General features: G+C 51.2%; 200 protein-coding genes, 2 tRNA genes, 1 rRNA gene, 6 pseudogenes and 1 CRISPR repeat array (2 of these 210 only partly in view). Of the genes and pseudogenes, 113 read left to right on the forward strand and 96 right to left on the reverse strand.

What is annotated here, in order from left to right; genetic code table 11:
• Positions 1–645: the 3' portion of a biotin transporter gene (bioP, locus tag ESM_RS0108120; protein WP_001196250.1), read on the forward strand. Its footprint begins 255 nt before the window's first position; 645 of the gene's 900 nt are visible here — the last part of the coding sequence; its start codon lies beyond the left edge, outside the window; it ends in the stop codon at positions 643–645.
• Here the strand turns inward: bioP and metR are convergent.
• Positions 533–1486 (reverse strand): HTH-type transcriptional regulator MetR, encoded by a 954-nt coding sequence (gene metR / locus ESM_RS0108125; RefSeq protein ID WP_000573631.1) that lies wholly within the window; start codon positions 1484–1486, stop codon positions 533–535. The two genes, bioP and metR, sit on opposite strands and share 113 nt — an antisense overlap.
• Before the next feature lie 117 nt (positions 1487–1603).
• On the opposite strand from metR, the gene metE reads away from it, so the two are divergent.
• Entirely contained in the window at positions 1604–3865 is a 2262-nt protein-coding gene (gene metE / locus ESM_RS0108130) for a 5-methyltetrahydropteroyltriglutamate--homocysteine S-methyltransferase (RefSeq protein ID WP_000153915.1), read from the forward strand.
• Between the two features lie 93 nt (positions 3866–3958).
• On the opposite strand, the gene ESM_RS0108135 is transcribed toward metE, so the two are convergent.
• The 9 genes from ESM_RS0108135 to ESM_RS0108175 form a co-directional block, all read right to left on the reverse strand.
• Entirely contained in the window at positions 3959–4855 is an 897-nt protein-coding gene (locus ESM_RS0108135; RefSeq protein WP_000470721.1) for a LysR substrate-binding domain-containing protein, read from the reverse strand.
• 77 nt (positions 4856–4932) lie between these two features.
• Positions 4933–6156, reverse strand: coding sequence for a cytosine permease (locus ESM_RS0108140; RefSeq protein WP_001227359.1), 1224 nt, complete (start codon positions 6154–6156; stop codon positions 4933–4935).
• Positions 6157–6181: 25 nt separating this feature from the next.
• On the reverse strand, positions 6182–6571 hold the full coding sequence (locus tag ESM_RS0108145; RefSeq protein ID WP_000214035.1) for an allophanate hydrolase-related protein: 390 nt from the start codon (positions 6569–6571) through the stop codon (positions 6182–6184).
• 16 nt (positions 6572–6587) lie between these two features.
• The gene (gene arcC / locus ESM_RS0108150) at positions 6588–7544 is read right to left on the reverse strand and encodes a carbamate kinase (RefSeq protein WP_000240541.1); all 957 of its coding nucleotides are present in this window, start codon (positions 7542–7544) and stop codon (positions 6588–6590) included.
• Positions 7537–8961: a DUF1116 domain-containing protein gene (locus ESM_RS0108155; protein ID WP_001093948.1), complete on the reverse strand. Its 1425-nt coding sequence runs from the start codon at positions 8959–8961 to the stop codon at positions 7537–7539. Before ESM_RS0108155 ends, arcC begins: the two co-directional genes overlap by 8 nt.
• Complete coding sequence (gene fdrA, locus ESM_RS0108160) at positions 8958–10517, reverse strand: acyl-CoA synthetase FdrA (RefSeq protein WP_000865649.1); 1560 nt, start codon at positions 10515–10517, stop codon at positions 8958–8960. Before fdrA ends, ESM_RS0108155 begins: the two co-directional genes overlap by 4 nt.
• A gap of 94 nt (positions 10518–10611) precedes the next feature.
• Positions 10612–11472 carry a DUF2877 domain-containing protein gene (locus ESM_RS0108165; RefSeq protein ID WP_000250977.1) on the reverse strand — a complete coding sequence of 287 codons (861 nt, stop codon included), beginning with the start codon at positions 11470–11472 and terminating at the stop codon, positions 10612–10614.
• Between the two features lie 5 nt (positions 11473–11477).
• A complete protein-coding gene (locus ESM_RS0108170) occupies positions 11478–12146 on the reverse strand; it encodes a cysteine hydrolase family protein (RefSeq protein ID WP_000983733.1) in 669 nt (222 codons plus the stop codon).
• Positions 12147–12402: 256 nt separating this feature from the next.
• Complete coding sequence (locus ESM_RS0108175; RefSeq protein WP_010377425.1) at positions 12403–13212, reverse strand: dienelactone hydrolase family protein; 810 nt, start codon at positions 13210–13212, stop codon at positions 12403–12405.
• A gap of 261 nt (positions 13213–13473) precedes the next feature.
• Here ESM_RS0108175 and udp point away from each other — a divergent pair, with 261 nt between their 5' ends.
• From udp to tatD, 9 genes are all read left to right on the forward strand, one after another.
• On the forward strand, positions 13474–14235 hold the full coding sequence (udp, locus tag ESM_RS0108180) for a uridine phosphorylase (RefSeq protein ID WP_000045177.1): 762 nt from the start codon (positions 13474–13476) through the stop codon (positions 14233–14235).
• Between the two features lie 140 nt (positions 14236–14375).
• Positions 14376–15803, forward strand: a complete 1428-nt coding sequence (rmuC, locus tag ESM_RS0108185; protein WP_000347690.1) for a DNA recombination protein RmuC — start codon at positions 14376–14378, stop codon at positions 15801–15803.
• A 94-nt stretch (positions 15804–15897) separates the two neighbouring features.
• Entirely contained in the window at positions 15898–16653 is a 756-nt protein-coding gene (gene ubiE / locus ESM_RS0108190) for a bifunctional demethylmenaquinone methyltransferase/2-methoxy-6-polyprenyl-1,4-benzoquinol methylase UbiE (protein ID WP_000227958.1), read from the forward strand.
• Positions 16654–16666: 13 nt separating this feature from the next.
• Positions 16667–17272, forward strand: coding sequence for a ubiquinone biosynthesis protein UbiJ (gene ubiJ, locus ESM_RS0108195; protein WP_001116105.1), 606 nt, complete (start codon positions 16667–16669; stop codon positions 17270–17272).
• Positions 17272–18912, forward strand: a complete 1641-nt coding sequence (gene ubiB / locus ESM_RS0108200) for a ubiquinone biosynthesis regulatory protein kinase UbiB (protein WP_000187550.1) — start codon at positions 17272–17274, stop codon at positions 18910–18912. Before ubiJ ends, ubiB begins: the two co-directional genes overlap by 1 nt.
• Positions 18913–18990: 78 nt before the next feature.
• Complete coding sequence (tatA, locus tag ESM_RS0108205; RefSeq protein WP_001517367.1) at positions 18991–19260, forward strand: Sec-independent protein translocase subunit TatA; 270 nt, start codon at positions 18991–18993, stop codon at positions 19258–19260.
• A gap of 3 nt (positions 19261–19263) precedes the next feature.
• On the forward strand, positions 19264–19779 hold the full coding sequence (gene tatB / locus ESM_RS0108210; protein ID WP_000459603.1) for a Sec-independent protein translocase protein TatB: 516 nt from the start codon (positions 19264–19266) through the stop codon (positions 19777–19779).
• Between the two features lie 2 nt (positions 19780–19781).
• Entirely contained in the window at positions 19782–20558 is a 777-nt protein-coding gene (tatC, locus tag ESM_RS0108215) for a Sec-independent protein translocase subunit TatC (protein WP_000109943.1), read from the forward strand.
• Positions 20559–20599: 41 nt separating this feature from the next.
• Positions 20600–21382 (forward strand): 3'-5' ssDNA/RNA exonuclease TatD, encoded by a 783-nt coding sequence (gene tatD, locus ESM_RS0108220; protein ID WP_010377432.1) that lies wholly within the window; start codon positions 20600–20602, stop codon positions 21380–21382.
• Here the strand turns inward: tatD and rfaH are convergent.
• Complete coding sequence (gene rfaH, locus ESM_RS0108225) at positions 21379–21867, reverse strand: transcription/translation regulatory transformer protein RfaH (protein ID WP_001192396.1); 489 nt, start codon at positions 21865–21867, stop codon at positions 21379–21381. The two genes, tatD and rfaH, sit on opposite strands and share 4 nt — an antisense overlap.
• A gap of 166 nt (positions 21868–22033) precedes the next feature.
• On the opposite strand from rfaH, the gene ubiD reads away from it, so the two are divergent.
• Together ubiD and fre are read left to right on the forward strand one after the other, a co-directional pair.
• A complete protein-coding gene (gene ubiD / locus ESM_RS0108230; RefSeq protein WP_000339824.1) occupies positions 22034–23527 on the forward strand; it encodes a 4-hydroxy-3-polyprenylbenzoate decarboxylase in 1494 nt (497 codons plus the stop codon).
• 45 nt (positions 23528–23572) lie between these two features.
• Positions 23573–24274 (forward strand): NAD(P)H-flavin reductase, encoded by a 702-nt coding sequence (gene fre, locus ESM_RS0108235; protein WP_001517365.1) that lies wholly within the window; start codon positions 23573–23575, stop codon positions 24272–24274.
• Between the two features lie 147 nt (positions 24275–24421).
• Here the strand turns inward: fre and fadA are convergent, their stop codons facing one another.
• Positions 24422–25585 carry an acetyl-CoA C-acyltransferase FadA gene (gene fadA / locus ESM_RS0108240; RefSeq protein WP_000438693.1) on the reverse strand — a complete coding sequence of 388 codons (1164 nt, stop codon included), beginning with the start codon at positions 25583–25585 and terminating at the stop codon, positions 24422–24424.
• 9 nt (positions 25586–25594) lie between these two features.
• The gene (fadB, locus tag ESM_RS0108245; RefSeq protein WP_000965974.1) at positions 25595–27784 is read right to left on the reverse strand and encodes a fatty acid oxidation complex subunit alpha FadB; all 2190 of its coding nucleotides are present in this window, start codon (positions 27782–27784) and stop codon (positions 25595–25597) included.
• Between the two features lie 188 nt (positions 27785–27972).
• Between fadB and pepQ the strand changes: the two genes are divergently transcribed.
• Genes pepQ through hemG form a run of 4 tightly spaced genes read left to right on the forward strand, consistent with a single transcriptional unit; the run spans position 27973 to position 31965 of the window.
• Complete coding sequence (pepQ, locus tag ESM_RS0108250; protein ID WP_000444576.1) at positions 27973–29304, forward strand: Xaa-Pro dipeptidase; 1332 nt, start codon at positions 27973–27975, stop codon at positions 29302–29304.
• Positions 29304–29918 (forward strand): IMPACT family protein, encoded by a 615-nt coding sequence (locus ESM_RS0108255; protein WP_001517360.1) that lies wholly within the window; start codon positions 29304–29306, stop codon positions 29916–29918. Before pepQ ends, ESM_RS0108255 begins: the two co-directional genes overlap by 1 nt.
• A 38-nt stretch (positions 29919–29956) precedes the next feature.
• Positions 29957–31408, forward strand: coding sequence for a Trk system potassium transporter TrkH (trkH, locus tag ESM_RS0108260; RefSeq protein ID WP_000545680.1), 1452 nt, complete (start codon positions 29957–29959; stop codon positions 31406–31408).
• Positions 31409–31419: 11 nt separating this feature from the next.
• Entirely contained in the window at positions 31420–31965 is a 546-nt protein-coding gene (gene hemG / locus ESM_RS0108265; RefSeq protein WP_000853977.1) for a menaquinone-dependent protoporphyrinogen IX dehydrogenase, read from the forward strand.
• A 41-nt stretch (positions 31966–32006) separates the two neighbouring features.
• Here the strand turns inward: hemG and mdh are convergent, their stop codons facing one another.
• Complete coding sequence (gene mdh, locus ESM_RS0108270; RefSeq protein ID WP_010377442.1) at positions 32007–32945, reverse strand: malate dehydrogenase; 939 nt, start codon at positions 32943–32945, stop codon at positions 32007–32009.
• 434 nt (positions 32946–33379) lie between these two features.
• Between mdh and argR the strand changes: the two genes are divergently transcribed.
• Both argR and yhcN read left to right on the forward strand, forming a co-directional pair.
• Entirely contained in the window at positions 33380–33850 is a 471-nt protein-coding gene (gene argR, locus ESM_RS0108275) for a transcriptional regulator ArgR (RefSeq protein ID WP_001257843.1), read from the forward strand.
• Positions 33851–34212: 362 nt separating this feature from the next.
• Entirely contained in the window at positions 34213–34476 is a 264-nt protein-coding gene (gene yhcN / locus ESM_RS0108280) for a peroxide/acid stress response protein YhcN (RefSeq protein ID WP_000695690.1), read from the forward strand.
• A gap of 55 nt (positions 34477–34531) precedes the next feature.
• Here the strand turns inward: yhcN and ESM_RS0108285 are convergent, their stop codons facing one another.
• The 4 genes from ESM_RS0108285 to aaeX form a co-directional block, all read right to left on the reverse strand.
• On the reverse strand, positions 34532–34804 hold the full coding sequence (locus ESM_RS0108285) for a barstar family protein (protein ID WP_001028998.1): 273 nt from the start codon (positions 34802–34804) through the stop codon (positions 34532–34534).
• A 264-nt stretch (positions 34805–35068) separates the two neighbouring features.
• Entirely contained in the window at positions 35069–37036 is a 1968-nt protein-coding gene (aaeB, locus tag ESM_RS0108290) for a p-hydroxybenzoic acid efflux pump subunit AaeB (protein WP_000510989.1), read from the reverse strand.
• A 5-nt stretch (positions 37037–37041) separates the two neighbouring features.
• Positions 37042–37974 carry a p-hydroxybenzoic acid efflux pump subunit AaeA gene (aaeA, locus tag ESM_RS0108295; RefSeq protein WP_000854025.1) on the reverse strand — a complete coding sequence of 311 codons (933 nt, stop codon included), beginning with the start codon at positions 37972–37974 and terminating at the stop codon, positions 37042–37044.
• Between the two features lie 7 nt (positions 37975–37981).
• Positions 37982–38185 carry a p-hydroxybenzoic acid efflux pump operon protein AaeX gene (gene aaeX / locus ESM_RS0108300; RefSeq protein WP_000051841.1) on the reverse strand — a complete coding sequence of 68 codons (204 nt, stop codon included), beginning with the start codon at positions 38183–38185 and terminating at the stop codon, positions 37982–37984.
• Positions 38186–38367: 182 nt separating this feature from the next.
• Between aaeX and aaeR the strand changes: the two genes are divergently transcribed.
• Complete coding sequence (gene aaeR, locus ESM_RS0108305; RefSeq protein ID WP_000440306.1) at positions 38368–39297, forward strand: HTH-type transcriptional activator AaeR; 930 nt, start codon at positions 38368–38370, stop codon at positions 39295–39297.
• 81 nt (positions 39298–39378) lie between these two features.
• Here aaeR and tldD read toward each other — a convergent pair whose 3' ends face one another.
• The 8 genes from tldD to csrD all read right to left on the reverse strand — a co-directional run bounded on the left by tldD (position 39379) and on the right by csrD (position 51821).
• A complete protein-coding gene (tldD, locus tag ESM_RS0108310; protein WP_000055921.1) occupies positions 39379–40824 on the reverse strand; it encodes a metalloprotease TldD in 1446 nt (481 codons plus the stop codon).
• Positions 40825–40979: 155 nt separating this feature from the next.
• Positions 40980–44780: an AsmA2 domain-containing protein YhdP gene (gene yhdP, locus ESM_RS0108315; protein WP_001253641.1), complete on the reverse strand. Its 3801-nt coding sequence runs from the start codon at positions 44778–44780 to the stop codon at positions 40980–40982.
• A gap of 67 nt (positions 44781–44847) precedes the next feature.
• The gene (gene rng, locus ESM_RS0108320) at positions 44848–46317 is read right to left on the reverse strand and encodes a ribonuclease G (RefSeq protein WP_000123205.1); all 1470 of its coding nucleotides are present in this window, start codon (positions 46315–46317) and stop codon (positions 44848–44850) included.
• Positions 46307–46900 (reverse strand): nucleoside triphosphate pyrophosphatase YhdE, encoded by a 594-nt coding sequence (gene yhdE / locus ESM_RS0108325; protein WP_000203080.1) that lies wholly within the window; start codon positions 46898–46900, stop codon positions 46307–46309. Before yhdE ends, rng begins: the two co-directional genes overlap by 11 nt.
• An 8-nt stretch (positions 46901–46908) precedes the next feature.
• Positions 46909–47397: a rod shape-determining protein MreD gene (gene mreD / locus ESM_RS0108330; RefSeq protein ID WP_000135266.1), complete on the reverse strand. Its 489-nt coding sequence runs from the start codon at positions 47395–47397 to the stop codon at positions 46909–46911.
• The gene (gene mreC, locus ESM_RS0108335; protein WP_000802529.1) at positions 47397–48467 is read right to left on the reverse strand and encodes a rod shape-determining protein MreC; all 1071 of its coding nucleotides are present in this window, start codon (positions 48465–48467) and stop codon (positions 47397–47399) included. The genes mreD and mreC overlap by 1 nt, the downstream gene beginning before the upstream one ends.
• 65 nt (positions 48468–48532) lie before the next feature.
• Positions 48533–49576, reverse strand: a complete 1044-nt coding sequence (gene mreB, locus ESM_RS0108340) for a rod shape-determining protein MreB (RefSeq protein ID WP_000913396.1) — start codon at positions 49574–49576, stop codon at positions 48533–48535.
• A gap of 304 nt (positions 49577–49880) precedes the next feature.
• Entirely contained in the window at positions 49881–51821 is a 1941-nt protein-coding gene (csrD, locus tag ESM_RS0108345; protein WP_001241424.1) for an RNase E specificity factor CsrD, read from the reverse strand.
• A gap of 151 nt (positions 51822–51972) precedes the next feature.
• Here csrD and acuI point away from each other — a divergent pair, with 151 nt between their 5' ends.
• From acuI to ESM_RS0108405, 12 genes are all read left to right on the forward strand, one after another.
• Entirely contained in the window at positions 51973–52947 is a 975-nt protein-coding gene (gene acuI, locus ESM_RS0108350; protein WP_001148445.1) for an acrylyl-CoA reductase (NADPH), read from the forward strand.
• 97 nt (positions 52948–53044) lie between these two features.
• The gene (msrP, locus tag ESM_RS0108355) at positions 53045–54049 is read left to right on the forward strand and encodes a protein-methionine-sulfoxide reductase catalytic subunit MsrP (RefSeq protein ID WP_000723884.1); all 1005 of its coding nucleotides are present in this window, start codon (positions 53045–53047) and stop codon (positions 54047–54049) included.
• Positions 54050–54649 (forward strand): protein-methionine-sulfoxide reductase heme-binding subunit MsrQ, encoded by a 600-nt coding sequence (gene msrQ, locus ESM_RS0108360; RefSeq protein WP_001240070.1) that lies wholly within the window; start codon positions 54050–54052, stop codon positions 54647–54649.
• Positions 54650–55047: 398 nt separating this feature from the next.
• A complete protein-coding gene (accB, locus tag ESM_RS0108365; protein ID WP_000354618.1) occupies positions 55048–55518 on the forward strand; it encodes an acetyl-CoA carboxylase biotin carboxyl carrier protein in 471 nt (156 codons plus the stop codon).
• A gap of 10 nt (positions 55519–55528) precedes the next feature.
• Positions 55529–56878, forward strand: coding sequence for an acetyl-CoA carboxylase biotin carboxylase subunit (gene accC / locus ESM_RS0108370; protein WP_000884623.1), 1350 nt, complete (start codon positions 55529–55531; stop codon positions 56876–56878).
• A gap of 108 nt (positions 56879–56986) precedes the next feature.
• Complete coding sequence (locus ESM_RS0108375; RefSeq protein WP_000381177.1) at positions 56987–57229, forward strand: YhdT family protein; 243 nt, start codon at positions 56987–56989, stop codon at positions 57227–57229.
• Positions 57219–58670: a sodium/pantothenate symporter gene (panF, locus tag ESM_RS0108380; protein ID WP_001175693.1), complete on the forward strand. Its 1452-nt coding sequence runs from the start codon at positions 57219–57221 to the stop codon at positions 58668–58670. Before ESM_RS0108375 ends, panF begins: the two co-directional genes overlap by 11 nt.
• 11 nt (positions 58671–58681) lie before the next feature.
• Positions 58682–59563, forward strand: a complete 882-nt coding sequence (gene prmA / locus ESM_RS0108385; protein WP_001145839.1) for a 50S ribosomal protein L11 methyltransferase — start codon at positions 58682–58684, stop codon at positions 59561–59563.
• A 328-nt stretch (positions 59564–59891) separates the two neighbouring features.
• Positions 59892–60857, forward strand: coding sequence for a tRNA dihydrouridine synthase DusB (dusB, locus tag ESM_RS0108390; protein WP_001219652.1), 966 nt, complete (start codon positions 59892–59894; stop codon positions 60855–60857).
• Between the two features lie 25 nt (positions 60858–60882).
• Entirely contained in the window at positions 60883–61179 is a 297-nt protein-coding gene (fis, locus tag ESM_RS0108395; protein WP_000462905.1) for a DNA-binding transcriptional regulator Fis, read from the forward strand.
• Positions 61180–61263: 84 nt separating this feature from the next.
• Positions 61264–62148, forward strand: a complete 885-nt coding sequence (gene yhdJ, locus ESM_RS0108400) for an adenine-specific DNA-methyltransferase (protein ID WP_001258882.1) — start codon at positions 61264–61266, stop codon at positions 62146–62148.
• Between the two features lie 83 nt (positions 62149–62231).
• Complete coding sequence (locus ESM_RS0108405; RefSeq protein ID WP_001517193.1) at positions 62232–62411, forward strand: DUF2556 family protein; 180 nt, start codon at positions 62232–62234, stop codon at positions 62409–62411.
• A 2-nt stretch (positions 62412–62413) separates the two neighbouring features.
• Here ESM_RS0108405 and envR read toward each other — a convergent pair whose 3' ends face one another.
• Positions 62414–63076 (reverse strand): acrEF/envCD operon transcriptional regulator, encoded by a 663-nt coding sequence (envR, locus tag ESM_RS0108410; protein ID WP_001129527.1) that lies wholly within the window; start codon positions 63074–63076, stop codon positions 62414–62416.
• Positions 63077–63471: 395 nt separating this feature from the next.
• Between envR and acrE the strand changes: the two genes are divergently transcribed.
• The 7 genes from acrE (at position 63472) to ESM_RS0108445 (ending at position 72801) form a co-directional block, all read left to right on the forward strand.
• Positions 63472–64629 carry a multidrug efflux RND transporter periplasmic adaptor subunit AcrE gene (acrE, locus tag ESM_RS0108415; protein WP_000170386.1) on the forward strand — a complete coding sequence of 386 codons (1158 nt, stop codon included), beginning with the start codon at positions 63472–63474 and terminating at the stop codon, positions 64627–64629.
• A gap of 11 nt (positions 64630–64640) precedes the next feature.
• Positions 64641–67745: a multidrug efflux RND transporter permease subunit AcrF gene (gene acrF, locus ESM_RS0108420; RefSeq protein WP_001273298.1), complete on the forward strand. Its 3105-nt coding sequence runs from the start codon at positions 64641–64643 to the stop codon at positions 67743–67745.
• A 251-nt stretch (positions 67746–67996) separates the two neighbouring features.
• A complete protein-coding gene (locus ESM_RS0108425; RefSeq protein ID WP_000825670.1) occupies positions 67997–68218 on the forward strand; it encodes a lipoprotein in 222 nt (73 codons plus the stop codon).
• A gap of 429 nt (positions 68219–68647) precedes the next feature.
• Positions 68648–69673 carry an amino acid ABC transporter substrate-binding protein gene (locus ESM_RS0108430; protein ID WP_000738562.1) on the forward strand — a complete coding sequence of 342 codons (1026 nt, stop codon included), beginning with the start codon at positions 68648–68650 and terminating at the stop codon, positions 69671–69673.
• Between the two features lie 67 nt (positions 69674–69740).
• The gene (locus ESM_RS0108435) at positions 69741–70922 is read left to right on the forward strand and encodes an amino acid ABC transporter permease (RefSeq protein WP_000019641.1); all 1182 of its coding nucleotides are present in this window, start codon (positions 69741–69743) and stop codon (positions 70920–70922) included.
• A gap of 9 nt (positions 70923–70931) precedes the next feature.
• Complete coding sequence (locus ESM_RS0108440; protein WP_010377484.1) at positions 70932–72035, forward strand: amino acid ABC transporter permease; 1104 nt, start codon at positions 70932–70934, stop codon at positions 72033–72035.
• A 7-nt stretch (positions 72036–72042) separates the two neighbouring features.
• Entirely contained in the window at positions 72043–72801 is a 759-nt protein-coding gene (locus ESM_RS0108445; RefSeq protein ID WP_000078317.1) for an amino acid ABC transporter ATP-binding protein, read from the forward strand.
• Positions 72802–72864: 63 nt separating this feature from the next.
• Here ESM_RS0108445 and rrf read toward each other — a convergent pair.
• Both rrf and ESM_RS0108455 read right to left on the reverse strand, forming a co-directional pair.
• Positions 72865–72980, reverse strand: a 5S ribosomal RNA gene (gene rrf / locus ESM_RS0108450).
• A 39-nt stretch (positions 72981–73019) separates the two neighbouring features.
• Positions 73020–73095: transfer RNA gene (locus tag ESM_RS0108455), tRNA-Thr, on the reverse strand.
• Between the two features lie 97 nt (positions 73096–73192).
• Between ESM_RS0108455 and ESM_RS0108460 the strand changes: the two genes are divergently transcribed.
• Both ESM_RS0108460 and actP read left to right on the forward strand, forming a co-directional pair.
• Positions 73193–73507, forward strand: coding sequence for a DUF485 domain-containing protein (locus ESM_RS0108460; protein ID WP_001517575.1), 315 nt, complete (start codon positions 73193–73195; stop codon positions 73505–73507).
• On the forward strand, positions 73504–75153 hold the full coding sequence (actP, locus tag ESM_RS0108465; RefSeq protein ID WP_000832601.1) for a cation/acetate symporter ActP: 1650 nt from the start codon (positions 73504–73506) through the stop codon (positions 75151–75153). Before ESM_RS0108460 ends, actP begins: the two co-directional genes overlap by 4 nt.
• Before the next feature lie 97 nt (positions 75154–75250).
• On the opposite strand, the gene ESM_RS0108470 is transcribed toward actP, so the two are convergent.
• From ESM_RS0108470 to soxR, 3 genes are all read right to left on the reverse strand, one after another.
• Positions 75251–76900: a Na+/H+ antiporter gene (locus ESM_RS0108470; RefSeq protein ID WP_000402197.1), complete on the reverse strand. Its 1650-nt coding sequence runs from the start codon at positions 76898–76900 to the stop codon at positions 75251–75253.
• Positions 76901–77050: 150 nt separating this feature from the next.
• Entirely contained in the window at positions 77051–78400 is a 1350-nt protein-coding gene (gene ghxP / locus ESM_RS0108475) for a guanine/hypoxanthine transporter GhxP (protein ID WP_000106896.1), read from the reverse strand.
• 544 nt (positions 78401–78944) lie between these two features.
• Entirely contained in the window at positions 78945–79409 is a 465-nt protein-coding gene (gene soxR / locus ESM_RS0108480) for a redox-sensitive transcriptional activator SoxR (protein WP_000412428.1), read from the reverse strand.
• A gap of 85 nt (positions 79410–79494) precedes the next feature.
• Here soxR and soxS point away from each other — a divergent pair, with 85 nt between their 5' ends.
• Positions 79495–79818, forward strand: a complete 324-nt coding sequence (gene soxS / locus ESM_RS0108485) for a superoxide response transcriptional regulator SoxS (RefSeq protein ID WP_000019357.1) — start codon at positions 79495–79497, stop codon at positions 79816–79818.
• Positions 79819–79821: 3 nt separating this feature from the next.
• On the opposite strand, the gene ESM_RS0108490 is transcribed toward soxS, so the two are convergent.
• Positions 79822–81408 (reverse strand): EAL domain-containing protein, encoded by a 1587-nt coding sequence (locus ESM_RS0108490; RefSeq protein ID WP_000083168.1) that lies wholly within the window; start codon positions 81406–81408, stop codon positions 79822–79824.
• A 447-nt stretch (positions 81409–81855) separates the two neighbouring features.
• On the opposite strand from ESM_RS0108490, the gene ESM_RS0108495 reads away from it, so the two are divergent.
• Positions 81856–82137, forward strand: a complete 282-nt coding sequence (locus ESM_RS0108495) for a YjcB family protein (RefSeq protein ID WP_000224316.1) — start codon at positions 81856–81858, stop codon at positions 82135–82137.
• Positions 82138–82234: 97 nt separating this feature from the next.
• Here the strand turns inward: ESM_RS0108495 and ssb1 are convergent, their stop codons facing one another.
• Positions 82235–82771 (reverse strand): single-stranded DNA-binding protein SSB1, encoded by a 537-nt coding sequence (gene ssb1, locus ESM_RS0108500; protein ID WP_000168305.1) that lies wholly within the window; start codon positions 82769–82771, stop codon positions 82235–82237.
• Between the two features lie 250 nt (positions 82772–83021).
• Between ssb1 and uvrA the strand changes: the two genes are divergently transcribed.
• Positions 83022–85844, forward strand: a complete 2823-nt coding sequence (uvrA, locus tag ESM_RS0108505; protein WP_000357769.1) for an excinuclease ABC subunit UvrA — start codon at positions 83022–83024, stop codon at positions 85842–85844.
• Between the two features lie 207 nt (positions 85845–86051).
• Here the strand turns inward: uvrA and ESM_RS0108510 are convergent, their stop codons facing one another.
• The 7 genes from ESM_RS0108510 to ESM_RS0108540 all read right to left on the reverse strand — a co-directional run bounded on the left by ESM_RS0108510 (position 86052) and on the right by ESM_RS0108540 (position 92971).
• Entirely contained in the window at positions 86052–86408 is a 357-nt protein-coding gene (locus ESM_RS0108510) for an MmcQ/YjbR family DNA-binding protein (protein ID WP_000155671.1), read from the reverse strand.
• A 3-nt stretch (positions 86409–86411) separates the two neighbouring features.
• Positions 86412–86828, reverse strand: coding sequence for a secondary thiamine-phosphate synthase enzyme YjbQ (locus ESM_RS0108515; RefSeq protein WP_000270380.1), 417 nt, complete (start codon positions 86826–86828; stop codon positions 86412–86414).
• 110 nt (positions 86829–86938) lie between these two features.
• Positions 86939–87652, reverse strand: coding sequence for an acid phosphatase AphA (gene aphA / locus ESM_RS0108520; protein WP_010377498.1), 714 nt, complete (start codon positions 87650–87652; stop codon positions 86939–86941).
• A gap of 229 nt (positions 87653–87881) precedes the next feature.
• Positions 87882–89075 carry an aromatic amino acid transaminase gene (tyrB, locus tag ESM_RS0108525; protein ID WP_000486925.1) on the reverse strand — a complete coding sequence of 398 codons (1194 nt, stop codon included), beginning with the start codon at positions 89073–89075 and terminating at the stop codon, positions 87882–87884.
• A 241-nt stretch (positions 89076–89316) separates the two neighbouring features.
• Positions 89317–90396, reverse strand: coding sequence for an alanine racemase (alr, locus tag ESM_RS0108530; protein WP_001147291.1), 1080 nt, complete (start codon positions 90394–90396; stop codon positions 89317–89319).
• A gap of 52 nt (positions 90397–90448) precedes the next feature.
• Positions 90449–91864 carry a replicative DNA helicase gene (dnaB, locus tag ESM_RS0108535; RefSeq protein WP_001517572.1) on the reverse strand — a complete coding sequence of 472 codons (1416 nt, stop codon included), beginning with the start codon at positions 91862–91864 and terminating at the stop codon, positions 90449–90451.
• A 72-nt stretch (positions 91865–91936) separates the two neighbouring features.
• A complete protein-coding gene (locus tag ESM_RS0108540; protein WP_001129779.1) occupies positions 91937–92971 on the reverse strand; it encodes a LacI family DNA-binding transcriptional regulator in 1035 nt (344 codons plus the stop codon).
• 254 nt (positions 92972–93225) lie between these two features.
• Between ESM_RS0108540 and ESM_RS0108545 the strand changes: the two genes are divergently transcribed.
• From ESM_RS0108545 to ESM_RS0108565, 5 genes are all read left to right on the forward strand, one after another.
• Positions 93226–94797: an acyl CoA:acetate/3-ketoacid CoA transferase gene (locus ESM_RS0108545; protein ID WP_000337274.1), complete on the forward strand. Its 1572-nt coding sequence runs from the start codon at positions 93226–93228 to the stop codon at positions 94795–94797.
• The gene (locus ESM_RS0108550) at positions 94790–95569 is read left to right on the forward strand and encodes an enoyl-CoA hydratase/isomerase family protein (RefSeq protein ID WP_000064839.1); all 780 of its coding nucleotides are present in this window, start codon (positions 94790–94792) and stop codon (positions 95567–95569) included. Before ESM_RS0108545 ends, ESM_RS0108550 begins: the two co-directional genes overlap by 8 nt.
• Before the next feature lie 89 nt (positions 95570–95658).
• Positions 95659–97059 (forward strand): MFS transporter, encoded by a 1401-nt coding sequence (locus tag ESM_RS0108555; protein WP_001183245.1) that lies wholly within the window; start codon positions 95659–95661, stop codon positions 97057–97059.
• Entirely contained in the window at positions 97049–99118 is a 2070-nt protein-coding gene (locus ESM_RS0108560) for an FAD-dependent oxidoreductase (protein WP_000149523.1), read from the forward strand. Before ESM_RS0108555 ends, ESM_RS0108560 begins: the two co-directional genes overlap by 11 nt.
• A gap of 83 nt (positions 99119–99201) precedes the next feature.
• A complete protein-coding gene (locus tag ESM_RS0108565) occupies positions 99202–100185 on the forward strand; it encodes a quinone oxidoreductase (RefSeq protein ID WP_000235536.1) in 984 nt (327 codons plus the stop codon).
• A gap of 163 nt (positions 100186–100348) precedes the next feature.
• Here the strand turns inward: ESM_RS0108565 and pspG are convergent, their stop codons facing one another.
• A complete protein-coding gene (gene pspG / locus ESM_RS0108570; RefSeq protein WP_000891405.1) occupies positions 100349–100591 on the reverse strand; it encodes an envelope stress response protein PspG in 243 nt (80 codons plus the stop codon).
• A 135-nt stretch (positions 100592–100726) separates the two neighbouring features.
• The gene (dusA, locus tag ESM_RS0108575) at positions 100727–101722 is read right to left on the reverse strand and encodes a tRNA dihydrouridine(20/20a) synthase DusA (protein WP_001272039.1); all 996 of its coding nucleotides are present in this window, start codon (positions 101720–101722) and stop codon (positions 100727–100729) included.
• A gap of 153 nt (positions 101723–101875) precedes the next feature.
• On the opposite strand from dusA, the gene zur reads away from it, so the two are divergent.
• Positions 101876–102391 (forward strand): zinc uptake transcriptional repressor Zur, encoded by a 516-nt coding sequence (zur, locus tag ESM_RS0108580; RefSeq protein ID WP_000416265.1) that lies wholly within the window; start codon positions 101876–101878, stop codon positions 102389–102391.
• Positions 102392–102432: 41 nt separating this feature from the next.
• Here the strand turns inward: zur and ESM_RS0108585 are convergent, their stop codons facing one another.
• From ESM_RS0108585 to dgkA, 4 genes are all read right to left on the reverse strand, one after another.
• Entirely contained in the window at positions 102433–102642 is a 210-nt protein-coding gene (locus tag ESM_RS0108585; RefSeq protein WP_001030602.1) for a CsbD family protein, read from the reverse strand.
• Positions 102643–102757: 115 nt separating this feature from the next.
• Positions 102758–104083 carry an MATE family efflux transporter DinF gene (gene dinF, locus ESM_RS0108590; RefSeq protein WP_001517569.1) on the reverse strand — a complete coding sequence of 442 codons (1326 nt, stop codon included), beginning with the start codon at positions 104081–104083 and terminating at the stop codon, positions 102758–102760.
• A 72-nt stretch (positions 104084–104155) separates the two neighbouring features.
• A complete protein-coding gene (gene lexA / locus ESM_RS0108595; RefSeq protein WP_000646076.1) occupies positions 104156–104764 on the reverse strand; it encodes a transcriptional repressor LexA in 609 nt (202 codons plus the stop codon).
• A gap of 109 nt (positions 104765–104873) precedes the next feature.
• Positions 104874–105242 carry a diacylglycerol kinase gene (gene dgkA, locus ESM_RS0108600; protein WP_000002905.1) on the reverse strand — a complete coding sequence of 123 codons (369 nt, stop codon included), beginning with the start codon at positions 105240–105242 and terminating at the stop codon, positions 104874–104876.
• A gap of 170 nt (positions 105243–105412) precedes the next feature.
• Here dgkA and plsB point away from each other — a divergent pair, with 170 nt between their 5' ends.
• Positions 105413–107836, forward strand: coding sequence for a glycerol-3-phosphate 1-O-acyltransferase PlsB (gene plsB / locus ESM_RS0108605; protein ID WP_001517568.1), 2424 nt, complete (start codon positions 105413–105415; stop codon positions 107834–107836).
• Between the two features lie 212 nt (positions 107837–108048).
• Here plsB and ubiA read toward each other — a convergent pair whose 3' ends face one another.
• From ubiA to acs, 4 genes are all read right to left on the reverse strand, one after another.
• Entirely contained in the window at positions 108049–108921 is an 873-nt protein-coding gene (ubiA, locus tag ESM_RS0108610; RefSeq protein ID WP_000455236.1) for a 4-hydroxybenzoate octaprenyltransferase, read from the reverse strand.
• A 12-nt stretch (positions 108922–108933) separates the two neighbouring features.
• The gene (ubiC, locus tag ESM_RS0108615) at positions 108934–109431 is read right to left on the reverse strand and encodes a chorismate lyase (protein ID WP_000019214.1); all 498 of its coding nucleotides are present in this window, start codon (positions 109429–109431) and stop codon (positions 108934–108936) included.
• A 179-nt stretch (positions 109432–109610) separates the two neighbouring features.
• Positions 109611–110531: a maltose operon protein MalM gene (gene malM, locus ESM_RS0108620; protein WP_001517567.1), complete on the reverse strand. Its 921-nt coding sequence runs from the start codon at positions 110529–110531 to the stop codon at positions 109611–109613.
• Positions 110532–110657: 126 nt separating this feature from the next.
• Positions 110658–112616 (reverse strand): acetate--CoA ligase, encoded by a 1959-nt coding sequence (acs, locus tag ESM_RS0108625; protein WP_000078190.1) that lies wholly within the window; start codon positions 112614–112616, stop codon positions 110658–110660.
• A gap of 392 nt (positions 112617–113008) precedes the next feature.
• Here acs and nrfA point away from each other — a divergent pair, with 392 nt between their 5' ends.
• The 8 genes from nrfA (at position 113009) to gltP (ending at position 121040) form a co-directional block, all read left to right on the forward strand.
• Positions 113009–114445, forward strand: a complete 1437-nt coding sequence (gene nrfA / locus ESM_RS0108630; protein WP_000196871.1) for an ammonia-forming nitrite reductase cytochrome c552 subunit — start codon at positions 113009–113011, stop codon at positions 114443–114445.
• Positions 114446–114489: 44 nt separating this feature from the next.
• Entirely contained in the window at positions 114490–115056 is a 567-nt protein-coding gene (nrfB, locus tag ESM_RS0108635; protein WP_010377524.1) for a cytochrome c nitrite reductase pentaheme subunit, read from the forward strand.
• Entirely contained in the window at positions 115053–115724 is a 672-nt protein-coding gene (gene nrfC / locus ESM_RS0108640) for a cytochrome c nitrite reductase Fe-S protein (RefSeq protein ID WP_000220276.1), read from the forward strand. Before nrfB ends, nrfC begins: the two co-directional genes overlap by 4 nt.
• On the forward strand, positions 115721–116677 hold the full coding sequence (gene nrfD, locus ESM_RS0108645) for a cytochrome c nitrite reductase subunit NrfD (protein ID WP_000189603.1): 957 nt from the start codon (positions 115721–115723) through the stop codon (positions 116675–116677). The genes nrfC and nrfD overlap by 4 nt, the downstream gene beginning before the upstream one ends.
• A gap of 19 nt (positions 116678–116696) precedes the next feature.
• Positions 116697–118415: a heme lyase CcmF/NrfE family subunit gene (locus tag ESM_RS0108650; RefSeq protein WP_071985555.1), complete on the forward strand. Its 1719-nt coding sequence runs from the start codon at positions 116697–116699 to the stop codon at positions 118413–118415.
• A complete protein-coding gene (gene nrfF, locus ESM_RS0108655; protein WP_001037812.1) occupies positions 118408–118791 on the forward strand; it encodes a heme lyase NrfEFG subunit NrfF in 384 nt (127 codons plus the stop codon). The genes ESM_RS0108650 and nrfF overlap by 8 nt, the downstream gene beginning before the upstream one ends.
• Positions 118788–119384 (forward strand): heme lyase NrfEFG subunit NrfG, encoded by a 597-nt coding sequence (gene nrfG / locus ESM_RS0108660; protein WP_000812997.1) that lies wholly within the window; start codon positions 118788–118790, stop codon positions 119382–119384. Before nrfF ends, nrfG begins: the two co-directional genes overlap by 4 nt.
• 342 nt (positions 119385–119726) lie before the next feature.
• Entirely contained in the window at positions 119727–121040 is a 1314-nt protein-coding gene (gltP, locus tag ESM_RS0108665; protein ID WP_000789606.1) for a glutamate/aspartate:proton symporter GltP, read from the forward strand.
• Positions 121041–121198: 158 nt separating this feature from the next.
• On the opposite strand, the gene yjcO is transcribed toward gltP, so the two are convergent.
• From yjcO to yjcS, 12 genes are all read right to left on the reverse strand, one after another.
• Positions 121199–121888: a Sel1 family TPR-like repeat protein YjcO gene (yjcO, locus tag ESM_RS0108670; protein ID WP_000720930.1), complete on the reverse strand. Its 690-nt coding sequence runs from the start codon at positions 121886–121888 to the stop codon at positions 121199–121201.
• A 110-nt stretch (positions 121889–121998) separates the two neighbouring features.
• Complete coding sequence (locus ESM_RS0108675; RefSeq protein WP_000156932.1) at positions 121999–122703, reverse strand: ABC transporter ATP-binding protein; 705 nt, start codon at positions 122701–122703, stop codon at positions 121999–122001.
• On the reverse strand, positions 122690–123526 hold the full coding sequence (locus ESM_RS0108680; RefSeq protein WP_000131887.1) for an ABC transporter ATP-binding protein: 837 nt from the start codon (positions 123524–123526) through the stop codon (positions 122690–122692). The genes ESM_RS0108675 and ESM_RS0108680 overlap by 14 nt, the downstream gene beginning before the upstream one ends.
• Complete coding sequence (locus tag ESM_RS0108685; protein ID WP_001131973.1) at positions 123519–124352, reverse strand: ABC transporter permease; 834 nt, start codon at positions 124350–124352, stop codon at positions 123519–123521. Before ESM_RS0108685 ends, ESM_RS0108680 begins: the two co-directional genes overlap by 8 nt.
• The gene (locus ESM_RS0108690) at positions 124352–125401 is read right to left on the reverse strand and encodes an ABC transporter permease (protein ID WP_001271210.1); all 1050 of its coding nucleotides are present in this window, start codon (positions 125399–125401) and stop codon (positions 124352–124354) included. The genes ESM_RS0108685 and ESM_RS0108690 overlap by 1 nt, the downstream gene beginning before the upstream one ends.
• A gap of 100 nt (positions 125402–125501) precedes the next feature.
• Positions 125502–127070 (reverse strand): ABC transporter substrate-binding protein, encoded by a 1569-nt coding sequence (locus tag ESM_RS0108695; protein WP_000592332.1) that lies wholly within the window; start codon positions 127068–127070, stop codon positions 125502–125504.
• Between the two features lie 373 nt (positions 127071–127443).
• Positions 127444–129591 (reverse strand): formate dehydrogenase subunit alpha, encoded by a 2148-nt coding sequence (gene fdhF, locus ESM_RS0108700; protein WP_077627668.1) that lies wholly within the window; start codon positions 129589–129591, stop codon positions 127444–127446.
• A 197-nt stretch (positions 129592–129788) separates the two neighbouring features.
• Positions 129789–131255, reverse strand: coding sequence for a multidrug efflux transporter outer membrane subunit MdtP (gene mdtP, locus ESM_RS0108710; RefSeq protein WP_000610541.1), 1467 nt, complete (start codon positions 131253–131255; stop codon positions 129789–129791).
• Positions 131252–133303, reverse strand: a complete 2052-nt coding sequence (gene mdtO, locus ESM_RS0108715) for a multidrug efflux transporter permease subunit MdtO (protein WP_001275127.1) — start codon at positions 133301–133303, stop codon at positions 131252–131254. The genes mdtP and mdtO overlap by 4 nt, the downstream gene beginning before the upstream one ends.
• A complete protein-coding gene (gene mdtN, locus ESM_RS0108720; protein WP_000446339.1) occupies positions 133303–134334 on the reverse strand; it encodes a multidrug efflux transporter periplasmic adaptor subunit MdtN in 1032 nt (343 codons plus the stop codon). Before mdtN ends, mdtO begins: the two co-directional genes overlap by 1 nt.
• A gap of 19 nt (positions 134335–134353) precedes the next feature.
• Positions 134354–134629: a YtcA family lipoprotein gene (locus ESM_RS0108725; protein ID WP_001517588.1), complete on the reverse strand. Its 276-nt coding sequence runs from the start codon at positions 134627–134629 to the stop codon at positions 134354–134356.
• A 208-nt stretch (positions 134630–134837) separates the two neighbouring features.
• The gene (gene yjcS / locus ESM_RS0108730; protein WP_010377545.1) at positions 134838–136823 is read right to left on the reverse strand and encodes an alkyl sulfatase YjcS; all 1986 of its coding nucleotides are present in this window, start codon (positions 136821–136823) and stop codon (positions 134838–134840) included.
• A 244-nt stretch (positions 136824–137067) separates the two neighbouring features.
• On the opposite strand from yjcS, the pseudogene rpiB reads away from it, so the two are divergent.
• Both rpiB and yjdP read left to right on the forward strand, forming a co-directional pair.
• A pseudogene (rpiB, locus tag ESM_RS01000000124385) lies at positions 137068–137334 on the forward strand (bifunctional allose-6-phosphate isomerase/ribose-5-phosphate isomerase RpiB); the annotation flags it as partial.
• A gap of 68 nt (positions 137335–137402) precedes the next feature.
• Complete coding sequence (yjdP, locus tag ESM_RS0108740) at positions 137403–137690, forward strand: DDRRRQL repeat protein YjdP (protein WP_000833325.1); 288 nt, start codon at positions 137403–137405, stop codon at positions 137688–137690.
• A gap of 160 nt (positions 137691–137850) precedes the next feature.
• Here yjdP and yjdN read toward each other — a convergent pair whose 3' ends face one another.
• Positions 137851–138294, reverse strand: a complete 444-nt coding sequence (yjdN, locus tag ESM_RS0108745) for a VOC family metalloprotein YjdN (protein WP_001131293.1) — start codon at positions 138292–138294, stop codon at positions 137851–137853.
• Positions 138295–138374: 80 nt separating this feature from the next.
• Here yjdN and ESM_RS01000000124390 point away from each other — a divergent pair.
• Positions 138375–140277: pseudogene (locus ESM_RS01000000124390) on the forward strand (host specificity protein J); the annotation flags it as partial.
• A gap of 142 nt (positions 140278–140419) precedes the next feature.
• On the opposite strand, the gene pflA reads toward ESM_RS01000000124390, so the two are convergent.
• The 4 genes from pflA to ycaO form a co-directional block, all read right to left on the reverse strand.
• Entirely contained in the window at positions 140420–141160 is a 741-nt protein-coding gene (gene pflA, locus ESM_RS0108765) for a pyruvate formate lyase 1-activating protein (RefSeq protein WP_000111043.1), read from the reverse strand.
• A 191-nt stretch (positions 141161–141351) separates the two neighbouring features.
• Entirely contained in the window at positions 141352–143634 is a 2283-nt protein-coding gene (gene pflB, locus ESM_RS0108770) for a formate C-acetyltransferase (RefSeq protein WP_001292821.1), read from the reverse strand.
• A gap of 54 nt (positions 143635–143688) precedes the next feature.
• The gene (focA, locus tag ESM_RS0108775; protein WP_000642551.1) at positions 143689–144546 is read right to left on the reverse strand and encodes a formate transporter FocA; all 858 of its coding nucleotides are present in this window, start codon (positions 144544–144546) and stop codon (positions 143689–143691) included.
• Between the two features lie 406 nt (positions 144547–144952).
• Positions 144953–146713: a 30S ribosomal protein S12 methylthiotransferase accessory factor YcaO gene (ycaO, locus tag ESM_RS0108780; protein WP_001516111.1), complete on the reverse strand. Its 1761-nt coding sequence runs from the start codon at positions 146711–146713 to the stop codon at positions 144953–144955.
• A 129-nt stretch (positions 146714–146842) separates the two neighbouring features.
• Here ycaO and ESM_RS0108785 point away from each other — a divergent pair, with 129 nt between their 5' ends.
• The 9 genes and pseudogenes from ESM_RS0108785 to ESM_RS01000000124395 form a co-directional block, all read left to right on the forward strand.
• Positions 146843–147535: a DUF421 domain-containing protein gene (locus tag ESM_RS0108785; RefSeq protein WP_000642842.1), complete on the forward strand. Its 693-nt coding sequence runs from the start codon at positions 146843–146845 to the stop codon at positions 147533–147535.
• 197 nt (positions 147536–147732) lie between these two features.
• A complete protein-coding gene (gene serC, locus ESM_RS0108790; protein WP_000057146.1) occupies positions 147733–148821 on the forward strand; it encodes a 3-phosphoserine/phosphohydroxythreonine transaminase in 1089 nt (362 codons plus the stop codon).
• 71 nt (positions 148822–148892) lie between these two features.
• Positions 148893–150176, forward strand: a complete 1284-nt coding sequence (gene aroA / locus ESM_RS0108795) for a 3-phosphoshikimate 1-carboxyvinyltransferase (protein WP_000445220.1) — start codon at positions 148893–148895, stop codon at positions 150174–150176.
• Between the two features lie 168 nt (positions 150177–150344).
• A complete protein-coding gene (gene ycaL, locus ESM_RS0108800) occupies positions 150345–151109 on the forward strand; it encodes a metallopeptidase YcaL (RefSeq protein WP_001516112.1) in 765 nt (254 codons plus the stop codon).
• 172 nt (positions 151110–151281) lie between these two features.
• Positions 151282–151965, forward strand: coding sequence for a (d)CMP kinase (cmk, locus tag ESM_RS0108805; protein WP_000125014.1), 684 nt, complete (start codon positions 151282–151284; stop codon positions 151963–151965).
• Positions 151966–152075: 110 nt separating this feature from the next.
• A complete protein-coding gene (gene rpsA, locus ESM_RS0108810) occupies positions 152076–153749 on the forward strand; it encodes a 30S ribosomal protein S1 (protein ID WP_000140327.1) in 1674 nt (557 codons plus the stop codon).
• A 159-nt stretch (positions 153750–153908) separates the two neighbouring features.
• On the forward strand, positions 153909–154193 hold the full coding sequence (gene ihfB / locus ESM_RS0108815) for an integration host factor subunit beta (RefSeq protein WP_000167336.1): 285 nt from the start codon (positions 153909–153911) through the stop codon (positions 154191–154193).
• A gap of 205 nt (positions 154194–154398) precedes the next feature.
• Positions 154399–156663, forward strand: a complete 2265-nt coding sequence (locus ESM_RS0108820; protein ID WP_000869356.1) for a ComEC family protein — start codon at positions 154399–154401, stop codon at positions 156661–156663.
• Between the two features lie 36 nt (positions 156664–156699).
• A pseudogene (locus ESM_RS01000000124395) lies at positions 156700–157422 on the forward strand (ABC transporter transmembrane domain-containing protein); the annotation flags it as partial.
• Between the two features lie 13 nt (positions 157423–157435).
• Here the strand turns inward: ESM_RS01000000124395 and ESM_RS1000000126490 are convergent.
• From ESM_RS1000000126490 to bcsR, 6 genes and pseudogenes are all read right to left on the reverse strand, one after another.
• Positions 157436–158365, reverse strand: a pseudogene (locus ESM_RS1000000126490) (cellulose synthase operon protein C); the annotation flags it as partial.
• The gene (bcsZ, locus tag ESM_RS0108830) at positions 158347–159453 is read right to left on the reverse strand and encodes a cellulose synthase complex periplasmic endoglucanase BcsZ (protein ID WP_001517308.1); all 1107 of its coding nucleotides are present in this window, start codon (positions 159451–159453) and stop codon (positions 158347–158349) included. The gene bcsZ and the pseudogene ESM_RS1000000126490, both read right to left, overlap by 19 nt.
• A gap of 6 nt (positions 159454–159459) precedes the next feature.
• Complete coding sequence (gene bcsB, locus ESM_RS0108835; protein ID WP_010377576.1) at positions 159460–161799, reverse strand: cellulose biosynthesis cyclic di-GMP-binding regulatory protein BcsB; 2340 nt, start codon at positions 161797–161799, stop codon at positions 159460–159462.
• Positions 161800–161809: 10 nt separating this feature from the next.
• Positions 161810–164428, reverse strand: a complete 2619-nt coding sequence (gene bcsA, locus ESM_RS0108840) for a UDP-forming cellulose synthase catalytic subunit (protein WP_000025929.1) — start codon at positions 164426–164428, stop codon at positions 161810–161812.
• Positions 164425–165177 carry a cellulose biosynthesis protein BcsQ gene (bcsQ, locus tag ESM_RS0108845; RefSeq protein ID WP_000279553.1) on the reverse strand — a complete coding sequence of 251 codons (753 nt, stop codon included), beginning with the start codon at positions 165175–165177 and terminating at the stop codon, positions 164425–164427. The genes bcsA and bcsQ overlap by 4 nt, the downstream gene beginning before the upstream one ends.
• Before the next feature lie 11 nt (positions 165178–165188).
• Positions 165189–165377 (reverse strand): cellulose biosynthesis protein BcsR, encoded by a 189-nt coding sequence (gene bcsR / locus ESM_RS0108850; RefSeq protein ID WP_001063312.1) that lies wholly within the window; start codon positions 165375–165377, stop codon positions 165189–165191.
• A 258-nt stretch (positions 165378–165635) separates the two neighbouring features.
• Here bcsR and bcsE point away from each other — a divergent pair, with 258 nt between their 5' ends.
• Genes bcsE through bcsG form a run of 3 tightly spaced genes read left to right on the forward strand, consistent with a single transcriptional unit; the run spans position 165636 to position 169071 of the window.
• A complete protein-coding gene (gene bcsE, locus ESM_RS0108855) occupies positions 165636–167207 on the forward strand; it encodes a cellulose biosynthesis c-di-GMP-binding protein BcsE (protein WP_001205751.1) in 1572 nt (523 codons plus the stop codon).
• Positions 167204–167395 (forward strand): cellulose biosynthesis protein BcsF, encoded by a 192-nt coding sequence (gene bcsF, locus ESM_RS0108860; protein WP_000988302.1) that lies wholly within the window; start codon positions 167204–167206, stop codon positions 167393–167395. Before bcsE ends, bcsF begins: the two co-directional genes overlap by 4 nt.
• Positions 167392–169071 (forward strand): cellulose biosynthesis protein BcsG, encoded by a 1680-nt coding sequence (bcsG, locus tag ESM_RS0108865; RefSeq protein ID WP_000191615.1) that lies wholly within the window; start codon positions 167392–167394, stop codon positions 169069–169071. Before bcsF ends, bcsG begins: the two co-directional genes overlap by 4 nt.
• 85 nt (positions 169072–169156) lie before the next feature.
• On the opposite strand, the gene ESM_RS01000000124405 is transcribed toward bcsG, so the two are convergent.
• Positions 169157–169264 (reverse strand): type I toxin-antitoxin system toxin Ldr family protein, encoded by a 108-nt coding sequence (locus tag ESM_RS01000000124405; RefSeq protein ID WP_000170974.1) that lies wholly within the window; start codon positions 169262–169264, stop codon positions 169157–169159.
• 372 nt (positions 169265–169636) lie between these two features.
• Here ESM_RS01000000124405 and ESM_RS01000000124410 point away from each other — a divergent pair, with 372 nt between their 5' ends.
• Positions 169637–169834: a hypothetical protein gene (locus tag ESM_RS01000000124410; protein WP_001440573.1), complete on the forward strand. Its 198-nt coding sequence runs from the start codon at positions 169637–169639 to the stop codon at positions 169832–169834.
• On the opposite strand, the gene ESM_RS0108880 is transcribed toward ESM_RS01000000124410, so the two are convergent.
• Together ESM_RS0108880 and ESM_RS0108885 are read right to left on the reverse strand one after the other, a co-directional pair.
• On the reverse strand, positions 169803–170408 hold the full coding sequence (locus ESM_RS0108880) for a tail fiber assembly protein (protein ID WP_000282064.1): 606 nt from the start codon (positions 170406–170408) through the stop codon (positions 169803–169805). The genes ESM_RS01000000124410 and ESM_RS0108880 overlap by 32 nt on opposite strands.
• Positions 170408–170983, reverse strand: coding sequence for a phage tail protein (locus tag ESM_RS0108885; RefSeq protein WP_010377586.1), 576 nt, complete (start codon positions 170981–170983; stop codon positions 170408–170410). Before ESM_RS0108885 ends, ESM_RS0108880 begins: the two co-directional genes overlap by 1 nt.
• A 30-nt stretch (positions 170984–171013) precedes the next feature.
• Between ESM_RS0108885 and ESM_RS0108890 the strand changes: the two genes are divergently transcribed.
• The 9 genes and pseudogenes from ESM_RS0108890 (at position 171014) to ESM_RS0108930 (ending at position 178870) form a co-directional block, all read left to right on the forward strand.
• Positions 171014–171580, forward strand: coding sequence for a recombinase family protein (locus tag ESM_RS0108890; protein WP_000905024.1), 567 nt, complete (start codon positions 171014–171016; stop codon positions 171578–171580).
• Between the two features lie 142 nt (positions 171581–171722).
• Positions 171723–172896: pseudogene (locus ESM_RS01000000124415) on the forward strand (phage tail sheath protein).
• Between the two features lie 9 nt (positions 172897–172905).
• Positions 172906–173421: a phage major tail tube protein gene (locus ESM_RS0108900; RefSeq protein WP_001207660.1), complete on the forward strand. Its 516-nt coding sequence runs from the start codon at positions 172906–172908 to the stop codon at positions 173419–173421.
• 54 nt (positions 173422–173475) lie between these two features.
• Positions 173476–173778, forward strand: coding sequence for a phage tail assembly protein (locus ESM_RS0108905; RefSeq protein WP_001281011.1), 303 nt, complete (start codon positions 173476–173478; stop codon positions 173776–173778).
• Positions 173779–173792: 14 nt separating this feature from the next.
• Positions 173793–173912, forward strand: coding sequence for a GpE family phage tail protein (locus ESM_RS0108910; RefSeq protein ID WP_000763311.1), 120 nt, complete (start codon positions 173793–173795; stop codon positions 173910–173912).
• On the forward strand, positions 173905–176982 hold the full coding sequence (locus tag ESM_RS0108915) for a phage tail tape measure protein (RefSeq protein ID WP_001282738.1): 3078 nt from the start codon (positions 173905–173907) through the stop codon (positions 176980–176982). The genes ESM_RS0108910 and ESM_RS0108915 overlap by 8 nt, the downstream gene beginning before the upstream one ends.
• On the forward strand, positions 176979–177464 hold the full coding sequence (locus ESM_RS0108920) for a phage tail protein (protein WP_000980391.1): 486 nt from the start codon (positions 176979–176981) through the stop codon (positions 177462–177464). Before ESM_RS0108915 ends, ESM_RS0108920 begins: the two co-directional genes overlap by 4 nt.
• Positions 177461–178561, forward strand: a complete 1101-nt coding sequence (locus ESM_RS0108925; protein WP_001011788.1) for a phage late control D family protein — start codon at positions 177461–177463, stop codon at positions 178559–178561. Before ESM_RS0108920 ends, ESM_RS0108925 begins: the two co-directional genes overlap by 4 nt.
• A gap of 90 nt (positions 178562–178651) precedes the next feature.
• Positions 178652–178870 carry an ogr/Delta-like zinc finger family protein gene (locus ESM_RS0108930; RefSeq protein WP_000972391.1) on the forward strand — a complete coding sequence of 73 codons (219 nt, stop codon included), beginning with the start codon at positions 178652–178654 and terminating at the stop codon, positions 178868–178870.
• 235 nt (positions 178871–179105) lie between these two features.
• On the opposite strand, the gene ESM_RS0108935 is transcribed toward ESM_RS0108930, so the two are convergent.
• On the reverse strand, positions 179106–180791 hold the full coding sequence (locus tag ESM_RS0108935) for an aspartate:alanine antiporter (RefSeq protein ID WP_001024862.1): 1686 nt from the start codon (positions 180789–180791) through the stop codon (positions 179106–179108).
• A 268-nt stretch (positions 180792–181059) separates the two neighbouring features.
• Here ESM_RS0108935 and ESM_RS0108940 point away from each other — a divergent pair, with 268 nt between their 5' ends.
• Positions 181060–181437, forward strand: a complete 378-nt coding sequence (locus ESM_RS0108940) for an inner membrane protein YbjM (protein WP_000681115.1) — start codon at positions 181060–181062, stop codon at positions 181435–181437.
• A gap of 31 nt (positions 181438–181468) precedes the next feature.
• Here the strand turns inward: ESM_RS0108940 and grxA are convergent, their stop codons facing one another.
• Positions 181469–181726 carry a glutaredoxin 1 gene (grxA, locus tag ESM_RS0108945; RefSeq protein ID WP_001195226.1) on the reverse strand — a complete coding sequence of 86 codons (258 nt, stop codon included), beginning with the start codon at positions 181724–181726 and terminating at the stop codon, positions 181469–181471.
• Between the two features lie 159 nt (positions 181727–181885).
• On the opposite strand from grxA, the gene ESM_RS0108950 reads away from it, so the two are divergent.
• The 10 genes from ESM_RS0108950 (at position 181886) to rlmC (ending at position 190610) form a co-directional block, all read left to right on the forward strand.
• Complete coding sequence (locus tag ESM_RS0108950; protein WP_001259126.1) at positions 181886–182173, forward strand: YbjC family protein; 288 nt, start codon at positions 181886–181888, stop codon at positions 182171–182173.
• Positions 182157–182879: a nitroreductase NfsA gene (nfsA, locus tag ESM_RS0108955; protein WP_000189116.1), complete on the forward strand. Its 723-nt coding sequence runs from the start codon at positions 182157–182159 to the stop codon at positions 182877–182879. The genes ESM_RS0108950 and nfsA overlap by 17 nt, the downstream gene beginning before the upstream one ends.
• 60 nt (positions 182880–182939) lie before the next feature.
• The gene (gene rimK / locus ESM_RS0108960; protein WP_000684354.1) at positions 182940–183842 is read left to right on the forward strand and encodes a 30S ribosomal protein S6--L-glutamate ligase; all 903 of its coding nucleotides are present in this window, start codon (positions 182940–182942) and stop codon (positions 183840–183842) included.
• Positions 183843–183929: 87 nt separating this feature from the next.
• Positions 183930–184406 carry a YbjN domain-containing protein gene (locus ESM_RS0108965; protein WP_001516074.1) on the forward strand — a complete coding sequence of 159 codons (477 nt, stop codon included), beginning with the start codon at positions 183930–183932 and terminating at the stop codon, positions 184404–184406.
• Positions 184407–184757: 351 nt separating this feature from the next.
• Positions 184758–185870 carry a spermidine/putrescine ABC transporter substrate-binding protein PotF gene (gene potF / locus ESM_RS0108970; RefSeq protein WP_000147250.1) on the forward strand — a complete coding sequence of 371 codons (1113 nt, stop codon included), beginning with the start codon at positions 184758–184760 and terminating at the stop codon, positions 185868–185870.
• A gap of 94 nt (positions 185871–185964) precedes the next feature.
• Positions 185965–187098, forward strand: a complete 1134-nt coding sequence (potG, locus tag ESM_RS0108975) for a putrescine ABC transporter ATP-binding subunit PotG (protein ID WP_000995979.1) — start codon at positions 185965–185967, stop codon at positions 187096–187098.
• A 9-nt stretch (positions 187099–187107) separates the two neighbouring features.
• Positions 187108–188052, forward strand: coding sequence for a putrescine ABC transporter permease PotH (gene potH, locus ESM_RS0108980; RefSeq protein WP_000105459.1), 945 nt, complete (start codon positions 187108–187110; stop codon positions 188050–188052).
• Entirely contained in the window at positions 188049–188894 is an 846-nt protein-coding gene (gene potI, locus ESM_RS0108985) for a putrescine ABC transporter permease PotI (protein ID WP_001061641.1), read from the forward strand. The genes potH and potI overlap by 4 nt, the downstream gene beginning before the upstream one ends.
• Positions 188895–188953: 59 nt before the next feature.
• Positions 188954–189442 (forward strand): YbjO family protein, encoded by a 489-nt coding sequence (locus ESM_RS0108990; RefSeq protein ID WP_000389253.1) that lies wholly within the window; start codon positions 188954–188956, stop codon positions 189440–189442.
• 40 nt (positions 189443–189482) lie between these two features.
• Entirely contained in the window at positions 189483–190610 is a 1128-nt protein-coding gene (rlmC, locus tag ESM_RS0108995; protein ID WP_001149757.1) for a 23S rRNA (uracil(747)-C(5))-methyltransferase RlmC, read from the forward strand.
• A gap of 174 nt (positions 190611–190784) precedes the next feature.
• On the opposite strand, the gene artJ is transcribed toward rlmC, so the two are convergent.
• The 6 genes from artJ to ESM_RS0109025 all read right to left on the reverse strand — a co-directional run bounded on the left by artJ (position 190785) and on the right by ESM_RS0109025 (position 195420).
• Positions 190785–191516, reverse strand: coding sequence for an arginine ABC transporter substrate-binding protein ArtJ (artJ, locus tag ESM_RS0109000; protein ID WP_001516078.1), 732 nt, complete (start codon positions 191514–191516; stop codon positions 190785–190787).
• 302 nt (positions 191517–191818) lie between these two features.
• Positions 191819–192487: an arginine ABC transporter permease ArtM gene (gene artM / locus ESM_RS0109005; protein WP_000895404.1), complete on the reverse strand. Its 669-nt coding sequence runs from the start codon at positions 192485–192487 to the stop codon at positions 191819–191821.
• Entirely contained in the window at positions 192487–193203 is a 717-nt protein-coding gene (gene artQ, locus ESM_RS0109010; protein ID WP_001001704.1) for an arginine ABC transporter permease ArtQ, read from the reverse strand. Before artQ ends, artM begins: the two co-directional genes overlap by 1 nt.
• A 6-nt stretch (positions 193204–193209) precedes the next feature.
• Positions 193210–193941: an arginine ABC transporter substrate-binding protein ArtI gene (artI, locus tag ESM_RS0109015; RefSeq protein WP_000756581.1), complete on the reverse strand. Its 732-nt coding sequence runs from the start codon at positions 193939–193941 to the stop codon at positions 193210–193212.
• 17 nt (positions 193942–193958) lie between these two features.
• A complete protein-coding gene (gene artP, locus ESM_RS0109020; RefSeq protein ID WP_000027205.1) occupies positions 193959–194687 on the reverse strand; it encodes an arginine ABC transporter ATP-binding protein ArtP in 729 nt (242 codons plus the stop codon).
• A 217-nt stretch (positions 194688–194904) separates the two neighbouring features.
• On the reverse strand, positions 194905–195420 hold the full coding sequence (locus ESM_RS0109025; protein ID WP_001516079.1) for a lipoprotein: 516 nt from the start codon (positions 195418–195420) through the stop codon (positions 194905–194907).
• Between the two features lie 125 nt (positions 195421–195545).
• On the opposite strand from ESM_RS0109025, the gene ESM_RS0109030 reads away from it, so the two are divergent.
• Complete coding sequence (locus tag ESM_RS0109030; RefSeq protein WP_001160731.1) at positions 195546–195869, forward strand: heavy metal-binding domain-containing protein; 324 nt, start codon at positions 195546–195548, stop codon at positions 195867–195869.
• A pseudogene (gene amiD, locus ESM_RS01000000124425) lies at positions 195866–196695 on the forward strand (N-acetylmuramoyl-L-alanine amidase AmiD). The gene ESM_RS0109030 and the pseudogene amiD overlap by 4 nt, the downstream one beginning before the upstream one ends.
• Here the strand turns inward: amiD and ESM_RS0109040 are convergent.
• The 8 genes from ESM_RS0109040 to aqpZ all read right to left on the reverse strand — a co-directional run bounded on the left by ESM_RS0109040 (position 196692) and on the right by aqpZ (position 206646).
• Positions 196692–197705 carry an NAD-dependent epimerase/dehydratase family protein gene (locus ESM_RS0109040; RefSeq protein ID WP_000866894.1) on the reverse strand — a complete coding sequence of 338 codons (1014 nt, stop codon included), beginning with the start codon at positions 197703–197705 and terminating at the stop codon, positions 196692–196694. The pseudogene amiD and the gene ESM_RS0109040 overlap by 4 nt on opposite strands.
• Before the next feature lie 100 nt (positions 197706–197805).
• Positions 197806–199236, reverse strand: a complete 1431-nt coding sequence (locus tag ESM_RS0109045; protein WP_001136516.1) for an SDR family oxidoreductase — start codon at positions 199234–199236, stop codon at positions 197806–197808.
• Between the two features lie 10 nt (positions 199237–199246).
• Positions 199247–200248 (reverse strand): low-specificity L-threonine aldolase, encoded by a 1002-nt coding sequence (ltaE, locus tag ESM_RS0109050; RefSeq protein ID WP_000566404.1) that lies wholly within the window; start codon positions 200246–200248, stop codon positions 199247–199249.
• A 36-nt stretch (positions 200249–200284) separates the two neighbouring features.
• A complete protein-coding gene (poxB, locus tag ESM_RS0109055; protein WP_000815343.1) occupies positions 200285–202003 on the reverse strand; it encodes a ubiquinone-dependent pyruvate dehydrogenase in 1719 nt (572 codons plus the stop codon).
• 132 nt (positions 202004–202135) lie between these two features.
• Entirely contained in the window at positions 202136–203104 is a 969-nt protein-coding gene (gene hcr / locus ESM_RS0109060) for an NADH oxidoreductase (RefSeq protein ID WP_000178654.1), read from the reverse strand.
• An 11-nt stretch (positions 203105–203115) separates the two neighbouring features.
• Positions 203116–204768, reverse strand: a complete 1653-nt coding sequence (hcp, locus tag ESM_RS0109065) for a hydroxylamine reductase (protein WP_000458827.1) — start codon at positions 204766–204768, stop codon at positions 203116–203118.
• 142 nt (positions 204769–204910) lie between these two features.
• A complete protein-coding gene (lysO, locus tag ESM_RS0109070; RefSeq protein ID WP_000491126.1) occupies positions 204911–205810 on the reverse strand; it encodes an L-lysine exporter LysO in 900 nt (299 codons plus the stop codon).
• A 140-nt stretch (positions 205811–205950) separates the two neighbouring features.
• Complete coding sequence (aqpZ, locus tag ESM_RS0109075; protein ID WP_001516085.1) at positions 205951–206646, reverse strand: aquaporin Z; 696 nt, start codon at positions 206644–206646, stop codon at positions 205951–205953.
• Between the two features lie 424 nt (positions 206647–207070).
• Between aqpZ and ESM_RS0109080 the strand changes: the two genes are divergently transcribed.
• Positions 207071–208729: an ATP-dependent endonuclease gene (locus ESM_RS0109080; protein ID WP_000599821.1), complete on the forward strand. Its 1659-nt coding sequence runs from the start codon at positions 207071–207073 to the stop codon at positions 208727–208729.
• On the opposite strand, the gene ESM_RS0109085 is transcribed toward ESM_RS0109080, so the two are convergent.
• On the reverse strand, positions 208726–209676 hold the full coding sequence (locus ESM_RS0109085; protein WP_133053296.1) for a VirK/YbjX family protein: 951 nt from the start codon (positions 209674–209676) through the stop codon (positions 208726–208728). The genes ESM_RS0109080 and ESM_RS0109085 overlap by 4 nt on opposite strands.
• 158 nt (positions 209677–209834) lie before the next feature.
• Between ESM_RS0109085 and macA the strand changes: the two genes are divergently transcribed.
• Positions 209835–210950, forward strand: a complete 1116-nt coding sequence (gene macA, locus ESM_RS0109090) for a macrolide transporter subunit MacA (protein ID WP_000747340.1) — start codon at positions 209835–209837, stop codon at positions 210948–210950.
• Entirely contained in the window at positions 210947–212893 is a 1947-nt protein-coding gene (macB, locus tag ESM_RS0109095; RefSeq protein ID WP_000188199.1) for a macrolide ABC transporter ATP-binding protein/permease MacB, read from the forward strand. Before macA ends, macB begins: the two co-directional genes overlap by 4 nt.
• Before the next feature lie 72 nt (positions 212894–212965).
• Here the strand turns inward: macB and cspD are convergent, their stop codons facing one another.
• A complete protein-coding gene (gene cspD, locus ESM_RS0109100; RefSeq protein WP_000410785.1) occupies positions 212966–213190 on the reverse strand; it encodes a cold shock-like protein CspD in 225 nt (74 codons plus the stop codon).
• Between the two features lie 149 nt (positions 213191–213339).
• Between cspD and ESM_RS1000000129060 the strand changes: the two genes are divergently transcribed.
• The 13 genes from ESM_RS1000000129060 to ESM_RS0109160 all read left to right on the forward strand — a co-directional run bounded on the left by ESM_RS1000000129060 (position 213340) and on the right by ESM_RS0109160 (position 230495).
• Complete coding sequence (locus tag ESM_RS1000000129060; protein ID WP_212741843.1) at positions 213340–213414, forward strand: hypothetical protein; 75 nt, start codon at positions 213340–213342, stop codon at positions 213412–213414.
• A gap of 98 nt (positions 213415–213512) precedes the next feature.
• Complete coding sequence (clpS, locus tag ESM_RS0109105; RefSeq protein WP_000520777.1) at positions 213513–213833, forward strand: ATP-dependent Clp protease adapter ClpS; 321 nt, start codon at positions 213513–213515, stop codon at positions 213831–213833.
• 30 nt (positions 213834–213863) lie between these two features.
• Complete coding sequence (gene clpA, locus ESM_RS0109110) at positions 213864–216140, forward strand: ATP-dependent Clp protease ATP-binding subunit ClpA (protein ID WP_000934071.1); 2277 nt, start codon at positions 213864–213866, stop codon at positions 216138–216140.
• Positions 216141–216353: 213 nt separating this feature from the next.
• Positions 216354–216741: direct repeats of the CRISPR family, unit length 28 nt; unit sequence GTTCACTGCCGTACAGGCAGCTTAGAAA.
• A gap of 171 nt (positions 216742–216912) precedes the next feature.
• Complete coding sequence (cas1f, locus tag ESM_RS0109115) at positions 216913–217896, forward strand: type I-F CRISPR-associated endonuclease Cas1f (protein ID WP_000097889.1); 984 nt, start codon at positions 216913–216915, stop codon at positions 217894–217896.
• A complete protein-coding gene (cas3f, locus tag ESM_RS0109120) occupies positions 217893–221126 on the forward strand; it encodes a type I-F CRISPR-associated helicase Cas3f (RefSeq protein ID WP_001101558.1) in 3234 nt (1077 codons plus the stop codon). The genes cas1f and cas3f overlap by 4 nt, the downstream gene beginning before the upstream one ends.
• Before the next feature lie 325 nt (positions 221127–221451).
• Positions 221452–222759, forward strand: a complete 1308-nt coding sequence (csy1, locus tag ESM_RS0109125; RefSeq protein WP_000415805.1) for a type I-F CRISPR-associated protein Csy1 — start codon at positions 221452–221454, stop codon at positions 222757–222759.
• Positions 222756–223679: a type I-F CRISPR-associated protein Csy2 gene (gene csy2 / locus ESM_RS0109130; protein WP_000120903.1), complete on the forward strand. Its 924-nt coding sequence runs from the start codon at positions 222756–222758 to the stop codon at positions 223677–223679. Before csy1 ends, csy2 begins: the two co-directional genes overlap by 4 nt.
• Positions 223680–223689: 10 nt before the next feature.
• Positions 223690–224691 (forward strand): type I-F CRISPR-associated protein Csy3, encoded by a 1002-nt coding sequence (gene csy3, locus ESM_RS0109135; protein WP_001029755.1) that lies wholly within the window; start codon positions 223690–223692, stop codon positions 224689–224691.
• Between the two features lie 10 nt (positions 224692–224701).
• Positions 224702–225256, forward strand: coding sequence for a type I-F CRISPR-associated endoribonuclease Cas6/Csy4 (gene cas6f / locus ESM_RS0109140; protein ID WP_000350178.1), 555 nt, complete (start codon positions 224702–224704; stop codon positions 225254–225256).
• Between the two features lie 416 nt (positions 225257–225672).
• Positions 225673–226227 carry a fimbrial protein YehD gene (yehD, locus tag ESM_RS0109145; RefSeq protein WP_000682828.1) on the forward strand — a complete coding sequence of 185 codons (555 nt, stop codon included), beginning with the start codon at positions 225673–225675 and terminating at the stop codon, positions 226225–226227.
• Between the two features lie 55 nt (positions 226228–226282).
• Positions 226283–226963, forward strand: coding sequence for a fimbrial assembly chaperone (locus ESM_RS0109150; RefSeq protein WP_000733133.1), 681 nt, complete (start codon positions 226283–226285; stop codon positions 226961–226963).
• A gap of 14 nt (positions 226964–226977) precedes the next feature.
• Positions 226978–229464: a fimbrial biogenesis outer membrane usher protein gene (locus tag ESM_RS0109155; protein ID WP_000040817.1), complete on the forward strand. Its 2487-nt coding sequence runs from the start codon at positions 226978–226980 to the stop codon at positions 229462–229464.
• An 11-nt stretch (positions 229465–229475) separates the two neighbouring features.
• Positions 229476–230495: a fimbrial protein gene (locus ESM_RS0109160; protein ID WP_000761065.1), complete on the forward strand. Its 1020-nt coding sequence runs from the start codon at positions 229476–229478 to the stop codon at positions 230493–230495.
• Positions 230496–230604: 109 nt separating this feature from the next.
• On the opposite strand, the gene ESM_RS0109165 is transcribed toward ESM_RS0109160, so the two are convergent.
• Positions 230605–230686 (reverse strand) — tRNA-Ser (locus tag ESM_RS0109165); it runs 6 nt beyond the window's last position.

Below are 230686 nucleotides of genomic sequence, written 5' to 3' on the forward strand. Positions count from 1 at the left end.
GAACTGCTGTTATTTACCGTCCTGACGCCGCTCTACATCACGCTGATTTATGACATCATGAGTAAGCGCCGTCTGCGCTGGGGCTACGCTTTTAGCGCCTTGCTGGCAGTTATTGGTGCCGGTATTATTCGTTACGATCAGGTCACTGACCATTTCTGGACTGGCCTGCTGCTGGTGCAACTCTCCAATATCACTTTCGCGATTGGTATGGTGGGCTATAAACGCCTGATGGAAACCCGCCCGATGCCGCAGCATAACGCCTTTGCGTGGTTCTATCTCGGCGCGTTCCTGGTGGCGGTGATTGCATGGTTCTTGCTGGGCAATACGCAGAAAATGCCGGAAACTACGCTGCAATGGAGCATTCTGGTGTTTCTTGGCGTGGTGGCCTCCGGGATTGGTTACTTTATGTGGAACTACGGCGCGACTCAGGTGGACGCCGGAACGCTGGGTATTATGAATAATATGCATGTTCCGGCAGGGCTGCTGGTTAACCTGGCAATCTGGCACCAACAGCCGCACTGGCCAACGTTTATTACAGGCGCGCTGGTGATCCTGGCCTCACTGTGGGTGCATCGTAAGTGGGTCGCTCCGCGCTCTTCACAAACGGCAGATGATCGCAGGCGTGATTGCGCGTTGAGCGAATAAACGCTTCCGTAACCGGCTGACGCTGCTCGCCATCGCGAACGGCGGCGTACAGTCGGCTCCACAATCCTTCGCCAAGGGTTTTAGTCACTACCAAACCCTGGCGTTCAAAGCTCTCCACCACCCAATGCGGCAGGGCGGCAATACCCATCCGCGCGGCAACCATCTGAATCAACAATAAGGTGTTATCGACGCTTTTCAGTGACGGACTGACGCCTGCGGGCTGAAGAAAATGCCGCCAGACATCCAGTCGGCTACGCTGCACCGGATAAATTAACAGCGTCTCGCTGGCGAGATCTTCCGGCGTGATCCGCGTTTTCGCAGCCAGTGGATGGTCAGGTGCTAACACCAGACGCACTTCATAATCGAACATTGGCGAGTAATGCAGGCCACTGCGCGGCAGAATATCGGATGTCATCACCAGATCCAGCTCGCCCTGTTGCAACGCGGGCTGCGGGTCAAAGGTTACGCCCGATTTAAAATCCGTCTCGACCTGCGGCCAGTTCTTATGAAAGTTTTCTAACGCGGGCGTCAGCCACTGAATACAGCTATGACATTCGATGGCGATACGCAGGCGAGTCTGCTGCGGTTCATTGCAGGCTTGCAGTGCCTGACTGATTTGCGGCAGTACCTGGTTTGCCAGTTGTAACAGGATTTCTCCCTGCGGCGTAAAGCGTAGCGGCTGGCTTTTACGCACAAATAGCCGGAAGCCAAGACGTTGTTCCAGATCGCTAAACTGGTGAGACAGGGCGGATTGCGTCTGATGCAACGTCGCCGCAGCGGCTGCGAGCGAGCCGCAGTTCCGCAACGCTTGTAGCGTTTTCAGGTGTTTTACTTCGATCATGAAAGTCCTTCACTTCGGCATGAATAATTTGCGCTTGAGGAATATACAGTAACCGCCAATTATGGATGTGTAAACATCTGGACGTCTAAATACTAAAAATTCCATAAGGGGCATATAATGACAATTCTTAATCACACCCTCGGTTTTCCTCGCGTTGGCCTGCGTCGCGAGCTGAAAAAAGCACAAGAAAGTTATTGGGCGGGGAACTCCACGCGTGAAGAATTACTGGCGGTGGGGCGTGAATTGCGTGCCCGTCACTGGGATCAACAAAAGCAGGCCGGTATCGACTTGCTGCCGGTGGGCGACTTTGCCTGGTACGATCATGTTCTGACCACCAGCCTGTTGCTGGGTAACGTTCCGGCGCGTCATCAGAACAAAGATGGTTCTGTAGATATCGACACCCTTTTCCGTATTGGTCGTGGACGTGCGCCAACTGGCGAACCTGCGGCGGCGGCGGAAATGACCAAATGGTTTAACACCAACTATCACTACATGGTGCCGGAGTTCGTTAAAGGGCAGCAATTCAAACTGACCTGGACGCAGTTGCTGGATGAAGTGGATGAGGCGCAGGCGCTGGGTCACAAGGTGAAACCTGTGCTACTGGGACCGGTCACCTACCTGTGGCTGGGTAAAGTGAAAGGTGAACAGTTTGATCGCCTGAGTCTGCTGAATGACATTCTGCCGGTTTATCAGCAAGTTCTGGCGGAACTGGCAAAACGTGGCATTGAGTGGGTACAGATCGACGAACCGGCGCTGGTACTGGAACTGCCGCAGGCGTGGCTGGACGCGTATAAACCTGCTTACGATGCACTGCAGGGGCAGGTGAAACTGCTGTTGACCACCTATTTTGAAGGCGTAACACCGAACCTCGACACGATTACTGCGCTGCCTGTTCAGGGTCTGCATGTCGACCTCGTACATGGCAAAGATGATGTAGCAGAACTACACAAGCGCCTGCCTTCTGACTGGCTGCTGTCTGCCGGACTGGTCAATGGTCGTAACGTCTGGCGCGCCGATCTCACCGAGAAATATGCGCAAATTAAGGACATTGTCGGTAAACGTGATTTATGGGTGGCATCTTCCTGCTCACTGCTTCATAGCCCTATCGACCTGAGCGTGGAAACGCGCCTTGATGCAGAAGTGAAAAGCTGGTTTGCCTTCGCCCTGCAAAAATGTCATGAACTGGCACTGCTACGCGATGCGTTGAACAGTGGTGACACGGCAGCTCTGGCAGAGTGGAGCGCACCGATTCAGGCGCGCCGTCACTCAACCCGAGTACATAATCCGGCGGTAGAAAAACGTCTGGCAGCCATTACCGCCCAGGACAGTCAGCGTGCGAATGTCTATGAAGTGCGTGCTGAAGCCCAGCGTGCGCGTTTTAAACTGCCCGCATGGCCGACCACCACGATTGGTTCCTTCCCGCAAACCACGGAAATTCGTACCCTGCGTCTGGATTTCAAAAAGGGCAATCTTGACGCAAACAACTACCGCACGGGTATTGCGGAACATATCAAGCAGGCCATTGTTGAGCAGGAACGTTTGGGATTGGATGTGCTGGTGCACGGCGAAGCTGAACGTAACGACATGGTGGAATACTTTGGCGAGCATCTCGACGGTTTTGTCTTCACACAAAACGGTTGGGTACAGAGCTACGGTTCCCGCTGCGTTAAGCCGCCGATTGTCATTGGTGACGTTAGCCGTCCGGCGCCGATTACCGTTGAGTGGGCAAAGTATGCGCAATCGCTGACTGACAAACCGGTGAAAGGGATGCTGACGGGGCCGGTGACGATTCTCTGCTGGTCGTTCCCGCGTGAAGATGTCAGCCGTGAAACCATCGCTAAACAGATCGCTTTGGCGCTGCGTGATGAAGTGGCGGATCTGGAAGCCGCTGGAATTGGCATCATCCAGATTGACGAACCGGCACTGCGCGAAGGTTTACCGCTGCGTCGCAGCGACTGGGATGCCTATCTCCAGTGGGGCGTAGAGGCCTTCCGTATCAACGCCGCCGTGGCGAAGGATGAAACGCAAATTCACACCCACATGTGTTATTGCGAGTTCAACGACATCATGGATTCGATTGCGGCGCTGGACGCAGACGTCATTACCATTGAAACTTCGCGCTCCGACATGGAGTTGCTGGAGTCGTTTGAAGAGTTTGATTATCCGAATGAAATCGGTCCTGGCGTCTATGACATTCACTCGCCAAACGTACCGAGCGTGGAATGGATTGAATCCCTGCTGAAGAAAGCGGCACAACGTATTCCGGCAGAGCGCCTGTGGGTCAACCCGGACTGCGGCCTGAAAACGCGTGGTTGGCCAGAAACCCGCGCGGCACTGGCGAACATGGTGCAGGCGGCGCAGAATTTGCGTCGGGGGTGATGAGTATTAACGAGTCACTGTAAATTGCAGTTCGATGATGGCTTCCAGCACTGGAAGCCATTTTGCTATGTGTGCCTGGTATTAAGTGGATCTTCAGGAGCAGAAAATTAATTGCGGATTTCTTAAATACTCAATGCACCACTGACAGGCTTTGCCCATACCATCGGAACGAGCGGCAAGAAATAACTTGGTGGCGTGTTTATGTTCGCGCATCGGCTTTTTCAGTAATTTACCGCTATTTAATAACGGCAATGCCAGATGATGTGGAATATAACCAATACCGACGTTTTGTTCTATTAAGGCGATTGCCGTAGTGAAGTCAGGAACAAAAATGGGTTTTTGTCCTTCCAGTAGCCAGGCTTGCATCGGGGGGAAATTAACGGAGGTATCGCGGATACAAACCGCCGGATAATGACGCAATTCACTGTTTTCTAATGGATGCCGCTTCGCTGCCAGTGGGTGGAGTGGGCTGACGACAAAATCCCATTCCATTTGTCCGACCGGTTCGCTAATGATGCCTTCACTGCTTGGCACTGCATGAGGAGCACCGTAGACCAGATCGGCACGCTTACTGTACAGCGCATCCCAGCAGCCGTTGTATACCTCAAGATCTACCGTCAGTGTTGTTGATGTGAATTGCCGTTCAAAATCTCGAATGAATGCCACCAGCAAATCACCAGGAATAATATTGTTCACCGCAATTGTCAGTTCACGTTCAATACCATCGTGAATCAGCACTGTGTTGCGCTTTAATGCTTCCAGGTCGCCCAGAATAGTTTTGCTATGTTCGATGAAGTAACTCCCGGCCGGAGATAATTCAATATAGCGTCCCTTACGAATGAACAGTTCAACGCCCAGACTCTCTTCCGCTTTCTTAATGGTGTAGCTGATGGCGGAAGGAACTTTATTTAACTGCTCGGCTGCGGTGGTAATGCTCTGGTGTCTGGCGACCAGATGAATAACACGAAGCGTTTCGTCTGAGATGAACATAAGGCTCCCTGGTCAGTGGTAAAGTGGCTGAATCACTCCAGATTCAGCCGTAATCATTGCTTGAGTATACCCAGGAATTAGCGGTGTTGACTTACCCGACTGAGAATCGCATACGCGATGCATGCCACCAGAATAGAGTCCACCGAAGGGATCGTCGTCAGGGTGAATAAGCCTTTTACCGTCATAAAGCCAACCGCAGCGCCTATGATCCAGGCTGCGAATGTCAGCACTTTAATCTGTGACTCCTGGGCTAATACTGACTCTTGATAGCCATTACGGCGATAAAGGAAAAAGTCAGCGATATAAATTCCGGCAACGGGTGGCGTGGCGATACCGAGGAACAGCAGAAACGGAATAAACCACGCCATAATATCCAGACTGCCTACGATGGCGGAAAGGATACCCAGCGCCACGGTAATCTGCCATTTTGGAAAGCGGGTAAGCAGCGTGGAAACCACCAGCGTGCCCTGGAACATATTGCCCGCGTTACCGGTGACGCAGGCGAAAATCAATAACAGCGCCGCGGGCAGAACCGCACCGAATACCGCCATTGCACCCAGTAAAGATCCCTGACCGCTAATGGCGCTCGGCGTTGCACCCGCCCAGTAGAGCAGAGGGTAGGCAACCAGAAACGTCACGCCTGCGGCAATCAGCGCATGTTTGCGGTTATGCACAAAGCTACCGAAATCAGGCAGTGTGGCAACCAGTACAATAATCGTACCAACAACGGTGGAAACGGCGACACCCGTATTCATCTCCACTATCGCTGCTGGTGCTGCTACTTCGGTATGGGTTGCCACATAGAGGATGTAACACAGCACCAGCGCGATAACTGGCACGGCAATCTGGGCAATTTTTCCCAGAACGGCAAAACCAAATGCCGTAGAGGCGACAAAAATGACACAACCAAGCGCCACTAACAGTGCCAGTGGAACTTCCAGCCCATGCTGGGCCAGTAAGTCATGTACCGAATGACCAAACATATTGGCGGTAACGGCAATCCAACCGAACAGACTTATCGCCATCAAAATGTTAATGGCAATGGCCCCTTTTTCGCCAAACGAATATTTCACAATGCCATACGTTGGCAGGCGGGCTTTTTCTCCAACGCTAATGGTGATGGTAGAAAGTAAGGTCAGAATGACGCCGCCTAACAATACGACGCTAATTAAACTGCCGCTGGAAAGTTGATTGCCGAGGCTTGAGGATGACAACAGCACAGGTGTGACGGCAATACCCAGCAAAATCATGGCAATACGCAATCCTGATGCCGTATTCAGATTCTCTTCTTTTTTACGCATAGTATGTTCCCTTTATAAATGCGCGTTACACAGTATGAAAATGCCCGGTGTATTTGCGCCAGCTACCCAGTTCTGTAATTTCCCGTTGGCCTTCCGTCAGCCAGTTTTCTGCCAGTACGCCCAGCACTTCGCTACCATCGGCAAGTTTGATTTTGCCAATTGCCAGTCCGGCAGGTTCGCTCATTAATAGAGCGGCAAAACTGGCCAGTGGCAGTTGCCAAATTTCTACGTCGACGTGTGTTCCCCCTTCATTCACGCGAATCATTCCCGGATGGCGATCGTTAATACTCCACAACCGGTAATGGGCGTCAGTTCGGTCTTCACGGACAAAAATGCCGCCCGCTTTTTGCATATTTGGGTTGAGTTCCAGGCCGCGCATCAGCGTTCCGTTAACGGCTAAAAGTGTTGTAGTCATTGAGTTCTCCAGAGAATTAAAGGGTTATCCATGTGCCGCTCTGATGCGAAAGGGCTGCTTTTATGGTTTGCGGTGAAGTAATCAGGCCGCTGGCCTGTTTGCCTTGTTGCAGGCTGGTATTGATGAAATCAACAATGGCTTCCACTTTTGGTTGCATACTGCCGATACCAAATTGACCTTCCCGCAACAGCGTTTGTGCTTCGGCAACGCTGATAGCATCGAGCCACTGTTGTTGTGGTGTACCAAAGTTAATCGCCACTTTTTCTACACCGGTGGGGATCACCAGTAGATCCGCGGCCAACTGACTGGCGAGCAGCGCGGAGGCCAGATCTTTATCGATCACAGCTTCCACACCTTTCAGTTGTTGCCCGTCTCGCACCACCGGAATACCACCACCGCCGCAGGCAATGACCAGATATCCCTGGCGCACCAGATGAGCGATGGTGCCATGTTCAATAATTTCCAGTGGCGCAGGAGAGGGAACCGTACGCCGCCATCCGCGCCCGGCATCCTCCATCAGAGTCCAGCCGAGTTGTTGTTGGCGTTGTTGAGCCGTTACTTCATCGAGAAATGCGCCAATCGGTTTACTGGGGCTGGTGAAAGCATCGTCATGTGGGTTGACTCGCGTTTGTGTCACCAGCGCAATTACCGGTTTGTTTATGCCACGGCGAGCCAGTTCGTTATGCAGTGCCTTCTGGAACATGTAGCCAATAGCACCTTGTGTATCACCCACGGCGTAATCAAGCGGAACCGGAGAAACTTCGTTACTGGCAAGTTCTGAGCGGCGCAGAATAAAGCCCACCTGCGGCCCATTACCGTGGGTTAGCACCAGATCCCATCCGGCTTCAACCATATCAACGATATGCTGCACGCTTTCCATCACTGCAACATATTGATCGGGGATACTATTGTGCTGATCGTCTTGGATGAGCGCATTGCCGCCAACCGCGACAACAGCCAGAGGCTTAACCATGATGATTCTCCTTTGCGACGATCTCAGCCAGTGCACGTACAGCGGCGACAAAACAGGCCATTGGCGCAGTGGTGATCCCGGCACCAATTTGCCCGATCCCCGCTTGTTTGTGGGCGATACCCGTATTGATGACCGGTAAAATGCCGCGGTCGGTCACTTTACGCGCATCAATCCCTGCTGCGGTGGGGGCAAAATTGAGAGCCGGAAGTGTAAATGCGGGATTGCCGCCGAGGGTGATTGCCTGCATCCGGCGGCTGTTATTGGTGGCATCGGCAGGGGTGCCTCCCACAAATTTGACGATCGCCGGAGATGACGCCATCGCGAAGCCACCCACACCTGCGGTTTCGGTAATTGCGCTATCGCCCAGGTCAGCAGCGGCGTCGTCAACGCCAAATCCGGGGAAGAACAGACCTTCAACTGCATTGGCGGGAGCCTGGAACCAGCGATCGCCAGTACCGGAAAGCCGAATACCAAAATTCACCCCGTTACGCGCCATTACCGTAACCATTGAACTGAACGGTACATTGGTGGCGGCATCCATCATCGCTTTGCAGGCAGCCATCGACAGATTAAGGAAGAAGTGATCGTTACTGGTGATAAATGCCACGGCGCGCTGGATATGTTCTTGTGGAAGAGAGCTGGCCAGCAATGCCGGAAGAAGACGCTTAATCAGCAAACCTGTAGCAGCGGCATTGCGATTATGAACTTCATCCCCCATATGCAGCGCCTGCGCCATTAATGGCTTGAGTTCCAGCTCGCCGTGTTGTGCGATTGCTGCTTTCATTGCCGGAGCCAGCTCATCGCGCATCCAGGCCAGACGATTGAGAACTTCGTCGTTATTGGCACCAAAACGGAGAACCTTACCCAGACCTTCATTGAAATTGCTAAAAGTACGGTGGCCGTTGGTTTTGTTTTCTACCACCCATAACGGCATTGACGGGCTGATGATGCCTGCCATTGGGCCAACCGCGTGATAATGATGACAAGGGGCAAGGTCGATATCGCCTGCGGTTATCTGGTTTTCTGCATCTTGCTGGTTGGTGGCCCAACCTTCGTACAGCATGGCACCAATAATCGCTCCTTTTACCGGACCACACATCTCTTCCCAGGCAATCGGCGGACCAGAGTGCAAAATACGTTTTTGTTCAGCCATTGCTGGAATGGCCTCTTTAGCGAGCATGACATCCACCAGCACAGGTTGTGCTTCGAGATAACGTGTCATGGCGATTTGGTTGGCATTTTCTACCAGTGGATGACGTAGCAACGATGCCAGATCCAATCCAGCGTCAATATCGCCTTGTGCTGGTGGTTGCCAGTTGAGGGCAATTGCGCTTCCCCCGGCGTGTTGAATATTGTCAGCAAAACTGTGTAGTCCCGTGTTCACGACCTTCAAAGGCTGATTAAATAAGGTGTTCATGCGTTTAGCCCCTTTTTCTGCAACTGAGTCTGCGCAACGGTGCTGGCCCATAGCGCCGCCTGTGCATTACTGCCGGCGATGATGACGCCTGCGTTTTGCAGCGCACTTATCTGTTGGCTGCGTACTTGTGGATCAGCTTCTGTTCCGCAAACGTGCGCAATCAGCAACGGTGCGTTATTCATGTTGATGTGTGAAAGTTGCTCCAGTAATTCGCTGGCAGGCATAGCGGAAGCGCCATAACCAAGTACCAGGTCGAATAACACGACGGCAGTGTGTGAGTCGTTGAGTTCGTTGAGCAGACGTTGATTGCGCAGAGTCGGGTCGATCATTGGATGCGGTTTGCCACGGGTGAAATCATCGTCGCCCATATCGATCAGCGTGTGTTCTTCGCTTTGCCAGATATTTGCCAGTGTGCGATTACCCGCAACTGGCGTATTGGAGGCTGCGCTGAATCCCTTTTGTTGGCAGATAAGTTGCGCTTCGTAACAGAAGGTTCCTCCGACGAAAACTCCGCGTATCGCCTGGCGATGGGCTGACAGATGTTGGCTGGCGTGTTCTAACATTGCGAGGTCGGCAGAGGAAACCTCTGTCTCAACAGCCGGAAGAGGCTGAGCATTTAGCAACGCCACGGCGATATCCGCAGCGCTGGCCAGCGTGGTGGCAGCGGTGATATTGGGGCGTGCCAGATCGTGCGGATTTGCACCGAGGAAATTCACTACCACGGGTTTTCCACAAGCCTCGGCACGCTCCAGAATATTTTGGGCAACGATGGGTGACGGCGGTTTTGAAATCAGCACAATCACGCGCGTTTCATCATCTTGCGCCAGTGCATCTAAAGCAAAGAGCATCGATATTCCACCAATCTCTTCATGGAGATCATGCCCACCTGTTCCCAGAGCCTGAGAAATGCCTGCTCCGAGCCGGTCGATTCGGCAAGTCACTTCCTGTAACCCGGTGCCGGATGCACCGATAACACCAATTGCTCCGCGTTTCACCACATTGGCGAAGCCTAACGGAATTCCGTTAACAATGGCGGTTCCACAGTCCGGCCCCATTACGATGCGCTGACGTTCCCGGGCTAGAGTTTTGATGGATTTTTCCTGCTCGATACTGACGTTATCGCTGAACATCATCACGTTCATTCCGAGGTTTAACGCTTTAATCGCTTCGGCGGCGGCGTAGTCTCCCGGTACAGAAATGAGTGCCAGGTTGGCTTCGGGTTCGGCTTCCAGTGCCATTTCCAGACTGACCTTTTCCGGTGTTTTAATGCCACTATCCGTTTCATCATCAGGCTTGCTGGTCAGACGTTGTTGGGCCAGCACCAGTGCTTCATTGCAAATCTCTTCTTCACCCATAACCGCGATCACTAAATCATTGGGGCTGGCGTTGATTTCGTCGCCCAGAACCGCATCGCGCAATTGTTCGAGATTATTGGGCGTTCCCATGACGACCGAGGCCTGTTGAATACCGGGCAACTTGCTGATTTGCGCGGAAATCTGCATCAGAGACACTGAGTCCTGATAAAGATTGCTGAAAACTTTATATTTAACTTTCATGCTGTTATGCCTGTTTCATTCCGCCCGATAGCAAAATTCGGGCAAAGCATCCCCGTGTAGCGCCATAAACGGGCTACGGGAGAAAAGGTTGAAATCAATTCATGGTGTTCAGGGTTCGAAAGCCATGCAGCATTCCTGCAAGGCAGTCCACTCCTGACGTTGCGCCAAATTGCATGACCCGTTCAGCATAAGATGCGATGGTCATTGCCGATGCGCCCCCAACCAGTTGTGCGAGTAACTGGCAAATCGGTTCTGAAAAATGTCCCTGAAGTGCACGCTCCAGATAATGACGACTAATATCCGTGGTGTTGTGTGCATGTTGGTTAATTGCCTGCTGCAACCGGTATTGATGATCGGCAAGTGGTGCAGGTAGTTGCCATAACCAGAGCGCCGCCAGATAGCCCAGCAAATAGTCATCACCATCGGGCGTTAAGCCTTTGCCAAAGCCGATCAGTTGTGGCACCTGGCGTTCCAGCGCATCTGGATGTTCCATAATCTCTAATCCATCGTGCATGAGGCTATCCGGCAGGTGCAATGTGCTTTGAACGTTATGCTCCAGACAAAATAAAAGCCGTTGCGATGCCATTGTTGGGTAGTGCTGTAAAACCAAAGGGAACGCCTCAAGTGTCAACATTCCCCCCACAAATGGCGGCTGCCAGAGTGTTGTGTTATGAAGCACCACGTAAAAGCGAGGTGTTTGTAGCAAGCCAGGGGTTAACTGAACAGGATCTGAACGGGCGATCTCTCTTCGCCAGTCCCAACGCTCAGGCAGGATGACTCTGGCGGCATCAGGGAGATTCAGATACGTTTGCGCACACAGCAGGGTGATGAATGTTCCCGCTTCTGAAGACAGATTTACCGCATGCTTAAAAGCACTATGCAGACGTAAATTTTGCGTTTCATTCCGCGGAAAAAGATACCCCAACGACGATGCGCAAAGCGTAACCTGTACCATCGGTGTTAGCCTTCCAGACCTGCAATAATGGCTTTGGAATCAGTTACCCAACCGAAAATGGCACCTTGTGCTTTGATCATTTCCAGGGCGTATTTCTGGAATTCCGGGAAATAGGAGCCAACACAATCTTCCGGGATGATGCATTCATAGCCACGGTCATTTGCTTCGCGCACGGTGGTGGTTACGCAAACTTCGGTAGTCACACCACAAACAATCAGCGTCTTGATACCGTGGTTTTGCAAAATCAGATGTAAGTCGGTTTGATAAAAAGCGCCTTTGCCAGGTTTATCAATCACCGGTTCGCCTGCTACCGGGTACAGTTCAGGAATGATGTCATGACCTGCTTCACCTCTGACCAGAATGCGTCCCATCGGTCCTGGTTCACCAATAAAGGTTTTACCACCGCGTGTCAGTTTGGCTGGTGGGCAGTCGCTTAAGTCAGCGCGATGGCCTTCACGGGTATGAATAACCATAATTCCTTTTTGACGTGCGGCTGCCAGCACCTCTGTACATGGCGCGATAGCCGTGCGAACCAGCGAAACATCATTACCCAATGCCTCACCGAAGCCTCCTGCCTCGACAAAGTCACGCTGCATGTCGATCATGACCAGTGCAGTCGTACACGGATCAAAAGGTAATTCAAAGGGTTGGGCCTGAAAAATGGATTGCATCATGGTAAATCTCCTGTCTGATGTTTAAACGATCCGGTTGTTCTGAGAGCGAGTATTCAGGAGAAAAGCGGTATAAAACAGGAAAAAAGTTTGCCGCACAGCAACGAAATTTTTGCATTCAGCAGGTGGTGTGATGACGAATGTGAAGGGGGTCAAATAGTGGCATACAGCAACAAATTTTTTGATGCTGTATGTTTTTGAGATTAAAAAAATCGTTGAAATTGTGTGAGCTTAATCATCAGATTTAGCGGCAATGGCGTTACTTTTTAACACCATACTGCGTAAACCATTCCAGCATTCGCTGCCAGCCGTCTTGCGCAGACTCGGCATGATAGCTCGGGCGATAATCGGCGTTGAATGCATGTCCGGCATCCGGGTAAACGATAATCTCCGCTTTCGCGTTCGCTGCCCGCAGCGCCTGGCGCATGGTTTCAACGCTCTCCTGCGGAATGCTGTTATCCTGACCGCCGTACAACCCGAGAACCGGGGCATTAAGGTCAGTCGCGATATCAACAGGCTGTTTCGGTGAATTTAATGTTTTGTCGCCCGTCAGTTTGCCATACCACGCTACTGCCGCTTTCAGTTGCGGGTTATGCGCGGCATACAGCCAGGCGATTCGCCCACCCCAGCAAAATCCAGTGATCATTAAGCGATGCACATCACCGCCATTGCGTGACGCCCAACTGGCGACGTGATCGAGATCGGCAAGCACCTGTGAGTCAGGTACTTTTTCTACCAGACCACTTAACAGCGTCGGGATGTCGGTGAAATCATTCGGATCGCCTTCGCGGAAGTAAAGTTCTGGTGCGATAGCCAGATACCCCTCCAGCGCCAGACGGCGACAAATGTCGCGGATATGTTCATGCACACCAAAAATTTCCTGCACTACAATGACCACAGGTAGTGGGCCATCGCTCTGCTTTGGACGAGCATGATAAGCAGGCATGTTATCCCCTTGTGAAGGGATAGAGGTGAACCCTGCCACAATCGTATCGTCCGGGGTATGAACAATTGTTGAGGCGAGGGGTGATGCAGCAGGTGCAAATCCGGATTGTTGTGTTGTTGTCATGGGATTCTCCGTACCCTTATGAAAATTTTGCGCAATGTTAACTATAGTCAGCGTGCAACAATTCACATTGCCTCAAATGGCTCATCTTTTAAGCAGCCTTACTGACTTAAGAGCAAATTATGTGATTTAAGTCACTTTTGATGAGTAAATGTATGCAACACATTTGCATCATAGTGATGATTATCACGAAAAAATGTTAATCCCTTCGGTAAAGTATCTTTTTGCTTCTTCTGACTAAACCGATTCACAGAGGAGTTGTATATGTCCAAGTCTGATGTTTTTCATCTCGGCCTCACTAAAAACGATTTACAAGGGGCTACGCTAGCCATCGTTCCTGGCGACCCGGATCGTGTGGAAAAGATCGCCGCGCTAATGGATAAGCCGGTTAAACTGGCATCTCACCGCGAATTCACCACCTGGCGTGCAGAGCTGGATGGTAAACCTGTTATCGTTTGTTCTACCGGTATCGGTGGTCCGTCGACTTCTATTGCCGTTGAAGAACTGGCACAGCTTGGCATTCGCACTTTCCTGCGTATCGGTACGACTGGCGCTATTCAGCCGCATATTAATGTTGGTGATGTACTGGTTACTACGGCGTCTGTTCGTCTGGATGGCGCGAGCCTGCATTTCGCACCGCTGGAATTCCCGGCAGTGGCTGATTTCGAATGTACTACCGCGCTGGTTGAAGCAGCGAAGTCTATTGGTGCAACCACTCACGTGGGTGTGACTGCCTCTTCTGACACTTTCTACCCGGGCCAGGAACGTTACGACACTTATTCTGGCCGTGTAGTCCGTCACTTTAAAGGCTCTATGGAAGAGTGGCAGGCGATGGGCGTAATGAACTATGAGATGGAATCTGCAACTCTGCTGACCATGTGTGCAAGCCAGGGCCTGCGTGCCGGTATGGTAGCTGGCGTTATTGTTAATCGCACCCAGCAAGAGATCCCGAATGCTGAGACGATGAAACAAACCGAAAGCCATGCGGTGAAAATCGTGGTGGAAGCGGCGCGTCGTCTGCTGTAATTCTCTTCTCCTGTCTGAAGGCCGATACGTTCGGCCTTTTGTATTTTTGCGTAGCGCCTCGCAGGAAATGCCTTTCCAACTGGACGTTTGTACAGCACAATTCTATTTTGTGCGGGTAAGTTGTTGCGTCAGGAGGCTTTGTGGATTTCTCAATCATTGTTTATGCCATTATTGCACTGGTCAGTGTGGCCATCGGCTGGCTGTTTGCCAGTTATCAACATGCACAGCAAAAAGCCGAGCAACTAGCCGAACGTGAAGAGATGGTTGCGGAGTTAAGTGCGGCAAAACAACAAATTACCCAAAGTGAGCACTGGCGTGAAGAGTGTGAACTACTCAATAACGAAGTGCGCAGCCTGCAAAGTATTAACACCTCGCTGGAGGCCGATCTGCGTGAAGTGACCACGCGGATGGAAGCCGCACAGCAACATGCTGACGATAAAATTCGCCAGATGATCAACAGCGAACAGCGTTTAAGCGAGCAGTTTGAAAACCTCGCTAACCGTATTTTTGAACACAGCAATCGCCGGGTTGATGAACAAAATCGCCAGAGTCTGAACAGCCTTTTGTCGCCGCTGCGTGAACAACTGGATGGTTTTCGCCGTCAGGTTCAGGACAGTTTTGGTAAAGAAGCACAAGAACGCCATACCCTGACCCACGAAATTCGCAATCTCCAACAACTCAACGCCCAAATGGCCCAGGAAGCAATCAACCTGACACGGGCGCTAAAAGGCGACAATAAAACCCAGGGTAACTGGGGCGAAGTGGTATTAACGCGAGTACTGGAGGCTTCCGGGTTGCGTGAGGGGTATGAATATGAAACCCAGGTCAGCATCGAAAATGACGCCCGCTCGCGGATGCAACCAGATGTCATCGTGCGCTTACCACAGGGGAAAGATGTGGTTATCGACGCCAAAATGACGCTGGTCGCGTATGAACGCTACTTCAATGCGGAAGACGACTACACCCGCGAAAGCGCATTGCAGGAACATATCGCGTCGGTGCGTAACCATATCCGCTTGTTGGGGCGTAAAGATTATCAGCAGCTTCCGGGGCTAAGAACCCTGGATTACGTGCTGATGTTTATCCCCGTCGAACCGGCATTCTTACTGGCGCTGGACAGGCAGCCGGAGCTAATCACCGAAGCGTTGAAAAACAATATTATGCTGGTTAGCCCCACCACGCTGCTGGTGGCGTTGCGTACTATCGCCAACCTGTGGCGTTATGAGCATCAAAGCCGTAACGCCCAGCAAATCGCTGATCGTGCCAGCAAGCTGTACGACAAAATGCGCCTGTTTGTTGATGATATGTCTGCGATTGGTCAAAGTCTGGATAAAGCGCAGGATAACTATCGCCAGGCGATGAAAAAACTTTCTTCAGGTCGCGGAAATGTGCTGGCGCAGGCAGAAGCGTTTCGTGGTTTAGGGGTAGAAATTAAACGCGAGATTAATCCGGATTTGGCCGATCAGGCGGTAAGCCAGGACGAAGAGTACCGATTGCGGTCGGTTCCGGAGCAGCCGAATGGTGAAGCTTATCAACGTGATGATGAATATAATCAGCAATCGCGTTAGCCCATTAGGGGTAGCTAAACCGGGTAGAAATCTAGGGCAACGACGCCCAATCTGTTACACTTCTGGAACAATTTTTTGATGAGCAGGCATTGAGATGGTGGATAAGTCACAAGAAACGACGCACTTTGGTTTTCAGACCGTCGCGAAGGAACAAAAAGCGGACATGGTCGCCCACGTTTTCCATTCCGTGGCATCGAAATACGATGTCATGAACGATTTGATGTCCTTTGGTATTCATCGTTTGTGGAAGCGATTCACGATCGATTGTAGCGGCGTACGCCGTGGGCAGACCGTGCTGGATCTGGCTGGCGGCACTGGCGATCTGACGGCGAAATTCTCCCGCCTGGTCGGTGAAACTGGCAAAGTGGTCCTCGCTGATATCAATGAATCCATGCTCAAAATGGGGCGCGAGAAGCTGCGTAATATCGGCGTGATTGGCAATGTTGAGTATGTTCAGGCAAATGCCGAGGCTCTACCGTTCCCGGATAACACCTTTGATTGCATCACCATTTCGTTTGGTCTGCGTAACGTCACTGACAAAGATAAAGCGCTGCGTTCGATGTATCGCGTGCTGAAACCCGGCGGTCGTCTGCTGGTGCTTGAGTTCTCGAAGCCGATTATCGAGCCGCTAAGCAAAGCTTATGACGCTTACTCCTTCCATGTGTTGCCGCGTATTGGCTCGCTGGTGGCGAATGACGCCGACAGCTACCGTTATCTGGCAGAATCCATCCGTATGCATCCCGATCAGGATACCCTGAAAGCCATGATGCAAGATGCCGGATTCGAAAGTGTCGATTATTACAACCTGACGGCTGGCGTTGTGGCGCTGCACCGTGGTTATAAGTTCTGACAGGAGTACGACTATGCCTTTTAAACCTTTAGTGACGGCAGGAATAGAAAGTCTGCTCAACACCTTCCTGTATCGCTCACCCGCGCTGAAAACTGCCCGCTCGCGTCTGTTGGGCAAAGTATTGCGCATAGAGGTAAAAGGCTTTTCGACCTCGCTGATTTTGGTATTTAGCGAACGTCAGGTCGATGTTCTGGGAGAATGGGCGGGTGATGCTGATTGCACCGTCATTGCTTATGCCAGCGTGTTACCGAAACTCCGCGATCGCCAGCAGCTTGCCGCGTTAATCCGCAGCGGCGAGCTGGAAGTGCAGGGCGATATTCAGGTAGTACAGAACTTCGTTGCGCTGGCAGATCTCGCGGAGTTTGACCCAGCGGAGCTGCTGGCTCCTTATACTGGTGATATCGCTGCCGAAGGCATCAGCAAAGCCCTGCGTGGTGGCGCGAAGTTCCTGCATCACGGTATTAAACGCCAGCAACGTTATGTGGCTGAAGCAATTACCGAAGAGTGGCGTATGGCGCCAGGTCCGCTTGAAGTGGCCTGGTTTGCGGAAGAGACAGCCGCCGTTGAACGTGCCGTTGATGCGCTAACCAAACGGCTGGAAAAACTGGAGGCAGTTTAATGACGCCAGGTGAAGTACGGCGCCTGTATTTCATCATTCGCACTTTTTTAAGCTACGGACTTGATGAACTGATTCCTAAAATGCGTATCACTTTGCCGCTGCGGTTATGGCGATACTCATTGTTCTGGATGCCGAATCGGCATAAAGATAAACCATTAGGCGAGCGGCTACGACTGGCGCTGCAAGAACTGGGTCCTGTATGGATCAAGTTTGGGCAGATGTTATCGACCCGCCGCGATCTTTTCCCGCCGAATATTGCCGACCAACTGGCGTTATTGCAGGACAAAGTCGCACCGTTTGATGGCAAACTGGCGAAAGCACAAATTGAAGCGGCGATGGGCGGCTTGCCGGTGGAAGCGTGGTTTGATGATTTTGACATCACGCCCCTGGCATCGGCTTCCGTTGCGCAGGTACATACTGCGCGGCTGAAATCGAATGGCAAAGAGGTGGTGATTAAAGTTATCCGCCCGGATATTTTGCCGGTTATTAAAGCGGACCTGAAACTTATTTATCGTCTCGCCCGCTGGGTGCCGCGCTTACTGCCGGATGGACGTCGTCTGCGCCCAACTGAAGTGGTTCGCGAGTACGAGAAAACGTTGATCGACGAACTGAATTTGTTGCGGGAGTCCGCTAACGCAATCCAGTTGCGGCGCAATTTTGAAAACAGCCCGATGCTCTACATTCCGGAAGTTTACCCTGACTATTGCAGCGAAGGGATGATGGTGATGGAGCGCATCTACGGCATTCCGGTTTCTGATGTCGCGGCGCTGGAGAAAAACGGCACCAACATGAAATTGCTGGCGGAACGCGGCGTGCAGGTGTTTTTTACTCAGGTCTTCCGTGACAGTTTTTTCCATGCCGACATGCACCCAGGCAACATCTTCGTAAGCTTCGAACACCCGGAAAACCCGAAGTATATCGGTATTGATTGCGGGATTGTTGGCTCGCTAAACAAAGAAGATAAACGCTATCTGGCGGAAAACTTTATCGCCTTCTTTAACCGTGACTATCGCAAAGTGGCGGAGTTGCACGTTGATTCAGGCTGGGTGCCGCCAGATACCAACGTGGAAGATTTTGAATTTGCCATTCGTACCGTGTGCGAGCCTATCTTTGAAAAACCGCTGGCGGAAATTTCGTTTGGACATGTGCTGTTAAATCTGTTTAATACGGCGCGTCGATTCAACATGGAAGTGCAGCCGCAACTGGTGTTACTTCAGAAAACGTTGCTCTATATCGAAGGCGTTGGACGGCAACTTTATCCACAGCTCGATTTATGGAAAACTGCAAAACCCTTCCTTGAATCGTGGATTAAAGATCAGGTTGGTATTCCTGCGCTGGTGAGAGCCTTTAAGGAAAAAGCGCCGTTCTGGATCGAAAAAATGCCAGAACTGCCTGAATTGGTTTATGACAGTTTGCGCCAGGGCAAGTATTTACAGCACAGTGTTGATAAGATTGCGCGCGAGTTACAGTCGAATCATGTGCGTCAGGGACAATCCCGTTATTTTCTCGGAATTGGTGCGACATTAGTATTAAGTGGCACATTCTTGTTGGTCAGCCGACCTGAATTTGGGTTGATGCCCGCCTGGTTAATGGCGGGGGGGCTGAGCGCCTGGTTTGTCGGTTGGCGCAAAACACGCTGATTTTTTCATCGCTCAAGGCGGGCCGTGTAACGTATAATGCGGCCTTGTTTAATCATCATCTACCACAGAGGAACATGTATGGGTGGTATCAGTATTTGGCAGTTATTGATTATTGCCGTCATCGTTGTACTGCTTTTTGGCACCAAAAAGCTCGGCTCCATCGGTTCCGATCTTGGTGCGTCGATCAAAGGCTTTAAAAAAGCAATGAGCGATGATGAACCAAAGCAGGATAAAACCAGTCAGGATGCTGATTTTACTGCGAAAACTATCGTCGATAAGCAGGCGGATACGAACCAGGAACAGGCTAAAACAGAAGACGCGAAGCGCCACGATAAAGAGCAGGTGTAATCCGTGTTTGATATCGGTTTTAGCGAACTGCTATTGGTATTCATCATCGGCCTCGTCGTTCTGGGGCCGCAACGACTGCCTGTGGCGGTAAAAACGGTAGCGGGCTGGATTCGTGCGTTGCGTTCACTGGCGACAACGGTGCAGAACGAACTGACCCAGGAGTTAAAACTCCAGGAGTTTCAGGACAGCCTGAAAAAGGTTGAAAAGGCGAGTCTCACTAACCTGACGCCCGAACTGAAAGCGTCGATGGATGAACTGCGCCAGGCCGCGGAGTCGATGAAACGTTCCTACGTCGCAAACGATCCTGAAAAGGTGAGTGATGAAGCGCACACCATCCATAACCCGGTGGTGAAAGACAATGAGGCTGCGCATGAAGGCGTCACGCCTGCCGCTGCGGAAACTCAGGCCAGCTCGCCGGAACAGAAGCCAGAAGCCACGCCGGAGCCGGTGGTAAAACCTGCTGCGGATGCTGAACCGAAAACCGCTGCATCTTCCCCTTCATCGAGTGATAAACCGTAAACATGTCTGTAGAAGATACTCAACCGCTTATCACGCATCTGATTGAGCTGCGTAAGCGTCTGCTGAACTGCATTATCGCGGTGATCGTGATATTTCTGTGCCTGGTCTATTTCGCCAATGATATCTATCACCTGGTATCCGCGCCGTTGATCAAGCAGTTGCCGCAAGGTTCAACGATGATCGCCACCGACGTGGCCTCGCCGTTCTTTACGCCGATCAAGTTGACCTTTATGGTGTCGCTGATTCTGTCAGCGCCGGTGATTCTCTATCAGGTGTGGGCGTTTATCGCTCCCGCGCTGTATAAGCACGAACGTCGTCTGGTGGTGCCGTTGCTGGTTTCCAGCTCTCTGCTGTTTTATATCGGTATGGCGTTTGCCTATTTTGTGGTCTTCCCGCTGGCATTTGGCTTCCTTGCCAATACCGCGCCAGAAGGGGTACAGGTGTCCACCGACATCGCCAGCTACTTAAGCTTCGTTATGGCGTTGTTTATGGCGTTTGGCGTCTCCTTCGAAGTACCGGTGGCAATTGTGCTGCTGTGCTGGATGGGGATTACCTCTCCAGAAGACTTACGCAAAAAACGCCCGTATGTGCTGGTTGGCGCATTTGTTGTCGGGATGCTACTGACGCCGCCGGATGTCTTCTCGCAAACGCTGCTGGCGATCCCGATGTACTGCCTGTTTGAAATCGGTGTCTTCTTCTCACGCTTTTACGTTGGTAAAGGCCGAAACCGGGAAGAAGAAAACGACGCTGAAGCAGAAAGCGAAAAAACTGAAGAATAAATTCAACCGCCCGTCAGGGCGGTTGTCATATGGAGAGCAGGATGTTTGATATCGGCGTTAATTTGACCAGTTCGCAATTTGCGAAAGACCGCGATGATGTTGTGGCACGCGCTTTTGCTGCGGGTGTTGATGGGCTACTCATCACCGGCACTAACCTGCACGAAAGCCAACAGGCGCAAAAACTGGCGCGTCAGTATCTGCACTGTTGGTCAACGGCAGGCGTGCATCCTCACGACAGCAGCCAGTGGCAAGATGCAACAGAAGAAGTGCTTGTGGAGCTGGCCTCGCAGCCAGAAGTGGTGGCGATGGGTGAGTGTGGCCTCGACTTTAACCGCAACTTTTCTACGCCAGAAGAACAGGAACGTGCCTTTGTTGCCCAGTTGCGTATTGCCGCAGAATTAAACATGCCGGTGTTTATGCACTGTCGCGATGCCCATGAGCGGTTTATTACATTGCTGGAGCCGTGGCTGGATAAACTACCTGGCGCGGTGTTGCACTGTTTTACTGGCACACGCGAAGAGATGCAGGCATGTGTGGCGCGAGGCATTTATATTGGCATTACTGGTTGGGTTTGCGATGAACGACGCGGACTGGAACTGCGAGAACTGTTGCCGTTGATTCCGGCAGATAAACTACTGATTGAAACTGATGCACCGTATTTGCTCCCGCGCGATCTCACGCCGAAGCCATCCTCCCGGCGCAACGAGCCAGCCTGTTTGCCCCATATTTTGCAACGTATTGCGCACTGGCGTGGGGAAGATGCCGCATGGCTGGCTGCCACCACGGATGCCAATGTCAAAAAGTTATTTGGGATTGCGTTCTAGAGTTTGCGGAACTCGGTGTTCTTCACACTGTGCTTAATCTCTTTATTGATAAGATTAAGCAAGAGCATAGAGCGTGCCTCACCGTCGGGTTCGGTGAAAATGGCCTGAAAACCTTCGAAAGCACCTTCGGTAATAATCACCTTATCACCTGGATATGGCGTTGCCGGATCGACAATGTCTTTCGGTTTATACACCGATAACTGATGAATCACCGCCGATGGGACTATCGCTGGCGATGCGCCAAAACGGACAAAGTGGCTGACACCCCGAGTGGCGTTGATGGTGGTGGTATGAATCACTTCTGGATCAAATTCCACAAACAGGTAGTTGGGGAACAATGGCTCACTGACTGCAGTACGTTTGCCTCGTACGATTTTTTCCAGGGTGATCATCGGCGCCAGGCAATTAACCGCCTGTCTTTCGAGGTGTTCCTGGGCACGTTGGAGTTGCCCGCGCTTGCAGTACAGTAAATACCAGGATTGCATAATGACTCTTATCCGTTTAATCGGGGCGCAAGAATAGCAAAAGCGATGCGTTAAGTTAATTATATTCCCGGGTTTGCGTTATACCGCCTGAGTTCACGCTAATTTAACAAATTTACAGCATCGTAAAGATGAACGCCGTATAATGTGCGCAGATTAAGAGGCTACAATGGACGCCATGAAATATAACGATTTACGCGACTTCCTGACCTTGCTTGAACAGCAGGGTGAGCTAAAACGTATCACGCTCCCGGTGGATCCGCATCTGGAAATGACTGAAATAGCCGACCGCACATTGCGTGCCGGTGGACCTGCGCTGTTGTTTGAAAATCCTAAAGGTTATTCAATGCCGGTGCTGTGCAACCTGTTTGGTACGCCGAAACGTGTCGCTATGGGTATGGGGCAAGAGGATGTTTCGGCGTTGCGAGAAGTCGGTAAATTATTAGCGTTTCTGAAAGAACCGGAGCCGCCAAAAGGCTTTCGCGATCTGTTTGATAAGCTGCCGCAGTTTAAGCAGGTGTTGAACATGCCGACGAAACGGTTACGTGGTGCGCCCTGTCAGCAAAAAATTGTTTCTGGTGATGATGTCGATCTCAACCGCATTCCCATTATGACCTGCTGGCCGGAAGATGCTGCTCCGTTGATTACCTGGGGGTTGACGGTGACGCGGGGGCCGCACAAAGAGCGGCAAAATCTTGGCATTTATCGCCAGCAGTTGATTGGTAAAAACAAGCTGATTATGCGCTGGCTGTCGCACCGCGGCGGTGCGCTGGATTATCAGGAGTGGTGCGCGGCGCATCCGGGTGAACGTTTTCCGATCTCTGTTGCTCTGGGGGCTGATCCTGCGACGATTCTCGGCGCGGTGACGCCAGTGCCGGATACGTTGTCGGAATACGCCTTTGCCGGATTGTTACGTGGCACCAAAACCGAAGTGGTGAAGTGCATTTCTAATGACCTCGAAGTACCTGCCAGTGCAGAAATCGTGCTGGAAGGGTATATCGACCCGGGTGAGATGGCTGCAGAAGGCCCATATGGTGACCACACGGGTTACTATAATGAAGTTGATAGCTTCCCTGTCTTTACCGTAACGCACATTACCCAGCGTGAAGATGCGATTTACCACTCCACCTATACCGGTCGTCCGCCAGATGAACCTGCGGTGTTGGGCGTGGCGCTGAACGAAGTGTTCGTGCCGATTCTGCAAAAACAGTTCCCGGAAATTGTTGATTTTTATCTGCCGCCGGAGGGCTGCTCTTATCGACTGGCTGTAGTGACGATCAAAAAACAGTACGCTGGACACGCAAAGCGCGTCATGATGGGCGTCTGGTCGTTCTTACGTCAGTTTATGTACACTAAATTTGTGATCGTCTGCGATGATGATGTCAACGCACGCGACTGGAACGATGTGATTTGGGCGATTACTACCCGCATGGACCCGGCGCGGGATACGGTGCTGGTTGAAAATACGCCTATTGATTATCTGGACTTTGCCTCGCCTGTTTCCGGGCTGGGTTCAAAAATGGGGCTGGATGCCACGAATAAATGGCCAGGGGAAACCCAGCGTGAGTGGGGGCGTCCTATCAAAAAAGATCCGGATGTTGTTGCGCATATTGACGCAATCTGGGATGAACTGGCCATCTTTAACAACGGTAAAAGCGCCTGATGCGCGTTTGTTTTGCCCTATTTATTGATCCGACAGAGAAAGCGCATGACAACCTTAAGCTGTAAAGTGACCTCGGTAGAAGCTATCACGGATACCGTATACCGTGTTCGAATCGTGCCAGATGCGGCCTTTTCATTCCGTGCAGGTCAGTATTTGATGGTAGTGATGGACGAGCGCGATAAACGCCCATTTTCAATGGCCTCAACGCCTGATGAAAAAGGATTTATCGAGTTGCATATCGGTGCTTCTGAAATCAATCTTTACGCGAAAGCTGTCATGGACCGCATCCTTAAAGATCATCAAATCGTAGTCGATATCCCCCACGGTGAAGCCTGGCTGCGCGATGATGAAGAGCGTCCAATGATTCTTATTGCCGGCGGCACGGGCTTCTCTTATGCCCGTTCTATTTTGCTGACGGCGCTGGCGCGTAATCCCAATCGTAATATCACTATTTACTGGGGCGGGCGTGAGCAGCAACATCTGTACGATCTTTCTGAGCTTGAGGCGCTTTCGCTTAAGCATCCTGGTTTACAAGTGGTGCCGGTGGTTGAACAGCCGGAAGCGGGTTGGCGAGGGCGTACCGGTACGGTATTAACGGCGGTGTTGCAGGATCACGGTACGTTAGCAGAGCATGATATCTATATCGCTGGACGTTTTGAGATGGCGAAAATCGCCCGAGACCTGTTCTGCAATGAGCGTAATGCGCGGGAAGATCGCCTGTTTGGCGATGCGTTTGCGTTTATCTAAGGGTTAAAAAACCCGCCCCTGACAGGCGGGAAAAACGGCAACTAAAGCTTTATTCAGTGGCATTACTCTATGTCGCGTCTTATCCGGCCTACAAAGAGTCCTGAACCGTAGGCCGGATAAGGCGTTCACGCCGCATCCGGCAAGTGTTTAAACCCGCTCAAACACCGTCGCAATGCCCTGGCCCAGACCGATACACATCGTCGCCAGACCAAACTGGGCATCTTTGCGTTCCATCAGATTCAGCAGCGTGGTGCTGATACGCGCACCGGAACAGCCCAGCGGATGACCCAGTGCGATCGCGCCACCGTTGAGGTTGATCTTCTCGTCAATCTGCTCCATCAGCCCCAGATCTTTAATACACGGCAGGATCTGCGCGGCAAAGGCTTCATTCATTTCAAACACGCCGATATCGCTGGCAGAAAGCCCCGCTTTTTTCAGCGCCAGCTTCGAGGCCGGAACCGGGCCGTAACCCATAATCGACGGGTCACAACCGACAACCGCCATCGAACGCACGCGGGCGCGTGGCTTAAGACCTAATTCACGGGCGCGGCTTTCACTCATCACCAGCATGGCTGCAGCACCATCGGAAAGCGCAGAAGACGTGCCCGCCGTTACCGTACCGCTGACCGGATCGAACGCCGGACGTAGCGTGGCGAGGGCTTCCACGGTGGTTTCCGGGCGAATCACTTCGTCGTAATTAAACTGCTTCAGTACACCGTCGGCATCGTGACCACCTGTCGGGATGATTTCATTTTTAAATGCGCCCGACTGCGTGGCGGCCCAGGCACGAGCGTGTGACCGTGCGGCAAAGGCATCCTGCATTTCACGGCTGATACCGTGCATACGCGCCAGCATTTCTGCCGTTAAGCCCATCAGGCCCGCCGCTTTGGCAACATTGCGGCTAAGACCTGGGTGAAAATCGACACCGTGGCTCATTGGTACATGACCCATATGTTCCACACCGCCGACCAGACATGCCTGCGCATCGCCAGTCATGATCATTCGTGCCGCGTCGTGCAATGCCTGCATGGATGAACCACACAAGCGATTGACGGTAACCGCCGGGACGGAATGCGGCACTTCTGCCAACAGCGCCGCGTTACGGGCGATGTTGAAACCCTGCTCCAGCGTTTGCTGCACACAACCCCAGTAAATATCGTCGAGAGCCGCTGCTTCCAGCGCCGGATTACGCGCCAGTAGACTACGCATTAAATGAGCGGAGAGGTCTTCCGCGCGCACGTGACGAAAAGCACCGCCCTTCGAACGGCCCATCGGGGTGCGAATTGCATCGACAATGACAACCTGTTCCATTGTGACTCCTTAAGCCGTTTTCAGGTCGCCAACCGGACGGGCTGGCTCAACCGGGGGATAGTATGGTTCGTTATGGCGCGCTTTATTACGCAGACCCTCCGGCACTTCATACAGTGGGCCGAGGTGCTGATATTGCTGCGCCATATCGAGATATTTCGCGCTGCCGAGGGTGTCCAGCCAGCGGAACGCGCCGCCGTGGAACGGAGGGAAGCCCAGGCCGTAGACCAGCGCCATATCCGCTTCTGCCGGAGTGGCGATAATGCCTTCTTCCAGGCAGCGCACCACTTCGTTGACCATCGGGATCATCATGCGGGCGATAATCTCTTCCTCGCTGAAATCACGCTTCGGCTGGCTGACTTCTGCCAGCAGGCCGTCAACGGCGGAATCTTCTTCTTTCTTCGGCTTGCCTTTGCTGTCTTCTTTATAGCGCCAGAAACCGAGACAATTCTTCTGACCAAAGCGGTTGGCATCAAACAATGAATCGATGGCGTCGCGATAATCTTTTTGCATCCGCTGCGGGAAGCCCGCTGCCATCACTGCCTGGGCGTGATGCGCGGTATCAATCCCCACGACATCCAGCAGGTATGCCGGACCCATCGGCCAGCCAAACTGTTTTTCCATCACCTTGTCGATCTTGCGGAAATCCGCGCCGTCACGTAGTAACTGGCTGAAACCAGCGAAGTACGGGAACAGCACGCGGTTAACGAAGAAGCCCGGGCAGTCGTTAACTACGATCGGCGTCTTGCCCATCTTGCTTGCCCAGGCGACAACTTTTGCGATGGTTTCGTCGGAGCTTTTCTCACCGCGAATAATTTCTACCAACGGCATCCGGTGCACCGGGTTAAAGAAGTGCATCCCGCAGAAATTTTCCGGGCGTTCCAGCGCGTTGGCCAGTTCGCTGATAGGAATGGTTGAAGTGTTAGAAGCCAGCACGGTATCCGGACGTACTTTCTGCTCAGTTTCTGCCAGCACGGCTTTTTTCACTTTCGGGTTTTCAACAACCGCTTCTACCACAATATCCACGCGGTCAAACCCGGCGTAGTCGAGCGTTGGGTGAATCGTGGAGATCACGCCAGCCAGTTTCAGACCATCGATCTTGCCGCGCTCAAGCTGCTTGTTCAGCAGTTTCGCGGCTTCGGTCATGCCGAGGGTTAACGACTTGTCGTTGATATCTTTCATGACAACCGGCACGCCTTTCCACGCGGACTGGTAAGCAATGCCGCCCCCCATAATGCCCGCGCCCAGTACAGCGGCCTGTTTCGGTGTTTCAACGTCTTGGGTAAGTTTTTTCGCTTTGCCTTTTACATATTGATCGTTAAGGAAAATGCCGACCAGTGCGCGGGCTTCGTTGGTGTGCGCCAGCGGAACAAAGCTTTTGTTTTCCAGGTTTAAGGCTTCTTCACGACCAAAACGGGCGGCGGCTTCAATGGTTTTTACTGCGGTGATGGGGGCCGGGTAATGTTTCCCCGCTGTTTGTGCGACCATCCCTTTAGCGATGGTGAAGCTCATGGTGGCTTCAATCTTGCTAAGTTTCAGCGGTTCCAGCTTCGGCTGACGTTTCGCTTTCCAGTCGAGGTCGCCGTTAATGGCCTGGCGTAAAATTGCCATCGCGCCTTCAAGTAGTTTTTCTGCTTTGACTACGCCATCAACCAGACCGATTTTCAGCGCCTGTTCGGCCCCGACATCTTTACCGGCGGCAATGATTTCCAGCGCACTGTCAGCGCCCAGCATTCGTGGCATACGCACGGAGCCGCCAAAGCCCGGCATGATGCCAAGTTTGGTTTCCGGCAACCCGATACGCAGATCCGGCGTCGCCAGACGATAATCGGTCGCCAGCACGCATTCGCAGCCACCGCCCAGCGCGTAGCCGTTGACCGCGGCAATGGTCGGCACCGGCAGATCTTCCAGTCGATTAAACACGCTATTGGCAAAATGCAGCCACTGGCTTAATTGTTCTTCCGGAACGAGAAACAGCGATAAAAATTCGGTGATATCAGCACCGACAATAAAGGCTGCTTTGTTCGAACGCAGCAGCAGCCCTTTTAAATCTGATTGTTGTTCCAGCACGCCGATGGCCTCACCGAGGCTGGCGACGGTTGCAGTGTCGAGTTTATTAACTGAGCCTGGGGCATCGAACACCAGTTCGGCAATGCCATCTTCCAGCCAGTCAAGGTACAGGGTGTCGCCTTTGTAAAGCATGTCAGTCTCCTGAATCCGCAAGGTGATCTGGTCGTACCAGATGGCTTGAAGTGTGTGTTTTATGTTAAAAATATGCAAATAAAAGATTAAAGAAATGCCGTTCTGATCACGCTCGGCAGAAATCACGCTCTGTATGAACGTTGTGCTAAGATGCGGAGACTTAAGGTCAAAAAACAGAAGGGTAAAAAATGGAATCACTGGCCTCGCTTTATAAAAATCATATAGCTACCTTGCAAGAACGGACTCGCGATGCGCTGGCGCGCTTCAAGCTGGATGCATTACTTATTCACTCTGGCGAGCTGTTCAACGTTTTTCTCGACGATCATCCCTATCCGTTTAAAGTGAACCCGCAATTCAAAGCATGGGTGCCGGTAACTCAGGTGCCAAACTGCTGGTTGCTGGTGGATGGCGTGAACAAACCGAAACTGTGGTTTTATCTGCCGGTTGATTACTGGCACAACGTCGAACCGCTGCCGACCTCCTTCTGGACTGAAGATGTGGAAGTGATCGCGCTGCCGAAAGCTGATGGTATTGGTAGCCAACTGCCTGCCGCGCGCGGCAATATCGGTTATATTGGTCCGGTGCCGGAACGTGCGCTGCAACTGGGCATTGAGGCCAGCAACATCAACCCGAAAGGGGTCATTGACTACCTGCATTACTACCGTTCTTTCAAAACCGAGTACGAACTGACCTGTATGCGTGAAGCGCAGAAAATGGCGGTCAATGGTCATCGCGCGGCAGAAGAAGCCTTCCGTTCCGGTATGAGCGAGTTCGATATCAACATCGCCTACCTGACCGCGACCGGCCATCGTGATACCGACGTACCTTACAGCAACATTGTGGCGCTTAACGAACATGCTGCGGTGTTGCATTACACCAAACTGGATCATCAGGCGCCGGAAGAGATGCGCAGCTTCCTGCTGGACGCCGGGGCCGAATATAACGGCTATGCGGCTGACCTGACTCGTACCTGGTCGGCAAAAAGCGACAATGACTATGCGCAACTGGTGAAAGACGTTAATGATGAACAACTGGCGCTGATCGCCACCATGAAGGCGGGTGTCAGCTATGTGGATTACCACATCCAGTTCCATCAGCGCATCGCTAAACTGTTGCGTAAACACCAAATCATCACTGATATGAGTGAAGAAGCGATGGTCGAAAACGATCTTACCGGGCCGTTTATGCCGCACGGTATCGGGCATCCGCTTGGCCTGCAGGTGCATGACGTAGCCGGTTTTATGCAGGATGATAGTGGTACGTATCTCGCGGCACCGGCAAAATATCCGTACCTGCGCTGCACTCGTATTCTCCAGCCGGGGATGGTGTTAACCATCGAACCGGGTATCTACTTCATCGAATCGCTGCTGGCTCCGTGGCGTGAAGGGCAGTTCAGCAAACACTTCAACTGGCAGAAAATTGAAGCACTGAAACCGTTCGGCGGCATTCGTATCGAAGACAACGTGGTGATCCACGAAAATAACGTGGAAAACATGACCCGGGATTTGAAGCTGGCGTGATGGAAAGCTGGTTAATTCCTGCGGCACCGGTCACGGTCGTTGAAGAGATCAAAAAAAGCCGCTTCATTACGCTGTTGGCACATACCGATGGCGTCGAGGCGGCGAAAGCGTTTGTTGAATCAGTACGGGCAGAACACCCCGATGCTCGCCACCATTGCGTGGCGTGGGTGGCGGGGGCGCCTGACGATTCACAACAACTGGGCTTCTCCGATGACGGTGAACCGGCGGGAACGGCAGGTAAACCGATGCTCGCCCAACTGATGGGCAGCGGCGTCGGGGAAATTACCGCCGTGGTGGTGCGCTACTACGGCGGCATATTGCTGGGCACCGGTGGGTTAGTGAAAGCTTATGGCGGCGGAGTGAATCAGGCACTGCGCCAGCTAACGACCCAACGCAAGACGCCATTAACCGAATATACTTTGCAATGTGAATATAGTCAGTTAACCGGTATTGAAGCGTTGCTGGGGCAGTGTGACGGCAAAGTTATTACCAGCGATTATCAGGCATTCGTTCTGCTGCGGGTGGCGCTTCCGGCGGCGAAAGTGGCTGAATTTTCCGCAAAGCTGGCGGATTTTAGCCGTGGTTCATTGCAATTGTTAGCGATTGAAGAATAATCCCCACTTCATTTTGCAGAACTAAGGAAGCGGCAGAGATGCATTTTCGCGCCATAACCCGAATCGTTGGACTACTGGTCATCTTATTTTCAGGGACCATGATTATCCCAGGGCTGGTAGCGCTCATCTACCGGGATGGGGCGGGCCGCGCATTTACCCAGACCTTTTTTGTCGCCCTCGCGATTGGCTCCATGCTGTGGTGGCCGAACCGTAAAGAGAAGGGCGAGCTGAAATCCCGCGAAGGGTTTCTGATTGTGGTGCTGTTCTGGACCGTGCTGGGTAGTGTCGGTGCGCTCCCTTTTATCTTCTCGGAAAGCCCGAACCTCACCATTACAGATGCGTTTTTTGAATCCTTCTCTGGTCTGACCACCACAGGCGCAACGACGCTGGTGGGGTTGGACTCACTCCCTCATGCCATCCTCTTTTATCGCCAGATGCTGCAATGGTTTGGCGGGATGGGGATCATCGTGTTAGCAGTCGCGATACTGCCTATTCTCGGTGTAGGTGGAATGCAGCTCTATCGCGCGGAAATGCCCGGCCCGCTGAAAGATAACAAAATGCGCCCGCGTATTGCGGAAACGGCAAAAACTTTGTGGTTGATTTATGTTCTGTTGACCGTCGCCTGTGCGCTGGCGCTGTGGTTTGCTGGAATGGATGCCTTTGATGCCATCGGTCATAGCTTTGCGACAATCGCTATTGGTGGTTTCTCGACACATGATGCTAGTGTTGGCTATTTCGATAGCCCGACCATTAACACTATTATTGCTATTTTCTTGCTGATCTCCGGCTGTAACTACGGTCTGCACTTCTCGCTGTTAAGTGGGCGTAGTCTGAAGGTTTACTGGCGCGATCCGGAATTTCGCATGTTTATCGGCGTACAGTTTACGCTGGTGGTTATTTGTACACTCGTACTGTGGTTTCATAATGTCTACAGTTCGGCGCTGATGACGATTAACCAGGCATTTTTCCAGGTAGTGTCGATGGCGACGACCGCCGGGTTTACGACCGACAGCATTGCCCGCTGGCCGCTCTTTTTGCCGGTACTACTGTTGTGCTCTGCATTTATCGGTGGTTGCGCCGGGTCAACGGGCGGTGGCCTGAAAGTGATCCGCATTCTGCTGTTGTTCAAACAGGGGAACCGTGAGCTGAAACGTCTGGTGCATCCGAATGCTGTTTATAGCATTAAGCTAGGGAACCGCGCATTGCCGGAACGCATCCTTGAAGCCGTGTGGGGATTCTTCTCTGCTTATGCGTTAGTTTTTATTGTCAGTATGCTGGCGATTATCGCCACTGGAGTGGATGACTTTTCTGCCTTTGCGTCGGTTGTTGCGACATTGAATAACCTGGGGCCAGGGCTTGGTGTGGTTGCTGATAACTTTACCAGCATGAATCCGGTGGCTAAATGGATCCTGATTGCCAATATGCTATTTGGTCGTCTCGAGGTCTTTACATTGCTGGTGCTCTTTACCCCGACTTTCTGGCGTGAATGATGGAGTAATACGTGAAAACATTAATTCTTTTCTCAACAAGGGATGGACAAACGCGCGAGATTGCCTCGTATCTGGCTTCGGAATTGAAAGAACTGGGGAGCCAGGCGGATGTTGTCAACTTGCATCGCACCGAAGAACCAGAATGGGAAAACTACGACTGCGTGGTAATTGGTGCATCTATTCGCTACGGTCATTACCATTCTGCGTTCCAGGAGTTTGTCAAAACGCATGCCACACGCTTGAACTCCATGCCGAGCGCCTTTTACTCGGTGAACCTGGTGGCGCGCAAACCGGAGAAGCGTACTGTGCAGACCAACAGCTACGCGCGGAAGTTTTTGATGAATTCACAATGGCGTCCCGATCGCTGCGCGGTTATCGCTGGGGCGCTGCGTTATCCACGCTACCGTTGGTACGACCGCTTTATGATCAAGCTGATTATGAAGATGTCTGGCGGAGAAACGGATACGCGCAAAGAAGTTGTCTATACCGATTGGGAACAGGTAGCGAATTTTGCCCGAGAAATCGCCCATTTAACCAACAAACCGATGATGAAATAAGCATAAAGCATTGCTCCGGTTTTTTATTATCTACTAATCAATTATTTATTAACGAACTCTTCGCCCAGAGCGATATCTTTCTTCAGCGTATCGAGCATACCTTCCAGCGCGTTCTGTTCAAATGCACTCAGAGTGCCGATAGATTTACGCTCTTCCACGCCGTTTTTACCCAGCAGCAGCGGTTGAGAGAAGAAACGTGCGTACTGACCGTCACCTTCAACATAGGCACACTCTACTACGCCTTTTTCGCCCTGCAGCGCACGAACCAGAGACAGACCAAAACGTGCAGCCGCCTGACCCATAGACAGAGTTGCAGACCCGCCACCGGCTTTCGCTTCAACCACTTCAGTACCCGCGTTCTGGATACGTTTGGTCAGATCAACCACTTCTTGCTCGGTAAAGCTGACGCCAGGAACCTGCGACAGCAACGGCAGAATGGTAACGCCAGAGTGACCGCCAATAACCGGCACTTCTACATCACCCGGTTGTTTGCCTTTCAGTTCCGCAACAAAGGTGTTGGAACGAATGATATCCAGCGTAGTGACGCCAAACAGCTTGTTTTTGTCATAAACACCGGCTTTTTTCAGCACTTCTGCAGCGATAGCCACAGTGGTATTAACCGGGTTAGTGATAATACCAATGCACGCTTTCGGGCAGGTTTTCGCGACTTGCTGTACCAGGTTTTTCACGATCCCAGCGTTAACGTTAAACAGGTCGGAACGATCCATACCCGGTTTACGCGCTACGCCAGCGGAAATAAGAACAACATCCGCACCTTCCAGCGCCGGAGTCGCATCTTCACCAGAAAAACCTTTGATTTTCACAGCAGTAGGGATATGGCTCAGATCGACGGCCACACCGGGAGTGACTGGAGCGATATCATACAGGGAGAGTTCTGAACCTGAAGGCAGTTGGGTTTTTAACAGTAATGCAAGCGCCTGGCCGATACCACCAGCAGCGCCGAGGACTGCGACTTTCATCCTAAACTCCTTATTATATTGATAAACTAAGATATGTTGCTCCGCTGCCGCGACCTTAATCCACAAATTCACAGTTTACAATGACCACTTCTCAAGAATGTGTAGTCACGCAAATTTGGCGTTTATGCATTTAATTGACGTAATCAGGGAGCTAACTTACGTAATTAACAGTCGCTTATGCATCAGAGCTACATTCCAACAGGTGGTGACAATATACCCTACCGTTCAGCCAAAACAATATCAATTTGATAACAATTAATTTACTTTTAAGCGAAATTTACGCGCCGTGACACAGGCATGTTTCTCAATAACGAAATTTGATAAAATCCCGCTCTTTCATAACATTATTTCAGCCTTCTCCAGGGCAGACTGTTTGCATAAAAATTCATCTGTATGCACAATAATGTTGTATCAACCACCATATCGGGTGACTTATGCGAAGCTCGGCTAAGCAAGAAGAATTAGTTAAAGCGTTTAAAGCGTTACTTAAAGAAGAGAAATTTAGCTCCCAGGGCGAAATCGTCGCCGCATTGCAGGAGCAAGGCTTTGACAATATTAATCAGTCTAAAGTCTCGCGGATGTTGACCAAGTTTGGTGCTGTACGTACCCGCAATGCCAAAATGGAAATGGTTTACTGCCTACCTGCTGAACTGGGCGTACCAACCACGTCCAGCCCGCTGAAAAATCTGGTGCTGGATATCGACTACAACGACGCTGTTGTGGTGATTCATACCAGCCCCGGCGCGGCACAGTTAATTGCGCGTCTGCTGGACTCTTTGGGCAAAGCAGAAGGTATTCTTGGCACCATTGCTGGTGATGACACCATCTTTACCACCCCTGCCAAAGGTTTCACCGTCAAAGACCTGTATGAAGCGATCTTAGAGCTGTTCGATCAGGAGCTTTAATCTCTTGCCCCGTCGCTTCTGGCGGCGGGGAAAATGTTGCAGTCCCCTGTCCCCCTTGTTTTCCCTGCCATTTATTTAACGAATAGTGCGTTTCTTGAGACAAAAAATTCACACATCGAATACATAAAGTAAAAAACGCACATTATGCAAAAAAACATATCTTATTGAAATTAATGCCATTTACTATAAATCACCCTATTTTTAATTCCAATTTGTTATAAAGGTTAAAATTTTTAACAATTTACATTCAATAGAAACAGTTAGCGTGGTATTAATTAGCTCAATAATTAGTGTATACTTGATTTTGTGATATGGGTCACGAAACAAAGACCCAACTAAAAGATTATGTCGAGGTAAAAATCATGAAAATCAAAACCACTGTTGCTGCATTAAGCGTACTTTCTGTTCTCTCTTTCGGTGCATTCGCTGCCGATTCCATTGATGCTGCACAAGCACAAAATCGTGAAGCTATCGGTACTGTATCCGTAAGTGGCGTTGCCTCTTCACCGATGGATATGCGTGAAATGCTGAACAAAAAAGCGGAAGAGAAGGGCGCAACGGCCTACCAGATTACTGAAGCTCGTAGCGGTGATACCTGGCACGCCACGGCTGAACTGTACAAATAAACCCTCATCGTCTTGTCCGACGAGATTGCCTCCGGTTCGGAGGCTTTTTTTTGCGCTAATGGCGAACATTAAAACGCAAATGTCCTTCCAGCTCTTCTTCTGCCTCATCAAACAACAGTATTAACGCGCCAAAACGGCGACGCGTTTTCTCTCCCAGATGAACAAACTCAATCTCCAGCGGTAGCGGCAGGACATCGTTCATTAACACATCCCACAGAGAGTCGAGATCGCGTACCTTATCTTTCGCCAGACCAAAGGTTTGGCGAAAGTCGCGATAAAAGTCCTCCTGACTCTCAATCTCATCAAAATCAAAGCTATAGATATTCATCTGTTGCCACCATCACGTTTCGCGGCGAGTTCTGCCGATCATCGCTAAGTATAGCCATGAAAAAACCGACGCTTTTGGCGTCGGCTCAGATGATTGACAAAGTGCGCGTTGTTGATGTCGGATGCGGCGTGAACGCTTTATCCGGCCTACCAGGGTGTGCAAATTCAATATAATGCAATTTTGTAGGCCTGATAAGCGTAGCGCATCAGGCAATTTGGAGTATATCAGCAATATCAACTGACACCTTTTGCCGTCGGTTTTGACTTAACTATCGGTCAGCGCATGTTGATACTTATGGAGCATACTGGTAAGCCGATACACCGGTTCTGTAACCTGCGGCGGTGCTTGCCAGATGCGTAACTTTTCCTGGTAAATCTCCAGTTCTTCCAGCAACTGCCCGAAGTAACGACGGCGTTTGTCATCGCTACGGGCAGAAATAACGTGGTCCGCGGTACGTCGCATTTGTCGGTGGAATGCCGATAAATCATCGTTAACCGGGATCGGCGCATCGCGCAGGCGCTGGTGTGCGATAATCATCGTCAACGCCAGGCGAAATTTCGGTAAATCGCCGGGAAATTTATTCATCAGCAAAAACAACTGCTGATAAAGCGCCGGCAGATGGTTCTCTTTACGACGCGCAACATTGGTGGTCATTGCGGAAACAGCAGCAGAAACAAACTGATTAAGCAGTACGCGTCCGGTTCGATCACGCGATTTATCCCGCACTAAAAGAATGACAATAAACGCCAGCACACAGCCGACAATTTGCCCCAACGCGCTGTCGAGAAACTGGCTGAACTGAAAGGTCATCGGGTTATCCAGCACAATAATGTTAATGGTACTGGCTAACGCCCCCATCGATCCCAGCCGCCGTTTCTGCACTTCGATACCGAGGAAGAATCCCAGCACCGCCAGACTAAGGCAAAGCAGCAACATACTCTGTTGGGTATTGGGGATAATCACCAAAAAGTAGAGCAGCCCTAACGGCAGCGCCGCCAGCGTCCCGTAGATAAAGTCGATCGCTACCATGCGTGGATTAGGCAAACGCATTGCCAGCGAGGTCACTACTGCGATCATTACCATTGCACCACTGCCAGAGGTCCATCCGGTCCACAGCCAGAACAGCGTCCCCAGAATGCAGGAAAGTGTTGTGCGCCAGAAATTGACCATCGCATGATGACGCTCGGCTGACTCTACTTTTACTTCCGGCTCGCCTTGCAGGATCTCTTCTTCGGTCGCGTTGATTTTGGTGTTGCTGATGACGCCTCGCTTGAGCAACTGATAGCGCGTTGCCGCCGCGACCCAGCTATAAATGGTGATGGGCGTTTCGCGCTCCCCGGTCCAGGCAATAACTCTCCGCAGGCGCTTTAGCTGCTTATGGACGTCCTGCGCAGTTTCTACCGGCGTGTCAAAAAATTCGCGGAAAGTATCTGTGATCAATTCCGGGCGCGAATTCTGAATCAGCCAGGTTTCGCAAGACTGAGTGATCAGCGTCAGCGACAGCGTATTGATCGCTTTTAAACGTCGATTGGCGCGTGCCCAGCGGGAAGATTCCATATTCAGGTTGCTGCGCATTCCTTGCAGCGCCGTGGTGCGTCGAACCAGGTCACCCCAGGCTTTATCGACGACTTCACCATCGCCATGTTTGATACACAGTTGCATTAACTGATATTGCGCCACCAGCAAACTTTCCAGTTCACGATCCACCTCTTGCTTAATCGATCGCGGAGAAAAGAGCAGATCCGCCACAATAGCGCACACAATACCCATGACGATTTCGCTGCAACGTTCAACAGCAAACTGCGGCGTAAGTAGCGGTTCCGGCTGAATGGTGATCACAATGATCAGCGCGGTGTAACCCGCCAGCCCCCACGCATAGGAGTTTTCTACTCGTACCAGCGAAGAAATCCAGGTACAAAAACCGGCCCAGATACAGCACACCAGAATCATCAACAATGGCGCGCGGATCATCGCAATAATGATCACCAACCCGGCAATACAGCCTATAAATGTGCCGATGATGCGCAAAAAGCCGCGATAGCGAATAGCGCCCGAGTACGGTTCTCCACCGGCTGCAAAGGCCGGACCTGCGGCAACAATCGCCGCTGTCAGTACCGCCCAGCGTGGCGTTTCAAGCTGAAAATGAAAACCAACAAACAGCGCCAGCACAATGGCGGTCGCCAGTTTTACCGCGAAGCGAATATGTTGGTTAGCAATGGAGAAAATACCCATCGTGATTAACCAAACTCGCGCAGGCGATGAGCCATTTTTCGGAAGAACGAATCCTGACTTTCGTCGCGATCTTGTTTACCCGTAACCACCACAGTGGCGGTAGTCCCGGCAGGCCAGATGTTATCTTGCTGGTTGTCGAGACGAATACGTACCGGAACACGCTGCGCCAGACGCACCCACTCCAGGTTAGAGTCGATAGTCGCCATACCTTTGTCATCACGCGTGCTGCTGGCGTTAGTGACTCCGGCAGCAACGCTATCGACCGTACCTTTCAGCACTTTATTGCTACCAAGCGGCGTGATCTCTGCGCGATATCCCGGATGTACACCTTCCAGTTTGGTTTCTTCCATATAGGCCAACACATAGAAGGAGTTCTGTTTCACCAGTGCAACGGCCGTTGATCCCCGCGTGATAAATTCACCGGTATAGACGTTGAGGTTGGTCACCCAGCCATCTGCTGGCGCGCGGATCACTGTGCGTTCAAGATCCAGTTTTGCCAGATCGCGGGTCGCCTGCGCTTTCGCTAACTGATGCAGGACCGTTTGCAGCACGTTGTTGGCCTGGTCGATCTCTTCGCGAGACATCGCCTGTATGCCGAGACGGTTACGACGTCCGGCCTCCTGGCGCTTTTCCTGTGCCAGCACCTGATAATAAGCAACGTCGGCTTGTGCTTCCTCGAGCGCCTTTTGATAGCGCGGCTGGTCGATGGTGAACAGTACCTGCCCTTTTTTCACCAACTGATTATCATGAACATTCACTTGGGTAATGAGACCGGAGACATCCGGCGCAATTGCCACCACGTCGGCGCTAAAGCGCGCGTCACGCGTCCACGGAGATTCGGTGTAATAGACCCAGGCATTAAAAATTGCGATGAAGGCCAGAATGACTAATACGACCGTAATGGCCGTACGGGAGAATTTTCTTATTAGTGTTTTCACTTCAACCTCAAACGAACAGTCGCGATATCAAATAAAACAAACAGCAATAGAGCGCGGTGTTGAACAACGCCGGATGCCAGACAAAGTCGTAGATACCTGTTGGCACAAGTACCCGGCGCACTAGCCAAAAAATCGCCAGTGATAAAAGCAATTCGAAAAATATCGGTGGGAAGGACAGCCCAAACACCACGATAACGGGAAACAGACTCATGTTGACCTTGGTTGTATAGAGAGAGCAGGCGTCATTATTTTCAGCATCTGTCGCCGCAGAGAAGGGCATGGAAAGCCGGGCGAGAGCAACATTGCTGTAGATTAATATTTAATATATTAGCGTAACTGTTATGCTGTTATCTATATTATGTGATCTAAATCACTTTTAAGTCAGAGTGAATAATGGAACGACTAAAACGCATGTCGGTTTTTGCCAAAGTAGTTGAATTTGGCTCTTTTACCGCCGCCGCCAGGCAGTTACAGATGAGCGTATCATCCATCAGTCAGACGGTATCTAAACTGGAAGATGAGTTGCAGGTTAAGCTACTAAACCGCAGCACGCGTAGCATTGGCCTGACCGAAGCGGGTAAAATTTACTATCAAGGCTGTCGCCGGATGCTCCATGAAGTGCAGGATGTTCATGAGCAACTGTATGCTTTCAATAACACGCCCATCGGCACGCTACGTATTGGCTGTTCTTCAACTATGGCACAAAATGTTCTCGCGGGGCTGACGGCAAAAATGCTGAAAGAGTACCCGGGCTTAAGCGTAAATCTGGTCACGGGCATTCCTGCACCTGATCTGATTGCCGATGGCCTTGACGTGGTGATCCGCGTTGGCGCATTACAAGATTCCAGCCTGTTTTCCCGCCGCCTGGGCGCGATGCCAATGGTGGTGTGCGCCGCCAAAAGCTATCTCACACAGTATGGCGTACCGGAAAAACCAGCCGATTTAAGTAGTCATTCATGGCTTGAATACAGTGTGCGCCCGGACAATGAATTTGAACTGATCGCTCCGGAAGGGATCTCAACGCGCCTCATCCCACAAGGGCGATTTGTCACTAACGATCCGATGACGCTGGTTCGCTGGCTAACTGCTGGGGCGGGGATCGCCTACGTGCCGCTGATGTGGGTGATCAATGAGATCAATCGCGGGGACCTGGAGATCCTGCTGCCGCGTTACCAGTCAGATCCTCGCCCGGTTTATGCGCTATATACCGAAAAAGATAAGTTGCCGTTAAAGGTGCAGGTAGTGATCAACTCATTAACGGATTATTTTGTCGAGGTAGGAAAACTTTTTCAGGAGATGCACGGGCGTGGGAAAGAGAAGTAATTCCTTAGCGCAGATCGAATAAGGCATTCACGCCGCATCCGGCAACCGATGCCTGATGCGACGCTTACCGTCCTGGACAGATTACGCTGTACCACCAACAGTCAGGTTATCGACTTTCAGCGTCGGCTGACCTACGCCAACCGGCAGGCTCTGCCCTTCTTTACCGCAGACACCCACGCCGTTATCCAGTTTCAGGTCGTTGCCCACCATCGAAATCTGCTGCATGGTTTCGATACCGGAACCAATCAACGTTGCGCCTTTCACCGGCTTCGTCACTTTACCGTTTTCAATCAGATACGCTTCTGAGGTGGAGAAGACAAATTTACCAGAGGTGATATCTACCTGACCGCCGCCAAAGTTCGGCGCATAGATACCGTACTCAACGGATTCAATGATTTCCTGCGGTGTCGATTTACCCGGCAGCATGTAGGTGTTGGTCATACGCGGCATTGGCAGGTGAGCGTAAGATTCACGGCGACCATTGCCGGTCGGCGTCATACCCATTAAACGCGCATTGAGTTTATCCTGCATGTAACCTTTCAGGATCCCGTTCTCAATCAACACGTTGTATTGACCTGGTGTGCCTTCGTCATCAATCGCCACCGAACCACGGCGATCAACCATCGTACCGTCATCAACCACGGTACACAGTTCAGAAGCCACCAGCTCACCGAGCTGGCCACTAAAGACCGATGTACCACGGCGGTTGAAGTCGCCTTCCAGGCCGTGACCGACCGCTTCATGCAACAACACGCCCGGCCAGCCAGCGCCGAGAACAACCGGCATAGTCCCCGCAGGCGCGGCAACGGCGGAAAGATTGACCAGTGCCATACGCACTGCTTCTTTCGCCCATGCATCAGCGCGAACTTCACCATCGAGGTCAGCAAGGAAGAACTCATAACCGAAACGACCGCCGCCGCCGCTGGCACCACGTTCGCGTTTACCATCTTCTTCGACCAGAACGCTCACGGAAAGACGCACCAGAGGGCGGACATCCGCCGCCAGGGTTCCGTCAGTCGCCGCGACCAAAATTAATTCATAGACGCCGCTCAGGCTGGCAGTCACTTCCTGTACGCGCTTGTCCGCTTCGCGGGCAACTTTATCGACGCGGCGCAGGATATCCAGCTTATCTTCGCGGCTCATGCTTTGCAGCGGATCAAGCGAGGTATACAGCGGGCTATGCTCTACCGCGCCCAGTGTTTGTACTTTGCCATAGCCACTATCACGGACGATGGTGCGCGCCGCTTGCGCGCTCTGCTCCAGCGCCAGCAGGCTGATTTGGTCTGCGTAAGCAAACCCGGTTTTTTCACCGCTGATTGCACGCACGCCAACACCCTGATCGATGTTGTAAGAACCATCTTTGATAATGCGGTCTTCTAAAACCCAGGACTCGTGATAGCTCGACTGAAAATAGAGATCGCCATAATCAAGGCGACGTTCGGCCAGTTGACCGAGGATCGCGAACAAGTCCTGATGTTTCAGGCCGTTCGCCGCTAGCAATTGTTCACTTACCAGGTTCAGACTCATCGTTTTTGCTACTCGTTAGTTACTGCGGTAGAGGATTTTTTACGGCTGCCGGGTGCGGCGTAAACGCCTTATCCGGCCTGCGGTTTGTTCCGGTTCGTTGGTTTTATGGCAACGATTATCTTATGAGATTGGGGCAATTACATGCCCTCGTCAAATCATTGCGCTTTTTCTTTACGCGGCTGACGCAACACTTCGTTGATTTGCGGAGCATCCAGCGGACCAGAAATGCGATAGCGCAAAATGGAGACCTTACTCCACAGCGGCCCCAGCACTTTACTGGCGGCAAACACTGCCGCGCCGACAATCGGGTTAACCGCAAAGGCCGCAGCCACGCCCACTGTCGCAGAAATCTCTGGCGCGACAACCGCTTCCATATTGAGATCGCGACGCACCAGATTTACCGATCCTTTCATGGCGATATCCGCTTCCAGGCCATCCACCAGCGTGTCGTCAGTGTGCATAACGCCGTCTTTAATCCACGCGGTGCTGCGAATGGAGTCAAAATAGAACCCTTCGCCAAAGGTATCCCTGAAATCAAAGCGCAGCTTACGCATCAGGGCATCAACACTCAATAAGCGCAGCAACTGTCCGGCATGTCCGGTGCTAATTTCGGTAATTTCACCTTTGCCCAGTTGTGTATGAATGATGCCGTTCAATGTCGCCTCGTCTGGCTGCCACGGCGATTTACGCCAGTGCAAATCGTAATCCACATTAAATGATGACTGGCGTATTGGCGTCGTAACACCAAAAAATTCTGCGGCAGCATCAATTTTCTGTCCGCGCAGTTTTCCTTTCAGCGATGTCCGTTGATTTCCGGGATTATTAACCCATTCACCATCAGCAGTGAGCCGCGAGAAACCGGTATCAATCAGCCCGTTGGTCAGGGTTAACGTATCGCCGGAAATGGTGATATCACTGTCGATGCGGCCGAATTTTTGCCCCCATAACCAACATTCTGCGCAACGTATTTGCGCATCCGGCCAGCCACGGAAGCTGATACGCTCCGTTGTCGGGAAAGGTGATGACGGCGTTGAATCACCACGAGTTTTTGCCACGCTCGGGTTGTAATAGAGATATTTGATATTCGCTAACCACGGTGCGTTATTACGCATCGCCAGCGTAGCGTTGATTTCACGCCCTTGCGCCTCGACCTGCGTACCATTTGCCATCGGTTGCGAAACAATGCTCAGGTTATTCCATTGCTGATTTCCCAGCGACAACATCGGTGTACGTAGCGTAATGTGCTGAGGGAAACTCGCTGCGCTGCCAACTTTTTCCGTTGCGCCTTTCTGGAACAAGGCCAGCCACTCGGCACCGTTCATCGGCGGCATATTGAGTTCAACACCACTTTGCTCCGGTAACGGAGGGAGCGTTTTGCTGTCTGCCGCCCAGATGGCGCGATCGAGCGTCAGCTTTTGACCGAGCAACCAGCGGCTATTGAAATGGTTATCCGCGCCAGCCTGTCCGGTTAATTCAAAGCTGTTGAGATTGCCGTTGACCTTAACGTTAATTGGCAACGGTTCGCCAGCAGGTTTGGCTAACGGTGAAGGTAAGTGACTGCTCACATTCTTCAGATCGCCGTTCAGTTCAACGTTATACGTTGCGCCAGCTTGATAAGGTAGCTCAATGCCCACTTTACCATCCCATGCCATACTGCCGCTTAACGCTTCATTCAGCGCTTCAGGCAGAACGCCAGTTTTCGCTGGTTGCCAGTTGCCGTTGAGATTCACCGCAACCTGGTAGGCTTTCGCCCCTTCTTTGGTGGAAAAATCCACGTTCAGTGGCTGGTTAAACCAGTTTGCGGTTAGTGATTCGCTTTGTAGATCGCCATTGATAAAGCTGAATTTGCCGCTCAAATTTTTCAGAGTGCTATCAAGCGGTTTGATAAACAGACTGTTGTTACGCAGCGTCACTTCGCCTTTCGCTGTAACCAGCTCGCCGTCCAGCGGGATATCGAGATGTAAGCGAGCATTCACATCGCCGTCGAGCTGGAGTTCTTGCAGGGTCGCCCCCAGCGAATCCTTCAGCGGCGTCTCATCAAAATAAGGGCCAACAGCTTTGCCCGGACCTTTTATGTCAGCATCAATCAGCAACTTTTCTTTCGAGTAGTCAGGGATCACTGCGGTGAGATTGCTGGCACGCACGCCACCCAGATTAACGCCATCGGTTTTCATCCATAAACCGTCGTTAATAAAGTCCAGTTCAATATCGAGATTAGTTAATGCTGGCCAGTCCGGCTGGAAAGCAAACTTCGCATTACGCAGCGGCACCAACACCTCAAACTGACCTTCGTTGTGTTTGTATGGAAAAAGATGCGGATTGCCGCCATAAACCAGCGTCGCGTTCTCCGCCTCACCACCCTGAATCGCCCCACTTAAGTAATCAACCAGGTCTTTACCCATCAGGTTTTCCGGGAAATAGCGCCAGGCTTGCGAACCATCATCGGTACTGATGCCAGCCAGAATGCCAAGCCAGGGTTCATCATTAGCCGGTTGCAGGTAGCGGAAACCACCACGCGCATGGACGGCTTTGGCTTTGACATCAATATTGCGGCCATCGAGCTGAAAACCCTTATCGTTATTCAGCCAGCTTAAGGCCGCCTTGCCGTCGACAATTTCCAGCGGCGCACGAAATACCGTTTCGTAAGGCATTTTCGCCTGCTTCATGGAAGCGGTAAACAAACCATTTTCTACGCTACCGGAAAGCGTCCCGGAGAAATGTTCCGCCCCCGGTAGTAATTTCCATTGCTTCCAGGCCAGATCGCTCCACGATGCCTGAAAGCGGGTCTTTTCTGCAGCCTGAAGCGGGATATCCAGCGCCAACGTGTTGATCTTGCCGCTCGGTTGCGTGGAACGCCAGATATCCCCCAAAGCAGGTGAAAGTTTCGCTGCCAACGGGCGTATGCCTTCCAGCCCAGCCAGTTCCAGATTGCTGGCGCGAATACGTAGTTCGTCACTGCGTTTATTATTTTTCCCACCAACGTCCTGTTCCGGTATCCAGGCCAGCGTCAATGCCCCGCTTGGCCAGGGTTTGCCGTCCATAGTGATACGAGTATCAGGAATAGAAAACTGCCAGCCCGGATTTTCACGCGTAATATGTGCGGTCAGATTATCCACCGACAGCGAATGCGTTTTCTTCTCACCCAACCAGCTTGCGCCGCCCTGTTTCAGCCAGACGTCGCCACCGGTCACATCGCCTTTGTCGATCGTCATCCAGCCTTCCAGCGAGAACTGCGCCGTTTCCAGCGCAATGTTGTCCTGCATCCATTTACCCAGCCACGGTTTCAGGTCGATATCATCAGCCTGTAGCCATACGCGACCGTTGCTTAACAACCCCTCGTCATCACGCAGATCCATCCGCACCTGCATCACGCCGTGCTGTCCGGTAAGGCTGGAGAGACTTACCTGGCCTTCCGCACGGTGCCGACGCGGATCGTTAAGCCAGGTAAGTTGCGGGATCGCCAGTTCAGCACGCTGGCCTGATGGCGTCAGAAAGCTGACTTCGCTATCGCGGAGATCGAAGTGATCGAACTGGCGTAGAAAAAGATCGCTGATGTGGCTGGCTTCCAGGCTGTCATTACCGCTGTCGCTGGAAATTGGTGTATTGGTGCGAAAGCGCAGTTGCCAGAAAGTGAGATCGCGAAACTGCCAGCGCATATGCAGCAGGCTCTGCCAGACATCCAGCGCCAGGGTGACGCGTTTAACCGAAAACTCACCGCCATCTTTTAGCTCTGCACGAATGTCGCGTGCTTCAATCGTCGGGCCAAAATTCTGCCAACTGGCAGAGAGTTGACTGGCAGCCACCGGCATTCCGGTAGCAGATTCTATTTTGTTGAGGATTTCCGGACGCCAGGCGTCGAGGTACGGTAAAGCAATACGCAGGCCGCTGACCAGCAGCGCAGCGATCACAACGAGCGCGGCTCCAGTAAGCAGTAAAATCCCCGGCAATCGCCTCACCCGTCACTCCTTGTCTGCTAAAAATGTGACTCAAAAACCCTTTGCCGGATGGCGACCCAGCATCTGTTTACATCATAACGACATCAAACTGCTCCTGGTTATAGAGCGGTTCAATTTGTACTTTAACCTGTTTGCCAACGAAAATTTCCACTTCCGCCAGTGAGTGCGACTCTTCGCCTTTCAAGGCTTCGGCTACTGCCGGAGAAGCATAGACCAGGAAACGGTCAGAGTCGTAAGCATGGTGCACACGAACGATTTCTCGCATGATTTCATAACATACGGTTTCCACCGTTTTCACCGTTCCGCGACCGTGGCAGGTTGGGCATTCATTACACAGTACGTGCTCAATACTTTCGCGGGTTCGCTTACGCGTCATCTCCACCAGTCCCAGCGCCGAGAAACCGTTAACGCTGGTTTTTACCCGGTCTTTGCTCAACGCCTGTTCCAGTGAATGAAGCACGCGACGACGGTGATCTTCATTATTCATGTCAATGAAATCAATGATGATAATCCCGCCCAGGTTACGCAACCGTAACTGGCGAGCAATAGCCTGCGTCGCTTCAATATTGGTATTGAAAATGGTGTCGTCCAGATTGCGATGACCGACAAACGCCCCGGTATTAATATCCACAGTAGTCATTGCTTCGGTCTGATCGATAATCAGATAGCCACCGGACTTCAGCTCAACTTTGCGCTCCAGCGCCCGCTGAATTTCATTTTCTACATCAAAGAGATCGAAAATCGGCTGGCGGCCCGTGTAATGCTCCAGCTTGCTGGTCATCTCAGGAATGTATTCCGAGGTAAACTCCAGCAATGCTTCGTAAGTCAGACGCGAGTCAACGCGAATACGGTCCAGTTCGGCATCAGCAAAATCACGCAGGACACGCTGTGCCAGCGCCAGTTCGCCATACAGTTGATAACGAGTCTGTGGGCGCTTTTTACGCTCCATCACTTTAGTCCACACGCGCTTCAAATAAGCGGCATCGGAAGCCAGTTCTGCTTCGCCAACACCTTCCGCTGCGGTACGGATGATAAACCCACCCTGCTCGTCACAATACTCTGCGACCACTTTTTTCAGGCGTTCACGTTCGGATTCACTTTCAATGCGTTGGGAAACCCCAACGTGGGATGCGCCAGGCATAAACACCAGATAGCGAGACGGCAGCGTGATATCCGTGGTCAGGCGCGCGCCTTTGGTGCCCAGAGGGTCTTTCACCACCTGTACCATCAGATCTTGCCCCTGGCGGACCAGTTCCGAAATGTCGCGTACCGTGAACTGCTTTTGTTCCTCGCCCGCCACACATTCAGTGTGCGGCATAATGTCAGAAGCGTGTAGAAACGCGGCTTTCTCCAGCCCAATATCTACAAAAGCCGCCTGCATACCCGGAAGTACACGACTTACACGACCCTTGTAGATATTGCCTACGATTCCGCGTCGCGCCTCACGTTCAATATGAATTTCCTGCAGAATGCCGCCATCAATATACGCCACTCGCGTTTCCGAAGGCGTTACGTTTACCAACAATTCAGCCGTCATGTTTATCCCTTTTCTCACGCAGTGCGTTAAAATTACTTAATAATTCATACGTTTCAACCAGCGGTAAGCCGACTACGGCGTGATAGCTGCCATTTATCTTCCTGACAAAACAACCACCCAGCCCCTGAATACCGTATGCACCTGCTTTATCTAACGGTTCACCGCTGGCGACATAGCCCGCGATGTCTTCACCTGTTAACGTTCTGAAAGTCACATCGGTAACCACCAGGCAATCGAGAATGTGCTGGCTGTCGGCCAGCGCCACTGCTGTCATTACCTGATGGGTCTGTCCCGATAATTTGCGTAACATCTGCGCCGCATGTTCTGCGTCGCGCGGTTTCTCTAACACTTCTCCGTTCAGGATCACGATAGTATCCGCCCCCAGCACCGGCAAATCCTGCGCTGCTTGCTCTACGCCCGCTTGCGCTTTTTCGCGCGCCAGACGCACAACATACTGCTGCGCGCTCTCCTGCGGATGACGCTGCTCCTCAATGCCCGTAACAATACGTTCGAAAGTGAGGCCAAGTTGCGCAAGTAACTCCTGACGACGTGGAGAACCGGAAGCTAAATACAGAGAAGTCATAGAAACCTTTATTGCACTGCAAACTGCTGACGGATTTTGCGCATCAGCAAGAAAATCCACGGCCAGAGCACACCATTGACTACACTACTCCAGAACACTTCGGGTCTGAAAGAGACGTTGATCACCAAAAACTCTGACCAGAAAACAATAATATCCACTACCAGCGAAAGCAACATGACGACCAGCGCCTGCTGCCATAATGCCAGGTTGCGGAAAAGCTGGAATTTCAGCGCTACCAAATAAGCAATGATACTCATCGACAACGCCCGTACACCGAGCGTAGAACCGCTGATCAGATCCAGTATGGCACCCATCACAAAACCTGTGCCCACATTTACGCGATGGGGCAAGGCCAGGATCCAATACAATAAAATGAGTAATACCCAGTTTGGCCGGAAAACGATGAGGTTATCCGGCCAGGGCATAATTTGTAGTAACAACGCGATGAGGAAAGAGAGCCAGATAACCCAGCGTCCCTGGCTACGATATCTCGCCACTATTGCCCTCCCGGCGCACGTGCAGGCGGTTGAGCACCACTTTGCGGCGGCGTAACCCCTTGTGGAGAGCGGTTAGTGGCAGTACCCGTTGCTGGTTGCTGCGGATCTGGCTGGGTAATTCCCGTTGCCGGTTCCGGAAGTTTTGGTCCCATTGCATCTGGCGAAGGCAACACCTGCGGCATCATTTGCATCAGGCGTTCATTAGCAACGCGATGCACTTCTTCCGGCGTCATTGGATTAGCGCCGTTACGATCCGCGCCCCACAGCAGCAACAGATAACGCAAACGTTGCAGACCCGCAGTCGGACGAGCCTGAATCACGGTATAAGCGCGCTGGGTATCGAGCTTCACGGAAGAGACGACCGCCACCGGATAACCTTCCGGGAAACGACCACCAAGACCAGATGTCACCAATACATCACCAACACGAATATCAGTATTCGCTGGCAGATGCTCAAGTTGTAAATCATCAGTACAACCGTTACCCGCTGCAATTACGCGGATATCGTTACGAAGTACCTGAATTGGCAGCGCATGGGTCGCGTCACAGATCAGCAGCACGCGGCTGGTCAGTTTTGCGACCGCTACCACCTGACCAACAACACCTTTATCGCTGATGACCGGCTGACCTTCATAAACCCCGTTAACGCTGCCTTTGTCGATAACAACCTGATCGCTGTACGGATCGTTAACCGTAGAGATAACCTGGGTCACCATCTTCTGCTCATCCTGACGCAGCGGAGAACCCAGCAGCTCGCGCAGACGCGCGTTCTCCTGTTTGTATTGTCCAAGCATCAGCAGCTCGCTGTTTTTCAACAGCAGTTCTTGACGTAACGCCCGGTTTTCAAGTTCTAGTTGATCGCGCGAGGCCAGCGTCTGCGATACGCCATCCAGCAATTCTCGAGGAGCATTAGAAATAAAGTAGAAAGGACTGACGGCGGTATCCATATAAGTACGGATTTGACTAAACGTCCCCAGGCGACTGTCGGCAATAATAACGCCGAGCGCCACCAGCACCGCCAGAATAAGGCGAATCTGTAGCGACGGGCCACGGCTAAAAATTGGCTTCATAAGTTATGCGTATTCTCGTATCAGATCAGGCAGGGTAAACAGACGCTTCCCCTGCCTGCATCCGATTACTCTTCGCTGAACAGGTCGCCGCCGTGCATGTCGATCATTTCCAGCGCCTTGCCGCCACCACGCGCCACACAGGTCAGCGGGTCTTCAGCAACAACAACTGGAATGCCGGTTTCTTCCATTAACAAACGGTCAAGGTTACGCAGCAACGCACCACCGCCAGTGAGCACCATTCCGCGCTCGGAGATGTCGGAAGCGAGTTCCGGCGGACACTGTTCCAGCGCAACCATCACCGCGCTAACGATGCCGGTCAGCGGCTCTTGCAGCGCTTCAAGGATTTCGTTGGAGTTCAGCGTAAAGCCGCGTGGCACACCTTCTGCCAGGTTACGGCCACGAACTTCGATTTCACGGACTTCATCGCCCGGATAAGCAGAACCGATTTCGTGTTTGATACGTTCTGCGGTCGCTTCACCGATCAAAGAGCCATAGTTACGGCGAACGTAGTTGATGATCGCTTCGTCGAAGCGGTCACCACCGATACGTACAGAAGAGGAGTAAACCACGCCGTTCAGAGAAATAACGGCAACTTCAGTAGTACCGCCACCGATATCAACCACCATTGAACCGGTTGCTTCAGATACCGGCAAGCCTGCACCGATTGCTGCGGCCATCGGTTCTTCAATCAGGAAGACTTCGCGGGCACCTGCGCCCTGCGCGGATTCACGAATAGCACGGCGCTCAACCTGGGTAGCACCAACCGGCACACAAACCAGAACACGCGGGCTTGGACGCATAAAGCTGTTGCTGTGCACTTGTTTGATAAAGTGCTGGAGCATCTTTTCAGTCACAAAGAAGTCAGCGATAACGCCATCTTTCATTGGGCGAATGGCAGCGATATTGCCCGGCGTGCGGCCCAGCATCTGCTTCGCGTCATGACCTACTGCAGCTACGCTTTTCGGTGAACCGGCACGATCCTGACGAATGGCCACCACGGAAGGCTCATTCAATACGATGCCTTGTCCTTTTACATAAATAAGGGTATTCGCAGTACCCAGGTCAATGGACAAGTCATTGGAAAACATGCCACGAAATTTTTTCAACATACTAAGGGATAATCCTGAAAGCTGGGGCGGAAAAGAAAATCCGCTTACTTTACCAACCACACGCAGCAGCGACAAGGCGCAAAAATCATCTGCTGCGGTGAAAATTAGTGCAGTTTGTTTCCTTTGTTACAAATCTCTACCTGAGTCCAGAGAGGCTAAATGCATCAGTAGCATTCCTCGCCTGTTTGCAACTGCGTAAGGTCATTCATCTGCATATGTGCTGCAACAATCTGGCGAACAGACAAGCACGCTCCCGTGAAACGCAGCGCGCATTATTCTACGTGAAAACGGATCAAACGGCAGGTTAAACCGAGTATCTTTGTGAATATTTTTTCACGTTAGTATCAAGTGGCTGTGAGGACGCGAAAAAATCCCCCTGTCCACCTAAAACCCCGCGCTGAATCAGGGTCTGCCACTCGCTTCGCGAACGTACGCCCGTAGCGTAAACCTGAGTGTTGGTCCCGGAACACGCTTCTACCATGCTCTGAACCAACAATTGATTCTCTGTTCGCTTCTCAATGTTTCTTACCAGCCCCGGATGGAGCTTGAGTAATTCAACATTAAGTTCTTTGATCCAACGGGTACTTACCAGCGTCAATCCGGCCTGGTTGACGGCGACCCGACCCCCTAAAGCATTCACTAAACGAATAACAGGTTGCAAGCGACCGATATGTTGACCAACATCAGCCTCTGCAAGTTCAATAATTATGCGTTTTCGTTGCGATTTTTCACATTGCATCAACGTATCGCGTAGCCAACGCTGGAAACGTGGACGAATCAACGACTCAACGGTGACCTGAATCGCCAGATTTTCTTGCGGCCAATAGCGTAGCAGCGGGATGAGGCGACTGACTTGCAGGCGGTCATACTCTTCCGATAAGCCAAACTGCAACACCATCGGCATATATTCCGCCGAGCTGACCTCTTCATTACCATCAAAGATGCGGCACATCAGCTCGCGGTGATGAACCTGCCCCTCACGGGTAACCGCCGGTTTCTGATAAAGACGCGGGCCGCCGCGGCTAAGCATTTGCTCAATGAGCGTACGCCAACGAACGTTACCGCGCCCTTTTTCAGGTAACGAGTCATCGTAAATGGCCCAACTATTGCCGCCTTGTAATCCCGCATTGCGCGTAGCGGATTCAGCATGTTCCATCACCTGTTCGGTATCCTGCCCACTACGCCAGGCACAGATGCCGATGTGAATCATATCATCACGATCGAGCATTTTATTACTCGGTAAGGTATCAACCGCCTTGATCAATTGCCCGGCAATGCTCTCCGCCTCTTTTAATGTCCGGTGTGGCAACAGCACGGCAAAATCGCTACGGTGATAACGTGCCAGCAGCGACCCCGGATAGCGCATCATAAATGTCGATAACAAATTTGTCAGGGTAAAGAGTTGTTCTTCAACCTGACTGTGCCCCCAGGTGTCGCTCAACATATTGAAATCCGGCAGGCGGATCATCATCACGATCCCGTGAGTCCCTACTTTCTCCTGATCTTCCAGTAACGTTGCCAGTTGGTTGTCGAAAAAGAGGCGGTTATTGAGGCCAGTTTTAATATCCTGCGCAGCATAGGAACGAATCAGCGTATCGAGACGACTGTGCTGTTCGCGCGCATTCTGAATTTCGCAAAGCAGCGTATCCAGTGCACTGCTGGCCCCTGGCGGCCATTCATAGATGGTGCCCAGCACATTCGTGCCGCGCTCACCGTTTAAGATACGAGTGGCGCGGGTTTCCAGCAGTTCTTGCCCGGCAAGTTGCCGTTGCAACCAGCGTACAGCCAGGAAGAGCATAATAATGATAAATCCAATCGCACCAGTGAGCGGTGCAGTGGTCATCAGCGAGTGGAAATAGTTGCCCATCGGGTCCTGATACACCAAATGCAGAGACATCCCCGGATGTTTAATCAACGGTACAGTCAGCTCGCGAAACAGATCGCTAGTACCAACCGGACGGTAGCTGCCATTGCGGGACTGGGTATAAACCTGTTTTTTATCGTGCAAAAGATCCACGCGAACGATATCCGCCGACATCATCAGTTCGCTGATTTGTGGCCTCAATGTGCTGAAGTCATTCGACACAAGATGGGTATCGATCGCCGTCGCCACTGCCTGAACACGATGACTAAACTTATACTGAATGGCGTTGTAGAAACTAAGCGAGCAGCCCAGCAGAGTCACAAAAATTGTTAACCCGGTGAGCAGCGTGACAAAGGCCGAAAATTTCGTCGTTAATCTCATCCTTGTGTTAACTCCGATAGTGAGGACGCGGGCATACCAGCAAATCAGATTTATCTCGCAATTTATTGCGCTTCATCGGCTTTGCTTTTCCATTAGCGAGTATAGTCTTCAGAAATTATTTTCCAATCCATCATGCACATGAGGACCTCTTATGCAGGCGTTACTTTTAGAACAGCAGGACGGCAAAACCCTCGCATCTGTACAGACTCTGGACGCAAGTCGCCTGCCGGAAGGCGATGTGACGGTCGATGTCCACTGGTCGAGCCTGAATTATAAAGATGCTCTGGCGATTACCGGTAAAGGAAAAATCATCCGCAATTTTCCGATGATTCCTGGCATAGACTTCGCAGGAATCGTACGCGCCAGTGAAGATCCTCGTTTTCATGCCGGTCAGGAAGTGTTACTCACCGGTTGGGGCGTTGGTGAAAACCACTGGGGCGGGCTGGCACAGCAGGCGCGCGTGAAAGGTGACTGGCTGGTTGCCATGCCGCAAGGTCTGGACGCGCGTAAAGCGATGGTTATCGGTACTGCCGGGTTTACCGCCATGCTGTGCGTAATGGCGCTGGAAGATGCCGGTATTCATCCGCAGGATGGCGAAATTGTCGTTACGGGCGCCAGCGGCGGCGTCGGCAGTACGGCCGTAGCACTGTTGCATAAGTTGGGTTATCAGGTCGTTGCCGTTTCTGGTCGTGAAAGTACCCATGAATACCTGAAAAGGTTAGGTGCCAGCCGTATTTTGCCGCGCGATGAGTTTGCTGAATCCCGTCCACTGGAAAAACAGCTTTGGGCTGGCGCGATTGATACTGTTGGCGACAAAGTGCTGGCGAAAGTACTGGCACAAATGAACTACGGTGGCTGTGTGGCAGCCTGTGGTCTGGCGGGTGGCTTTGCCCTGCCAACTACGGTAATGCCGTTCATTCTGCGTAATGTCCGTTTACAAGGGGTGGATTCAGTCATGACGCCACCAGAACGCCGCGCGCAAGCCTGGCAGCGTCTGGTCGCAGATCTACCGGAATCATTCTATTCGCAGGCAGCAAAAGAAATTTCGCTGGCAGATGCTCCGAAGTTTGCTGAAGCCATTATTAATAACCAGGTGCAAGGGCGCACATTGGTAAAAATAAGCTAAGATTTCGCACAAAATAATTTACATATCGTTAACGAATTTTAGCAGCACTTTGACATTCTCCCTGCCATAGTAATCAGGAGCATACCGGGAGTCTGTTATGAAAAAAATTCGTCAACTTACAGAAGCCGATGTCACTGCCGAATCGGCTTTTTTTATGCAACGTCGGCAGATTCTGAAAACGTTAGGCATCAGCGCTGCTGCACTTTCTCTACCAACCACTACTCATGCCGACCTGCTTAGCTGGTTTAAGGGTAACGATCGCCCGCCCGCACCAGCCGGAAAGCCATTAGAATTCAGCAGGCCTGCCGCCTGGCAAAATAACCTGCCACTGACGCCGGAAGATAAAGTTTCCGGCTATAACAACTTCTATGAGTTCGGACTGGATAAAGCCGATCCAGCGGCGAATGCCGGCAGTCTGAAAACTGATCCGTGGACGTTGAAAATCAGCGGTGAAGTCGCTAAACCGTTAACCCTCGATCATGATGCACTGACCCGTCGTTTCCCGCTGGAAGAGCGGATTTATCGTATGCGTTGCGTAGAAGCATGGTCGATGGTGGTGCCGTGGATTGGTTTTCCGCTGCACAAATTGCTGGCACTGGCAGAACCGACCAGTAACGCGAAATACGTCGCCTTCGAAACCATTTATGCGCCGGAACAGATGCCAGGCCAGCAGGACCGGTTTATTGGCGGCGGCCTGAAATATCCTTATATAGAAGGATTACGTCTCGACGAAGCGATGCATCCGCTCACACTGATGACCGTTGGTGTTTATGGCAAGGCGTTACCGCCGCAAAATGGCGCACCGGTACGGCTGATTGTGCCGTGGAAATATGGCTTTAAAGGGATTAAATCGATTGTCAGTATTAAGCTGACCCGGGAGCGTCCGCCAACCACCTGGAATCTGGCTGCGCCCGATGAATACGGCTTTTATGCCAACGTCAATCCACATGTTGATCATCCCCGTTGGTCGCAGGCTACCGAACGGTTTATCGGTTCAGGTGGCATTCTTGATGTACAACGTCAGCCAACGCTGTTGTTTAACGGATACGCCGATCAAGTGGCGTCGCTTTATCGTGGACTGGATTTACGGGAGAATTTCTAAGTGCGACTGACAGCAAAACAAGTGACATGGCTGAAAGTTTGCCTGCATCTTGCCGGATTTTTGCCGTTTGTCTGGCTGATGTGGGCAATTAACCACGGTGGATTAAGTGCCGATCCGGTGAAAGATATTCAGCATTTTACCGGTCGGACTGCGCTGAAATTCTTGCTGGCGACCTTGTTGGTTACGCCGCTGGCGCGCTACGCTAAACAACCATTATTGATTCGCACTCGCCGCCTGTTGGGTTTATGGTGTTTCGCCTGGGCAACGCTGCACTTAACCAGTTATGCCTTGCTGGAGCTGGGAGTGAATAATCTGACGTTATTGGGTCAGGAATTAGTCACCCGACCTTATTTAACGCTCGGAATTATCAGTTGGCTGATTTTACTGGCTTTAACATTCACTTCCACGCAGGCGATGCAGCGAAACTTAGGCAAACGCTGGCAACAATTGCATAACTTCGTCTATCTTGTCGCGATCCTGGCCCCCATACATTATCTGTGGTCAGTAAAGATTATCTCACCACAGCCAATCATCTACGCTGGGCTGGCTTTACTGCTTTTAGCCTTACGTTATAAGAAGTTCCGTCAATGGTGGCGCTAATTTCATGAACTGTGCGGCTTGTTGCAAAATACGCGGCGTTGAAAGTTATTTACATGTTAGCTGTTGATTATCTTCCCTGATAAGACCAGTATTTAGCTGCCATTTGCTACGAAATCGTTATAATGTGCGACCTCGTTCTCCCTGACGCAGTTTTTGAGCTGCGGAAAAGGTGACAATGGCGAAACGAAGGTATATTTTGTTTTTTGCCGGAGAATGGCAGCAGATCGCTGCACAATGTCCGTCAAGTCTCACATTGACACTCTGGGGCAAAATAGACCGGCGTCCCGGCTGGCTGGAATTTATCGCTATGCATACAGCTACTGTCGGGGCATACGCTTTACAGACGGCGGTGAAACGCCTGTCACAATCACACTAAACAAAGAGTACGGAACCCACTCATGGATATTCGTAAGATTAAAAAACTGATCGAGCTGGTTGAAGAATCAGGCATCTCTGAACTGGAAATTTCTGAAGGCGAAGAGTCAGTACGCATCAGCCGTGCAGCACCTGCCGCAAGTTTCCCGATGATGCAACAAGCTTACGCTGCACCAATGATGCAGCAGCCAGCTCAGTCTAACGCAGCCGCTCCGGCGACCGTTCCTTCCATGGAAGCGCCAGCAGCAGCGGAAATCAGTGGTCACATCGTACGTTCCCCAATGGTTGGTACTTTCTATCGCACCCCAAGCCCGGACGCGAAAGCGTTCATCGAAGTGGGTCAGAAAGTGAACGTGGGCGATACCCTGTGCATCGTTGAAGCCATGAAAATGATGAACCAGATCGAAGCAGACAAATCCGGTACTGTGAAAGCAATTCTGGTCGAAAGTGGACAACCGGTAGAATTTGACGAGCCGCTGGTCGTCATCGAGTAACGAGGCGAACATGCTGGATAAAATTGTTATTGCCAACCGTGGCGAGATTGCATTGCGTATTCTTCGTGCCTGTAAAGAACTGGGCATCAAGACTGTCGCAGTGCACTCCAGCGCGGATCGCGACCTAAAACACGTATTACTGGCAGATGAAACGGTCTGTATTGGCCCTGCTCCGTCAGTAAAAAGCTATCTGAACATCCCGGCAATCATCAGCGCCGCTGAAATCACTGGCGCAGTAGCAATCCATCCGGGTTACGGCTTCCTTTCCGAAAACGCCAATTTTGCTGAGCAGGTTGAACGCTCTGGCTTTATCTTCATCGGCCCGAAAGCAGACACCATTCGCCTGATGGGTGACAAAGTGTCGGCAATTGCCGCGATGAAAAAAGCTGGCGTCCCTTGTGTACCAGGGTCTGACGGCCCGCTGGGCGACGATATGGATAAAAACCGCGCCATTGCTAAACGCATTGGTTACCCGGTAATTATCAAAGCTTCCGGCGGCGGCGGCGGTCGCGGTATGCGCGTAGTGCGCAGCGACGCTGAACTGGCGCAATCCATCTCCATGACGCGTGCGGAAGCGAAAGCTGCTTTCAGCAACGATATGGTTTACATGGAGAAATACCTGGAAAATCCTCGCCACGTCGAGATTCAGGTACTGGCGGACGGCCAGGGCAACGCTATCTATCTGGCTGAACGTGACTGCTCCATGCAGCGCCGTCACCAGAAAGTGGTCGAAGAAGCGCCAGCACCGGGCATTACCCCGGAACTGCGTCGCTACATTGGCGAACGTTGTGCCAAAGCGTGTGTTGATATCGGCTATCGCGGAGCAGGTACTTTCGAATTCCTGTTTGAAAACGGCGAATTCTATTTCATCGAAATGAACACCCGTATTCAGGTAGAACACCCGGTTACTGAAATGATCACCGGCGTTGACCTGATCAAAGAGCAGTTGCGTATCGCTGCCGGTCAACCGCTGTCGATCAAGCAAGAAGAAGTTCATGTTCGCGGCCATGCGGTGGAATGCCGTATCAATGCCGAAGATCCAAACACCTTCCTGCCAAGCCCGGGCAAAATCACCCGTTTCCACGCACCTGGCGGTTTTGGCGTGCGTTGGGAGTCTCATATCTACGCTGGCTACACCGTGCCGCCGTACTATGACTCAATGATCGGCAAACTGATTTGCTACGGTGAAAACCGTGATGTGGCGATTGCACGCATGAAGAATGCGCTGCAGGAGCTAATCATCGACGGTATCAAAACCAACGTTGATCTGCAGATCCGCATCATGAACGACGAGAACTTCCAGCATGGTGGCACTAACATCCACTATCTGGAGAAAAAACTCGGTCTTCAGGAAAAATAAGACTGCAACAGCGTCAAAAGGCCGGATTTTCCGGCCTTTTTTATTTCTGGGGATCGGCAAGCCCCATAAGGTACAATCCCCGCTTTCTTCACCCATCAGGGACAAAAAATGGACACTCGTTTTGTTCAGGCCCATAAAGAGGCGCGCTGGGCGCTGGGGCTGACCCTTTTGTATCTGCTTGTTTGGTTAGTAGCTGCTTACTTACCTGGCGTTGCCCCCGGTTTTACCGGTTTTCCGCGCTGGTTTGAGATGGCCTGCATCCTGACGCCGCTGCTGTTTATTGGACTGTGCTGGGCGATGGTGAAATTTATCTATCGCGATATTCCGCTGGAGGATGACGATGCAGCTTGAAGTGATTCTACCGCTGGTCGCCTATCTGGTGGTGGTGTTCGGGATTTCGGTTTATGCGATGCGTAAACGGAACACGGGCACTTTCCTGAATGAGTATTTCCTCGGCAGCCGCTCTATGGGCGGTATTGTGCTGGCGATGACGCTCACCGCAACCTATATCAGCGCTAGTTCGTTTATCGGCGGACCCGGCGCTGCTTATAAATACGGGCTGGGCTGGGTATTGCTGGCGATGATTCAGCTACCTGCTGTCTGGCTTTCGCTCGGTATTCTCGGCAAGAAGTTCGCTATTCTCGCGCGCCGCTACAATGCGGTAACGCTGAACGATATGCTGTTTGCCCGCTACCAGAGCCGTTTGCTGGTGTGGCTGGCGAGTTTGAGTTTGCTGGTAGCATTCGTTGGTGCAATGACCGTGCAGTTTATCGGCGGTGCGCGTCTACTGGAAACCGCTGCTGGCATTCCTTATGAAACCGGCCTGCTGATTTTCGGCATCAGTATTGCGTTGTATACCGCCTTTGGTGGCTTTCGCGCCAGTGTGCTGAACGACACTATGCAAGGGCTGGTGATGCTGATTGGCACCATTGTGCTACTGGTCGGCGTGGTCCATGCTGCTGGCGGCTTAAGCAACGCAGTAGAGACGCTACAATCCATTGATCCGCAACTGGTAACACCACAAGGCGCTGATGATATTCTGTCGCCTGCCTTCATGACTTCGTTCTGGGTTCTGGTGTGCTTTGGGGTGATTGGCCTGCCGCATACCGCGGTGCGCTGTATCTCTTATAAAGACAGCAAAGCGGTACATCGGGGGATCATCATCGGTACAATTGTGGTGGCGATCCTGATGTTTGGTATGCATCTGGCTGGCGCGTTAGGCCGCGCGGTGATCCCTGATCTCACCGTGCCGGATCTGGTGATCCCAACGTTGATGGTAAAAGTGTTGCCGCCGTTTGCTGCCGGGATCTTCCTTGCCGCCCCAATGGCCGCGATTATGTCGACGATCAATGCCCAATTGCTGCAAAGTTCCGCTACGATCATTAAAGATCTCTATCTGAATATCCGTCCGGAACAAATGCAAAACGAGACGCGTCTGAAGCGGATGTCGGCGGTGATTACGTTGGTTCTCGGCGCGTTGCTGCTGCTTGCCGCCTGGAAGCCGCCAGAAATGATCATCTGGTTAAATTTGCTGGCCTTCGGTGGTCTTGAAGCCGTCTTCCTGTGGCCATTGGTGCTGGGCCTTTACTGGGAGCGCGCTAACGCCAAAGGCGCGCTAAGCGCGATGATCGTCGGCGGCGTTCTGTATGCCGTACTTGCAACCCTAAATATTCAGTACCTGGGCTTCCACCCTATCGTGCCCTCGTTACTGCTAAGTTTGCTGGCTTTCCTGGTCGGAAACCGTTTCGGTACATCCGTCCCGCAAGCTACCGTTTTGACTACTGATAAATAAAGAGTTTTGCCATGCCTTGGATCCAACTGAAACTGAACACCACCGGCGCGAATGCAGAAGATCTTAGCGATGCGCTGATGGAGGCAGGTGCCGTTTCTATCACTTTTCAGGATACCCACGATACGCCAGTGTTTGAGCCACTGCCGGGCGAAACTCGCCTGTGGGGCGACACCGATGTGATTGGTCTGTTTGACGCAGAAACAGACATGAATGAAGTTGTGGCGATTCTGGAAAACCATCCGCTACTCGGCGCGGGCTTCGCGCATAAAATCGAGCAACTGGAGGATAAAGACTGGGAACGCGAGTGGATGGATAATTTCCACCCGATGCGCTTTGGCGAACGTCTGTGGATCTGTCCAAGCTGGCGCGATGTACCAGACGAAAATGCTGTCAACGTGATGTTAGATCCGGGTCTGGCGTTTGGTACGGGCACTCATCCAACCACCTCTCTGTGCCTGCAATGGCTCGACAGCCTCGATTTAACCGGTAAAACGGTCATCGACTTTGGCTGTGGTTCCGGCATTCTGGCTATCGCGGCGCTGAAGTTGGGCGCAGCAAAAGCTATTGGTATTGATATCGACCCACAGGCCATTCAGGCCAGCCGCGACAATGCTGAACGTAATGGTGTTTCTGATCGACTGGAACTCTATCTCCCGAAAGATCAGCCTGAAGCAATGAAGGCCGACGTGGTGGTCGCTAACATTCTCGCAGGCCCGTTACGTGAACTGGCGCCGTTAATCAGCGTCCTGCCGGTTTCAGGCGGTTTACTGGGCCTTTCCGGTATCCTGGCAAGCCAGGCAGAGAGCGTTTGTGAAGCGTATGCCGATAGCTTCACGCTCGACCCGGTTGTGGAAAAAGAAGAGTGGTGTCGCATTACCGGTCGTAAGAATTAACCTTCACAATGCGGCATAGTGGTGTAGCGCGAAGTGCGAGCAACATCACAAAAGGCACGTGAATTTGCTGATTATTTGAGCAAATTCACGTGCCTGAATTTTCATTCATAAAGAAAAATTGAGAACTTACTCAAATTTCTTTGAGTGCAAATTTTAGCCACTTGTTTCTAATGTGATGATTTTTATGACTAATTATTCCGCGGCGTTCATTTTAAATGCAATTCTTTGATCCATCTCAGAGGATTGGTCAAAGTTTGGCCTTTCATCTCGTGCAAAAAATGCGTAATATACGCCGCCTTGCAGTCACAGTATGGTCATTTCTTAACTCATGCGCATCGGACAATATCAGCTCAGAAATCGCCTGATCGCAGCGCCCATGGCTGGCATTACAGACAGACCTTTTCGGACGTTGTGCTACGAGATGGGAGCCGGATTGACAGTATCCGAGATGATGTCTTCTAACCCTCAGGTTTGGGAAAGCGACAAATCTCGTTTACGGATGGTGCACATTGATGAACCCGGTATTCGCACCGTGCAAATTGCCGGTAGCGATCCGAAAGAAATGGCGGATGCTGCACGTATTAACGTGGAAAGCGGTGCCCAAATTATTGATATCAATATGGGTTGCCCGGCTAAAAAAGTGAATCGCAAGCTCGCAGGCTCAGCCCTCTTGCAGTACCCGGATGTCGTTAAATCGATCCTTACCGAGGTCGTCAATGCAGTGGACGTTCCTGTCACTCTGAAGATTCGCACCGGTTGGGCGCCGGAACACCGTAACTGCGAAGAGATTGCCCAACTGGCTGAAGACTGTGGCATTCAGGCTCTGACCATTCATGGTCGTACACGCGCCTGTTTGTTCAATGGAGAAGCTGAATACGACAGTATTCGGGCAGTTAAGCAGAAAGTTTCCATTCCGGTTATCGCGAATGGCGACATTACTGACCCGCTTAAAGCCAGAGCTGTGCTCGACTATACAGGGGCGGATGCCCTGATGATAGGCCGCGCAGCTCAGGGAAGACCCTGGATCTTTCGGGAAATCCAGCATTATCTGGACACTGGGGAGTTGCTGCCCCCGCTGCCTTTGGCAGAGGTTAAGCGCTTGCTTTGCGCGCATGTTCGGGAACTGCATGACTTTTATGGTCCGGCGAAAGGTTACCGAATTGCACGTAAACACGTTTCCTGGTATCTCCAGGAACACGCTCCAAATGACCAGTTTCGGCGCACATTCAACGCCATTGAGGATGCCAGCGAACAGCTGGAGGCGTTGGAGGCATACTTCGAAAATTTTGCGTAAACAGAAATAAAGAGCTGACAGAACTATGTTCGAACAACGCGTAAATTCTGACGTACTGACCGTTTCTACCGTTAACTCTCAGGATCAGGTAACCCAAAAACCCCTGCGTGACTCGGTTAAACAGGCACTGAAGAACTATTTTGCTCAACTGAATGGTCAGGATGTTAATGACCTCTATGAGCTGGTACTGGCTGAAGTAGAACAGCCCCTGTTGGACATGGTGATGCAATACACCCGTGGTAATCAGACCCGTGCTGCGCTGATGATGGGCATCAACCGTGGTACACTGCGTAAAAAACTGAAAAAGTACGGCATGAACTAATTCAGGTTAGCTAAATGCTTGATTAAAAAGGCGCTACTCGGCATGGGGAAGCGCCTTTTTTAAGGCGTCACAAAGGGAGTGACCATGAGAACAGGATGTGAACCCACCCGGTTTGGCGATGAAACAAAAACGATCATTCAGGGTGATGCATTAGCCGAGCTAAAAAAAATCCCCACCGGGAGCATCGATCTGATCTTTGCCGACCCGCCTTATAACATCGGCAAAAATTTTGATGGTCTGATCGAAGCATGGAAAGAAGATCTGTTTATTAACTGGCTATTTGAAGTGATTGCAGAGTGCCACCGCATCCTTAAAAAACAGGGCTGCATGTACATCATGAACAGCACCGAAAACATGCCCTTTATCGATATCCAGTGTCGCAAACTTTTTACCATCAAAAGTCGCATCGTCTGGTCATATGACAGTTCTGGGGTACAGGCGAAGAAACACTACGGCTCCATGTACGAACCTATCTTGATGATGGTGAAAGACGCAAAGAACTACACATTTAACAGCGATGCTATTCTGGTAGAAGCCAAAACCGGATCGCAGCGCGCGTTGATCGATTATCGTAAAAATCCTCCGCAGCCTTACAATAATCAAAAAGTACCGGGCAACGTCTGGGATTTTCCGCGCGTGCGTTATTTGATGGATGAATATGAAAACCATCCGACGCAAAAGCCGGAAGCATTGCTGAAACGCATTATTCTCGCCTCTTCAAACCCTGGAGATATCGTTCTCGACCCGTTTGCGGGCAGTTTTACCACCGGCGCGGTCGCCGTCACAACCGGGCGAAAATTCATTGGTATTGAGATTAACAGCGAGTACATCAAGATGGGGCTCCGACGACTGGGTATCGCGTCACATTACTCCGTGGAAGAGCTGGCGAAAGTAAAAAAAAGAAAGACCGGCAACCTGTCAAAACGATGCCGGGTCAGCGAAGTTGACCCCGATCTCATTGCAAAGTAAAGGAAGTGTAAGCCTGGTTTTCAGATTATTCATTTCGTGTATATTTCCTGCCAGACTTGGTTAAACATGCACAGGCTCAGGTAATGATTCGCAAGTATTGGTGGCTCGTCGTTTTCGCTGTCTCCGTTTTTCTGTTTGATACTTTACTGATGCAATGGATTGAGCTGTTGGCTACAGAAACAGACAAATGCCGCAATATGAATTCGGTTAATCCACTTAAACTGGTTAACTGTGACGAACTGGATTTCTACAACAGAATGTAAGCTTATACGATATCTAATTCATTTGTTTTATGAATTAGTTTTGCTACATTTTTATCTGGTATGAACATTCTTAATACGTTATCGACTAAGGCGGGTGCGTGTTTATAAAGATCGTAACCCGCCATATTCATTAACCAGTTTTTGACAATTCCGCAGAAAGCACCCTCAATAATAATCATCACTACATCTAAATCGAGATTATTTTCCACACAGCCTTGTTGCTGACATGCCTGCAATATTTCGCGCAGAATCTGCGGATTAAAACCCATCTTCTCGCGTATTACGGCCTCTGCCAGCATCTCATCATTAAATTCACATTTGTGATATAAAATTTGCAGTAATGCTTGTTGGCGTGGAATTTCGGCAATATATTGCAAGCCAACAATCAGTTTTTCACGCAATTGCTGAAACGGGTTATGCTCTGCCCCTGCCGTCAACCGCTCCTGAATTAACTCCCGCAATGAAGGCTGTTGCAGCCACATCTCATTAAACAGTTGGGTCTTGTTTTCGAAATGCCAGTAGATAGCGCCACGCGTGACGTTGGCAGCGTCAGCGATATCATTGAGCGTCGTCTTGCTTACACCATGCTGCGCAAACTGGGCGATGGCGGTTTCAATCAGTTCTTGCCGGGTCTTCAGAGCTTCAGCTTTGGTTCTTTTTGCCATGATTAATTATTCAGGAAATAAATACATTAGACATAAAGGAAATAATGAAAGGTAATGTATCACCCAATATTTATTTATACGAGAGGCTAAAATTCACCTGCTATAAATCGTCAAATAAACAAAATCCATTATTGACGTAGAATACATTTATTTAATGAATGTACGTTTCAATTTGCGTCAAAACAATTCCTCTCCCTTCAATTCACATCAAAACAAAACATTAGAACACGAATCTATTTTTGTGTTTATGTGCCTTGAGAGGCCAGTATTCATAACTATTTATTACATCGCCGGACGATAATTTGTAGGATAGCGAACTGTATTTTTATTTCTGCGAGTTAACGCGTTGCCTTTTTCTGGCAAATAACGCGCTTTTGTTTTTTTGAGGAATAGTAATGACGAAATATGCCAGGTTTTTCCTCCTGCCCCCCTTTATCATGATCTCCGCAGCGTTAATCGCGGGTTGCAACGATAAGGGAGAAGAGAAAGTTCACGTCGGTGAACCGCAGGTTACCGTTCATGTTGTGAAAACTGCCCCGTTAGAAGTTAAAACTGAATTACCTGGCCGTACCAACGCTTTCCGTATTGCCGAAGTTCGCCCACAGGTTAACGGGATCGTACTAAATCGTAATTTCACTGAAGGCAGCGATGTGCAAGCAGGTCAGTCCCTGTACCAGATTGATCCAGCGACCTATCAGGCAAGTTATGACAGTGCGAAAGGTGAACTGGCGAAAAGTGAAGCCGCCGCTTCCATCGCGCATTTGACGGTAAAACGTTACGTTCCGCTCGTGGGCACAAAATACATCAGTCAGCAGGAGTACGATCAGGCCATTGCTGATGCCCGCCAGGCCGATGCCGCCGTGATTGCCGCAAAAGCCACGGTCGAAAGCGCCCGCATCAATCTCGCTTATACCAAAGTAACCGTGCCAATTAGCGGACGTATCGGCAAATCGACTGTGACCGAAGGTGCTCTCGTCACTAACGGGCAAACGACTGAACTGGCGACTGTCCAGCAACTCGATCCTATCTACGTCGATGTGACCCAATCAAGCAATGATTTCATGAGACTGAAGCAGTCCGTAGAGCAAGGAAATTTACATAAGGAAAACACCACCAGCAACGTAGAGCTGGTCATGGAAAACGGTCAAACTTATCCCCTGAAAGGCACACTGCAATTCTCCGATGTGACCGTGGATGAAAGCACTGGTTCCATAACCCTACGTGCGGTTTTCCCTAACCCACAGCATACGCTTCTGCCGGGTATGTTTGTGCGCGCCCGGATTGATGAAGGTGTACAACCTGATGCCATTCTTATTCCGCAACAAGGCGTCAGCCGCACACCGCGTGGCGATGCAACCGTGCTGATTGTGAATGAGAAAAGTCAGGTTGAAGCGCGTCCAGTCGTTGCCAGCCAGGCGATTGGCGATAAATGGTTAATTAGCGAAGGGCTGAAATCTGGCGATCAAGTCATTGTCAGCGGTCTGCAAAAAGCGCGTCCGGGAGAACAGATTAAAGCCACGACCGATACCCCCGCAGATACTGCGTCGAAGTAAGGCAATCAGACATGGCAAACTTTTTTATTCGACGACCGATATTTGCATGGGTGCTGGCCATTATTCTGATGATGGCAGGCGTACTGGCGATCCTACAATTACCTATCGCCCAATACCCAACCATTGCGCCGCCTGCGGTTTCTGTTTCGGCAAACTATCCGGGTGCTGATGCACAGACCGTACAGGATACGGTGACGCAGGTTATCGAACAGAATATGAATGGTATCGATAACCTGATGTATATGTCCTCCACCAGCGATTCCGCCGGTAGCGTAACAATTACCCTCACTTTCCAGTCAGGGACAGATCCAGATATCGCGCAAGTCCAGGTGCAGAACAAACTCCAACTTGCCACGCCGTTGCTGCCGCAGGAAGTTCAACAACAGGGGATTAGCGTTGAAAAGTCCAGTAGCAGTTATTTGATGGTGGCAGGTTTTGTCTCTGATAATCCCAGTACCACTCAGGACGATATCTCGGACTATGTGGCCTCTAACGTTAAAGATACGCTTAGCCGCCTGAATGGCGTTGGTGACGTGCAACTCTTTGGCGCACAGTATGCGATGCGTATCTGGCTGGACGCCGACCTGCTAAACAAATATAAACTGACACCGGTTGATGTGATTAACCAGTTGAAAGTGCAGAACGATCAGATAGCTGCCGGGCAACTGGGCGGAACACCAGCGTTGCCTGGGCAACAGTTGAACGCCTCGATTATTGCTCAGACCCGGTTAAAAAATCCGGAAGAGTTCAGCAAAGTCACCCTGCGCGTGAACAGCGACGGTTCAGTGGTTCGCCTGAAAGATGTCGCCCGTGTTGAGCTTGGTGGTGAAAACTATAACGTCATCGCCCGTATCAACGGTAAACCGGCAGCGGGTCTGGGTATTAAACTAGCCACTGGCGCGAACGCCCTCGATACGGCGAAAGCCATTAAGGCGAAACTGGCAGAATTACAGCCATTCTTCCCGCAGGGAATGAAGGTTCTCTACCCTTATGACACCACACCATTCGTCCAGCTTTCTATTCACGAAGTGGTAAAAACGCTGGTTGAAGCCATTATCCTGGTGTTTCTGGTGATGTATCTGTTCTTGCAGAATATGCGAGCAACGCTGATCCCCACCATTGCTGTGCCCGTAGTGCTGTTAGGGACGTTTGCCATCCTCGCCGCTTTTGGTTACTCCATCAACACACTAACAATGTTTGGAATGGTGCTTGCCATCGGGCTGCTCGTCGATGATGCGATAGTGGTGGTAGAGAACGTCGAGCGCGTGATGATGGAGGATAATCTCCCGCCAAAAGAAGCGACGGAAAAATCGATGTCGCAAATTCAGGGCGCACTGGTGGGTATTGCGATGGTGCTGTCAGCGGTTTTTATTCCGATGGCATTCTTCGGCGGTTCCACAGGGGCAATTTATCGCCAGTTTTCTATCACCATTGTTTCGGCAATGGCGCTTTCCGTACTGGTGGCATTGATTCTCACCCCTGCATTATGCGCAACGCTACTCAAACCAGTCTCTGCCGAACATCACGATAAAAAGAGCGGTTTCTTCGGCTGGTTTAATACCACTTTCGATCATAGCGTTAACCACTATACCAATAGCGTTGGCAAAATCCTCGGTTCCACAGGGCGATATTTACTGATCTATGCGCTGATAGTTGCCGGAATGGTAGTGTTGTTTTTACGTCTCCCTTCTTCCTTTTTGCCGGAAGAAGATCAGGGGGTCTTTCTGACCATGATTCAACTTCCTGCTGGCGCGACGCAAGAGCGGACGCAAAAAGTGTTGGATCAAGTGACGGATTACTATCTGAAGAACGAGAAAGCGAACGTTGAAAGCGTCTTTACGGTTAACGGATTTAGCTTCAGCGGCCAGGCACAAAACGCCGGGATGGCCTTCGTCAGCCTGAAACCGTGGGAAAAACGTGGTGGCGATGAAAACAGCGCGGAAGCAGTTATCCACCGCGCCAAAATGGAGCTGGGCAAGATCCGCGACGGTTTTGTCATTCCGTTCAATATGCCAGCCATTGTTGAACTGGGCACAGCAACGGGATTCGACTTTGAGTTAATCGATCAGGCCGGTCTGGGGCACGATGCCCTAACCCAGGCCCGCAACCAGTTGCTTGGTATGGCGGCGCAACATCCTGACAGCTTAGTCAGTGTACGTCCCAATGGTCTGGAAGATACCGCGCAGTTCAAACTTGAAGTTGACCAGGAAAAGGCACAGGCATTAGGCGTTTCGCTTTCTGATATCAATCAGACCATTTCTACGGCGTTGGGCGGAACTTACGTTAACGACTTCATCGACCGTGGACGGGTAAAAAAAGTGTACGTTCAGGCTGATGCAAAATTCCGTATGCTGCCAGAAGATGTCGATAAACTTTATGTCCGCAGCGCCAACGGTGAAATGGTGCCATTCTCTGCCTTTACCACTGCACATTGGGTGTATGGTTCTCCGCGACTGGAACGCTACAACGGCCTGCCTTCAATGGAGATTCAGGGGGAAGCCGCGCCAGGAACCAGTTCCGGTGATGCGATGGCGCTGATGGAAAATCTTGCGTCAAAATTACCTGCCGGCATTGGTTATGACTGGACGGGGATGTCGTATCAGGAACGCTTATCGGGTAACCAGGCTCCTGCCCTGGTAGCAATCTCCTTCCTGGTGGTTTTCCTGTGCCTTGCGGCGCTCTATGAAAGCTGGTCAATTCCCGTCTCGGTTATGCTGGTCGTGCCATTAGGGATTGTCGGCGTACTGCTGGCTGCAACACTCTTTAATCAGAAAAATGACGTTTATTTTATGGTGGGCTTGTTAACGACAATTGGCTTATCAGCCAAAAACGCCATTTTGATTGTTGAGTTCGCCAAAGACCTGATGGAGAAAGAAAGTAAAGGCGTTATCGAAGCAACGCTAATGGCGGTGCGCATGCGTCTGCGACCTATCCTGATGACATCCCTCGCATTTATACTCGGCGTGTTGCCGCTGGCTATCAGTAACGGTGCCGGGAGCGGCGCTCAGAACGCAGTGGGTATCGGTGTAATGGGTGGCATGGTCTCTGCAACATTGCTGGCTATTTTCTTCGTGCCGGTGTTCTTTGTCGTGATCCGCCGTTGCTTCAAAGGGTAAATCAGAAACATAAAGGCGTCTTCGACGCCTTTTAAATTTTCTGGAAAAATGAGAATAATTAATAGGATAAGCATTATTTTTTCTATAACCAGCAACTCATTTGCACCTTCTCCCTTCACTATTTTTACAATTCACATAATTTGTCATTATTCATCCTAAAAGAATTATAACTACCAATGATAAAATAATATCCAGATCGTTAATAAGAGAATTCACTTATTAAACGATAGCGTTATTATTGAGGTAACATCATGAAAAGATTAATTTCTGTGGCATTGCTCACCGCATTGCTGGCGGGTTGTGCTCACGATTCCCCTTGCGTTCCGGTTTATGACGATCAGGGCCGTCTGGTTCACACCAATACCTGTATGAAAGGAACGACGCAGGATAACTGGGAAACTGCCGGAGCTATTGCTGGCGGGGCAGCGGCTGTCGCTGGCCTGACAATGGGGATTATTGCTCTGTCAAAATAACTGAACAGAGCGCGGACTTCCGCGCTCTGTTTAACGATACAGAATCTTTCTATACGTTAAACATTGCTATATTCCGCTGGCTAATTCCCTTTTAATTAAGCATTTTATCTCGTCGCTTGCCTTTCTATCGAAATAACGCATGAATTTATTTTTCAATAACATCATCCCTTCTGATACTCACGCTAACAATCATTATTCTGCTTAGTAAAATACGCGTAAATATTTTGCGCCAAAATGTGGCGCATGTTTCATTTTCGCACCATTGCGGGGCGCTGTTTCTATTATTTCCTGTCTACACTCTGCTTATTGCGTCGCGGAATCGTGCGCAAAAACTGGCACTACTTTTGCTTATAAGAGGATGGCCACAGACAGGTAAAAAACGTTTCCCAAACGTTCTATAACGATAATTTTCGCCTTACAGGAAGCATTATGAAAAAGATGATGATAGCCACACTGGCTGCCGCCAGCGTGCTGCTTGCCGTTGCAAATCAGGCGCATGCTGGCGCGACGCTCGATGCTGTAAAGAAAAAAGGTTTTGTGCAATGCGGGATCAGCGACGGATTACCGGGGTTCTCTTATGCTGATGCAGACGGTAAGTTTTCTGGTATTGATGTTGATGTTTGTCGTGGTGTTGCCGCTGCTGTATTTGGCGACGACACGAAAGTGAAATATACGCCGCTCACCGCAAAAGAACGCTTTACTGCATTGCAATCCGGAGAAGTGGACTTACTCTCCCGTAATACGACCTGGACTTCATCTCGCGACGCAGGCATGGGAATGGTATTTACTGGCGTCACTTATTACGACGGCATTGGTTTCCTGACACATGACAAAGCAGGGTTAAAAAGCGCGAAGGAACTTGATGGCGCAACTGTCTGTATTCAGGCGGGTACGGATACCGAACTCAACGTTGCCGATTACTTCAAGGCAAACAATATGAAGTACACGCCAGTGACTTTCGATCGCTCTGACGAATCCGCGAAGGCACTGGAGTCTGGTCGCTGCGATACTCTGGCTTCGGATCAATCACAACTGTATGCCTTGCGTATCAAATTAAGTAACCCTGCCGAATGGATTGTTCTGCCGGAAGTTATCTCTAAAGAACCGCTTGGCCCGGTGGTTCGTCGTGGCGATGACGAATGGTTTTCTATTGTGCGCTGGACCCTGTTCGCCATGCTGAATGCTGAAGAGATGGGCGTTAATTCACAGAACGTCGATGAAAAAGCAGCAAATCCGGCAACACCAGATATGGCGCACCTGCTGGGTAAAGAAGGCGATTACGGTAAGGATCTGAAACTGGATAACAAGTGGGCCTACAACATCATCAAACAGGTAGGTAATTACTCGGAAATTTTTGAGCGCAACGTCGGCTCCGAAAGTCCGCTGAAAATTAAACGGGGTCAAAATAACCTCTGGAATAACGGTGGCATCCAATATGCACCGCCCGTGCGTTAAGTAAGTGTGAGGTAACGAGCGTCGCTACAGCGGCGCTCTCTTTAGCGTTATGGTTTTCGAGGTTTCTATGTCTCATCGCCGCCCAACTGTTAAAGGCTCACTCTCCTTTGCCAACCCTGTGGTTCGCGCCTGGTTATTCCAAATCCTTGCCGTTGTTGCCGTCGTCGGCATTGTTAGTTGGCTATTTCACAATACCGTGACGAATCTAAGCAATCGTGGCATTACATCAGGGTTTGCCTTTCTTGATCGTGGCGCTGGCTTCGGTATCGTCCAGCATTTGATCGATTACCAGCAGGGCGATACCTACGGACGCGTTTTTATTGTCGGTTTGCTCAATACGCTACTGGTTTCAGCATTGTGTATTGTGTTCGCTTCTGTTCTGGGCTTCTTTATTGGATTAGCGCGACTTTCAGAGAACTGGTTACTGCGAAAGTTATCCACAATTTATATTGAGATCTTCCGTAATATTCCGCCGCTGTTGCAAATCTTCTTCTGGTACTTTGCCGTGTTGCGCAATTTGCCCGGACCGCGACAGGCAGTGAGTGCGTTTGATCTGGCCTTTTTGAGCAATCGCGGGCTTTACATTCCCTCACCGCAACTGGGAGATGGATTTCTTGCGTTTATCGTGACCGTTGTGATGGCTATAGCCATTTCTGTTGGGCTATTTCGCTTCAACAAAACGTACCAGATAAAAACCGGTCAACTACGTCGCACATGGCCTGTCGCCGCTGTGATGATCATTGGTTTACCTTTGCTGGCGCAATGGCTTTTTGGCACAGCACTTCACTGGAACATTCCAGCCCTACAAGGGTTTAACTTCCGCGGTGGTATGGTGCTGATCCCTGAACTGGCTGCCTTAACGTTGGCGCTTTCGGTCTATACCTCTGCATTTATCGCTGAGATTATCCGCGCAGGGATTCAGGCTGTGCCTTATGGCCAACACGAAGCAGCCCGATCGCTGGGATTACCCAATACTGTCACACTACGTCAGGTGATTATTCCGCAGGCGCTGCGGGTGATTATTCCTCCGTTAACCAGCCAGTATCTCAACATCGTCAAAAACTCTTCTCTTGCCGCCGCTATTGGCTATCCGGATATGGTTTCACTGTTTGCCGGCACCGTGCTTAACCAGACCGGGCAGGCCATCGAGACGATAGCCATGACCATGTCGGTCTATCTGATTATCAGCCTGACTATCTCACTGCTGATGAATATCTATAACCGCCGTATCGCAATCGTTGAACGCTAAGGAGTCATGATGACGAAAGTATTGCTGTCTCATCCCCCGCGCCCGGCGAACCATAACCCAAGCCGCGTTATAGTTTGGGCGCGCAAAAATCTGTTCTCAAGCTGGAGTAATAGTCTGCTGACCATTGGTTGCCTGTGGCTGATGTGGGAATTGATTCCACCGTTGCTGAACTGGGCTTTTTTGCAGGCTAACTGGGTTGGGTCAACCCGCGCAGACTGTACAAAAGCAGGTGCCTGCTGGGTCTTCATCCACGAGCGATTTGGCCAGTTTATGTATGGGCTTTACCCACACGACCAACGCTGGCGAATTAATCTGGCATTACTGATTGGCCTGATTTCGATTGCACCAATGTTCTGGAAAATACTCCCCCATCGCGGTCGCTATATTGCGGTATGGGCGGTGATTTACCCGCTTATTGTCTGGTGGCTAATGTATGGTGGTTTTCTTGGTCTTGAGCGAGTTGAAACCCGGCAATGGGGTGGGCTAACACTTACTTTGATTATTGCATCAGTTGGGATTGCAGGGGCGCTGCCGTGGGGGATTTTATTGGCGTTAGGCCGCCGTTCTCATATGCCGATTGTGCGTATCTTATCCGTCATTTTTATCGAGTTCTGGCGTGGCGTACCGCTGATCACCGTGTTGTTTATGTCGTCAGTGATGCTGCCGTTATTTATGGCAGAAGGCACCAGCATCGACAAACTGATCCGTGCATTAGTCGGAGTGATCCTGTTCCAGTCCGCTTATGTTGCGGAAGTGGTGCGAGGTGGATTGCAGGCGCTCCCCAAAGGTCAATATGAAGCTGCAGAGTCGCTGGCGTTGGGTTACTGGAAAACCCAGGGGCTGGTTATTCTGCCACAGGCACTGAAACTGGTTATTCCAGGGCTGGTAAACACCATCATCGCACTATTCAAAGATACCAGTCTGGTGATCATTATCGGGTTGTTCGATCTTTTCAGTAGCGTTCAGCAGGCAACCGTTGATCCCGCCTGGTTGGGCATGTCGACCGAAGGGTACGTCTTCGCGGCACTGATCTATTGGATCTTCTGTTTCAGTATGTCGCGTTATAGCCAACATCTGGAAAAACGTTTTAACACCGAGCGTACAGCGCATTGAGGACACTATGAGCCAAATTTTACTGCAACCTGCTAACGCGATGATTACGCTGGAAAATGTTAACAAATGGTATGGGCAATTCCATGTCCTGAAGAATATAAATTTAATCGTGCAACCGGGGGAACGAATCGTTCTGTGTGGCCCTTCTGGTTCCGGGAAATCGACAACCATCCGTTGTATTAATCACCTGGAAGAACATCAACAGGGAAGAATCGTAGTGGATGGCATCGAACTTAACGAAGATATCCGCAATATTGAGCGTGTCAGGCAAGAAGTAGGGATGGTCTTTCAGCATTTCAATCTCTTCCCACATCTGACCGTTTTACAGAACTGTACCCTGGCGCCGATTTGGGTACGCAAGATGCCGAAGAAAGAGGCTGAAGCTCTGGCGATGCATTACCTTGAGAGAGTACGAATTGCCGAACATGCACAGAAGTTTCCCGGGCAGATATCCGGTGGTCAGCAGCAACGCGTTGCCATAGCTCGTTCACTCTGCATGAAACCCAAGATCATGTTGTTTGATGAACCCACGTCGGCGCTCGATCCGGAGATGGTGAAAGAAGTGCTGGATACGATGATTGGACTGGCACAGTCGGGTATGACAATGCTGTGTGTAACGCATGAGATGGGATTTGCCCGCACTGTTGCTGACAAGGTCATTTTTATGGATCGCGGAGAGATTGTTGAGCAGGCCGCGCCGGATGAGTTTTTTGCACATCCGAAATCGGAACGCACGCAGGCGTTTTTATCGCAGGTAATCCATTAAATTGGATATGGTTTCAAAATGCAAAAAGGCCATCCTTTCGGATGGCCTTCTGCTTTATTTGATGTCTGGCAGTTCCCTACTCTCGCATGGGGAGACCCCACACTACCATCGGCGCTACGGCGTTTCACTTCTGAGTTCGGCATGGGGTCAGGTGGGACCACCGCGCTACTGCCGCCAGACAAATTCTTTTCTAATCTGCCGAACTTTAACCTAAAAAGTGGTGCTGATACCCAGAGTCGAACTGGGGACCTCACCCTTACCAAGGGTGCGCTCTACCAACTGAGCCATATCAGCAAAGGCGCATCAGGCTATGGGTTACCTGGGCGTTAACCCTCTCCCACAAGGGAGCGGGAATTAAAACAATCCCTACATTACCTCTGGAGAATCTGTGATGAATGGCACTATTTATCAGCGGATAGAAGACAATGCGCATTTCAGGGAGTTGGTCGAAAAACGGCAACGGTTTGCCACCATCCTGTCGATTATTATGCTGACAGTTTATATCAGCTTTATTTTACTGATTGCCTTTGCGCCTGGCTGGCTGGGCACTCCGCTGAATCCGAACACCAGCGTCACACGCGGTATTCCCGTTGGCGTCGGGGTGATTGTGATCTCCTTTGTTCTCACTGGTATCTACATCTGGCGGGCGAACGGCGAATTCGACCGCCTTAATAACGAAGTCCTGCATGAGGTACAAGCGTCATGAAAAGAGTTATGACGGCGCTTGCCGCCACACTCCCTTTCGCAGCGAACGCCGCGGATGCCATTAGCGGGGCCGTAGAACGCCAGCCAACAAACTGGCAGGCGATTATTATGTTCCTGATTTTCGTCGTGTTTACGCTTGGTATCACCTACTGGGCATCAAAACGCGTGCGTTCCCGTAACGACTACTACACCGCAGGCGGTAATATCACCGGCTTCCAGAACGGTCTGGCGATAGCCGGTGACTATATGTCTGCCGCCTCATTTTTGGGGATCTCCGCGCTGGTGTTTACCTCCGGTTATGACGGCCTGATCTACTCGTTGGGCTTCCTGGTAGGCTGGCCAATCATTCTGTTTCTGATTGCCGAACGTCTGCGTAACCTGGGTCGCTATACCTTTGCGGATGTCGCCTCATACCGTTTGAAACAAGGGCCAATCCGCATTCTTTCGGCCTGTGGGTCTCTGGTGGTGGTGGCGCTATATCTCATCGCCCAAATGGTTGGTGCGGGTAAACTGATCGAGCTGCTGTTCGGCCTTAACTATCACATCGCCGTGGTTCTGGTTGGCGTATTGATGATGATGTATGTCCTGTTTGGCGGCATGTTAGCAACCACCTGGGTACAGATTATCAAAGCCGTTTTGCTGCTGTTCGGTGCCAGCTTTATGGCCTTTATGGTGATGAAGCACGTCGGTTTTAGCTTCAACAATCTGTTCAGCGAAGCGATGGCAGTACACCCGAAAGGTGTCGACATCATGAAGCCGGGCGGGCTGGTAAAAGATCCAATCTCCGCACTCTCGCTGGGGCTGGGACTGATGTTTGGTACGGCAGGTCTGCCGCACATTCTGATGCGCTTCTTTACGGTTAGCGATGCTCGCGAAGCGCGTAAGAGCGTGTTCTACGCCACCGGCTTTATGGGTTACTTCTATATCCTGACCTTTATTATCGGCTTTGGTGCGATCATGCTGGTCGGTGCAAATCCGGAATATAAAGATGCGGCGGGCCATCTTATTGGCGGTAACAACATGGCGGCGGTTCACCTGGCCAATGCGGTGGGCGGCAACCTGTTCCTCGGCTTTATTTCAGCGGTTGCTTTCGCCACCATCCTCGCGGTGGTTGCAGGTCTGACGCTGGCAGGCGCATCGGCGGTTTCTCACGATCTGTACGCCAACGTCTTCAAAAAAGGCGCGACCGAACGTGAAGAGCTGCGGGTATCGAAAATCACCGTGCTGATTTTGGGTGTGATTGCGATTATCCTCGGCGTGTTGTTTGAGAATCAGAACATCGCCTTCATGGTGGGTCTGGCGTTTGCTATCGCCGCGAGCTGTAACTTCCCAATCATTCTGCTTTCCATGTACTGGTCGAAACTGACTACGCGTGGTGCGATGCTGGGCGGCTGGTTAGGCCTGATTACAGCGGTAGTGTTGATGATCCTCGGCCCAACGATTTGGGTGCAGATCCTCGGTCACGAAAAAGCCATCTTCCCGTATGAATACCCGGCGTTGTTCTCCATCTCCGTGGCATTCCTCGGTATCTGGTTCTTCTCGGCAACCGATAATTCAGCGGAAGGCGCGCGCGAGCGTGAACTGTTCCGTGCGCAATTTATCCGTTCCCAGACCGGCTTTGGCGTTGAGCAGGGCCGCGCGCATTAATCTCCGTTTGTCCCTGGTCGCCTGACCAACGGTAAAAAGGTGCGATGTACTGCACCTTTTTACCGATTGCGTCAGGCTATCTTACGCCGTCAGAGCGTTACTGATTTTCTTCAATTAACAACGCTTCCAGCAAATCAAGATCGTGCAATAATTTTTGCAGCGTTTCGTTGCTGATCTCCCGCGTGGCGCGCAGGTGGTACAGTTCAGCACGTTCAGAACGCAGTGCCGCCAGACGGAAGCGGCGTTCCAGGTCTTCTTCCAGGATTGAACTTTCAACATCATTACGCCCATCGGCGCGACGACGCAGGTTACCAATCACACGAGAACTCACCTCTGTGAGCAACTGGTTATCGATGTTCTCTTCGGTGTCCGCCGCCAGACGTTCTTCCATTTTCTGGATCGCCACAATCGCTACTTCAGCCGTTGCCGCGCGTGCAATGCGTTCCTCTTTCAACTGCTGGGAATGATCCGCGACTTCAATGTGTTGCAGCAAAATAGGCAACATCACTACACCAACAAACAGCGAGAAGAGAATCACGCCAGCCGCCAGGAACACCAGCTCATAACGCGCCGGGAAGACGTTACCATCCGGCAACAGCAGAGGAATGGAGAGCACACCGGCCAGAGTGATTGCCCCGCGCACCCCAGCGAAAGACGCGATCAGGATTTCTCGTGTGGTCCACGAACCAAACTCCATCGGCTTCTTCTTCAGGAAGCGGTTACTGAGCTTTTTCATCGTCCACAACCAGCCAAAACGAACCAGCATTAAGGCGACATAAATCAGCACGATATCGACAAAGAGCATCCAGACTTCGACGTTGGGGTCGATTTCCGCCGCCATCAGCGACGTCTCCAGAATGCCCGGCAATTGCAGGCCCAGCAGCAGGAACACCATACCGTTAAAGACAAATTCCAGCATCGCCCAGGTGCTGTTGGCACGCAGTCGCATCGCCAGCGGCGCACGGCGCATCACACCGGAGCGGGTGATGGTCATACCGGCGGCAACCGCTGCGAGGATGCCGGAAACGCCAATATGTTCGGCAATAAGATAAGAGGCGAACGGCAGCAGGAACAGCAGTACGATCTGCGTTGCCGGTTCATCACCGCCCCAGCGACTCAGGAAACGCAACGAGCGACCATACAGCCAGCTCACCGCAAAACCGGCGAGAATACCGCCAATTGCCACTTTCATAAATTCGACCGTCGCGCCGCCAACGGTGAAGATCATCGTCCCCATCGCGACTGCCACGGCAAACTTCAGCGACACCAGGCCGGAGGCGTCATTCATCAACGCTTCGCCCTGCAAGATGCCCATAATTTTTTTCGGTATGCGCCCTTCTCCAACAATCCCGGAGAGCGCTACAGCATCGGTCGGAGAGAGCACCGCCGCCAGCGCAAAAGCGGGGATCAGCGGAATACCTGGCACCACCCAGTAAATAAGGAAGCCAATGCCGACCACGGTGACGACGACCAGCGCCAGCGCGAGACCGAAGATCTCCCGGCCATGCTCAAGAAATTCGCGGGTCGGCGTTTTCCAGCCATCCGCGAACAGCAACGGCGGGATAAATAAGACTAAAAAGAGTTCTGGGTCAAATTCCACATGCAAACCAAACGTCGGCCACGCCAGTAGCGCACCAATGGCGATTTGCATAAGCGGAAGCGGGATCTGAAAGGGCATGACACGAGTGACCACCCCGGACAGCGAGACCACGAGGGTCATTATCAGTATGGTGAAGAAGATTTCCATGCGTTCCCTGTTTGCGATGTTTTTTATGATTTGAGAAAGGTTTTATACCCGGATTCTCAGTTTTTCAGAATATCGCAAAAGCTCACACAATGTACGGAGAAAATAAAAACGGGCAGCAATTGCTACCCGTTTTCAGAATCTTATTAAAGATTAGATAGCCCAGCCACCCGCGTAGAAGGTGACCAGCGCCACGGCGATAACGACCGTACCAATGTTCAGCTTACGCCATTCGCCAGAGACCAGACGACCAATCACCAGAGTCGCGAAGCCGATCATGATGCCTGTTACGATGTTACAGGTCAGCACGATGAATACTGCCGTTACCAGACCCGCCATTGCATCGACAAAATCAGCAAAGTCGATTTTCGCCACGTTGCTCAGCATCAGCAGGCCAACGTACATCAGCGCCGGAGCCGTTGCGTAACCCGGAACAAGATAAGAGAGCGGAGAGAGGAACAGAATCAGCAGGAACAGCACGCCAACGGTGATAGCCGTCAGGCCGGTTTTACCGCCCGCCGCTGTACCCGCCGCAGACTCGATGTATACCGCAGCCGGTGCCGCGCCAACCAGGCCGGAGAAAACGCTACTCAGGGAGTCTGTAGTTAGTGCTTTACCACCGTCAATAATCTGCCCGTCTTTATCCAGCAGATTCGCCTGACCAGCAACTGCACGGATGGTTCCGGTAGCGTCAAAGACCGCCGTCATCACCAGCGCCAACACGCTCGGCAAGACCAGTGGGTTCAGTGCCCCCATAATGTCCAGGCTGCCAATTAGCGAATTGCCGTTCTCATCACTCAATGAAGGCATGGCAAAAACTCCGGAGAAATGGACATTAGGATCGAAGATCAGGCCCACAATCGAGATACCGATAATGGTCAGCAGAATGCCACCCGGTACTTTCAGTTTTTCCAGGCCGATGATCACAGCCAAACCTACCAGCGACATAATCACCGGGAATGTCGCGAAATCACCCAGCGCAACCGGCAAACCATCAAGCGGGTTTTTAATCACCAGACCGACGCCGTTGGCAGCAATCAGCAGCAAAAACAGGCCGATACCAATCCCCGTGCCATGCGCCACGCCGTGCGGTAAGTTGCGCAAAATCCAGCTACGGATACCTGTTGCGGAAATAACCGTAAACAGCACCCCCATCAGGAACACAGCACCCAGCGCCACCGGAACACTGATATGTTGCCCCAGCACCAGGCTGAATGCGGTAAATGCAGTCAGGGAGATGGCGCAGCCGATAGCCAATGGTAGATTGGCCCACAACCCCATCGCGATAGAACCCATCCCGGCAACCAGACAAGTCGCAACAAAAACGGCCGCTGGCGGGAAGCCCGCTTTGCCCAACATGCCCGGAACGACGATAACCGAATAGACCATCGCCAGAAACGTTGTTAACCCGGCAACCACTTCCTGACGAACAGTGCTTCCACGTTGTGAAATTTTAAACCAGGCGTCGAGTGAACCGCCGGTACGCGCTGATGGCGTAGACATAAGAAAACATCCCCTGAGAGTTTATTTTTCGTCAAGATGCGTGGCGGACAATCCCCTGCCAGCGAAACGTTATCTTCCTGCTTCTGGTTTGCGACAATCGGGGTCGTCGCAAAAAGCAAACGTTTAGCTCCACGCATACAAAACGGGTGGTAAAAAAAAGCAAACGATTATCCGGCGATCATAGCGGCTTTTTCAACCGAAGTTTGCTGCTTTTTTCCCTTTTCTTGTATTGACGATGAAAAACCAGGCAACTGATGCGCAAACGTTATCGTCGATGCGCAAAATTACGGCATTTGTAGGCAACTTGTAGCAAAAGTTTGCGGTAAAAAATCACGCAAGATGACAAAAATATTGCGGCTAAAAAGGATCACTTTGCACTGGCGAAGAAACGGCGGTGGCATACAATTAAAGTATCAACACCAACCGGAACCTCCACCACGTGCTCGAATGAGGTGTGTTGACGTCGGGGGAAACCCTCCTGTGTACCAGCGGGATAGAGTGAAAGACAAAGGCCGGAAACAAACTAAAGCGCCCTTGTGGCGCTTTAGTTTTGTTCATCTTCCAGCAAACGCGCACCAGTACCTTCTTCGCCTAAGCGATCGCCTGGGTTACGCAACGGGCAGTCGCTACGCGAAAGGCAGCCGCAACCAATACAGCCGTCCAGTTCGTCACGCAACGCAACTAAGGTATGAATTCGCCGGTCCAGTTCTTCACGCCATTGTGATGAGAGTTGCTTCCACTCTTTCGCACTTAATGTATGCCCTTCGGGCAACACACCAAACGCTTCACCAATGGTCGCCAGCGGAATACCAATACGTTGAGCAATCTTGATGATGGCGACATATCGCAACACATCACGCTTATACCGCCGCTGATTGCCGCTGTTACGGATACTGGTAATCAAACCTTTGCTTTCATAGAAATGCAGCGCCGATACCGCCACTCCACTACGTTTCGCCACTTCGCCTGGAGTAAGCAAGGCTTTAATGCGGGGTAATTTCTTTTCCATAAATCGCTTTACCTCAAGTTAACTTGAGGAATTATACTCCCCAACAGATGAATTAACGAACTGAACACTGAAAAGAGGCAGATTTATGTCCCATCAGAAAATTATTCAGGATCTTATCGCATGGATTGACGAGCATATCGACCAGCCGCTGAACATTGATGTGGTGGCGAAAAAATCAGGTTATTCAAAGTGGTATTTACAGCGGATGTTCCGTACGGTGACACATCAGACGCTTGGCGATTACATTCGTCAACGCCGCCTGCTACTGGCTGCCGTTGAGTTGCGCACCACCGAACGCCCTATTTTTGATATCGCGATGGATCTGGGCTATGTCTCACAGCAGACCTTTTCCCGCGTTTTCCGTCGGCAGTTTGATCGCACTCCCAGCGATTATCGCCACCGGATCTAGGGTTTACTGCCCGCGCATGACGTCATGCGCGGGTACTGGCTCTGCCCATGCCATAAAAACCTGCGGCGGCATCGCCTTTGCAAAGTACCAACCCTGACAATAGCGCACGCCGCGTTTGCGCAGCCAGTTGACCTGATCCTCAGTTTCCACCCCTTCTGCAATCGTTTTTAGACCCAGACTGTGTGCCAGTTCGATAATGTGTTCTGCAATCAAATGGCTGGTTCTGTGCGTGGTTAGCGTCTCAACAAACGATTTATCGATTTTCAAGATATCGATATTCAATGAATTAAGATTATGCAAGTTGGAGTAGCCAATACCAAAATCATCGATCGCCACTTCGTAACCAGCCTGACGGAAAGCCAGAATAATCGGCGTCATTTTGGCGACATCAAGAAACGCATGTTCAGTGACTTCAAATTTAATTTGCTGCGGACGCACGGTAAATTGCTCGATTTTTTGATTGGTTAGGGCAATCACCCTTGAAGTATGAAAATCAGAGGCGGATAAGTTAACTGAAATAGAAAGTTCAGGATGTTTCGCCAGCCAGGCACCGAGATCGTCAAACACCCTATTAATGACATAATTGGTAACCTGCTCAATTAGCCCCTTTTGTTCCGCCAGTGGAATAAACTCCGCTGGCGTCATTACTTGTCCCTGAGTCCCCGGCCAACGTAGCAACGCCTCAGCGCCAATACATTTATTCGTTTTAATATCAACAATTGGCTGGTAATAGAGACAAAGTTGCCGTTTTTCGAGAGCACGTTGCAATTTACGCTCAGGAGACTGGTACTTCTGGTTTATACGCAACCAGAGTAAAAGCAGCACCAGGCTGCCCAAAATACCTGCCGGCAAGGCAAATACAAGGTGATTATAAAAATGCGAAAAAATACGCTGGTTTGAGGTTGCTACGATAGCGGCAATGGGACGTTTTGTTGAATGAACTATCGCATATAAATAACCATTCTGCTGTACGGTTATTTCCCTCTGATGAATCAATGGTGAAAAATTTTCTGCGGAGGCCTGTTTGCTTAAAGAGAAAAAGGTTTTCGTCACCGTATCATAAACCCCCCATTGCAGCGTCGGATCGTCAGACATCACCTCGCTCCAGAATAAAGGGTTAATTACCGCGACATAGTTTCCTCGCTGCATATAGGTCATTTTATAACCTGAGAAAAAAGGCGTATCACGGTAATAATAGATTGAGACATCAGGTTCACGCTTATAGTTTGCTGACGCCATCCTGTAGCCGTTAACGGGAACTATTAATGTTGAACATAAAAAAAGGTTATCGTGGGCATATATCAATTCGTTGATATAAAGATAACCGCGGATAATATTCAGCATTTGTTGTTGATGAGTGGGAGTGCAAATTTGTCCCTGATAGCGTTCTGCATCGTCGCTCGCTAAATCTGCCTGCTGAATGACCAACTCGGATTTCTCCAGGGCTAACAGGGCAAAAGCACGAAGTTGATTATTCACTTCCGCTTTAGCCCAAAGGAGGGCAATCCATAGTGAAAGGATAACAGGAAGGAGTACCACAAAGATGATGCCCGGCAACGCCAGCATCCTGCGTCGTGCACTTTGACTCATTTCTATCAATTCCCTGCCTGGTTATACCTGGTCATTGCAAGGTGAAAACCTTGACTACCGACGACGTTAGATAAATATTACGGTATAAATAGCACTTTTGCCTGATTTGAAATTGATACCTTTATAATCGTTATTTGCATAAAAATAACTCGCTGATATCAAAAGAGCTTTGTTGGAAAAATGCAGGTCAGGCAGGAAGTTACAATATTTCTTTATTGTACATTGCCTCGACATCACTGAATAAACCACATCATTAGTGCAGTAATAAAGTCGCGGCATAATCTGGCTAACAAACAACCAATTGTGATATAGTTCACGAAATTTATGAAACAGCAAAAGTGTTTCATTTTTGTGTTCTGAAAGCCCCGCGATAGCCAGAGTGTACCACGCCTCCCGTGAGAAATGCCGCGCTGTCCAGGGCCTGGCAATTTTCTGAGGAAATGTTTGATGGCTACCCTCACCACGGGCGTGGTTCTTCTTCGCTGGCAGCTTCTTAGCGCCATACTGATGTTTCTGGCTAGTACGCTCAACATCCGTTTTCGGCGGTCTGATTATATCGGGCTGGCAGTGATCAGTAGTGGTCTGGGCGTTGTTTCCGCCTGCTGGTTCGCGATGGGACTGCTCGGAATCACAATGATGGATATTGCCGCAATCTGGCACAATATTGAGTCGGTAATAGTGGAAACCACAAATCAGGCACCGCCACAATGGCCAATGATTTTGGTGTGATATGCAGAAGCCTCCATATGGAGGCTTCTTTTTTATCCCTGGCAGATGCGTTAATCACCTACCTTAAAACAATATAATCTATTGTTTTAAAACAAAATCAGAATGGGATATCGTCATCGAAATCCATCGGCGGCTCGTTAGACGGCGCTGCCGGAGCGGACTGCTGCGGGCGAGACTGCGCGCCGCCGCTGAACTGATTGCCACCCTGCGGCTGCTGAGGTTGACCCCAACCGCCCTGCGGCTGACCGCCCCCGATGTTACCGCCTGCCGGAGCGCCACCACCCTGACGACCACCCAGCATCTGCATGGTGCCGCCAACGTTCACCACGACTTCTGTGGTGTAGCGATCCTGACCGGATTGGTCGGTCCATTTGCGGGTACGCAACTGACCTTCGATATAAACCTGGGAACCTTTACGCAGATATTCACTGGCCACTTCCGCCAGTTTGCCGAACAGCACAACGCGGTGCCATTCAGTCTGCTCTTTCATCTCGCCGGTCGCTTTATCACGCCAGGATTCGGAAGTAGCCAGCGTAATGTTGGCAACTGCGCCACCATTTGGCATGTAGCGTACTTCCGGGTCCTGGCCCAGATTACCAACGAGAATAACCTTATTTACGCCTCTGCTGGCCATGTTCGTGTCTCCTGAAAAAAACGGTCTAATAAGTGTAAACGCGCGATTGTAGCATTACCAATAGCGGTTTTACCACGATGTGACCTCGGTTCCGGGAAACAAACATGGTCCGACATTGTTACACAGCACTCCGGATTCTGCATTCCAATACTGTATATTCATTCAGGTCGATTTGTGTCATAATTAACCGTTTGTGATCGCCGGTAGCGCCATGCCGCCGGGCAAAAAGTGTTTAATCCGGGAAAGGTGAATGGATAAGATCGAAGTTCGGGGCGCCCGCACCCATAATCTCAAAAATATCAACCTCGTTATCCCCCGCGACAAACTGATTGTCGTTACCGGGCTTTCGGGTTCTGGCAAATCCTCGCTCGCTTTCGACACCTTATATGCCGAAGGGCAGCGTCGTTACGTTGAATCCCTTTCCGCCTACGCGCGGCAGTTTCTGTCACTGATGGAAAAGCCGGATGTCGACCATATCGAGGGGCTTTCACCCGCCATCTCGATTGAACAGAAATCGACGTCCCACAACCCGCGCTCCACGGTGGGGACAATCACCGAAATCCACGACTATTTGCGTCTGCTGTACGCTCGCGTCGGTGAGCCGCGCTGCCCGGATCACGATGTCCCGCTGGCGGCGCAAACCGTCAGCCAGATGGTAGACAACGTCCTGTCGCAGCCGGAAGGCAAACGTCTGATGCTACTCGCGCCAATCATTAAAGAGCGCAAAGGCGAACACACTAAAACGCTGGAGAATCTGGCGAGTCAGGGTTACATCCGCGCACGTATTGATGGCGAAGTCTGCGATCTTTCCGATCCGCCGAAACTGGAACTGCAAAAGAAACACACGATTGAAGTGGTAGTTGATCGTTTCAAAGTGCGTGACGATCTTACCCAACGCCTGGCGGAGTCATTTGAAACGGCGCTGGAGCTTTCCGGCGGTACGGCGGTGGTTGCCGATATGGACAATCCGAAAGCGGAAGAGCTGCTCTTTTCCGCCAACTTCGCCTGTCCGATTTGCGGCTACAGTATGCGCGAACTGGAACCGCGTCTGTTTTCGTTCAACAACCCGGCGGGCGCCTGCCCGACCTGTGACGGCCTCGGCGTTCAACAATATTTCGATCCTGACCGAGTGATCCAAAATCCGGAACTATCGCTGGCGGGCGGCGCGATCCGCGGCTGGGATCGCCGTAATTTTTATTACTTCCAGATGCTGAAATCACTGGCAGACCACTATAAGTTCGACGTCGAAGCGCCGTGGGGCAGCCTGAGTGCGAACGTGCATAAAGTGGTGCTTTACGGTTCTGGCAAGGAAAATATCGAATTCAAATACATGAACGATCGTGGCGATACGTCTATCCGCCGCCATCCGTTCGAAGGCGTGCTGCACAATATGGAGCGCCGTTATAAAGAAACGGAATCCAGCGCGGTACGCGAAGAGTTAGCCAAGTTTATCAGCAATCGTCCGTGCGCCAGTTGTGAAGGGACGCGTCTGCGCCGTGAAGCACGCCACGTTTATGTTGAGAATACACCGCTGCCTGCCATCTCTGACATGAGCATCGGCCATGCGATGGAGTTCTTCAACAATCTCAAACTCGCCGGGCAACGTGCGAAGATTGCGGAAAAAATCCTTAAAGAGATTGGCGACCGCCTGAAATTCCTCGTTAACGTCGGGCTGAACTACCTGACACTTTCCCGCTCGGCAGAAACCCTTTCCGGCGGTGAAGCCCAGCGTATCCGTCTGGCAAGCCAGATTGGCGCAGGGCTGGTTGGCGTGATGTACGTGCTGGATGAACCGTCTATCGGCCTGCATCAACGCGATAACGAACGCCTGCTGGGTACGCTTATCCACCTGCGCGATCTCGGTAATACCGTGATTGTGGTGGAGCACGACGAAGACGCTATTCGCGCGGCTGACCATGTCATCGACATTGGCCCGGGCGCAGGTGTACACGGTGGTGAAGTGGTCGCGGAAGGTCCGCTGGAAGCGATTATGGCAGTTCCGGAGTCGTTAACCGGCCAGTACATGAGCGGTAAACGCAAAATTGAAGTGCCGAAGAAACGCGTACCCGCAGATCCGGAAAAAGTGCTGAAACTGACAGGCGCGCGCGGCAACAACCTGAAAGATGTGACGCTGACGCTGCCGGTAGGTCTGTTTACCTGCATCACCGGGGTTTCAGGTTCTGGTAAATCGACGCTGATTAACGACACGCTGTTCCCGATTGCCCAACGCCAGTTGAATGGCGCAACAATTGCTGAACCTGCACCCTATCGCGATATTCAGGGGTTGGAGCATTTCGACAAAGTCATCGATATCGACCAAAGCCCAATTGGTCGTACTCCGCGTTCCAACCCGGCGACCTATACCGGCGTGTTTACGCCTGTACGCGAATTGTTTGCGGGCGTACCGGAATCCCGTGCGCGCGGTTATACGCCTGGACGGTTCAGCTTTAACGTCCGTGGTGGGCGCTGCGAAGCCTGTCAGGGCGATGGTGTAATCAAAGTGGAAATGCACTTCCTGCCGGATATTTACGTGCCGTGCGACCAGTGCAAAGGTAAACGTTATAACCGCGAAACGCTGGAGATTAAGTACAAAGGTAAAACCATCCACGAAGTGCTGGATATGACCATCGAAGAAGCGCGTGAGTTCTTTGATGCTGTGCCCGCACTGGCGCGTAAACTGCAAACGCTGATGGATGTTGGTCTGACGTACATCCGTCTCGGGCAGTCCGCAACCACGCTTTCCGGTGGTGAGGCCCAGCGTGTGAAGCTGGCGCGTGAATTGTCAAAACGCGGCACCGGGCAGACGCTGTATATTCTCGATGAACCGACCACCGGTCTGCACTTTGCCGATATTCAGCAACTGCTCGACGTTCTGCATAAACTGCGCGATCAGGGCAATACCATTGTGGTGATTGAGCACAATCTCGACGTGATCAAAACCGCTGACTGGATTGTTGATCTGGGGCCAGAAGGTGGCAGCGGCGGCGGTGAGATCCTCGTCTCCGGCACGCCAGAAACCGTCGCAGAGTGTGAAGCATCGCATACAGCGCGCTTCCTCAAGCCAATGCTGTAATCGTTAAGGCCGCTTTCTGAGCGGCCTCAGATTATTGACAAAGTGCGCTTTGTTCTTGCCGGATGCGGCGTGAACGCCTTATCCGGCCTACAAAAACATGCAATTTCAATATATTGCAGGGATTACGTAGGCCTGATAAGCGTAGCGCATCAGGCAATTTTGTGTTTGTCATCATTCTCAGGCCGCTTGCTGAACGGTCTTTTCCTTTCAGAGTTGCACCAGCAATTTACGTTTTTCTTCCGGCAGCAAATTCACCGCCTGCTGATACGACGCATCGACCAGATAATAGATTTGCGAATCCGGCAGCGAGCCATCGAGATAAACAGTGCTCCAGTGCGCTTTGTTCAGATGTCGGCTGGGGCGAACATCACTGTGCTGCTGACGCAGAAGATCCGCCAATTCCGGGCTGGTTTTCAGCGAAACCGCTGGGCGATTTTCCACCTCTTTCACCATCGCAAACAGCACATCTTCAACTTTGATTTGCGTTGCTTTCCAGTCACTATGCACACTCTGTTCTGCGCCTGGTTTTGCCATGCAATATTGTAGCAACTCCGAAATAGTCATTTTTTACTCCCCTTGTAGTGTCGCGATGATGCGACGCGATCCGCCGTGGATGCGATGTTCCCCCAGCCAGATCCCCTGCCAGGTGCCGGTCTGAATACGCCCTTTATGCACTGGCAATACGAGCGATACCCCCAGCATTGAGGATTTGATATGAGAAGGCATATCGTCTGCTCCTTCATAGTCATGCTCATAGCTACCGTTATCGGGAACCGCACGGAGGAAAAAACGCTCCATGTCATGGCGTACAGTGGGGTCGCAATTCTCATTAAGTGTCAGAGAGGCGGAGGTGTGTTGCAGCAACAGGTGCAGTAAACCAACATTAACACGCGGCATATCAGCCAGTTGATTCAGAATTTCATCCGTTACCAGATGGAATCCACGAGATTTGGCGCTAAGCGTGAGCGTTTTTTGATACCACATGTGCTGCTCCTTGATAAAACTCTCTTAATCAGTTTGCAGCAAGACAGCGAAAGGATAAAGGTTTGATTAAAAAAACAGCATTCGGGAGAGTGTCATACTCTCCCGCTCTGTCAGTATTCTGAATTGACGATCACCTCTTCGCCAAAAGCACCCGCTTGTGGCAAGGGTTTGTAGGTAGAGTTGGAGGCTCGCAGAATACGGATACCACGAATGCCAACATCACGCGCGGCAGTGATATCGTTATCAGAATCACCATAAAACATTCGGATATTTTTATCCTGCAACCACTGCGTTTTTGTGTTTTGTCCTGGTTTATCGCCCGCAAAAATGACCGGGTTCATACTGGTTGCCGGGATATGAAAGTCATCAGCTAATGTTTTTGAAACCGTTTCTGTTTTCGTTGGGCTACGGCCAGTCACAAAGAAGATAGCGTCGCCGCGGCGGACATGTATATCAATTAGCTGACGTGCAACCTCTTTTGGAATGCTGAATTCATCCCAACCGTTGTTCATCTTTTCCCAGAAGGCCGGGTTTTTCAGATAATCTTCGCTTTCTGGCGAGAATATTTTCTTGCCGCGCCAGAATCCGGGGCTGGAAAACAGAACCGTGTCATCAATATCGAACCCAACCGCCATTGGTGGACGCCCTGCGAGGCTATTTTCAATTTGTGCGACCGATACCCAATGGACAGGTGCCTGTTCAGCAAGTCTGGCAACGTTAGTGCCGGGATTAAGCGGTGAAGGTGAAGAGGCCAGTGCAACAGCGGAACTGTTTAGAGCGAACAATAAGCAAACGGCACTCAATGCCTGTGTGATCTTGCGCATATTTTTCCCTAAATAGTCAGTAAGTTGAAACTTTTTATTGTGATATTTGTTGAAAAAACCATCTGACCATAACGCCAGCAGTGTGAGAAAGGAAGGATTATCTGCGGCTTTTGTGAAGAAAGGGAGCAGGATCACATGAGACCAGCCCATGTTTGTTAATATTTAATAACTTAATGTATTTCCATAGAATACTAGAACAGGCGGCTATTCAACCGCCTGCTGGCGAACCTTACATCACCGCAGCAAATGCCTTTGCCACACGCTGCACGTTTGCAGAGTTAAGCCCCGCCACGCACATACGCCCGCTGGCGATCAGGTAAACACCAAACTCTTCACGCAGTCGGTCAACCTGGGCGGCGCTTAAACCGGTATAGCTGAACATACCGCGTTGCTTAAGCAGATAATCGAAATTACGCCCCGGCATCTCAGTACTCAGCTCCTGCACCAGTTGCTGACGCATTGCCAGAATACGGGTACGCATTTCTTCTACTTCTGCCAGCCAGTTGGCTTTCAACGCCTCATCATTCAGCACCGTTGCCACCACCTGCGCACCAAAATTCGGCGGACTGGAGTAAATACGGCGCACAGTGGCTTTCAATTGCCCCAGCACGCGGCCTGCGGCTTCGGCATCTTCACACACTACCGAAAGACCGCCGACACGTTCGCCGTACAGCGAGAAAATTTTCGAGAATGAATTGCTCACCAGAGCGGGCAATCCGGCACTGGCAATGGCGCGAATGGCGTAGGCATCCTCGTCCATACCAGCACCAAATCCTTGATAGGCGATATCAAGGAATGGGATAAGCTCACGTGTCTTGAGGATTTCAATCACCGCATCCCACTGGTCATTGGTGAGATCGGCGCCTGTTGGGTTATGGCAACACGGATGCAACAGCACAATACTGCGGGCGGGCAGTGTTTTCAGCGTCGCCAGCAAGTCGCTAAAACGCACACCGTTGGTCGCTTCGTCATACCAGGGGTAAGTGCTCACTTCGAATCCAGCACCGGCGAATATTGCTACGTGGTTTTCCCAGGTAGGATCGCTGACCCAGACGCCTGATTCAGGGAAATAGCGTTTCAGGAAGTCAGCGCCCACTTTTAATGCCCCCGAGCCGCCGAGGGTTTGAATGGTCGCCACACGCTGTTGTTGCAACACCGGATGGTTCGCACCGAACAACAGCGGCGCAAGAGCATGGCGATAGCTGTTAAGCCCTTCCATCGGCAAATAAAGCGAAGCGCCGTGAGGCTGCGCATTCAGGCGCGCTTCCGCTTCTGCGACGGCTTTTAGTTGCGGGATAATCCCGTCTTCGTTGTAGTACAGGCCGATACTTAAATTCACTTTGTCGCCGCGAGGATCTTCTTTAAAACGCTCCATAAGCGAAAGAATCGGGTCGCCAGCGTAGGCGTCAACTTTTTGAAACACGCGATGGTTCTCCAGGTTTACAGGCAGGTGGTTAAAACACAATAAACCGGAAGATGGGGAAGATCGAGAGGATGTTTAGCAATGAGCGGAATTAATAACGTAGCGCGGCTGATGAAAAACGCAAAACCTCCAGTGGCACAAACGACAAGAGTGTATCAATTTATTGAATTTACATTGCGTTGCTGGCCGGATAAGGCTTTCACACCACACCCGGCACAGACAATCAAATATTGCTGAACGATTAATCGACGTATTTCATCGCCACCCTTGACGTCAGGCGCGTGATAAGTTCGTAAGCACTTACTTTTGTCATTGCAGCGATTCGCTCAACCGGCAGACCTTCACCCCACAGAATCACCGGATCACCCGCTTTATCCTGCGCCTCTGGGCCTAAGTCTACGCAGATCATATCCATCGCAACTCGCCCGACGATTGGCACTTCGCGGCCATTGACCAGCACTGGCGTACCGGACGGAGCTGCGCGAGGGTAGCCATCGCCATAACCCATCGCCACAACGCCAAGACGGGTATCACGTTCGCTGATCCATGTTCCGCCATAACCTACAGGCTCCCCGGCTTTATGCCCACGCACAGCGATCAGACTGGAGGTCAGAGACATCACTGGCTGGCAACCGAAATCAGCACCGGTGGAGCCATCTTCCAGCGGCGATACACCGTAAAGAATGATGCCGGGGCGCACCCAGTCAAAATGCGACTGTGGCCATAACAAGATTCCACCCGATGCGGCGATTGAACGCTTGCCGGGCCTGCCTTCGCAAAAGGTATTGAAGATATCGAGTTGTTTCTCAGTCGCGCCGCATTTTGGCTCATCAGCGCGAGCAAAGTGGCTGACAATATTCACCGGCTGACGGACGTTTTTGCATTGCGTAAGTCGTTGATAAAACGCCTCAGCTTGTTCCGGTAACACGCCCAGTCGGTGCATACCGGTGTCGAGTTTCATCCAGACGGTAACTGGCTCCTCCAGATTAGCCTCTTCCAGAGCAGCAAGCTGTTCTTCGTTATGCACGGCGGTATGCAGATGTTCAGCGGAGATCGTCGACAAATCGTCTGCTTCAAAAAAACCTTCCAGTAACAAAATAGGTTGCGTGATGCCCCCCGCTCTAAGCCGCAGAGCTTCTTCGAGACGGGCGACGCCAAAAGCGTCAGCATCGGGGAGCGTTCGCGCGGTCTCAATCAGACCGTGACCGTAGGCGTTCGCTTTCACCACCGCAACCAGTTTACTGGCAGGTGCCAGTTCACGCAGACGTTGCAGGTTGTGTCGCAGAGCGCGGCGGTTAATCACAACAGTTGCCGCTTGCATTTGTGTTCCTTGATAAGTGTTTGCTTTAATTACCTGATTTATAAAATAATTATTACTCGTCGTCGTATTGCGGCCCTGCGTAATTATCAAAGCGCGACCATTGACCGTTAAAGGTCAGCCGTACCGTCCCGATTGGGCCGTTACGTTGTTTACCGATAATAATTTCCGCGATGCCTTTTAAATCACTGTTTTCGTGATAAACCTCATCACGATAGATAAACATGATCAAGTCCGCATCCTGCTCGATGGAGCCGGATTCACGCAGGTCAGAGTTGACCGGGCGTTTGTCGGCACGTTGTTCCAGAGAGCGGTTCAACTGCGAGAGTGCCACCACCGGCACGTTCAGCTCTTTTGCCAGCGCTTTTAGCGAGCGGGAGATTTCTGCAATTTCCAGCGTACGGTTATCGGAAAGCGCCGGTACGCGCATCAATTGCAGGTAGTCGATCATGATAAGCCCGATGCCGCCGTGCTCACGGGCAATACGGCGCGCGCGGGAGCGCACTTCCGTTGGCGTCAGGCCGGAGGAATCATCGATATAGATATTACGTTTTTCGAGCAAAATGCCCATCGTGCCGGAAATGCGCGCCCAGTCTTCATCATCAAGCTGCCCGGTACGGATTTTGGTCTGGTCAACACGTGACAGTGACGCCAGAGAACGCATCATAATCTGTTCTGATGGCATCTCCAGCGAGAAGATCAATACCGGTTTATCCTGCAACATCGCCGCATTTTCAACGAGGTTCATCGCAAATGTCGTTTTACCCATCGACGGACGTGCCGCGACGATGATCAAATCCGACGGCTGCAAACCCGCGGTTTTTTTGTTGAGATCGTCGTAGCCGGTATTAACACCGGTTACACCATCGTGCGGCTGCTGGAAAAGTTGCTCAATACGCGCCACCGTGGCGTCGAGCACATCAGCGATGTTCTTCGGTCCTTCGTCTTTATTGGCACGACTTTCGGCAATTTTAAAGACGCGAGACTCAGCAAGGTCGAGCAGGTCTTCACTGGTGCGTCCTTGCGGATCAAAACCGGCTTCGGCAATCTCATTAGCAACCGAGATCATCTCACGGACAACGGCACGTTCGCGCACGATGTCAGCATATGCACTGATGTTTGCCGCACTTGGCGTATTTTTTGACAGTTCCGCCAGATAGGCAAAACCACCAACGCTGTCGAGTTGCCCCTGGCGCTCCAGCGATTCTGCCAGGGTGATCAGGTCGATGGGGCTACCGCTTTCCTGCAAACGCGCCATTTCAGTAAAGATATGACGGTGCGGACGGGTGTAGAAATCGTCTGCCACCACACGCTCGGCCACATCATCCCAGCGTTCGTTATCCAGCATTAAACCGCCCAACACCGACTGCTCCGCTTCGATCGAGTGCGGAGGCACTTTCAGCCCGGCAACTTGTGGATCGCGTTCGCGGGGTTCAGTTTGTTGTTTGTTGAAGGGTTTATTGCCTGCCATAACGAATGGTGTTACCTGATGTTGAACGGGGGACAAGAGAGTATAGCGAGAAACGGTTTCTCGCTACAGCATTTAACGCCCCTGCTTTCCGGTGGAAGCGCGAATTTGCAGGGTTGGGCGATAAACGTAATGGCTGAGCGGCGCATCAGGTTGCGCGATACGCCGTAGAATTTGCTGCGCCGCTTGTTTCCCCAGCGCCAGTGGTTCTACCGCAATGGTGGTTAACGGCGGGTTACTGTAAGCGCAAGCCGCCACGCCGTCATTACCAATCAGCGAAATATCTTTTCCGGCAAGCACCCCTCTTTCGCCTAACGCCGATTCCGCGCCAAAAGCCATGAGATCGTTATAACAAATTACTGCTGTCGGTGGCGAAGGCATATCTAACAGTTGTTGCATCAACTGGTAGCCGTTGGCCTGAGTCGGTTCAGCACGCAGCGAAAAAGCATCAGTACTCCACGGTTGTAAACCATGATGGTTCATCGCCTCCAGATATCCCTGATAACGCATATGGTGCGTAAGTCCCCCAATAAACACGATGTCCCGGTGTCCTTGTTGAATGAGATATTCCGTAGCTTCCCGGACACCTGCGTGGCTGTCCACGCCAACGTAATCGACGGGCAATTGTTGCCAGTCAAGAGGGCGCATCGTGATTAATAAGGGTGTGGAACTGTTGGCATAACGCTGTAAATCGGCTTCTGAGGTGCTGTTTACTGGACAGAGGACAATGCCCGCGACGTGGTGTTCCAGCAAGGTATCAAGTACCTGTTTTTGCCGATCGCTACGCTGGGAGGTATTGGACATTACGGTGATAAAACCGTGCTCCGCCAGCGTCATCTCAAGGCCCATTGTAAATTCAGCGAAGAAAGGGTTGGTCAAATCATCAATCACCACGCCGATAGTCAGTGATTTTTGCGAACGTAAATTGGCGGCAAAACGGTTATAGACATAGCCTAATTGCTCAATGGCTTGTTGGACTTTTTGTTGAGTCTCTTTTTTGATCAACGGACTGTCGTTGAGTACCAGCGACACGGTCGATTTCGAAACGCCAGCCGCACGTGCAACATCGGTTAATGTTACCCGCTTTCTTCCTGTATCCGACTTCGCCATGACTACTCCAATCCCCCATAAGATCAAGGCGTTTACTTTATCATAATCTCCTTTTGCTCATGCGATCCGTTACCCCCGGGATCGCAGGAGATCGTCGTTTCGATCACAGATTCACACTTCGCTTATTGTTTTTTTTGCACACCAATCGTACAAATTACGCATAAATTAGATCGTTCCAATTAATTTATAATCACTATTACATTGTTATACATGCATATTTTTAATTATTTTTATATCGAAATAAGGAAACTATTATGTGCTCTGTACGCACGATCACTGCATCGGAAGCTGCAGATTTGATTGCTGATGGCGCAGTTGTCACCGTCTCCTCCTCCAGTGGAATGGGTTGCCCGGATGTCGTGCTGGCGGCAATAGGTGAACGCTTTCAACGTGCCGGACATCCGCAAAACATCACTACCATCCACCCTATCGCTGCAGGTGATATGTATGGCGTAAAAGGTGTCGATCATCTGGCGCAACCGGGCTTACTGGCAAAAGTGATCGCAGGCTCCTACCCCTCCGGGCCATCATCAATGACGCCTCCGTTAATCTGGCAAATGATCAATGACAACGCGATCCCCGCCTGGAATCTGCCTTCCGGGATCTTATTTGATATGCACCGGGAAGCCGCGGCTCATCGCCCTGGCGTGCTGACACAAACAGGTATGGATACTTATGTAGATCCCCTGTTGCAGGGCGGTGCAATGAATGAAAAAGCGGCGCAACAATCTCTGGTTGAACGTGTTCGATTTGCTAACGACGACTGGCTGTTTTTCCCCAGTATCGTGCCCCAGGTGGCTATCATTCGCGCTACTACTGCCGATGAACGCGGCAATCTGACTTATGAACATGAAGGGGCTTATCTTGGGCCACTGGAACAAGCCACCGCCGTTCGCAATAACGGTGGAATCGTAATTGCGCAAGTAAAACGGCAGGTTGCTGCCGGAAGCCTGAAACCAAAAGAGGTGCGTATTCCTGGTGTATTGGTGGATTACATCGTAATTGCACCGGAACAAACACAAACCACGCAAACGCAATACGAACCTGCTATTTCCGGCGAAATCAGTCGTCCGCTGTCAGACTTTAGTTATATGGAACATAGCCCGGCGCGGGTTATTGCCCAGCGAGTCGCGCAAGAACTACAACGTGGTGATGCGGTAAATATTGGCTTTGGTATTTCTGCCAACGTGCCGCGTATTTTGCTGGAACAAGGTCGCCACGGTGACGTCACCTGGCTGCTGGAACAAGGGGCGATTGGCGGAGTTCCACTGCTGGAATTTCAGTTCGGCTGCGCTTCTAATGCGGAAGCATTTTTGCCCTCTCCCCAGCAATTCACCTATTTCCAGGGCGGTGGCTTTGATCTCACTCTGATGTCATTTTTACAAATCGGCGCAGATGGCTCAGTAAACGTCTCGCATCTGCCCGCTCGTCCACATGTGACTGCCGGATGCGGTGGTTTTATTGATATCACTTCACATGCGAAGCGGATTATTTTCTCTGGCTTTTTCAATGCAGGTGCACAGCTACAACTGGAAGATGGCCAACTACGTATCATTAAAGAAGGCAAAGCCAAAAAACTGGTGCAAGAAGTCGCCCACGTGACGTTCTCTGGCAAACGCGCGATGGCGCGAGGTCAACAAGTGCAATACATCACTGAACGCTGCGTGTTGGAATTAACACCAGACGGGTTACTGGTCACGGAAATTGCCCCGGGTATTGAGCCTGAACGCGACATTCTCTCCCAAAGCGATGCCCCACTCCGTCTGGCAGACGATCTCAAGTTAATGAATCCCCTCTATTTTCAACAAGGAAGTGACCATGAGTAACGGCACCATTGACCTCCTGCGCAACGATTTCGTTGCCACACTGGTGATTAACCGCCCGGCGAAACTCAACGCATTAACTCCGGAGATGCTTGAACAGCTACTGACACATTGCCATACGCTGGAAACTGATTCGGAGATCCGCGTGGTACTACTGACCAGTGCCAGTGAAAAAGCATTTTGTGTCGGCGCGGATATTCATCGCTGGTCCTCTCTTTCTGCGCTCGATATGTGGCGCAACTGGATCCGTCGCGGTCATCAGGCATTTGACGCACTGGCACAACTGCCACAGCCCGTAATTGCTCTGATGCACGGCCTCGCCTATGGCGGTGGCCTGGAACTGGCTGCTACCGCCGATATCCGTATTTGTAGCGACGAAGCACGGATGGCGCTACCAGAAACCGGGCTGGCGACAGTGCCTGGCTGGTCAGGTACTCAGCGGCTGACGGCACTGATTGGGCGCTCACTGGTGAAAGAATTGATATTTACGGGCGAACCACTGGATGCGCAACGTGCACTGTCCTGCGGACTGGTAAATCGTGTTGTCGCCAGAGAAGCGTTACACGATGCCGGGCAGCAACTGGCACAACGTATCGCCCAGCGCGCTCCCATTGCTGTGCAGCTAGCCAAACAGGTTATTGATGCCGGTGAAGGTATTGCCGTGGCCTCAACGCTTGAAGCACTGGCTGGCGCTTTTTCCTCCACTACTCAAGATGCTCGTGAAGGCAGTCAGGCATTTGCCGAGAAGCGTCAACCGAACTTTAGCGCCCGATAACTTAACGTTTCATTTTGGATTTTAACAACAACGCAGAATCCCATTGATTTTGGGCGGATCTCTTTTATCCGTCTGAAAGGAGATACATCATGCAACCTACACAACTAGCTGAAAAAACGAATGTTTCATCAGCAGATCTACGTCGCGCGGCGTGGACCTGCTCTCTCGGCAGCGCACTGGAATACTACGATTTCGCACTTTACAGCCTGGCCTCCGCCATTATTTTTGGGCCACTCTTTTTTCCTAATCAGGAACCGGGAATGGCGCTTATCGCCAGTTTTGGTACTTACTTTCTCGGGTTTGCCGTCAGACCGGTAGGCGGCATTCTCTTCGGCTCATTAGGTGATCGTCTGGGACGTAAATTTGTCCTGCTCGCAACGGTGTTGTTAATGGGGATCGCCAGCACGTTGATTGGGGTTTTACCCACCTACGAAACAGCAGGGATCTGGGCACCGATCATGCTTATCGCATTACGCCTGTTACAAGGGCTTGGTGCGGGTGCGGAACAGGCTGGAGCGGCTGTACTGATGACCGAATATGCCCCCAACGGCAAACGGGGTTATTACGCTGCGCTGCCGTTCCTTGGTATTCAGATTGGCACGTTTATGGCATCTGCCGTTTACTTCATCCTGCTCCACAATGTGACAAATCTTGCCGAAACCTGGTGGTGGCGTCTGCCCTTCCTCTCCAGCGTGGTGATTATCGCGGTGGCCATTTATATTCGTCTGCATCTTAAAGAGTCACCGTCATTCGCCAAACTTGAAGCTCGCCAACAAGTTACAGAATCACCTTTACGCAATTTGCTGAAAACGTCACGCCGCAACGTCTTCGTGGGGATTGGTTTGCGCCTGGCAGAAAACGGCGGCTCTTCGATTTATCAGGCTTTAGCTATTAGCTATATCGTTGGTGTGGTTGGGCTGGATAAATCGGTCGGCACACTGTGTCTAATGTCCGCGGTGGTGGTAGGCGCAATTATGGTGCCCGTTGCTGGTTGGCTGACAGACCGCTTCGGTAGGGTTATTGTCTATCGCAGCCTGGCAATTTTTCAGCTATTGATCACCTTTCCGGTATGGTGGTCTTTCAGCCACGGCAATGTTCCGGTCACGATTGTCTCTCTTTCTCTGGCGTTGGGTGTTGGGGCATGGGGGATGTTCGGCGCTCAGGGCGCTTTCCTGCCGGAATTGTTTGGTGCCCGCCATCGTTATATTGGCGTAGCACTGGCAAGGGAAGTTTCTGCAGTTATCGCGGGTGGGATCGCCCCGCTGGTTGGCTCAGCCATCATCTCCTGGGTAATTCACACCAACGATCCAAGCGGTATTGCCGCCTGGATGCCAATTGCGATTTACCTCAGTCTGTTGACCGTTGGCACGATCATTGCGACCTTTTTTGCGCCAGAAACACGCGATCGTGATCTTGATGATCTGGCCGATGCAAGCGTGATCACCGTCTCCCGACGCAATCAAACTACGGGGTCATACTATGACGCATAATGTCTCTGAATCCATTATCGATTCCCTGATAGACGTGAAAATGCCCCATTACGCACCGCTGGCTCAGACCAGCGGGTATATCGACCTCAACGGTTCACTATTGCCAGAGTACCTTTGCAACACTCTGGTTTTGGGAAGCGGTGCCGCCGGGTGGCGTGCCGCAGTTGAGCTCAAGCGACAGAATGTCGATGTGATGGTAGCCTCCAGCAAAGCCTTCTGGGGCACTTCCGCCTGTTCTGGTTCTGATAAACAAACGCTTCACACCGCCAATACTCGTGCAAATGGTGACCATTTTCTGGCATTAAGTGACTCTCTGGCGGCGGGTGGTTCGATGGATTATGACACTGCATATGTTGAGGCCGTCGGATCAGTGAACACCTGTGAAGTACTGAAATATCTGGGTCTGGATCTGCCAGAAGATCTCTTTGGCGCAACGTTGCGTTATCAAACCGATCACGATGAGTTTGGCCGCGCAACCAGTTGCGGCCCACGCACATCGCGCCTGATGGTTAAGGTGCTGGCTCAGGAGGCAATGCGCCTTAATATCCCTCTTTGCGATCACACAACAGCGATTCGTATCCTGACCAGTGATGAAGGAGAAAATAGACGAGTCGCAGGGGTGATCGCAATCGATAAAGCCTGTCGGGATAATCCCTGGCGAATGGTAGTGATTCGCTGCCAACATCTGGTTTTAGCCACGGGCGGGCCTGGTGAACTTTATCGTGACAGTGTCTATCCGGTGAACTGCTTTAGTGCGTTGGGCATGGCACTGGAAGCAGGTATAACCCTGGTGAATCTTACGGAAAGTCAGTTTGGTATCGGTACACCGCGCAGCCAGTTTCCGTGGAATCTTTCCGGTACTTACATGCAAGCAATGCCGCGCATCTACTCGCAGGACCACTCCGGACGTCAGTATAATTTTCTGGCAGCTTATTACCCCACGACTCGTATGCTGGCCTCCGCTATATTTCGCAAAGGTTACCAATGGCCGTTTCACGCGGAACGAATGCTGGACTATGGCTCCAGCCTGCTAGATGTCGCGGTATATGAGGAGACACAAAAAGGGCGCGATGTTTTCCTCGATTTTCTGCAGGAACCGGCCCCCGCAGCGGACGGAACGCCATTCAACCTGCAGGAACTGGATGATGATGTCATCGGCTATCTGCAAGAAAATCACGCTCTGTTGGCGCAACCACTGGCGCGATTAACACAGATGAATCCACTGGCTCTTCGTTTGTATCAGATGCATGGTCATGACCTGACTGCCTCACCACTAAAATTTACGTTAAACAATCAACATCTTAATGGCGGAATTGATGTTGATATTTGGGGGCGTACCTCGCTAATTGGTTGTTATGCTGTCGGAGAAAATGCCGGAACACATGGTGTCACGCGCCCTGGTGGATCAGCGCTCAATGCCGGGCAAGTTTTTGCCCGCCGCTGTGCATTGCATATTGCTCATCAGAAAAGCCAAAACCTCCCTCTCGAGAGGCAACAAATTCTCAGTACGATTAACGAGGCGCAACAGTACCTGAATCAAGGACTGCTGCGCGACGACGTGCGAGAAGCGATACAAAATACCATGAGCCACCATGCCGCAATTTTGTGTCATACACAGGAGATCAACGCTGCCGCGCAAACCATAGCAACACTCTGTGAAGATATTCGCCGGGAAGGTATTCAAAGCGATGAAAACAGCCTCGCCCAATCTTTCCAGTGGCGGCAAAGTGCGCAACTGGCGCTGGCGGTACTGCGCTCTTTACAATGCTATATCGAAAACGGTGGAGGAAGTCGTGGTGCCAGAGCGATCTATGATGGTGAAGCCGGTATCGCACCGCAAACACCCGGTGGGCCACTCCTGACCTGGCGTTTTCGGCCTGAAAATCAGGATGCCCGGCAATTTATGATTTGTGTTTGTCTGGATGCTAATAGTTACCAAACCTGGACTCGCCCGTGCCGTGAGCGAGGCGTATTAACGCTAACCAACTTTGAGCACCAGTGGCAAAACTGGATTTTGGCGACGCTGTTTCATACTGACCAGAGATATTCCGGGTTGTGACCGCAGACCGGAAAAAATCCCCGCGTGGCCTGGCGACTACTGTTAGGCTTAAAACAGATATGTCGCTCAGTAAAGGAGTTTAAATGGCAACGCGCATCGAATTTCACAAGCATGGTGGCCCGGAAGTACTGCAAGCCGTGGAGTTTACTCCTGCCGATCCAGCAGAGAATGAAATCCAGGTCGAAAATAAAGCGATTGGCATCAATTTTATCGACACGTATATCCGCAGCGGCCTTTATCCGCCGCCATCACTGCCCAGTGGATTAGGCACCGAAGCGGCTGGCATAGTAAGTAAAGTCGGCAGTAGTGTGAAACATATTAAAGCAGGCGATCGCGTGGTCTATGCGCAGGCGGCATTAGGGGCTTACAGTTCTGTGCATAACGTCAATGCTGATAAAGCAGCGATTCTGCCAGCAGCGATCTCTTTTGAGCAAGCTGCCGCCTCGTTCCTGAAAGGCTTAACGGTTTATTATCTGCTGCGTAAAACCTATGAAATCAAACCTGACGAGCAATTCCTGTTTCATGCCGCGGCGGGTGGTGTGGGCCTGATAGCTTGTCAGTGGGCGAAAGCCTTAGGGGCGAAACTTATTGGCACCGTGAGCACCGCGCAAAAAGCACAAAGTGCCATAAAAGCCGGGGCATGGCAGGTGATTAACTATCGCGACGAAAATCTGGTCGAGCGATTAAAAGAGATCACCGACGGCAAGAAAGTGCGCGTGGTATACGATTCCGTAGGCAAAGATACCTGGGAACGGTCGCTGGATTGTCTGCAACGTCGCGGTTTAATGGTCAGTTTTGGCAACTCATCAGGCGCGGTTACCGGTGTGAACTTAGGCATTCTCAATCAGAAAGGCTCGCTGTATGTGACGCGCCCTTCCTTGCAAGGCTATATCACCACGCGGGATGAGTTAACCGAAGCCAGTAATGAACTGTTTTCATTAATTGCCAGCGGCGTGATTAAGGTCGATGTCGCGGAGCAACAAAAATATCCGCTGAAGGATGCGCGGCGCGCGCATGAGATTCTGGAAAGCCGGGCAACGCAGGGTTCCAGTCTACTGATCCCATAAAGAAATTGGGCTTCCACCTGGGAAGCCCTTTCTTTTATAGTTCGGCTGTATGTAGGGTACAGCTCGATGAATTTGTTTGACGCGCAATAGTGACAGATTTGATTATCAATTCCTATTTTGTTCTAAGGATAAAACCTTAGGTTGTGATCATCCGCACAATCCCTTAGTAACGCCAGCGGTCATAGCGCTGATATTTCGGCACTTTTGGTGCTTTAATCGTCTTGATTACCCACACTACTGCAATCGCCAACAACAGCCACGGCAACAACTTGATCATCAATGCCAGCATACCGCCGAGGAACATAATGGCCGTCGCCACAACCAGCGCGGCGATAATACCCAGCAACGAAACACCAGTGACCATCAACATGACAAAAAAGCCAATAACGAAAAGTAGTTCCAGCATGATGTTCTCCCAAAAATGAAATCTCTTGCTGCCATTACAAGAATCATGCCAAAAACTAATATATTGATTTATCAAAGAAAACGCCCCGCGACCGTGCGCAGGGCGTAGTGAATTTGACTACTTTATGGTGAAAAATTAACGCTTGTCCGCCACCAGTTTGAGCGCGTGTTCCAGCACGTTAATATCGGCACCTGCTTTATGGGCATTTTCACTTAAATAACGCCGCCACTGCCGCGCGCCAGGGATCCCCTGGAACAACCCCAACATATGGCGGGTGATATGACCGAGATACGTACCCTGGCTAAGCTCGCGTTCAATGTACGGATACATGGCTCGTACCACCGCCACCGGATCGGCATCGGTATCCGAGGAACCAAAAATCTCACGATCCACCGCCGCCAGAATGCCGGGGTTTTGATACGCCTCGCGCCCGACCATCACACCATCCATATGTTGCAAATGCGCTTTAGCCTCTTCCAGCGACTTAATACCACCGTTAATCGACATCGTCAGATGCGGGAAATCACGCTTCAGTTGATAGACGCGCGGGTAATCGAGCGGCGGGATTTCACGGTTTTCTTTCGGACTTAAACCAGAAAGCCAGGCTTTACGCGCGTGGATGATAAACATCTCGCATTCACCTTTGCCGGAAACGGTGTTGATGAAATCACAGAGAAATTCATAACTGTCCTGATCATCAATGCCAATACGCGTTTTCACCGTCACCGGAATCGACACCACATCGCGCATCGCTTTCACGCAGTCGGCTACCAATTGCGCATTGCCCATCAGGCACGCGCCAAACATCCCGTTCTGCACCCGGTCAGATGGGCAGCCAACATTCAGGTTGATCTCATCGTATCCGCGCGCTTGTGCCAGCTTCGCACATTGCGCCAGCGCCGCCGGATCGCTTCCACCCAACTGCAACGCCACCGGATGCTCTTCTTCACTGTACGCCAGGTAATCACCTTTACCGTGAATAATCGCCCCGGTGGTCACCATTTCGGTATAGAGCAACGTATTGCGGGAAAGCAGACGCAGGAAATAGCGGCAGTGTCTGTCCGTCCAGTCGAGCATAGGAGCAATCGAGAAACGGTGTGCGGGATAAGCGGTTTGTGATTCTGCTGACATGGCGATTTTTTAAGCATCCGGTGAATTTGGGGCGCTACTATAGCATAACGAATATGCGATCAGGCAATGTGACAGCTATGTCCCCTGTTCTCGGCGTTTAAGTGAGAACTATGGTAAAGTAAGGACATTCTTAACCCCACTTTGAGGTGCCCAATGGAAAAGACCACAACGCAGGAGTTATTAGCGCAGGCTGAGAAACTCTGTGCGCAGCGAAATGTGCGCCTGACCCCGCAGCGCCTGGAAGTGTTGCGTTTGATGAGTCTGCAGGAAGGGGCAATCAGCGCCTACGATCTGCTTGATTTGCTGCGTGAAGCCGAGCCGCAAGCCAAGCCGCCAACGGTTTATCGCGCACTAGATTTTCTGCTTGAGCAGGGTTTTGTACATAAGGTGGAATCCACCAACAGCTATGTGCTCTGCCATCTGTTCGATCAGCCAACTCATACCTCCGCAATGTTTATTTGCGATCGCTGCGGCGCAGTGAAAGAAGAGTGTGCGGAAGGTGTAGAAGACATCATGCATACACTGGCGGCAAAAATGGGTTTTGCCCTGCGGCATAATGTGATTGAAGCGCACGGATTATGTGCAGCGTGCGTGGAAGTAGAAGCGTGTCGCCATCATGATCAGTGCCAGCATGACCACTCTGTACAGGTGAAAAAGAAACCACGTTAAGAGGGCGTACGTCCTTGTACACATCGGGCAGGAGGGATTAATTACCAGCGGTAATCATGGCGTTTTTCCCAGCTATCAACCTCTTTCTCTGCCTGATCTTTCTGGTAACCGTAACGTTCCTGGATTTTACCCACTAACTGGTCACGTTTACCTTCAATGACCGTCATATCATCATCGGTCAGTTTTCCCCATTGCTCTTTCACTTTACCTTTGAACTGTTTCCAGTTACCGCCGACTTCGTCTTTATTCATATTCAAGTCCTCATCGTTAGGTGGTGAATGAGAGTACGCTCGCTTTTCTTCTGAACGTGGGATTAAGTGTAGTCAGGAATTTGGCTCAGGATTATTTATTCAGAATTTTTAACCATCACGTTTCAGCAAACCAGGTTCCATTGCGCCAGTGACGCCGCCAGATAGCCGCCAGAGAAAGCCCGCGCAGAGCCAGAAAGACGGTTAATGCCAACCACAACCCATGATTACCCAACCACGGCAATGTGAGTAACGTAAGTGCAAAACCTGCCGCTGCCACTGCCATGCTGTTTCGCATTTCGGCGGCGCGCGTTGCGCCAATAAACATGCCATCCAGCAGATAACACCAGACTCCCACCAGCGGCAAAATGACCTGCCAGATAAGGTAACGATCGGCCAGATTCTGAATTTGGGTTAACGAGGTCAGCAACGCGATAATGTGTTCCCCTGCCAGCAGATAAACTACAGAAAACAACAGTGCCACGACACCTGACTGGCGGCACGCTGCGCGCCAGATATCCAGCAATTGACTACCGTCACGCGCGCCATACGCCTGACCAGAATGCGCTTCAACGGCGTAGGCAAAGCCATCCAACGCATAGGCGGTGAAGGTGAGTAACGTCATCAGAACCGCGTTAACAGCGATAATATCGCTCCCCAGCCGCGCGCCAATAACCGTTATTGCGCCAAAGCAGAGTTGCAACAGCAATGAGCGAAGCATGATGTCGCGGTTAAGCGCCAGTAAGCGACGGAAATTTCCTCGCCAGGCTGTTTTCAGCATTTCGCCGGAGATACCGCGCAGTTTGAGGATTTTACGTACCATGAGCAGACCAATCAGCAACGTCGCATATTCTGCAACAACCGTCGCCAGCGCTGCGCCCTGCACGTTCATATGCAGTCCCATCACCAGCCAGATATCCAGCACAATGTTGAGGATATTGCCAACCACTAACAAAATCACTGGCGCACGGGCATATTGCACACCGAGCAACCAGCCAAGCAGCACCAGATTCGCCAGCGACGCCGGGGCGCTTAGCCAACGGATTTCAAGAAAGCGCCGCGCCTGTTCCAGCACTGCTTCGCTACCGCCAACAATATGCAGCGCCAGATCGATAATCGGCGTACGCAGTAGAGCAATCAACGCCCCAGCCCCCAACGCCAACAGCAACGGCTGCACCAGCGCCCGCGCTAATGCCTGAGGATTTTGAGCACCAAAAGCCTGTGCAGTAAGCCCGGTAGTACTCATACGCAAAAACAGCAACAGCATAAAGAGAAAGCTGGTCGCCGTTGCACCAACCGCCACGCCGCCCAGATAAACCGGACTATCAAGATGACCAATAACCGCCGTATCAACCAACCCCAGCAAGGGAACGGTAATATTGGAGAAGATCATGGGTAAGGCGAGATGCCAGAGCGCTTTATCAGATGAAGTGAGGAATGCCATGCCGACAAGCCTGATGAAGAGAGATGAAAAACAAACCGCGACGCCAGGCGGCATCGCGGTATCAGAGATATATTACAGCCAGTCGCCGTTGCGAATAACCCCAACTGCCAGCCCTTCAATAGTGAAGCTCTGCTGACGAAGGTCAACGACAATCGGTTTAAACTCACTGTTTTCTGGCAGCAGTTCGACTTTATTACCCTGCTTTTTCAGACGTTTAACGGTAACTTCGTCATCAATACGCGCGACAACGACCTGACCATTACGTACATCCTGGGTTTTATGCACTGCCAGCAGATCGCCATCCATAATGCCGATATCTTTCATCGACATCCCGCTGACGCGCAGCAGGAAATCGGCATTCGGTTTGAACAGGGAAGGATCGACCTGATAATGACCTTCAATATGCTGTTGCGCCAGAAGCGGTTCACCAGCAGCCACACGGCCTACCAGCGGCAGCCCTTCTTCCTCTTCATGCAACAGACGGATCCCGCGCGATGCGCCGGAAACAATTTCAATAACGCCTTTGCGTGCCAGCGCCTTCAGATGTTCTTCAGCCGCATTTGGGGAACGGAACCCCAAACGCTGCGCGATTTCCGCACGCGTCGGCGGCATACCTGTCTGGCTGATGTGATCACGAATGAGATCAAACACCTCTTGCTGCCTGGCCGTTAACGCTTTCATTCCGCCCCCTGGGTGTATATACAGTTATGCTGTGAGTATATACAGCAAAAGGTGATTTTGGAACCATAAACTGCACAATAAACCAGAGATTTATCGAATTCTGGAAGGGTTATCCAAAATGCGACCATAACAGGATGCACCAGGTAATCACTGCGACGATAATCGCGATCAACACCGCCGCGGACCCCATATCTTTCGCTCGCCCGGAAAGCTCATGGTATTCGGAGCCAATACGGTCAACTACGGCCTCGATGGCGCTATTGAGAATTTCTACGATCATGACCAACATGACGGAGCTAATAAGCAGTACGCGGGTTATCGCGTCCACATCCAGCCAGCAGGCGATGATCACCGCCAACAATACCGCAACGCCTTCCTGACGGAATGCCGCTTCGTTGATCCATGCTGCGCGTAACCCTTTCCAGGAATAGCCAGCAGCTTTGATAATTCGAGTGAATCCAGTGGTATTATTGGCCATTGAAAGAACCTTTTTACATTATGAGCGTCAATATCAGTGTACCGTTAAATCCGATGACTCGGGTTTGCATAACGCCGCGCGAAACATGAGCGGATACCACAGAATTTCCCATGACTTTCTGCTATCCTTGCCGCGCATTTGCATTATTAACCAGAGGCTTTACATCGTTTATGTCCGGCTGGCCACGAATTTACTACAAATTACTGAATTTACCATTAAGCATCCTGGTAAAAAGCAAGTCTATTCCGGCAGATCCTGCCCCGGAACTGGGACTCGATACCTCTCGTCCAATTATGTACGTTTTACCGTACAACTCAAAAGCGGATTTGCTGACGTTGCGCGCCCAGTGTCTGGCACATGATCTGCCCGACCCATTAGAGCCGCTGGAGATCGACGGCACGCTGCTGCCACGCTATGTGTTTATTCACGGCGGGCCGCGTGTTTTCACCTATTACACGCCAAAAGAAGAATCCATTAAGCTGTTCCACGATTATCTCGACCTGCACCGAAGCAACCCGAATCTGGATGTGCAGATGGTGCCGGTATCGGTGATGTTTGGTCGTGCGCCGGGGCGCGAAAAAGGCGAAGTAAACCCACCGTTGCGTATACTCAACGGCGTGCAGAAATTTTTCGCCGTACTGTGGCTTGGTCGCGACAGTTTTGTGCGTTTCTCGCCGTCAGTTTCGCTGCGTCGCATGGCTGATGAACACGGCACGGATAAAATTATCGCCCAGAAACTGGCGCGCGTGGCACGTATGCACTTTGCCCGCCAGCGCCTTGCTGCCGTGGGTCCACGCCTGCCTGCCCGTCAGGACTTGTTCAATAAGCTACTTGCCTCCCGCGCCATTGCCAAAGCGGTAGAAGATGAAGCCCGCAGCAAAAAAATCTCCCATGAAAAAGCGCAGCAAAACGCTATTGCGCTGATGGAAGAGATTGCGGCGAACTTCTCTTACGAGATGATCCGCCTGACTGACCGTATTCTGGGCTTCACCTGGAACCGGCTTTATCAGGGCATCAACGTCCATAACGCCGAGCGCGTTCGCCAGTTGGCCCACGACGGTCATGAGCTGGTATATGTGCCTTGCCATCGCAGTCACATGGACTACCTGCTGCTCTCTTACGTGCTGTATCACCAGGGGCTGGTGCCGCCGCATATCGCCGCTGGGATCAACCTGAACTTCTGGCCTGCCGGGCCGATTTTCCGCCGTCTGGGTGCGTTCTTTATTCGCCGTACGTTTAAAGGCAATAAACTCTACTCCACAGTTTTCCGCGAATATCTCGGTGAACTGTTCAGCCGTGGTTATTCCGTTGAGTACTTTGTGGAGGGTGGGCGTTCGCGAACGGGGCGTCTGCTTGATCCAAAAACCGGCACCCTGTCGATGACCATTCAGGCGATGCTGCGTGGCGGTACACGCCCGATTACGCTGATTCCGATCTACATCGGTTATGAACACGTCATGGAAGTGGGGACTTACGCCAAAGAACTGCGCGGTGCGACGAAAGAGAAAGAGAGCCTGCCACAGATGCTGCGCGGCTTAAGCAAACTGCGTAATCTTGGACAGGGCTATGTCAACTTCGGTGAACCAATGCCGTTGATGACCTATCTCAACCAGCATGTGCCGGACTGGCGCGAATCAATCGACCCCATCGAAGCGGTGCGTCCAGCCTGGTTAACGCCGACGGTGAATAACATTGCCGCCGATCTGATGGTACGCATTAACAACGCAGGGGCGGCAAACGCCATGAACCTGTGCTGTACTGCGCTTCTGGCGTCACGTCAGCGCTCACTCACCCGCGAGCAGTTAACCGAGCAACTCAACTGTTATCTCGATTTGATGCGCAACGTGCCTTACTCCGCGGATTCAACGGTGCCTTCAGCCAGCGCCAGTGAGCTTATCGATCACGCGCTGCAGATGAACAAGTTTGAAGTCGAGAAAGACACCATCGGTGACATCATCATTCTGCCGCGTGAGCAAGCGGTGCTGATGACCTACTATCGCAACAATATTGCGCATATGTTGGTTCTGCCTTCACTGATGGCGGCAATTGTAACGCAGCATCGCCACATCTCCCGCGACGTATTGATGGAGCACGTCAATGTGCTGTATCCAATGCTGAAAGCAGAGCTGTTCCTACGCTGGGATCGCGACGAATTACCGGGTGTGATTGATGCGCTGGCGAATGAGATGCAACGTCAGGGGCTGATTACGCTGCAAGATGATGAATTGCATATCAACCCGGCGCATTCCCGCACGCTTCAGTTGCTTGCCGCAGGTGCGCGCGAAACGCTGCAACGTTATGCCATCACTTTCTGGCTGCTGAGCGCCAACCCGTCAATCAACCGCGGTACGCTGGAAAAAGAGAGCCGCACCGTGGCACAACGTCTCTCTGTGCTACACGGCATCAACGCACCGGAGTTCTTCGACAAAGCGGTGTTCAGTTCTCTGGTGCTGACGCTGCGTGATGAAGGGTATATCAGCGACAGCGGCGACGCCGAACCGGCAGAGACGATGAAGGTGTACCAGTTGCTGGCGGAGTTGATTACATCCGATGTGCGTTTGACGATTGAGAGTGCGACGCAGGGCGAAGGGTAATTGGTGAGCGTTGCCGGATGCGGCGAAACCGCCTTATCTGGCCTACCATGACCTGCAAATTCAATAAATTGCGATGTGTTATGTAGAGCTGATAAGCGCAGCGCATCAGGCAGCTTTTCACAGAAAAAAGCCGGATAATGGACTGCACCCCAAAAGTTGGACACCCAACTGATTAAGGTGCAGTCCATAATCATCCGACTTTTTTTACATCATCAGAAATGCCAGTAACTCATTGCCAGCCCTAAAAATAGTACCAGGCCAACATAGTTATTATTCATAAACGCTTTAAAGCAGGCTTCACGCTCGCGGTTGGCAATCAGTTTTTGTTGATAAACAAACAGCGCGCCCGCTACCAGAATTGACCAGTAATATCCCCAGCCTAAGCCATTTAACTCGCCAATAATCGCCATCAGTACCAGTACGCCGACCTGCAAAATGCCGATAATCAACTTATCGTATTGACCAAACAAGATTGCCGTGGACTTAATGCCAATCTTTACGTCGTCGTCACGGTCAACCATCGCGTACTGAGTATCGTAAGCCACCGCCCAGAGAATATTGGCGAGGAACATCAGCCAGCAGCTTAACGGTACTGACTCACTCACTGCGGCAAAAGCCATTGGAATCGACCAGCCAAACGCCGCGCCCAGCACCACTTGCGGTAGATGGGTATAACGTTTCATAAATGGGTAAACCCATGCCAGCACCAGCGCAGCAATCGACAACAGAATGGTCATCGTATTCAGCGTCAGCACCAGTAAGAACGAAATTAGCACCAGCACCACAAACAGTGTGCGCGCCTCTTTCTCAGTCACCGCGCCACTGGGAAGCGGTCGGTTTGCCGTGCGCTTAACATGACCGTCAAACTTACGGTCAGCATAGTCATTCACTACACAACCGGCGGCGCGCATTAGCCAGACGCCAGCAACAAACACCGCCAGGATCCAGAGCTGGGGAACACCTGGTGTCGCCACCCATAGCGCCCACAAAGTTGGCCAGAGCAGCAGTAACGCGCCAATTGGCTTATCCGTACGCATTAAGCGGTGAAACGCCAGCAGCTTATTTTGCGTCAGACTCCACTCCATATTTTTTTCCTCTTAGTACAACGGTGATGCCGGTAAAAACAGTTCGGTCAGCAGCAGCGGCTTACCGCTTAATCGCAGGCGGGAACGTCGTCCCCACAGTCCGGCATCACGGCCTATCTCAATAAAGTCCCGGGTTAATGTCGATGATGTGAACAGATAGCGCCCTAACGGCGTTTTACCCAATTTTTGTAACGCCAGCTCAGGGCCACTTAACGTTGACACAGGAACGACGGTACGCCCGGCAAGCCAGGGTTCACCATCAGCACATAACAAAATTTCACGTAACCAGTAACGAGACTCTTTCGGCAGCAGCGGCAATTCTTCGGGGATTTCATTCTGCTCGACAAACCCTTCGCGGATCATCGTCACACTCACCGTTTTTCCCTGCTGTTCAAAACGTTTGGTCATGGAATCTTCCAGCAACAACCAGTCGAGCAGTTGCGGTTCCAGCGCAGGGATCTCTGCAAAATAGCGCAGCGCACGCAGTTGCGTTAACGCGGGGTGTGACATGCCGAACTCTCCGTTACATAACGTAAAGGCATTGTATCGCAGAAAAGCGTTAACGGGAGATGTAAAGCATATTAAGTGATCTAATACGCAACAATAACGCAACAATCACCAAGGGAGAGAAAAAAAAGGTGCATCAGAAGACGCACCAGTTGTTGCAAAATCAGCACTGTGGGGCGTAATTACCCCTTGCCTTTTACACTGCTGATAAAGGTGGAACGGGCAGATGTCGATCCCAGACGTTCAGCTTCATCAAGCAGTTTTAACGCCTTATCAACATCACCTTTCGCGACAGCGTTTTTGATCGCGGTATTAAAATAACTTTCCGTGTCGTTGAGCATAGGTTCGCTTTTCTTCGCTGACACTGGAGCAGGCGCAGCTACGGCTGGCGCTGCCGTGTTGCCTACCGTAACCGGAGCAGGAGCGGAAGAACCAAACAGCGGCCCTACCAACACGCTGGAGCTGGAGTTGGTCTTCACTTTCAGCTTCAGCAAGCCATCAGTGGTATGACGGGCAACCGGATCTGGAATATCCGGCACCGAGTTACCAACGCCTTTGGCATAGGCTTTTGCCGGGTCGAGCAGTTGGGTCGTCTGCTGGAGATCTTTTTCAGTGGTAAAGACCAGAACATAAAGCTTTTGCTGCCCCAGTGCTGGCGTCAGGCGCATAACCCCTTCCAGGCGATCGGCACTCATGACGCCGGGTTCCTGATAGGTGAAATAACTGCTGGGGAAGAAGGCCGATGGCGTCATGTTTTGATCAAGAATCAGCACATTCGGCGCAAATACGCTGGTTTGTTTGTTCACTTCACTGGTCAGCGTCAGAGTAAGCTCGCCAATATTGGCCGGAACGCTGTATGCGGCAACCGGGCCACTGATACCAGGGATGTTCAGTTGTTGGCCGCCGGTCGCCAGTTGGGTCGTCTGAGTCTTAGATTGGTCGACCGGTGTCCAGGTTAATTGTTGCAGCGCGGCAGATGGAATGGCTGGCGCGTCGCTGGTGTTTTGCGGTACGTAGTTGACGTTGGCCAGGCTGATTCCAGGCGCACTCGCCAGCACCCCTGCTGATAAACAGAGGGCGATGAGACTTTTATTCATTTTCATTGTTTTCACCTCAAAATCTGGAGTTCAGCGGTGGCCAGGCAATAGCGCGCTAAACCCGATAAACAGAGGGGCTTACGCCCTTTATAGATAATGACAACCTGTTTTTACGCATCAGGCAATTGTGGGTTACGATGGCATCGCGATAGCCTGCTTCTCTTCAAGCAGCTTCTCGACCACGCCAGGATCGGCAAGCGTCGAGGTATCGCCCAGGTTGCTGGTATCGCCCGCCGCAATTTTGCGCAAAATACGGCGCATAATTTTGCCGGAGCGGGTTTTAGGCAGGGAGTCGGTCCAGTGCAGCACGTCTGGCGTCGCCAGCGGGCCAATCTCTTTACGCACCCAGTTGCGGACTTCTGCGTACAGTTCTGGTGACGGTTCCTCCCCGTGATTAAGCGTGACGTAGGCGTAAATCGCCTGGCCTTTAATATTGTGCGGAATACCGACCACCGCGGCCTCGGCTATCTTCGGATGCGAAACCAGCGCCGATTCAATCTCCGCAGTCCCCAGACGGTGACCAGAAACGTTCAGTACATCGTCCACACGCCCGGTGATCCAGTAATAACCATCTTCATCACGACGCGCGCCGTCGCCGCTGAAATACATATTTTTGAAGGTGGAGAAATAGGTCTGTTCAAAACGTTCATGATCGCCAAACAGCGTACGCGCCTGGCCCGGCCAGGAGTCAGTCATCACCAGGCTGCCTTCGGTCGCGCCCTCCAGCGGATTGCCTTCGTTATCTACCAGTGCCGGTTGCACACCGAAGAACGGACGCGTTGCCGAACCGGCTTTCAGTTCGGTAGCGCCAGGAAGTGGGGTAATCATGAAACCGCCGGTTTCGGTCTGCCACCATGTGTCGACCACCGGGCATTTCTCGTTGCCGATCTTCTTCCAGTACCACTCCCACGCTTCCGGGTTTATTGGCTCGCCTACTGAACCGAGAATGCGCAGCGACGAACGGTCGGTGCCTTCAATCGCTTTATCGCCTTCCGCCATCAGTGCGCGAATGGCTGTTGGCGCGGTATAGAGAATATTGACCTGATGCTTATCCACCACTTGCGCCATACGGGCAGGCGTCGGCCAGTTTGGCACACCTTCAAACATCAGCGTGGTCGCGCCGCAGGCCAGCGGGCCGTACAGCAAATAACTGTGCCCGGTAACCCAGCCCACATCGGCGGTACACCAGTAGATATCACCCGGATGATAATCAAAGACGTATTTAAAGGTGAGCGCCGCGTAAACCAGATAACCGCCGGTAGTGTGCAGCACGCCTTTCGGTTTTCCGGTAGAACCGGAGGTATAAAGAATAAACAGAGGATCTTCGGCGTTGACCTCTTCCGGCTGGTGCTGATCGCTGGCTTGCTCAACCAGGTCGTGCCACCACAGGTCGCGGCCTTCCTGCCAGCCGATTTTTCCGCCAGTACGCTTCAGTACAATGACATGTTCAACGCTGGTGACATTCGGGTTTTTCAGTGCGTCATCAACGTTTTTCTTCAGCGGAATGCTGCGCCCGGCACGCACGCCTTCATCAGAGGTGATCACCAGTCGTGAGTTAGAGTCGATAATGCGCCCGGCCACCGCTTCCGGCGAGAAGCCGCCGAAAATCACCGAATGCACCGCGCCAATACGGGCGCAGGCCAGCATTGCGACCGCAGCTTCCGGCACCATTGGCATATAAATCGCCACAACATCGCCTTTTTTAATGCCCAGCCCGAGCAGGGTATTGGCGAAGCGGCAAACGTCGCGATGCAGCTCTTTATAGCTGATATGTTTGCTCTGGCTGGCGTCGTCGCCTTCCCAGATGATGGCGGTACGATTGCCATTTTCTTGTAAATGGCGATCAAGGCAGTTTGCCGCCAGATTCAGCGTGCCGTCTTCGTACCATTTAATCGAGACGTTACCCGGGGCAAAGGAGGTGTTTTTCACCTTCTGGTACGGTTTGATCCAGTCGAGAATTTTTCCCTGTTCGCCCCAAAAAGTATCTGGTGCGTTAATGGATTGTTGGTACATCGCCTCATACTGCTGAGGGTTTATCAGGCAATGGTCTGCGATGTTGGCAGGAATAGTGTGTTTGTGAATTTGACTCATGCTTTTGTTCTCCTTGTAGGATGTTAATAATATGTGGCATAAGCGTTAAATGTAGGGGTATTGGTAGTTTTGTTTAGTATTTGGGCGGCAGATCACGCAAAAGCAGAATAGTGCAAATAAACGGCAGGGTATTTTTGAAGGTCACTAACAAAAGTTGATTAATTCTTTGAGGAACATGCAGTTATGCATACCGTTGGAAACGGGAAAAATACCGACTAACTCTAAAATGGTATTTTACATGCACTTACAATTGATTAAAGACAACATTCAGAGTGTGGTTATTTGTTACACATAGGGGCGAGCAATGTCATGACAGTGTATGTGCGGTTACTGTTATGAAAAAACAATAAAAACTGCCATTGCCTCAATGGCAAAATTTGGATGAAGCCCCTATGACAAGGATAAAAATAAACGCACGCCGTTTCTTCAGCTTGTTGGTTCCTTTTTTCTTTCTCACTTCTGTTCACGCTGAACAAACGGCCGCTCCCGCGAAACCTGTAACTGTGGAAGCGAAGAATGAAACCTTTGCCCCGCAGCATCCCGATCAATATCTCTCCTGGAAAGCCACCTCGGAACAGTCAGAGCGTGTTGACGCACTGGCGGAAGATCCACGACTGGTGATCCTGTGGGCGGGGTATCCTTTCTCGCGCGATTACAACAAACCGCGCGGCCATGCCTACGCCGTTACCGATGTGCGCGAAACCCTGCGTACCGGTGCGCCGAAAAATGCCGAAGATGGCACGATGCCAATGGCCTGCTGGAGTTGTAAAAGCCCGGACGTGGCGCGTTTGATCCAGAAAGACGGAGAAGATGGTTACTTCCACGGTAAATGGGCGCGCGGGGGCCCGGAAATCGTCAACAACCTGGGCTGCGCTGACTGCCATAACACCGCTTCGCCAGAGTTCGCCAAAGGCAAACCAGAGTTAACTCTTTCCCGTCCGTATGCGGCACGTGCGATGGAAGCCATTGGTAAGCCTTTTGAGAAAGGTGGTCGTTTTGACCAGCAGTCGATGGTCTGCGGTCAGTGCCACGTGGAGTATTACTTTGACGGTAAAGATAAAGCCGTTAAATTCCCGTGGGATAACGGCATGAAAGTCGAAAATATGGAGCAGTATTACGACAAAATTGCCTTCTCCGACTGGACCAACTCCCTGTCGAAAACGCCGATGCTGAAAGCGCAACACCCGGAATATGAAACCTGGACTGCGGGCATTCATGGCAAAAACAACGTGACCTGCATCGACTGTCACATGCCGAAAGTGCAGAACGCGGAAGGCAAACTCTACACCGACCATAAAATTGGCAATCCGTTTGATAACTTCGCCCAGACTTGTGCGAACTGTCATACCCAGGACAAAGCCACGCTGCAAAAAGTGGTCGCGGAGCGTAAACAGTCGATTAATGACCTGAAAATCAAGGTTGAGGATCAACTGGTTCACGCTCACTTCGAAGCGAAAGCGGCACTGGATGCAGGCGCTACGGAAGCCGAGATGAAGCCGATTCAGGACGACATCCGTCATGCCCAGTGGCGTTGGGATCTGGCGATCGCTTCCCACGGCATTCATATGCATGCACCGGAAGAAGGTCTGCGGATGCTCGGCACGGCGATGGATAAAGCCGCTGATGCGCGTACCAAACTGGCGCGCCTGCTGGCGACCAAAGGTATCACCCATGAAATCCAGATCCCGGATATCTCGACCAAAGAGAAAGCCCAGCAGGCAATTGGCCTGAACATGGAACAAATCAAGGCCGAGAAGCAGGACTTTATCAAAACGGTGATCCCGCAGTGGGAAGAGCAGGCACGTAAAAACGGTCTGTTAAGCCAATAACCCCGTTCCGCCTCGCAAGGGGCGGAAAACACAATGGAGTGAATATGAGCGTATTACGTTCGTTATTAACTGCCGGGGTGCTGGCGTCGGGTCTGTTGTGGAGCCTGAACGGAATTACCGCTACCCCTGCAGCGCAGGTATCTGATGATCGCTACGAAGTTACCCAGCAGCGTAACCCGGACGCCGCCTGTCTGGACTGTCATAAGCCAGACACCGAAGGTATGCATGGCAAACATGCTTCCGTTATCAACCCGAATAACAAACTGCCGGTTACCTGCACCAACTGTCACGGCCAGCCGTCGCCGCAACATCGCGAAGGGGTGAAAGATGTGATGCGCTTTAACGAGCCGATGTACAACGTTGGAGAGCAGAACAGTGTCTGTATGTCCTGTCATCTACCGGAACAGTTGCAAAAAGCATTCTGGCCGCACGATGTTCATGTCACTAAAGTGGCGTGCGCCAGTTGTCATTCCCTGCATCCACAGCAAGATACGATGCAGACGTTAAGTGACAAAGGACGGATTAAGATTTGCGTCGATTGCCACAGCGATCAGCGCACCAATCCGAACTTTAACCCGGCGTCTGTTCCGTTGCTTAAGGAGCAGCCATGACCTGGTCTCGTCGCCAGTTTCTCACCGGCGTCGGCGTGCTGGCAGCCGTCAGCGGCACCGCAGGGCGCGTGGTGGCGAAAACGTTGAATATCAATGGCGTGCGTTACGGCATGGTGCATGACGAGTCGTTATGCATCGGCTGTACCGCCTGTATGGATGCTTGTCGGGAAGTGAACAAGGTGCCGGAAGGTGTTTCGCGCCTGACGATTATTCGCAGCGAGCCGCAGGGCGAATTTCCTGATGTGAAATATCGCTTCTTCCGTAAGTCTTGCCAGCACTGTGACCATGCGCCGTGCGTTGACGTCTGCCCGACCGGTGCATCTTTTCGCGATGCCGCCAGCGGGATTGTCGATGTTAATCCGGATCTCTGCGTCGGTTGTCAGTACTGCATCGCCGCCTGTCCGTACCGCGTGCGCTTTATCCATCCGGTCACGAAGACCGCGGACAAATGCGACTTCTGCCGTAAGACCAATTTGCAGGCCGGTAAGCTGCCCGCGTGCGTTGAGGCTTGCCCGACGAAGGCGCTGACATTTGGCAATCTGGATGATCCCAACAGTGAAATTTCAAAACTGCTGCGCCAGAAAACCACTTACCGCTACAAGCTGGCGCTGGGAACCAAGCCGAAGCTGTACCGCGTGCCGTTTAAATACGGGGAGGTAAGCCAATGACTCAGGCTTCCGCATTTCATTTTGAATCGCTGGTGTGGGACTGGCCGATTGCCATCTATCTGTTTTTAGTGGGAATTTCTGCGGGGTTGGTGACGCTGGCTGTGTTGCTGCGTCGTTTCTATCCACAGGTGGGCGGTGCAGACAGTACGTTGCTGCGTACCACGCTGTTTGTCGGGCCTGGCGCGGTGATCCTCGGTTTGTTGATCCTCGTCTTCCACCTGACGAAGCCGTGGACCTTCTGGAAACTGATGTTCCACTACAGTTTTACCTCGGTGATGTCGATGGGGGTGATGCTGTTTCAGCTCTACATGGTGGTGCTGGTGCTGTGGCTGGCGAAAATCTTTGAACAAGATTTGCTTGCCCTGCAACAACGCTGGTTGCCGAAGTTGGGGAGCGTGCAAAAGGTTCTGACCCTGCTGACGCCTGTTCATCGCGGACTGGAAACGCTGATGCTGGTGCTGGCGGTGTTGCTGGGGGCTTATACCGGTTTTCTGCTGTCGGCGCTGAAATCGTATCCGTTCCTCAATAACCCGATTCTGCCGGTGCTGTTCCTGTTCTCCGGCATCTCGTCCGGTGCGGCAGTGGCGCTGATCGCCATGGCGATACGCCAGCGCAATAACCCGCATTCCACGGAAGCGCACTTTGTTCACCGTATGGAAATACCCGTTGTATGGGGTGAAATCTTCCTGCTGGTGGCGTTTTTCGTCGGTCTGGCGTTGGGCGATGACGGTAAAGTGCGGGCGCTGGTGGCAGCATTGGGCGGCGGTTTCTGGACAGGGTGGTTCTGGCTTGGCGTTGTCGGGCTGGGGCTGATTGTGCCAATGCTGCTCAAACCGTGGGTGAATCGCAGTTCCGGCATTCCCGCCGTGCTGGCGGCGTGTGGAGCCAGCCTGATCGGTGTGTTGATGCTGCGCTTTTTCATTCTCTACGCTGGGCAGTTGACGGTGGCGTAGGCCAGAAAAGAGGTGGTTTCTGGACGTATTCCTTCCTGAAGTCGGTTTTCTGGCGTTGTTGTTAAGTCTCGGGGTCAACGTGTTGACCCCGTTGACGACCTTCGTGGGTGTGCGACTGCGCTGGCCTGCTATGATGCGGCTCACCAGCATCGGCACTCTGGCACAGTTCGCGCTCCTGCTGCTTGCCTTTGGCGTACTGACGTATTGTTTTCTCACCAGCGATTTCTCGGTTATTTATGTCGCTCAACATAGCTACAGTTTGCTGTCGTGGGAACTCAAACTGGCGGCGGTGTGGGGCGGTCATGAAGGTTCGTTGCTGCTTTGGGTGCTGTTGCTTTCCGCCTGGAGCGCGTTGTTTGCCTGGCATTATCGGCAGCAAACCGGGTCGCTATTTCCGCTCACGTTAGCCGTTTTATCTCTCATACTCGCCGCGCTGCTGCTGTTTTTGTTGCTGTGGTCTGATCCCTTTGTGCGCATATTCCCACCAGCAATCGAAGGCCGCGATCTCAATCCGATGCTGCAGCATCCAGGTCTTATCTTCCATCCGCCGCTGCTTTATCTCGGCTATGGCGGTTTGATGGTGGCGACGAGTGTGGCGCTGGCGAGTTTACTGCGCGGCGAGTTTGATGCAGCCAGCGCCCGTGTCTGCTGGCGATGGGCGCTGCCGGGGTGGTGTGCATTAACGGCGGGGATCATCCTCGGTTCCTGGTGGGCCTATTGCGAACTGGGTTGGGGCGGCTGGTGGTTCTGGGACCCGGTGGAAAACGCCTCCTTATTACCCTGGCTTTCTGCCACTGCGCTGCTGCACAGTTTGTCTCTGACTCGTCGACAGGGAATTTTCCGCCACTGGTCGCTGTTGCTGGCGATAGTTACGCTGATGCTGTCGCTGTTGGGTACGTTGATTGTTCGTTCCGGCATTCTGGTTTCGGTTCATGCGTTCGCGCTGGATAACGTTCGCGCCGTGCCGCTGTTCAGCCTGTTTGCACTGATTAGCCTTGCGTCTTTGGCGCTGTATAGCTGGCGGGCGCGGGACGGTGGCTCTGCGGTGCGTTTTTCGGGGTTATCGCGGGAAATGTTAATTCTCGCAACGCTGTTACTGTTTTGCGCGGTGCTGCTGATCGTACTGGTGGGAACGCTGTATCCGATGATTTACGGCCTGCTGGGCTGGGGGCGTCTCTCCGTTGGTGCGCCGTATTTTAATCGCGCGACATTACCGTTTGGTTTGTTGATGCTGGTGGTGATTGTGCTGGCGACGTATGTCTCTGGCAAACGTGCACCGCTTCCGGCGCTGCTGGCACATTCTGGCGTACTGTTATTTGCCGCCGGGATCGTGGTTTCCAGCATTAGCCGTCAGGAGATCAGCCTGAATTTACAGCCGGGTCAGCAGGTGACGCTGGCGGGTTACACCTTCCGTTTTGAACGCCTCGATCTGCAAGCCAAAGGCAATTACACCAGCGAAAAAGCGGTAGTGGCGCTGTTTGACCATCAGCAACGTATTGGTGAACTGACGCCGGAGCGGCGTTTTTATGAAGCGCGCCGTCAGCAAATGATGGAGCCGTCTATTTGCTGGAACGGCATCCATGACTGGTATGCAGTGATGGGGGAGAAAACCGGGCCAGATCGATACGCTTTTCGTTTGTATGTACAAAGCGGCGTGCGCTGGATCTGGGGGGGAGGGTTGTTGATGATTGCGGGTGCATTGCTAAGCGGATGGCGGGGGAGAAATCGCGATGAATAAATTGCTTCTCACGTTACTGTTGATATTTGCCTGTTTTGCACACGCCCAGGTCGTAGACACCTGGCAATTCGCCAATCTGCAACAACAGGAACAGGCGTTAAATATTGCCAGTCAGTTACGTTGCCCGCAGTGTCAGAATCAGAACTTACTGGAATCCAACGCGCCGGTGGCAGTCAGTATGCGTCATCAGGTTTACAAGATGGTGGCGGAGGGGAAAAGCAAAGCTGAGATTGTCGGCTGGATGACCGAACGCTACGGTGATTTTGTCCGCTATAACCCACCACTGACCAGCCAGACGCTGCTCCTGTGGGCGCTGCCAGTGGTGTTGTTACTGCTGATGGCGCTGATCCTCTGGCGGGTGAGGGGGAAACGATGAAACAGCCTCAAGTGCCGGTAAAAACGCTGGTGGCGCTGGCGGTTGTGATGGCGCTGCTCTGTATCGGCGGTTATCTGTTAAGTCCGAAATGGCAGGCGGCACGTGCGGAGTATCTGCGCCAGCGCGATCCGTTACATCAGTTTGCCAGCCAGCAAACACCGGAGACACAGCTTCAGGCATTGCAGGATAAAATTCGCGCCAACCCGCAAAATAGCGAACAGTGGGCGCTGCTGGGCGAGTATTACCTGTGGCAAAACGATTACAGTAATTCGCTGCTGGCGTACCGTCAGGCGCTGCGACTGCGCGGTGAGAACGCTGAACTGTACGCGGCGCTGGCGACGGTGCTTTATTACCAAGCCAGCCAGCATATGACCGCCCAGGCTCGTGCGATGATCGACAAAGCTCTGGCGCTGGACGAAAACGAAATCACCGCCCTGATGCTGCTGGCTTCTGATGCGTTTATGCAGGCGAACTACGCGCAATCCATCGAACTATGGCAAAAAGTGATGGATCTCAACTCACCCAGGGTAAACCGGACACAGTTGGTTGAGTCGATTAATATGGCAAAACTGCTGCAGCGGCGATCGGATTAATCATCCGGAGCTGAAGATTATGTTATTGAGCTGCATAAAAATTAACCGAATGAACGCATTCAGAAAATAATCACCAATTAGTATTATTGCAAATTAAACAAATAAAAATCTTTCCATAACAAATGGTTATGCATTAATCTTGCCATAAACTCGCGTTATTATGCATTAATGCAGCGAAAAGCTCTGTTGTTAAAGGGTTGCGCAACATACCGCGCAAATGATACTGATCATAAGCGTTAAAAAAATCTACAAACCAACGCAACACAATTCATGCCCTGGCAGTATGTCACGTTCTCACGTTTTTGAACGGGAGAGCGGCGCTCCATTGAGGAAGTTATTCTGATGAAAAATATAAAATTCAGCCTGGCCTGGCAGATTCTGTTTGCTATGGTGCTGGGCATTCTCCTGGGAAGTTACCTGCACTACCATAGCGACAGCCGCGAATGGCTGGTCGTCAATTTGCTCTCTCCGGCGGGTGATATTTTTATCCACCTGATCAAAATGATTGTTGTGCCGATTGTTATCTCTACGCTGGTTGTTGGGATTGCAGGTGTTGGTGATGCTAAACAACTCGGACGAATTGGCGCGAAAACCATTATCTACTTCGAGGTGATCACCACCGTCGCTATCATTCTGGGGATCACTCTGGCGAACGTCTTCCAGCCCGGTTCCGGGGTGGATATGTCGCAGTTGGCGACTGTCGATATTTCGAAATATCAGAGCACCACGGAAGCGGTACAAAGCAGTTCCCACGGCATAATGGGCACTATTTTGTCGCTGGTGCCGACGAACATTGTGGCGTCGATGGCGAAAGGCGAAATGCTGCCGATCATCTTCTTCTCGGTGCTGTTTGGTCTGGGACTTTCCTCCCTACCCGCGACGCATCGTGAACCGTTGGTGACCGTGTTCCGCTCCATCTCCGAAACCATGTTTAAAGTGACTCACATGGTGATGCGTTACGCGCCGATTGGTGTGTTTGCGTTGATTGCGGTGACAGTAGCTAACTTTGGTTTTTCTTCTCTGTGGCCGCTGGCGAAACTGGTGCTGCTGGTGCATTTTGCCATTCTGTTCTTTGCGCTGGTGGTGTTGGGAATTGTGGCGCGCCTGTGCGGGTTAAGCGTCTGGATCCTGATTCGTATTCTGAAAGACGAGCTGATTCTGGCGTACTCCACTGCCAGCTCTGAAAGTGTGCTGCCGCGGATTATCGAGAAGATGGAAGCCTACGGCGCACCAGCGTCAATCACCAGTTTCGTGGTGCCAACTGGTTACTCCTTTAACCTCGATGGTTCGACGCTGTATCAAAGTATTGCCGCTATCTTCATCGCCCAGTTGTATGGCATTGACTTGTCCATCTGGCAGGAAATCATTCTGGTACTGACGCTGATGGTGACCTCGAAAGGGATTGCTGGCGTGCCGGGCGTGTCGTTTGTGGTGCTGCTGGCAACGCTGGGTAGCGTGGGGATCCCGCTGGAAGGCCTGGCGTTTATTGCCGGTGTTGACCGTATCCTCGATATGGCGCGTACTGCGCTGAACGTGGTGGGTAATGCGCTGGCGGTGCTGGTAATTGCCAAGTGGGAACACAAATTTGACCGCAAAAAGGCGATGGCCTACGAGCGTGAAGTGCTGGGCAAATTTGATAAGACGGCGGATCAGTAATTGAAGATTGCCGGGAAGTTATATCCACCCGGCAATGTGTGGATGCCTGATGCGACGCTTACCGCGTATCAGGCCTACGCCAGACTGCACAATAGCCTGATTTAGCGTAATTTTTGTAGGTCGGATAAGGCGTTTACGCCGCATCCGACACCCCAATTTTAGCCATTAGTTAACTTTTCAAATTCTTCACATCCGGTATCAAACCCTTCCATACAGCTCAGGTTCAACCAGTGCAGCGCCTTTTGTTTGTTCTTCTCGATAAAACCTTCTTCACCGTTTAAGAACATCATTCCCGCCCAGTACTCGGAATACCCGGTACGGGAAATGGTAGAGCTACGCTTGAAATACCAGGTTGCTTTGTCATCGTCGGCCTTGATGCCCACGCCGTTGGCGTAAATTAAGCCAAGCAGCATTTGGGCATCAACGGCGGAGTCGTTCTCCAAATCTTCCGAGGCGTTTTCTAACAGTGAAATCGCTTTCGGATAATCCGGTTTACCTGCCTGGGTATTAACCAGAATATGTGCCAGCGTCACTTCACCTTCTTTACTGCCCGCTTGCGCCGCTTTTTCGGCAAGCACTTTTGCTTGTGGATAGTCCAGACTGACCGGATTAGTGATTTTGATCTGCGCTAACAGCGCGCAGGCATCGGCATCACCGCTGTCAGCGGCTTTCTGTGCCCAATATTCGGCTTTGCTCAAGTCGCCGGAGCTAAACCAGCTATCGGCAAGAAAATATTGTGCGCGTTTATCTCCGGCCTCTGCTGCCTTTACATACTGGCTGCCTGGCTCGGAGTCGTCCGCGTGGGCAAAAAATGTCAAAAATAACATCAAAGTGATAATTTTTTTCATTTTGATAATGAGGTTTGGTAGGGTATAGACAGTATAAAGTGTTCGGATGGACAAAAAAACAACTGTAAAAAGACCTGCAGGCAGAATGATTTAATGCGATGTAAGGATTTTTAATCCATCCGATGCTCACCTTTTTCCAGAGCGTTGCGATCGAAAAATCGCTGAATTTTCCCCCCATCCATCATTGCCGCCCGGTCAGACATGTGCGCGATGACATCTGCATCGTGGCTGACCAGCAGATAGGTCATTTGGTGCTTCCGCTTCAGTTGATTCAACAAATTAAGAATTTCCGCTTGTACCGACATATCCAGTGCTGAGGTGGGTTCATCCAGCAGAAGAAGTTGTGGCCGTAATAATAGGGCGCGAGCAATAACCATACGTTGTCGCTGACCACCGGAAAGTTGATGCGGGTAGCGGCGAGCGGCGTCGGCAGGTAAACCAACTTGTTCCAGTGCGGTATGGACGTGTTTTTCTATTTCACGTTCACCACGGATTTTGAGCGGTTCAGCCAGCGTTCGCCACAACGTATGATTGGGATGCAATGAGGCATAGGGATCCTGAAACACCATTTGCACATTGCGGCGGAGATCGCCCTGAAAACGCATGCCTGGTTTGATGGTGTGCCCAAACAGCGATACCTGGCCGCGCCAGTCGCGCTGTAATCCGGCAATTACGCGCAAAATTGTGGATTTTCCACAGCCTGATTCGCCAATTAAGCTAAATGTTTCTCCGGCATTAACCGAAAAACTGGCGGCTGAAACTGCGGTTTTCTCAGCAAAAGTAACCTGCAAGTGATTAATTTCAACAATCGTCATGGTATTTCTCCGGCGTCATCTCCGTCCTGTCCAGCGTCGGCAGCATCTGTCCGTAAGTTTGCGCACTCGGGCGGCAAGTCCACAGTGTGCGCGTGTAAGGGTGTGTTGCTGTGGGTAGCGCATCGGCGCGCATTTCATCCACCTTACTTCCCTGATACATCACCAGCACCCGGTGGCAAAATTGGGCAACTAATGGCAGGTCGTGACTGATCAGCAGCATCGCCATCTGTCGTTGTTCACACAGGGTCACCAGCAGTTCCAGAATCTGATTGCGCAGGCGAACATCCAGTGCCGATGTTGGCTCATCGGCAATCAATACCCGGGGATTGTTGATGAGCGCAATTGCAATCATCACTCGCTGCCCCATCCCGCCAGAAAGTTCTCGTGGATAGCTTTGCAACACTCGCGTATTAAGGCCGACAGCCTGAATTGCGGTATTTATTTTCTCTTCTTTTTCGCGGCGACTCAGGCGTTGGTGAAGCGTAAGTGCCTCTTCCAGTTGCGCTTTCACAGTTTTCACAGGATTAAGTGCATAACGCGGATCTTGCAATACCATTGCGATATCGTTACCGCGCAGTTGTTGCCATCCACGCGCGTTAAGGGTGAGCGCATCACGACCCAGGATGTTAAGTGTGTCTGCGGTTACCACTCCGGGTTTGCGTACCAGCCCCATCAGGGCGCGGGCGGTCATGGACTTACCCGAACCTGACTCACCGACCAGCGCCAGACGCTCATTGCCTAATGTAAAACTGATATTGTTAACGACCCGGGAACCCGGATAGTCGACACAGAGATTGTTGATACTAAGGCGCGGATCAGTCATGTTGTGGCTCCAGAACATCGCGCAAGCCATCGCCCAGTAGATTAAAGGCCAGGCTGGCAATTAAGATAATTGCGCCGGGCGCGGCGGCAATCCACCATTGATCGAAAATGACCTGCATACCATCAGCGATCATGGCTCCCCATTCCGCCATTGGCGGACGAGCACCAAGACCAAGAAAACCCAGGCCAGCAGCCGCCAGAATGATGCCTGCTAAATCCAGCGCCAGGCGGACAATGGCCGATGGCAGGCACAATGGCAAAATATGACCAATAAGCAGACGCCAGCCGCGGATGCCCATCATCTCTGCAGCAGCAAGATAATCACTGTGTCGTAGACGTTGGATCTCACTGCGCGCCTGACGCGCATAAGCGGGCCAGGTGGTTAACGCCAGCGCCAGCGCGCCGTTAACCAGCCCCGGCCCCAGCATGGCAACGAAAGCAAAGGCCAGAATCAAACGCGGCATTGACATCACCACGTCAGTAAAACGCATCAGCACGCGTTCCAGCCAGCCGCCATAGTATCCGGATAAAATGCCAATCAGCAGGCCGACCGGGAGTGTAATGATGGTCACCAGTGCCACCAGACCCAGCGCTGGTCGGCTGCCGTAGATTAAACGTGAAAGCAGATCTCGCCCGTAACTATCTGTTCCGAGCCAGTGCTGGCTACCCGGCGCTTGTAACCGTGCAGCCGCATCCTGCCAGTTAGGATCGTGAGGAGCCAGCCACGGCGCGAAGAGCGCAATTAGCATCAATAACAGGATAATTATCAAACCGCAGAACGCGGCGGGTGAATGACGCAAACGGCGTAAAAAGAGAAACATCGGCATCAGCGCAACCTCGGATCGGTCAGCCGGACCAGCAGGTCGGTGAGGTTATTTATCAACACAAAGCAGACGCCAATCAGCAATGTTCCCCCCATGATTGCTGTAGTGTCGCCCGCGAACAGCGCCGTGGTGAGATAGCGCCCAATGCCCGGCCATGAAAAGACAGTTTCTGTCAGTACCGCGCCTTCCAGCATCGATGTATAGGCGAGAGCGATAACGGTGAGCAAGGTGCCGCGAATGTTGGGCAAAACATGACGTAGCAAAATTGTCATCTCGCTGGCCCCTTTGGCGCGCGCCAGCAGAATATATTCTTTATTCATTTCGCCAAGACAAGCGGAACGTGTCAGGCGCGTAATACTGGCGAGAGAGAAGTACGCCAGTAATAAAACCGGCAGTATCAAATGGTTGATGGCATTGGTAAACGCCTCGCGATCGCCAGAAAGCCACGTATCAATCAGCGCAAATCCGCTGCGGGGTTCAATGGTGAATTGATAAATATCATCCAGCCGGCCCGGTCCGGCACTCCATTGCAGTCTGGCGTAAAACAGTGCCAGCATCAGCAGACCAAGCCAAAAAATGGGGACGGAATTTCCCAGCAGAGTCAGTGTCCGCACGGCGAAATCCAGCGGTGAACCGACATAACGGGCGCAAAGTACACCCGCAATAACGCCGACAACGGAGCCGACAATAAGCGCCAACGTCGCCAGTTCCAGGGTCGCCGGAAACGCCGATAGCAAGTCCTGGAGAACCGGTTGCCCGGTAGCGCTGGCAATGCCGAGATCGCCGTGAGCCAGATTCACCAGGTAATGCCAGAACTGGACGGCTAACGGTTGATCTAACCCTAACTGGTGGCGCACCTGATCATAGGTGGACTGGCTGGCGTGATCGCCAACGATTTGCAGTACCCGATCGACCGGTGAGAGGGCCGAAAGCGCAAAGGTAATCAGCAGCAGGCCGAGCAACGTCAGAGAGACGGTAAACAGTCCCTGCAAGAGCGCGAGCAGAGGGCGTTTGCCTCGCCATCTCGCGTGAGTGGAAAAAGCGGCAGACATGATCTTTCCATACAGTGAAAAATCAGCGACTGGTCTACAGTGCGGGCCAGCCCTGGTAACCGCGCCCGATAACGTTGTCGGGCGCGAGTGGCGTACAGGATTATTTGGTTACCTGATCAAACCAGACCATATCGGCATTCAATCCTTGTTGATAACCCTGCACATTATCACGCATGACAATTTGCGTTTTGCCTTGATCAATAAAGACATACGGGGAACTACGTTGCAGTTCTTGTTGCATTTTTTTATATAAATCAAGACGTTTAGCATTATCGGGTTCAGCGACTGCCGCCAGCGTTTCTTTGTTCAGTTCCGGGATTTTCCAGCTATTTAACCCGGCAACGGTGCTGGATTTGCCATCGTTATAGGCGAAAGAGCTGGCGTTGGAATGTGCGTCAAAATAATCAGGCAACCACATACGAATGGCCCCCTGATGCTGATGGGCGCGAACCCGTGAGTAAACCTGGCTCCCCGCGGCTGGCAGCAAATCCACTTTTACACCACCCTGAGCAAAGCTGGCCTGAATTGACTGCGCGATGGTAATAAATGGCGGTTTATTTTCGACATCAAGCGTGAAGTGCGGGTCTTTGATTCCAGCTTTAGCGAGGATCTCTTTTGCTTTGGCAGGATTAAAGGTGAACGGTGTCTCTTCCAGTGCTCCGGGGAAACCTACTGGCAGGAAACTTTGATGGGTAAAGTATTGTCCTTTCAGCAGATTTTGGGTGATGCCGTCGTAATCGACCAACCAGCGAGCAGCTTCCCAGAACGCAGGATTACTCATCAGCGGGTTATCCTTGTTGCCGGTATTAAAGGCCAGATAGTTCTGCTCAGCGGAGGCAATACTCATCACTTTGACGCCAGGTTTACCCTGTAATGCATCAATTTGGTCTGCCCCCAGATCGCGAGCCATATCAGCATCGCCTTGTTGGATCAGCAGGCGACGCGTTGCAGGATCGGGAACATTTTTGATGATGACGCTTTTCAGCTTCGGTGCGCCGGTCGGTGAACTGGCGTTGGCTTCCATCACGATGGCCTGATGCGGTTGGTAGGTACGCATTTTAAACGCGCCGCTGCCAGCGGAATGCATCTTCAGCCATTCATTACCAAAGTCGTTATTTTTGGCGTTTGGCGCAACCAACTTCTCGTCAACAATCGAGGCAATTGGCGTAGAGAGAATATTCAGCGCCAGCGCCGGACTGACGTCAGCACTCCACTGTACCTGGACAGTATGGTCGTCGATTTTCTTCAACTGGCTGGCGATATTTTCCGGTTGCCAGCCCAGTACATTGAGAATAAACGCACCGGACTTATTCAGCGTGACGGCACGGACATAAGAGTAAATCACATCTTCCGGGCGCACCGGATTACCGGAGGCAAATTTCGCATCGCTTTTGAGTTTTATGGTCAGCGTTTTTGCTACAGGATCAGCCTGCCAGCTTTCGGCCAGAATCGGAGTGATTTTCGCGGGATCGTTACGATCCGGCTGCACAACGCGTTGATACAGGCTTGGTACAGTCTGAATACTGGAGAGTTCATTAGCTTCTGCCGGATCCAGACTCACAATATCATCCAGTCCCTGGGCAACAACCAACGTATTCGGCGGTGTCGCGGCAAAGGCGGTGGCGGAAATTGCGCTTAATACCAGTAAAGATAATAGTTTTTTAATCATATGCTTCCCAATCCCTGAAGTTACTTTGAGGTTATCAATACGCTATCTGACGGGGCATTACTGCATAAATTGCGCCAAAATATCCCGTTAATAGAGCATGTTAGACGGTCGATGATTTCTCACCTTGCCGAAATTTTAATCATCAAATGTAAAGTATTATTACGTTAGGCCGCGATGAGAATTGAGTAAAGATAATTCTCATTTGCATTTGTGATTGGATGAGAATAACAACGGAGAGGATGTCGCTGATAACCAGGATGGACTGGTCTGACTGCGCGGGTATGTATAAAAAATCCGGAAACGGATGAGCGTTCCCGGATTGATACAAAGGCGTTGGGTAATACCGTCGCCTTTAACGTGAGTTAAAGCGGTATTACGCCAGCGCCGCTTCGCGCAGGCGAGTTTTCAACTTGTTGTACTCGTCAATCACGTACTGCTCGGCGGCGCGCTGATCGGAAATCGGCTCGACGCGCACGGCGCAGTATTTGTACTCCGGCGTTTTGGTAATCGGGCTTAAGTTTTCGGTAACCAGCTCGTTACAGGCACCAATCCACCACTGGTAGGTCATGTAAATCGCCCCTTTGTTCGGACGATCGCTGACCTGCGCGCGGGTGATAATTTTGCCTTTACGCGAGTGCACCCAAACTAGTGCCTCATCTTCAATACCCAGACGTTTTGCGTCTTCGGTATTGATTTGTGCGTAGCCAGGTTCATCAGCCAGAGCTGCCAGTGCCGCACAGTTACCGGTCATCGAACGACAGGAGTAGTGACCAACTTCACGCACCGTTGACAGCACCATCGGGTACTCGTCGGTGAGTTTGTCGATTGGCGCTACCCAGTCGCAGGTGAAGAACTGCGCCAGACCGTTCGGGGTATCAAACTTCTCTTTAAACAGATAAGAAGTCCCCTGATCTGCATCTGAAGTATCGCGGCAAGGCCACTGAATGAAGCCCAGTTCGCCCATTTTCTCGTAAGTCGCACCGTAGAAATCCGGGCACAGATGACGCAACTCATCCCAGATCTCCTGGGTATTGTTGTAGTGCATCGGATAACCCATACGGGTGGCAATTTCACTGATGATTTGCCAGTCCGTTTTCAGATCCCACTTCGGTTCAACCGCCTTGAAGAAACGCTGGAAACCACGGTCAGCCGCAGTATAGACACCTTCATGTTCGCCCCACGAGGTTGACGGTAAAATGACATCCGCCGCTGACGCAGTTTTGGTCATAAAGATGTCCTGGACGATGACCAGTTCCAGATCTTCAAAGGCTTTACGTACTGCCGACAGTTCCGCGTCAGTTTGCAGCGGATCTTCGCCCATAATGTACGCCGCACGGACTTCGCCATGCGCTGCGCGGTGCGGTAACTCGCTGATGCGGTAACCGGTATGGGCTGGCAGACTTTCTACACCCCAGGCTTTGGCGAATTTCTCGCGGTTAGCCGGATCTTTCACGTACTGATAGCCAGGATACGTATCTGGCAGTGCGCCCATATCGCAGGCACCCTGCACGTTGTTCTGACCACGAACCGGGTTAACGCCCGCATGCGGCTTACCGAGGTTACCAGTCAGCATTGCGAGGCTGGTCAGAGAACGCACGGTTTCCACGCCCTGATAGAACTGGGTAACACCCATGCCCCACAGAATGGATGCGCTTTCCGCCTGGGCATACATCCGCGCCGCCTGACGAATCTCACTGGCACTGACGCCGGTGATATCTTCAACCGATTCCGGCGTGTAGCCTTCAACGATTTTACGATACTCTTCAAAGCCTTCCGTACGGGAAGCGACGAACGCTTTGTCGTACAGATTTTCTTCAATAATGACATGACCCATCGCATTTAACAGCGCGATGTTCGAGCCGTTTTTCAGTGCGATGTGCATGTCAGCAATGCGCGCAGTTTCAATTTTGCGCGGATCGCAGACGATAATTTTCGCCCCGTTACGTTTAGCGTTAATCACGTGATTCGCTACGATCGGGTGGGAATCCGCTGGGTTATACCCAAAGACGAACACTAAATCGGTATTATCAATTTCGTTAATGGCATTGCTCATTGCGCCGTTACCGACCGATTGGTGCAGACCTGCAACCGATGGGCCGTGTCAGACGCGAGCGCAGCAGTCAACGTTATTAGTACCAATAACGGCGCGCGCAAATTTTTGCATTACATAGTTGGTTTCGTTACCCGTACCGCGCGAGGAGCCGGTCGTCTGGATGGCATCCGGACCGTACTTCTCTTTGATGGCGCTCAGGCGCTCGGCAACGTAATTCAGTGCCTCATCCCAGGAAACAGGTTCGAGTTTGCCGCCACGCTGGCGACGGATCATGGGGGTTTTCAGGCGCGGGGTCAGGATCTGGGTATCGTTAATGAAATCCCAGCCATAATAACCCTTCAGACACAGAGTACCCTGGTTGGTTTTCCCCTGCGCTGCCTCCGCCCGGACGATTTTGCCGTTATCGACGACCAGGTTGATTTTGCAACCTGATGCGCAATATGGGCAAACCGTGACGACTTTTTTCATCGGTCTCGCTCCAGTTAATCAAATCACGCATACGCGCTCTCGACTACAGTATGCATCTTTTATGCCACCTTTTATTTGGGGACATTCCCTGATATTACGGGCGCTTTTTGTTCAAAACTCTGACGAAAAACAGGCTGTCGTCAGTTTTGACGTGACGAAACGATATGCCGCGTGACAGCCATCACGCGACGTCTGTTTTATTTCTTCTCAACGATCGGGGCAGTCTGATACCCGCCGCCCAGCGATTTCATCAACTGAATACTTTGAATCACGCGGCGACTATCCAGCATGAGTAAGGACATTTCTTCGGCAAGTACCGGCAACTGGGCTTCGGTTGCCTGTAAGCGGCTGGTTAATCCACGTCTGTAGGCGGCGTCGGCGGCGCGCTGGGTGAAGCGAGTCGCTTCTACGCGTTCTGCCTGCATCTCCCGTTCTTCATTCAGCGTTTGCAAACGCGTGCCATTGACTGCAACGTCGCGCACCGCGTTCAGTACTGACTGGTTGTAACGTTCAATCATTATGTTGCTGGCGGCGCGCGTGCCTTCGAGATTGGCATTCAGGCGTCCACCGTCAAACAGCGGCAATTTCAGACCTGGTATGAAGTTGAACTGGCGGCTGGTTTTTTTGAACAAGGTGTCCAGGTGAATGGAATCCAGTCCGAAAAACGCTTTGATATCAAAGCTCGGGTAGAACAGCGCCCGTGCGGAATCCACCTGATTTAATGACGCCTGAACATACCAGCGCATGGCTTGCAGATCCGGACGTCTGGCGAGCAACTCATAAGAGAGCGTCGCCGGAATGCCAGTCTGTACTTGCGGTAACGCCACCGGTTTGATCTCTGGCATATCGCTGGCTCCCGCGCCAATCAATGCGCGCAGGGATTCTCGCGTTTCGGTGATTTGCCCTTTGACGGCAGCAATTTGTTTATCGACCGCCAGAATCTGTGCCCGCGCGCCGTGGAAAGGCACTTGCGCTTCCAGACCATGCGTCACTTTACTCTGGTGCGCTCTCACCGCGTAATCAATCACACTGCGGGTTTGTTCTAACAGATCGAGCATCTGGTAGCTGGCCTGCATACTGTAATAAAGCTGCGCCACGCCAGTGGTCAGCGATAACTCCACCGCGGCGGTTTCTGCCAGAGCCGCGTTATGCGCGCCAATGGCGGCAGCAAGCGCTGAGCGATGCACACCCCACAAATCGAGATCCAGTCCAGCAAACAAACCTACTGTAGCTTCGGTATAGTACGGCCCGTCCATTCCCAGTGCGGGCGCATCCATCGCATAAGGGCTTAAAAAGCCGTTTGCCGAAACGCGCTGGCGGTTAAGCATCCCTAACGCCGCAACCTGTAATTGTGAACCGGCATCTAACAAATCAGCTTGCGACTGCGTTTTTTCCTCCCGCAATTTCGCTTCAGCGAGGGTGTGCGAACCGCTTAACGTCCGTTGGATCAGCGCATCCAGTTGTGGATCATGAAACTGTTTCCACCACTGTGCTTGTGGCCAACCGGAACTGGCCAGATGGATATCATCGGCAAGTTTGATTTGCTCTGGTTCAAGTTGTTGATGAGGGGCTGAATCCTTACGCACCAACGCACAACCGGAAATCAGCGTCGCGCTGCCGAGAATGCTGCACAACAACAAGCGTGAAAGTTGACGATTGATCATTGAGTGGCTCCTTGTGCCTGTTCCGTGGCGGGCGTTAATGCCGGGGCAGTCCAGTCTGGCAAGTGGGCGATGAGCTGACAGACGTGTTGCTCCTGTTTTAATAAGGTGGGCAGGATGGCCTGCGAGGCAGGTGTCTCTTCAAGCGCTATCACTGGCGAATGGCTGATTGTGGTTGCCAGACCCGTGGAGTATTTCTCCAGCTCCTCAGCAAACTGGCTTGCCCTGTCCGGCTGGAGCGCGTGATCCAGTGCCTGCGCCGAGTTCCAGGTAGCGTCCCAGGCGTGAAGAAGGTCACGGCTCTGGCGAATCACTGTTTGCGAACGTTCAACCAACAAAGCACGCTCTGAGCTATCTAGTTGACGCTCCAGCGCCACACGTTGACACATCTCTTCACAGGCATTAATCGCTGCATGCAGACCAATACGAATTTGTATATAGGTACGCAGCGTTGTAGCTTCCTGCTGGCGAGGAATACGCATCAGTTTGCTTAACATACCCAGCGCGCCAGCCAGTTTTTGCGGTAGTGTGCGCGCTTCGCTTTCAGGCCAGACAAAGGTGTAAATCACTGCCGATACCGCAGTGCCGATAAGAATACCGATGGCGCGATCGCGTATTTCCACCAGGTCATACACCGGACCAAAAACGTTTTCGAGTGTGGCGAGCGCGAAGGTCACCACCATCTGCGTTCCGATATAAGAAGAACGTTCAGAGCTGGTGGCAACCCACGCCCCCAACAGGAAAATCGGTGCCAGCACAAACAGCAATTCGACAATATTGTCCAGCCAGGGGATGACTAAAATGGTCATTAGCAGCGCCAGAATTGCCCCACAAAAAGCCCCGCCAAAACGCAACGCCATCTTCTGGTACGATGAACCAACATTTGGGTTAGCGACGATCACGCAGGTCAACATACAGGTGTGAATGCCTTCCCAGTCCACGCCGCTATAGAAGGTGTAACAGATTAAACAGGCCAGCAGCGTTTTCACTGCATAGCGCATATAGTCCGGATTGGTAAAGGCATCGGGTACAAATGAAGGTGGTTTGGCGGCGGGTGTCGGCGGCGTATGCGGGTCCATCTGACCAAGCTGTAACAGCGTCTGGCAGATATTCTCCAGGTTACATTCCCGCGCCGCCATTGCTTCCTCTTCACTTAGCCGCCAGTTGCTTTTCCAGCATTGACCTTGTGCAATAGCATGTTGCAGTTTGTTGATTTCCAGGGCTAGTTTTTGCCGGAACTCAATGATTGCTAGCGAGTCAGCAAACGCGGTGGGATCGTAGAGATTCAGCGTCGAGTAAATGTAGGTTACCGTTGCCACGCAGCTTTGCCACCATGCGCTATGGGTTCGCCAGTCGGCGTCATCCGCGAGGCAAAAGACACTGAGTTTTTGCAGCGCCAGCGCCTCTCTTTCAATCCGCGTTTCAGGTAGTGGCGTGAGGCTTTCTGTCATGTGGCTTACCGCTTCATCAAGTCGGTCATTAAGCGCCTGATGCATTTGCGTGATGGCGCGGCTGGGAAACCACAACACGCCGATTAACGTCATCAATAACGTCGGGTAGAGGCCGACAACAATACACCACAGCGTTAAGCGCACGACGACTTCCGGATAATCGAGCATGGCGGGGAAGGTTTGCCCGTAAATGGCGACGATAGCGACGGCAAAAAAGACCAGCCCCAGCCGATGGGTGCGCATCAAAAACATACAGCCCATCAGGATCGGCCCGGCGATGATCAGTCTGATCAACGGTTCGCTGTAAGACCATTTGTAGATCAAAAACAGGCTGCCGATCTCCAGCACTGTGGCGACCACAAACAGGAACGCCACAAATTTGGTGTAAAACGCGTTCGACTGAATACCGTAAAACAGCACTGCCAGTGATAACGCCACGAAGGGGATCTCGAAGGTCATCGAGATTAGCACTACCAGCAGGCAGCCTACCCAGAGCTGCACGGTCTGCGGCACGCGACCTGGCCGTTGCTCGCTTAGCTCTTCATGAAAGAACGCCAGCAGCCTGACCACCGGTAATGGCAAGGAGTTGAGGGCGCTCATTATTGCGGCTCAAGATTAGCGACTGCCGATGCGCCGATACGGAACATTTCCGGGTCAGGTTTATCGACCATGATTTTGACCGGAAAACGCTGGGCAACGCGGACCCAGTTAATAGAACGAGACACTTTCGGCAGACCGCCAAGCACCAGACCACCGTCATCCGGCAACACACCGTAGCCAATGGAATCTACTTTACCTTCGAAGGTTTTGCCGCTGTCGCTCATCAGGCGAATTGTCGCAGGCGTACCGGCATGAATGTTTTTCAGATCGGTTTCGCGGAAGTTGGCGATCACGTACCAGTGACGGGTGTCGATTAGCGTGAAAATAGGATGCATCGCGGAGGCAAATTGCCCAACCGAGGTTTTGAGGGAAATCACCCGACCATCGAACGGTGCGCGAACGGTGGCCATTTCCAGATGCAGTTTGGTCAGGGCAATATCCGCTTCGACCGCCGCGCGTTGCGCGACCAGTGCATCGACGCCGCTAACGGCGCTGGCGGCTGACTGTGCCTGCAACAATACAGCATTAAGATCGGCTTCTGCCGCACGCTGTGCGGTTCTCGCGCGGTCTACATCTTCCGCAGAGACAAAACCTTCCTTCAGTAGCGGCTCGGTACGGCGTAATGTATCGTTGGCCTGTTTGGCAGCGGCGCGAGCTTTTTCTACCGTGGCGTTAACCGAGTCAGCACCGAACTGTTGGGCATTAACGCTACGCTGAGTGAGCATAATTTGCTTATCCAGCGCGGCGAGGGAAGCTTCGGCTTTCGCCAGATTAGCTTCGTACGGGCGCGGGTCGATGCGAAACAGTAAATCACCTTGTTTAACTGCCTGGTTGTCGGTGACTGCCAGTTCTACAATGCGACCGCTGACTTCCGGTACTACATCAATGGTATCGGCTGACGCGTAAGCGTCGTTAGTTGATGGCGCACTGTCGACGCGCCAGATAACAAAAACAGCGGCAACCAGTGCCAGCGCAACCACCAGCAGGGCAGGGAATTTACTGCGAGGAGCTTTTTTCGGCGTACTTTCCATGAGCGCATCTCAAAATAGATTAGAAAAATGCCAGCCAGAACAGCATGGCGTAGAGAGCAAAAAGGGCGGTATAAATAATTCCGACAAATGCCAGATTGATATTTGCCCGCTGAATAATTCGCCTTGTGATGAGAGTCACAATAAGGCTGGCAATAACGCAGAAAAACCAGCCGGGATAATAAGCGCCGATTACCGGGATCGCCGGAGATAATGAGCATCCCGAAACCATGAAGACGGGAATTATCCAGGTTGCTTTTTTGAGTTGCATCACCATGCGAGAGAGAACTGTTGGCATAATAAATACATCCTGTCTGCTGCGAACAATATCTGTAGTGAATGTCAATATCCATTGAAGGCGTCAGTATGGCTATTTTCTTGTGGAATAAAAATAGCTTTATTCAGCCACCGCATTCATAACTTATTTATTTTATGTATTAGTTAATGATTTATATTTTTAATATAAATGCTTTCGGGAGCTTAATTGCCCCCGAAAGTGAGTGGAATTAATTTGGGGTAACGATATTCACCCACAAATCAAAATTATCCAGACAGGCAATAATTTCTTCCAGTTTCGCACCATTGCCAATAATTTTGGCTTTCTTCGCTTTTACCAGCTCTGCCATTTTCGCCTGTCCGGTCAGCACCGCGTGCAGATCTTCACGGCTGATGTAGAAAGCGGCGTTGGCTTCAGGCTGCAGCGTTTTACGGTAGTTAAGCACGCTATCGTTCAGCGTCAGGTTGAGGTTATCGCCGTTACTCATATTGAAGTTCAGGCTGATATTTTTGCCAGCGGCTTTTTCGCTATCGAGGCGCACGGACATAAAGTCGAACAGCATTTCGACTGACATCCCGCGAATGGTGTCCGGGGAACCGGTGGTGCCGTGGCTGAACTTATGTACTCCTTCGCGCAGCTCTTTCGCACCAGTCAGGTAGAAACCGCGCCAGGTGGCGGACTCGGCCTGATAACCAAGCTGTTCAAAGTTTTTGGCTTGCAGATTTTTCGCTATCTGGTCACCCGGATTGGCGGCAATCACCTGTTTCAGTAATTCTGCCGACCAGCGGTAATCCCCTTGCTTATTCGCTTCCTGTGCCAGGTTGATCACGCGCGCGGAACCGCCCAGCGCCTGTACATAACGCTTGCCCATCTCCGCCTGACCATATGGATGCAGGTTAGCCGGATTGCCATCGTAGTAGCCAAGATAGAAGTTATACACCGCGCGGGCGTTATGGCTAACAGAGCCATAGTAGCCGCGGCTGGCCCAGTTGTTGGCAAGTGCTGGCGGCAACTTAATCATGTCTCCGATTTCATTCATGGTGTAGCCCTGGTTTGCCAGGTGCAGGGTCTGATCGTGAATGTACTTGATGGTATCGCGATATTTACCAATATAATCATTGATATGCTTATTGCCCCAGACTGGCCAGGTGTGTGGCATAAACAGTACTTCCGCTTCGTTACCCCACATATCCAGCGTTTCGTTCAGGTACTCGGTCCACTTGCTGGTGTCGCGGGTTTTCGCGCCGCGCAGGGTGTAGAAGTTGTGCAGGGTGTGAGTGGCGTTCTCGGCGGTGCACAGCGCTTTCAGGGCCGGAATATAGAAATGCATTTCCGCGGGTGCTTCGCTGCCTGGGGTCATCAGGAAGTCAAACTCCAGACCATCGATAATCATCTTCTCGCCAGTTCTGACAATTGTTTTGGTTGGCGCAATAATGCTCGGGTCGCCGGTCGCCAGCGTGACACCGAGGCCATTACCCACGTTGCCCTGTGCGTTGTGCGGCAGTAACAGGCCGTAAGAGTAAAGGGCTCGGCGGCTCATGATGTTACCCGCCAGCACGTTTTCGCTGATAGCTTCGTCCATAAAGCCTGCCGGAGCGATTACCTGAACTTTCCCTGATTTAACATCAGCTTCAGTGATAATGCCTTTCACTCCGCCATAATGGTCGGCGTGGCTGTGGGTGTAGATAACGGCAACAATTGGTTTTTGCGGACGATGCTGGAAGTAAAGGTCAAGTGCGGCTTTCGCGGCTGGCGGCGTCACCAGTGGGTCGATAACAATAATCCCTTTCTCGCCTTCAACGAACGTAATGTTAGAGATGTCCTGACCGCGCACTTGATACATTTTATCGGTGACTTTAAACAGGCCAGAAATGCCGTTGATCTGCGACTGACGCCACAGACTGGGATTTACGGTTTCCGGTGCGGCGGCATTAATATCAAATTTGTAATCATCTGCCCGATAATAAACTTTTCCGTTAGCATCACGCAGAATACCTTCATCCAGTAGCGGGGCGATAAATCCACGCTGGGCATCGTCAAAATCCTGACGATCGCTAAACGGCAATGATTTGGCGTAGTTCTGGTTAATTTGCTGAGTATATTGGCTGGCAGCCTGAGCTTCTTCTTTCGCGTAAGCGGTATTTACCATCATGCCGCTGGCGGCGGTTAATGCAATAACAATCCTGCTCAAACGGAATAACCGTGAGTTATTCATATAAATCTCCATTTATCATTTGTGTCGTAAATATATGACCCATACAAAATACGTCATTTGAAACTGGCGTTATCATAATTGGGAAACTTCGACTTTAATAAGAGTAAGTGTGAGCAGAACACGCTATTTTATTAGGCATTAGTGCTGAAGAAGGAAGACAGCGATAGTTTTATTTTTTCTATAAATAATACGAAACGGTTTATTCTTTAATTATATATATTAACGGTAATATCGTTAGCATAGCGGGATTTTGATTTGTGGTACAGGTGTCGGCATTTCGATAGCGGCGAACAAGTTTGCCGGAGTTCGTGCGATCGTCTGTAGCGAACCTTATTCCGCGCAACTCTCGCGGCAACATAACGACACCAACGTGCTGGCTTTTGGTTCACGAGTGGTTGGCCTCGAACTGGCGAAAATGATTGTGGATGCATGGCTGGGGGCGCAGTACGAAGGCGGTCGTCATCAACAGCGTGTGGAGGCGATTATGGCAATAGAGCAGCGGAGGAATTGAGATTCATCCACTGTTTGCATGGATGAGTAATGACTAATGTGGATAGAGTCTCTTTCTGAGGTTAGTTAATGAAACGCTATCCGCTGTTATTTTTATTTACCCTGCTCACGCTGACCGCTGTTCCGGCTCATGCCGATATTATCGATGACACCATTGGCAATATTCAGCAGGCGATTAACGACGCTTATAATCCTGACCGTGGACGCGATTATGAAGATTCGCGTGATGACGGTTGGCAGCGTGAAGTGAGCGACGATCGTCGCAGACAATATGATGATCGCCACCGCCAGCTTGATCAGGAGCGTCGGCAACTGGAAGATGAAGAACGGAGAATGGAAGATGAGTATGGGCGTTAGTCGGATCGTTTTTGCCTGATTGCTGGTTAACCCCGGTTCCAGTTTATCCGCAACGATCGCCTTCAGAAGCGTAACTCACACCTCGACTCTGTGTATAACAAAGTCACTTGTGACAAGAACGTCTGTTCACATCGCGGGAGGACGAGCCTCCCGGTGGGGCTTATTTTGTGGGCTGTTGTTTAACAACATTAATCATCCACGGCACTCCATATTTATCGGTGACTTTGCCGAAGCCATGCGCCCAGAAGGTTTCCTGCCAGTCCATTTCGATTTTTCCATTGGCGGCAAGGTTGTCAAACCAGCGTTTCCCTTCTTCGACCTGTTGCGAATCGAGCACCAGCGTAAAGCCGGAGTAGCTGGCTTTTCCTGACGGTATGGCATCGCTCATCATGATATCGCTACCGGCAATGCGCACGTTAGCATGGGCGATGGCAGTATCGGGGAATTGCATTCCTGATGGGCAGCCTTCGGCGCTTTCCTGTGCGGGTTTCGGCATTTCTCCGAAGCTGATTTTATACAGCAGTTCCGCGTCCAACGTGCGTTGATAATAGGCTATTGCGTCGGCACAGTTACCGGCAAAAGAGATGTAGGGACTTAACGGCATGATGGTGACCTCAGTGAAGAGAAGTCAGTTAAGTGTAGTTTGAATTTTGTACAGATGAAGAGTAGGCCTGATAAGACGCGGCGAAAGGGCCGATTGAAGGTCCGGTGGATGGATTAAAAAGCGTGCTGCTGAACAGTACGCCAGTGCTGGACAGTGAGGGGAATACCAACATCTCCGGCGTCACGGTGGTGTTCCGGGCCGGTGAGCAGGAGCAGACACCGCCGGAGGGATTTGAATCCTCCGGCTCCGAGACGGTGCTCGGTACAGAAGTGAAATATGACACGCCGATCACCCGGACCATCACGTCGGCAAACATTGACCGTCTGCGTTTTACTTTCGGCGTGCAGGCACTGGTGGAAACCACCTCAAAGGGGGACAGGAATCCATCGGAAGTCCGCCTGCTGGTTCAGATACAACGTAACGGTGGCTGGGTGACGGAAAAAGACATCACCATTAAGGGTAAAACCACTTCACAGTATCTGGCCTCGGTGGTGGTGGATAACCTGCCGCCGCGCCCGTTCAGTATCCGGATGCGCAGGATGACGCCGGACAGCACCACAGACCAGCTGCAGAACAAAACGCTCTGGTCGTCATACACCGAAATTATCGATGTGAAACAGTGCTACCCGAACACGGCACTGCGGCGTGCAGGTGGACTCGGAGCAGTTCGGCAGTCAGCAGGTGAGCCGTAATTATCATCTGCGCGGGCGTATTCTGCAGGTGCCGTCGAATTATAACCCGCAGACGCGGCAATACAGCGGTATCTGGGACGGAACGTTTAAACCGGCATACAGCAACAACATGGCCTGGTGTCTGTGGGATATGCTGACCCATCCGCGCTACGGCATGGGGAAACGTCTTGGTGCGGCGGATGTGGATAAATGGGCGCTGTATGTCATCGGCCAGTACTGCGACCAGTCAGTGCCGGACGGCTTTGGCGGCACGGAGCCGCGCATCACCTGTAATGCGTACCTGACCACACAGCGCAAGGCGTGGGATGTGCTCAGTGATTTCTGCTCGGCGATGCGCTGTATGCCGGTATGGAACGGGCAGACGCTGACGTTCGTGCAGGACCGACCATCAGATAAGGTGTGGACCTATAACCGCAGTAATGTGGTGATGCCGGATGATGAGCGCGCCGTTCCGCTACAGCTTCAGCGCCCTGAAGGACCGCCATAATGCCGTTGAGGTGAACTGGATTGACCCGGACAACGGCTGGGAGACGGCAACAGAGCTTGTGGAGGACACGCAGGCCATTGCCCGTTACGGTCGTAACGTCACGAAGATGGATGCCTTTGGCTGTACCAGCCGGGGGCAGGCACACCGCGCCGGGCTGTGGCTGATTAAAACGGAGCTGCTGGAAACGCAGACTGTGGACTTCAGCGTGGGCGCAGAAGGGCTTCGCCATGTACCGGGGGATGTCATTGAAATCTGCGATGATGACTATGCCGGTATCAGCATCGGTGGGCGTGTGCTGGCGGTGAACAGCCAGACCCGGACGCTGACGCTCGACCGTGAAATCACGCTGCCATCCTCCGGCACCACGCTGATAAGCCTGGTTGACGGGCAGGGGAATCCGGTCAGCGTGGAGGTCCAGTCCGTCACCGACGGTGTGAAGGTGAAAGTGAGCCGTGTTCCTGACGGCGTTGCCGGATACAGCGTGTGGGGGCTGAAGCTGCCGATGCTGCGCCAGCGCCTGTTCCGCTGGTGAGTATCCGTGAGAACGAGACGGCACGTATGCCATCACCGCCGTGCAGCATGTACCGGAAAAGAAGCCATCGTGGATAACGGGGCGACTTTGACGGCGACCAGAGCGGAACGGTGAACGGTGTCACGCCGCCCGCGGTGCAGCACCTGACTGCAGAAGTCACCGCAGACAGCGGGGAATACCAGGTGCTGGCGCGCTGGGACACGCCGAAGGTGGTGAAGGGGGGGAGCTTTATGCTTCGCCTGACCGTGGCAGCGGATGACGGCAGTGAGCGGCGAGCTAGAATCAGAAGATTACGACGCGGAAATTAAGTCGAGCAAGCCAGCGTTGAGAATGCTCCTAACGCTGGCTTACTGATTATCACTAACAGGAGGGGAGCCAAAATTGCAGGGCGAAATTCAACCTGCACGTGATGTTTTAGAACATCACTTTATGACCATACTGCTCAAGAATGCCTTTCACGCGCTCCATGGTCTCTTTCTTCGGTGGTTTCACGCCATCGAGTTTGTACTCTTCGCCCATCGCCACCCATTTGTGTTTGCCCAGCTCATGGTAGGGGAGGAGTTCGATTTTTTCGACGTTACCCATATCACGGGTAAATTCACCAAGACGGTGGGCGGAATCGTCGTCGTCAGACCAGCCAGGTACTACGACATAACGGATCCAGACTTTCACATTTTTGTTCGCCAGATATTTGGCAAACTCCAGCGTTCGGTGGTTGGAAACGCCTACCAGATTTTGGTGGATCTCGTCGTTCATTTGTTTGAGATCAAGCATTACCAGGTCGGTTACTTCCAGCAGTTCATCAATCACCGGATCGTAACGACGAACAAAACCGTTGGTGTCCAGACAGGTATGAATGCCTTCTTTTTTGCAGGCGCGGAACCAGTCACGAACAAACTCAGCTTGCAGAATTGCTTCGCCGCCAGATGCGGTAACGCCGCCACCTGAAGCGTTCATAAAGTGGCGATAGGTCACCACCTCTTTCATTAAATCTTCAACGGTAACTTCTTTACCGCCATGCGTGTCCCAGGTGTCGCGGTTATGACAATACAGGCAGCGCATCAGGCAGCCCTGGAAAAAGGTGATAAAGCGAATACCCGGGCCGTCTACGGTTCCACAGGATTCAAAGGAGTGAATGCGACCAATAACTGACATTGCGGTGTTTCTCCAGATGTGGCCCATCTGAGGCCGTGTTGGTGCGCAGCTCGAAGGCTACGTCGAGTCTGTTTTGGCAGTCACCTTAAAGTATAGATAGCTGACAAAAAAGGCTCTCTTGCTAAAAAAGGCCCCACTTTCGTGGAGCCTTTATTGTACGCTTTTTACAGTACGATTTCAGTCAAATCTAATTACATAGATTGAGTGAAGGTACGAGTAATAACGTCCTGCTGCTGTTCTTTAGTCAGCGAGTTGAAACGTACTGCGTAGCCAGATACACGGATGGTCAACTGCGGATATTTTTCCGGGTTTTCCATTGCGTCGAGCAGCATTTCACGGTTCATCACGTTTACGTTCAGGTGCTGACCACCTTCGATGGACGCTTCGTGGTGGAAGTAACCATCCATCAGACCAGCCAGGTTGGTCTTACGAACTTCGTCGTCTTTACCCAGTGCGTTCGGAACGATAGAGAAGGTGTAAGAGATACCATCTTTAGCGTAAGCGAACGGCAGTTTAGCAACGGAAGTCAGAGAAGCTACAGCACCTTTCTGGTCACGACCGTGCATCGGGTTAGCACCCGGTCCGAACGGTGCGCCAGCACGACGACCGTCTGGGGTGTTACCGGTTTTCTTACCATACACAACGTTAGAAGTGATGGTCAGAACAGACTGAGTCGGGATAGCGTCACGGTAGGTGTGCAGTTTCTGAATTTTCTTCATGAAACGTTCTACCAGATCAACAGCCAGGTCATCTACACGCGGATCGTTGTTACCAAACTGCGGGTATTCGCCTTCGATTTCGAAGTCGATAGCCAGACCGTCTTCGTCACGAATCGGTTTAACTTTCGCATATTTGATTGCAGACAGGGAGTCAGCAGCAACGGACAGACCAGCGATACCACACGCCATGGTGCGGATAACGTCACGGTCGTGCAGCGCCATCAGAGCGGCTTCGTAGCTGTACTTGTCGTGCATGTAGTGGATGATGTTCAGTGCAGTGATGTACTGTTTAGCCAGCCAGTCCATGAAGTGATCCATGCGCTCCATCACTTCATCGTAGTTCAGGACGTCGCCTTTGATCGGTTCAGATTTCGGACCAACCTGCATTTTCAGTTTTTCGTCAACGCCGCCGTTGATTGCGTACAGCATGGTTTTCGCCAGGTTTGCACGCGCACCGAAGAACTGCATTTGTTTACCAACGATCATCGGGCTTACGCAGCAAGCGATAGCATAGTCATCGTTGTTGAAGTCCGGACGCATCAGGTCATCGTTCTCATACTGCAGAGAAGAGGTGTCGATGGACACTTTAGCGGCGAATTTCTTGAAGTTCAGCGGCAGTTTTTCAGACCACAGAATGGTCATGTTCGGTTCCGGAGACGGACCCATGGTGTACAGGGTGTTCAGGAAACGGAAGCTGTTTTTGGTAACCAGCGTACGACCGTCGAGACCCATACCACCGATAGATTCGGTTGCCCAGATCGGGTCACCAGAGAACAGTTCATCGTACTCCGGAGTACGCAGGAAGCGAACCATACGCAGTTTCATGACCAGGTGGTCAACCATTTCCTGCGCTTCTTGTTCGGTGATTTTACCAGCTTTCAGGTCACGTTCGATGTACACGTCCAGGAAGGTGGAGGTACGACCGAAGGACATTGCAGCACCGTTCTGAGACTTAACAGCAGCCAGGTAGCCGAAGTAAGTCCACTGGATAGCTTCCTGAGCATTGGTAGCCGGACCAGAGATGTCGTAGCCGTATTTAGCAGCCATTTCTTTCATCTGACCCAGAGCGCGGTGCTGTTCAGCGATTTCTTCGCGCAGACGAATGGTCTGTTCCAGGTTTACGCCGTTTTCCAGATCAGCCTGCAGAGAGGTGAACTGTGCCAGTTTATCTTTCATCAGGTAGTCGATACCGTACAGCGCAACGCGACGGTAGTCACCGATGATACGACCACGGCCATAAGCATCTGGCAGACCGGTCAGAACACCGGATTTACGGCAACGCAGGATGTCCGGAGTGTAAACGTCGAACACGCCCTGGTTGTGAGTTTTACGGTATTCAGTGAAGATTTTTTTGATCATCGGATCCAGTTCGCGGTTGTACGCTTTGCAGGAACCTTCGATCATTTTGATACCACCGAACGGGATAAGAGCACGTTTCAGCGGAGCTTCAGTCTGCAGACCAACGATTTTCTCAAGCTGCTTGTTGATGTAGCCAGCGTCGTGAGAGGTGATGGTGGAAGCAACAGCGGTGTCAAAGTCAACTGGCGCGTGAGTGCGGTTTTCCAGTTTAACGCCTTCCATTACTTTGTCCCACAGGGTAGTGGTCGCTTCAGTAGCGCCAGCCAGGAAGGACTCGTCACCCTCGTACGGAGTGTAGTTTTTCTGAATGAAGTCACGGACGTTTACTTCATTCTGCCAGTCACCTTTGGTAAAACCTTCCCAGGCTGTGGCTAACTTTTCATTAAGCTCGGACATGTAACACCTACCTTCTTAAGTGGATTTTTTATTTACTGCGTACTTCGACAGCCATTAATGGTTGTCGTTTTCACGCAGGTAAATGACCCAGTATGTCAACCCAACCAACAAACCACCGCCGATAATATTGCCGATCGTAACCGGAATCAGGTTATCAGTGATGAAGTTCATCACGGTCAGGTGAGAAAAATTTTCCGGTGCTGAACCGACAGCGGTCCAGAATTCCGGTGTAGCGAAGTCGCGGATTACAATACCCATCGGGATCATAAACATGTTTGCGATACTGTGCTCAAAACCGCTGGCAACAAACATCGCGACCGGCAGCACCATGATAAACGCTTTGTCCATCAGGCTGCGGCCAGAATAGCTCATCCATACCGCCAGGCATACCATCAGGTTAGCCAGGATACCGAGGCAGACGGCCTCAATAAAAGTATGGTGCACTTTGTGGTCGGCGGTTTGTAGGACGTTCAGCCCCCATTGACCATTGGCGGTCATATACTCGCCGGAAAGCCACATTAAAAGTACAAATAACAACGCGCCGACCAGGTTGCCAAAATAGACATTCAGCCAGTTTTTCGCCAACTGGCCCCAGGTGATACGTCCACTCGCCTTGGCAACAACAATCAACACGGTAGAAGTAAAGAGATCGGCACCGCAGACAACACAAAGAATCAGCCCCAGAGAGAAGCAAATGCCGCCAACCAGTTTTGCCATGCCGAAGGGCATTGTGCCTGTGCCAGTGGTTGCTGTGATATAGAAGACGAATGCGATTGAGATGAAAACACCGGCGGTAATCGCCAGATAGAAAGTCTTAAGCGGATGTTTCGTTGCTTTATAGACACCTGCCTCTTCGGCCACTTTGGCCATTGCTGCAGGAAGTAAAAGATCAAAAGGGTTGTCAGCTTTCACACTAACTCTCTCTTTATTAAGTCGGCGACGAGATACTAACAAAGCATTATAGATGAGAAATTGATATAGATCATATCTCGCCTGGCTTATAGGCCCGTAAGTCGCATGGTTTTTATGCAAATACGGAGTAAGTATTTGATTATCCAAATAAAAATAAATTTTAAAAATTAACAAATGAGTTGAATTTTTTCCGCATCCTCCGCTAAAACAGTTAATTAAAAGGGGGGCATCAGGCAAATAAAGTAACAATATCGATCGTATTTATTAAATATAAATTACCGACATTTAACTTTATAATTACAATTATTTTATTAATGCAAATATATGTAAAGCGGGGCATTAAAAAAACGCCCCGTAATATAACTCAGACTAATCATTAAGCCTACATTGCGTAGGCTATTTGATTTTATTTTGTCCAGAATGCCGCTTTGGCGTGTTGCAGTTTTTCGTAAGCTTTCAGCAGTGACTGATGTGCGGCAAACGCATGTAGATCGTTGTCTACCGGTTGCAAGCCATAAAACGCGGCTTCGCCACTCATGGCTGCGCTGGCAGCTTCTACCGCATCAGCACCGTACATGCGAACAAACGCGTTCAGATATTGCAGTGGCTGACGATCTTCTTCCTGAGCAAGCAGCAGTAAGGTTTGCAGGCAGCGATAATAGTTCGCGCGCTCCGGGCTGAACACCGATGAGTTAAACTCCATCGTCCATTCGGTCCAGACCAGAGCCTGTTCCAGGTCGCCACCAGCCAGAGCCAGCATGGCTTTCAGTTCACCGATACGCAGGGTATACCAGCCGTTGTCCGACCCCGTTGCCAGACCCAGCAGCTCACGTACGCGGGTAAAATCGTCAAAACCTTCTTCATCCAGTTGCTCGATGAGGTTCAGGTAATCTTCTTTTTCCCATTCACTGCCTGGCAGCGACAGAATCGTTTCTCGTAAATGGCTGCCCATACTGTTATTCGCCATCCACAAATCTTCTGCCGGATAAATATCGGACATGCCCGGCACGATAATACGGCAAGCGTAGACACCCAGATGCTCATAATCAGCAATATAAACGTCTTTACCTTCCTTATTGAAGATAGCCATTAGCGTGGCGAACTCTTCTTCAGTGGTGCCGGAGAAATTCCAGTCGACAAACGGATAATCGGCATCCTGCTTGAACAGATCCCAGGAGATCAAACCGCTGGAATCAATAAAGTGCGTTTCGAGGTTGGTATGTTCAGCTACTTCTTCATCGTCGAAGGTTGGCGGAGTAAATACATCCAGGTCCTTCAAACTGCGGCCCTGCAGCAGTTCAGTCACGGTACGTTCCAGTGCAACGCCAAAATCAGGATGTGCGCCGAAAGAGGCAAAGCAAGTGCCGTTAGCCGGGTTGAACAGTACCACGCAGATCACCGGATACTGACCGCCAAGCGAACCATCATAAGCAAAGATTGGGAAACCTTCCGCTTCCAGCGTTTCGATGGCTTCAACCACCGCCGGATAACGTGCCAGCACATCAGCCGGGATCTCTGGCAGGCTGATGCTTTCAGCGATGATGCGGTTTTTCACATAGCGTTCAAAAACTTCGGATAATCCCTGGACGCGCGCTTCGTTGCGGGTATTACCAGCGGACATACCGTTGGAAACATACAGGTTACCGATAATATTCATCGGAATATAAACGGTTTGATTGTCGGACTGGCGAGTAAACGGCAGGCCGCAAATACCGCGATCTTCATTACCGGATTGCAGATCAATCAGCATACTGCCGGTCAGTTCATTCTCCGGGTCGTAAAATGCCCTCAGACGGTCATCAAGCAGGCCTTCCGGCACATCGTCGTTTTCGGTCAGTGGGAACCATTTTTCGTTGGGATAATGCACGAACGGGCCGTTGGCGATGGTTTCGCCCAGCCAGAAATCAGCAAAAAAGTAGTTAGTAGAGAGACGCTCGAAATATTCACCGAGGGCAGAAGCCAGCGCCGCCTTTTTGGTTGCGCCTTTACCGTTGGTAAAACATAGCGCGCACTCTTTATCGCGGATGTGTACAGACCAGACGTTAGGCACCGGATTCAGCCAGGAAGCTTCTTCAATTTGAAAACCGAGGTCGGAGAGTTTTTGCTGGAAGCGAGCGATGGAATCTTCCAGAGCGGCATCTTTGCCGGGGATAAATGTTTGTGTCATGAAAATCACTTTAGTCGTACGGAAAGCGCGCAATAATACGGGTTTTATCTCAAAGGCGCTATCACCGCCGCCATGCCGATGAACTGTTGACTATGCTTTTAGTGGATAAACCACGATAAGAGCATAAAAATGAAGGCGTTCGATCTCCACCGTATGGCATTCGATAAAGTGCCTTTTGATTTCCTTGGCGAAGTTGCCCTACGCAGTCTCTATACCTTTGTGTTGGTCTTTCTGTTCCTCAAAATGACCGGAAGACGCGGCGTGCGGCAAATGTCGCTGTTTGAAGTGTTAATCATTTTGACACTAGGGTCGGCGGCTGGGGATGTGGCATTTTATGACGATGTGCCGATGATCCCGGTACTTATTGTCTTTATTACTCTGGCGTTGTTATATCGCCTGGTGATGTGGTCGATGGCGCACAGTGAAAAACTGGAAGATCTGTTGGAGGGTAAGCCGGTTGTCATTATTGAAGATGGTGAGCTGGCCTGGTCGAAACTTAATAACTCCAACATGACGGAATTTGAGTTTTTTATGGAGCTACGGTTGCGTGGTGTGGAACAACTGGGACAGGTTCGTCTGGCTATTCTTGAAACCAACGGGCAAATCAGCGTCTATTTCTTTGAAGATGAAAAGGTGAAACCGGGATTACTTATTTTACCCAGTGATTGTACTCAGCGTTATAAAGTGGTGCCGGAGTCGGCGGACTACGCCTGTATCCGTTGCAGTGAAATCATTCATATGGAAGCAGGTGAAAAACAATTATGTCCCCGCTGTGCAAATCCAGAATGGACGAAGGCAAGTCGGGTAAAACGGGTGACCTGACAGCAAAAACAGCGGCTTTTTGACTAGAATCCGAGATATTCTGTTGTGTGACGCGGACCACATTTTTACCCGCAACAGTTTTACCCATTGCGACGCGCGTCACTGAATGATAAAACCGATAGTCACAGGAATAACGTATTACCCAGGGTCGCAATCGATTACCGTGGGTCAATGACAACGCAACGTGGTGAGGGGAAATGGCTCAAATCTTCAATTTTAGTTCTGGTCCGGCAATGCTACCGGCAGAGGTGCTTAAACAGGCTCAACAGGAACTGCGCGACTGGAACGGTCTTGGTACGTCGGTGATGGAAGTGAGCCACCGCGGCAAAGAATTCATTCAGGTTGCAGAGGAAGCCGAGAAGGATTTTCGCGATCTTCTTAACGTCCCCTCCAACTATAAAGTATTGTTCTGCCATGGTGGCGGTCGGGGTCAGTTTGCGGCTGTACCGCTGAATATTCTCGGTGATAAAACCACTGCAGATTATGTTGATGCCGGCTACTGGGCGGCAAGCGCCATCAAAGAAGCGAAAAAATACTGCACGCCAAATGTGTTTGACGCCAAAGTGACTGTTGATGGTTTGCGCGCGGTTAAGCCAATGCGTGAATGGCAACTCTCTGATAATGCTGCTTATATGCATTATTGCCCGAATGAAACTATCGATGGTATTGCCATCGATGAAACGCCAGACTTTGGTAAAGATGTGGTAGTCGCTGCCGATTTCTCTTCAACGATTCTTTCCCGCCCGATTGATGTCAGCCGCTACGGCGTGATTTACGCTGGCGCGCAGAAAAATATCGGCCCGGCTGGCCTGACGATCGTCATCGTTCGCGAAGACTTACTGGGTAAAGCGAATATCGCATGCCCGTCGATTCTGGATTACTCCATCCTTAACGATAACGATTCCATGTTTAATACGCCGCCGACCTTTGCCTGGTACTTATCTGGCCTGGTCTTCAAATGGCTGAAAGCGAACGGCGGTGTGGCTGCAATGGACAACATCAATCAGCAAAAAGCAGAACTGCTGTATGGCGTAATAGATAACAGCGATTTCTATCGTAATGATGTCGCAAAAGATAACCGTTCGCGGATGAATGTGCCGTTCCAGTTGGCGGACAGTGCGCTTGACAAGTTGTTCCTCGAAGAGTCTTTCGCTGCGGGCCTTCATGCGTTGAAAGGTCACCGTGTGGTCGGCGGAATGCGCGCGTCTATTTATAATGCTATGCCGCTGGAAGGTGTTAAAGCGCTGACAGACTTCATGGTTGAGTTCGAACGCCGTCACGGCTAATACCGAAATTTTGCTTAATCCCCCACAGCCAGACTGTGGGGTTTTTATTTCTGTTGTAGAGAGTTGAGTTCATGGAATCCCTGACGTTACAACCCATCGCCCGTGTTGATGGCACCATTAATCTGCCCGGTTCCAAGAGCGTTTCTAACCGCGCTTTATTGCTGGCGGCATTAGCACACGGCAAAACCGTATTAACCAATCTGCTGGATAGCGACGATGTTCGCCATATGCTGAATGCACTGCAGGCGTTGGGGGTGAGCTATACGCTTTCTGCTGATCGTACGCGTTGCGAAATTATCGGTAACGGCGGTCCATTACACGCAGAAAGTGCGCTGGAGTTATTTCTCGGTAATGCGGGGACAGCGATGCGTCCTCTGGCGGCGGCACTTTGTCTGGGAAGCAATAATATTGTCCTGACCGGTGAACCGCGTATGAAAGAACGCCCGATCGGTCATCTGGTCGATGCGCTGCGCCAGGGCGGGGCAAAAATCGCTTACCTGGAACAAGAAAATTATCCACCGTTGCGTTTACAGGGTGGTTTTACTGGCGGCAATGTCGAAGTTGATGGCTCTGTTTCCAGTCAGTTCCTCACCGCACTATTAATGACCGCACCGCTTGCGCCGGAAGATACGGTTATTCGGATTAAAGGTGATCTGGTTTCTAAACCTTATATCGATATCACGCTCAACCTGATGAAGACGTTTGGTGTTGAGATTGAAAATAAGCAATATCAACAATTTGTAGTAAAAGGCGGTCAATCTTATCAGTCACCGGGCCACTATTTAGTGGAAGGGGATGCATCCTCGGCGTCTTACTTTCTCGCTGCAGCAGCGATTAAAGGCGGTACGGTAAAAGTGACTGGCATTGGACGCAACAGTATGCAGGGTGATATTCGCTTTGCTGACGTACTGGAAAAAATGGGGGCGACCATTAGCTGGGGCGATGATTATATTGCCTGCACGCGTGGTGAACTGAACGCTATCGACATGGATATGAACCATATTCCCGATGCGGCGATGACTATCGCTACGACGGCGCTATTTGCTAAAGGCACTACCACGCTGCGCAATATTTATAACTGGCGTGTTAAAGAGACGGATCGTCTGTTTGCGATGGCGACCGAATTACGTAAGGTCGGCGCAGAAGTGGAAGAGGGATATGATTTCATTCGCATTACGCCGCCAGAAAAACTGAAATTTGCCGGGATCGCCACTTATAACGATCACCGAATGGCAATGTGTTTCTCGCTGGTAGCATTGTCAGATACGCCGGTGACGATTCTTGATCCTAAATGTACGGCTAAAACATTCCCGGATTACTTCGAGCAACTGGAACGTATTAGCCAACCAGCCTGAACGAATATCAGGCAATAAATAGACAGATCTTTCTTTATCAAAACGTCGGTTTATTGTCGGCGTTTTTTTTCGGACATTGTGAGCCATTCGTATTAATGGTAGCGTTAGTTGTCAATGTAAGTTGTTGATACATAATATTTATGTATGATTAATCAACGGATGATTCACATGAAGAATACTAAATTACTGCTGGCGATTGCGACCTCTGCAGCATTACTGACAGGGTGTCAGAATACGCACGGTATTAATACCGATCTGGCTATCAGCTCCGGTTTAAATGCCTATAAAGCCGTAACGTTAAGCGATGCCGATGCAAAAGCGATTGCCAATCAGGGTTGTGTCGAAATGGACAGCGGCAACAAAGTCGCTAGCAAATCCAGCAAGTACGGTAAACGTCTGGCAAAAATCGCCAAAGCATTGGGTAGCAATATTAACGGTACGCCGGTCAACTATAAGGTATATATGACCAGCGACGTTAACGCATGGGCGATGGCAAACGGCTGTGTTCGTGTCTACAGTGGCCTGATGGACATGATGAACGACAATGAAATTGAAGGCGTTCTGGGCCATGAATTGGGGCACGTTGCATTGGGTCACTCGCTGGCTGAAATGAAAGCCTCTTATGCGATTGTTGCCGCACGTGATGCGATTTCCGCAACCAGCGGTGTGGCTTCTCAGCTTTCCCGTTCACAATTAGGCGATATCGCAGAAGGCGCTATCAATGCTAAGTACTCCCGCGATAAAGAGTCCGAAGCAGATGATTTCTCCTTTGATCTGCTGAAGAAACGTGGCATCAACACCCAGGGACTGGTCGGTAGCTTTGAAAAACTGGCCAGCCTGGATGGCGGTCGTACCCAGTCTATGTTTGACTCTCATCCACCATCAACAGAGCGTGCACAACACATCCGTGACCGTATCGCCTCTGGTAAGTAAATCATTGTCATCTTTCGGGCTGGTCTTTCGCCAGCCCGCTATAATTGCGCAATAAATCCCCATCTGAATACAGACAAAACTGGTTTTTGCACACAACGTTAACGATTTGTGGCGCTGGCGCGTATAATGCGCGCGGTTATGTTAACGGTACGCCTGTTTTAAGGAGATAAAGATGACGGCAATTGCCCCGGTTATTACCATTGATGGCCCAAGCGGTGCAGGGAAAGGCACTTTGTGTAAGGCTATGGCGGAAGCGTTGCAATGGCATCTGCTGGACTCGGGTGCAATTTATCGCGTACTGGCACTGGCGGCATTACATCACCATGTTGATGTGGCGTCGGAAGATGCTCTGGTGCCACTGGCATCCCACCTGGATGTACGTTTTGTATCGACCAATGGCAATCTGGAAGTGATCCTCGAAGGGGAAGATGTCAGTGGTGAAATTCGCACCCAGGAAGTGGCGAATGCCGCTTCACAAGTCGCGGCATTTCCCCGTGTTCGCGAAGCATTATTGCGTCGCCAACGCGCATTTCGCGAATTACCTGGCCTGATTGCCGATGGCCGCGATATGGGAACGGTGGTATTCCCTGATGCACCAGTGAAAATTTTCCTTGACGCCTCCTCAGAAGAACGTGCACATCGCCGCATGCTACAGTTGCAGGAGAAGGGCTTTAGTGTTAACTTTGAGCGCCTTTTGGCCGAGATCAAAGAACGCGACGACCGCGATCGTAATCGCGCGGTAGCGCCGTTGGTTCCGGCAGCCGATGCTTTAGTGTTGGATTCCACCACCTTAAGCATTGAGCAAGTGATTGAAAAAGCGTTACACTACGCGCGCCAAAAATTGGCTCTCGCATAAGCGACCGAATTTGCAGTACCCCCGCTGCAATGGAATGACAGCGGGTATGTTAAACAACCCCATCCGGCACGGAGCCAGGTGGACGTTAAATATAAACCTGAAGATTAAACATGACTGAATCTTTTGCTCAACTCTTTGAAGAGTCCTTAAAAGAAATCGAAACCCGCCCGGGTTCTATCGTTCGTGGCGTTGTTGTTGCTATCGACAAAGATGTAGTACTGGTTGACGCTGGTCTGAAATCTGAGTCTGCCATCCCGGCTGAGCAGTTCAAAAACGCCCAGGGCGAGCTGGAAATCCAGGTAGGTGACGAAGTTGACGTTGCTCTGGACGCAGTAGAAGACGGCTTCGGTGAAACTCTGCTGTCCCGTGAGAAAGCTAAACGTCACGAAGCCTGGATCACGCTGGAAAAAGCTTACGAAGATGCTGAAACTGTTACCGGTGTTATCAACGGCAAAGTTAAGGGCGGCTTCACTGTTGAGCTGAACGGTATTCGTGCGTTCCTGCCAGGTTCTCTGGTAGATGTTCGTCCGGTGCGTGACACTCTGCACCTGGAAGGCAAAGAGCTTGAATTCAAAGTAATCAAGCTGGATCAGAAGCGCAACAACGTTGTTGTTTCTCGTCGTGCCGTTATCGAATCCGAAAACAGCGCAGAGCGCGATCAACTGCTGGAAAACCTGCAGGAAGGCATGGAAGTTAAAGGTATCGTTAAGAACCTCACTGACTACGGTGCATTCGTTGATCTGGGCGGCGTTGACGGCCTGCTGCACATCACTGACATGGCCTGGAAACGCGTTAAGCATCCGAGCGAAATCGTCAACGTGGGCGACGAAATCACTGTTAAAGTGCTGAAGTTCGACCGCGAACGTACCCGTGTATCCCTGGGCCTGAAACAACTGGGCGAAGATCCGTGGGTAGCTATCGCTAAACGTTATCCGGAAGGTACTAAACTGACTGGTCGCGTAACCAACCTGACCGACTACGGCTGCTTCGTTGAAATCGAAGAAGGCGTTGAAGGCCTGGTACACGTTTCCGAAATGGATTGGACCAACAAAAACATCCACCCGTCCAAAGTTGTTAACGTTGGCGATGTAGTGGAAGTTATGGTTCTGGATATCGACGAAGAACGTCGTCGTATCTCCCTGGGTCTGAAACAGTGCAAAGCTAACCCGTGGCAGCAGTTCGCGGAAACCCACAACAAGGGTGACCGTGTTGAAGGTAAAATCAAGTCTATCACTGACTTCGGTATCTTCATCGGCCTGGACGGCGGCATCGATGGCCTGGTTCACCTGTCTGACATCTCCTGGAACGTTGCAGGCGAAGAAGCAGTTCGTGAATACAAAAAAGGCGACGAAATCGCTGCAGTTGTTCTGCAGGTTGACGCAGAACGTGAACGTATCTCCCTGGGCGTTAAGCAGCTCGCAGAAGATCCGTTCAACAACTGGGTTGCTCTGAACAAGAAAGGCGCTATCGTAACCGGTAAAGTAACTGCAGTTGACGCTAAAGGCGCAACCGTAGAACTGGCTGACGGCGTTGAAGGTTACCTGCGTGCTTCTGAAGCATCCCGTGACCGCGTTGAAGATGCTACCCTGGTTCTGAGCGTTGGCGACGAAGTTGAAGCTAAATTCACTGGCGTTGATCGTAAAAACCGCGCAATCAGCCTGTCTGTTCGTGCGAAAGACGAAGCTGACGAGAAAGATGCAATCGCAACTGTTAACAAACAGGAAGATGCAAACTTCTCCAACAACGCAATGGCTGAAGCTTTCAAAGCAGCTAAAGGCGAGTAATTCTCTGACTCTTCGGGATTTTTATTCCGAAGTTTGTTGAGTTTACTTGACAGATTGCAGGTTTCGTCCTGTAATCAAGCACTAAGGGCGGCTACGGCCGCCCTTAATCAATGCAGCAACAGCAGCCGCTAAATTTGCCTTTAAGGAACCGGAGGAATCATGACCAAGTCAGAATTGATAGAAAGACTTGCCACCCAGCAATCGCACATTCCCGCCAAGACGGTTGAAGATGCAGTAAAAGAGATGCTGGAGCATATGGCCTCGACTCTTGCGCAGGGCGAGCGTATTGAAATCCGCGGTTTCGGCAGTTTCTCTTTGCACTACCGCGCACCTCGTACCGGACGTAATCCGAAAACTGGCGATAAAGTAGAACTGGAAGGAAAATACGTTCCTCACTTTAAACCAGGTAAAGAACTGCGCGATCGCGCCAATATTTACGGTTGAGTTTTTACACAAACTTGAACGCGAAAAAAGCACCTGTCGGGTGCTTTTTTCATTTCTGTAATCTGAATCTGGAAGATGTCTCGCAGAGTTGTGTACAGTTTTCATCTTCCTGTTAAATTCTTCTGAACGCGCCTCGGGCAAAGCAAAACACCCACCAGACAACTGCCGAACAAAGTTGCACACTTTCCAAAACAGGGAGGGGTGCATGAAAGTAACGACGATCAGCGTATGCGTAATTTGTGGGATTTTTCCACTGCTGGTATTACCGCAACTACCCGGGACGTTAGCCACTGCAGTTCTTACAACTTTCGCCTGCGTACTGGCATTTATTCCTGTTAAAGCTGTTCGTTATTTCACGCTGATATTGCTGTTTTTTCTTTGGGGCGTATTGGCGGCGAAGCAAGTTATGTGGGTAGGAGAAGCCTTAGCTGGTGCGACGCAGGATGCAATCGTCGAGATTACTGCCACTGATGGCATGACCACTCATTACGCTCAAATTACCCACTTACAAGGCCGACGTCTTTTCCCTGCGCCAGGCATCGTGCTGTATGGCGAATATCTGCCGCAAGCAGTTTGTGCCGGACAACAATGGTCAATGAAACTCAACGTTCGTGCGGTTCACGGCCAGCTTAATGATGGCGGCTTTGACAGCCAGCGTTATGCCATTGCCCAGCATCAGCCGCTCACCGGGCGCTTTCTGCAGGCAAGCGTCATTGAAGCGAGTTGTAGTCTGCGAGCGCAATATCTGGCCTCTTTACAAACGTCTCTGCAACCCTATCCGTGGAAAACGGTCATTCTTGGTTTAGGTATGGGTGAACGGTTATCTGTACCCAGAGAAATCAAAAATATTATGCGCAATACCGGTACAGCGCATTTAATGGCGATATCGGGATTACACATTGCTTTTGTGGCATTACTGGCGGCAGGGCTTATTCGCAGTGGGCAAATTTTCCTTCCTGGGCGTTGGATCCATTGGCAGATACCATTAATTGGCGGAATTTGCTGTGCTGCTTTTTATGCATGGTTGACTGGTATGCAACCTCCCGCATTGCGTACCGTAGTGGCGCTTGCAACGTGGGGAATGCTTAAGTTAAGTGGTCGACAATGGAGTGGCTGGGATGTGTGGATATGCTGCCTTGCAGTAATATTGCTGATGGACCCTGTTGCCATTCTCTCGCAAAGCTTGTGGCTCTCTGCCGCCGCGGTGGCGGCGCTTATTTTTTGGTATCAGTGGTTTCCCTGTCCGGTATGGTCGCTGCCACCTGCAGTGCGTGCGATGGTTTCTCTCATCCATCTGCAACTGGGAATAACGCTCCTGTTAATGCCTGTACAAATCGTCATATTTCATGGCATTAGCCTGACCTCGTTTATAGCAAATCTATTTGCCATTCCTTTAGTGACATTTATTACTGTTCCGTTGACGCTTGCCGCGATGATCGTGCATTTAAGCGGACCATTAATTGTGGAGCAAGGATTATGGTTGCTTGCCGACAGGTCTTTGGCTTTACTTTTCTGGGGGTTAAAGAGTTTGCCGGAAGGATGGATCAACATTGCTGAACGTTGGCAATGGCTATCATTTTCTCCCTGGTTATTGTTGATAGTATGGCGACTAAACGTATGGCGAACACTGCCAGTGGTGTGTGTGGCTGGAGGCATTATGATGTGCTGGCCGCTGTGGCAAAAACCACAGCCCGACGAGTGGCAGGTGTATATGCTTGATGTCGGCCAGGGACTGGCAATGGTGATTGCGAGAAATGGCAAAGCGATTCTCTATGATACGGGACTTGCCTGGCCGGAGGGCGACAGCGGGCAACAAATTATCATCCCCTGGCTACGCTGGCATAACCTTGAACCGGAAGGCGTCATTCTTAGCCATGAACATCTGGATCATCGGGGAGGACTGGACTCGATATTACGTACCTGGCCGACGTTATGGGTCAGAAGCCCTTTAAATGGGGAGCATCATCAGCCCTGTGTGCGTGGCGAAGCGTGGCAGTGGCAAGGATTACGTTTTAGTGTGCACTGGCCTTTACAAGGTAGCAACGATAAAGGAAATAACCATTCCTGTGTGGTTAAGGTTGATGACGGAATGTATAGCATTCTTTTAACTGGTGATATTGAAGCACTAGCTGAACAAAAAATGCTAAGTCGTTACTGGCAGCATGTGCAGGCGACATTACTTCAGGTGCCTCATCACGGTAGTAATACCTCATCATCATTGCCATTAATTCAGCGTGTGAATGGAAAAGTGGCACTGGCATCGGCATCGCGCTATAACGCGTGGCGACTACCCTCCAGTAAAGTTAAAAGACGTTATCAACTTCAGGGATATCAATGGGTTGACACCCCTCATCAGGGGCAAATAACCGTCGATTTTTCAGCGCAAGGTTGGCTGGTACGCAGCCTAAGGGAGCAAATTTTACCTCGTTGGTATCATCAGTGGTTTGGCGTGCCAGTGGATAACGGGTAGAATATGCGGCTATTTCAACAAATGCTGGTTTTTTGAATGCATAACGACAAAGATCTCTCTACGTGGCAGACATTCCGCCGACTGTGGCCAACCATTGCGCCTTTTAAAGCGGGTCTGATCGTGGCGGGCATAGCGTTAATCCTCAACGCGGCCAGCGATACCTTCATGTTATCGCTCCTTAAGCCACTTCTTGATGATGGCTTTGGTAAAACAGATCGCTCCGTGCTGATGTGGATGCCGCTGGTGGTTATTGGGCTGATGATTTTACGTGGTATCACCAGTTATATCTCCAGCTACTGTATCTCCTGGGTATCTGGCAAAGTGGTAATGACCATGCGTCGTCGCCTGTTTGGTCATATGATGGGAATGCCGGTTTCATTTTTTGATAAACAGTCAACCGGGACTCTGCTTTCACGTATTACTTACGATTCTGAACAGGTTGCTTCGTCATCTTCCGGCGCACTGATTACTGTTGTACGTGAAGGTGCGTCCATCATTGGTTTGTTCGCCATGATGTTCTATTACAGTTGGCAGTTATCGATCATTTTGATTGTGCTGGCACCCATTGTCTCGATTGCAATTCGTATCGTATCGAAGCGTTTTCGCAGCATCAGTAAAAACATGCAAAACACGATGGGGCAGGTGACCACCAGTGCGGAACAGATGCTGAAAGGCCACAAAGAAGTGCTGATTTTTGGTGGCCAGGAAGTGGAAACGAAGCGTTTTGATAAGGTCAGCAACAAAATGCGTTTGCGAGGGGATGAAGATGGGGACCCAGCGCACCCAAAGCTTCACTGTCTTTCGGGTTAGCGCGCACCGCCTGTTGCAGTTCGGGAATAGCTTTACCCGCCATGCCTGAATCCACCGCGGCTAAACCTTGCGCACGAGCGCGGAAATTAGGATCGGCCAGTTGTTTTTGTTGTTCTGCCAGTTGCGATTGCGCCAGTGCCACACTATCGCCATCGCTAAAGATTGAGAGATATTTTTTCAGCGCCTGCACGCTGGCATCACTGACAGGCATGTCTTTTATCTGTGCGTACCAGATTTTAGCGGCACCATCTCGCCCGGCGTTGGATTTCGCCATCTGTTCCAGCACGGCAAAACCTTCGTCACGGCGATCGCTGCTAAACAGCAATAACGCCAAATTGTTTTGCAACCCCGTATTGCCCGGTGTATCCGCATTGATGCGTTTTAGCTGATTAATCGCTTCGCCACGACGCGCCGGAATTTTCGCCACTGTACTCCAGTACTCGACGGCAATATCACCTTCCGGCGGCGCTCCGTTAAACAGTTTGTTGTAACCTGCCACGGCTTCTTCTGCGTGCCCCGTGGTGGCCTGTAAACGCGCCTGTTGCAGTGCCTGACGACCATCTGCCGTGGAAAGCAACATGATGGTACGCGACGATTTATACGCATTTGAACTCGGCGCTAATTGCGACAGTCGGTCGAGCTGTTTTTGCGCCCCGTCAGTGTCTCCCTGACGTAATAATGAACGAAAACGAGCAGCAACCACATCCGGGTTATTCGGATCGATAAGCTCCAGACGATACAGCGACTGCTGCACCAGGTCTTCACGATGGGTAGCTTCGCCCACCCGAACCTGCTCCAGCAACTGTTGCTGGGCGGTTGGTGCCGCCTCGACCATCGGCATCATGGCCAGACCGAGGGAAAGCGTAAGGATATTTAGTGTGAATTTGCGCATTCCAGGCCCCAGTCAGGTAATAACTCACCCTTTGTCGAGAAGCGAAAACGGTGTTGATCCCAGCCTTGTCCAAACAGGGTCAACACATAGTTGTAATAGGCATCGCTACCAGGAAAGTTATCGGCTACGCGCTGGCGCTGTACAGCCTGCGCATCACGGTTCTGAAGAAACGGCAACATAGCCGCAGAAAAACCGACTGGCCCTTTACCCTGCGCTTTCCCCGTCGCGACATCAACTTTCTCCGGTGGATAACCATTTTTCTCGGTAAATGTTGCCATCGGTTTAAAACGGTTGAGCATCCGCGCTTTTTGCGGATCGCTATCCGGCATCATGCCGACCCACATATAGACGCGAATAGCGTCGTAACTGCTGATCAACGTTTTCTCCGGCTTTAACTGCCAACCTTTGTCTTTCTCATAGCGTACCCAGTCTGGCGAAAAACCTTTCGGTGCAGTTTCCAGCAGTAAGCGCTGATTGGTTTCGCGCAGCGTAGTCCACGGCGCGCCAAAGCGGGTGAAATACTGCGCCAGCGTTGGAGGCAGGTAACTCGGGTTAAAGCGCCAGGTGTTATCCTCAGCAAAGCCCACTTTGCCCGGTAACAGCATGGAACCCAACCCTGGCACCGTCACCACTTCTTCTTGCGCAATGCGTTTTAACAACGCGCTACCGATGTCGGTATAGCGTTGCTCTTTCCACAATCGTCCTGCTTCCAGCAGTGACCAGGCCATCCAGATATCGCCGTCAGAGGCTGAGTTACTGTCCAGCACTTCCCACTTCGTGTTCTCTTTCTTGCCCCATAGCCAGGCGGGCAAATGTTCTTTTAATGACCCTTGGGCGAGATTGTTCTGCGTCCAGTCGAGAAGGTTGTCGAAAGCCGCACGGTCGTTAGCCGCCAGGGCAAAGAACATGCCGTAACTTTGCCCTTCGGAGGTGGTAATTTTGCGCGCATCACTGGGGTCAATGACGCGCCCCTCCTGACTGATGTAATCCTTTTTGAACTGCTCCCAGGCAGGCCAACTGCAGGCAGCCTGAACACTAAAGGCAGCCAGCAGCAGCATCGTCACGATTCCACTACGCAAAACATTCATCATCAATTACTCATTATCCGGGTTAAGACGACGACGGCTGATGATACGCAGCAGACGCCACAGTACCCAGGCCAGCAACACCACGCTGATTGCCGCCAGCACCGCCAGCAGAATCGGGTGATTCGCCAGTGCATACCACAAGCGTTCGAACCACGGCAGATGTCCGACGTAATAGATATCACCGACACGCAAACTGTTTACGCCAGATTCACGGATCACCGCTACCGAGCCAAACATGGTGGCGCGTTTGCCGCTGTCGTTCACCGCATCGTTAAGCATTTCATAACCGCGAGGGCTGTCCGCCAGCAGCGCAATCACACTGCGCTGGTCGTTATACGGTGACTGGAAGCCAATCACCGCCGCCATCGCGCCGGAAGACGTCAGCGTTGACTGGGTTTCTGCCGCGCGGTCGTTTTCGTCCGGCACAATCCCCGGGAATGGCGTCTGACGCATCGGCGTTTTCACCCAGCTTTCTGTGGCCTGTACCAACATATCGATCTGCTTATCGTCTTTCAGTTTTTCAGGGATACCGCCGATGATCATGATATCGGCGTCTTTCCCCTGAATGGCGCTGCCGTCATCGGTCACCGTCAGGTTAATCGCCGGGAAGCCCGTCTGTGCGCCAATAAAGCCAACGGTATTGAGCAGCGTTTCCATCTGCGCTTCATTTGGCGTTTTTGGCATCACGGTGATGGTTTGCGACAGATCCGCCATCCGGCTGAACGGGAAGCCCGCGTTAGCAAACGCGCGCAAATCCGGCATCGGTATAAAGTGGTAATACTTCGAGAAGTCGATGGTGGAGTCATCGCCAATCACCACGTGATTCTGCACCGGCTGGAAGGTAATACAGTTATTCACCGAACCGCCCGGCATCGGGTTCATGTATTCAAAGTCAAAGCGTAACTGGTTGGTGGCTCCCAGTTTCAGCGCCGGAATCGAGACATCGGTTTTACCATCCAACAAGCCTTGTAACACAGGTATACGCAGCAGCAGGCGATTTGCCTCCTGTTTGCTACTCAGATTGAAGGATTGCAGGAACTGGTTGTTCAGGCTGATATCCATCCGTGAACTGTCTTTCACCGGCGGCGTGGTGTAGCGATAGTTGATATCCATATCGATACCGGTACTACGCATCAGATAGAGATCCGGCGGCAGGTTTAGCGAGACGTTAATCGCCGCCGGTTCCAGGCCGCTGGACTGTAACTGTTCTTCATAGGTTTTCAACTCGCCAAAGGTGACCGGACGATCGGTACGCACCCAGTTCGGCGCATCGTACGGCTTACGTGGCAGCAGCGGTTTGACTTCTTTCACTTCTACGCTGTCGCCGCGGAACAGAATATTGCCCTGGGCGATACCTTTCGCTGCCTGCAACAGGTCTTTGTCGTCACGACCAAAAACCACCAACAGCTTGACGTAAGGATTTTCCGGATGGTTGATCATCTCAATCACCGGGGCTTTTACTGCCGGATGATCGCGCAGGAAGTCCGGGCGTTTGTCGTTAGTGGCAAAAACAATGGCATTGCGATCAGGAAGTTGATTATAGAGTACCGGGAAGTTCTGCCCACGCCAGCCGGAACGGGAACCAAACCACGAGGCAACAATGGCGGAAGCCTGTTGCAGCCCCACATCCGGCGCACCGGCAAAGACCATCGGGAGCGTATTAGTACGGTTATCGCGTGGGTCGAAGAACGGTATCGGGAAGTGCGACAGGTCATTTTTCACATTCAGTGATTGATACGTCAGATCCAGCCCACTACTGCGTCCGACATCCAGCCAAAGTGTGGTGCTGGCCGGGTTTTCGCACACGTCCTGATAATGACCGACAAACTCCAGCCGCACGCGGTTGAAGTCGGTAATAAACAGCGGATTAATCGGCATTTGCGCCAGTGTCTTTTTACCCAACTGTTCTTTGGTCACTGGCAGCACACCCATCAGTTCATCATTCAGATAAACCTTTAACTGCGACTGGACAGGCAGCAATGACGGCGACGGCGTATATTCAAGGTTAAGCATCGCCTTCGTTACCACTTCGTCGCTGCGCATACCAAACTCAATACTGCCGTTCGGGTTGATGCCACGCAGCACCATGCTGCCCGGCGGCGGCGCGATTTGCGCAAAAGTCAGCTTCACATCCCGTGAAGGGCCGTTCTGCGCGACGACTGGCGCATCCGCTCCCTGCACGCCCGGCATCACCTGCCCCACCTGCGGGCTCTGCTCCGCCTGAGTAGGTACGGCTGGCTCAGCATTGATCAGTGGTTGCGTTGCAGGCGTCGCATGCGTCATGTAAGAAGGGAATGCACTCATCCCCATTGCCACTGCACAAATCCAGAATAGTTTTCTTTTCATCGCGTTATCATCATTGTTGAGCCAAAACCTGATCCGATGGTTGTACCGTTTCGCTCCGCTCCGGGCGGCGCGGAATGAACGAAACAACCCAGGAAACCAGAGAAGTCAGCGCGCGGAAAATGCCCTTCACTGAAGAAGGCGCAAACTCCGCCAGATGGCGGTAGCCACGGAAGCCGAGCTTCAGAATATCCAGCAGACTTTCCAGCGGCTTATCTTCCGGGTAGCTGTCCTGCCAGAGCGCCCATGTATCCGCACGGGCAAACGTACACTGCACAAAATCGATATGTTGCTGGGTAGTAAGCGGCATCAATTGCAGCCCAACTTCGTTACCCATCACGCGCGCCACCTGAGTCGGGAAGACATATTCCTGCTGACCGCGTTTGAGCAGTAAGTTCACCTTCTGTCCTTCCAGAATCTGCGCCTGACCGTTGATCTTGATCCCCAGACCGCCGTCAGAGAAGTCCTGAACAGTGCAGGAGAAAAGGTGGCCGTCTTCGCGGGCAATGGCCGCTGGCATCGTCATTTCTACACGATGCGAACGCCGTACCTGTTTACTTTCAACCGATACCGCTACCGCGCCGCCGAGAATAATCAGGTTGTAGAACACCCACACCATACTGACAACCACGGTGAGCATTTCAGTTGGCGGGCCGTAGAAGTAACGCCAGATGCCAACAGCGACACCAAACAGGTTGAGCAGGACGAGGAAGATGTACGGTCGCGAGATCACCCAATCGACATATTCTTCCTCCACCAGGCCGCCTTTGGCGGTGACGTTAAATTTGCCTTTATGCGGGTTAATTAACGCCACCAGCGTCGGCGGCGCGATATACCACGCCAGCACTGTTTCGTAGATTTCACTCCAGAACGAGTGCCGATATTTACCCTGAATCTTCGAGTTGGTCAGGCTGGCATGGATCATGTGCGGCAGCACAAACAACGCGATCATCAACGCGGGTGCGTAGATGATGTAAGCATGAAGCAGCAGGAACGCCAGCGGCGCGGTCAGGAAGATCAGCCGTGGAATGCCCGACAAGAAGTGGAACATGGCGTTGACGTAACACAGCCGTTGCGCGAACTTCAACCCTTTACCGGTAAGCGGGTTATCAAGACGGAAGATTTGCACCATCCCACGCGCCCAGCGAATACGCTGACCGATATGTGCCGACAGGCTTTCGGTCGCCAACCCCGCCGCTTGCGGAATACGCATATACGCAGAGGTGTAGCCACGACGGTGCAAACGCAGAGATGTATGCGCATCTTCAGTCACGGTTTCGACAGCAATGCCGCCGATCTCATCTAACGGCTTACGGCGAATCACCGCACAAGAACCGCAGAAGAAGGTGGCATCCCACATATCGTTACCGTCCTGCACCAGACCGTAGAACAGCGTGCCTTCATTCGGCGTTTTACGAAAACGCCCCAGGTTGCGTTCAAATGGGTCTGGTGAGAAGAAATGGTGCGGTGTCTGCATCATCGCCAACTGCTTCTCTTTCAGGAACCAGCCCATCGTCATTTGCAGGAACGAGCGCGTCGGTACGTGGTCGCAGTCAAAAATCGACACGAACTCGCCTTTGGCATATTTCAGTGCGTTGTTGATATTTCCGGCTTTAGCGTGTTCATGAGTTGTTCGGGCGATATATTTCACCCCAACATTTTGTGCAAACTGACGAAACTCTTCCCTGCCGCCATCGTCGAGGATCCAGATATTGAGTTTATCTTTCGGCCAGTCGATACCCAGCGAGGCGTAAATCGTATTTTTCACCACGCTAAGATCTTCGTTGTATGTCGGCACAAAAATATCCACCGATGGCCATTGCGACATATCTTTTGGCAGCGGTACTGGCTGACGGTTCAGCGGCCATACCACCTGGAAGTAGCCAAGCACCAGCACAATCCACGCGTAAGTTTCCGCGAACAGCAGAATTAAGCCACACACCAGGCTAACCGGATCGTCCCAGTTCAGCGTGGAAGTGTAGCGCCACCAGATATAACGGCACGAAACGGTGAGCGACAGCACAATCAGCATCAGTGCAGAGAAGCGTCCCGGTAAACGCCGCACCATTAGCGCTACCCCCCACAGCAACATCAGGAAGATAAACTGTGACAGTGGGTTAAACGGCTGGGTGACGCAAATCAGCGCCAGAATCAGCGAGAACGTCACGATGATGCCAAGAATAAAGCGCCGTGCTCCGGCGCTTATATGGCCCAGCTCTTTTTTCTCATCAAGATGTTGCGTGTTATGACTGAAGCGAGCCGGAAGCTCATCCATCCATTGATGATAACGACCACGAATATTCTGCAAGCGTGAAAACGAACGCCAGCGCGGTTTCGCCGTTTCTCTGCGTGAAGCACTGATTAACAACCAGCAGGTCTGGATTACATAGCGGACCGGATCCAGCGGACGCGGGCGCGCGGCGTTGATATGCGGATAAAGGTTTTTATGTTCTGCTCGAATACGCTGCCAGCGCGGATGTTCCAGCGGAATAAATACCCAGGCGAGAATCAGCCAAAAACAGCCGAGCGTCGCGCTAAAAGGCGACGCGCCGTGACGACGATATTCCCGATAACGCCCGATAAGACGTGCGTTGACCGGCGGGATAAGCAACCACCGGGTCAGAATACTCATGATTCGCTCCCGGCTGACGCTTTCAGCCCGGAATAGTTCAACAGACACCAGTTCGCCAGCGTTAGAATCTCTTCTGCCGCCAACGCATCGCTACGGTATTCGCCCAACGGTTGTTTTGCCGCCAGACATTCAGCCATCGCTTCATCACGATGGATCAACATCGGCAACAAGCGCCGCTGGCTTTGCAACCATAGTTGGTAAATATCATCCTGAACCTGGCTACCTACGCGAAAATCATTAATTAAAATATGCGCGCCAGCAGGTAGTACCTGCTGATGCAGCCGAATATGACAGTTGGCATCCACTTTAACGATTGCCAGGGTGTGATCGCACAGACTCAGCAACTGATGCGTTATCTGCGAGGCGTCGCGTGGTAAATCGATCAAAATCCATTGATAACGCCCGCTAGCTTTCAGTTGCTGAATACCGGTGCAAATCTCGCCCAATCGCGTTTGCCAGTGTTGGGGATTTTCATGTTCTTCGAGAGTCAGTTGACCAAAGGGCAGCAGATCGAGCTGCGAGGTATAACGTAGCCCGGCATCACGCCAGTCCTGACCATCCAGCATGGCTCTTGCCCAGCCCTGACGGTGAGAAAAATCAACGTTAAATGACAGGCGCAGCAAATTGTCCGGGCAGGCATCGACCACCAGGACATTTTCTCCTAACATTTGCAATGACCAGCCTAACGCGGCAGTGATGGTTGTAGTACCCACGCCACCCCGCACCCCCTGCAATCCCAGTACGGCCATTTACCACTCCCCTACTTCTGCTGCGCAAACTCAGCCAACAGCGGCCAGCGTTTTAATGCTGCAGCCAACTGTTCGCGTTGAGAAATATCGGCATAATCAATATCAGGCAGTGAAAAAGCCTGTTTTAGCGCCAAAATATCATTCTGGAAGATATAGCCTATCGCGGGATCAGGCAGAATATCGGGTTCATTGTTATTCATTATGGATGATCCCTATGAAATAAACATATTACACAGTAAGACACTTTCACCGCTTTATTGCTAACGGTGGCACAGAAGTTCGCTCATTTTTTGGCTTTCCGTTACGCAACAGAAAAACTAAAAAACGAAAAGGCTGATATCACAAGGCTTCTGACCTGCTAAATTGATTCACATGCTAAATCTGATAAGTTTTAATTTCAATGGTAGGTTTATTTCTTAGCTTTCGCTAGTAAACTGATAATCAGACAAAATGGCGACTTGAGGGACACTGTGGACCCTGTATTCTCTATCGGTATCTCATCCTTATGGGATGAGCTGCGACATATGCCAGCAGGCGGCACCTGGTGGTTTAACGTCGATCGCTATGAAGATGCTATCAGTCTGGTGAATCAAACCATTGCATCTCAGGCCGAAACCGCGAAAGTCGCGGTCATTAGCATGGACAACGATCCTGACAAATACTTCAAATTAGATGATTCTCAAGGACCAGAAAAAATAAAATTATTTTCGATGCTAAATCATGAAAAGGGCCTATACTATTTGCCACGTGATTTACAGTGTTCTATTGATCCTCAAAATTACCTTTTCATTCTTGTTTGCGCAAATAACGCATGGCAAAACATTCCTGCCGAGCGGCTTCGCTTATGGCTGGAGAAAATGAACAAGTGGAGTAGATTAAACCATTGTTCACTGCTGGTAATTAATCCTGGAAATAATAACGATAAACAATTTTCATTGTTGTTGGAGGAGTACCGTTCGCTTTTTGGACTCGCCAGTTTACGTTTTCAGGGTGATCAGCATCTGCTGGATATCGCCTTTTGGTGTAACGAAAAAGGCGTCAGCGCCCGTCAGCAACTGACCGTCCAGCATCAAAATGGCATCTGGGCGTTAGTTCAGCGTGAAGAGGCAGAGATCCAACCACGCAGCGATGAAAAACGTATTCTCAGTAATATTGCTGTACTGGAAGGCGCGCCACCGCTATCGGAACACTGGAAGCTATTCGACAATAACGAAGCCTTGTTCAATGAAGCCCGTACCGCTCAGGCAGCAACGGTCGTTTTCTCTTTACAGCAAAATGGACAAATTGAACCTCTGGCCCGCAGTATTCATACTCTGCGCCGCCAGCGTGGCAGCGCATTGAAAATCCTCGTGCGGGAAAATATCGCCAGCCTGCGCGCCACCGACGAGCGTTTATTGTTGGCCTGCGGCGCAAATATGGTTATTCCATGGAACGCTCCACTCTCTCGCTGTCTGACGATGATTGAAAGCGTGCAGGGGCAGAAGTTCAGTCGCTATGTACCGGAAGATATCACCACACTGCTGTCGATGACTCAGCCGATTAAACTGCGGGGGTTTCAGAAGTGGGATGTGTTCTGTGATGCGGTTAATAACATGATGAATAACACCTTGTTACCTGCTCACGGTAAAGGCGTTCTGGTGGCTCTGCGCCCGGTGCCTGGCATCCGTGTCGAGCAAGCACTGACGCTGTGCCGCCCTAATCGTACCGGAGATATTATGACGATTGGTGGCAATCGACTGGTGCTGTTTCTCTCTTTCTGCCGGATTAATGATCTGGATACCGCGTTGAACCATATTTTCCCACTGCCTACTGGCGATATTTTCTCCAACCGCATGGTCTGGTTTGAAGATGACCAAATCAGCGCCGAGCTGGTGCAAATGCGCCTGTTAGCGCCGGAACAATGGGGTATGCCGCTGCCTTTAACGCAAGGCTCCACGCCAGTCATTAATGCCGAACACGATGGTCGCAACTGGCGACGCATACCTGAACCACTGAGATTGCTGGATGATGCTGTGGAGCGTTCATCATGATGACCATCAGCGATATCATTGAAATTATTATCGTTTGTGCACTGATATTTTTCCCGCTGGGCTATCTGGCTCGACATTCTCTGCGGCGTATTCGTGACACTTTGCGTTTGTTATTCGCTAAACCTCGTTATGTAAAACCGGCCGGTACATTACGCCGTGCGGAAAAAGCCAGGGCAACCAAAAAATGACTCAATTTACCCAAAACACTGCTATGCCTTCTTCCCTCTGGCAATACTGGCGCGGCCTTTCTGGCTGGAACTTCTATTTTCTGGTTAAGTTCGGCCTGCTGTGGGCGGGCTATCTTAACTTCCATCCGCTACTAAACCTGGTATTTGCCGCGTTCCTGCTGATGCCGATTCCACGCTACAGCCTGCACCGTCTACGTCACTGGATAGCCCTACCAATCGGTTTTGCATTGTTCTGGCACGACACCTGGTTGCCTGGCCCGGAAAGCATCATGAGTCAGGGTTCGCAGGTCGCCGGTTTCAGTACCGATTATTTAATCGACCTCGTCACTCGCTTTATTAACTGGCAGATGATCGGAGCCATTTTTGTATTGTTAGTGGCCTGGTTATTCCTGTCGCAATGGATTCGCGTCACCATTTTTGTCGTCGCCATTCTGGTGTGGTTGAACGTACTTACCCTGGCGGGTCCAAGTTTCTCCCTCTGGCCAGCCGGTCAACCGACCACGACGGTGACAACGACAGGTGGCAACGCAGCAGCAACTGTCGCTGCCGCAGGCGGTACGCCGGTGGTTGGTGATATGCCTGCGCAAACCGCGCCGCCGACAACCGCAAACCTTAATGCCTGGCTGAGTAATTTCTATAACGCCGAAGCGAAACGTAAGTCAACCTTCCCATCTGCTCTTCCGGCTGATGCACAGCCATTTGAATTGCTGGTCATCAACATCTGCTCACTCTCCTGGTCGGACATTGAAGCTGCCGGGTTAATGTCGCATCCGTTATGGTCGCATTTTGATATTGAGTTCAAGAACTTCAACTCCGCCACCTCATACAGCGGTCCGGCGGCAATTCGTCTGCTGCGCGCCAGTTGTGGGCAGACTTCGCACACCAATCTGTATCAACCAGCCAATAATGACTGCTATCTGTTCGATAACTTGTCAAAACTGGGCTTCACCCAGCACTTGATGATGGGGCATAACGGCCAGTTCGGCGGCTTCCTGAAAGAAGTGCGCGAAAATGGCGGTATGCAGACAGAATTGATGGATCAAACAAACCTGCCGGTTATTTTACTGGGCTTTGATGGTTCGCCAGTTTATGACGATACCGCCGTGCTTAACCGCTGGCTGGACGTAACCGAAAAAGATAAAAACACCCGCAGTGCCACGTTCTACAACACGCTTCCACTGCATGATGGCAACCATTATCCGGGCGTCAGTAAAACAGCAGACTACAAAGCGCGGGCGCAGAAGTTCTTTGATGAACTGGACGCCTTCTTTACCGAGCTGGAGAAATCGGACCGTAAAGTGATGGTCGTCGTCGTACCAGAGCACGGCGGCGCGCTGAAAGGTGACAGAATGCAGGTATCAGGTCTGCGTGATATCCCTAGCCCATCAATCACTGATGTCCCCGTTGGCGTAAAATTCTTCGGCATGAAGGCACCGCATCAAGGCGCACCGATTGTTATCGACCAACCCAGCAGCTTCCTGGCAATTTCTGACCTGGTGGTTCGTGTTCTCGACGGTAAAATTTTCACCGAAGACAATGTTGACTGGAAAAAACTCACCAGCGGATTGCCACAAACAGCGCCGGTATCTGAGAATTCAAACGCGGTGGTGATTCAATACCAGAACAAACCTTACGTTCGGTTGAATGGTGGTGATTGGGTGCCATACCCGCAGTAAACTCGAAAAAGGCCGCAGAGTTTTATCCCTGCGGCCTGGTCCGGGCGCAAATTGCCATTACGGCAGCCGACGCCCGCATGGCATGTTACTTCCGCTTATTCAGCCAGCTCACGATCAGGCTGGCGAGAATGCCAGCAATGACCGGAGCCGCTAAATCGTGCCAGAAGGCCATGCCTAACTGCGCGAGCGTCATATAGCCGCCTGTGTTGTAATGACAACGTTTCGCGGCTATTCTTGAATGGGCTAGAGTCCAGATATGTCATTCAGCGAGGAGCTAATGCCAATGGTGCATGGATACGCTGGTCAGATGGTGCAATAGAAGTATTTGGAACCGGTGGATCTAATGATAATGGACTGGCTAAAGTTGTTTACCCAATTGCACTGCCTAAACTTTCACGTTTTATCAGTATCGCGGAAAGAATAAGAACGGATTACGAGAGCACACCTAATAATGTTCACGTTTCAATGATCGTGGATGATCAGGTAACAAATACCGGCTTTTATGCCCGCTGCCAGATGTACGACGGCAGACCATCATCAAATGCTTTTTCCTGGAGGGTTTATTGTGCGCCTGTTTAATCCAGTTACTTTGACTGAAGTAATCCCCGGTCTTCATGACGTGACCGGGGCTATTGAATTACCGGAGGACAACTGGTTTTTTACTATGACAGAAATTCCTCAGGGCATGGAGCTAACAATTAATGAGAAAGGCGAACCAATACTAATTGAGGTTAATCAGTCTCAGGGAATACAGGCCAAATAATATCAGGCGCGGTGCTGGTATCTGTTGCCGTCACTGCGTCAATGTAATTCAGCACCGTGTTAAGTCGGTTGGTTTCTGCCTGCGTCAGACTCCGTCCGGCCTGTAATTTCAGTTGAATCAGATTGATGGAAGCCATTGCAGTATCCATCAGCGACTGGCGCTGTGCTTCTGCTGCATCTACTGCGGCGCTATGCTGTGCCTCGGTATCCGTCACCCATTTCTCACCATTCCATTTATCGTATGGCGTTAACGGGGCGATAGTGGTTGTATTATCAGGGTAATCCCCCGGAGCTGTGATTTCTTTTGATTCTCCCGTTTCGGTGTTATAGACAACTTCACCGCGATGGTCTGGCACATATTCCCATGAGTTAAAATCTGCCGAACGGCAGATTGCATAACCAGCCTTATGTGTGCCAGGAGCATCTAAACAGGAATATGCGGGGATACCGACACCCACAGCAAGATATTCAATTGATGCAGAAATATACTCCCGTGTCTCACTGTCATAGTTATAAACGGTAATCTCTCCTGCCTTTGTGGCAATAAATTTATTATTTAAGATGGCGTTATACATCATGCAGCCCTCACAATGTAATTAAATGAAATATTACGTGGGCGTGTCTCTGCTGCACCGACAATACTGGTACTCAACCCCGTTGCCGTTCGTTTGTTATTTTTATTTCCTTCAATCAAACAGTTGTAATCATCATTACCAATTAACGAATTGGTGGCATCAATACTGTCCGGGGACAAGGCATTAGTTGTGGAACTTAAAGTCAGCATCTCGTCTGAACTTGGAAGATTTTTTAATGGTGTTTCATTGCGTGAAATACCCGCATAAAAAAAGGACTCATGCCTGTGAGCTTCAAAAGAGTCATCCTGAAGACTTAGCAAGGCTCGCCCCGCATCCACTCCACGTCCATCATCCCAGCCACGAATAAATTCACCGCGTAAATCAGGCAATTTATTGGTCGGGTAAGCCTTTGCCAGTTCCGGGTATTCTTCAGCAGAAAAAGCCGCACCATTGCATTTCAGCCAGCCTGTTGGCGGAGTGGCTGAAGGCCACGGAACAGGCACCCCAACCGGTAATGCAGAGCCTTCTCCCAAACCAACGTTTAAGAAAATGCAGCGATTACGACTAACTGGCATCATCCCCGATTTTTATTCAAGGAGATGATCATGCTTATTGGTTATGTACGCGTGTCAACAAATGACCAGAACACCGATTTGCAACGTAATGCACTGAATTGCGCGGGATGTGAGCGGATTTTTGAGGACAAAATCAGTGGCACTAAGTCCGACAGACCGGGGCTTAAAAAACTGCTTAGGACACTATCGGCAGGAGACACTCTGGTTGTCTGGAAGCTGGACAGGTTGGGGCGCAGTATGCGGCATCTTGTTACGCTGATAGAAGAGTTGCGCCAGCGTGGTGTGAATTTCCGAAGCCTGACTGACAGTATTGATACCAGCACCCCAATGGGCCGTTTCTTTTTTCATGTCATGGGTGCCCTGGCTGAAATGGAACGCGAACTGATAGTTGAACGTACCAGGGCGGGGATTGCTGCAGCTCGCGACAAAGGCAGAGTAGGTGGACGCCGTCCTAAGTTGACCAGCGAACAGTGGGCACAGATTGGGCGTTTACTCGAGGCCGGAGAATCAAGACAGCGTATTGCACTGATTTTTGATGTGGGCGTTTCTACCATTTATCGAAAATTTCCGGCAAATAAGAGCAATGAATCTCCCTGAATCAGCTTTATTTTGATTATCCCTGAAAGCAGATAAATACCGTCATTTTGTGTGAATAACGGTACAACTGCGCTTAGCTGTTTGTCAGGCACAATCACTTCAACATAGGGCGAAGCCTAATCCAATCAGGAGGTTCGCCACTATGGCTCAGGATTACCACCACGGGGTGCGCGTTGTTGAAGTCAACGAAGGCACCCGATCCATTACCACGGTGAGCACCGCCATCGTGGGTATGGTCTGCACGGGCGATGATGCCGATGCAAAAATGTTTCCTCTTAATAAACCCGTGCTGATCACTGATGTGCTGACTGCCAGCGGTAAAGCGGGTGAGTCCGGCACACTGGCCCGTTCGCTGGACGCCATTGCTGACCAGGCAAAACCCGTGACCGTTGTTGTGCGTGTACCGCAGGGTGAAACGGAAGAAGAAACCACGACCAATATCATCGGAGCAGTGACCGCTGAAGGTAAAAAAACAAGGCATGAAAGCCCTGTTATCTGCCCAGTCACTGCTCGGCGTTAAACCGCGCATTCTCGGCGTGCCAGGCCACGACACCAAGGCGGTAGCTACTGAGTTGCTGAGCGTGGCGCAAAGCCTGCGTGGGTTTGCTTACCTGTCAGCGTATGGCTGCAAGACAGTGCAGGAGGCGATCGCTTACCGTGAAAACTTCAGCCAGCGCGAAGGAATGCTGATCTGGCCCGACTTTACTGGCTGGGACACGGTGCTGAATGCCGAAGCAACGGCATATGCCACCGCCCGTGCGCTTGGTCTGCGTGCCAAAATTGATGAGCAGACTGGGTGGCACAAAAGCCTGTCCAACGTGGGCGTGAACGGTGTCACCGGAATTTCTGCAGATGTGTTCTGGGATCTGCAGGACCCGGCAACCGATGCAGGTCTGCTGAACCAGAACGACGTCACCACGCTTGTGCGTAAAGACGGTTTCCGCTTCTGGGGTTCCCGCTGCCTGAGTGATGACCCGCTCTTTGCCTTCGAAAACTACACCCGCACGGCGCAGGTGCTGACGGACACAATGGCAGAAGCGCACATGTGGGCAGTGGACAAACCGCTGAACCCGTCGCTGGCGCGCGACATTATCGAGGGCATCCGCGCCAAAATGCGCAGCCTGGTCAGTCAGGGGTATCTCATTGGTGGTGATTGCTGGCTGGACGAGTCGGTGAACGACAAAGACACGCTGAAAGCCGGAAAACTCACCATCGACTACGACTACACGCCAGTGCCGCCACTTGAAAACCTGATGTTGCGTCAGCGCATCACCGATCAGTACCTGGTGAATTTCGCCACCCAGGTCAGCGCGTAAGGGGACAACATGGCTTTACCACGCAAATTAAAACACCTGAACCTGTTTAACGACGGGAACAACTGGCAGGGGATCGTTGAGTCGCTGACGCTGCCGAAATTCACCCGCAAATATGAGAAGTATCGCGGCGGCGGAATGCCGGGGGCAGTGGATGTGGATCTGGGGCTTGATGACAGTGCGCTGGACACAGAATTTTCCATTGGTGGTACTGAACTGCTGCTGTTTAAGCAGATGGGCAAAGCCACGGTGGATGGCATCCAGTTGCGCTTTACCGGCTCTATCCAGCGTGACGATACCGGGGAAGTGCAGGCCGTGGAGCTTGTGGTGCGTGGACGTCACAAAGAAGTGGATTCCGGTGAGTGGAAGACGGGCGAAAGCAACACCACCAAAGTGACCAGTACCAACAGCTACGCGAAGCTGACCATCAATGGTGAGGTGCTCTATGAAGTGGACCTTATCAACATGGTGGAAATTGTGGACGGTGTGGACCTGATGGAAGCGCACCGCAACGCCCTCGGCCTCTGATGTATCTGAACGGCGCGGAATGCCGCGCCAGAACCTAATTTACAGGACAACAAAATGAGCGATAAGCAGACTGAAAAGACCATTCAACTGGATACCCCTATCAAGCGCGGTAAAACAGAAATTACCGAAATTGTGCTGCGTAAACCGCAGTCCGGTGCGCTGCGCGGTACACGCCTGCAGGCCATTATGGATATGGATGTGAACGCGATGATGACCGTGATCCCCCGCATCTCCAGTCCGGCACTGACTGCACAGGAAATTGCAGAGATGGACCCGGCAGATCTCACTGCCATGTCGGTTGAGGTTGTCACTTTTTTGTTGAAGAAGTCGGTGCTTACCGGTTTACCGACAGCCTGACGGTTGACGATCTGGTGGCTGATATCGCCACCATCTTTCACTGGCCGCCATCCGTTACTGACGTTATGCCGCTGACCGAAGTGCTGGAATGGCGGTATAAAGCGATTCAGAGAAGCGGGGCCAACGATGAGTGATAATAACCTGCGCCTGCAGGTCATTCTTAATGCGGTTGACAAACTCACCCGCCCATTCCGTGCTGCACAGGCCAGTTCGAAAGAGCTGGCTGGCGCAATTCAGAATACCCGAAACAGCCTCAAAGAATTGAATAAGCAGGCTGGCAGAATTGATGAATTTCGCAAGACGCGCTCGCAACTAGCCATAACAGCCAACAACCTGAACGCAGCCCGCGAAGAGGCGGCAAAACTCGCCACACAATTTGCTGCCACTAACAGGCCAACCGCCGCGCAGGCAAAGTTATTCAGTCAGGCCAAAACACGAGTACAGGAACTTCAGCAGACCTATAACGGCTTGTTGGGGGCGGTCCAGAGACAACGTCAGGCACTTAAAGAATCAGGGATTGATACCAGACAACTCAGTAGTGCCCAGCGAGAACTTAAGAAAAATGCTGAAGAAACAAGGCAGGCACTGGAGGGCCAGCAAAAAGCACTTAAACGTCTGGGTGAGCAACAGGCACGGATGAACGCTGCCAGAGAACAATACTCAAGACGGCTTGAAGTGCGCGATCGCATCGCAGGAGCCGGAGCCACTACCACGGCTGCAGGGCTGGCAATGGGTGCGCCAGTGATGGCGGCAGTAAAAAGCTATACCAGCATGGAAGATGCCATGAAAGGTGTGGCAAAGCAGGTCAATGGTCTGCGTGACGATAATGGCAACCGCACTGCACGTTTTTATGAAATGCAGGATGCCATCAAGGCTGCCAGCGAACAGTTGCCGATGGAAAACGGTGCGGTGGACTTCGCTGCACTGGTTGAAGGTGGTGCGCGCATGAACGTCGCAAACCCTGACGACAGCTGGGAAGACCAGAAACGTGACCTGCTGGCCTTCGCCAGTACGGCAGCAAAGGCGGCAACAGCCTTTGAGCTGCCAGCGGATGAACTGTCAGAAAGTCTGGGGAAAATCGCCCAGCTCTACAAAATACCTACCCGCAATATTGAACAGCTCGGCGATGCGCTGAACTATCTGGATGATAACGCCATGTCGAAAGGGGCGGACATCATTGATGTGATGCAACGTCTGGGCGGTGTGGCTGACCGTCTGGATTATCGTAAAGCGGCGGCACTGGGTTCCACCTTTCTGACACTGGGTGCTGCGCCGGAGGTTGCAGCCAGTGCAGCAAACGCGATGGTGCGTGAATTGTCCATTGCCACCATGCAAAGCAAGAGTTTCTTTGAAGGGATGAATCTGCTGAAACTCAATCCTGAAGTGATTGAAAAGCAGATGACGAAGGATGCGATGGGAACTATCCAGCGTGTGCTGGAGAAGGTGAACGCACTGCCGCAGGACAATCGTCTGTCTGCCATGACCATGTTGTTTGGTAAAGAGTTTGGTGATGATGCAGCGAAACTGGCAAACAACCTTCCGGAACTGCAGCGCCAGCTAAAACTGACAGCGGACAATGATGCGCTCGGTTCCATGCAGAAAGAATCCGACATCAACAAAGACTCACTTTCCGCTCAGTGGTTGCTGGTCAAAACTGGAGCGCAGAACACCTTCAGCAGCCTGGGCGAAACGCTGCGCCAGCCGCTGATGGATATTCTGTACACGGTGAAAAGCATTACGGGGGCGTTGCGCCGCTGGGTGGAAGCTAACCCGGAACTGACAGGCACACTGATGAAAGTAGCGGCTGTTGTGGCTGCGGTTACCGTAGGCCTCGGCACCTTAGCGGTGGCGCTGGCTGCAGTGCTGGGGCCGCTGGCAGTGATCCGTCTGGGATTCTCTGTGCTGGGTATCAAAACGTTACCTTCCGTTACGGCAGCAGTAACTCGAACCAGCAACGCGTTGTCCTGGCTGGCTGGCGCTCCACTGGCACTGCTGCGACGCGGGCTTGCTTCATCGGGCAACGCCGCAGGTTTACTTACTGCGCCGTTGTCGTCTTTGCGCCGCACGGCATCACTGACGGGAAATGTCCTGAAAACTGTAGCAGGTGCGCCAGTTGCACTTTTGCGGTCTGGATTATCCGGTTTACGTGCTGTTGCTGTGATGTTTATGAATCCTCTGGCGGTACTGCGCGGTGGACTGGCAGCCGCAGGCGCGGTGCTGCGAGTGCTTGCATCTGGTCCGCTGGCGATGCTGCGCGTTGCCCTGTATGCCATATCTGGTCTGTTAGGTGCTCTGCTCAGTCCGATAGGTCTTGTGGTTACTGCACTGGCGGGCGTGGCGCTGGTTGTCTGGAAATACTGGCAACCCATTACCGCATTTCTCGGTGGCGTGGTGGAAGGATTCAAAGCGGCGGCAGGTCCCATCAGTGCAGCGTTTGAACCACTTAAGCCCGTGTTCCAGTGGATTGGCGACAAAGTGCAGGCGCTGTGGGGCTGGTTTACTGATCTGCTGACGCCTGTTAAGTCGACCTCTGCCGAACTGCAGAGCGCAGCGGCAATGGGGCGACGATTCGGGGAGGCACTGGCGGAAGGGCTGAATATGGTCATGCATCCGCTGGACTCCCTGAAATCCGGTGTTTCCTGGTTGCTGGATAAACTCGGCATTGTCAGTAAAGAGGCTGCAAAGGCGAAACTGCCGGAAAGCGTGACGCGTCAGCAACCTGCGACGGTGAATGCAGACGGTAAAGTGATGATGCCATCGGGTGGTTTTCCGTCATGGGGATATGGCTTTGCGGGGATGTATGACAGCGGCGGCTATATCCCGCGCGGGCAGTTTGGCATCGTCGGTGAAAACGGGCCGGAAATTGTCAACGGCCCGGCAAACGTGACCAGCCGGAGAAATACCGCTGCACTGGCTGCGGTTGTTGCCGGAATGATGGGCGTTGCTGCCGCGCCTGCAGAGCTTCCACCGTTACATCCTTTGGCACTTCCCGCGAAAGGCGGCGAAGCGATGGTGAGTCGTGCAGCCACTGTGCCGCCCGTTCAACGGCTTGAGGCACCGACGCAGATCATCATTCAGACGCAGCCAGGACAAAGTGCGCAGGATATTGCGCGGGAGGTTGCACGCCAGCTTGATGAACGTGAACGCAGGCTGAAGGCAAAAGCCAGGAGTAACTACAGCGATCAGGGGGGATACGAAGCATGATGATGGTGCTGGGATTGTACGTGTTTATGCTGCGCACCGTGCCGTATCAGGAGCTGCAGTATCAACGCAGCTGGCGACATGCGGCAAACAGCCGGGTAAACCGACGTCCGTCCACGCAGTTTCTGGGACCGGACAACGACATGCTGACGCTTTCCGGTGTTCTTATGCCGGAGATAACAGGTGGCAGGCTGTCGTTGCTGGCACTGGAGCAGATGGCAGAACAGGGGAAAGCATGGCCCCTGATTGAAGGCAGCGGCACGATTTATGGCATGTATGTGATTGAGGGACTGAATCAGACTAAAACGGAGTTTTTCCGCGACGGTATGCCGCGCCGGATTGAGTTCACCCTGTCGCTCAAAAGGGTGGATGAATCATTGTCCGATATGTTCGGTGATCTCAGTGCGCAACTGAATAATCTGCAGGACACGGCAACGTCTGCCTTAAGCGATATCAGTAAAACGGTGGGAGGGCTGCTGTCGTGAATTTCAGCTCTGAACTGCTTAACAAAGGCAACAAAACTCCCGCATTCAGCATCAGTATTGAGGGCAGGGATATCACCACTGTGCTGGATAACCGCCTGATGAGTCTGACGCTGACGGATAACCGGGGCTTTGAAGCGGACCAGCTTGATCTGGAGCTGGACGACGCCGATGGAAAAATAGCGCTGCCGCGCCGTGGTGCGGTCATTACGCTGGCGCTGGGCTGGAAGGGGCAGCCGCTTTTCCCGAAAGGGGCATTCACGGTGGACGAGATTGAACACACTGGCGCACCGGACCGCCTGACTATCCGGGCGCGAAGTGCTGATTTTCGGGAAACGCTGAATACCCGCCGTGAAAAGTCGTGGCACAAGACCACTGTCGGGGAAGTGGTGAAGGAAATAGCTGTGCGGCACAAACTGAAGATGGCACTGGGTAAAGACCTGTCAGATAAACCCGTGGAACATATAGACCAGACTAATGAGAGTGACGGCAGTTTTCTGATGCGGCTGGCGCGCCAGTACGGTGCTATTGCGTCGGTGAAAAATGGCAATCTGTTATTCATCCGGCAGGGACAGGGTAAAAGCGCCAGCGGTAAACCACTACCGGTTATCACTATCACACGTAAGGACGGCGACAGTCACCGCTTTACCCTGGCAGATCGCGGAGCCTACACGGGCGTAATTGCCAGCTGGTTGCATACCCGCGAACCCGCGAAGAAAGAAAGCACCACGGTGAAGCGTAAGCGCAGGACTAAGAAGCAGAAGAAAGAGCCGGAAGCGAAGCAGGGCGATTACCTGGTGGGTACAGATGAAAACGTGCTGGTACTTAATCGCACTTATGCCAACCGGAGCAACGCTGAACGGGCTGCGAAAATGCAGTGGGAACGCCTGCAACGCGGCGTTGCGTCATTCTCGCTACAACTGGCGGAAGGGCGGGCAGAACTCTATACGGAAATGCCAGTGAAAGTCAGTGGCTTTAAACAGCCGATAGATGATGCGGAATGGACCATTACGACTCTGACACATACCGTCAGCCCGGATAATGGTTTTACGACCAGTCTGGAGCTTGAAGTGAGGATTGATGATTTCAAAATGGAATGATTCTTCGCAATGGAGAACTTTTAAGTTTGCAAAATGGAATAATGCGGTATCATTATTGTGAATTTAGCAAAAATGGGGAGAACTCGAAAAATGATGATTTGCCCACTGTGTGGAAGTGCCGCCCATACTCGCAGCAGTTTTCAGGTATCTTCATTGACCAAAGAGCGTTACAACCAGTGCCAGAACATTAACTGCAGCCATACTTTTGTTACCCATGAAACTTTTGTTCGTTCGATTGCAACGCCAAAAGAGTCAAATCCGGTTCAGCCGCATCCAATGAAATCAGGACAGGTGGCGCTCTCTCTTTGACTCTGCCGCCAATTTGTCGCCATCGTTAAAAAACACTGCTTCTAACATCATGATTTTAAAAGGCATAAATTTTAGGCAACAAAAAACCCATCAACCTTGAACCTAAATGGCGGGGTTGATGGGCTCCACAAAATGGGGACATCAAAGAAAAGCAGTGGCACTAATTAAGACTGATACCCTGAAGAAAAGTTCTGCGGTTGTACAAAAAAATTTCATTTTTAGGGCAACTTCAGTTTTATCCGAGTCCGGGCCATACCATCACAATGATTGTCCCTGCCAGTGTCAGCAGTACGTTAGCTATTGCATAAGTGCCCGCATAGCCCAGCGCCGGGATGTTACTGCGGGCTGTATCACTGATGATCTCCATTGCCGGTGCGCAGGTTCGTGCGCCCATCATTGCGCCGAATAACAGTGCGCGGTTCATACGCAATACGTAAGCACCGAACAGGAAGCAGATAACAACGGGCACCAGACTGACAATCAATCCGGCAATCAACATCTGACCGCCAATCGCGCCCAGGCCGTTATTGATGCCGCTACCGGCGCTTAAACCAACACCCGCCATAAACACCATCAAACCAAACTCTTTCACCATACTTAACGCACCCTGCGGAATATAGCCGAAGGTCGGGTGGTTAGCGCGCATAAAGCCCAGCATAATGCCAGCGAATAACAATCCGGCAGCGTTACCCATGCCAAAACTGAAAGTGCTGAACTGGAAGGTAATCATCCCGATCATCAGGCCTATAACAAAGAATGCGCAGAATGCCAGCAAGTCGGTGACCTGGCTGTGAATCGAAATAAAGCCGATACGGTCAGCGATGGTCTTCACACGGCGGGCATCGCCGCTCACCTGCAAAACGTCACCTTTGTTAAGCACTACGTTATCGTCAATTGGCATCTCGATCTGACTGCGGATCACGCGGTTAAGGAAGCAACCGTGATCGGTCAACTTCAATTGCGCCAGACGTTTACCGACGGCGTTATGGTTTTTGACGACCACCTCTTCAGTGACAATACGCATGTCGAGAAGGTCACGATCAAAAACTTCTTTACCGTTACGGAAGCTGGGATCGAGTCGGGCGTGGGCATCGGGATATCCTACCAACGCTATTTCATCGCCCATTTGCAACACGGCGTCACCATCCGGATTTGCCAGAATCCCGTTACGACGGATACGTTCAATATAGCAACCGGTCTGTCGATAAATACCCAATTCACGCAAGTTCTTGCCGTCGGCCCAGGCGACCAGTTCCGGCCCGACTCGGTAAGCGCGAATCACCGGCAGATAGACTTTGCGGCTGGCGTCGGTGTCCAGACCTCGCTCACGAGCGATTTGCTGGGCGCTGGTCTGTAAGTCCTGATGCTGTAACTTGGGCAGGTAACGCGCTCCGACAATCAGGCTCACCAGACCGATCAAATAGGTTAATGCATACCCAAGGCTTAAATTATCCAGTGCCGCGGAGAGCTGCCCGCTTTCTATACCAGAGTGGCGTAACGTATCGCCCGCACCGACCAGAACCGGCGTCGATGTCATGGAGCCAGCCAACATACCGGCCGTCAGGCCAATGTCCCAGCCAAACAGCTTACCCAAACCTAAGGCGATCAACAGCGCACTACCGACCATTACCAGCGCTAACATTAGGTAATTTTTCCCATCGCGGAAAAAAATGGAAAAAAAGTTGGGTCCGGCTTCGACCCCGACGCAGAAAATAAACAGCATAAAGCCAAGATTAAGCGCGTCGGTGTTAATACTGAAATGTTGTTGACCTAATAATAGCGATACGACTAAAACGCCAATGGAATTACCCAGTTGGATTGAACCAAGTCGTAATTTTCCGAGACATAGCCCAAGCGCGAGGACCACGAATAATAACAGAATGTAATTCCCATTTAACAATTCGGCGACGTTTATATTCACGGAGACTAACTTCTTGTTTACGAGTAAGCTGTTGAAAGAAATGGTAATTTAAGATAATGTTTTTACCTGAATTCAGGGCGCAGATTCATTCAGCGCACTTAATCAATAGTAAAGTAACAATATATTTTACTAGTGTAATCACATTAGATACCAACGGCTATAAGAATTGTGTTGGCCTATATTAGCATGGAATGCGAAGCGGCTTTATCTTACTGAGCGCCACACTGGCGAAAAATGTGTTCGATAGAGGCAGTGTCAGGAGGAAGATGTGAAACATAAACAACGTTGGGCGGGGGCAGTCTGCTGTTTTGTCCTCTTCATTGTGGTGTGCCTTTTCCTGGCGACGCATATGAAGGGCGCTTTTCGGGCTGCCGGGCATCCTGAAATCGGCTTACTGTTTTTCATTCTTCCTGGAGCTGTCGCCAGTTTTTTTTCGCAGCGTAGAGAAGTCCTTAAACCCCTGTTTGGCGCAATGCTGGCAGCACCGTGTTCTATGTTAATTATGCGCCTGTTTTTTTCACCAACACGCTCATTCTGGCAAGAGCTGGCATGGTTATTGAGTGCTGTCTTCTGGTGTGCGCTGGGGGCGTTGTGTTTCTTGTTTATCAGTAGCTTGTTCAAGCCACAACACAGAAAAAATCAATAAAGCCCTCAAACAGAGAGGGCTTATCCGGCAATCAGGCGTCAAGATTCTCTTTTACCCAGGCTGCAAAATCGGTATAGCCACCGATGTGTTGCTGATCGACAAAAATCTGCGGCACGGTTTCAACGGGCTTCCCGGCCTTCTGTTGTAAATCTTCTTTAGTGATCCCTTCAGCACGAATATCCACATACTGATAGTGAAAATCATCGCGCTCGTTGCTTAATTTTTCTGCCAGATCTTTTGCACGAACGCAGTAAGGGCAACCCGGACGGCCGAAAATAACGGTTTGCATTTTCTCTCTCCATTTATCTGTCATGCGTGCATGATCACGCCAAATCTTATTCGCTGAAAGTAGGTTTAACCTGTTGCATTGATTGCTTAAAGCTATAACTGTTAAGCACAATGTGATGAAAGGTTTTAAACTGGCCGCTCACTTTGCAGAGGGAAGCCTATGCGCACGATCGGTAAATTGCCTGACAGCGTGTTGATACTGGAATTTCTCGGAATGATGTTACTGGCTGTGTCGCTGCTGTCGGTAAGTGACTACCTTTCGCTTCCGATGCCGTTTTCTACACCAGAAGCGCAAATTCTGATGATTTTTCTCGGTGTTTTGCTCATGCTTCCCGCTGCGGTGGTGGTTATTCTTCAGGTTGCAAAACGGCTTGCCCCGCAACTGATGAATCGTCCACCAGAATCTTCATGTTCAGAAAGAGAAAAAGATAATGACGCCAACCATTGAACTCATTTGTGGTCATCGCTCCATTCGCCATTTCACTGATGAACCTATCTCCGCTGAACAGCGCGAGGCGATTATCAACAGCGCCCGGGCGACTTCCAGTTCCAGTTTTTTGCAGTGCAGCAGCATTATTCGCATTACTGATAAAGCTCTGCGTAATGAACTGGTAACGCTGACCGGTGGGCAAAAACACGTTGCGCAAGCGGCGGAGTTCTGGGTGTTCTGTGCCGACTTTAACCGCCATTTACAGATTTGCCCGGATGCTCAACTCGGCCTGGCGGAACAGTTGTTACTCGGTGTCGTTGATACGGCTATGATGGCGCAAAACGCCTTAACCGCAGCGGAATCGCTGGGATTGGGCGGTGTATATATCGGCGGCCTGCGCAATAACATTGAAGCAGTGACGGAACTGCTGAAATTGCCGAAGCATGTATTGCCGCTGTTTGGCTTGTGCCTGGGCTGGCCTGCGGATAACCCGGATCTCAAGCCGCGTTTACCGTCCTCTATTTTGGTGCATGAAAACAGCTACCAACCGCTGGATAAAGACATTCTGGCACAGTATGACGAGCAACTGGCGGAATATTATCTCACCCGTGGTAGCAATAATCGCCGTGATACCTGGAGCGATCATATTCGCCGGACGATTATCAAAGAAAGTCGTCCTTTTATTCTCGATTATTTACATAAACAAGGTTGGGCGACGCGCTAAAACCGTAACGCCGATGTATTATACGCGGGCTTTTGACCAGGTCTGACAGAGAGGTGCAGGGTGAAAATTGCCATATTGTCCCGGGATGGAACGCTCTATTCGTGTAAGCGACTGCGTGAAGCGGCGTTGCAGCGCGGCCACCTGGTTGAAATTCTCGATCCGCTTTCTTGTTACATGAACATTAATCCTGCGGCGTCGTCCATTCATTATAAAGGTCGCAAGCTTCCCCATTTTGATGCGGTGATCCCGCGCATTGGCACCGCCATTACCTTTTATGGAACGGCGGCGCTGCGCCAGTTTGAAATGCTGGGCAGTTATCCGCTAAATGAATCGGTTGCTATTGCCCGTGCGCGTGACAAATTGCGTTCAATGCAATTGCTGGCACGTCAGGGTATTGACCTGCCTGTCACGGGGATAGCGCATTCGCCGGACGATACCAGCGACTTAATCGAGATGGTCGGTGGTGCGCCGCTGGTGGTCAAGCTGGTTGAAGGTACGCAGGGAATTGGTGTGGTGCTGGCGGAGACGCGTCAGGCGGCAGAAAGCGTGATTGATGCATTTCGCGGCCTGAATGCCCATATTCTGGTGCAGGAATATATCAAAGAGGCGCAAGGGCGCGATATTCGCTGTCTGGTCGTCGGTGATGAAGTGGTTGCGGCGATTGAACGGCGGGCGAAAGAAGGCGATTTTCGTTCCAATTTGCATCGTGGTGGCGCGGCAAGCGTCGCAAGTATCACGCCGCAGGAGCGCGAAATCGCCATTAAAGCCGCGCGAACGATGGCGCTGGATGTTGCCGGTGTGGATATTCTGCGTGCAAATCGCGGACCGTTGGTGATGGAGGTAAATGCATCGCCAGGTCTGGAAGGGATAGAAAAAACCACCGGTATCGACATCGCGGGTAAAATGATCCGCTGGATTGAACGCCATGCTACGGCGGAATATTGCTTAAAAACCGGTGGTTAGTCGCAATAACGTGACTGATCATGGTTTTGCCTGCGCTTTTTGCGTAAGCTGTGCCGGTCTTTTTATCGGAAGAGGTTGTACAAAATTATGACATCGCTGGTCGTTCCTGGTCTGGATACGTTGCGTCAATGGCTCGATGACCTGGGGATGAGTTTTTTTGAATGTGATAACTGTCAGGCTCTGCATCTGCCACATATGCAGAATTTCGACGGTGTCTTTGATGCCAAAATCGATCTGATAGATAACACAATCCTGTTTTCTGCTATGGCGGAAGTCAGACCTTCAGCCGTGTTACCGCTGGCGGCGGATTTATCAGCCATCAATGCCAGTTCGCTGACCGTGAAAGCATTTCTTGATATGCAGGATGATAATCTGCCAAAGCTGGTGGTTTGCCAGTCTTTATCCGTTATGCAGGGCGTAACCTATGAACAGTTTGCATGGTTTGTACGTCAGAGCGAAGAGCAGATTTCGATGGTTATCCTTGAAGCCAATGCCCATCAACTGCTGTTACCGACTGATGATGAAGGGCAAAACAACGTTAGCGAAAACTATTTCCTTCACTGATAATTCCTTTTGAGCACGCAGTCGCTGCCGCAGTGGCTGCGCGTTGTAATATTTTCTGCTGATTTTAACCTTTCATTAAAGATTATTTCACTTCTGTTGTGCCGGATTTGCTTTATCACATAGAGCAAATACGCATAAAAATTTGTTAAATGCCGTTTTTTTATTACAGCTATAGTTTCAAACCCTGGCTAAAGTTATTCTTGCAATGCTTTTATATAGCGAGCAATGCTGGCCGGGAGAGAGTCCTCTTTTCTTACACCGCGCCGATAAAAAAATATGCACATTTATTGCATATCTTTCAGTGTGACAACTTTTGTTCGTTTGTTAACGAACTTTCAGAAGGAAAGAGATATGACCGGCTTAAATAAAAAATGGCTATCGGGTCTGGTTGCGGGTGCTCTGATGGCTGTCTCTGTCGGCACGCTCGCGGCTGAACAAAAAACACTCCACATTTATAACTGGTCTGATTATATCGCCCCGGATACGGTGGCAAATTTTGAAAAAGAGACCGGTATCAAAGTCGTCTACGATGTTTTTGATTCCAACGAAGTGCTGGAAGGCAAATTAATGGCGGGGAGCACCGGCTTTGATCTTGTCGTTCCATCAGCCAGCTTTCTTGAACGCCAGTTGACTGCCGGTGTGTTCCAGCCGCTGGATAAAAGCAAATTGCCAGAATGGAAGAATCTCGATCCAGAACTGTTGAAACTGGTGGCAAAACACGATCCCGGCAATAAATTTGCCATGCCATATATGTGGGCGACGACTGGCATTGGCTATAACGTCGATAAAGTTAAAGCGGTACTGGGTGAAAATGCGCCTGTCGATAGCTGGGACTTGATCCTCAAACCTGAAAATCTGGAAAAACTGAAAAGCTGCGGCGTCTCTTTCCTCGATGCGCCGGAAGAAGTTTTTGCTACCGTGCTGAATTATCTCGGCAAAGATCCGAACAGTACCAAAGCAGATGATTACACCGGACCGGCTACCGACTTACTGTTGAAACTGCGCCCGAATATTCGCTATTTCCACTCCTCTCAGTACATAAACGATCTGGCAAACGGTGATATCTGCGTCGCTATCGGCTGGGCAGGTGATGTCTGGCAGGCGTCAAACCGTGCGAAGGAAGCGAAGAATGGCGTAAATGTCTCTTTCTCGATTCCGAAAGAAGGGGCGATGGCATTCTTTGATGTGTTCGCCATGCCTGCCGACGCCAAAAATAAAGACGAAGCGTATCAGTTCCTGAATTACCTGCTACGCCCGGATGTAGTAGCGCATATCTCCGACCATGTGTTCTATGCCAACGCCAACAAAGAAGCGACGCCGCTGGTAAGCGCGGAAGTGCGTGATAACCCGGGGATTTATCCTCCGGCAGACGTTCGCGGCAAAATGTTCACACTGCAAGTGCAGGACCCGAAAATTGACCGAGTGCGCACCCGCGCCTGGACTAAAGTGAAGAGCGGAAAATAATCCGCAGCCGTAGATGCCGGACGGGCGCGCCAGTCCCTCCGGCAATTTGCACCATCATGGTGCGCTTGCACACCTTAAATGCCGGAGAGCAGCCGTGAATGACGCTATCCCTCGCCCACAGGCGAAAAGTCGGAAGTCGCTGACACCACTATTAGAAATCCGCAATTTGACCAAATCTTACGATGGTCAACATGCGGTCGATGATGTCAGTTTGACCATTTATAAAGGCGAAATCTTTGCACTGCTGGGCGCATCTGGCTGTGGCAAGTCCACACTGCTGCGTATGCTGGCAGGTTTCGAACAGCCTTCTGCCGGGCAGATTATGCTTGATGGCGTTGATTTGTCACAGGTGCCGCCTTATCTGCGCCCCATCAATATGATGTTCCAGTCCTATGCGCTGTTTCCGCATATGTCCGTGGAACAGAACATCGCCTTTGGCCTGAAACAGGACAAGTTACCAAAAGCGGAAATTGCCAGCCGGGTCAACGAGATGCTCGGGTTGGTGCATATGCAGGAGTTCGCCAAACGCAAACCGCATCAACTTTCCGGCGGTCAACGCCAGCGTGTGGCGCTGGCCCGAAGCCTTGCCAAGCGCCCAAAACTTCTGCTGCTTGATGAACCGATGGGCGCGCTGGATAAAAAACTACGTGACCGGATGCAGCTTGAAGTGGTGGATATTCTCGAGCGTGTCGGCGTGACCTGTGTGATGGTCACCCACGATCAGGAAGAGGCGATGACCATGGCGGGGCGTATTGCCATTATGAATCGCGGTAAATTTGTCCAGATTGGCGAGCCGGAAGAAATTTATGAGCACCCGACCACCCGCTACAGCGCCGAGTTTATTGGTTCAGTTAACGTCTTTGAAGGGCTGCTAAAAGAGCGCCAGGAAGACGGACTATTGCTCTATTCGCCGGGGCTGGTGCATCCGTTGAAAGTCGATCCGCAGGCGTCAGTGGTCGATAACGTGCCGGTGCATGTGGCGCTGCGTCCGGAAAAAATCATGCTCTGTGACGAACCGCCTACTGATGGCTGCAATTTTGCGGTGGGAGAGGTGACACATATTGCCTATCTCGGTGATTTGTCTGTTTATCATGTTCGCCTGAAAAGTGGGCAGATGATCAGCGCTCAGTTACAAAACGCCCATCGTCATCGTAAAGGGCTGCCGACCTGGGGCGATGAAGTCCGTTTATGTTGGGAAGTGGACAGTTGTGTGGTGCTGACGGTTTAAGGAGCAAAGATGAGTACACTTGAACCTCCTGTCCAGCCGGGCGGGTTGAAACTGTGGCTTACGCAGTGGCAGATGAAGCACGGGCGTAAACTGGTGATTGCGCTGCCGTATATCTGGTTGATTTTGCTGTTTCTGCTGCCATTTCTTATCGTCTTTAAAATAAGTCTGGCAGAGATGGCGCGCGCCATTCCCCCTTACACCGAACTGATGGAATGGGCGGATGGGCAACTGTCGATCACCCTCAACCTTGGTAATTTCCTGCAGCTAACCGACGATCCGCTCTATTTCGATGCTTATCTCCAGTCGTTACAGGTAGCGGCGATTTCGACCGTTTGTTGCTTATTGCTCGGCTACCCGCTGGCGTGGGCGGTGGCGCACAGTAAGCCTTCAACCCGTAATATCTTATTGCTGCTGGTGATCCTGCCGTCGTGGACTTCGTTTTTGATCCGCGTTTACGCCTGGATGGGGATCCTGAAAAATAACGGTGTATTGAGTAATTTCCTGCTGTGGCTGGGTGTTATCGATCAACCGCTGACCATTCTGCATACCAATCTGGCAGTTTATATCGGCATTGTTTACGCCTATGTGCCGTTTATGGTGTTGCCGATCTACACCGCGTTAACCCGCATCGATTATTCGCTGGTAGAGGCGGCACTGGATCTCGGCGCGCGACCGCTGAAAACGTTCTTCACCGTCATTGTGCCACTGACCAAAGGCGGGATTATCGCCGGATCGATGTTGGTTTTCATTCCGGCGGTTGGTGAGTTTGTGATCCCGGAACTGCTCGGCGGCCCGGACAGTATTATGATCGGACGCGTCCTGTGGCAGGAGTTTTTCAATAACCGCGACTGGCCGGTGGCCTCAGCGGTGGCGATCATCATGTTATTGCTGCTGATTGTGCCAATTATGTGGTTCCACAAATATCAGCAAAAAAGCGTGGGGGAGCACGGATGAATAATTTACCGGTCGTTCGTTCTCCCTGGCGGATTGTGATTTTGCTGCTGGGTTTCACCTTTCTCTATGCGCCGATGCTGATGCTGGTTATCTATTCGTTTAACAGTTCGAAACTGGTGACGGTGTGGGCCGGTTGGTCAACGCGCTGGTACGGCGAATTATTGCGTGACGATGCGATGATGAGTGCGGTCGGGTTAAGTCTGACTATTGCCGCCTGTGCGGCGACCGCGGCGGCGATCCTCGGGACTATTGCGGCGGTCGTGCTGGTACGGTTTGAACGGTTTCGTGGCTCAAATGGCTTTGCCTTTATGATCACCGCGCCGCTTGTCATGCCGGATGTGATAACTGGTCTGTCGTTGTTGTTATTGTTCGTTGCCCTTGCTCATGCCATTGGCTGGCCAGCCGATCGCGGCATGTTGACTATCTGGCTGGCGCACGTAACTTTCTGTACGGCGTATGTGGCGGTCGTTATTTCTTCACGTTTGCGGGAACTGGATCGCTCGATAGAAGAAGCGGCGATGGATCTCGGTGCGATGCCGCTGAAAGTATTTTTCGTGATTACGCTGCCGATGATCATGCCGGCAATCATTTCTGGTTGGTTGCTTGCTTTTACTCTGTCGCTCGATGACCTGGTGATTGCCAGTTTTGTTTCCGGACCCGGTGCCACCACATTGCCGATGTTGGTTTTTTCCAGCGTGCGGATGGGGGTGAATCCGGAGATTAACGCCCTGGCGACGTTGATCCTCGGGGCGGTAGGAATTATCGGATTTATCGCCTGGTATTTAATGGCGCGTGCAGAAAAGCAGCGGATACGCGATATCCAGCGTGCAAGACGTGGCTGAAGACACTAAAATTTGCCAACCTGGCTACATAATGCCGCGCATGTCGCGGCATTGTTTTCATGGAAGACGAAACGTTGGGATTTTTTAAGAAAACATCTTCATCACATGCTCGCCTGAATGTGCCTGCGCTGGTGCAGGTGGCGGCGCTCGCCATTATTATGATCCGTGGTCTCGACGTGCTGATGATTTTCAATACGCTGGGCGTTCACGGTATTGGCGAATTCATTCATCGTAGCGTACAAACCTGGAGTTTAACGCTGGTCTTTTTAAGCAGCCTGGCGCTGGTTTTTATTGAAATCTGGTGTGCGTTTTCGCTGGTGAAAGGCTGTAGCTGGGCGCGCTGGCTGTATCTGCTGACACAAATTACGGCTGCCAGTTATCTGTGGGCGGCTTCACTCGGTTATGGTTATCCTGAGCTGTTCAGCATTCCCGGTGAATCAAAACGCGAAATCCTCCATAGCCTGATGCTGCAGAAGCTGCCGGATATGCTCATCCTGTTGTTGCTATTCGTTCCCGCTACCAGTCGGCGGTTCTTCCAGTTGCAATAATGTGTATAATCGTCGCCCCTGATGATGTGAAGGTCAATGTATGCAGTGCGCACTTTACGACGCGGGTCGCTGTCGTTCCTGTCAGTGGATAACGCAGCCGATTCCAGAGCAACTCTCCGCTAAAACCGCCGATCTTAAAAATCTGCTGACCGATTTTCCGGTTGCGGAGTGGTGCGCGCCGGTGTCTGGCCCCGAACAAGGGTTTCGTAATAAAGCCAAAATGGTGGTGAGTGGCAGCGTTGAAAAGCCACTGCTCGGAATGCTACACCGCGACGGCACGCCGGAAGATCTTTGCGACTGTCCGCTTTATCCTGCCTCATTTGCGCCCGTTTTTGCGGCGCTAAAACCGTTTATTGCCCGCGCCGGGCTGACGCCGTACAACGTGGCGCGTAAGCGTGGTGAACTGAAATACATTCTGCTGACTGAAAGCCAGACTGATGGCGGCATGATGCTGCGTTTTGTGCTGCGCTCGGAAACCAAGCTGGCGCAACTGCGTAAGGCGCTACCGTGGCTACAGGCACAACTGCCGCAGCTCAACGTCATTACCGTCAATATTCAGCCAGTACATATGGCGATTATGGAAGGGGAGACGGAGATCTACCTGACCGAACAACAGGCGCTGGCAGAGCGTTTTAATAACGTACCGTTGTGGATCCGTCCGCAAAGTTTCTTCCAGACCAATCCGGCAGTTGCCAGCCAGCTTTATGCCACCGCGCGCGATTGGGTGCAGCAACTACCGGTAAACCATATGTGGGATCTGTTTTGCGGTGTTGGCGGTTTTGGTTTGCATTGTGCGACGCCAGAAATGCAGTTAACGGGGATTGAAATTGCACCAGAAGCGATTGCTTGTGCGAAACAGTCTGCTGCTGAGCTGGGCTTAACGCGTTTGCAATTTCAGGCGCTGGACTCCACTCAGTTTGCCACCGCGCAAGGCGAAGTGCCGGAACTGGTGCTGGTTAATCCACCGCGTCGCGGCATTGGAAAGCCACTGTGTGACTATCTCTCAACGATGGCACCGCGTTTTATTATTTACTCCAGTTGTAACGCTCAAACGATGGCGAAAGATATTCGCGAACTGCCTGGTTATCGCATTGAGCGGGTACAGCTTTTCGATATGTTCCCGCACACCGCGCATTATGAAGTGCTGACGCTGTTGGTGAAGCAATAAAAAAGCCGCGGCTGCGGCTTCAGATTGTTGACCAGATGCGCTTTGTTCATGCCGGATGCGGGGTGAACACCTTATGCAACCTACAAAATCTTGCGAAATCAATATATTGTAGAGTCAATGTAGGCCAGATAAACGTAGCGCATCAGGCCATCTTACTTTTGTCATCAGTCTCAATTACTGCGGGAACCATTGATCACTGATTTTCTGATACGTACCGTCGGCTTTAACGGCTGCCAGTGCGTTATTCAGTTTCTCCAGCAGAGCTTTGTTATCCGGACGAACAGCGATGCCCAGGCCGGTGCCGAAGTACTGCGGATCGGTCACTTTCTCAGTCGCAACGCCCAGTTGTGGATTGGTTTTCAGCCATTCATTAACTACCGCTGTGTCACCAAATACACCATCGATACGGCCATTTTTCAGGTCGATAAATGCATTCTGATAGCTGTCATAAGAGACGGTTTTCACTTCCGGATGCTGATCCTGAATATATTTCTGGTGGGTGGTGCCGTTTTCCATACCAATACGTTTACCTTTCAAATCGGCAAAAGTCTTATAGGTATCTTTTTTGGCAATCACGACGGCAGAGTTTTCGTAGTATGGCGTGGTAAAGGCCACCTGTTTGCTGCGCTCTGGTGTGATGTCCATCCCGGAAATCACGGCGTCATATTTCCTGAATTTTAGTGACGGGATCAGGCTGTCGAAAGCGTGATTAGTAAAAGTACATTCTGCCTGCATTTGTTTGCATAACGCTTTTGCCAGATCGATATCAAAGCCGACGATCTCATTATTAGCACCTATAGATTCAAAGGGGGGATAGGTAGCTGATACGCCAAAATTGATTTTCTCTGCGGCAGAAGCGCCGAAAGTAAAGGAAGCAAGTAATGCGGCAAGAACTAACTTTTTCATGATGGAACTCCCGTCTGTCAATCTTATGTTTATTGGCCGTGTCTGCGGCATGGGTTAACAATGCCATTAAGTGAATTTATATGCAATAAATATGATTAAATAATTCAAAATAGATAAAAAAGACGGACAACTTAGTGGGTTGTCCGTCTTCATTATAAGGATTTATGCAATATGTGGGTTCTGTGCTGGTGTCTGATGCGATGCTTGCGCGTCTTATCAGACCTACAAATTATCCTGCGAATGTAGGCCGGATAAGGCGTTCACGCCGCATCCGGCATTAGCACGTTATCAATGCAGCCACATTAATTCCGACGCTCGAACGCCAGCGCTTTACGCTCGATCAGGCGCATCATCAACGTCAGCAGGCCGTTAACGATCAGGTAAATAATCCCCGCCGCGCCAAACACCATCACATCGTAGGTACGTCCGTACAGCAACTGGCTGTATCCCATCACTTCCATCAGCGTAATGGTGTAAGCCAGCGAGGTACTTTTAAACACCAGCACCACTTCGTTGGAATAAGAAGAGAGCGAGCGTTTAAATGCATACGGCAGCAGGATCGCCAGCGTATCTTTTTTACTCATCCCCAGGGCGCTACAGGATTGCCACTGACCTTCCGGGATCGCACGAATTGCTCCGTAAAACAGTTGCGTGGTATACGCGGCACTATTCAGCGACAACGCAATCAGTGCACACAACCACGGTTCCGACAGCAAATGCCACAGCGCCGGATACTCCTGCAACGTCGGGAACTGGCCCGGTCCGTAGTAAATCAGGAAGATCTGCACCAGCAGCGGCGTACCGGTAAACAGTGTGATGTAACCCCGCACCAGCCACACCAGCACAGGTGTTTTCAGCGTCAGGACGATGGTAAAAATTAACGCCAGAATCAGCGCCACAATCAGCGAGGCGACCGTCAGCGTCAGGCTGGTATGCAGCCCTTTCATCAGTTCAGGTAAATACTCAAGCATCAGCCAGGTCTCCGCTCAAAACGTGTCGCGCGCAGATCAATGCGTTTGAGAATGTACTGGCTCAACAGGGTAATCACCAGGTAAATCGCCGCCGCCACAATGTACCAGGTAAATGGTTCCTGGGTACGGGTGGCGATGCTTTTGGTTTGCAGCATTAAATCATTCACACTAATCAAACTGACCAGCGCGGTATCTTTCAGCAGTACCAACCACTGGTTGCCGAGACCAGGCAGCGCATGACGCCACATCTGCGGCATCACCAGACGGAAAAATATAGCCGATTTCGACAGCCCCAGCGCCTGACCAGACTCCCACTGCCCCATCGGCACCGCTTTCAGTGCACCGCGCAGGGTTTGCGAGGCATAGGCAGCATACAGCAGGGACAGGGCGATCACCCCGCAGAGGAACGGGCTAACGTCGAAGTTCTCTATGTCCATCTGCACCGGGATCTGTACGAACCCAAGGTTGATGGTGAAGCCATCCGAAAGTGTCAGTAGTAGCTGCGAAGAACCAAAATAGATAAACAGCACTACCAGAATTTCTGGCAGGCCGCGCAGAATCGTTACCAGCGCCGAACCTGCCCACGCGACAGGACTCCATTTTGCTGACTCCCACACCGCGAAGAACATCGCCAGCGCCAGACCGACAATCAATGCACAAACGGCAAGGCCGACGGTCATCCCGGCGGCGCTTGCTAAAGGAAAAAATTCATTCATCAGGAATTACTTCTGGAACCATTTGTTGTAGATGGTTTCGTAAGTGCCATCTTTCTTCACTTTTTCCAGCGCAGCGTTGAATTTCTGCTGCAGTTCAGTGTTGCCCTGACGTACCGCAATACCGAGGCCAGTACCGAAGTAATCTTTATCGGTCACTTTGTCGCCAACTGGTGCCAGTTTGGGATTATTGTTCAGCCATTCGGTTACCACTGCGGTGTCACCGAATACGCCGTCAATACGGCCATTTTGTAGATCCAGTTTCGCGTTCTGGTAGCTGTCATATGGAACAGTGGTGATTTCCGGATGTTTATCCATAATGAATTTCTGGTGCGTCGTCCCGTTCTGCACGCCGACTTTTTTGCCTTTCAGTTGATCAACGCTGGTGTATTTGCCTTGCTGACCAACAAACAGTGCAGAGTTGTCATAGTACGGGGTGGTGAACAGTACCTGTTTTTCACGCTCAGGAGTGATATCCATACCCGCCATAACGGCGTCCACACGACGGAATTTCAGACTCGGGATCAGGCTGTCAAACGCCTGGTTAGAGAAAGTACAGGTCGCATCGATCTCTTTGCACAACGCCTGCGCCAGGTCAACGTCAAACCCGACGATCTGGTTATTCGCATCCATCGATTCAAACGGAGGATAGGATGCTTCGGTAGCAAAACGAATGGTTTCAGCGGCTGTGGCGGAAAGACTAAAACCTGCAATTAACGCGGCAATCAGAACTTTTTTCATTGTCGTTATCCCGAATCTTAGTGAGAGAGATAGTTTTTAAATGCTTCGGTTTGCGGCTCGGTAAAACAGCTCGCGTCGCCTTGCTCTACGATGTGACCGTTTTCCATATACACCACACGGCTGGCGGTTTTACGCGCGACTTCAACTTCGTGGGTGACGATCACCTGGGTAATGTTGGTTTCCGCCAGTTCACGAATGATACTGACGATTTGCGCCGTAATTTCCGGGTCCAGTGCGGCGGTCGGCTCATCAAACAGCAACACCTGCGGTTCCATCATCAGCGCTCGGGCGATAGCAACACGTTGTTGCTGGCCACCAGAAAGGTGCAGTGGATAACGATCGCTATAAGGTTTGAGACGCAGACGTTCCAGCAGTTTTTCTGCACGAGCCAGCGCCTGATCTTTACTCAAGCCGAGTACGCGGCAGGGTGCTTCGATCAAGTTTTGCTGCACGGTGAGATGCGGCCACAGATTGTATTGCTGAAACACCATACCAACGTTACGACGCAGGTCGCGAATCGCTTTGTCAGACGGTGTTTTGGTGAAATCGAAATGATTGCCTGCAATGTTGAGCGTACCGGAGCGCGGCATCTCAAGCAGATTGAGTACACGCAGCAGCGAGCTTTTCCCCGCGCCGCTGGGGCCAAGTAACACCAGCGTTTCGCCCTGCGGGCAATCCAGCGTGATATCGAACAGCGCCTGATGTGCGCCGTAGAAGCAATTAATGCCGTTTAATTGAATACTCATTGACTCTCGTATACTGGCAGTCTGATAGCTATTGAGGTCGAAGATAGTACCTTTGACAGAATAATTATGCAATATTTCTGCTTTAAAAGTTAAAAGCAAAGCACATTATTCACTAAACATAGCACAAAATAACGAGGGTGATGGGCGGCGAGCATAAATGTCGGCATTCCTCGCAGAATGCCGGACAATTTATGGGGGTTATAATCTGATCAAGGGATTAACGGTTCTCAACGGACTGACGTAATGTTCCCGCTTTGGCGTGAACGCTGCCACCTAAATAGCGCACATCATCGATAACCCAACATTGCCCCTCCTGAATCATCAATACTTCATCCTGCCAGCTCTGATCGCCTTGTTTCAGATCTACGCGCAGCGGAATATTGCGCGCATCGCGATTCGGGATGGTCGACGCGCTGGCGACTCGGGCGCTATCAGGCAAGGTAGTACGGCTGGAGAACGGATCGCTGCTTAACAATTCGCGATGGTTGTTATCGCGGTTGGCATCGCTGAGCAGTGCCGCCAGTTTATCGCTCAAATACGGGCGCAGAGCGGTAATGTCGTTACTGCGATGCTGAATACGGTAGTCATAGAATTGCTGAGCCACGCTGTCAGGGCCGCCCTGGACGCAAGAACCTGTGCGAGTGCCATTGTCTTTATAGGCTGGCGTAACGGTGGTACAAGCACTGAGTAACAGTGCGCAAGGGATAAGCATGGTCAATTTGCTGTAGCGCATAATGATTTCCTTATAAGCGAACACCTTGAAAGCGTTCTACGATAATAATGATATCCTTTCAATAATAGCGTATCAGTCCGATAATGCTTTTGAGATCGAAGGCTTAGCAAACAAGGAGATCGGTCATGCAATTTTCCACAACCCCAACACTTGAAGGTCAGACCATCGTTGAATATTGCGGTGTGGTGACGGGCGAAGCGATTTTAGGTGCCAATATTTTTCGCGATTTCTTTGCGGGCATCCGCGATATCGTCGGCGGACGCTCCGGGGCTTACGAAAAAGAACTGCGTAAAGCACGGGAGATTGCGTTTGAAGAGTTAGGCGATCAGGCACGGGCGCTGGGCGCTGACGCAGTGGTCGGCATTGATATCGACTATGAAACGGTCGGGCAAAACGGCAGTATGCTGATGGTCAGCGTCAGCGGAACAGCGGTGAAAACGCGTCGATGAGAAGAATCTTCTGGCTGGTTGCTGCGGTTCTATTACTGGCAGGGTGCGCAGGAGAAAAAGGATTGTTGAGAAGGAGGGATACCAGCTCGATACCCGACGTCAGGCACAGGCAGCGTATCCTCGTATCAAAGTGTTGGTGATCCATTACACTGCAGATGACTTCGATTCTTCGCTGGCGACACTGACCGATAAGCAGGTCAGCTCGCATTATCTGGTGCCTGCCGTGCCGCCGCGTTACAACGGCAAACCACGTATCTGGCAACTGGTGCCGGAACAGGAACTGGCCTGGCATGCGGGGATCAGCGCCTGGCGCGGAGCAACACGAATTAACGACACCTCTATTGGTATTGAGTTGGAAAATCGTGGCTGGCAAAAATCGGCGGGGGTGAAATATTTTGCGCCGTTTGAACCGGCGCAGATTCAGGCGCTCATTCCACTGGCGAAAGAGATTATCGCCCGCTATCACATCAAACCAGAGAATGTGGTGGCACATGCGGATATAGCCCCACAGCGCAAGGACGATCCTGGCCCGTTATTTCCGTGGCAGCAACTGGCGCAGCAGGGGATTGGTGCCTGGCCGGATGCATCGCGCGTTAGCTTTTATCTGGCCGGACGCGCACCACACACGCCGGTAGAAACAGCATCGTTACTGGAGCTTTTGGCGCGCTACGGCTATGACGTAAAACCTGAAATGACGCCGCGCGAGCAGCAGCGAGTCATTATGGCGTTTCAGATGCACTTCCGCCCGACGTTATATAACGGCGAAGCGGATGCAGAAACTCAGGCGATTGCCGAAGCCCTACTGGAGAAATACGGCCAGGACTAGCGCGGCAGTTTTCCGTGGTCGCGCAGCCAGGCAGCAGTTTGCTCGATACCTTCATCCAGCGAGATGACCGGCTGATACCCCAGCTCCTCCTGTGCTCGCGTAATATCCAGCGTAAAGTCAAAATTCAACTTGGAGACGCCGTAATGGGTTAGCGGCGGCTCTTTTGCTGACTTGCGTCCTAAACGCTCCATACTGCGGGCAATCATATCCAGCATCGGGTAAGGCACCGAACGGATACGGCAATCAATATTCAGTTCGTCGATCAATTTCTGCACGATACTGCGCAGAGTGCGATGTTCGCCGTTGGTAATGTTATACGCACGACCAGAAGGCAGTTTATCGCACGCTTCCTGGCTCGCCAGCCACATAGCGTGCACCGCATTTTCATAGTAAGTCATATCGACCAGTGCGCTGCCGCCGTGGGGTAACAGGATGCTGCCGTAGTGGTGCATCATATGCGCCAGACGGGGAATAAAGACTTTATCGTGCGGCCCAAACAGGCTTTGTGGGCGCAGAATGGTAAAGCGCGTTTGTGGATTTGTCTGCGAAAGCATATTGATGACCTCTTCACTGGCGGCTTTGCTGCGGGCAAATTCGTTGGCGAAGCGGTGCGGACGAAAATCTTCTTTGATGTCGCGGTGGTGGTGGTAGTCGAAGTACAGTGACGGTGAAGAGATATGAATAAAATTACGTACGCCCCAGGCGACAGCCCATTCACCCAGGCGGCGAGTGGCGCGAACGTTTGCCAGATCGAAAGCCTGCTGCGTTCCCCACGGCGAGGTAAAGCTGGAACAGTGCCACAGCGTATCAATGCCTGCGAGCATTACTTTTGCCTGCGATGAGACCAGTTCAGTCAGATCTGCCTGGACAAACTCTGCGCCTATTTTCTCCAGCAATTTACCCATCGCTTCATTGCGACCGGTCGCTCTTACGCTGATGCCTTTTCGGCATAAAAATTCAACCGCGTTTCGACCTAAGCCGCTGGTGGCGCCGGTAACCAGTACCTTCATATCATTCCACTGTTGTTGATAAAAACGACGTGCGCATTCTTCCGTGATTTCATCCTTGATGCAATGGGAAACATGAAAGAATAACGCAGGTTTTTTTCGATTAATCTGTGCTTTGTTCTGCCAGTCTGGCGATTCGTTTTGCCATCCCGCGAAAAATAAACAGATGTGCGGGGATCATGAACAGCCAGTAAAACAGCCCTGGCATCCCGTGCGGGTGCCAGAAAGCGCGGACATCAATAGTGCGATAGTCGCCTTTATCTTCGAGAGTAAAACAAAGTCGCCCAAGTCCTGGCGCTTTCATACCAAACAATAAGGTAAGCTGTTTTTCAGGCTCGACGACAATCACTTTCCAGCTATCCACCGCATCGCCGGTTTGCAAATATTCTCGCTCGGGGCGACCTTTCGCCAGTTTGTGACCTATTGCGCGGTCCATCAACGCCCGGGTCTGCCACAAAATATTGCCAAAGAAGTAACGTTCTTTACCGCCGATTTGATTCACTACCCGCCATAAAGCCTGAAGGCTGGCGGAGGTTTTAACGGTATAACCCGCCTGTTTGGCGAAATAACCGTATTCTGGTCGCCAGCGGGCAAAGGCCTGAGTGTCATATCCCCAGTCGCTGGAGTTGGCGAGCTTTTCTTCCTCTCTCAACGTGCGACGCACAGCGTCATCAAAAGCGATCAGCGGTTGTGGAATGAGCGCGCGTAAGGCGGTGTCATCCGCCAGCAGATCGTGTTTCAGTCCCTGAATCAACGCACTTGCGGTGGTGGACGGTACGGAGGTAATCACATTGAGAAACCACACCGAAATCCAGCGGGTGGGGAAAGGGATGGGGATTAACCCGCGGTGTTTGCCGCTCACGCTCATAAAATGTTCAAACTGCTGTTGATAGCTGAGCACCTGTGGTCCGGCGGCTTCGAATACCCGATGTTCGCAGGCCGGATGGTCTAACAGCGCCACCAGATAGTGCAGCAGGTTTTCCAGCGCGATGGGTGTGGTACGTGAACGAACCCAGCGCGGTGGTGTTAGCACTGGCAGGTTGTAAACCATATCGCGCATGACTTCGAACGCCGCTGACCCGGCTCCGACGATAATTCCGGCACGCAATTCAGTAACAGGCACATCGGCTTCACGCAAAATATCCGCCGTGGCCTGACGGGCGCGCAGATGATCCGATTGCTCATGGGGCGGAGCCTGCAATGAACTAAGAAAGATGACTTGCTTAACCGGCACTTCACGCAGCGCATCACGGACGTTGAGAGCAACCTGGCGTTCCTGAGCGATAAAATCACCGCCTTCGCCCATGCTGTGCACCAGAAAATAGACGGTATCAACATCTTTTAACAAGGCCGTAAGGTTGTCCGGCCAGCTAAGATCGACTTTATGGCAACTGACATTAGCCAGTTGTAGCTTTGTCAGCCTGTCGACATGACGTGCCGCCGCCAGGATCTGATGCCCTTGCTGGTTGAGTGTGCGCACCAGATGCTGACCAATGTAGCCACTGGCACCGAGAACTAAAATGCGTTGCGGCACGTCTCGCTCCTTAACGCGTCAGGAAAGCGCGCCAGTGGGCGGCGACTTCAGCCAGTTGTTCACGCGAGACGTCGAGATGTGTTACCAGGCGAACAATCGGTGAGGCGTTAATCAGCACGTTTCTCGCTTTCATGTATTCACCCAACGCAGCAGCATTTTCTTCCCCGACGCGAACAAACAGCATATTGGTGTCCTGCCGCATCACATCAGCGCCCGCTTCACGCAGTTGCTCTGCCATCCAGGCGGCATTGTCGTGGTCTTCCTGTAAACGCGCGACGTTATTTTTCAGCGCATACATCCCGGCGGCCGCCAGGATCCCGGACTGACGCATCCCGCCACCGGTCATTTTCCGCCAGCGGATGGCTCGTTTAATGTAATCACGATTGCCTACCAGTAGCGAACCTACCGGCGTACCAAGACCTTTCGACAGACATATGGTGAACGAATCACAATATTGCGTGATCGCTTTCAGTTCGCAGCCATAAGCCACCACGGCGTTAAAGATGCGAGCGCCGTCAACGTGCAGCGCCAGATTGCGCTCGCGGGTAAATTCCCATGCCTGTTTCAGGTATTCACGCGGTAGTACTTTGCCGTTGTGGGTGTTTTCCAGACTAAGCAACTTTGTGCGGGCGAAGTGGATATCGTCAGGTTTGATTTTCATCGCCACTTTATCCAATGGCAGCGTGCCGTCGGTAGCCGCATCGATGGGTTGCGGCTGAATGCTGCCCAGTACCGCAGCACCACCGGCTTCAAACAAATAGTTATGTGCTGCCTGACCGACAATATACTCTTCGCCGCGTTCGCAGTGACTGAGCAGAGCGACCAGGTTGGCCTGGGTGCCGGTAGGCAGAAAAATGGCGGCTTCTTTACCGGAAAGCTCTGCCGCGTAGTCCTGCAGAGCATTAACGGTAGGGTCGTCTCCATAAACGTCGTCCCCAACCGGGGCGGCCATCATCGCTTCTAGCATGGCGCGGCTCGGTCGGGTAACGGTATCACTGCGTAAATCAATCATGGCATGTCCTTATTATGACGGGAAATGCCACCCTTTTTACCTTAGCCAGTTTGTTTTCGCCAGTTCGATCACTTCATCACCGCGTCCGCTAATGATCGCCCGCAACATATACAGGCTAAAACCTTTGGCCTGTTCGAGTTTAATCTGCGGTGGGATTGCTAACTCTTCTTTCGCGACGACCACATCCACCAGTACAGGACCGTCGATGGAGAAGGCGCGTTGCAGGGCTTCGTCGATTTCAGCGGCTTTCTCTACGCGGATGCCCGTAATACCGCACGCTTCGGCAATGCGGGCAAAGTTGGTGTCGTGCAGTTCAGTGCCATCTGTCAGGTAACCACCAGCTTTCATCTCCATCGCCACAAAGCCCAGCACGCTGTTGTTAAAGACGATGATTTTCACCGGTAGTTTCATCTGTACCACCGAGAGGAAATCGCCCATTAACATACTAAAACCGCCATCACCGCACATGGCGACTACCTGACGTTCTGGCTCGGTTGCCTGCGCGCCCAGCGCCTGCGGCATGGCGTTAGCCATCGAACCGTGGTTAAACGAACCTAACAAGCGACGCTTACCGTTCATTTTCAGATAACGCGCAGCCCATACCGTTGGTGTGCCGACGTCACAGGTAAAGATGGCATCATCGGCAGCAAAATGGCTAATTTGCTGAGCCAGATATTGCGGGTGAATCGCTTTCTCGCTCGGTTTGGCTAAATCGTCCAGCCCTTTACGGGCATCGCGGTAATCTTCCAGCGCTTTATCCAGGAACTTGCGATCGGTTTTTTCTTCCAGCAATGGCAGAAGTGCTCGCAGGGTTGATTTGATATCGCCCACCAGCGCCATATCCACCTTGCTGTGTGCGCCAATGCTGGCAGGATTGACATCGATCTGAATAATTTTGGCATCGGTCGGGTAGAACGCGCGGTAGGGGAATTGGGTGCCGAGCAGCACTAAAGTGTCGGCATTCATCATGGTATGAAAACCCGATGAGAAACCGATTAAGCCGGTCATTCCGACATCATACGGATTATCGTATTCGACATGTTCTTTACCACGCAGAGCATGGATGATTGGCGCTTTAATTTTCCCGGCAAACTCTACTAACTCTTTATGCGCGCCCGCGCAGCCGCTGCCGCACATCAGTGCAATATTTCTGGAGTAACGCAGTAGTTGCGCCAGCTTGCGTAACTCTTCTTCTTCCGGCGTCACTATTGGCAGTGGCGCGTGATACCAGTGGGTGGTTGCCCCTTCTGGCGCAGGTTTTAACGCCACATCGCCCGGTAAAACGACCACCGAAACGCCACGGTTAAGCACCGCTTTGCGCATGGCGATCGCCAGTACTTGCGGGATCTGCTCCGGGCTGGAAACCAGCTCGCAATAGTGACTACATTCGCGGAATAACTCTTGCGGGTGGGTCTCCTGAAAATAACCGCTACCAATTTCGCTGGAAGGAATATGGGCGGCAATCGCCAGTACCGGAACGTGATTACGATGACAGTCGAACAGGCCGTTGATTAAGTGCAGGTTGCCTGGCCCACACGATCCGGCGCAGACCGCCAGTTCTCCTGAAAGCTGGGCTTCAGCGCCAGCGGCAAAGGCCGCGACTTCTTCATGGCGGGTGGACATCCACTCGATAGTGCCCATACGATTAAGGCTGTCGCTGAGGCCGTTAAGCGAGTCGCCCGTCACTCCCCAGATACGTTTCACCCCAGCCGATTCGAGCGTTTTAGCGATATAAGCTGCAACCGTTTGTTTCATGGTTTTCCGTCTCCTGAATGTGATAACGGTTACAAGTTTAGTTCATCTGACGGAGAGGGAAGGGATGGGAGAAAAAGGAGGCACTAACAGTTAAATTGCCCGATGACAGGAATATCATCGGGCATAATGCGATTACGCGAGAACCATATCTCCCTGCGGATGGCAGGAACAGGCCAGCACGTAACCCTCAGCGATTTCGGCGTCAGTCAGCGTCATGGTGCTGCTCACCGTGTATTCGCCAGAAATTATTTTTGTTTTACAGCAGCCGCAAACACCCGCACGACAGGCGGCGACGACCGGAACTTTATTGCTTTCCAGCGCCTCCAGCAGCGTGGTGCCAACCGGGGCATAAAATTCTTGTGCCGGTTGTAATTTGGTGAATTTCAGACCACTGGTCGCAGCGTCCGCCACCGGCGTGAAGAACTTCTCTTTAAAGAAGCGTGTTACGCCAAGTGCTTTCACTTCCTGTTCCACCCAATCCATATACGGAGCCGGGCCACAGGTCATCACGGTACGCGAAGCCAGGTCAGGAACGCTTTCCAGCAGTTCGCGAGTCAGGCGACCAGCGATAAAGCCCTCGCTGACGTTATTTTCTGCCACCAGCGTCACCGGATAGTTGCGCCATTCGTCGGCAAAAATGACATCCTGCGGTGTGCGCACGTTGTAGATCACCTGTACATCGGCCTGCGGACGATTTTTCGCCAGCCAGCGACGCATCGACATAATTGGTGTGACACCGCAGCCTGCTGCCAGTAACAGGAATTTCTCTTCTGTTTTATCGTCGCAGGTAAATTCCCCCATCGCATCCGAAAGCCAGAGATAGTCACCGCGTTTCACCTCGCGAGTCAGCCACTGGGAGCCGACACCGTCATCAATCCGCCGCACGGTCAGGGTGATGTATTCACTCACGCCTGGCGTGGAGGAAATGGTATACGCACGCAGCGTTTCTGCTGAGTTACGCACGCTAACCAGCGCATATTGCCCGGCGCGATACGGATAGTAATCGTGGCAAATCAGGGAAAGCGTCCACACATCCGGTGTTTCTTGCTTAATGTGATGAACCTGCATCCGCCACGGGCATTGATTCGTTGGCATCGTCATCGATAAACTCCTTACGCGCTCAACAGTTGCTTCATGTCTTCTTCAACAGTGGTGATAGAACGCAGGCCGAATTTCTCATTCAGCACCGCCAGCAGGTCTGGGGTCAGGAAGCCTGGTGCAGTCGGGCCGGTGACGATATTTTTCACGCCCAGAGAAAGCAGCGTCAGCAGAATAACAATTGCCTTCTGTTCAAACCAGGAGAGTACCAGCGAGAGTGGCAGATCGTTGACACCGCAACCCAGTTTTTCTGCCAGGGTGACAGCCAGAATAATCGCTGAGTATGCATCGTTACACTGGCCAGCATCCACCAGACGCGGCAGACCTTCGATATTGCCAAACTCAAGTTTGTTAAAGCGATATTTACCGCAGGCGAGCGTCAGGATCAGGCAGTCATCCGGCACGCTGGTAGCGAAATCGGTGAAATAGTGACGTTCGCCACGGGCACCGTCACAGCCGCCAAGCAGGAAGATATGACGCAGTTTTTCACGGCTCACCAGATCAATCAGCGTATCGGCTGCGCCAAGCAGCGTCTGACGACCAAAACCTACGGTGATCAGATGCGGAATTTCGCTGTACGGGAAGCCCGCCATTTGTTGCGCCTGGGCGATGACCGCAGAGAAATCCTCACCATCCAGATGACGTACGCCCGGCCAGCCAACAATGCTGCGGGTCCAGATACGATCGTCATAAGCGCCGACGGTTGGGTCGATGATGCAGTTAGAGGTCATCACGATAGGGCCAGGGAAGCGAGCGAACTCAACTTGTTGATTCTGCCAGCCACTGCCGTAGTTACCGACCAGATGCTTGAATTTACGCAGCTCCGGGTAGCCGTGAGCAGGCAACATTTCGCCGTGGGTGTAGACGTTAACGCCCGTGCCTTCGGTCTGTTCCAGCAGGTTATAGAGATCTTTGAGATCGTGACCGGAAATCAGAATGCATTTACCCGCTGTAGCTTTGACGTTGACCTGAGTCGGTGTCGGATGACCGTATTTACCGGTTTCGCCTGCATCCAGAATGCTCATCACTTTGAAATTCATCTGGCCGATTTCCATGGAACACTCGAGAAGTGCGTTCATATCGGAAGGCCAGGTTCCCAGCCATGCCATGATTTTATGGTACTGGGCGTAAATATCGTTGTCGTACTGACCGAGAACGTGAGCGTGTTCCATATAGGCCGCCGCACCTTTCAGACCATACAGGCAGAGCAGACGCAGGCCGAGAATATTTTCGCCAATCGTTGCTTTATCTTTATTTGGCGTAAATTCCGCCGCCTGACGTTGCAGTTCACCGAGATCATCGCTCACCAGTTGCAAGTCAGCCATTGGGTTATCGACGCGGGCGTTTGCATCTACTGCCAGGCATTGTGCTTTCAGCGCCTCACGCAGGGCAATCGCTTCACGGGCGTAGCCGACAATACGAGGAGAATCGAAGTTAACGTTAGTCAGCGTTGAGAAAAATGCACGCGGCGCGAAGCTGTCTACGTCGTGGTTGATGATGCCGTATTCACGTGCTTTTACCGCCCAGGCAGAAAGCCCTTGCAGCGCCGCAATCAGTAAGTCCTGAAGGTCAGAGGTTTCCGCCGTTTTACCACACATCCCCTGCGCGTATGAGCAGCCGTTTCCTGCCGGAGTACGGATAGTTTGTTCACATTGCACACAAAACATGATCACACCTTTAAAGTTATATTTAATATACATGTTTAAGGTTAAGACGCTTAACGCGGGGATAAAAGGGATTTTTGTTGCAACTTTAAGGGAGATTGATTTAGCGCAATTTTGGCGGCAGGGTTCTACCGCCAGAGAGGTATTACGCGGAGAAAAGGGCGATCAGAATGGGCACCAGCAGGCTAAGAATAAAACCGTGAACAATCGCCGCCGGGACCATCTCCAGACCACCTGTACGCTGAAGAACGGGCAGGGTGAAATCCATCGATGTGGCACCGCACAAACCCAGCGCCGTTGAGCGACTGCGACGGATAAGGCCGGGGATTAGCATGATGGCGATCAGCTCTCGTGCCAGATCATTAAAAAACGCTGCGCTACCGATTACCGGGCCAAAAGATTCGGTCAACAATATACCGGAAAGAGAATACCAGCCGAAACCGGAGGCCATTGCCAGCGCGGTGTTGATAGGGAGATCAAGAATAAAGGCGTTAATTAAACCGCCAATTAATGAACTGGCAACCACTACCACAGCGACAATCATTCCCCGGCGATTAAGGACAATCTGCTTTAAGGTCATGCCATTATTGCGTAGCTGAATACCGACGAGGAAAAGTAACAGAATTAACGTGTATTCGCTGGCTTCAGTGGCGTGTTGTAAGAAACCTAATCCGCTAAGGCCAATGGCAAAACCAATCACTACTACGCCGCACAGTTTTAGCGACTCCAGTGCCATCGCAATACGTGACGGTAATTTCTCTTGCTGGTGGTGATTACGCCATGGCAAACCACGCTCCAGCCACAGCAAGGCGACAATATTGCATAGCAAAATAACGGTAATACTGACGGCGGAATAATGCAGGATCGCCAGCAAATTACTGGCAAGATTATCAAGGAACGCCAGGCTAATACCCATAAAAAAGAGAATGAGATAGACCATCCAGCTTAATAACTGATTAATGCGTTTTAACGCAGCTTTTTGGCGAAGCGGAATGAGGTAACCCACAATGAGTGGCACCAGAATGATTAACAGCCCAGAAAACATGAAAACTCAGCCCTTGCAAAGAAGAAATCGAAATGCGCGATGACACACTACTGAAAGCGGAAGGATGAGTAAAGTTGCAATTAAAAGGAAACGTTATGCAAATGAGAAGGCCTGACATTGCGTCAGGCCTTCTGCGTTAATTAATCGCGTTTTTCCAGCAGTGTCCGGTAAATCAGACCACCAATAATACCGCCGACAATGGGCACTACCCAGAAGAACCACAGTTGTTCTAACGCCCAGCCACCCTGGAAGATAGCAACCGCAGTGCTGCGCGCCGGGTTAACGGAGGTGTTAGTGACCGGAATACTGATTAAGTGAATCAGCGTTAATGCCAGACCAATGGCAATCGGCGCAAAACCCGCCGGCGCGAATTTGTCGGTCGCACCGTGGATCACCAGCAAGAAACCAGCGCTCAATACCAGTTCAACAACCAATGCAGAAAGCATGGAATAGCCGCCAGGTGAATGCTCACCATAACCGTTAGACGCAAAACCGCTGGCCGCCGCGTCAAATCCGGCTTTACCGCTGGCGATTAAATACAGCAGTGCCGCCGCAACAATACCGCCAACAACCTGGGCAATGACGTAGCCAACGACTTCTTTTGCCGGGAAACGACCGCCAGCCCATAAACCAATAGTGACTGCCGGGTTAAAATGACCACCAGAAATATGACCAACAGCGAAGGCCATGGTCAGTACTGTCAGACCAAACGCCAGCGCGACACCAGCAAAGCCAATACCTAATTCCGGAAATGTTGCCGCCAGCACAGCGCTACCGCAGCCACCAAATACAAGCCAGAAAGTACCAAAACATTCTGCTGCTAATTTTCTGAACATATCCACCTCAATTAAAAATTGACCCTGTGAAAAATATGGTCGTTTTATAGGGTCGTCGTAAAAAAGTGACGACAGAAATAATGCGTGGGTATTTTAAAAACGAAGCTGAGTCATTCGCCAGATAAATAAATCCAGTAATTTTGATTTAGAACAAATGAGGGTTCCCCCATATAGTCATTTGCCTGATTGACAGTGTAGTGCAAACCACGAAATTAAACCTTTGGGGGTAATAAAAATAATACACAAGATTAATCATTTGATTTTATTGTTTTTTGGGGGAAATCAGTGAGAGGGTGTCTGACACAATTATTCGCTCATTTTTCAGACATTTGCCATGCTTAAGTGTGATGTCATCACGTATTCCTGGGGGCTTTCCCGTTATACTGCCGGAGTAAAGGATAAGTAACATATTTCTGGAGGGGATATGATTCTTGAGCGCGTTGAAATTGTGGGCTTTCGTGGTATCAACCGACTATCGTTGATGCTGGAACAAAACAACGTCCTGATTGGGGAGAACGCGTGGGGTAAATCCAGTTTGCTGGATGCGCTAACCCTACTGCTATCGCCAGAATCAGATCTCTACCATTTTGAACGCGACGATTTCTGGTTTCCGCCGGGCGATATCAATGGCCGGGAACACCATCTGCATATCATTCTGACCTTTCGTGAATCGCTGCCAGGGCGGCATCGTGTTCGCCGTTATCGCCCACTTGAAACATGCTGGACGCCGTGCGTCGATGGTTATCACCGCATTTTTTATCGTCTGGAAGGGGAGTGTGCGGAAGATGGCAGCGTGATGACGCTGCGCAGTTTTCTTGATAAAGACGGGCATCCGATTGAGGTTGATGATATTAACGATCAGGCGCGTCATCTGGTGCGGTTGATGCCTGTTCTGCGCTTGCGTGATGCCCGCTTTATGCGCCGTATTCGCAACGGAACTGTACCAAATGTGCCCAATGTGGAAGTTACCGCGCGCCAGTTGGATTTTCTTGCCCGTGAATTATCCTCACATCCACAAAATCTTACTGACGGACAGATTCGTCAGGGGCTTTCGGCAATGGTGCAACTGCTTGAGCATTATTTTTCGGAGCAGGGAGCCGGGCAGGCGAGATACCGCTTAATGCGGCGGCGGGCCAGCAATGAGCAACGGAGCTGGCGTTATCTGGATATCATCAACCGGATGATTGACCGGCCTGGAGGTCGTTCGTATCGGGTTATTTTGCTTGGGCTATTTGCGACTTTGCTACAGGCAAAAGGCACATTGCGGCTGGATAAAGACGCGCGTCCGTTATTGTTGATAGAAGATCCGGAAACGCGCCTGCATCCGATTATGCTTTCAGTCGCCTGGCATCTGTTGAACCTTCTGCCATTGCAGCGTATTGCTACCACCAACTCTGGCGAGCTGCTTTCGTTAACGCCGGTAGAGCATGTTTGCCGTCTGGTGCGTGAATCTTCTCGCGTTGCCGCATGGCGTCTGGGGCCGAGTGGCTTGAGTACCGAAGATAGCCGACGCATATCCTTTCACATTCGTTTTAACCGTCCGTCATCGCTGTTTGCCCGTTGTTGGTTGCTGGTGGAAGGGGAAACAGAAACCTGGGTTATTAACGAACTGGCGCGCCAGTGTGGGCATCATTTTGATGCTGAAGGGATCAAGGTCATTGAATTTGCCCAGTCAGGATTAAAACCGCTGGTTAAATTTGCCCGCCGGATGGGGATTGAGTGGCATGTGCTGGTCGATGGCGATGAAGCCGGGAAGAAGTATGCCGCTACGGTGCGCAGCCTGTTGAATAACGATCGGGAAGCTGAACGAGAGCATTTAACGGCATTACCGGCGCTGGATATGGAGCATTTTATGTATCGCCAGGGATTTTCCGATGTATTCCATCGCGTGGCGCAAATCCCGGAAAATGTACCGATGAATCTGCGCAAAATCATCTCGAAGGCGATCCATCGCTCTTCCAAACCCGATCTCGCCATTGAGGTTGCAATGGAGGCCGGACGCCGTGGTGTGGAGTCCGTACCGGCATTGCTGAAAAAAATGTTCTCGCGCGTGCTGTGGCTGGCGCGCGGTCGGGCAGATTAACCGCGAAACATCGTTGCCATCTGTGGCTGAATAGCGTCGAGCATCTCATAGCGGCGACGGTATTCAGCTCGTTTTTTACTGGCTATTTCAGCAACTTCTTTTCGTACTATCTGACCAGGAAGTCGGTAATGCCGTTCGGCATCGCATTCGCCGCCAACCGACTCCCAGAACGCGTTATAGTCCGCATGGATTTTTCCTTCTTTATCGCGATAGCGCAGGCTGCGATAAATATGCGTTTCATTGCTGACGGCAATAATCTGCTCAACCTGTAAGCGTTGGGCAAAGAGACAGACCGCTTCCATCACCAGACGTTTTGGAAACAGACCGTGGCAGGCTTTCGTCGCATTCTGGATTTCCTGGTGCGGAATTTCCCATTTCGCGCCTTGCAGTCCACCAATAAACAGCGTTCTTTTTCCCTGGTACTCACACAGAGTGAAGGTGATCTCTGCCAGAGGGATGCCCTCGCTGTTACGGAACAGGATCGTGCTGTCACCTTCTTTATCCATTGAGATCATCATGGTCAGTTCAAGCGTGAACTGCTCGCCGTTTTTTCCTTCCAGCTTCGCCAGTTGCAGCCCGGGGGTATTCAAATATAAGCTGAATTCTTCCGCCGACATGCAGGCACGCAGCAATGCATAATGGTAACGTAACGCCTCCAGTAATTGTTTGCGGTTAAGATTGGCGGCAAGGTAAGGGCGATGCAGACGAACAGGCAGTCGCGGCTGGCGTGTTAACAGCGTATTGAGGTTCGGCCAGTGGGATAGTTCGTTCATCCACTCAACGCTTAAACGCGGCATAATCAAAGAGCGCAGCAAAAATTTCTGGCGAAAGCTACGGCGATGCCAGAATTTACCTGGTCGCCACTGGCCACCAGCCAGACTAAGGAAAAGAGACATGCTGCTAAGAGATTCAGATGGCGTAAAAGCCCGTTCAGTAAGTTGTGACATATTCACAAAATCAATGATTATACATAGCGTCGATTTCACCATCGGAAATCTTAACCAAACATCAATAATGTGATTACTAACGGAAATTTTAGGGTTTTGTTGATATTTTGTTGATGTTAACAACGCCCGGATGCGCGTATGGAGTACTCAATATATTTATGAAAAAGCGAAGAAACATTAAGAAGCGTTACGTTATTGCGCTGGTGATAGTCATTGCCGGGTTGGTTGCATTGTGGAAAATTCTCAATGCGCCGGTGCCAACTTATCAGACATTGATAGTGCGCCCCGGTGATTTGCAGCAAAGCGTGCTGGCGACCGGAAAGCTCGACGCGTTGCGTAAAGTTGATGTTGGCGCGCAGGTTAGCGGTCAGTTGAAAACGCTGTCGGTGGCGATTGGCGATAAAGTGAAAAAAGATCAGCTTTTAGGCGTTATTGATCCAGAACAGGCTGAAAACCAGATCAAGGAAGTGGAAGCGACGCTGATGGAGCTGCGCGCACAACGTCAGCAGGCGGAAGCAGAACTGAAACTGGCTCGGGTGACATACTCTCGCCAGCAACGACTGGCGCAAACGCAGGCCGTTTCACAGCAGGATCTCGACACTGCTGCGACTGAAATGGCTGTTAAACAGGCGCAGATTGGCACCATTGATGCGCAAATCAAACGCAATCAGGCCTCTCTCGACACAGCTAAAACCAATCTCGATTACACCCGCATCGTTGCTCCGATGGCCGGGGAAGTCACGCAAATCACTACCCTGCAAGGGCAGACGGTGATTGCCGCACAACAAGCGCCGAACATTTTGACGCTGGCAGATATGAGTACCATGCTGGTAAAAGCGCAGGTTTCTGAAGCGGATGTTATCCACCTGAAGCCGGGGCAAAAAGCCTGGTTTACGGTGCTTGGCGATCCGCTGACGCGCTATGAAGGGCAGATTAAAGATGTGTTGCCAACACCGGAAAAGGTCAACGACGCTATTTTCTATTACGCCCGTTTTGAAGTACCAAACCCCGATGGTCTGTTGCGGCTGGATATGACTGCACAGGTGCACATTCAGCTCACTGATGTGAAAAACGTGCTGACAATCCCACTGTCGGCGTTAGGCGATCCGGTTGGCGATAACCGCTATAAGATCAAACTGCTACGTAATGGAGAAACGCGCGAGCGTGAAGTAACGATTGGCGCACGTAACGATACCGATGTTGAGATTGTCAAAGGGCTGGAAGTGGGCGAAGAAGTGGTGATTGGTGAGGCCAAACCAGGAGCTGCGCAATGACGCCTTTGCTCGAATTGAAGGATATTCGCCGTAGCTATCCCGCGGGAGATGAGCAGGTTGAGGTGCTGAAGGGGATCACTCTGGATATTTATGCCGGAGAGATGGTGGCGATTGTCGGCGCTTCGGGTTCTGGTAAATCGACCCTGATGAATATCCTCGGCTGCCTGGATAAAGCCACAAGCGGCACCTATCGCGTCGCCGGTCAGGATGTTGCCACGCTGGACGCCGATGCGCTGGCGCAGCTCCGTCGCGAGCATTTTGGCTTTATTTTTCAGCGTTACCACCTGCTTTCGCATTTAACCGCCGAGCAGAACGTTGAAGTTCCCGCCGTCTATGCTGGCCTTGAGCGTAAACAGCGACTGCTGCGCGCCCGGCAATTACTGCAACGACTGGGGCTGGAAGAGCGCGCAGAGTATTACCCTGCTCAGCTTTCCGGTGGTCAACAACAGCGAGTCAGTATCGCCCGCGCGTTGATGAACGGTGGGCAGGTGATCCTCGCTGATGAACCGACAGGCGCGCTGGACAGCCATTCCGGTGAAGAGGTGATGACTGTCCTGCATCAGTTGCGCGATCGCGGGCACACGGTGATTATCGTCACTCATGATCCGCAGGTTGCCGCCCAGGCAGAGCGGGTGATCGAAATTCACGACGGCGAAATCGTGCGTAATCCACCCGCTATTGAAAAAAATACTGCTGCAGCCAACAGCGAACCGGGTGTCAAAACGGCGTCTGGCTGGCGGCAGTTCGTCAGCGGTTTTAACGAGGCGCTGACGATGGCGTGGCGCGCGCTGGCAGCCAATAAAATGCGTACTTTACTGACCATGCTGGGGATTATTATCGGTATTGCGTCGGTGGTATCTATTGTCGTGGTGGGCGACGCGGCTAAACAAATGGTACTGGCGGATATTCGTTCTATTGGTACTAATACTATTGATGTCTATCCCGGGAAAGATTTTGGCGATGACGATCCGCAATATCAGCAGGCGCTGAAGTACGACGATTTAATCGCCATTCAAAAACAACCGTGGGTCGCTTCTGCCACACCCGCCGTCTCGCAAAACCTGCGCCTGCGTTATAACAATGTTGATGTTGCTGCCAGCGCCAACGGCGTAAGCGGGGACTATTTTAATGTTTATGGTATGACTTTCAGCGAAGGGAACACCTTTAATCAGGAGCAACTGAATGGTCGCGCGCAGGTAGTTGTTCTCGACAGTAATACCCGCCGTCAGCTTTTTCCGCATAAAGCGGATGTGGTTGGCGAGGTGATTCTTGTCGGTAATATGCCAGCGAGGGTCATCGGCGTGGCGGAAGAGAAACAGTCGATGTTTGGCAGTAGTAAAGTGCTGCGCGTGTGGTTGCCTTACAGCACCATGTCCGGGCGGGTTATGGGGCAGTCGTGGCTTAACTCCATTACCGTAAGAGTGAAAGAAGGCTTTGACAGCGCTGAAGCTGAACAGCAACTCACCCGTTTGTTGTCGCTGCGCCACGGCAAAAAGGATTTCTTCACCTGGAACATGGACGGTGTCTTGAAAACGGTCGAAAAGACCACACGTACTTTACAACTGTTTTTGACACTGGTGGCGGTGATTTCGCTGGTGGTGGGCGGCATTGGCGTCATGAATATTATGCTGGTATCGGTGACAGAGCGGACGCGGGAAATTGGTATCCGCATGGCCGTGGGGGCGCGCGCCAGCGATGTGTTGCAACAATTTCTGATTGAAGCCGTGCTGGTTTGTCTGGTGGGTGGTGCGCTGGGGATAACGCTGTCACTGTTAATCGCTTTCACATTGCAGCTTTTTTTACCCGGTTGGGAAATTGGTTTTTCTCCGCTGGCACTGCTACTGGCGTTTCTTTGTTCAACCGTTACCGGGATTTTATTTGGCTGGCTGCCTGCGCGAAATGCGGCAAAACTGGATCCAGTGGATGCTCTGGCACGGGAGTAATATTTGAGATAAAAATGCCAGCCGATCGGGCTGGCATTTTGCCTGTAGGATGTACACAATGAGACAGAAGAGCTATGCGACTGCAGCTTCTACTTCGACGGGCACAATGACACTGGCATGATTGCCTTTTGGCCCCTGGTGGACATCAAACTGAACGGATTGCCCAGCTTTTAGCGTTCTGTAACCATCCATCTGGATGGTGGAATAATGAGCGAAAATATCTTCGCCGCCGCCTTCAGGGCAGATGAAACCAAACCCTTTGGCATTGTTGAACCACTTAACAGTACCCTTTTCCATGCTTCGACATCCTTCGCAAATCTTATACAAGTAAGATGGAATAAACCGGGGTCAGAGAGGGAGCTGTTCAAAACCTCGCCAACTCTAGAAATACAATTTAGAGAAATAGGGCGAGCCGTCAAGCGTTTGACAGGGGCCTGGGGGTAGGTATGCATCAAAAATTTGAAGCAGTTAACGCTATTGACAGTAATGTGACTGATGTCGCTGATGCCAACGATAGATGATAATTATCTATTATGTGGAGTAGATTGGTCAGGCAAATAAGCTCTTGTCAGCGGCAGAGCGTTCTGCCGATAACCGTAACCGAAGATGATAACTGACAATGGGTAAAACGAACGACTGGCTGGACTTTGATCAACTGGCGGAAGAAAAAGTGCGTGACGCGCTAAAACCGCCATCTATGTATAAAGTGATATTAGTCAATGATGATTACACTCCGATGGAGTTTGTTATTGACGTGTTACAAAAATTCTTTTCTTATGATGTAGAACGTGCAACGCAATTGATGCTCGCTGTTCACTACCAGGGGAAGGCCATTTGCGGAATCTTTACCGCCGAGGTTGCAGAAACCAAAGTGGCGATGGTGAACAAGTACGCAAGGGAGAACGAGCATCCATTGCTGTGTACGCTGGAAAAAGCCTGAATGCAGGCATAAAAATTGGGGGAGGTGCCTATGCTCAATCAAGAACTGGAACTCAGTTTAAACATGGCTTTCGCCAGAGCGCGCGAGCACCGTCATGAGTTTATGACCGTCGAGCACTTGTTACTGGCATTGCTCAGTAACCCGTCGGCTCGGGAGGCGCTGGAAGCATGTTCCGTGGATCTGGTGGCGCTCCGTCAGGAACTGGAAGCCTTTATTGAACAAACCACACCCGTTCTGCCTGCCAGTGAAGAGGAGCGTGACACGCAGCCGACGCTGAGTTTTCAGCGTGTACTGCAACGTGCGGTCTTCCATGTTCAGTCCTCCGGTCGCAGTGAGGTTACCGGTGCGAATGTTCTGGTTGCTATCTTTAGCGAACAGGAGTCACAGGCTGCCTATCTGTTGCGCAAACATGAAGTCAGCCGTCTTGATGTGGTGAACTTTATTTCTCATGGCACGCGTAAAGATGAGCCATCTCAGTCTTCTGAACCAGGAAACCAGCCCGGCAGTGAAGAACAAGCTGGTGGGGAGGATCGTATGGAGAATTTCACGACGAACCTGAACCAGCTTGCGCGCGTGGGAGGAATCGACCCGCTGATTGGTCGTGAGAAGGAGCTGGAGCGCGCCATTCAGGTTCTCTGTCGCCGCCGTAAAAACAACCCACTGCTGGTTGGCGAGTCTGGCGTTGGTAAAACTGCGATTGCGGAAGGTCTCGCCTGGCGTATTGTCCAGGGCGATGTACCGGAAGTGATGGCTGACTGTACGATTTACTCTCTGGATATCGGTTCCCTGTTAGCGGGAACTAAATATCGCGGCGACTTTGAAAAACGTTTCAAAGCGTTGCTCAAACAGTTGGAGCAGGATACCAACAGCATCCTGTTTATCGATGAGATCCACACCATCATCGGCGCAGGCGCAGCTTCTGGCGGTCAGGTGGATGCGGCTAACCTGATTAAACCACTGCTCTCCAGCGGTAAAATTCGCGTTATAGGTTCGACGACGTATCAGGAGTTCAGCAACATTTTCGAGAAAGATCGTGCTCTGGCGCGTCGCTTCCAGAAAATCGATATTACTGAACCGTCGATCGAAGAAACCGTTCAAATCATCAACGGTCTGAAACCGAAGTATGAAGCGCACCACGACGTGCGTTATACCGCGAAAGCGGTGCGTGCGGCGGTAGAACTGGCGGTGAAATACATTAACGATCGTCATCTGCCGGACAAAGCGATTGACGTTATCGACGAAGCGGGCGCTCGCGCACGTCTGATGCCGGTAAGCAAGCGCAAGAAAACGGTCAATGTGGCGGATATTGAGTCCGTGGTGGCGCGTATCGCACGTATCCCAGAGAAGAGTGTTTCTCAGAGTGACCGCGATACTCTGAAAAACCTCAGTGATCGCCTGAAAATGCTGGTCTTCGGTCAGGATAAAGCCATTGAGGCGCTTACCGAAGCCATCAAGATGGCGCGTGCGGGTTTAGGCCACGAACATAAACCGGTCGGTTCGTTCCTGTTTGCTGGTCCAACCGGGGTCGGCAAAACTGAGGTCACGGTGCAGCTTTCCAAAGCCCTCGGCATTGAGCTTCTGCGCTTTGATATGTCCGAGTATATGGAACGTCACACTGTCAGCCGCCTGATTGGTGCGCCTCCGGGATACGTCGGTTTTGATCAGGGTGGTCTGCTGACCGATGCGGTCATCAAGCATCCGCACTCGGTGCTGCTGCTGGACGAAATCGAGAAAGCGCATCCGGACGTGTTCAATATCCTGTTGCAGGTGATGGACAACGGCACGCTGACCGATAACAACGGACGCAAGGCCGATTTCCGTAACGTGGTGCTGGTGATGACTACCAACGCCGGGGTACGTGAAACCGAGCGCAAATCGATTGGGCTTATCCACCAGGATAACAGCACCGATGCGATGGAAGAGATCAAAAAGATCTTTACGCCAGAGTTTCGTAACCGTCTCGACAATATTATCTGGTTCGATCATCTCTCAACCGACGTGATCCATCAGGTGGTTGATAAATTCATTGTCGAGTTGCAGGTTCAACTGGATCAGAAAGGTGTTTCTCTGGAAGTGAGCCAGGAAGCACGTAACTGGCTGGCTGAGAAAGGTTACGACCGGGCAATGGGTGCACGTCCGATGGCTCGCGTCATCCAGGACAACCTGAAGAAACCGCTCGCTAACGAACTGCTGTTTGGCTCGCTGGTGGATGGCGGTCAGGTCACTGTTGCGCTGGATAAAGAGAAAAATGAGCTGACCTACGGGTTCCAGAGTGCACAAAAGCACAAAGCGGAAGCAGCGCATTAATCAGATTGTTAAGTAGGTTGGTGAAGTCCGTAATCTCGTCAGGGGTTACGGACTTTTTGTTTATGGGGTGGGGGAGGTTCAGACCCTTTTTTTGATGATGATGGTAAGTTGTTGATAATTAGTGCTGCTGGACGGTAAGGATAAAAAAGGGTGGCAGCAGGAAAATGAGATGGTTTTGCTTTATTAACAACGGGCTAAACGTGTAGTATTTGAGTTCACTGCCGTACAGGCAGCTTAGAAATGTTGCTCACTCGTCATGCCGATGAGGGCGTCGTTCACTGCCGTACAGGCAGCTTAGAAAGGTGGGATGGCCAGCGCGAAACGCACGCAGACGTTCACTGCCGTACAGGCAGCTTAGAAATTTGATTTTTTCGAATAATTGAAGTATCCGTTGTTCACTGCCGTACAGGCAGCTTAGAAAGTCCGTGAGGTCGTCCGACGATAGTTTTTTCAGTTCACTGCCGTACAGGCAGCTTAGAAAGGTACGCCGTTGCTTGCCGCTGTGGTGAGACCGTTCACTGCCGTACAGGCAGCTTAGAAACACATCAGCGTTATTCGCTGGCAATCGGGGTTGTTCACTGCCGTACAGGCAGTTTCACAAATACGATGATGGCAGAAATTTAGCTGCGTTATGGCGCTCTCAACTCCGAACCATTAGCTGTGACACACAATAACAATTGTGATAATTGCGACGAGAATCAATTTCTCACACAGAAATCAATGCTGTACTAATCCTAACTCCTTCAAATAAAAATAATCACAGGATGTGTTTATGTCTTCAAATTACCTTACTCCTTCTGATCTCAAAACCATTCTCCACTCCAGGCGTGCCAATATTTATTATCTGGAAAAATGCCGGGTGCAGGTGAATGGTGGGCGAGTGGAGTATGTCACCAGTGAAGGCAAGGAGTCGTATTACTGGAATATCCCCATTGCGAATACCACGGCGTTGATGTTGGGGATGGGAACGTCCGTTACCCAGGCGGCGATGCGTGAATTTGCCCATGCTGGAGTGATGGTTGGTTTTTGTGGTACGGATGGCACGCCGCTGTATTCGGCAAATGAAGTTGATGTTGATGTCTCCTGGCTCAGTCCGCAAAGCGAATATCGTCCTACTGAATATCTTCAGCAGTGGGTTTCTTTTTGGTTTGTTGAAGACAAACGCCTTGCCGCCGCGAAACGTTTTCAGTTAATTCGTCTGACACATATTGATAAGTACTGGACCAGCGCGAAAATGCAGCGTGAACACGCCTTTCAGCCTGATGCTAATGCACTGCAGACTCTGCTAAATCGCACTCGTGAAGAAATAGACATGGCAGAAAGCCATACGCAGCTTATGCTCGTAGAGGCGAAATTGACCAAAGCACTCTACAAAATGGTGAGTCAATCCGTGGGCTACGGCGACTTTACTCGTGCAAAACGGGGTGGCGGAGTTGATATGGCCAACCGCTTCCTTGATCAGGGTAATTATCTGGCGTATGGCCTGGCGGCAGTGGCGGCGTGGGTAACCGGGATCCCACACGGTTTAGCAGTAATGCACGGTAAAACCCGTCGCGGCGGTCTCGTTTTTGACCTTGCCGATCTGATTAAAGATGCCCTTGTTATGCCACAAGCATTTATCGCTGCAATGGCGGGAGAAGATGCTCAGGAGTTTCGTCAACGCTGCATCAATATCTTTCAACAAGCGGATGCGCTGGATGTCATGATCACCTCTCTGCAGGAAACGGCTCAGGCCCTGGCTAAGGCTGACCAATGAACGTCCTGATTATCTCGCGCTGCACAAAAAATGCTCGAGTGGAGAGCTGCCGTATTATTGATCAGTTTGCCGAACGCACTGGTGACGCCGCATGGCAAACGGTGATTACTCTGGAAGGGGTTAATACACTTCGCCGTTTACTGCGCAAAACTGCCCAGCGAAATACCGCAGTGGCTTGTCACTGGCTGAAGAAGAATGGGCAAACGGAGTTGATGTGGATTGTCGGCAATATTCGTCGTTTTAATGCTCAGGGACGCGTTCCCACAAATCGAACAACGCAAACCAGCCTGGTGAAAAAAGAAGAAAATCGCTGGCAGTGCGCGGAAAGTATTGCGCTGCTGGCGGCTATCGCTGGGTTATTTCATGATTTTGGTAAAGCAGGACGCAGCTTTCAGCAAAGCCTGACCCAAAAGAATGCCCGCAGTTATCAGCCTTATCGGCATGAGTGGATTTCGCTGCGGCTCTTTCAGGCTTTTGTCGGTGAACAGCCAGACGAAGTGTGGCTGGAAAAACTTGGGAAATTAACGGCAGATGATGAAACCGCGATCCTTGAGTGCCTGCAAAAAGACACGCCTCATTTTTCAAATAGTCCATTCAGTTCGCTGCAACCACTCGCCAAAACGGTAGGCTGGTTGATCCTTTCCCATCATCGAATGCCGGAGAATCTTTCGCCACAACCAGAACAATCATGCAAAGGCTGTGATAGTTGGCTGGAGAAACAACTCAATGCTGACTGGAATGCCGTTAACCACCGCAAAAATGACTGGACGCAACAGGATTTTGAGCACGTCTGGCAGTTTCCATCAGGAACGCCGCTTCAAAGCGCGAGCTGGCGGGAAAAAGCGCGTCAGATAGCCCGCCGGGCGCGTAACGCCAACGGTTTAAAGGAATGGGGACAGATGGAGCAACTGTTTCCATTACATATGGCGCGTTTTTGCCTGATGCTTGCCGATCACTACTATTCATCTAATGACGCGCAGCAAAAATGGCAGGACCCGGAATATATCGTCTGGGCAAATAGCGATCGCCAAAGCGGCACGCTTAAACAACGGGTAGACGAACATCTTGTGGGCGTCGCGCATCATGCGTATCTGCTTGGGCGGCAACTGATGCACACACGGGCATCGCTTCCGGCAATTGCCCGACATAAAGGTTTTAGCCAGCGGGCCACAGACGCGAAATATCGCTGGCAAGATAAAGCCTGGGATGTGGCGCGAGCGTTACGTGAACGAAGTCGTGAAGAGGGATTTTTCGGCGTCAATATGGCCTCGACGGGGTGTGGTAAAACTTTTGCGAACGCCCGCATTATGTATGCACTTGCCGACGAGCGAGAAGGGTGCCGCTTTACCGTTGCGCTGGGATTGCGCACGCTGACTTTGCAAACCGGCGATGCTCTGCGCAGTCGGCTTGGACTGGGTGAGGATGAGCTGGCGGTACTGATTGGTTCGGCGGCAGTTAAGCAACTGTGGCAGCAGGAAAAAATAGACAATGATTGTGGAAGTGCTTCGCAAGAGCCGCTGGCAGAGGAGCAACAGTTTGTTAAATATGAAGGTAGTCTGCATACCGGGGCGCTGGAAAAATGGTTGAAGGATGACAGCAAACTTAAGGCGTTAGTAAGCGCACCGATTCTGGTAGCAACCATTGATCATCTTATTTCTGCGACCGAAGGTGTGCGAGGCGGAAAACAGCTTCCTTCGATGTTGCGTTTGTTAACCAGCGATTTAGTGCTCGATGAACCTGACGACTTTGATATTGCCGATCTTCATGCAGTATGTCGTCTGATGAATTGGGCCGGAATGTTGGGAACGCGGGTATTACTTTCTTCCGCGACGTTGCCGCCAGGGCTGATTCAGGCGCTGTTCGCGGCTTATCTTGCCGGGCGTAAAATGTGGCAGACGTCTTGTGGTACCCACGGCAGGCCCGTCAATATCTGCTGTGCCTGGTTTGATGAAAAAGATGCTGATGCAACGCAAATTTGCGACGGGCCTGGGTTTCGTGATGCACATGCAAAATTTGTTGCACGGCGAGCGGTGATGCTGGCTGAAAAAGAGCGACTGCATTTCGGGCGTGTTGCTTCAATTTCATCTGCATCAAGCGCGATACAAGACGTTACCGAAAGTGTGGCCCAGACGGTGCATACGCAAATGCTGAAGTTGCATCAGGCGCATCGCCAGCTACACGAAAGCGGTAAAACCGTTTCGCTGGGCCTGGTGCGCTTCGCGAATATCAATCCACTGGTCGCAGTGACCAAAGCCCTGATCGCCATTCCATCACCAGAAGATGTCTGCATTCATTATTGTGTTTACCACTCCCGACATCCACTGGCAGTACGTTCAGATATTGAGAAGCGCCTGGACCGCGCTTTTACCCGCCATAACGAACTCGATTTCTGGAACAACGAGGATATTGCTGAAGCCTTACATAACCGTCCGGAATCGCACCATCTGTTTGTGGTGTTGGGGACATCGGTTATAGAAGTGGGGCGTGACTGGGATGCGGACTGGGGAATTATCGAACCAAGCTCCATGCGTTCGATAATTCAATTTGCCGGACGTATTCAGCGCCACCGTAGAAATGTGCCGACTAGTGAGAATCTGGTTATTTTGCGTAGTAATATCAAATCATTGCAGAAAAAAGCCCCCGCATTTTGTAAGCCTGGTTTCGAAACAAAAGAACACTTGCTTAATAGCCACGATATTTGCGAACTGATTCCGATCGCGGACTACCGGACGATTAACGCCTTGCCGCGGATCCTGTCTGCCAATAATGACAACAAACTGGCGGAGCTTGAGCATAGTCGTTTATCCGCTGAATTGATGAGCAGTAAAAGCAAACATGTGGTGGCGGCGCAATGGTGGCGTGCACCGCTAAGCTGGAACGGCTGGATGCAGCGCCAGACGCCATTTCGTTATTCCCCTTTGCCGGAGGCAGTGTTTTTTCTGCATATGGATGATGAAGAAAGCGAAGCGCGTTTCTATTCCCGCACGGGCGACAACGAGCGTAAAGCGCAAGGGAATTTCAGGCGAGAAGAGGTGAGATGCGCCAGCGGAGTCGCTTGCTGGGGCGTGATGGATTACCAACACGTTTTGTTGAATTTAGCTGATAAGCAAAGTTGTGAAATACAGCGTGTTGGAGAAATGTTTGCTGAAGTGAGAGTACCGGCCAGTGAAGAAGATGCGGTCGATGACTGGCGTTATCACCCCTGGTTAGGTGTGTTTCGCAACCTGTGATGGGGTAGCTGCCTGTACGGCAGTTTACAAGTCCGTATCCGGAGATACCTCTATTTCTAAGCTGCCGATGGCAGTGCGTGAATGTTAGTTATTAAATCATTGTGTTGCAAATATTTTATGCATGGTAATATCACTCTTGGTTATTACATGGGTTTAACTAGATTAAAACGTAGATACCTCTAGGTGAACTATCCATGATTATCACCACGGGCGTTGCCCCTTTTGCTGTGTATGTCAGTTGTACTGAAGCCTGGTTGGGCTACGGAGATTTTTCAGTGAAGTCAGGGAGCAACTTCAATTTGATGGATTAACGAAAGGAGCCGAGATGGAAAAAACGGCGCTAATACAATTTATCACTGACTACATCGCTTCGCGAAGGCAACCCAAGATCGAAGCCTTTGAAAAAGAAGCAGCAAAGCGACTGGAGCAGGGCGACGACGCCAGCGTTATCGCTCTGGAGCGACAGGAACTCGAAGCACGCTACCTGCCACGTAATTGGTTAACGGATGCGGCGAAGCGTGTTCGTTCTATAAGGATAATCTCCCACGGGGCAAAATATAGTAATGGTGACTCCAAAGCATATGGGCGTTATTTGGAGAAATTCGTCAGCGAGGGATATTTAAATACAGCATCACTGGCAATTATTAAAGAGGATGCTGAAGGCAATGCAGCCGTTTTTGATGTTGCAAAACTACTGCTAACGGAAGTCAACGGTGATTCATTACTCGCCAGCTTAAAACGTGGTGATTATCAATCATTAAATGCCTTTGCGTTGGATGATGAACAATTAAAACAATGGGTTGAATGCTTTAGTGAAGCATATGCTTCGGAGTGGATAAAAGCACATAAACTTTCGAAGCAAATCTATTTCCCTGTCGATGATGGCTATCATCTGCTCTGCCCGCTGTTTTCCAGTTCGCTGGCACAGGTGATGTATGAAAAGCTAACTGCCGTGCGCTTTAGCGAGGAATCAAAAGCTATTCGCGATGCGCACAAAGCAGGTAAATGGCACTCACAGCCAGATATTCGTTTCCCGAATCTTGCAGAGATGCATTATGGAGGTGGAAATCAACAGAATATCTCCCTGCTAAACAGTGCCAGAGTTGGCCGTGTCTGGCTGTTGCCGTCAATGCCGCCCACCTGGGCGGCGCTGGATCGCGCACCACAAAACATGCGCAGTATTTTTGCCTTACGTGGCGATTTCAATCGGGCGGCCTCGGGCATTATCGCCCGCATGACCTATCTTCTGAAAGTTGACAAAAATAATGTTCATATCCGAACTGCGCGGGCGAAATATATTGATGAGTTGATTGATCTGCTGTTCATGCAGGCGTCTTCATTTCAGCAAGAAAAATGGCAGGGATGGTCCGCGCAATCACCAGACTTACCTCGCCACCAACAACTTTGGCTGGACCCGTGGCGAAGCCTCTCAGATGAGGCTTTCAAACAGGAGCGTGAGAAAAACGACTGGCAAGAGACGATAGCCGATGATTTCGCACGCTGGCTGAACTATCGCCTGAAAAAAGCCCGTTTCGATGTCGGTGCTGTCGAGCAAAGGGAGTGGCGCAGTCAGTCCCTGTTTACTCAACGGATGCGTGAAATGGAAGCTGTTCTGCAGGAGGCGCTGAAATGAGTTATCTGCTCTTGTTACCCCATGTACGCATCGAAAACGCTAACGCCGTCTCCGGGTTGACCTGGGGATTCCCGTCGATGACCCATTTTCTCGGTTATGTTCATGCGCTTTCTCGCAAAGTCGTGGATGAATTTGGCGTAAGTTTTGACGGTTGTGCGGTAGTAAGCCATGAACAGCATATTCAGGCGTACAGCTCCGGGCGCGATTTTCAATTCGCTCTCACCCGTAACCCATTAACCAGAGAAGGTAAAACCGCGTCGTTCAATGAAGAGGGCCGTATGCACCTGACGGTTTCTCTGCTGATTGAATGTAATGGCGAAATTACCAATGGTGAATATGGCAGAAAAGCCCTTTGCGACTATCTGAAAATGCTCTGCCAGAGCCACAAACTGGCGGGCGGAAGCATTGTTGACATGCGCGAACCGCAGCTTTTTCATGCCCCTGAAGATGAAAAGCAACTGCGTAAAATCATCTGGCGTTTAATGCCTGGCTATGCACTTTACGATCGCAGTGAATGGCTGGCTGAACATCACCAACAACATCCCGATATATCGTTGCTTGATGCCTGGCTTGATTTTGCTGCCGTTAAATATCAGGCCGAATCTCCGGCAGAAGACAACAGCGCACAATGGGTATACCAGCCGAAGCCAATGCCTGGTTTCCTGGTACCGTTAATGTGCGGTTACCAACGCATATCTCCTGTTTACGCTCCCGGTGAAGTTGAAAATGCGCGCGATACCGTGATGCCATTTGCCTTTGCCGAAGCGGTTTATGGCATTGGCGAATGGCGCGGATTACATCGTATTACTAGCTTGCAACCACTGATGTGGCGTTACCGTGCAACGGACACTGGCTACTATTGCTCGGCAATACCAGTCGTTGACGACCCTACTACTAATGAAGATGACGATACAGAATAAGGACATAATTATGGCAAAGGCCCCTGTAGCAGTAAAAACGGCGTCAGTACTGGCATTTGAGCGCAAACTGGCAACCTCTGACGCGGTGATGTACGCAGGTAACTGGCAAGGAAATGAATGGCAACCTATTGAGATTCAGGAGAAAGCCGTTCGCGGAACCATCTCCAATCGCCTGAAAGATGCAATTTCCAGTAATGAGTTAAAGTTGAATGCAGAAATCCAAAAAGCCAACTTGCAGCGGGTAGATGTGGCAGCGCTTCCGGTTGATGCGGATACGCTAAAAGTGATGTTTACGCTGCGCGTGCTGGGTAATTTATCCTCACCTTCAGTATGTAATGACATGGCCTATCAGGAGGCGCTTTCCGACGTTATTGAAGGTTATATCAGCGAACATGGCTTTAAAGAGCTGGCGCTTCGCTATGCCCTGAATCTGGCAAATGGTCGTTTTCTGTGGCGTAACCGTATCGGTGCCGAGCAAATTCAGGTGAAAGTCACCGCTAACGACAAATCATGGACTTTTAACAGCCATGACTTCTCTTTACGTCAATTTGATCAGGGCCAGAGTAGCGTCACAGAACTGGCGTCAACGATTGAACAAGGATTAAGCGGAAAAGAGTGGGTGATGCTTACCGTTGAAGCGCAGGTTCGCCTCGGTGCCGGGCAAGAAGTTTTCCCGTCGCAGGAGCTGGTACTCGACAGCAACAGTAGCAAAAGTCGCGTGTTATACCAGGTGGCTGGCATTGCCGGTATTCACTCTCAGAAGATTGGCAATGCTTTACGTACCATCGATACCTGGCATCCAAAGGTTGATGAATTGGGGGCTATTGCCGTGGAACCTTACGGTTCTGTAACCAGTCGCGGCGTGGCTTGCCGCCAACCGAAAGAAAAACTCGACTTTTATACCTTACTCGACAATTGGGTGACTAAAGGGATGAAACCAGACGTTGAGCAGCAGCACTACGTGATGGCTGTGCTGATCCGTGGTGGTGTCTTTGGTGAGAAATCGGAATAAGGAGCTGCCAATGGATCACTACCTTGAGATCCGCGTTCTGCCAGATCCTGAATTTTCGAGCGAAATGTTGATGGCGGCGTTATTTGCCAAACTGCATCGGGCATTAGGCGCAAGAGGGCAAGGTGATATCGGCGTGAGTTTCCCGGACGTGAATGTTACGCCGGGAGCGCGTTTACGCTTACACGGCAGCGCCCCGGCATTGCAGGCGCTTGAAGCCTCAACGTGGCGTAAAGGACTTACGGACTATTGCCAATGTTCACCTGTCACTCCTATTCCTGAAATAAAAGGCTGGCGAGTGGTAAGCCGTGTGCAGGTTAAAAGTAACCCCCTGCGTCTGTTAAGGCGTTCAGTAAAAAAGGGCTGGCTCACTAAAGAACAGGCAATTGAGCGACTGGCGACGCAAACTGAACGGCGGACCGATTTACCCTTTCTCAATATGAAGAGTTTATCGAGTCAGCAACAGTTCAAGCTGTTTATCCGTCATGGTGATTTGCTCACTGAACCGGTGAAAGGGGAATTCAGTAGTTATGGATTAAGCGCAACAGCAACTATTCCCTGGTTTTGATAGTTTGCAATTTCGGACAGGCCTGACCGTGTGGTTGGGCTTTTTTTTGCCGTGTGATCAGGCCGTTGAGAAGCGGAACTTGAGTGCGTTCGATAGTTGTTGTTCATATCAGGGAGGTTGTCTTCTTCGCTAAAAATAATTTTTATTATCTATCTCGAATCATAAAAATATGAATTTGGGTGACTAATAATAACCAGCATTATTATTGTTCTGATTAGAAATGCGATTATTAAATAAAATAAACTTAGGAAATATTTGTAGTGTAATATTTCTCTCCGGTGTTAAATTAAAATAATTTTATGTAAGTCACGAAAACAAATAATTTACATTGCTACAACATCTTCGTTTTGAGAAGTTTCTTGTCAGGAGATTGATATCTCTTATTAAGGTAAAGCAAATTAGTTAAGGAATAGACTATGAAACATTCAATTATTGCAGTTGCGGTATTATCATCTCTTTTTATGAGTGCAGGAGCATTTGCTGAAGGGAATCAACAGGGGGAGTTAATTATTACCGGTAATATAGTTGGAACTACTTGCCAATTTATCGGAAATAGCCAGGCTACTATTGCTATGAACGATATTGGTACTGATCAATTTGATGGTAAGAGCGCTGGTTATGTTTATGATGGTTATTCAAATAAAACAACTGTACCGCTGACGGTTAAATGTTCAGAAGGCAAGGCACCCAGAATTACGTTTTCTAGAAGTCAGTTTGACGCAGACCATAGCGATATTACCATCAATACTTCAGTAAACCCAAATGGAGCTGGTTTTGCTGTCTACTATGAGAGTGCAGATGGGCAATCTCAAAAGATTGAAGGTGATAAAAGTATTGAGTTAGGATCAGATGAATCTAATGAACCTAATGAATATACATTAAATTTCAGCGCGAAATATGCTCAATCAGGTGGTGTGGTAACTGCTGGCCCGGTTAACTCTGCTCTGACAATGACTGTCGTAACAGATTAATACTTTGCTTATCGGCGGCTGCGGCCGCCGATATTTTACAACAAGGAGTGTTGCCATGAAAAAGTTAATAGCCTTTTTGCTGGCCGGCATGGTCACGCCTGCGTGGGGCGGAGTCTATATCTACGGCACTCGCGTTATTTATCCAGAACAGAAAAAAGAGATTACCGTTCAGTTAATGAATGAAGGTAATCGTAGCGCCCTGGTTCAGTCATGGATTGATGATGGCGATACCAGCCAGCCTCCAGAAAAAATTCACGTCCCGTTCGTGTTGACGCCACCGGTCGCTCATGTAAAAGGGGGGGAAGGGCAACAACTCAAAATCAAAAAATTGGCGAATACACTACCTAAAGATCGCGAAAGCCTGTTCTTCCTTAATGTGCTCGACATCCCACCTAATCGCCCCGAATTAGAAGGTAAAAATGGCATCAAATTCGCCATGCAAAACCGCATTAAATTTATCTACCGCCCAGAGGGACTTACAGGCGTGGATAAAGACAGTTTTCGTCGCCTTAGCATTAAACATGCCAATGGCGGTATTAATATCAAAAACAACTCCGCAAACTGGATAACTATTCCTGAGTTGACCGGGAATGCAAAGATAAATAAGGAAACGTTGTTATTAGCCCCCTGGTCAGATAAGACTATCACTACAGCCTCAGCCATCCATCAATATACAATTACCCTTATTGATGATAATGGAAACTATTTGAGTGAAAAAGTAAAAACCGTCAAATAGATCAGGGATTGATTATGTCTAAACTTAATTCTATTACGCTGGCGATCCTGTCGGTGTTGGCTACTTCGCCTGCATGGGCGGAAGATGAAACATTTGACACCCATTTTATGATTGGTGGATTAAATGGGGAAAAAATTTCTGACTATCATATCGATAGTAATAAGCCGATGCCCGGTATCTATGATATGGATGTATACCTGAATAATCAGTGGCGCGGACATTATAATGTCGATATTAAAGATGATCCGGATGCAACATGTTTATCCTGGGAGCAGTTAAAGCAAATAGGGATCCTCACTGAAGAAATTAATGTCGATAAAAGCGTAGAATGCGTACCACTTCGGGATGCAGTGCAGGGAGGCAGCGTCGACTATGATATTGGGCACTTTGACCTGAAATTAAATGTACCTCAGGCCTATATTGTTGAATATGAACGTGGATATGCTCCACCTGAGGCATGGGATCGCGGGATTAACGCATTATATACATCTTATTATGCCAGTCAGTATTACAGTAATTATAAGCACGGAGGAGATAATAAAAGTAGCTATTTAAATCTGAATAGTGGTTTGAATCTTCTGGGCTGGCAGTTGCATTCAAATGCAAATTATACGAAAAGTGACGAGAGCAGTGGTAAATGGAAGAGTAACACGTTATATCTGGAGCGCGGAATTCCACAAATTCTTGGCACATTACGTGCTGGTGAAATGTATACCGGCTCTGATGTTTTTGACTCCGTGCGTTTTCGCGGGGTACGCCTCTGGCGCGATATGCAGATGTTGCCGAACTCTAAACAGAATTTTACTCCTGTAGTGCGAGGAATTGCCCAGAGCAACGCACTCGTCACTATAGAACAAAATGGTTTTGTTATTTACCAGAAGGAGGTTCCACCAGGTCCATTCGCCATTGATGATTTGCAACTTGCTGGTGGTGGTGCCGATCTGGAAGTTACTGTTAAAGAAGCTGACGGTTCGGTATCGCGTTATCGTGTACCTTATTCATCTGTACCAAATATGTTGCAACCGGGCGTTTCGAAATATGAATTTGCTGCCGGACGTAGTCGTATTGAGGGAGCCAGCAATCAGTCGGATTTTATTCAGGGAAGCTATCAGTATGGTCTTAATAATTTGCTGACTCTCTATGCTGGCACGCAGTTGTCTGATAATTACTCATCGTTTGTTCTCGGCACGGGATGGAATACACCGATTGGTGCTGTATCGGTTGATTTTACCCATTCCCACAGTGAACAAGATAACGGTGATGTATTTAATGGTCAAAGTTATCAGATTGCCTGGAACAAATATCTCTCACAGAGTGGGACGCAATTTTCTCTGGTGGCCTGGCGTTACTCCTCTCGGGATTATCGTACTTTTAACGATCACGTATGGGCAAATAACAGGAATAGATATAATCGAGAAGATGACTCTGTTTATGATATTGCCGATTATTATCAGTACGATTTTGGTCGTAAGAACAGCTTTTCTGTAAATATAAACCAGTCATTACCAGATGATTGGGGATATCTGTCGGTCAGCGGTCAATGGCGGGATTATTGGGAACGCAGCGGGACAGGGAAAGATTATCAACTCAGCTATTCGAACTCCTGGGAACGCCTTAGTTATACCTTGTCTGTAAGCCAGACCTACGATGAAGATAACCGCGAAGATAGACGCATTAACTTATATTTCTCAATTCCCTTCTCGTGGGGTGATGGAATCACTGAAAAACGACGAGATTTATTTGTTTCTAACTCGACCACTTTTGATAAAGACGGCTATCGGTCGAATAATACCAGCCTCAGCGGTGTAGCGGGGAGTCGCGATCAGTTCAGCTACGGGGCTAACTTAAGCCATCAGCAACAGGGTAGCGAAACAACCGCAGGTGGAAACCTGACCTGGCGTGCGCCATTGGCGACCATTGGTGGCAGCTATAGCCAGTCGAAAAGATATCAACAGATTAGCGGTAATATTCAAGGCGGTTTAGTCGCGTGGTCGGACGGGGTGGCACTGGCTCCCAGACTTTCCGATACGTTCGCCATCGTCAAAGCGCCGGGACTGGAGGGAGCGGCGGTGCAGGGATATCGTTACCTGACCACGGATAGCAGAGGCTACGCTATTTATGACAACCTGACGCCGTATCGTGAAAATACGTTGATGTTGGATATTGCCGACAGTAAAAGCGACGTGGCGCTACTGGGTAACCGTAAAAACACCGTTCCTTATCGTGGTGCGGTAGTGATGACTCAGTTTGAGACTGATAAACGCAAGCCCTGGTATTTCATCTCCCAACGCCCTGATGGCTCTCCGTTGCCGTTTGGTTATGAGGTTGAAGATGAAAGTGGCAACAATGTGGGCTTGGTAGGACAGGGAAGTCGGATATTTATTCGCACCAATGATGTTCCCGCGGCGATTCGCGTCTCGGTTAATAAACAGCAGGAACAATTCTGCACTATTACCTTTGATAACGTTATTGATGAGAATAAAGTTTATATTTGTCGCTAAAGGATTTGTTTATGAAGAAATATTGGTTTTTGTTTCTACTGGCTTTTCCATTTTTTGGGCAGGCTAAATGTACTATCAACGGAAATTCTACTGCAATACAGGGGGTTAATTTAGACTTAACTGCGGGAAATGCAACGGTTACATTTTCTCCTAATCTGACGGGAGAATTTACATGTAATTCGACTCAAGATAAGGTAAATGTGCTTAAAACATTAGATAATTATGTTGTAGAGATGAAAGAAAATCAAAACAGCAATCAATCAATTTATATTAAGTTTAATCTTGATGTCGGAGATGGATTTCCTGTTGACACGGGAGATAGGAAAACTTATTCAGTTAACGATACTATTAATAATAAAAGTATAGCATTAACAGCTTCATATATAAAATCGCCTGAAAGTAATGCGAATGTTCAAACAGTATATTCTAATTCATTCATCTTGAATGCTCCTGCGGTTGTCTTTCCATTTGAAAATGGTTCAGCAACTAATTTTTGCTATCAAAACATTATCTTTTATTTTATATGTTATGTGAGCAATAGGTTACCAACAGATGCTGCTTATCAACAGAATTTAAATGTTAATATAACAAAACACAAACCTACAACCTGTAGTTTCTCGCAACCGACTTACGAAATAAGAATGCCAGAAACAACGATAAGTGAGATGCAATCTGCCAATAACACAAAATCAGGTTCTATAGATCTGGTTTTAAATTGTGACAGTGTTTATAACGTCACGACTAATCCAGTGACTTTTAAAGTTGCGCGCGGTGAATGGGATGATAGTGGAACCATTCTGAAAAACACATCGCTTAATGGTGCTAAGGGGGTTGGGTTCCAGATTTATAATGGTAACGCAACGACACCGTTAAAGTTGGGTGATACCCTGATGAACAAATTAACTAAAATGGCGGCCATTGAGAATCAGTACACCTTCCCGATTACCGCGAAATATGTCCGCGTGAAGGAGGAAGCGATACAGCCAGGAGAAGTCCAAAGCAAAGCGATATTTGCCGTATCCTATGATTAATGTGCCACTGGCCTTCACGTACTTTCGTAGAGGAAGTACGTGTTTTTTATTCATGGCGGATCAATGCAAAAAAAAAGCCCGTACTTTCGCACGAGCTCTTCTTTAAAGATGGCGGTGAGGGGGGGATTCGAACCCCCGATACGTTGCCGTATACACACTTTCCAGGCGTGCTCCTTCAGCCACTCGGACAC

The sequence above is a fragment of the Escherichia sp. TW09308 genome, assembly GCF_000208565.1.
In the GTDB taxonomy this organism is placed as follows: Bacteria; Pseudomonadota; Gammaproteobacteria; order Enterobacterales; family Enterobacteriaceae; genus Escherichia; species Escherichia marmotae.

Coding starts and splice junctions, on each gene's coding strand:
- ESM_RS0108430 (WP_000738562.1), top strand. CDS start 68,648: ATGAAAAAGATGATGATAGCCACACTGGCTGCCGCCAGCGTGCTGCTT.
- bcsQ (WP_000279553.1), bottom strand. CDS start 165,177: ATGGCCGTACTGGGATTGCAGGGGGTGCGGGGTGGCGTGGGTACTACA.
- soxR (WP_000412428.1), bottom strand. CDS start 79,409: ATGGAAAAGAAATTACCCCGCATTAAAGCCTTGCTTACTCCAGGCGAA.
- hcp (WP_000458827.1), bottom strand. CDS start 204,768: ATGTTTTGTGTGCAATGTGAACAAACTATCCGTACTCCGGCAGGAAAC.
- ESM_RS0108965 (WP_001516074.1), top strand. CDS start 183,930: ATGACATCGCTGGTCGTTCCTGGTCTGGATACGTTGCGTCAATGGCTC.
- mdh (WP_010377442.1), bottom strand. CDS start 32,945: ATGAAAGTCGCAGTCCTCGGCGCTGCTGGTGGTATCGGCCAGGCGCTT.
- rpsA (WP_000140327.1), top strand. CDS start 152,076: ATGACTGAATCTTTTGCTCAACTCTTTGAAGAGTCCTTAAAAGAAATC.
- rng (WP_000123205.1), bottom strand. CDS start 46,317: ATGACGGCTGAATTGTTGGTAAACGTAACGCCTTCGGAAACGCGAGTG.
- ESM_RS0108695 (WP_000592332.1), bottom strand. CDS start 127,070: ATGATTAAAAAACTATTATCTTTACTGGTATTAAGCGCAATTTCCGCC.
- aaeX (WP_000051841.1), bottom strand. CDS start 38,185: ATGAGTCTGTTTCCCGTTATCGTGGTGTTTGGGCTGTCCTTCCCACCG.
- ESM_RS0108155 (WP_001093948.1), bottom strand. CDS start 8,961: ATGAACACCTTATTTAATCAGCCTTTGAAGGTCGTGAACACGGGACTA.
- cmk (WP_000125014.1), top strand. CDS start 151,282: ATGACGGCAATTGCCCCGGTTATTACCATTGATGGCCCAAGCGGTGCA.
- ESM_RS0108545 (WP_000337274.1), top strand. CDS start 93,226: ATGTGCTCTGTACGCACGATCACTGCATCGGAAGCTGCAGATTTGATT.
- pspG (WP_000891405.1), bottom strand. CDS start 100,591: ATGCTGGAACTACTTTTCGTTATTGGCTTTTTTGTCATGTTGATGGTC.
- ESM_RS0109030 (WP_001160731.1), top strand. CDS start 195,546: ATGCAATTTTCCACAACCCCAACACTTGAAGGTCAGACCATCGTTGAA.
- acrF (WP_001273298.1), top strand. CDS start 64,641: ATGGCAAACTTTTTTATTCGACGACCGATATTTGCATGGGTGCTGGCC.
- ESM_RS0108445 (WP_000078317.1), top strand. CDS start 72,043: ATGAGCCAAATTTTACTGCAACCTGCTAACGCGATGATTACGCTGGAA.
- serC (WP_000057146.1), top strand. CDS start 147,733: ATGGCTCAAATCTTCAATTTTAGTTCTGGTCCGGCAATGCTACCGGCA.
- ESM_RS0108440 (WP_010377484.1), top strand. CDS start 70,932: ATGACGAAAGTATTGCTGTCTCATCCCCCGCGCCCGGCGAACCATAAC.
- tldD (WP_000055921.1), bottom strand. CDS start 40,824: ATGAGTCTGAACCTGGTAAGTGAACAATTGCTAGCGGCGAACGGCCTG.
- accC (WP_000884623.1), top strand. CDS start 55,529: ATGCTGGATAAAATTGTTATTGCCAACCGTGGCGAGATTGCATTGCGT.
- ltaE (WP_000566404.1), bottom strand. CDS start 200,248: ATGATTGATTTACGCAGTGATACCGTTACCCGACCGAGCCGCGCCATG.
- udp (WP_000045177.1), top strand. CDS start 13,474: ATGTCCAAGTCTGATGTTTTTCATCTCGGCCTCACTAAAAACGATTTA.
- yhdJ (WP_001258882.1), top strand. CDS start 61,264: ATGAGAACAGGATGTGAACCCACCCGGTTTGGCGATGAAACAAAAACG.
- msrP (WP_000723884.1), top strand. CDS start 53,045: ATGAAAAAAATTCGTCAACTTACAGAAGCCGATGTCACTGCCGAATCG.
- fre (WP_001517365.1), top strand. CDS start 23,573: ATGACAACCTTAAGCTGTAAAGTGACCTCGGTAGAAGCTATCACGGAT.
- ESM_RS0108915 (WP_001282738.1), top strand. CDS start 173,905: ATGAGTGATAATAACCTGCGCCTGCAGGTCATTCTTAATGCGGTTGAC.
- clpA (WP_000934071.1), top strand. CDS start 213,864: ATGCTCAATCAAGAACTGGAACTCAGTTTAAACATGGCTTTCGCCAGA.
- ESM_RS0108725 (WP_001517588.1), bottom strand. CDS start 134,629: ATGCCAACAGTTCTCTCTCGCATGGTGATGCAACTCAAAAAAGCAACC.
- artM (WP_000895404.1), bottom strand. CDS start 192,487: ATGCTTGAGTATTTACCTGAACTGATGAAAGGGCTGCATACCAGCCTG.
- ESM_RS0108690 (WP_001271210.1), bottom strand. CDS start 125,401: ATGTCTGCCGCTTTTTCCACTCACGCGAGATGGCGAGGCAAACGCCCT.
- cas1f (WP_000097889.1), top strand. CDS start 216,913: ATGTCTTCAAATTACCTTACTCCTTCTGATCTCAAAACCATTCTCCAC.
- ESM_RS0108285 (WP_001028998.1), bottom strand. CDS start 34,804: ATGAATATCTATAGCTTTGATTTTGATGAGATTGAGAGTCAGGAGGAC.
- macA (WP_000747340.1), top strand. CDS start 209,835: ATGAAAAAGCGAAGAAACATTAAGAAGCGTTACGTTATTGCGCTGGTG.
- ESM_RS0108890 (WP_000905024.1), top strand. CDS start 171,014: ATGCTTATTGGTTATGTACGCGTGTCAACAAATGACCAGAACACCGAT.
- bcsG (WP_000191615.1), top strand. CDS start 167,392: ATGACTCAATTTACCCAAAACACTGCTATGCCTTCTTCCCTCTGGCAA.
- ubiA (WP_000455236.1), bottom strand. CDS start 108,921: ATGGAGTGGAGTCTGACGCAAAATAAGCTGCTGGCGTTTCACCGCTTA.
- ESM_RS0108145 (WP_000214035.1), bottom strand. CDS start 6,571: ATGACTACAACACTTTTAGCCGTTAACGGAACGCTGATGCGCGGCCTG.
- artQ (WP_001001704.1), bottom strand. CDS start 193,203: ATGAATGAATTTTTTCCTTTAGCAAGCGCCGCCGGGATGACCGTCGGC.
- yjcO (WP_000720930.1), bottom strand. CDS start 121,888: ATGAAAAAAATTATCACTTTGATGTTATTTTTGACATTTTTTGCCCAC.
- ESM_RS0108405 (WP_001517193.1), top strand. CDS start 62,232: ATGATTCGCAAGTATTGGTGGCTCGTCGTTTTCGCTGTCTCCGTTTTT.
- ESM_RS0108460 (WP_001517575.1), top strand. CDS start 73,193: ATGAATGGCACTATTTATCAGCGGATAGAAGACAATGCGCATTTCAGG.
- poxB (WP_000815343.1), bottom strand. CDS start 202,003: ATGAAACAAACGGTTGCAGCTTATATCGCTAAAACGCTCGAATCGGCT.
- ESM_RS0108515 (WP_000270380.1), bottom strand. CDS start 86,828: ATGTGGTATCAAAAAACGCTCACGCTTAGCGCCAAATCTCGTGGATTC.
- ESM_RS0108555 (WP_001183245.1), top strand. CDS start 95,659: ATGCAACCTACACAACTAGCTGAAAAAACGAATGTTTCATCAGCAGAT.
- mdtO (WP_001275127.1), bottom strand. CDS start 133,303: ATGAGCGCCCTCAACTCCTTGCCATTACCGGTGGTCAGGCTGCTGGCG.
- ESM_RS0108565 (WP_000235536.1), top strand. CDS start 99,202: ATGGCAACGCGCATCGAATTTCACAAGCATGGTGGCCCGGAAGTACTG.
- aqpZ (WP_001516085.1), bottom strand. CDS start 206,646: ATGTTCAGAAAATTAGCAGCAGAATGTTTTGGTACTTTCTGGCTTGTA.
- yehD (WP_000682828.1), top strand. CDS start 225,673: ATGAAACATTCAATTATTGCAGTTGCGGTATTATCATCTCTTTTTATG.
- rfaH (WP_001192396.1), bottom strand. CDS start 21,867: ATGCAATCCTGGTATTTACTGTACTGCAAGCGCGGGCAACTCCAACGT.
- ESM_RS0109025 (WP_001516079.1), bottom strand. CDS start 195,420: ATGCGCTACAGCAAATTGACCATGCTTATCCCTTGCGCACTGTTACTC.
- bcsR (WP_001063312.1), bottom strand. CDS start 165,377: ATGAATAACAATGAACCCGATATTCTGCCTGATCCCGCGATAGGCTAT.
- ubiB (WP_000187550.1), top strand. CDS start 17,272: ATGACGCCAGGTGAAGTACGGCGCCTGTATTTCATCATTCGCACTTTT.
- ESM_RS0108540 (WP_001129779.1), bottom strand. CDS start 92,971: ATGGCGAAGTCGGATACAGGAAGAAAGCGGGTAACATTAACCGATGTT.
- arcC (WP_000240541.1), bottom strand. CDS start 7,544: ATGGTTAAGCCTCTGGCTGTTGTCGCGGTTGGCGGCAATGCGCTCATC.
- mreC (WP_000802529.1), bottom strand. CDS start 48,467: ATGAAGCCAATTTTTAGCCGTGGCCCGTCGCTACAGATTCGCCTTATT.
- trkH (WP_000545680.1), top strand. CDS start 29,957: ATGCATTTTCGCGCCATAACCCGAATCGTTGGACTACTGGTCATCTTA.
- ESM_RS0108170 (WP_000983733.1), bottom strand. CDS start 12,146: ATGATGCAATCCATTTTTCAGGCCCAACCCTTTGAATTACCTTTTGAT.
- ESM_RS0108900 (WP_001207660.1), top strand. CDS start 172,906: ATGGCTTTACCACGCAAATTAAAACACCTGAACCTGTTTAACGACGGG.
- ESM_RS0109150 (WP_000733133.1), top strand. CDS start 226,283: ATGAAAAAGTTAATAGCCTTTTTGCTGGCCGGCATGGTCACGCCTGCG.
- yjcS (WP_010377545.1), bottom strand. CDS start 136,823: ATGAATAACTCACGGTTATTCCGTTTGAGCAGGATTGTTATTGCATTA.
- bcsF (WP_000988302.1), top strand. CDS start 167,204: ATGATGACCATCAGCGATATCATTGAAATTATTATCGTTTGTGCACTG.
- ESM_RS0109160 (WP_000761065.1), top strand. CDS start 229,476: ATGAAGAAATATTGGTTTTTGTTTCTACTGGCTTTTCCATTTTTTGGG.
- panF (WP_001175693.1), top strand. CDS start 57,219: ATGCAGCTTGAAGTGATTCTACCGCTGGTCGCCTATCTGGTGGTGGTG.
- yhcN (WP_000695690.1), top strand. CDS start 34,213: ATGAAAATCAAAACCACTGTTGCTGCATTAAGCGTACTTTCTGTTCTC.
- gltP (WP_000789606.1), top strand. CDS start 119,727: ATGAAAAATATAAAATTCAGCCTGGCCTGGCAGATTCTGTTTGCTATG.
- malM (WP_001517567.1), bottom strand. CDS start 110,531: ATGAAAATGAATAAAAGTCTCATCGCCCTCTGTTTATCAGCAGGGGTG.
- ycaL (WP_001516112.1), top strand. CDS start 150,345: ATGAAGAATACTAAATTACTGCTGGCGATTGCGACCTCTGCAGCATTA.
- ESM_RS0109155 (WP_000040817.1), top strand. CDS start 226,978: ATGTCTAAACTTAATTCTATTACGCTGGCGATCCTGTCGGTGTTGGCT.
- nrfA (WP_000196871.1), top strand. CDS start 113,009: ATGACAAGGATAAAAATAAACGCACGCCGTTTCTTCAGCTTGTTGGTT.
- nrfB (WP_010377524.1), top strand. CDS start 114,490: ATGAGCGTATTACGTTCGTTATTAACTGCCGGGGTGCTGGCGTCGGGT.
- potI (WP_001061641.1), top strand. CDS start 188,049: ATGAATAATTTACCGGTCGTTCGTTCTCCCTGGCGGATTGTGATTTTG.
- cas6f (WP_000350178.1), top strand. CDS start 224,702: ATGGATCACTACCTTGAGATCCGCGTTCTGCCAGATCCTGAATTTTCG.
- clpS (WP_000520777.1), top strand. CDS start 213,513: ATGGGTAAAACGAACGACTGGCTGGACTTTGATCAACTGGCGGAAGAA.
- metR (WP_000573631.1), bottom strand. CDS start 1,486: ATGATCGAAGTAAAACACCTGAAAACGCTACAAGCGTTGCGGAACTGC.
- ESM_RS0108675 (WP_000156932.1), bottom strand. CDS start 122,703: ATGACGATTGTTGAAATTAATCACTTGCAGGTTACTTTTGCTGAGAAA.
- potF (WP_000147250.1), top strand. CDS start 184,758: ATGACCGGCTTAAATAAAAAATGGCTATCGGGTCTGGTTGCGGGTGCT.
- dinF (WP_001517569.1), bottom strand. CDS start 104,083: ATGGCATTCCTCACTTCATCTGATAAAGCGCTCTGGCATCTCGCCTTA.
- ESM_RS0108175 (WP_010377425.1), bottom strand. CDS start 13,212: ATGACAACAACACAACAATCCGGATTTGCACCTGCTGCATCACCCCTC.
- pflB (WP_001292821.1), bottom strand. CDS start 143,634: ATGTCCGAGCTTAATGAAAAGTTAGCCACAGCCTGGGAAGGTTTTACC.
- ghxP (WP_000106896.1), bottom strand. CDS start 78,400: ATGTCTACGCCATCAGCGCGTACCGGCGGTTCACTCGACGCCTGGTTT.
- ESM_RS0108490 (WP_000083168.1), bottom strand. CDS start 81,408: ATGAGTCAAAGTGCACGACGCAGGATGCTGGCGTTGCCGGGCATCATC.
- artP (WP_000027205.1), bottom strand. CDS start 194,687: ATGAGTATTCAATTAAACGGCATTAATTGCTTCTACGGCGCACATCAG.
- fadB (WP_000965974.1), bottom strand. CDS start 27,784: ATGCTTTACAAAGGCGACACCCTGTACCTTGACTGGCTGGAAGATGGC.
- bcsB (WP_010377576.1), bottom strand. CDS start 161,799: ATGAAAAGAAAACTATTCTGGATTTGTGCAGTGGCAATGGGGATGAGT.
- argR (WP_001257843.1), top strand. CDS start 33,380: ATGCGAAGCTCGGCTAAGCAAGAAGAATTAGTTAAAGCGTTTAAAGCG.
- ssb1 (WP_000168305.1), bottom strand. CDS start 82,771: ATGGCCAGCAGAGGCGTAAATAAGGTTATTCTCGTTGGTAATCTGGGC.
- ESM_RS0108165 (WP_000250977.1), bottom strand. CDS start 11,472: ATGGTACAGGTTACGCTTTGCGCATCGTCGTTGGGGTATCTTTTTCCG.
- dnaB (WP_001517572.1), bottom strand. CDS start 91,864: ATGGCAGGCAATAAACCCTTCAACAAACAACAAACTGAACCCCGCGAA.
- cspD (WP_000410785.1), bottom strand. CDS start 213,190: ATGGAAAAGGGTACTGTTAAGTGGTTCAACAATGCCAAAGGGTTTGGT.
- ESM_RS0108510 (WP_000155671.1), bottom strand. CDS start 86,408: ATGACTATTTCGGAGTTGCTACAATATTGCATGGCAAAACCAGGCGCA.
- mdtP (WP_000610541.1), bottom strand. CDS start 131,255: ATGATCAATCGTCAACTTTCACGCTTGTTGTTGTGCAGCATTCTCGGC.
- nrfG (WP_000812997.1), top strand. CDS start 118,788: ATGAAACAGCCTCAAGTGCCGGTAAAAACGCTGGTGGCGCTGGCGGTT.
- nrfD (WP_000189603.1), top strand. CDS start 115,721: ATGACTCAGGCTTCCGCATTTCATTTTGAATCGCTGGTGTGGGACTGG.
- zur (WP_000416265.1), top strand. CDS start 101,876: ATGGAAAAGACCACAACGCAGGAGTTATTAGCGCAGGCTGAGAAACTC.
- ESM_RS0108885 (WP_010377586.1), bottom strand. CDS start 170,983: ATGCCAGTTAGTCGTAATCGCTGCATTTTCTTAAACGTTGGTTTGGGA.
- ihfB (WP_000167336.1), top strand. CDS start 153,909: ATGACCAAGTCAGAATTGATAGAAAGACTTGCCACCCAGCAATCGCAC.
- yjdN (WP_001131293.1), bottom strand. CDS start 138,294: ATGCCGTTAAGTCCCTACATCTCTTTTGCCGGTAACTGTGCCGACGCA.
- pepQ (WP_000444576.1), top strand. CDS start 27,973: ATGGAATCACTGGCCTCGCTTTATAAAAATCATATAGCTACCTTGCAA.
- dusA (WP_001272039.1), bottom strand. CDS start 101,722: ATGTCAGCAGAATCACAAACCGCTTATCCCGCACACCGTTTCTCGATT.
- hcr (WP_000178654.1), bottom strand. CDS start 203,104: ATGACGATGCCAACGAATCAATGCCCGTGGCGGATGCAGGTTCATCAC.
- ESM_RS0108685 (WP_001131973.1), bottom strand. CDS start 124,352: ATGCCGATGTTTCTCTTTTTACGCCGTTTGCGTCATTCACCCGCCGCG.
- ESM_RS0108680 (WP_000131887.1), bottom strand. CDS start 123,526: ATGACTGATCCGCGCCTTAGTATCAACAATCTCTGTGTCGACTATCCG.
- soxS (WP_000019357.1), top strand. CDS start 79,495: ATGTCCCATCAGAAAATTATTCAGGATCTTATCGCATGGATTGACGAG.
- yhdE (WP_000203080.1), bottom strand. CDS start 46,900: ATGACTTCTCTGTATTTAGCTTCCGGTTCTCCACGTCGTCAGGAGTTA.
- ESM_RS0109040 (WP_000866894.1), bottom strand. CDS start 197,705: ATGAAGGTACTGGTTACCGGCGCCACCAGCGGCTTAGGTCGAAACGCG.
- ESM_RS0108140 (WP_001227359.1), bottom strand. CDS start 6,156: ATGCGTAAAAAAGAAGAGAATCTGAATACGGCATCAGGATTGCGTATT.
- aroA (WP_000445220.1), top strand. CDS start 148,893: ATGGAATCCCTGACGTTACAACCCATCGCCCGTGTTGATGGCACCATT.
- fis (WP_000462905.1), top strand. CDS start 60,883: ATGTTCGAACAACGCGTAAATTCTGACGTACTGACCGTTTCTACCGTT.
- ESM_RS0108880 (WP_000282064.1), bottom strand. CDS start 170,408: ATGTATAACGCCATCTTAAATAATAAATTTATTGCCACAAAGGCAGGA.
- lysO (WP_000491126.1), bottom strand. CDS start 205,810: ATGTTTTCTGGGCTGTTAATCATTCTGGTGCCACTCATTGTGGGTTAC.
- aaeB (WP_000510989.1), bottom strand. CDS start 37,036: ATGGGTATTTTCTCCATTGCTAACCAACATATTCGCTTCGCGGTAAAA.
- ESM_RS0108785 (WP_000642842.1), top strand. CDS start 146,843: ATGAAGGCGTTCGATCTCCACCGTATGGCATTCGATAAAGTGCCTTTT.
- artJ (WP_001516078.1), bottom strand. CDS start 191,516: ATGAAAAAGTTAGTTCTTGCCGCATTACTTGCTTCCTTTACTTTCGGC.
- alr (WP_001147291.1), bottom strand. CDS start 90,396: ATGCAAGCGGCAACTGTTGTGATTAACCGCCGCGCTCTGCGACACAAC.
- ubiJ (WP_001116105.1), top strand. CDS start 16,667: ATGCCTTTTAAACCTTTAGTGACGGCAGGAATAGAAAGTCTGCTCAAC.
- ESM_RS0108820 (WP_000869356.1), top strand. CDS start 154,399: ATGAAAGTAACGACGATCAGCGTATGCGTAATTTGTGGGATTTTTCCA.
- ESM_RS01000000124405 (WP_000170974.1), bottom strand. CDS start 169,264: ATGACGCTCGCGCAGTTAGGCATGGCCTTCTGGCACGATTTAGCGGCT.
- artI (WP_000756581.1), bottom strand. CDS start 193,941: ATGAAAAAAGTTCTGATTGCCGCGTTAATTGCAGGTTTTAGTCTTTCC.
- acrE (WP_000170386.1), top strand. CDS start 63,472: ATGACGAAATATGCCAGGTTTTTCCTCCTGCCCCCCTTTATCATGATC.
- ESM_RS0109080 (WP_000599821.1), top strand. CDS start 207,071: ATGATTCTTGAGCGCGTTGAAATTGTGGGCTTTCGTGGTATCAACCGA.
- ubiE (WP_000227958.1), top strand. CDS start 15,898: ATGGTGGATAAGTCACAAGAAACGACGCACTTTGGTTTTCAGACCGTC.
- ESM_RS0108550 (WP_000064839.1), top strand. CDS start 94,790: ATGAGTAACGGCACCATTGACCTCCTGCGCAACGATTTCGTTGCCACA.
- csy1 (WP_000415805.1), top strand. CDS start 221,452: ATGGAAAAAACGGCGCTAATACAATTTATCACTGACTACATCGCTTCG.
- dusB (WP_001219652.1), top strand. CDS start 59,892: ATGCGCATCGGACAATATCAGCTCAGAAATCGCCTGATCGCAGCGCCC.
- actP (WP_000832601.1), top strand. CDS start 73,504: ATGAAAAGAGTTATGACGGCGCTTGCCGCCACACTCCCTTTCGCAGCG.
- fadA (WP_000438693.1), bottom strand. CDS start 25,585: ATGGAACAGGTTGTCATTGTCGATGCAATTCGCACCCCGATGGGCCGT.
- nrfF (WP_001037812.1), top strand. CDS start 118,408: ATGAATAAATTGCTTCTCACGTTACTGTTGATATTTGCCTGTTTTGCA.
- aaeR (WP_000440306.1), top strand. CDS start 38,368: ATGGAACGACTAAAACGCATGTCGGTTTTTGCCAAAGTAGTTGAATTT.
- dgkA (WP_000002905.1), bottom strand. CDS start 105,242: ATGGCCAATAATACCACTGGATTCACTCGAATTATCAAAGCTGCTGGC.
- ESM_RS0108435 (WP_000019641.1), top strand. CDS start 69,741: ATGTCTCATCGCCGCCCAACTGTTAAAGGCTCACTCTCCTTTGCCAAC.
- metE (WP_000153915.1), top strand. CDS start 1,604: ATGACAATTCTTAATCACACCCTCGGTTTTCCTCGCGTTGGCCTGCGT.
- mreB (WP_000913396.1), bottom strand. CDS start 49,576: ATGTTGAAAAAATTTCGTGGCATGTTTTCCAATGACTTGTCCATTGAC.
- ubiC (WP_000019214.1), bottom strand. CDS start 109,431: ATGTCACACCCCGCGTTAACGCAACTGCGTGCGCTGCGCTATTTTGCA.
- ESM_RS0108495 (WP_000224316.1), top strand. CDS start 81,856: ATGGCTACCCTCACCACGGGCGTGGTTCTTCTTCGCTGGCAGCTTCTT.
- acuI (WP_001148445.1), top strand. CDS start 51,973: ATGCAGGCGTTACTTTTAGAACAGCAGGACGGCAAAACCCTCGCATCT.
- csy3 (WP_001029755.1), top strand. CDS start 223,690: ATGGCAAAGGCCCCTGTAGCAGTAAAAACGGCGTCAGTACTGGCATTT.
- csy2 (WP_000120903.1), top strand. CDS start 222,756: ATGAGTTATCTGCTCTTGTTACCCCATGTACGCATCGAAAACGCTAAC.
- pflA (WP_000111043.1), bottom strand. CDS start 141,160: ATGTCAGTTATTGGTCGCATTCACTCCTTTGAATCCTGTGGAACCGTA.
- ESM_RS0108930 (WP_000972391.1), top strand. CDS start 178,652: ATGATGATTTGCCCACTGTGTGGAAGTGCCGCCCATACTCGCAGCAGT.
- nrfC (WP_000220276.1), top strand. CDS start 115,053: ATGACCTGGTCTCGTCGCCAGTTTCTCACCGGCGTCGGCGTGCTGGCA.
- fdrA (WP_000865649.1), bottom strand. CDS start 10,517: ATGAAAGTTAAATATAAAGTTTTCAGCAATCTTTATCAGGACTCAGTG.
- potH (WP_000105459.1), top strand. CDS start 187,108: ATGAGTACACTTGAACCTCCTGTCCAGCCGGGCGGGTTGAAACTGTGG.
- nfsA (WP_000189116.1), top strand. CDS start 182,157: ATGACGCCAACCATTGAACTCATTTGTGGTCATCGCTCCATTCGCCAT.
- ESM_RS0108950 (WP_001259126.1), top strand. CDS start 181,886: ATGCGCACGATCGGTAAATTGCCTGACAGCGTGTTGATACTGGAATTT.
- acs (WP_000078190.1), bottom strand. CDS start 112,616: ATGAGTCAAATTCACAAACACACTATTCCTGCCAACATCGCAGACCAT.
- prmA (WP_001145839.1), top strand. CDS start 58,682: ATGCCTTGGATCCAACTGAAACTGAACACCACCGGCGCGAATGCAGAA.
- ESM_RS0108560 (WP_000149523.1), top strand. CDS start 97,049: ATGACGCATAATGTCTCTGAATCCATTATCGATTCCCTGATAGACGTG.
- cas3f (WP_001101558.1), top strand. CDS start 217,893: ATGAACGTCCTGATTATCTCGCGCTGCACAAAAAATGCTCGAGTGGAG.
- plsB (WP_001517568.1), top strand. CDS start 105,413: ATGTCCGGCTGGCCACGAATTTACTACAAATTACTGAATTTACCATTA.
- rlmC (WP_001149757.1), top strand. CDS start 189,483: ATGCAGTGCGCACTTTACGACGCGGGTCGCTGTCGTTCCTGTCAGTGG.
- tatD (WP_010377432.1), top strand. CDS start 20,600: ATGTTTGATATCGGCGTTAATTTGACCAGTTCGCAATTTGCGAAAGAC.
- csrD (WP_001241424.1), bottom strand. CDS start 51,821: ATGAGATTAACGACGAAATTTTCGGCCTTTGTCACGCTGCTCACCGGG.
- ESM_RS0109085 (WP_133053296.1), bottom strand. CDS start 209,676: ATGTCACAACTTACTGAACGGGCTTTTACGCCATCTGAATCTCTTAGC.
- ESM_RS0108920 (WP_000980391.1), top strand. CDS start 176,979: ATGATGATGGTGCTGGGATTGTACGTGTTTATGCTGCGCACCGTGCCG.
- ESM_RS0108585 (WP_001030602.1), bottom strand. CDS start 102,642: ATGAATAAAGACGAAGTCGGCGGTAACTGGAAACAGTTCAAAGGTAAA.
- ESM_RS0108470 (WP_000402197.1), bottom strand. CDS start 76,900: ATGGAAATCTTCTTCACCATACTGATAATGACCCTCGTGGTCTCGCTG.
- ESM_RS0108375 (WP_000381177.1), top strand. CDS start 56,987: ATGGACACTCGTTTTGTTCAGGCCCATAAAGAGGCGCGCTGGGCGCTG.
- envR (WP_001129527.1), bottom strand. CDS start 63,076: ATGGCAAAAAGAACCAAAGCTGAAGCTCTGAAGACCCGGCAAGAACTG.
- bcsZ (WP_001517308.1), bottom strand. CDS start 159,453: ATGAATGTTTTGCGTAGTGGAATCGTGACGATGCTGCTGCTGGCTGCC.
- aphA (WP_010377498.1), bottom strand. CDS start 87,652: ATGCGCAAGATCACACAGGCATTGAGTGCCGTTTGCTTATTGTTCGCT.
- uvrA (WP_000357769.1), top strand. CDS start 83,022: ATGGATAAGATCGAAGTTCGGGGCGCCCGCACCCATAATCTCAAAAAT.
- ESM_RS0108905 (WP_001281011.1), top strand. CDS start 173,476: ATGAGCGATAAGCAGACTGAAAAGACCATTCAACTGGATACCCCTATC.
- tatA (WP_001517367.1), top strand. CDS start 18,991: ATGGGTGGTATCAGTATTTGGCAGTTATTGATTATTGCCGTCATCGTT.
- ESM_RS0108255 (WP_001517360.1), top strand. CDS start 29,304: ATGGAAAGCTGGTTAATTCCTGCGGCACCGGTCACGGTCGTTGAAGAG.
- yjdP (WP_000833325.1), top strand. CDS start 137,403: ATGAAACGCTATCCGCTGTTATTTTTATTTACCCTGCTCACGCTGACC.
- accB (WP_000354618.1), top strand. CDS start 55,048: ATGGATATTCGTAAGATTAAAAAACTGATCGAGCTGGTTGAAGAATCA.
- ESM_RS0108135 (WP_000470721.1), bottom strand. CDS start 4,855: ATGTTCATCTCAGACGAAACGCTTCGTGTTATTCATCTGGTCGCCAGA.
- ycaO (WP_001516111.1), bottom strand. CDS start 146,713: ATGACACAAACATTTATCCCCGGCAAAGATGCCGCTCTGGAAGATTCC.
- ubiD (WP_000339824.1), top strand. CDS start 22,034: ATGGACGCCATGAAATATAACGATTTACGCGACTTCCTGACCTTGCTT.
- bcsA (WP_000025929.1), bottom strand. CDS start 164,428: ATGAGTATTCTGACCCGGTGGTTGCTTATCCCGCCGGTCAACGCACGT.
- mdtN (WP_000446339.1), bottom strand. CDS start 134,334: ATGGAAAGTACGCCGAAAAAAGCTCCTCGCAGTAAATTCCCTGCCCTG.
- macB (WP_000188199.1), top strand. CDS start 210,947: ATGACGCCTTTGCTCGAATTGAAGGATATTCGCCGTAGCTATCCCGCG.
- grxA (WP_001195226.1), bottom strand. CDS start 181,726: ATGCAAACCGTTATTTTCGGCCGTCCGGGTTGCCCTTACTGCGTTCGT.
- tatC (WP_000109943.1), top strand. CDS start 19,782: ATGTCTGTAGAAGATACTCAACCGCTTATCACGCATCTGATTGAGCTG.
- lexA (WP_000646076.1), bottom strand. CDS start 104,764: ATGAAAGCGTTAACGGCCAGGCAGCAAGAGGTGTTTGATCTCATTCGT.
- ESM_RS0108425 (WP_000825670.1), top strand. CDS start 67,997: ATGAAAAGATTAATTTCTGTGGCATTGCTCACCGCATTGCTGGCGGGT.
- ESM_RS0108990 (WP_000389253.1), top strand. CDS start 188,954: ATGGAAGACGAAACGTTGGGATTTTTTAAGAAAACATCTTCATCACAT.